The organism is Streptomyces sp. NPDC055815 (genome assembly GCF_053616475.1).
The window spans coordinates 1-164,845 of sequence record NZ_JBSHDU010000008.1 but is presented as its reverse complement, the minus strand read 5'-3'; the positions used below and the strand labels follow the sequence as shown (position 1 = coordinate 164,845).

Annotated in this window: 144 protein-coding genes, 3 pseudogenes and 1 riboswitch; of the genes and pseudogenes, 84 read left to right on the top strand and 63 right to left on the bottom strand. The window is 71.9% G+C overall.

All coding sequences use genetic code 11. The features are described 5' to 3' along the window. Positions 1 to 51: 51 nt before the first annotated feature. Positions 52 to 1,497, bottom strand: a complete 1,446-nt coding sequence (locus ACWGN5_RS08790; RefSeq protein WP_369142653.1) for a glyceraldehyde-3-phosphate dehydrogenase — start codon at positions 1,495 to 1,497, stop codon at positions 52 to 54. Between the two features lie 141 nt (positions 1,498 to 1,638). On the opposite strand from ACWGN5_RS08790, the gene ACWGN5_RS08785 reads away from it, so the two are divergent. Beyond that, positions 1,639 to 4,611, top strand: coding sequence for a BTAD domain-containing putative transcriptional regulator (locus ACWGN5_RS08785; RefSeq protein ID WP_453512556.1), 2,973 nt, complete (start codon positions 1,639 to 1,641; stop codon positions 4,609 to 4,611). Here the strand turns inward: ACWGN5_RS08785 and ACWGN5_RS08780 are convergent. After that, positions 4,608 to 5,639 (bottom strand): serine hydrolase domain-containing protein, encoded by a 1,032-nt coding sequence (locus ACWGN5_RS08780; RefSeq protein WP_453512553.1) that lies wholly within the window; start codon positions 5,637 to 5,639, stop codon positions 4,608 to 4,610. The genes ACWGN5_RS08785 and ACWGN5_RS08780 overlap by 4 nt on opposite strands. Positions 5,640 to 5,743: 104 nt before the next feature. Beyond that, positions 5,744 to 7,558, bottom strand: a complete 1,815-nt coding sequence (locus ACWGN5_RS08775; protein ID WP_453512551.1) for a VanW family protein — start codon at positions 7,556 to 7,558, stop codon at positions 5,744 to 5,746. Between the two features lie 535 nt (positions 7,559 to 8,093). Between ACWGN5_RS08775 and ACWGN5_RS08770 the strand changes: the two genes are divergently transcribed. The 5 genes from ACWGN5_RS08770 to ACWGN5_RS08750 all read left to right on the top strand — a co-directional run bounded on the left by ACWGN5_RS08770 (position 8,094) and on the right by ACWGN5_RS08750 (position 15,761). Further along, the gene (locus ACWGN5_RS08770; protein WP_453512548.1) at positions 8,094 to 8,852 is read left to right on the top strand and encodes an IclR family transcriptional regulator; all 759 of its coding nucleotides are present in this window, start codon (positions 8,094 to 8,096) and stop codon (positions 8,850 to 8,852) included. A 45-nt stretch (positions 8,853 to 8,897) separates the two neighbouring features. Next, on the top strand, positions 8,898 to 9,227 hold the full coding sequence (locus ACWGN5_RS08765; RefSeq protein ID WP_453512545.1) for a putative quinol monooxygenase: 330 nt from the start codon (positions 8,898 to 8,900) through the stop codon (positions 9,225 to 9,227). A gap of 96 nt (positions 9,228 to 9,323) precedes the next feature. After that, positions 9,324 to 10,358, top strand: a complete 1,035-nt coding sequence (locus ACWGN5_RS08760; RefSeq protein WP_453512543.1) for a LacI family DNA-binding transcriptional regulator — start codon at positions 9,324 to 9,326, stop codon at positions 10,356 to 10,358. 133 nt (positions 10,359 to 10,491) lie between these two features. Beyond that, entirely contained in the window at positions 10,492 to 14,970 is a 4,479-nt protein-coding gene (locus ACWGN5_RS08755) for an aminotransferase class I/II-fold pyridoxal phosphate-dependent enzyme (protein WP_453512540.1), read from the top strand. Then, positions 14,970 to 15,761 (top strand): class I SAM-dependent methyltransferase, encoded by a 792-nt coding sequence (locus tag ACWGN5_RS08750; RefSeq protein WP_453512538.1) that lies wholly within the window; start codon positions 14,970 to 14,972, stop codon positions 15,759 to 15,761. The genes ACWGN5_RS08755 and ACWGN5_RS08750 overlap by 1 nt, the downstream gene beginning before the upstream one ends. 10 nt (positions 15,762 to 15,771) lie before the next feature. Here ACWGN5_RS08750 and ACWGN5_RS08745 read toward each other — a convergent pair whose 3' ends face one another. From ACWGN5_RS08745 to ACWGN5_RS08730, 4 genes are all read right to left on the bottom strand, one after another. Further along, positions 15,772 to 16,866, bottom strand: a complete 1,095-nt coding sequence (locus ACWGN5_RS08745; protein ID WP_453512536.1) for a glycosyltransferase family 4 protein — start codon at positions 16,864 to 16,866, stop codon at positions 15,772 to 15,774. Positions 16,867 to 16,989: 123 nt separating this feature from the next. Beyond that, positions 16,990 to 17,862 (bottom strand): hypothetical protein, encoded by an 873-nt coding sequence (locus ACWGN5_RS08740; RefSeq protein ID WP_453512534.1) that lies wholly within the window; start codon positions 17,860 to 17,862, stop codon positions 16,990 to 16,992. Further along, positions 17,844 to 19,688 (bottom strand): glycosyltransferase family 4 protein, encoded by a 1,845-nt coding sequence (locus tag ACWGN5_RS08735; RefSeq protein ID WP_453512532.1) that lies wholly within the window; start codon positions 19,686 to 19,688, stop codon positions 17,844 to 17,846. Before ACWGN5_RS08735 ends, ACWGN5_RS08740 begins: the two co-directional genes overlap by 19 nt. Positions 19,689 to 20,233: 545 nt before the next feature. Further along, positions 20,234 to 21,022, bottom strand: coding sequence for a glycosyltransferase family 2 protein (locus tag ACWGN5_RS08730; protein ID WP_453512529.1), 789 nt, complete (start codon positions 21,020 to 21,022; stop codon positions 20,234 to 20,236). 199 nt (positions 21,023 to 21,221) lie between these two features. On the opposite strand from ACWGN5_RS08730, the gene ACWGN5_RS08725 reads away from it, so the two are divergent. From ACWGN5_RS08725 to ACWGN5_RS08705, 5 genes are all read left to right on the top strand, one after another. Beyond that, positions 21,222 to 23,063 carry a glycoside hydrolase family 15 protein gene (locus ACWGN5_RS08725; protein WP_453512526.1) on the top strand — a complete coding sequence of 614 codons (1,842 nt, stop codon included), beginning with the start codon at positions 21,222 to 21,224 and terminating at the stop codon, positions 23,061 to 23,063. A 258-nt stretch (positions 23,064 to 23,321) separates the two neighbouring features. After that, the gene (locus tag ACWGN5_RS08720) at positions 23,322 to 24,392 is read left to right on the top strand and encodes a phosphatase PAP2 family protein (RefSeq protein WP_453512524.1); all 1,071 of its coding nucleotides are present in this window, start codon (positions 23,322 to 23,324) and stop codon (positions 24,390 to 24,392) included. A gap of 43 nt (positions 24,393 to 24,435) precedes the next feature. Continuing rightward, positions 24,436 to 26,655, top strand: coding sequence for an NADP-dependent isocitrate dehydrogenase (locus ACWGN5_RS08715; RefSeq protein ID WP_453512522.1), 2,220 nt, complete (start codon positions 24,436 to 24,438; stop codon positions 26,653 to 26,655). Between the two features lie 119 nt (positions 26,656 to 26,774). Beyond that, complete coding sequence (locus ACWGN5_RS08710) at positions 26,775 to 27,068, top strand: hypothetical protein (RefSeq protein ID WP_453512521.1); 294 nt, start codon at positions 26,775 to 26,777, stop codon at positions 27,066 to 27,068. Positions 27,069 to 27,156: 88 nt separating this feature from the next. Further along, positions 27,157 to 28,632 (top strand): sigma-70 family RNA polymerase sigma factor, encoded by a 1,476-nt coding sequence (locus ACWGN5_RS08705; RefSeq protein ID WP_453512519.1) that lies wholly within the window; start codon positions 27,157 to 27,159, stop codon positions 28,630 to 28,632. A gap of 12 nt (positions 28,633 to 28,644) precedes the next feature. On the opposite strand, the gene ACWGN5_RS08700 is transcribed toward ACWGN5_RS08705, so the two are convergent. From ACWGN5_RS08700 to ACWGN5_RS08685, 4 genes are all read right to left on the bottom strand, one after another. Then, positions 28,645 to 29,307, bottom strand: coding sequence for a CAP domain-containing protein (locus tag ACWGN5_RS08700; protein WP_453512517.1), 663 nt, complete (start codon positions 29,305 to 29,307; stop codon positions 28,645 to 28,647). A 138-nt stretch (positions 29,308 to 29,445) separates the two neighbouring features. Further along, the gene (locus ACWGN5_RS08695; protein WP_453512515.1) at positions 29,446 to 30,318 is read right to left on the bottom strand and encodes a universal stress protein; all 873 of its coding nucleotides are present in this window, start codon (positions 30,316 to 30,318) and stop codon (positions 29,446 to 29,448) included. Between the two features lie 141 nt (positions 30,319 to 30,459). After that, positions 30,460 to 31,818: an acyl-CoA dehydrogenase gene (locus ACWGN5_RS08690; RefSeq protein WP_453512512.1), complete on the bottom strand. Its 1,359-nt coding sequence runs from the start codon at positions 31,816 to 31,818 to the stop codon at positions 30,460 to 30,462. Between the two features lie 160 nt (positions 31,819 to 31,978). Next, positions 31,979 to 32,434: an RrF2 family transcriptional regulator gene (locus ACWGN5_RS08685; RefSeq protein ID WP_351191744.1), complete on the bottom strand. Its 456-nt coding sequence runs from the start codon at positions 32,432 to 32,434 to the stop codon at positions 31,979 to 31,981. A 505-nt stretch (positions 32,435 to 32,939) separates the two neighbouring features. Between ACWGN5_RS08685 and ACWGN5_RS08680 the strand changes: the two genes are divergently transcribed. After that, a complete protein-coding gene (locus tag ACWGN5_RS08680) occupies positions 32,940 to 33,806 on the top strand; it encodes a glutathione S-transferase C-terminal domain-containing protein (protein ID WP_453512510.1) in 867 nt (288 codons plus the stop codon). A 112-nt stretch (positions 33,807 to 33,918) separates the two neighbouring features. On the opposite strand, the gene ACWGN5_RS08675 is transcribed toward ACWGN5_RS08680, so the two are convergent. After that, positions 33,919 to 34,956 carry an NAD-dependent epimerase/dehydratase family protein gene (locus ACWGN5_RS08675; protein WP_453512508.1) on the bottom strand — a complete coding sequence of 346 codons (1,038 nt, stop codon included), beginning with the start codon at positions 34,954 to 34,956 and terminating at the stop codon, positions 33,919 to 33,921. A gap of 143 nt (positions 34,957 to 35,099) precedes the next feature. On the opposite strand from ACWGN5_RS08675, the gene ACWGN5_RS08670 reads away from it, so the two are divergent. Further along, entirely contained in the window at positions 35,100 to 35,345 is a 246-nt protein-coding gene (locus ACWGN5_RS08670; protein ID WP_453512507.1) for a DUF5133 domain-containing protein, read from the top strand. Between the two features lie 88 nt (positions 35,346 to 35,433). Next, a complete protein-coding gene (locus ACWGN5_RS08665) occupies positions 35,434 to 37,827 on the top strand; it encodes an ATP-binding cassette domain-containing protein (RefSeq protein ID WP_453512505.1) in 2,394 nt (797 codons plus the stop codon). Between the two features lie 47 nt (positions 37,828 to 37,874). On the opposite strand, the gene ACWGN5_RS08660 is transcribed toward ACWGN5_RS08665, so the two are convergent. Further along, on the bottom strand, positions 37,875 to 38,492 hold the full coding sequence (locus ACWGN5_RS08660) for a DUF6058 family natural product biosynthesis protein (protein WP_453512503.1): 618 nt from the start codon (positions 38,490 to 38,492) through the stop codon (positions 37,875 to 37,877). Between the two features lie 134 nt (positions 38,493 to 38,626). Beyond that, positions 38,627 to 39,913 (bottom strand): D-alanyl-D-alanine carboxypeptidase family protein, encoded by a 1,287-nt coding sequence (locus ACWGN5_RS08655; protein ID WP_453512500.1) that lies wholly within the window; start codon positions 39,911 to 39,913, stop codon positions 38,627 to 38,629. 375 nt (positions 39,914 to 40,288) lie between these two features. Here ACWGN5_RS08655 and ACWGN5_RS08650 point away from each other — a divergent pair, with 375 nt between their 5' ends. Together ACWGN5_RS08650 and ACWGN5_RS08645 are read left to right on the top strand one after the other, a co-directional pair. After that, entirely contained in the window at positions 40,289 to 42,187 is a 1,899-nt protein-coding gene (locus tag ACWGN5_RS08650) for a potassium channel family protein (RefSeq protein ID WP_453512568.1), read from the top strand. A 233-nt stretch (positions 42,188 to 42,420) separates the two neighbouring features. Next, positions 42,421 to 43,626 carry a cytochrome P450 family protein gene (locus tag ACWGN5_RS08645; protein WP_453512566.1) on the top strand — a complete coding sequence of 402 codons (1,206 nt, stop codon included), beginning with the start codon at positions 42,421 to 42,423 and terminating at the stop codon, positions 43,624 to 43,626. Between the two features lie 59 nt (positions 43,627 to 43,685). Here ACWGN5_RS08645 and ACWGN5_RS08640 read toward each other — a convergent pair whose 3' ends face one another. The 5 genes from ACWGN5_RS08640 to ACWGN5_RS08620 all read right to left on the bottom strand — a co-directional run bounded on the left by ACWGN5_RS08640 (position 43,686) and on the right by ACWGN5_RS08620 (position 48,635). Continuing rightward, entirely contained in the window at positions 43,686 to 43,931 is a 246-nt protein-coding gene (locus tag ACWGN5_RS08640; protein ID WP_189806716.1) for a hypothetical protein, read from the bottom strand. A 62-nt stretch (positions 43,932 to 43,993) separates the two neighbouring features. Next, the gene (locus tag ACWGN5_RS08635; protein ID WP_453512497.1) at positions 43,994 to 44,470 is read right to left on the bottom strand and encodes an NUDIX domain-containing protein; all 477 of its coding nucleotides are present in this window, start codon (positions 44,468 to 44,470) and stop codon (positions 43,994 to 43,996) included. A gap of 60 nt (positions 44,471 to 44,530) precedes the next feature. After that, positions 44,531 to 45,736: an FAD-dependent oxidoreductase gene (locus ACWGN5_RS08630; RefSeq protein WP_453512495.1), complete on the bottom strand. Its 1,206-nt coding sequence runs from the start codon at positions 45,734 to 45,736 to the stop codon at positions 44,531 to 44,533. Continuing rightward, complete coding sequence (locus tag ACWGN5_RS08625; RefSeq protein ID WP_453512493.1) at positions 45,733 to 47,157, bottom strand: FAD-dependent oxidoreductase; 1,425 nt, start codon at positions 47,155 to 47,157, stop codon at positions 45,733 to 45,735. Before ACWGN5_RS08625 ends, ACWGN5_RS08630 begins: the two co-directional genes overlap by 4 nt. Next, positions 47,154 to 48,635 (bottom strand): FGGY family carbohydrate kinase, encoded by a 1,482-nt coding sequence (locus ACWGN5_RS08620; protein WP_453512492.1) that lies wholly within the window; start codon positions 48,633 to 48,635, stop codon positions 47,154 to 47,156. The genes ACWGN5_RS08625 and ACWGN5_RS08620 overlap by 4 nt, the downstream gene beginning before the upstream one ends. Before the next feature lie 303 nt (positions 48,636 to 48,938). Here ACWGN5_RS08620 and ACWGN5_RS08615 point away from each other — a divergent pair, with 303 nt between their 5' ends. Together ACWGN5_RS08615 and ACWGN5_RS08610 are read left to right on the top strand one after the other, a co-directional pair. Beyond that, complete coding sequence (locus tag ACWGN5_RS08615; protein WP_453512490.1) at positions 48,939 to 49,913, top strand: hypothetical protein; 975 nt, start codon at positions 48,939 to 48,941, stop codon at positions 49,911 to 49,913. A 73-nt stretch (positions 49,914 to 49,986) separates the two neighbouring features. After that, the gene (locus ACWGN5_RS08610) at positions 49,987 to 51,516 is read left to right on the top strand and encodes an amino acid permease (RefSeq protein ID WP_453512488.1); all 1,530 of its coding nucleotides are present in this window, start codon (positions 49,987 to 49,989) and stop codon (positions 51,514 to 51,516) included. 81 nt (positions 51,517 to 51,597) lie between these two features. Here the strand turns inward: ACWGN5_RS08610 and ACWGN5_RS08605 are convergent, their stop codons facing one another. Then, a complete protein-coding gene (locus ACWGN5_RS08605; RefSeq protein WP_453512486.1) occupies positions 51,598 to 52,353 on the bottom strand; it encodes a GntR family transcriptional regulator in 756 nt (251 codons plus the stop codon). Between the two features lie 183 nt (positions 52,354 to 52,536). On the opposite strand from ACWGN5_RS08605, the gene ACWGN5_RS08600 reads away from it, so the two are divergent. Next, positions 52,537 to 53,877: a DUF2252 domain-containing protein gene (locus ACWGN5_RS08600; protein ID WP_453512484.1), complete on the top strand. Its 1,341-nt coding sequence runs from the start codon at positions 52,537 to 52,539 to the stop codon at positions 53,875 to 53,877. 123 nt (positions 53,878 to 54,000) lie between these two features. Here ACWGN5_RS08600 and ACWGN5_RS08595 read toward each other — a convergent pair whose 3' ends face one another. Together ACWGN5_RS08595 and ACWGN5_RS08590 are read right to left on the bottom strand one after the other, a co-directional pair. Further along, positions 54,001 to 55,389, bottom strand: coding sequence for an NAD(P)/FAD-dependent oxidoreductase (locus tag ACWGN5_RS08595; protein WP_453512483.1), 1,389 nt, complete (start codon positions 55,387 to 55,389; stop codon positions 54,001 to 54,003). A 23-nt stretch (positions 55,390 to 55,412) separates the two neighbouring features. Next, a complete protein-coding gene (locus tag ACWGN5_RS08590; RefSeq protein WP_453512481.1) occupies positions 55,413 to 55,802 on the bottom strand; it encodes an ArsR/SmtB family transcription factor in 390 nt (129 codons plus the stop codon). 107 nt (positions 55,803 to 55,909) lie between these two features. Here ACWGN5_RS08590 and ACWGN5_RS08585 point away from each other — a divergent pair, with 107 nt between their 5' ends. After that, positions 55,910 to 57,811 carry a heavy metal translocating P-type ATPase gene (locus tag ACWGN5_RS08585; protein ID WP_453512478.1) on the top strand — a complete coding sequence of 634 codons (1,902 nt, stop codon included), beginning with the start codon at positions 55,910 to 55,912 and terminating at the stop codon, positions 57,809 to 57,811. 358 nt (positions 57,812 to 58,169) lie between these two features. On the opposite strand, the gene ACWGN5_RS08580 is transcribed toward ACWGN5_RS08585, so the two are convergent. The 10 genes from ACWGN5_RS08580 to ACWGN5_RS08535 form a co-directional block, all read right to left on the bottom strand. Continuing rightward, positions 58,170 to 58,709: a PadR family transcriptional regulator gene (locus ACWGN5_RS08580; protein WP_453512476.1), complete on the bottom strand. Its 540-nt coding sequence runs from the start codon at positions 58,707 to 58,709 to the stop codon at positions 58,170 to 58,172. A 46-nt stretch (positions 58,710 to 58,755) separates the two neighbouring features. Then, entirely contained in the window at positions 58,756 to 60,771 is a 2,016-nt protein-coding gene (locus ACWGN5_RS08575) for an oxidoreductase (protein ID WP_453512473.1), read from the bottom strand. A gap of 98 nt (positions 60,772 to 60,869) precedes the next feature. Then, positions 60,870 to 61,859 carry an ATP-binding cassette domain-containing protein gene (locus tag ACWGN5_RS08570; protein WP_453512470.1) on the bottom strand — a complete coding sequence of 330 codons (990 nt, stop codon included), beginning with the start codon at positions 61,857 to 61,859 and terminating at the stop codon, positions 60,870 to 60,872. After that, positions 61,856 to 62,605, bottom strand: coding sequence for a cobalt ECF transporter T component CbiQ (gene cbiQ / locus ACWGN5_RS08565; protein ID WP_453512467.1), 750 nt, complete (start codon positions 62,603 to 62,605; stop codon positions 61,856 to 61,858). The genes ACWGN5_RS08570 and cbiQ overlap by 4 nt, the downstream gene beginning before the upstream one ends. A gap of 5 nt (positions 62,606 to 62,610) precedes the next feature. Continuing rightward, positions 62,611 to 63,135, bottom strand: coding sequence for an energy-coupling factor ABC transporter substrate-binding protein (locus ACWGN5_RS08560; RefSeq protein WP_453512464.1), 525 nt, complete (start codon positions 63,133 to 63,135; stop codon positions 62,611 to 62,613). Then, positions 63,132 to 63,830: an energy-coupling factor ABC transporter permease gene (locus tag ACWGN5_RS08555; RefSeq protein WP_453512463.1), complete on the bottom strand. Its 699-nt coding sequence runs from the start codon at positions 63,828 to 63,830 to the stop codon at positions 63,132 to 63,134. The genes ACWGN5_RS08560 and ACWGN5_RS08555 overlap by 4 nt, the downstream gene beginning before the upstream one ends. Before the next feature lie 29 nt (positions 63,831 to 63,859). After that, a riboswitch (cobalamin riboswitch) is annotated at positions 63,860 to 64,065 on the bottom strand. 78 nt (positions 64,066 to 64,143) lie between these two features. Continuing rightward, positions 64,144 to 64,551, bottom strand: a complete 408-nt coding sequence (locus tag ACWGN5_RS08550; RefSeq protein ID WP_453512461.1) for a PTS-dependent dihydroxyacetone kinase phosphotransferase subunit DhaM — start codon at positions 64,549 to 64,551, stop codon at positions 64,144 to 64,146. Then, entirely contained in the window at positions 64,548 to 65,168 is a 621-nt protein-coding gene (gene dhaL / locus ACWGN5_RS08545; protein ID WP_453512459.1) for a dihydroxyacetone kinase subunit DhaL, read from the bottom strand. The genes ACWGN5_RS08550 and dhaL overlap by 4 nt, the downstream gene beginning before the upstream one ends. A gap of 28 nt (positions 65,169 to 65,196) precedes the next feature. Further along, positions 65,197 to 66,189: a dihydroxyacetone kinase subunit DhaK gene (gene dhaK / locus ACWGN5_RS08540; protein ID WP_453512457.1), complete on the bottom strand. Its 993-nt coding sequence runs from the start codon at positions 66,187 to 66,189 to the stop codon at positions 65,197 to 65,199. A 789-nt stretch (positions 66,190 to 66,978) separates the two neighbouring features. Next, positions 66,979 to 67,197, bottom strand: a complete 219-nt coding sequence (locus ACWGN5_RS08535; RefSeq protein ID WP_453512455.1) for a three-helix bundle dimerization domain-containing protein — start codon at positions 67,195 to 67,197, stop codon at positions 66,979 to 66,981. Positions 67,198 to 67,459: 262 nt separating this feature from the next. On the opposite strand from ACWGN5_RS08535, the gene ACWGN5_RS08530 reads away from it, so the two are divergent. The 7 genes from ACWGN5_RS08530 (at position 67,460) to ACWGN5_RS08500 (ending at position 71,025) form a co-directional block, all read left to right on the top strand. Continuing rightward, positions 67,460 to 67,618, top strand: a complete 159-nt coding sequence (locus ACWGN5_RS08530; RefSeq protein WP_453512454.1) for a hypothetical protein — start codon at positions 67,460 to 67,462, stop codon at positions 67,616 to 67,618. A gap of 31 nt (positions 67,619 to 67,649) precedes the next feature. Next, a complete protein-coding gene (locus ACWGN5_RS08525) occupies positions 67,650 to 68,054 on the top strand; it encodes an SAV_915 family protein (RefSeq protein ID WP_453512451.1) in 405 nt (134 codons plus the stop codon). A gap of 9 nt (positions 68,055 to 68,063) precedes the next feature. Further along, positions 68,064 to 69,413: a diaminopimelate decarboxylase gene (gene lysA / locus ACWGN5_RS08520; protein ID WP_453512449.1), complete on the top strand. Its 1,350-nt coding sequence runs from the start codon at positions 68,064 to 68,066 to the stop codon at positions 69,411 to 69,413. Between the two features lie 192 nt (positions 69,414 to 69,605). Continuing rightward, a complete protein-coding gene (locus tag ACWGN5_RS08515; RefSeq protein WP_453512446.1) occupies positions 69,606 to 69,941 on the top strand; it encodes a hypothetical protein in 336 nt (111 codons plus the stop codon). Then, positions 69,938 to 70,384, top strand: a complete 447-nt coding sequence (locus ACWGN5_RS08510; protein ID WP_453512445.1) for a MerR family transcriptional regulator — start codon at positions 69,938 to 69,940, stop codon at positions 70,382 to 70,384. The genes ACWGN5_RS08515 and ACWGN5_RS08510 overlap by 4 nt, the downstream gene beginning before the upstream one ends. Then, positions 70,365 to 70,562: a hypothetical protein gene (locus ACWGN5_RS08505; RefSeq protein ID WP_453512444.1), complete on the top strand. Its 198-nt coding sequence runs from the start codon at positions 70,365 to 70,367 to the stop codon at positions 70,560 to 70,562. The genes ACWGN5_RS08510 and ACWGN5_RS08505 overlap by 20 nt, the downstream gene beginning before the upstream one ends. A 127-nt stretch (positions 70,563 to 70,689) precedes the next feature. Next, a complete protein-coding gene (locus ACWGN5_RS08500) occupies positions 70,690 to 71,025 on the top strand; it encodes a YnfA family protein (protein WP_453512443.1) in 336 nt (111 codons plus the stop codon). A gap of 360 nt (positions 71,026 to 71,385) precedes the next feature. Here the strand turns inward: ACWGN5_RS08500 and ACWGN5_RS08495 are convergent, their stop codons facing one another. Both ACWGN5_RS08495 and ACWGN5_RS08490 read right to left on the bottom strand, forming a co-directional pair. After that, positions 71,386 to 72,201, bottom strand: coding sequence for a sulfite exporter TauE/SafE family protein (locus ACWGN5_RS08495; protein WP_453512440.1), 816 nt, complete (start codon positions 72,199 to 72,201; stop codon positions 71,386 to 71,388). Between the two features lie 95 nt (positions 72,202 to 72,296). Continuing rightward, the gene (locus ACWGN5_RS08490; RefSeq protein WP_453512437.1) at positions 72,297 to 72,449 is read right to left on the bottom strand and encodes a hypothetical protein; all 153 of its coding nucleotides are present in this window, start codon (positions 72,447 to 72,449) and stop codon (positions 72,297 to 72,299) included. A gap of 605 nt (positions 72,450 to 73,054) precedes the next feature. Between ACWGN5_RS08490 and ACWGN5_RS08485 the strand changes: the two genes are divergently transcribed. Then, positions 73,055 to 73,423 carry an SAV_915 family protein gene (locus ACWGN5_RS08485; protein ID WP_453512435.1) on the top strand — a complete coding sequence of 123 codons (369 nt, stop codon included), beginning with the start codon at positions 73,055 to 73,057 and terminating at the stop codon, positions 73,421 to 73,423. 394 nt (positions 73,424 to 73,817) lie between these two features. On the opposite strand, the gene ACWGN5_RS08480 is transcribed toward ACWGN5_RS08485, so the two are convergent. Beyond that, a complete protein-coding gene (locus ACWGN5_RS08480) occupies positions 73,818 to 74,495 on the bottom strand; it encodes a TetR/AcrR family transcriptional regulator C-terminal domain-containing protein (protein ID WP_453512433.1) in 678 nt (225 codons plus the stop codon). Positions 74,496 to 74,608: 113 nt separating this feature from the next. Here ACWGN5_RS08480 and ACWGN5_RS08475 point away from each other — a divergent pair, with 113 nt between their 5' ends. Further along, positions 74,609 to 75,994, top strand: coding sequence for a serine hydrolase domain-containing protein (locus tag ACWGN5_RS08475; RefSeq protein ID WP_453512431.1), 1,386 nt, complete (start codon positions 74,609 to 74,611; stop codon positions 75,992 to 75,994). Here the strand turns inward: ACWGN5_RS08475 and ACWGN5_RS08470 are convergent, their stop codons facing one another. Then, complete coding sequence (locus tag ACWGN5_RS08470) at positions 75,995 to 77,950, bottom strand: amino acid transporter (protein ID WP_453512429.1); 1,956 nt, start codon at positions 77,948 to 77,950, stop codon at positions 75,995 to 75,997. A 247-nt stretch (positions 77,951 to 78,197) separates the two neighbouring features. After that, positions 78,198 to 78,380: a hypothetical protein gene (locus ACWGN5_RS08465; RefSeq protein ID WP_453512426.1), complete on the bottom strand. Its 183-nt coding sequence runs from the start codon at positions 78,378 to 78,380 to the stop codon at positions 78,198 to 78,200. Between the two features lie 180 nt (positions 78,381 to 78,560). Between ACWGN5_RS08465 and ACWGN5_RS08460 the strand changes: the two genes are divergently transcribed. Together ACWGN5_RS08460 and ACWGN5_RS08455 are read left to right on the top strand one after the other, a co-directional pair. Further along, positions 78,561 to 80,399 (top strand): APC family permease, encoded by a 1,839-nt coding sequence (locus ACWGN5_RS08460; RefSeq protein WP_453512425.1) that lies wholly within the window; start codon positions 78,561 to 78,563, stop codon positions 80,397 to 80,399. A gap of 116 nt (positions 80,400 to 80,515) precedes the next feature. Beyond that, positions 80,516 to 81,274, top strand: coding sequence for a DUF4118 domain-containing protein (locus ACWGN5_RS08455; RefSeq protein WP_453512424.1), 759 nt, complete (start codon positions 80,516 to 80,518; stop codon positions 81,272 to 81,274). On the opposite strand, the gene ACWGN5_RS08450 is transcribed toward ACWGN5_RS08455, so the two are convergent. The 5 genes from ACWGN5_RS08450 to kdpB (ACWGN5_RS08430) all read right to left on the bottom strand — a co-directional run bounded on the left by ACWGN5_RS08450 (position 81,252) and on the right by kdpB (ACWGN5_RS08430) (position 86,026). Next, positions 81,252 to 81,788 carry a hypothetical protein gene (locus ACWGN5_RS08450; protein ID WP_453512421.1) on the bottom strand — a complete coding sequence of 179 codons (537 nt, stop codon included), beginning with the start codon at positions 81,786 to 81,788 and terminating at the stop codon, positions 81,252 to 81,254. The two genes, ACWGN5_RS08455 and ACWGN5_RS08450, sit on opposite strands and share 23 nt — an antisense overlap. A gap of 64 nt (positions 81,789 to 81,852) precedes the next feature. After that, positions 81,853 to 82,632 carry a GNAT family N-acetyltransferase gene (locus ACWGN5_RS08445; protein WP_453512420.1) on the bottom strand — a complete coding sequence of 260 codons (780 nt, stop codon included), beginning with the start codon at positions 82,630 to 82,632 and terminating at the stop codon, positions 81,853 to 81,855. 60 nt (positions 82,633 to 82,692) lie between these two features. After that, positions 82,693 to 82,770: a 50S ribosomal protein bL37 gene (locus ACWGN5_RS08440; RefSeq protein ID WP_383380455.1), complete on the bottom strand. Its 78-nt coding sequence runs from the start codon at positions 82,768 to 82,770 to the stop codon at positions 82,693 to 82,695. A 14-nt stretch (positions 82,771 to 82,784) separates the two neighbouring features. After that, positions 82,785 to 83,594, bottom strand: coding sequence for an SDR family NAD(P)-dependent oxidoreductase (locus ACWGN5_RS08435; protein WP_453512418.1), 810 nt, complete (start codon positions 83,592 to 83,594; stop codon positions 82,785 to 82,787). Positions 83,595 to 83,854: 260 nt separating this feature from the next. Next, positions 83,855 to 86,026: a potassium-transporting ATPase subunit KdpB gene (gene kdpB, locus ACWGN5_RS08430; protein WP_453512416.1), complete on the bottom strand. Its 2,172-nt coding sequence runs from the start codon at positions 86,024 to 86,026 to the stop codon at positions 83,855 to 83,857. Between the two features lie 636 nt (positions 86,027 to 86,662). On the opposite strand from kdpB (ACWGN5_RS08430), the gene ACWGN5_RS08425 reads away from it, so the two are divergent. The 11 genes from ACWGN5_RS08425 (at position 86,663) to ACWGN5_RS08375 (ending at position 101,050) form a co-directional block, all read left to right on the top strand. Further along, positions 86,663 to 88,078 carry a hypothetical protein gene (locus ACWGN5_RS08425; RefSeq protein WP_453512413.1) on the top strand — a complete coding sequence of 472 codons (1,416 nt, stop codon included), beginning with the start codon at positions 86,663 to 86,665 and terminating at the stop codon, positions 88,076 to 88,078. A gap of 151 nt (positions 88,079 to 88,229) precedes the next feature. Further along, entirely contained in the window at positions 88,230 to 88,319 is a 90-nt protein-coding gene (kdpF, locus tag ACWGN5_RS08420; protein ID WP_351900698.1) for a K(+)-transporting ATPase subunit F, read from the top strand. A gap of 2 nt (positions 88,320 to 88,321) precedes the next feature. Then, positions 88,322 to 90,823: an ATP-binding protein gene (locus ACWGN5_RS08415; RefSeq protein ID WP_453512565.1), complete on the top strand. Its 2,502-nt coding sequence runs from the start codon at positions 88,322 to 88,324 to the stop codon at positions 90,821 to 90,823. Positions 90,824 to 90,979: 156 nt separating this feature from the next. Continuing rightward, positions 90,980 to 92,848, top strand: coding sequence for an NAD-binding protein (locus tag ACWGN5_RS08410; RefSeq protein ID WP_453512411.1), 1,869 nt, complete (start codon positions 90,980 to 90,982; stop codon positions 92,846 to 92,848). 90 nt (positions 92,849 to 92,938) lie between these two features. Next, positions 92,939 to 93,094, top strand: a complete 156-nt coding sequence (locus ACWGN5_RS08405; protein ID WP_198540408.1) for a hypothetical protein — start codon at positions 92,939 to 92,941, stop codon at positions 93,092 to 93,094. Next, positions 93,091 to 93,180, top strand: a complete 90-nt coding sequence (kdpF, locus tag ACWGN5_RS08400) for a K(+)-transporting ATPase subunit F (RefSeq protein ID WP_453512410.1) — start codon at positions 93,091 to 93,093, stop codon at positions 93,178 to 93,180. Before ACWGN5_RS08405 ends, kdpF (ACWGN5_RS08400) begins: the two co-directional genes overlap by 4 nt. Before the next feature lie 8 nt (positions 93,181 to 93,188). Then, positions 93,189 to 94,853 carry a potassium-transporting ATPase subunit KdpA gene (gene kdpA / locus ACWGN5_RS08395; RefSeq protein ID WP_453512408.1) on the top strand — a complete coding sequence of 555 codons (1,665 nt, stop codon included), beginning with the start codon at positions 93,189 to 93,191 and terminating at the stop codon, positions 94,851 to 94,853. Further along, positions 94,850 to 96,988, top strand: coding sequence for a potassium-transporting ATPase subunit KdpB (gene kdpB, locus ACWGN5_RS08390; RefSeq protein WP_453512405.1), 2,139 nt, complete (start codon positions 94,850 to 94,852; stop codon positions 96,986 to 96,988). Before kdpA ends, kdpB (ACWGN5_RS08390) begins: the two co-directional genes overlap by 4 nt. A 1-nt stretch (position 96,989) precedes the next feature. Next, positions 96,990 to 97,658 (top strand): potassium-transporting ATPase subunit C, encoded by a 669-nt coding sequence (locus ACWGN5_RS08385; protein ID WP_453512404.1) that lies wholly within the window; start codon positions 96,990 to 96,992, stop codon positions 97,656 to 97,658. A gap of 133 nt (positions 97,659 to 97,791) precedes the next feature. Continuing rightward, entirely contained in the window at positions 97,792 to 98,484 is a 693-nt protein-coding gene (locus ACWGN5_RS08380; protein ID WP_453512402.1) for a response regulator, read from the top strand. Between the two features lie 22 nt (positions 98,485 to 98,506). Beyond that, a complete protein-coding gene (locus tag ACWGN5_RS08375) occupies positions 98,507 to 101,050 on the top strand; it encodes an ATP-binding protein (protein ID WP_453512399.1) in 2,544 nt (847 codons plus the stop codon). Positions 101,051 to 101,175: 125 nt separating this feature from the next. Here the strand turns inward: ACWGN5_RS08375 and ACWGN5_RS08370 are convergent, their stop codons facing one another. The 3 genes from ACWGN5_RS08370 to ACWGN5_RS08360 are packed head-to-tail and all read right to left on the bottom strand — an operon-like array spanning position 101,176 to position 103,618. Further along, on the bottom strand, positions 101,176 to 101,961 hold the full coding sequence (locus tag ACWGN5_RS08370; protein WP_453512397.1) for an ABC transporter permease: 786 nt from the start codon (positions 101,959 to 101,961) through the stop codon (positions 101,176 to 101,178). Further along, the gene (locus tag ACWGN5_RS08365; protein ID WP_453512396.1) at positions 101,958 to 102,908 is read right to left on the bottom strand and encodes an ATP-binding cassette domain-containing protein; all 951 of its coding nucleotides are present in this window, start codon (positions 102,906 to 102,908) and stop codon (positions 101,958 to 101,960) included. The genes ACWGN5_RS08370 and ACWGN5_RS08365 overlap by 4 nt, the downstream gene beginning before the upstream one ends. A gap of 44 nt (positions 102,909 to 102,952) precedes the next feature. Continuing rightward, a complete protein-coding gene (locus tag ACWGN5_RS08360; RefSeq protein ID WP_453512394.1) occupies positions 102,953 to 103,618 on the bottom strand; it encodes a DUF4097 family beta strand repeat-containing protein in 666 nt (221 codons plus the stop codon). 387 nt (positions 103,619 to 104,005) lie between these two features. On the opposite strand from ACWGN5_RS08360, the gene ACWGN5_RS08355 reads away from it, so the two are divergent. The 7 genes from ACWGN5_RS08355 (at position 104,006) to ACWGN5_RS08325 (ending at position 110,875) form a co-directional block, all read left to right on the top strand. Further along, entirely contained in the window at positions 104,006 to 104,725 is a 720-nt protein-coding gene (locus ACWGN5_RS08355; protein WP_453512563.1) for a helix-turn-helix domain-containing protein, read from the top strand. A gap of 44 nt (positions 104,726 to 104,769) precedes the next feature. Beyond that, complete coding sequence (locus tag ACWGN5_RS08350) at positions 104,770 to 105,324, top strand: dihydrofolate reductase family protein (protein ID WP_453512391.1); 555 nt, start codon at positions 104,770 to 104,772, stop codon at positions 105,322 to 105,324. 514 nt (positions 105,325 to 105,838) lie between these two features. After that, entirely contained in the window at positions 105,839 to 106,585 is a 747-nt protein-coding gene (locus tag ACWGN5_RS08345) for an alpha/beta fold hydrolase (RefSeq protein ID WP_453512389.1), read from the top strand. A gap of 30 nt (positions 106,586 to 106,615) precedes the next feature. After that, complete coding sequence (locus ACWGN5_RS08340) at positions 106,616 to 107,044, top strand: DUF3592 domain-containing protein (protein WP_453512388.1); 429 nt, start codon at positions 106,616 to 106,618, stop codon at positions 107,042 to 107,044. A 122-nt stretch (positions 107,045 to 107,166) separates the two neighbouring features. Further along, positions 107,167 to 107,502, top strand: coding sequence for an ArsR/SmtB family transcription factor (locus ACWGN5_RS08335; protein ID WP_453512387.1), 336 nt, complete (start codon positions 107,167 to 107,169; stop codon positions 107,500 to 107,502). Between the two features lie 2 nt (positions 107,503 to 107,504). Next, positions 107,505 to 108,224: a cation transporter gene (locus ACWGN5_RS08330; RefSeq protein ID WP_453512385.1), complete on the top strand. Its 720-nt coding sequence runs from the start codon at positions 107,505 to 107,507 to the stop codon at positions 108,222 to 108,224. A 128-nt stretch (positions 108,225 to 108,352) separates the two neighbouring features. After that, entirely contained in the window at positions 108,353 to 110,875 is a 2,523-nt protein-coding gene (locus ACWGN5_RS08325; protein ID WP_453512384.1) for a DUF4118 domain-containing protein, read from the top strand. Here the strand turns inward: ACWGN5_RS08325 and ACWGN5_RS08320 are convergent. After that, a complete protein-coding gene (locus ACWGN5_RS08320) occupies positions 110,850 to 111,404 on the bottom strand; it encodes a hypothetical protein (RefSeq protein ID WP_453512382.1) in 555 nt (184 codons plus the stop codon). The two genes, ACWGN5_RS08325 and ACWGN5_RS08320, sit on opposite strands and share 26 nt — an antisense overlap. A gap of 296 nt (positions 111,405 to 111,700) precedes the next feature. Between ACWGN5_RS08320 and ACWGN5_RS08315 the strand changes: the two genes are divergently transcribed. The 4 genes from ACWGN5_RS08315 to ACWGN5_RS08300 all read left to right on the top strand — a co-directional run bounded on the left by ACWGN5_RS08315 (position 111,701) and on the right by ACWGN5_RS08300 (position 114,842). Further along, complete coding sequence (locus ACWGN5_RS08315) at positions 111,701 to 112,801, top strand: methyltransferase (protein ID WP_453512380.1); 1,101 nt, start codon at positions 111,701 to 111,703, stop codon at positions 112,799 to 112,801. 218 nt (positions 112,802 to 113,019) lie between these two features. Then, positions 113,020 to 113,529: a universal stress protein gene (locus ACWGN5_RS08310; RefSeq protein ID WP_453512378.1), complete on the top strand. Its 510-nt coding sequence runs from the start codon at positions 113,020 to 113,022 to the stop codon at positions 113,527 to 113,529. A gap of 259 nt (positions 113,530 to 113,788) precedes the next feature. Further along, the gene (locus ACWGN5_RS08305; protein WP_453512376.1) at positions 113,789 to 113,914 is read left to right on the top strand and encodes a hypothetical protein; all 126 of its coding nucleotides are present in this window, start codon (positions 113,789 to 113,791) and stop codon (positions 113,912 to 113,914) included. Between the two features lie 517 nt (positions 113,915 to 114,431). Further along, positions 114,432 to 114,842: a WbqC family protein gene (locus ACWGN5_RS08300; protein WP_453512374.1), complete on the top strand. Its 411-nt coding sequence runs from the start codon at positions 114,432 to 114,434 to the stop codon at positions 114,840 to 114,842. Positions 114,843 to 114,852: 10 nt separating this feature from the next. Here the strand turns inward: ACWGN5_RS08300 and ACWGN5_RS08295 are convergent, their stop codons facing one another. Then, positions 114,853 to 115,512 (bottom strand): hypothetical protein, encoded by a 660-nt coding sequence (locus tag ACWGN5_RS08295; protein ID WP_453512373.1) that lies wholly within the window; start codon positions 115,510 to 115,512, stop codon positions 114,853 to 114,855. Positions 115,513 to 115,666: 154 nt separating this feature from the next. After that, positions 115,667 to 115,792 (bottom strand): hypothetical protein, encoded by a 126-nt coding sequence (locus ACWGN5_RS08290; RefSeq protein ID WP_453512372.1) that lies wholly within the window; start codon positions 115,790 to 115,792, stop codon positions 115,667 to 115,669. Between the two features lie 530 nt (positions 115,793 to 116,322). On the opposite strand from ACWGN5_RS08290, the gene ACWGN5_RS08285 reads away from it, so the two are divergent. Both ACWGN5_RS08285 and ACWGN5_RS08280 read left to right on the top strand, forming a co-directional pair. Then, a complete protein-coding gene (locus tag ACWGN5_RS08285; protein WP_453512369.1) occupies positions 116,323 to 116,991 on the top strand; it encodes a DUF998 domain-containing protein in 669 nt (222 codons plus the stop codon). Positions 116,992 to 117,066: 75 nt separating this feature from the next. Then, complete coding sequence (locus ACWGN5_RS08280; protein WP_453512367.1) at positions 117,067 to 117,279, top strand: DUF4287 domain-containing protein; 213 nt, start codon at positions 117,067 to 117,069, stop codon at positions 117,277 to 117,279. Between the two features lie 91 nt (positions 117,280 to 117,370). Here the strand turns inward: ACWGN5_RS08280 and ACWGN5_RS08275 are convergent, their stop codons facing one another. Next, positions 117,371 to 117,967: a hypothetical protein gene (locus ACWGN5_RS08275; RefSeq protein ID WP_453512365.1), complete on the bottom strand. Its 597-nt coding sequence runs from the start codon at positions 117,965 to 117,967 to the stop codon at positions 117,371 to 117,373. 3 nt (positions 117,968 to 117,970) lie between these two features. Beyond that, positions 117,971 to 118,570 carry an iron transporter gene (locus ACWGN5_RS08270; protein ID WP_453512363.1) on the bottom strand — a complete coding sequence of 200 codons (600 nt, stop codon included), beginning with the start codon at positions 118,568 to 118,570 and terminating at the stop codon, positions 117,971 to 117,973. Between the two features lie 327 nt (positions 118,571 to 118,897). Between ACWGN5_RS08270 and ACWGN5_RS08265 the strand changes: the two genes are divergently transcribed. Next, positions 118,898 to 119,581 (top strand): hypothetical protein, encoded by a 684-nt coding sequence (locus ACWGN5_RS08265; RefSeq protein WP_453512362.1) that lies wholly within the window; start codon positions 118,898 to 118,900, stop codon positions 119,579 to 119,581. A gap of 699 nt (positions 119,582 to 120,280) precedes the next feature. On the opposite strand, the gene ACWGN5_RS08260 is transcribed toward ACWGN5_RS08265, so the two are convergent. Together ACWGN5_RS08260 and ACWGN5_RS08255 are read right to left on the bottom strand one after the other, a co-directional pair. Further along, positions 120,281 to 120,739, bottom strand: a complete 459-nt coding sequence (locus ACWGN5_RS08260) for a nucleotidyltransferase domain-containing protein (protein WP_453512359.1) — start codon at positions 120,737 to 120,739, stop codon at positions 120,281 to 120,283. Between the two features lie 305 nt (positions 120,740 to 121,044). Further along, positions 121,045 to 121,584, bottom strand: a complete 540-nt coding sequence (locus ACWGN5_RS08255) for a GNAT family N-acetyltransferase (protein WP_453512357.1) — start codon at positions 121,582 to 121,584, stop codon at positions 121,045 to 121,047. A gap of 351 nt (positions 121,585 to 121,935) precedes the next feature. Here ACWGN5_RS08255 and ACWGN5_RS08250 point away from each other — a divergent pair, with 351 nt between their 5' ends. From ACWGN5_RS08250 to ACWGN5_RS08240, 3 genes and pseudogenes are all read left to right on the top strand, one after another. Continuing rightward, complete coding sequence (locus tag ACWGN5_RS08250; protein ID WP_453512354.1) at positions 121,936 to 122,439, top strand: MarR family winged helix-turn-helix transcriptional regulator; 504 nt, start codon at positions 121,936 to 121,938, stop codon at positions 122,437 to 122,439. A gap of 127 nt (positions 122,440 to 122,566) precedes the next feature. Then, a complete protein-coding gene (locus ACWGN5_RS08245) occupies positions 122,567 to 123,709 on the top strand; it encodes an IS701 family transposase (RefSeq protein ID WP_453512560.1) in 1,143 nt (380 codons plus the stop codon). Between the two features lie 26 nt (positions 123,710 to 123,735). Further along, positions 123,736 to 123,876 (top strand): annotated as a pseudogene (locus tag ACWGN5_RS08240) (hypothetical protein); the annotation flags it as partial. A gap of 187 nt (positions 123,877 to 124,063) precedes the next feature. On the opposite strand, the gene ACWGN5_RS08235 reads toward ACWGN5_RS08240, so the two are convergent. Then, positions 124,064 to 125,788 carry a lamin tail domain-containing protein gene (locus ACWGN5_RS08235; protein ID WP_453512352.1) on the bottom strand — a complete coding sequence of 575 codons (1,725 nt, stop codon included), beginning with the start codon at positions 125,786 to 125,788 and terminating at the stop codon, positions 124,064 to 124,066. Between the two features lie 309 nt (positions 125,789 to 126,097). On the opposite strand from ACWGN5_RS08235, the gene ACWGN5_RS08230 reads away from it, so the two are divergent. The 4 genes and pseudogenes from ACWGN5_RS08230 (at position 126,098) to ACWGN5_RS08215 (ending at position 128,923) form a co-directional block, all read left to right on the top strand. Continuing rightward, positions 126,098 to 126,670 (top strand): Chromate resistance protein ChrB, encoded by a 573-nt coding sequence (locus ACWGN5_RS08230; RefSeq protein WP_453512350.1) that lies wholly within the window; start codon positions 126,098 to 126,100, stop codon positions 126,668 to 126,670. Positions 126,671 to 126,705: 35 nt separating this feature from the next. Further along, a complete protein-coding gene (locus ACWGN5_RS08225; protein WP_453512558.1) occupies positions 126,706 to 127,860 on the top strand; it encodes an MFS transporter in 1,155 nt (384 codons plus the stop codon). A 19-nt stretch (positions 127,861 to 127,879) separates the two neighbouring features. Next, positions 127,880 to 128,215: pseudogene (locus ACWGN5_RS08220) on the top strand (ArsR/SmtB family transcription factor). Between the two features lie 10 nt (positions 128,216 to 128,225). Continuing rightward, positions 128,226 to 128,923 (top strand): annotated as a pseudogene (locus tag ACWGN5_RS08215) (cation transporter). Positions 128,924 to 129,015: 92 nt separating this feature from the next. Here the strand turns inward: ACWGN5_RS08215 and ACWGN5_RS08210 are convergent. The 5 genes from ACWGN5_RS08210 to ACWGN5_RS08190 are packed head-to-tail and all read right to left on the bottom strand — an operon-like array spanning position 129,016 to position 134,912. Further along, positions 129,016 to 130,431, bottom strand: a complete 1,416-nt coding sequence (locus tag ACWGN5_RS08210) for an MATE family efflux transporter (protein ID WP_453512349.1) — start codon at positions 130,429 to 130,431, stop codon at positions 129,016 to 129,018. 5 nt (positions 130,432 to 130,436) lie between these two features. Then, positions 130,437 to 131,474 carry a cysteine synthase family protein gene (locus ACWGN5_RS08205; protein WP_453512347.1) on the bottom strand — a complete coding sequence of 346 codons (1,038 nt, stop codon included), beginning with the start codon at positions 131,472 to 131,474 and terminating at the stop codon, positions 130,437 to 130,439. Between the two features lie 26 nt (positions 131,475 to 131,500). Beyond that, on the bottom strand, positions 131,501 to 132,862 hold the full coding sequence (locus tag ACWGN5_RS08200) for a Y4yA family PLP-dependent enzyme (protein ID WP_453512346.1): 1,362 nt from the start codon (positions 132,860 to 132,862) through the stop codon (positions 131,501 to 131,503). After that, positions 132,853 to 133,875: an ornithine cyclodeaminase family protein gene (locus ACWGN5_RS08195; RefSeq protein ID WP_453512345.1), complete on the bottom strand. Its 1,023-nt coding sequence runs from the start codon at positions 133,873 to 133,875 to the stop codon at positions 132,853 to 132,855. The genes ACWGN5_RS08200 and ACWGN5_RS08195 overlap by 10 nt, the downstream gene beginning before the upstream one ends. 41 nt (positions 133,876 to 133,916) lie before the next feature. Next, a complete protein-coding gene (locus ACWGN5_RS08190; RefSeq protein WP_453512343.1) occupies positions 133,917 to 134,912 on the bottom strand; it encodes a TauD/TfdA family dioxygenase in 996 nt (331 codons plus the stop codon). Positions 134,913 to 135,266: 354 nt separating this feature from the next. Between ACWGN5_RS08190 and ACWGN5_RS08185 the strand changes: the two genes are divergently transcribed. The 5 genes from ACWGN5_RS08185 (at position 135,267) to ACWGN5_RS08165 (ending at position 141,363) form a co-directional block, all read left to right on the top strand. Continuing rightward, positions 135,267 to 136,826 (top strand): ABC transporter substrate-binding protein, encoded by a 1,560-nt coding sequence (locus ACWGN5_RS08185; protein ID WP_453512342.1) that lies wholly within the window; start codon positions 135,267 to 135,269, stop codon positions 136,824 to 136,826. Continuing rightward, positions 136,811 to 137,842, top strand: a complete 1,032-nt coding sequence (locus ACWGN5_RS08180) for an ABC transporter permease (RefSeq protein WP_453512340.1) — start codon at positions 136,811 to 136,813, stop codon at positions 137,840 to 137,842. The genes ACWGN5_RS08185 and ACWGN5_RS08180 overlap by 16 nt, the downstream gene beginning before the upstream one ends. Beyond that, the gene (locus tag ACWGN5_RS08175; protein WP_453512337.1) at positions 137,839 to 138,678 is read left to right on the top strand and encodes an ABC transporter permease; all 840 of its coding nucleotides are present in this window, start codon (positions 137,839 to 137,841) and stop codon (positions 138,676 to 138,678) included. The genes ACWGN5_RS08180 and ACWGN5_RS08175 overlap by 4 nt, the downstream gene beginning before the upstream one ends. Then, entirely contained in the window at positions 138,675 to 140,213 is a 1,539-nt protein-coding gene (locus ACWGN5_RS08170; protein ID WP_453512335.1) for an ABC transporter ATP-binding protein, read from the top strand. The genes ACWGN5_RS08175 and ACWGN5_RS08170 overlap by 4 nt, the downstream gene beginning before the upstream one ends. A gap of 355 nt (positions 140,214 to 140,568) precedes the next feature. Then, positions 140,569 to 141,363 carry a fumarylacetoacetate hydrolase family protein gene (locus tag ACWGN5_RS08165; RefSeq protein ID WP_453512333.1) on the top strand — a complete coding sequence of 265 codons (795 nt, stop codon included), beginning with the start codon at positions 140,569 to 140,571 and terminating at the stop codon, positions 141,361 to 141,363. 6 nt (positions 141,364 to 141,369) lie between these two features. Here the strand turns inward: ACWGN5_RS08165 and ACWGN5_RS08160 are convergent, their stop codons facing one another. Further along, the gene (locus ACWGN5_RS08160) at positions 141,370 to 142,728 is read right to left on the bottom strand and encodes a hypothetical protein (protein ID WP_453512331.1); all 1,359 of its coding nucleotides are present in this window, start codon (positions 142,726 to 142,728) and stop codon (positions 141,370 to 141,372) included. 254 nt (positions 142,729 to 142,982) lie between these two features. On the opposite strand from ACWGN5_RS08160, the gene ACWGN5_RS08155 reads away from it, so the two are divergent. From ACWGN5_RS08155 to ACWGN5_RS08110, 10 genes are all read left to right on the top strand, one after another. Next, entirely contained in the window at positions 142,983 to 143,498 is a 516-nt protein-coding gene (locus tag ACWGN5_RS08155; RefSeq protein ID WP_453512329.1) for an ATP-binding protein, read from the top strand. A gap of 131 nt (positions 143,499 to 143,629) precedes the next feature. Further along, positions 143,630 to 143,977: a hypothetical protein gene (locus ACWGN5_RS08150; protein WP_453512327.1), complete on the top strand. Its 348-nt coding sequence runs from the start codon at positions 143,630 to 143,632 to the stop codon at positions 143,975 to 143,977. A 214-nt stretch (positions 143,978 to 144,191) separates the two neighbouring features. Beyond that, entirely contained in the window at positions 144,192 to 145,115 is a 924-nt protein-coding gene (locus tag ACWGN5_RS08145) for a TauD/TfdA family dioxygenase (RefSeq protein WP_453512326.1), read from the top strand. Positions 145,116 to 145,174: 59 nt separating this feature from the next. Continuing rightward, positions 145,175 to 146,239 (top strand): radical SAM protein, encoded by a 1,065-nt coding sequence (locus ACWGN5_RS08140; protein WP_453512324.1) that lies wholly within the window; start codon positions 145,175 to 145,177, stop codon positions 146,237 to 146,239. Further along, positions 146,239 to 147,402, top strand: coding sequence for an enolase C-terminal domain-like protein (locus ACWGN5_RS08135; protein WP_453512322.1), 1,164 nt, complete (start codon positions 146,239 to 146,241; stop codon positions 147,400 to 147,402). The genes ACWGN5_RS08140 and ACWGN5_RS08135 overlap by 1 nt, the downstream gene beginning before the upstream one ends. Next, positions 147,399 to 148,109 carry an HAD family hydrolase gene (locus ACWGN5_RS08130; RefSeq protein WP_453512320.1) on the top strand — a complete coding sequence of 237 codons (711 nt, stop codon included), beginning with the start codon at positions 147,399 to 147,401 and terminating at the stop codon, positions 148,107 to 148,109. Before ACWGN5_RS08135 ends, ACWGN5_RS08130 begins: the two co-directional genes overlap by 4 nt. A 71-nt stretch (positions 148,110 to 148,180) precedes the next feature. Further along, on the top strand, positions 148,181 to 149,281 hold the full coding sequence (locus tag ACWGN5_RS08125) for a hypothetical protein (protein ID WP_453512317.1): 1,101 nt from the start codon (positions 148,181 to 148,183) through the stop codon (positions 149,279 to 149,281). Continuing rightward, positions 149,278 to 151,437 (top strand): phosphoketolase family protein, encoded by a 2,160-nt coding sequence (locus ACWGN5_RS08120; RefSeq protein WP_453512315.1) that lies wholly within the window; start codon positions 149,278 to 149,280, stop codon positions 151,435 to 151,437. Before ACWGN5_RS08125 ends, ACWGN5_RS08120 begins: the two co-directional genes overlap by 4 nt. Then, the gene (locus tag ACWGN5_RS08115) at positions 151,434 to 152,285 is read left to right on the top strand and encodes a phytanoyl-CoA dioxygenase family protein (RefSeq protein WP_453512313.1); all 852 of its coding nucleotides are present in this window, start codon (positions 151,434 to 151,436) and stop codon (positions 152,283 to 152,285) included. The genes ACWGN5_RS08120 and ACWGN5_RS08115 overlap by 4 nt, the downstream gene beginning before the upstream one ends. A 44-nt stretch (positions 152,286 to 152,329) precedes the next feature. Continuing rightward, entirely contained in the window at positions 152,330 to 153,142 is an 813-nt protein-coding gene (locus ACWGN5_RS08110; protein WP_453512310.1) for a class I SAM-dependent methyltransferase, read from the top strand. A gap of 538 nt (positions 153,143 to 153,680) precedes the next feature. Here the strand turns inward: ACWGN5_RS08110 and haaN are convergent. The 4 genes from haaN to haaT all read right to left on the bottom strand — a co-directional run bounded on the left by haaN (position 153,681) and on the right by haaT (position 158,477). Next, the gene (gene haaN / locus ACWGN5_RS08105) at positions 153,681 to 154,157 is read right to left on the bottom strand and encodes a cyclophane-containing RiPP N-acetyltransferase HaaN (protein WP_453512308.1); all 477 of its coding nucleotides are present in this window, start codon (positions 154,155 to 154,157) and stop codon (positions 153,681 to 153,683) included. Positions 154,158 to 154,241: 84 nt separating this feature from the next. After that, positions 154,242 to 155,402 carry an FxsB family cyclophane-forming radical SAM/SPASM peptide maturase gene (locus tag ACWGN5_RS08100; RefSeq protein WP_453512306.1) on the bottom strand — a complete coding sequence of 387 codons (1,161 nt, stop codon included), beginning with the start codon at positions 155,400 to 155,402 and terminating at the stop codon, positions 154,242 to 154,244. 13 nt (positions 155,403 to 155,415) lie between these two features. Further along, positions 155,416 to 155,595, bottom strand: a complete 180-nt coding sequence (haaA, locus tag ACWGN5_RS08095; protein WP_453512304.1) for a HaaA family cyclophane-containing RiPP peptide — start codon at positions 155,593 to 155,595, stop codon at positions 155,416 to 155,418. Between the two features lie 110 nt (positions 155,596 to 155,705). Then, the gene (haaT, locus tag ACWGN5_RS08090) at positions 155,706 to 158,477 is read right to left on the bottom strand and encodes a cyclophane-containing RiPP biosynthesis TPR protein HaaT (RefSeq protein WP_453512301.1); all 2,772 of its coding nucleotides are present in this window, start codon (positions 158,475 to 158,477) and stop codon (positions 155,706 to 155,708) included. 290 nt (positions 158,478 to 158,767) lie between these two features. On the opposite strand from haaT, the gene ACWGN5_RS08085 reads away from it, so the two are divergent. The 6 genes from ACWGN5_RS08085 to ACWGN5_RS08060 all read left to right on the top strand — a co-directional run bounded on the left by ACWGN5_RS08085 (position 158,768) and on the right by ACWGN5_RS08060 (position 164,621). Then, positions 158,768 to 159,454, top strand: a complete 687-nt coding sequence (locus ACWGN5_RS08085) for a hypothetical protein (RefSeq protein ID WP_453512298.1) — start codon at positions 158,768 to 158,770, stop codon at positions 159,452 to 159,454. 32 nt (positions 159,455 to 159,486) lie between these two features. After that, the gene (locus tag ACWGN5_RS08080) at positions 159,487 to 159,933 is read left to right on the top strand and encodes a hypothetical protein (RefSeq protein ID WP_453512296.1); all 447 of its coding nucleotides are present in this window, start codon (positions 159,487 to 159,489) and stop codon (positions 159,931 to 159,933) included. A gap of 60 nt (positions 159,934 to 159,993) precedes the next feature. Next, complete coding sequence (locus ACWGN5_RS08075; protein WP_453512294.1) at positions 159,994 to 161,214, top strand: damage-control phosphatase ARMT1 family protein; 1,221 nt, start codon at positions 159,994 to 159,996, stop codon at positions 161,212 to 161,214. 582 nt (positions 161,215 to 161,796) lie between these two features. Continuing rightward, a complete protein-coding gene (locus tag ACWGN5_RS08070) occupies positions 161,797 to 162,318 on the top strand; it encodes a hypothetical protein (RefSeq protein WP_453512291.1) in 522 nt (173 codons plus the stop codon). A gap of 148 nt (positions 162,319 to 162,466) precedes the next feature. Beyond that, positions 162,467 to 163,702 (top strand): MAB_1171c family putative transporter, encoded by a 1,236-nt coding sequence (locus ACWGN5_RS08065; RefSeq protein ID WP_453512288.1) that lies wholly within the window; start codon positions 162,467 to 162,469, stop codon positions 163,700 to 163,702. Positions 163,703 to 163,991: 289 nt separating this feature from the next. Then, complete coding sequence (locus ACWGN5_RS08060; RefSeq protein WP_453512286.1) at positions 163,992 to 164,621, top strand: HAD-IA family hydrolase; 630 nt, start codon at positions 163,992 to 163,994, stop codon at positions 164,619 to 164,621. The last annotated feature ends 224 nt before the right edge of the window (positions 164,622 to 164,845 follow it).

The following is a 164,845-nucleotide window of genomic DNA, read 5'->3' as shown; positions in this document are numbered from 1 at the left end:
CGGTCGGGAGGTGCGGCGCGCCGCCGTGCAGTGGTGCCGTGCTGTCGGAGATCAGACCGCCGGGGACGGGAAGGTCGGGTACTCCACGCCGGAGACGTGCTGGACGACCCGGATGACCTGGCACGAGTAGCCGAACTCGTTGTCGTACCACAGGTACAGGATCGCGTTGTCGCCGTCGACCTTGGTCGCGCCGGCGTCGACGATGGACGCGTGGCGCGAGCCGACGAAGTCCATCGAGACGGCGTCGGGGGCCGTGGTGAAGTCGATCTGGCGCTTCAGCGGCGAGTGCAGCGAGACGTCGCGGAGGTACTCGAGGACCTCTTCGCGGGTGGTCTCGCGGCCCAGGCGCAGGCTCAGGATGGCGATCGAGACGTCCGGGACGGGGACGCGGATCGAGCTGCCGGTGATCGGGGCCTTGAGGTCCGGCAGGGCCTTCGCGACGGCCGAGGCGGCACCGGTCTCGGTGATCACCATGTTGAGCGGCGCGGAACGGCCGCGGCGGTCGGCCTTGTGGTAGTTGTCCAGGAGGTTCTGGTCGTTCGTGAACGAGTGGACCGTCTCCACGTGGCCGCGCAGCACGCCGTACTCGTCGTCCATGGCCTTGAGCGGCGGGACGATCGCGTTGGTGGTGCAGGAGGCGCAGGACAGGATCTGCTCGTCCGGCTTCACCGTGTCGTGGTTGACGCCGTGCACGATGTTCGGCACGTCACCCTTGCCGGGCGCGGTCAGGACGACCTTGTCGATGCCGGGGCGCAGGTGCTTGGAGAGGCCCTCGCGGTCCCGCCACTTGCCGGTGTTGTCGATGAGGATGGCGTTCTCGATGCCGTACGCCGTGTAGTCGACCTCGGAGGGGTCGTTGGCGTAGATCACCTTGATCGTGTTGCCGTTGGCGACGATGGTGCTGTTCGCCTCGTCGACCGTGATCGTGCCCTGGAACTGGCCGTGGATGGAGTCGCGGCGCAGCAGCGAGGCGCGCTTCACGAGGTCCTGGTCGCCGCCGCCGCGGACGACGATCGCGCGCAGGCGCAGACCGTTGCCGGAGCCGGCCTTCTCGATGAGGAGGCGGGCGACGAGGCGGCCGATGCGGCCGAAGCCGTAGAGGACGACGTCGCGGCCGTCACGGCGCTCGATCTTGTTCTCGCCGGTGGCGCCGGCGACGGCCTCGGCGGTGAACTCGGCGACCGAGAGACCCCGGTCGTCGGTCTTGTAGTCCGCGGCCAGCACACCGATGTCGATCTGGCAGGGGCCCAGGTCGAGGGTCGTGAGCGTCTCGAGGAACGGCAGCGTCTCGGTGACCGAGAGCTCCTCGCCGTCGATCTGCCGGGCGAAGCGGTGGGTCTTGAGGATGCTGACCACCGACTTGTTCACCAGGGAGCGGCTGTGGACCAGGACGGTGACGTCCTGCTCCCGGTGCAGCTTCCCGATGATCGGGATCATCGACTCCGCGATCTCCTCGCGGTTCTTCCAGCTGGTGAACGAGTCGTCATTGACAGTCACAAGATTATCTTTCGAGCTAGGCGGCGCTCACATGTTAACCCGGGGTCGGTTTGATCAATCAAGGGGTGCCGAACCGTACGATGGGTCACGTCGGGAGCCGCCGCGGTCGGGCGGACCCACCTACCAGGATGCGGGGGCACGGTGGTGAAGTTCGGGCTGCTCGGACCACTCGTCGTGCACGACGGGACGGAGCTGCGGCCGGTGACCGGCCCCAAGGTCCGCGTCCTCCTCGCCGCACTCCTGCTGCAGGCCAACCGCACGGTCTCCCGGGACGCCCTCAAGGAAGCCCTCTGGGGCGCCGCCGTCCCCGCCAGCGCCGACGCCGCCCTCGCCAACCACCTCACCAGGCTCCGCCGCGTCCTCGCCGCCGCCGACGGCGGAACCGAGGAGCGGCTCCGCACCGTCGCCCCCGGCTACCAGCTGACCGTCCACGAGGGCGAGCTCGACGCCGAGGTCTTCGAGGCCGGGATCCGGGCCGTCCGGCAGGCGCACCGGCGGGGCGACTGGGAGGCCGTACGCCGGGAGGCCGGCCTCGCCATGCCGCTGTGGCGCGGCACCCCCCTCGCGGACCTCGCCCCCTACGCCGAGACCGAGACCGCCGCGCTCCGGATCCACCAGCTCGCCGAGGCACGGCTCCAGGGCCTCGAATGGAGCTTCGACGCGGAGCTGCGCCTCGGCCGCCACCACGAGGCCGTCGCCCCGCTCACCGCCCTGGCGGGCGAGCACCCGCTGCGCGAGGGCTTCCACCGGAGCCTCATGCTCGCCCTGCACCGCTCGGGCCGCCAGGCCGAGGCCTTCGCCGTCTACCAGCGGCTGCGCCGGAGCCTGGTCGAGGAGCTCGGCACCGAACCCGGAGCGGCGGTCCGGGAGGCGTACGCGGAGGTGCTCGCCGGAGACCCCGTGCCCGACCCCCAGCCGCCCGCCGCCTCGACCCGCCCGCCCTTCCAGCTGCCCGGCGAGGCCGACGCCTTCACGGGCCGGGAATCCGAGGCGGAGACCGTACGAGCCCTCCTCGGGGTACCGCCCGAGGCCGACGCGTACGGGGCGGCCCGGCGTACGGATGAGGGTGCGGGTCCCGGTGCCGTCGGCACTCCGGCCGCGGCCGGCGGAGCCGGGGCCGGGACCGGACGGGCCCGGGCCGTCGTGGTGTCCGGCATGGGAGGCGTCGGCAAGACCGCCCTCGCCGTCCACGTCGCCCACCGGCTGCGCGAGGCCTTCCCCGACGGCACCCTCTACGCCGACCTGCGCGGCTACTGCGCCGGCGGGACGCGCACGGCCCACGAACTGCTCGCCCGGTTCCTGTCCGACCTGGGCGTCCACCAGGACGCCCTGCCCGAGGACACCGACGACCGCGCCCTCCTCCTCCGCACGGCGCTCGCCGACCGCCGGGTGCTCCTGGTCCTCGACAACGCGCGCAACGCCGCCCACGTGGCACCCCTGCTGCCCGCCGGCGGGCCGAGCGCCGCCCTGATCACCAGCCGCCAGCTCCTCGCCGACCTGCCGGGCTCCGCCAAGGTCCCGCTCTCCCCGCTGCCGGAGTCCGACCAGCGCGCGCTCCTCGCCCGGCTCGCCGGCGCCGAGCGGGTACGGAGCGAGCCCGAGGCGCTGGCCGCCATCATGGACGCCTGCGGAGGGCTGCCGCTCGCCCTGCACATCGTCGGCGGACGCCTCGCCTCCCGCCCCTCCTGGCCCCTCGCGCTCCTGGCCAAACGGCTCACCCCCCACCGGGGCCGGCTCGACACCCTCTCCATGGGGGAGTTCGACGTCTGCCGCACCTTCGCCATGAGCTACGTGGCCATGCGGGACAGCGACCAACCCCTTGAGCGCGAGGCCGCGCGGGCCTTCCGGCTCTGGGGGCGGGTGTGGTCGGCGCACGCGGTCACCCCGCAGTCCGCCGCCGCGCTCCTCGACGTCACGGAGGCCCGGGCCGCCGCCGTCCTCGACGTCCTCGCCGACGCCCACCTCGTCCTCAATCCCGAGCCCGACCGCTACCAACTGCACGACCTGGTCGGCGAGTACGCGGCGCAGCGCGACGAGGAGGACACCGAGGAGGAGCGCACCACCGCGCTTCTCCGGCTGCTCTCCTGGTACGCCGCGGCCCTCGCCGCCGCGACGCTCGCCGCCACCCGCGAGACCCAGTCCCCGCCGCCGCTCGACGCCGAGGCCCTGAAGAACCTCTCGCTGCCCGAGTTCGCGGACGACGACGAGGCGATCCGCTGGACCGCGAAGGAACTGCCGGCCGTACGGGACGCCCTCACCCGCGCCGGGGAGCTCGGCCGCTCCGACATCGCCTGGCGGCTCGCCGTGGGCCTCTTCGGGCATGCCAGCACGCACTGGTGGACGGGGGAGTGGGACGCCTGCCTGGAACAGGCCATGGACATCGCCCGGGCCCACGACGACCGGCTCGGGCAGGCCTGGCTGCACCGGCGCACGGCCGTCGCCCACGGCATGGCCTTCCGCAACGAGGCCTGCCTCCGGCACCTCCGGATCGCCCTGGACCTCTTCACCGAGCGCGGGGACCTGGTGGCCCGGGCGTCGATCCTCGGCAACATGTCGGCGGTGTACCTGCAGACGGAGAACCCCGAGCAGGCGCTCGCCCACGCCGAACGCTCCCGTGACCTCTACCGCGAGGCCGGGCACACCCGCGGCGAGGCGATCCTCCTCACCCGGACCGCGGACGTCCACAAATTGCTCGGCGCACCGGATCTGGCGGCCGCGGACTACCGCAGGGTCATCGAGCTGATCCGCGGGACCGGCCACGGGGTGTTCCTCGGCACCGTCCTCACCAACTACGGCGACGTGCTGCGGGTCCTCGGCCACCGCGACGAGGCCTTCGAGGTCCTGGCCGAGGCGCTGTCGATCCGCCTCCGGATGAACGACCAGGGCGGCACGGCCGACTGTCTGGCCTTCACGGCCCGCGCCCACCACCACTTCGGGGAGTGGGAGGCGGCCCGCGAGACCTGGGAGTCCTGCCTGGAGCTCGCACGCCGGCACAACCTCGCCAAGCGGATCGACGAGTGCCTGGAGGGCCTGGCGGCCCTCGCGACGCGGGCCCTGGAGGAGTCGCGGGCCGCGGAGGAGTCGCGCGCCCCCGCGGCAGAGACCCGGCCCTAGCGGAAGGCCAAGGTCCGGAAGGCGTTCCTGACCTGGGTCAGCGGGTCGGGGTCCCGGGTGAGACGGAGCCGGTTGGTGAGCAGCACGGCCCAGCGGCCGCTCGCGGGGGAGACCCACAGCGCCGTGCCGGTGAAGCCGAAGTGCGCCCAGACGTCCTCCGCCGGTGCCATGCCGGGCGCCGGATGCCAGAAGAGGCCGCGCGGCGGGACGAGCCGCCCGGTGTGGACGCGCAGCGACGCCGCCGTCCACTCCGCGGAGAAGGTCCCCGGCACCGGGGCGAGCAGATGGCGCAGGAACCGGCCGATGTCGGCGGTCGTGGTGAAGACCCCCGCGATCCCGCAGGCGCCGCCGAGGAGCCGGGCCGAGAAGTCATGGACGACGCCCCGGAGCGGAGCGCCGCTCTCCGCGTCGTACTCCGTGGGCGCGCACCGCTCCCGCGCCCCGGCGGGCAGCGGCCCGTACCGCGTCTCCGCCATGCCGAGGGGCGTCCAGACCCGGTCCTCGGCGAGCCGGGGGAGCGGCTCCCGGGTGAGGTGCTCGGCGAGGTAGCCGAGGATCAGCGCCGCCCGGTCGGTGTACGCGACGGCCTCCCCGGGCCGGTGCCGGAGCGGCTCGGCGAGGACGCCGTCGCGGACGTCCTGCGGATCGGAGCCGTACAGGTGCCGGAGGTTGGCGCGGAGCGGCAGGCCCGCGGTGTGGGTGAGGAGGTGGTGCGCGGTGGCCCCGGCGAGCGGCCGTCCTGCGGCCTCCGGCCAGTACGAGCCGAGCGGGGCGGTCAGGTCGAGCTTCCCGGCGTCGACGAGGGTGCCGACGACCGCCCAGACCGTGAGGATCTTGGTGAGACTGGCGACGTCGAAGAGCGTGTCGGGGAGCACCGGTCCACGCGGGTCGGCCGGGTCCAGCAGCCCGACCGCCCCGGCAGACAGGGTCGTACGGGCGTCGCCCACCGCCCATGCGGCGCCGGGGTACGTGCCCGCGCGCGCGGCCTCGCCGAGGAGCCGCTCGAAGGGGTCGCTGCGCTGTGCCAAGGCGTGCCTCCGACGGTCCGGGGAGGATCGGTGCGGCCCGGTCGGGGTGCCGACGGGCCGCGCTCCGAAGTCATGCCCCGGCCGAACGGGAAGACACCCTTCCGTCAGCGGCGGTCGCCGCCCTGCCGGCCGTCCTGGCCGGCGTCCTGCCCGGTGTCCCGGGCGCCGTCCTTGGCGACCGGCTTGCAGGTCACCTCGTCGCGCGGGGTGTAGTGGGTCTTGTACGTCTCGCGCTTGACCTCGGTGCCGCCGTTCTTGAAGACGCGGTCCACCGAGATGTCGAAGCCCTCCAGGGGCGGCTGCGGCACACAGGCCTCGCCGGTGCCCTCGCGCTTCGTGGGCTGCGTGAGGTCGGTGCGCGGGCCGGCGACCGCCTCCACGGAGTCGTACTTCTTCGTGCCGAGGAAGCTCACCGTGACCGAGTGATCGGTGGCGCTCGCCTTGATGTAGATCGGCTTGCCCGAGTCGTTGCGGAACTTCAGGTCGAGCGAGCCCCAGGCGACGGTCGCCTCGCGGCCGGCCGGGTAGCGCTCGATGTAGAAGGAGTGGGCGCCGTGCTCGACGGGCTGCACCCCGGCGAAGAACATGGCGTTGTAGACGGTGGTGGCCATGGCCGACACGCCGCCGCCGGGCGCGGAGCGGTACGAGCCGTCGAGGATCATCGTGCCGTCGACGAAGCCGTTCTCCGGGGTCCGCTCGCCGACCGTCCTGTTGAAGCTCCACACCTCGCCCGGCTGCACCAGGGAGCCGTTGATGAGCTCGGCGGCCCGGCCGATGTTCGTCGTCCGGTACGGGGCGGTGGGGAAGTTCACCGTGAACGTCGACATCTGCTCCTTGATGCCCAGGCGGGCCAGGGAGCCGGAGGACAGCTCGGGCTCGGTGACCCGGGTCGCCACCGGAGCCGTACGGGCCGCGTCGCCGGACCTGGTGAGCAGCGGGCGCACGGCGTCGCCGAGGGCCTTCGCGGTCACCTCGTGGCCGGGGCGGCCGTCCGACTCCACGACGACCTTGCCGTCCCGCACCCCGAGGGAGGCCTCCACGGGCGCGTTCGCCAGCGCGGCGAGGGGACGCGCCACGTCCGGGTCACGCAGCAGGGCGTTCTCGTCGAGGGAGGCGGTGAGGCGGCCGTCGTCGTTCTTCACGGTGAGGTGGTCGCCGAGGGTGGCGGCGGAGATCCGCAGCCGCTGGTCGCCGGCGGTGAGCGTCACGGGGCCCGAGACGGCGGGCTTGGCGTACGTGTCGAGGAACCGGTTCACCTCGGCGGCGGGCAGCTGGGGCCGGGTCACGGCGACGGGCAGCGTCACCGGGGAGGCGCCCGTGGCGGCCGGGTAGGAGGCGCGCAGGGTCTCGGCGGCCCGCCCGGTGTCCAGCTTCCGGCCGGCCACCGGCTGGGTCGCGACGGCCTTGCCGTCCCGGAAGGCGACGGACCCCTCGCGGACGCCCAGGTCGTTCTCCTTGGCGAGATCGGCGACGGTGGCCCGCGTCTTGGCCTCGTCGTACGCCAGGACCGGCTGGACCTCGCGCTCACCGGAGGAGAACAGCCGCCCGATCACGGTGAAGGGGTCACGGGACGGGTCGGCGGCCCGGTCGGCGGTCTTCGCCACGTCCACGGTCAGCCCGGCCGTCGCCGGGTCCACCGTGGCGGCACGGTCGCCGACCCGCACGGGTATCGGCGCCTTCCAGGAGGCGGGGGCCGCGGAGGTCAGCTTGGCCTCGGCCTCGGCGCGGCTCATGCCGCCGATGTCCACGCCGTCGACCCGGGTGCCGGCGGATATGTCGTCCCCGGTCGCCAGCAGCCCCGCCACGTACAGGCCGCCCGCGGCGACCGCCACCACACCCGTCGCGATCGCCACCTCCCGCAGACGCGGACGGCGCCCCTCACGGGGCGTCGGGTCAAGGTCGGTCGTGGAGCGGGGCACGCGCTCTCCCGGGGCGTCGAGGAATGGGGGAACCAGACGACGGTACGCCGAAAGAGTGTCTTATGCACATAAGGGCGGTTTGACCTGCGGCGATACGGAGCGACCCGAAGCGACTACGCAACGTACGCCCCACACCCCCGTTGGCGGGTGCGCCGGCCCACCGCCCGTGTGGCCCCGCGCCCGGGTGGACGTCGGCCACCGCCGTGTGGGCCCGCGCCCCCTTGGACGGCGCCCCGGCCCACCGCCGTGTGGGCAATCGTCCCGCTGGGGCGGGACGGGTGGGCACACGGGACGGCGCCCTCCCGCGGCGCCTCCGCCTTCCGCGCCTGGACCCGCACCACCAGCGGCGGAGCACATCCGGTGCGGGTCAGGGCGCGGGAGCCTCGGGCGCCGGCAGGGGCGCCGTTCCGTTGTGCCCACCCGTTCCGCCCTGCGGAACGATTGCCCACAACGGGGTGGGCGCCGTCCCGGCGGAACGCCTGCCCACAACGGGCGGGGCGCCGGCCCGCCACGCCGGGGCGCATAAGGTGGGGGCGTGTCTGTCAGTGGGCGGTCTGGGCCGCAGTCCGTCGATCGGGCCCTCGCCGTCCTCGACGTCGTCGCCGACGCCCACCACCCCGTACCACCCAAGGCCCTCGCACGGCAGCTCGGCTGCGCGCTCTCGACCGTGTACCACCTCACCGGCCCCCTCCTGGCCCGCGGCTACCTCGTCCGGACCGTCGACGGGTACGCGCCCGGGCCCCGCGTCCCGGCCCTGTACCGCTCGCATCAGCGGCACCACGGGCTCGGTGCCGGCACCGGGGAGCTCCTCGGCCGGCTGCGGCGGGCCACGGGCGCGGAGGCGTACCACACGGCCTACCGCGACGGCCTGATCACCGTCGTCGACACCACCGCCCCGGTCACGGACGCCGGACACCCGTTCAGCCCGGGCCCCGAGGCCCGCGCCCACGCGACCGCACACGGCAAGGCGCTGCTCGCCGCGCTGCCGCGCCCGCTGCGCCGCCGCTACCTGGCGGCGCACGGCATGGCCCGCTTCACCGAGCGGACGATCACCAGCGAGGAACGTTTCGAGGCCGAGGTGGACCGGGTGCGCGGCCAGGGCTTCGCCGTGTCCGTGGGCGAGGCCGACCTCGCGTACACCTGCCTCGCCGTGGCCCTCCCGGAGCGCGGCGACGGCATCGTGCACGCCCTCTCCGTCTCCCTGCCCACCGCCGAGTTCGCCCGGCGTCAGGGCGGGATCCGGGCGGCGCTGACCCGCGCCGTACCCGCCTTTCCGATCCTGCCGGAATCCTGAGCCGTCCGGCTCGCCCGCCGGCGCCGCCCGCCGCAGAGTGGACGCATGATCTTCATCGCCGTCCGTTTCACCGTCCGCCCCGACCACGCCGACCGCTGGCTCGACCTGGTCGAGGACTTCACCCGGGCCACCCGCGCGGAGCCGGGCAACCTCTTCTTCGACTGGTCCCGCAGCGTCGACGACCCGAACGTATTCGTCCTCCTGGAGGCGTTCGCCGATGCCGAGGCGGGCGCCGCCCACGTCGCCTCCGAGCACTTCACCGCCGGCCTCGGGGCCATGGCCGGAGCCATCGCCGCCACCCCCGAGATCATCAACGTCGAGGTCCCGCAGCAGGGCTGGGGCGCGATGGCCGAGCTGGCCCCGACCGGCGCCTGAGCGGTTCCGTCACGGCCCCGAGGGCCCCGCCGCCCCGCCTGATAGGTTCGCGTGCACACGCAGGCGGGGGCGGCGGCCCGAGGGGAGAAGCGGGACATGGCGGTGAGCGGACGGCAGACCGGCAGGCCCACCCTGGAGGAGGTCGCGGCCCGGGCCGGAGTCGGCCGCGGCACGGTCTCCCGCGTCATCAACGGCTCCCCGAAGGTGAGCGAACAGGCCAAGGCCGCCGTCGAGCGGGCCGTCGCCGAACTCGGCTACGTCCCCAACCGGGCCGCCCGCGCCCTCGCAGGCAGCCGCACCGACGCCGTCGCGCTGGTGATCCCCGAGACCGAGGCGCGCCTCTTCGCCGAGCCGTACTTCCTCGACATCATCCGCGGCGTCAGCGCCGAACTCGCCGACGCCGACAAGCAGCTGCTGCTCACCCTCATCCGCAGCGAACAGGAGCGGCAGCGCTTCGAGCAGTACCTCGCCGCCCAGCGCGTCGACGGCGTCCTGCTCGTCTCCGTGCACGCCGACGACCCGCTGCCCGACCAGGTCCGGGCCCTCGGCCTGCCCGCCGTCCTCAACGGCCGGCGCACCGAGGCCGAGCGCGTCGCGTTCGTCGACTCCGACAACACCGGCGCGGGGCGGACGGCCGTCGCCCACCTGGTGGCACGCGGCCGGAGCCGTATCGCGACCGTCACCGGCCCCCTCGACATGTACGTGGCCCGCTGCCGCCTCGACGGCTACCGCGAGGGCCTGACGGAGGCCGGACTCACCCCCGACGAGACGCTCGTCGCCAACGGCGACTTCACCGAGGAGGGCGGCCGGCGCGCCATGCGGGAGCTCCTGGACCGCCGGCCCGACCTGGACGCCGTCTTCGCCGCCTCCGACGTGATGGCGGCGGGCGCGCGGAGCGTCCTGCGCGAGGCCGGGCGCCGGGTCCCCGAGGACGTGGCCCTCGTCGGCGTCGACGACTCGGCGGTCGCCCGGCACATGGACCCGCCGCTGACCAGCGTGCGCCAGCCCATCGAGGAGATGGGCCGCACCATGGCGCGGCTGCTCCTGCAGGAGATCGCCTCGCCCGGCGACCCCGACGACCAGCCCCGCCGCATGCTGCCCACCGAGCTCGTGGTCCGCGCCTCCTCCTGACCCGGGAGGGCAGGGCACCGGGTGCCGAGATGCAGCCCTTCCGGGGGCCTCGGAGAATGGACACCGTACGGGGTCCGTATCCGCGACCAGGGCGCTGCCGACGGCGTCCGACCCTGCAAGGGGGCGGTGGACGATGTCGCTGCGCCGGCCGAACCGGCACGCCACCGAGCGCCGGGCCCTGCGCACCTGGACCGTCGTCTACCTCCTGTTCGTGACGCTGCTGACCGTCGCGTACCTGAAGGTCCCCGCCCGCCACACCGCCCTCTGGGCGCTGATCGGGCTCAGCGGCGTCGTCGCCATCCTCGTCGGCGTCCATCTGCACCGGCCCGCCCGCCGCTGGCCCTGGCTGGTCCTGGCCGCGGCCAATCTCACCTTCGTGGGCGGCGACACCGCGTACAACGCCCTGGAGGCCTTCTTCGGCCAGACCCGGCCGTTCCCCTCCATCGCCGACGCCCTCTACCTGGCGACGTATCCGCTGTTCGCCGTCGGCCTGTTCGGGTTCATCCGCTACCGGGCCGTCGGCCGTGACCTCGCCGTACTCCTCGACGCGCTGATCCTCACCTCGGGCCTCGCGCTGCTCTGCTGGGTCAACCTCATCACCCCGCTCGCCAGAAGCGAGGACATGACCTGGACCGAGAAGGCCATCTCCATTGCGTACCCCCTCGGCGACGTGCTGATGCTGGCGATGCTCGCCCGGCTCCTCGTCCCCGGCGGACTGAGATCCCGCTCCGTACAGCTCCTCACCCTCGGCACCTGCGGCATCCTCGCGTCCGACGTCATCTACGGCATCCTCCAGCTCAAGGGCACCTGGCAGGTCGGCACCCCCTGGGACCTCGGCTGGGTCGTCTTCTTCACGGCCTGGGGCCTCGCCGCCCTCCACCCCTCCATGACCGGCCTGACCGAGACCGCCCCCGAACCGGTCCCGCGCATCGCCGAGCGGCGGCTCGCGCTGCTCGCCGGAGCCTCCCTCGTCGCCCCGGTCCTGCTGCTCCTGCAGTCGCTGCGCCACGACAAGAACGAGGACATCGGCGTCATCGCGATCTTCTCGGCGATCATGTTCCTGCTCGTCCTCGCCCGGCTCTGGGGCATGATGAACGACCATGGCAAGGCCGAGGCCCGGGAACGCAGCCTCAGGGTCGCCGCCGCCTCCCTCGTCGCCGCCCTCAGCCCCCGTGAGGTCGCCGGAGCGGTCGAGACGGCCTCCGCCACCCTCTTCGGCCCCAACACCCCCCACCGGGTCCTGCTGCTCACCCGGGACCGCCGCGGCGGACTCACCGCCGTGGCCACCGCGGAACACCCGTGGAGCTGCCGCACCGACGAGCTGATCCGGCCCCGCGGCACCCCCTGGACCGAGCTGGTCGCCGAAGGCGCCCGGCTGCTCCCGCTGACCCGCCTCGACCCGGCCATCGCCGCCGAGATCACGCCCGAGCCGCACGCCCTGCTCTGCCCCCTCGAACTCCAGGCCCCCGCCGGAGGCGAGCCGGTGCTCGGCGTGCTGCTCTTCGCGGGCCCGGAGAAGAAGCTCGCGGAGATCGCGGCGTCCGCCCAGTCCCTCGCCTCCCAGGCGGCCCTCGCCCTCGAACGCTTCGGGCTCAGCGAAGAGGTCAACCGCCGCACCAGCGAGGCCTACTTCCGCACCCTCGTGCACAACACCTCGGACGTCATCCTGATCGTCGACGACGACGACAGCATCCGGTACGCCAGCCCCTCCGCCGAGTCCATGTTCGGCCGCTCGCTGCTCGCCGGGACCCCGCTCACCGACCTCCTCGCTCCCGCCGACACGGCGAGCGCCCTGCGTCTCGTCGCCGACGCGCGCGCCCGCGGGGCCGCCGACGCCCGGGACGACTGGAAGCTGCTGCACGGCGGCTCGGGCGAACTGGAGGTCGAGGTCCGGTGCAGCAACCTGCGCGACGAGCGCACCGTCCACGGCCTGGTCCTCACCCTCCGGGACGTGACCGAGCAGCGGAAACTGGAACGGGAGCTGACCCACCGGGCGTTCCACGACTCCCTGACCGGGCTCCCCAACCGCGTCCTGCTCCTCGAACGCATCGAGCGGGCGCTGCTCCGCGGCCGCCGCGAGTCCACCCTGACCTGCATGCTCTTCGTCGACCTCGACGACTTCAAGGTCGTCAACGACACGATGGGCCACTCCGTCGGCGACGAACTCCTCGTCGCCGTCGCCCGCCGCCTCACCTCGGTCCTGCGGCTCACCGACACCGCGGCCCGGCTCGGCGGCGACGAGTTCGCCGTCCTCATCGAGGGCGCGCGCGAGCCCCGGGACGCCGAGGCCCTCGCGGCGGAGATCGTGCACTCCCTCAGCCAGCCGTACCACCTCACCGACGGTGCCGTCTCCGTGTCGACCAGCGTCGGGATCGCGACCGTGCTCGACAGCGCGCACGCGGAGGAGCTCCTCGGCCACGCCGACCTCGCCCTGTACGCGGCCAAGGCCGCCGGCAAGAAGCGGTGGCGGCTCTTCCACCCCGAGCTGCACTCCCGGCTCGTCGCCCGCCACGAACTCCAGGCGGGCATGGACACCGCCATCGCCGACCACGCCTTCGCCCTGCGCTACCAGCCGATCGTCGAGGTGGAGGAGGGCGCCACGGCCGGCCTCGAAGCGCTCATCCGCTGGCCGCACGCCCGGCGCGGGATGGTGCCGCCCGACCAGTTCATCACCCTGGCCGAGGAGAGCGGGCACATCATGCCGCTCGGGGCCTGGGTCCTCGAACACGCGGCCCTGGACATCGCACGCTGGCAGCGCATGCACCCCCGCCGGTCGCCCCTGCGGGCCAATGTGAACGTCTCCCCGCGGCAGTTCCGCGACCCCGGCTTCCTCGAAGAGGTGCGGCGCGCCCTCCACTCCTCCGGGCTCGCACCCGACTCGCTGTTCCTGGAGCTCACCGAGACCGTCCTGATGCGCAAGGACGCCCAGATCCGGACCACCATGGCCGCCCTCAAGGAGCTGGGCGTCGGCATCGCCATCGACGACTTCGGCACCGGGTTCTCCTCGCTCAGCTACCTCCGTGAATTCCCCATCGACGTCCTCAAGGTCGACAAGTCGTTCATCGACGACATCACCACCGACCCGCAGCAGGTGGCGCTGGTGGAGGGCATCGTGCGCATCGCCGACGTCCTCGGCCTCCAGGTCGTCGCCGAGGGCATCGAGCACGAGGAGCAGCGGGCGCTGCTCGCCCAGATGGGCTGCCGGTACGGGCAGGGCTACCTCTTCGCCCGCCCCATGACCGCCCACCAGACCGAGTCCTATCTGCACCGCTCCCCGCCGGACGCGACCGGGCCGGCCGCCCGCCCCGCCGTCCGGCTCGCGGGCCCCGTCCCGGCGGTCCGCACCGTCCGGCCCCCGCGCGAGGCCCGCTGGCGGGACCTGGAGCACCTCCAGCGGACCAGCCTCATGTGCGACGCCGTCATCGACGAGGTCGACGGCCGCCGCATCCGCGTCGGCGAGGACTGGCTCATCGACTTCGCCTCCTGCAACTACCTCGGCTTCGACCTCGAACCCGCCATCATCGAGGCCATCGAACCCGAGGTCCGGCGGTGGGGCACCCACCCCAGCTGGTCCCGGCTCATCGGCAGCCCCCGGCTCTACCCCCGCATCGAGGAGCGGCTCACGGAACTCCTCGGCGCCCCCGACACCCTGCTGCTGCCCACCATCACCCTCATCCATCAGTCCGTCATCCCGCTCCTCGCCGGCACCGGACAGGTCTTCGTCGAGGCGCAGGCCCACCGCACCGTGTACGACGGCTGTGTCGGCGCCCGGGGACAGGGCGCCGAGATCCACCGCTTCCGCGCCGACCGGCCCGAGGAGCTGGCCGCGCTGCTGCGCGGCGCGCCTCCGGAAGCGGGCCGGCTCGTCTGCATGGACGGCGTCAACAGCATGACCGGCAACTTCCCCGACCTGCCCGTCCTGGCCCGGATCTGCCGGGAGAACGGCGCCCTGCTGTACGTCGACGACGCCCACGGCTTCGGTGTCATCGGCGAGCGCCGCCCGGGCGAGAGCAGCCCGTACGGCTCGCGCGGCAACAGCATCGTCCGCCACCTCGGGGAGACGTACGACAACCTGGTCCTGGTCGGCGGCTTCTCCAAGGCCTTCTCCTCGCTGCTCGCCTTCCTCGCCGTACCGAGGTGGCTCAAGGACCACCTCAAGGTGGCGGCGGCCCCGTACCTCTACTCGGGGCCCTCGCCGACCGCCTCGCTCGCCACCGCCCTCGCCGGACTCGAACTGAACGACGAGCGGGGGGACGAGATCAGGGCCCGCCTGTACCGCAGGACGGCCCGCGTCCTCGGCCATGTGCGGGCCCTGGGCATCGCCACCCCCAACACGGACGGCCTGCCGATCGTGGAGATCCCGCTCGGCGACGCCCGCGACCTCGACGCCGTCGCCACCTTCCTCTGGGAGCACGGCATCTACGTGACGCTCGCGTCCTACCCGCTCGTCCCGCGCGACCGGGTCGGCTTCCGCATCCAGATCACCGCCGCCAACACCGACGAGGAGATCGACCAGCTGTGCACCGCCCTCACGCAGCTCGCCGAACGCTTCGCGCTGCAGCCCGCCGCGGCCTCCCGTTCCGTCGCCGCCGGAAGGTCCGCGGAGGAGTGATGGACGCGACTCCGCCTGGCCCCGAGGAGACGGGCCGGGTCCGCCGCAACCGGGACGCCGACTGGAACGCCTGGCCGGTCGACGCCTACCTCGCCGAGAACTACCGCAGGCTGCACCCCTGCGACATCGGCGTCATTCGCCATCACGCCGCCGTCTACCGGCGCTTCGCCCCCGGCAGCCTCTCCCGCACCGTGGAGCTCGGCGCCGGCCCCAATCTGTACCCGCTGATGCTCGCGGGCGCCGCGAGCCGCGGCGTCGACGCCGTCGAACCCAGCGCCGCCAGCGTCCGCTATCTGCGGTCACAGCTCACGGACGGCATCGACGACAGCTGGCGCCCCTTCTACGCCCTGTGCCGCTCGCTCGACCCCGGGCTCCCCGGGGAGTGCGCGGAGGCGCTCCGCCGGGTCCGGGTGGTCCGGGGCACCGCCGACGACCTGGTCTCCGGCACGTACGACCTCGCCTCGATGAACTTCGTCGCCGAGAGCGTCACCGAGGACTTCGGCGAGTTCACGGCCGTCTGCGACGCCTTCGTCCGGGCCGTCCGCCCCGGTGGGACACTCGTCGCCGCCTTCATGGAGCACATGCCCAGCTACCGCATCGGCACCGGCCCGGTCTGGCCGGCCTGCCCGGTCGACGAGGCCGCCCTGCGGGCCGTGTTCGTCCCGCGCACCGCCGGACTGCGGATCACCCGGCTCGCGAAGGACCGCACCCTGCCCGAGTACGGGGACACCGGCGTCCTGCTCCTCACGGCGACCCGGCCGGACGGCTCCCCGTCACCGGGACGGGGCTGAGGCCGGGCCGTCAGGCCAGCAGCTCCCGGTACAGCGCCCCGTACCGGGCGGCGAAGCGCTCAGGGCCGAAGTGGTCCTCGACCAGGGCCCGTCCCCGCTCCGCGAGCATGTCCCAGGAACGCGGCTGGTCGAGCAGCCACGCCAGCTGTTGCCCGGTGCGGCGCGCGTCGCCCGCCGGGGCGCGCAGCACGGCATGGCCGAAGTCGGCGAACTGGGGGAGGTCGCTGAGGATCGACGGCCGCCCGCAGGCCAGCGCCTGGAGCACCGTGAGCGGGATGTCCGCGTTGCCGCCGAGCCGGGGCGGCGGGAACAGCAGCACGTGGACGGAGACCAGCAGGGCGTGCATGTCGTCGACGTATCCGCGGACGTCGACGTCGGGCAGCCCGGCCGCGCCGGCCCGCTCCCGCAGCGCCTCGTCGAGGGCCTCGGCGTCCTGCCCCGGCCGTCCCCGCATCGCGAGCACCAGCCGGAACCTGGCCCCCTCGCCGTGGGCCTCCGCGGCCGCCTCGATCGCGATCTCCGCCCCGCTGTGCGGATCGTGGTGCCCGGCGAAGAGGACCACGGGAAAGCCCTCGGGCCGCGGCAGGTACGGCCACTCGTCGAGCCGGACCATGGGCGGGACGACCCGGACGTCCCCGAACTCCGCCGCCCGCAGCCGGCGGGCCATCGACTCGGACAGGGCGACCGTGGTCCCGAGCGGCCGGGCGCGCCGCAGGGAGCGGTTGTCGGTCACCCCGGGCACGGTGTGCACCACCGGCCGTCCGCCGAGCAGCAGCGGGCGCAGCCAGGAGAAGGCGGGGAAGGCGCGGCCGATGCCCAGGAAGGCGTGCACGAGGTCGACCCGGCGGGCGAACACGGCTCCGGCGAGCGCCGACTGCACGCGTACGGTCGTCTGCGGCCCGCCGTCCGGGCACAGGACACGGACCGGCCGCCCGCGCTCCGGCAGGGCCTGGCGTCGCCGCGGCCCCTGGGTGAACCAGACGAAGTCCGTGTCGGGCAGCGCCCCGAGGACGTCGGCGGCCAGACGCACGCCACAGGACTCCGGACCGTCCAGCGGGCCGGCGGTCAGGAGCAGGACACGGGGCCGCCGCTCATGGCGCGGCATCGGGCACCTCTGCGGCGTCCGGTCCCGGCGCCCGGCAGAGCGGGCAGGGCCGCCGGCACGCGACCGCCGCCCGCCCGGACGCGTCGGGCGCGAGGACGGGGACGGGGACGAGGCGCGGGCTGGTCACCCCACACCTCCCGCGGTCCGGGCCCGGGTGCCGCGCAGACGGTCGGAGCCCCATGACACGGCCGTGTCGGCGGCCTCGGGCAGCAGATACACCTCGGGCGCCCGCGGGATGCCGCCCCCGGGGAACAGCGTCTCGGTCTGCGTCCGGTAGCCGCGGACCAGCTCCGCCTTCCGGTCGAGGTCCCGCTCCCAGGCGCGGGCCACCAGGCGGTGCCGGGCCGTGAACTCCGCGTCGGCGGCGGCCGTCTGGTTGTACGGGAACTCGCTGTAGTACACGACCCGGCGCCCGCTGCGCTCCGCGACGGTACGGGCAAGGACGTGGTCGGCGTGCCCGCCCACACCGAGGGGAGCGAGCACCAGCCCGCCGGAGCGGGCGGGCAGCAGCGCGTCGACGGTCTCCCCGGCCACGCGGAGGGTCTGGGCGTCGTGCGCGGAGACCCGGCCCCGGGACAGGTGCAGGCGGTACGTCGGGTACACCTGCGCCAGTTCGGGCAGCACCCGGGCCAGCCGGGCGGTGCCCGGCCCGATCCGCGGCAGCGGCCGGAACAGCCCGTCGACCAGGCCGACATGGCGCAGTCCGGCGTCGAGCAGGTCAAGGACCCGCCGGTCCTCCGCGCGCCGGTCGGCGAACAGTTCCCGCGCGTCCCGGGCCCCGGCCCGCTTCAGGTACTGCCGGGCGGAGAGGGTGTACGGCGGCGGCGCGGCCTCCGTGAAGAGCGTGGCGACCGTCACCGGGGCCCGCCGCCCCGCCCAGCCGAGCAGCGCGCCGCAGGACAGCACGGCGTCGCCCAGATGCGGCGAGAGCACGAGCATCGGGACGCCGGTGCCCAGGACGGTGCGGACGAATCCGGTCAGCGGGTCGTCTGCCATGACGGCGCACCCCTCTTCCTCGGCCGCCGTGCGGCGGCGGGTGAGTCGAGCAGCCGATGGGCCAGGGCCAGATAGCGGCCCGTCGTCTCGTCCCACGTGTAGTGCCGCGCCGCGACCCCGGCGCGGTGGCCCAGACGGCGGCGGAGCGCCGTGTCCGTGGCCAGTTCGGTCATGCGCGCCCCGAACTCCGCCACGTCGAAGGGCCGGACGGCCACATCGCCGCCGTCGCGCATCCAGCGCAGCGCGGGGAGGTCGAAGTGCAGCACGGGCTTGCCGTACGCCATGCCTTCCAGGGCCACCAGGCCGAAGGCCTCGTGCCGGGACGGCATCACCAGGAAGGCGCTGTCGCGCAGCAGCTGGCGCTTGCGGGCCTCCCCGGCCGGTCCGACCCAGTGGATCCGGGCCCCGGGGCCGTGGGCGTGGGCGGCGAGGAGCGCGGTGAGCCGGCGTTCCTCGGCGGGGGTGCCCGTGCCCGCGAGCAGCAGGTCGAGCGGGGGCCGGGCCCGGTCGTAGGCGTCGACCAGCAGGTCAAGGCCCTTCACCCAGGTGTCGATCCGGTCCAGGAAGAGGATGAACTGCCCGGCGCCCAGCCGGGCCTCGTCAGGGAAGGGCTGTTCGACCCCGTGGGGAACGACCTGTATGTCGGCCCGGGGACTGAGCCTGCGGATCGCGGCTCCGTCCGCCGCGTTCGTCACCACGATGTGCCGGTAGCAGCGCAGGCCGAGCCGCTCCACCAGGAAGAACGGCACGTGGTGCCGCCACCACGGGGCCTCGGCGCCCCCGTGGTCGATGCCGACGACGGGGGCGCCGGTCGTCAGGGGCAGGAAGCTCGTCGAGTACGGGGGAGTGAAGTTCTCCAGCCACAGGTCGTGCCGGATCCGGCGGGCCGCGAACGGCAGCATCGCGAGGAACAGCAGCCGGCCGGTGCGCGGGCCCGCCCGGCCCACCGCGAGCCGGACGTACCGGATGCCGTTCCGCTCCTCGGTGCCGCCGCGTCGGCCCGCCGTCACGACGGTCACCCGGAAGTCCTCGGCGAGCCGCTGTGCCACCTTGCCCGCGAGCAGCGGCCCGACGCCCCGGTGGGCGGGGTCGTCCGCGTCGTCGTAGACCGACAGCACCACGTGCCGCCGCTCCCCGGCCGGTTCGGGCTCCGGCTCGGCGATCACCCGCTCCCGCTCCCACAGCTCGTCGAGGATCCGCTCCAGGGCCGCGCCCGCCACCAGGGACGGGGCCCGTGCGCCGTCGAGGCGCGCGATGTCCGTCATCCGCAGCGACCAGCTCCGGTAGCGGCGCCACCGGGCGGTCGACGGCCCCCCGGTCTCCTCCCGGCCGCGGCCGAGCCGGGTCCCGGGCCCGGTCTCCACGAGCAGCGTGAGGGCGTAGCCCGCGGCGATCCGGCGGAAGGCGGACGCCGTCCTGGACGAGGCCGGCGGGTCGAACCTCACCAGGCCGTCCAGCGGGCCGCGGTCGGTCACGACCACGGCCCGCCCGCCGTGGGCCCGCGCCCGCGCGAACAGCCGGGCCGCGGTGATCCGGGCCGTGAGCTCGGCGGCTTCGAGGAACGCGTGGGCACGGCGCAGCCGGGGTCCCCGGCGCTCGGGATCCGAGGCGCGTCGTGCCCACACGTCCCCACCCGGTTTCCCCGTCGCCCTCACGCGTGGCGGAACCGGGAGTCGGCGGCACAGGAAGCAGCGGTGGCAGTGGACGGTGACGACGGTGACGCCGCGCTCGCGGAGCAGTCCGCCGAGCCGGCGCACCAGCGAGGACGTGCCCGCGTCGTCCGGTCCCGACACGGCGACGAGCAGGGGCCCGCGGAAGCCGGTCATGGCACCCGCCTCCGCGGCTTCCGGGCCCGCACGAGGGCAGGAACGCGGGCAGGGACGCGGGCAGGGACGCGGGCAGGGACGCGGGCGGGCGCGCTCGCGGGGGCGGCGCGGTGGGACGCACCGCACGTGCCGAAGGGGCCGGGTGAGCCGGACGCGCCGGACGATCGGCCGGAGCCGCGAGCGCGTCGCGCGGTGCGGGTGCGGGCCGTACGGGCGCGCCGTCGCCGCGCGGCACGGCGCGGCCCACGGATCAGGCACCGGGGCGCGGGGGCACCGCGGCCGATCCGGTCGGTGGCGCGGCGGGCGGGGTGGACCGTCGGGCGGTGCGGGGGACGGCAGAGCGAGCGGCGCCGGGCATCGGCGAGGGGCCAGTCGGTCACCCGCCGCAGGGGGTGCGGCGCGGGTGCCACCGGCGTCCGGCTGGAATGGAGGGAGGTCACGACGAGCCTCTTCCGGCAACCGACCCTGCCGAGGGTGTGCGCTCACTGTCTGGTTTGTCGAGAAATGTTGCTCATCTCAGCGTTAGCACCGTTGGGCCTGTTTCGTCAACCGGAAGCGTCCCGCGCGCCGCGCAGGGGAGTCCGCGCGAGGCGCGACAGGGCGTTGTGCGGCCGCTCGTGGAGGAGGGCGCCGAGGATGCGGGCGCCGTCGCGGATCGTGCGGGGGTGCGACGGGCCGTGACGGCACGGCAGTTCGAGGCTCGGCACCTCGGCGACGCGCAGCCCGTAGTGCAGCGCGTGCGTGACGAGTTCGGCCCCGAGCTCGACCCCGTCCTCGCGCAGGTCGAGGAGGTCGACGAAGGGGCGCCGGAACGCACAGAATCCGTACCAGAGATCCGTCAGGTGCTGGCCGTAGAGGCGGCGGGCGACCCGCAGCAGCGCGCGGTGCCCGATCCGCCGCGACAGCGGATAGTCGGCGTAGTCCCCGCCCGCGATGAAACGCGATCCCTTGACGAAGTCGTAACCGCTTTCCAGGTAATGCAGGTAATGCGGGATCTCCTGCGGCGACATGCTTCCGTCGGCGTTCATCAGAACGACCAGGTCCCCGGTCGCGGCGCGCAGGGCCGCGTGCGGAATGTCGCCGCGGGTGAAGTCCCAGGCCCCGAGCCGGAGCACGCCCAATCCGGCGCGCTCCTCGGTCTCTCCCGCGGGTCCGCCGATCAGGACGACCTCCCGCACGCTCGTCGGCACCTGGTCGAGGATCCGGTCCAGTGCCGCTCCCGGGTCCCCGCCGTCCGGGCGGACCGTGAGGACGAGGCTCACCGTCCGGGTGCCGGAACGGGGTGCCCGGTCGGTCGACCGGCGCAGGGGATGCGCATGTGAATCGCTACTCATCGGTACGGCCTTCTCGTCGGCCCGGCCTCTCGGCGGCCGGCCCGCTTTCTCAGAATCCTGCGCCCGGGGCGACGCCGTCAAGAAAAGCGGAAGAATATGCGGCTCCGTGCGAAGGGATGACCCGCTCTGCCGTCGGGTCATTCCCCCCTGTCACCAGGCCATTTCTGCACGCGACCTCCCGGAGGAATACAATCCGGTCATGGCAGGGCGAATTGAGGACTACGCCCTCGTGGGTGACCTGGAGACCGCCGCGCTCGTCGGGACCGACGGGTCCGTCGACTGGTGGTGCGCACCCCGCTTCGACTCGCCCGCCTGCCTCGCCGCCCTCCTCGGCGAGCCGGACCACGGCCGCTGGCTCCTCGCCCCCGTCGGCAACGGCCGCTGCACGCGCAGGAGTTACCGCGGCGACACGCTGGTCCTCGACAGCGTCTGGGAGACCCTCTCCGGAACCGTCCGGATCACCGACTTCATGCCGCCCCGCAGCCCGGGCGAGGACTCCCCGAGGATCGTCCGGATCGTCGAGGGGATCGCCGGACGGGTCGCCGTACGGGGCGAGTTGAGGATCCGCTTCGACCACGGCAGCATCGTGCCCTGGACCCGCGCGAGGGACCGGCGCACCGTCGTCTCCCTCGCCGGACCGGACGCCGCCCACCTCTCCTGCGGGCCCGGCGTCGAACTGGACGTCACCCCCGACCGTACGCGCTGCGAGTTCACCGTCACGGCCGGCCGCCGGGTCGCCTTCGTCCTCGGCTGGAGCCCCTCGTACGCCCCCGCGCCGCCGCCCGCCTCGCCCGCCGCCGTCGCCGCCGCCCTCGCCCGTACGCTCGCCTTCTGGAACGACTGGGCCGCGAACCTGCGCTACGAGGGGCCCGCCCGCGAGGCCGTGCTCCGCTCCCTGCTCACCCTCAAGGCCCTCACCTACGCCCCCTCGGGCGGCATCGTCGCCGCCGCCACCGCCTCCCTCCCCGAGTCCCTCGGCGGCGGCCGCAACTGGGACTACCGCTTCTGCTGGCTGCGCGACTCCACCTTCACCCTCTCCTGCCTGCTCCGCAGCGGATACCGCAGGGAGGCCCTGGCCTGGACCGGCTGGCTGCTGCGCGCCGTCGCGGGCGACCCCGCCGACCTGCAGCCGGTGTACGGGGTCGAGGGGCAGCGACGGCTCCCCGAGACGTACGCCGACTGGCTTCCCGGATACGAGAACTCACGCCCCGTCAGATTCGGCAACGCGGCCGTCGGCCAGTTCCAGCTCGACATCTACGGCGAGGTCCTGAGCACCGTCTACTCGGCCGTCCGGGCCGGCGTCGACCTCGACCCCGCGGCCTGGTCCCTGGTGGCCTCGCTCCTGGAGTACCTCGGCGAACGCTGGCGCGAACCCGACGAGGGCATCTGGGAAGTCCGCGGCCCGCGCCGCCACTTCGTGCACTCCAAGGTCATGGCCTGGGTCGCCGCCGACCGCGCGGTCCGCCTCGCCCGCCTCGCCGGACTGCGCGGCTCCCTCGCGCGCTGGCAGGCCCTCCGCACCGAACTGCACACGGAGATCTGCGCCCGCGGATGGAGCGAGGAACAGGGCTCCTTCACCCAGTCCTACGGAAGCCGGCAGGTCGACGCCACCGCCCTGCTGATCCCCCGGCTCGGCTTCCTCCCCGCCGCCGACCCCCGCGTCCTCGGCACCGTCCGGGCGATGGAACGGCTCGACGACCACGGATTCCTGCGCCGGTACGGCGACGTCCGCGACGGCGGCACGCACGAACTCGACGACCTCGGCGGCACCGAAGGGAGCTTCGTCGCCTGCACCTTCTGGTACGCCGACGCCCTCGCCGTGACCGGCCGCGCCGACGAGGCAAGGACCGTCTTCGAGCGGGTCCTCGACGTCCGCAACGACGTCGGGCTCCTCTCCGAGGAATGGGACCCGGTGGCCGGCCGCCAGCTCGGCAACACGCCCCAGGCGCTCAGTCATGTCGCCCTGGTGAACACGGCGTTCACCCTCTACGGCACGCGCCGCCACGACCGCGACCGCGCACGCCCCCTCGCCGTGGCGTGATCGCGCCGCCCCCGGCAGAGGGCCGGGCTCCCGAGGGCGCCGTCCAGGCGCCCGAGCCCTGCGCCGACGACCGGGCCGCACGCGCGGGCCTCGGCGTGTCCGGCGTCCTCACCCTCCTCACGGGTGCTGGTCCCGGCCCGGCGCCCGCCCCGCCGACGCAGACCGCGGGGCATGCCCGCCGCCCGGGCTCCGGCCCCCGGCGTGTCGTTCGGGTGAGTCCAGCGGGCGCCACGGGCGCGCGTGGGTTCGAATCGGGGCATGGCTTCCTACGACAGGCTCCGCGCCGGCGGCTCCCCGAGGCCGCTGGAGACCGGTGACACCTGGTGGTACGCCGCCGTGGCCGGCGAAGCCGCCGGCTCGTTCAGCACACGGGTCCGCACCCGGACCCGCCGTGCCTGCCTCGGGGCAGTCCTCCTCCTCACGGTCGTCTACGCGGGACTCGTGCTCACCGCGACCGGCCGCCGCTGGGGCGACGCCGCCGTCACCGGCCGCCGCGCCGACCCCGCCGCCGTCACCCTGCTCCGCGAGCACCCCTCCCTCGCCGGGGCCACCACCGTCTCCCTCGTCCTCGGCTGCGTCCTCCTCCTCGCCACCGGGCTCATACGCAAGCGGTACGCCCTCACCGGCGCCGCCGCCGGAGCGGTCGTCACCGCCCTCGCCCTCACCGGGCTCCTCCAGCGGTACGCCCCCCGCCCCCGGTTCGCCGACACCGCCGGCCTCGTCCCCAGCGGCTTCCCCAGCGCCCAGACCACGCTCTCCCTCGGCATCGCCCTCGGCCTGGTCCTCGTCGTCCCCTACCGGCAGCGCGCCCTGGCCGTCGGCGCCGCCACCCTGTGGGCCGCCGCCGTCGGCGCGTACACCATCGCGGCCGGGCAGCACCGGCCCGGCGACGTCATCGCCGCCGCCCTCGTCGTCCTGGCCGTGACCTCCGGCCTCCTCGCCGTCATCGCCCGCCGCGGCAAGGTCCGCCCCGGCCCGCGCCGCGGCCCCGCCCTGCCCGGCCTCCCGGTGACCGTCCCGCTCGCCCTGCTGGCCCTGGGCGGCCTGGGCGCCGGGCTCTGGCTGCTCGGCGACACCCTCGGGCTGCCCGCCACCGCCCCCTACGACCCGGCCGAGCTCCGCCTCGCGCACCGCTGCGGCCAGGCCCTCGCCGCCGGTGTGATCGCCGCCACCGGGCTGATCCTGCTCGCCGTGCTCCGGCGCGTCGACGTGGACGGCGCCCCCGCCGCGTACCGGCTCGGCGGCCCCTTCGTCGAGGCCGCCGGCGTCCCCCGCGACGTCGAGCTCACGGGGCCCTTTACCGAGGAGCGCGATCAGGAGATATCTTGATGTCGAGCAATCTCGCATACGCAGACGTGGAGCGGAGCACCCGGTGACTGACTCGACCATCATCTACACCCACACTGACGAGGCGCCTGCCCTGGCGACGTACTCGTTCCTGCCCGTGATCCAGGCGTATGCCTCGCAGGCCGGAGTCACGGTCGAGACGCGTGACATCTCCCTCGCGGGCCGCATCATCGCCGTCTTCCCCGAGTTCCTGGAGGAGGGCCAGCGCATCGCCGACGCCCTCTCCGAGCTCGGCGACCTGGCCAAGACGCCAGGCGCCAACATCATCAAGCTGCCGAACGTCTCGGCGTCCATCCCGCAGCTGAAGGCCGCGATCGCCGAGCTCCAGGCGCAGGGCTACGCCCTCCCGGACTACCCGGACGACCCGCAGACGGACCAGGACAAGGACGTCCGCGCCCGTTACGACAAGATCAAGGGCTCGGCCGTCAACCCGGTCCTGCGCGAGGGCAACTCCGACCGCCGCGCGCCGGGCTCGGTCAAGAACTACGCCAAGAACCACCCGCACCGCATGGGCGCCTGGACCCCCGAGTCCAAGACGAACGTCGCCACCATGAGCGAGAACGACTTCGCCTCCACGGAGAAGTCCGTCGTCATCGCCGCGGACGACACCCTCCGCTTCGAGTTCACCGCCGCCGACGGCACCGTCAGCGAGCTCCGCGCGCCGCTGAAGGTCATCGCCGGCGAGGTCGTCGACGCCGCCGTCATGCGCGCCGCCGCCCTGCGCACCTTCCTCGGCGAGCAGGTCTCCCGCGCCAAGGCCGAGGGCGTGCTCTTCTCCGTGCACCTCAAGGCCACGATGATGAAGGTCTCCGACCCGATCGTCTTCGGCCACGTCGTCCGGGCCTTCTTCCCGAACACCTTCGCCACCTACGGCGAGGCGCTCGCCGCCGCCGGCCTGTCCCCGAACGACGGCCTCGGCACCGTCCTGAACGGCCTCGACGCCCTCCCGAACGGCGCCGAGATCAAGGCCTCCTTCGAGGCCGAGCTCGCCGCGGGCCCCGCCCTGGCGATGGTCGACTCCGACAAGGGCATCACCAACCTGCACGTGCCGTCCGACGTCATCGTCGACGCCTCGATGCCGGCCATGATCCGCACCTCCGGCCACATGTGGGGCCCGGACGGCCAGGAGGCCGACACCCTCGCGGTCCTCCCGGACCACAGCTACTCCGGCGTGTACCAGGCCGTCATCGAGGACTGCCGCGCCCACGGCGCCTTCGACCCGTCGACCATGGGCTCCGTCCCGAACGTCGGCCTCATGGCGCAGAAGGCCGAGGAGTACGGCTCCCACGACAAGACCTTCGAGATCGCCCAGGCCGGCACCGTCCGCCTGGTCGACTCCGCGGGCACCGTCCTCCTGGAGCAGGAGGTCGCCGAGGGCGACATCTTCCGCGCCTGCCAGACCAAGGACCTGCCCATCCAGGACTGGGTCAAGCTCGCCGTCACCCGCGCCCGCGCCACCGGCGCCCCGGCCGTCTTCTGGCTGGACGAGAACCGCGGCCACGACGCCCAGATCATCGCCAAGGTCAAGCAGTACCTGCCGGAGCACGACACCGAGGGCCTGGACATCCAGATCCTGTCCCCGGTCGAGGCCACGAAGTTCTCCCTGGAGCGCATCCGCCGCGGCGAGGACACCATCTCGGTCACCGGCAACGTCCTGCGCGACTACCTGACCGACCTCTTCCCGATCCTGGAGCTGGGCACCAGCGCCAAGATGCTGTCGGTCGTCCCGCTGATGGCGGGCGGCGGCCTCTTCGAGACCGGCGCCGGCGGCTCCGCCCCGAAGCACGTCCAGCAGCTCGTCAAGGAGAACTACCTCCGCTGGGACAGCCTCGGCGAGTTCTTCGCCCTGGCCGCCTCCTTCGAGCACCTCGCGACCAGCACGGGCAACGCCCGCGCCCAGGTCCTCGCCGACACCCTCGACCGCGCCACCGGCACCTTCCTCAACGAGGACAAGTCGCCGACCCGTCGCCTCGGTGGTATCGACAACCGCGGCAGCCACTTCTACCTGGCCCTCTACTGGGCCCAGGAGCTGGCCGCCCAGACCGAGGACGCGGAGCTGGCCAAGGCCTTCGCCCCGCTCGCCGAGACGCTCACCGCCAACGAGCAGAAGATCGTCGACGAGCTGATCGCCGTCCAGGGCTCCCCGGCCGAGATCGGCGGCTACTACCAGCCCGACCCGGCCAAGGCCGCGGCCGTCATGCGCCCCTCCGCCACGTTCAACGAGGCCGTCGCGTCCCTCGCCTGATCCGGCGCGAGACCGTCGTCCGCCCCGGCGCGCGACTCGTACCGCCCCGGCCGGAATCCCTCCGGCCGGGGCGGTCCCGTCGGTGGCGCATCTCACCCCCCGGTGTGACCCTGGAGGGCATGAGCTGGGCATCTTGGACGACCGCCGGTGTCTACACCGGGCGAGGTGGGGTGCTGACCGACGAGGCGGGTGTACTCACGGGCGATGTGACCGTGCACACGACGTTCGCCGAGCGGGAAGCACGCGTGGCCGTGCAGTACAGCGGCGCATCCGACTGGTTCACCATGTCGGGCAGTCCCGTTCCGTGCGCATCGGAGGAGGAGAGCCGCGAGCTGCACGACGCCGTCGTGGCGGCCGTCCGGGAGGGGAACGGGGCCACGGTCCCGACCCTGCCCGCGGCACCGCCGGTGTAGCCGGCGGCCTTCGGAAAGTGTTATCCCTCCCGTGCCCACGGGTCTCCTGACGACGGGGGACTCGGACCAGGGATGAGGGAGCGGACCCATGCACAGCGACGAGCGACGCACCACCGCGCTTGTGGAGGCGGCCAGGGCGGGTGACGAGGACGCCAGGGACACCCTGGTCCGCGACCACCTTCCGCTCGTCCACAACATCGTCGGCCGGGCCCTCGACGGCCACGCCGACACGGACGACATCGTCCAGGAGACGATGGTCCGCGCCCTCGACGGCCTCACCGGCCTCCGCGACCCCTCGCGCTTCCGGTCCTGGCTCGTCGCCATCGCCATGAACGGGATACGGCGCCGCTGGCACGAACACCGCCGGGCGCCCGTCCCGGGCCTCGACCGGGCCGCCGAGCTCGCCGACCCGGCCGGCGACTTCACCGAGCTCACCATCCTCCGCCTCGGCCTCTCCGGGCAGCGCCGCGACGTGGCCCGCGCGACCCGCTGGCTCGACGAGGACGACGCCGAACTCCTCGCCCTGTGGTGGCTGGAGGCCGCCGGCGAACTCACCCGCGCCGAGCTCGCCGAAGGCCTCGGCGTCACCCCGGCGCACGCCGCCGTCCGCGTCCAGCGGATGAGGGAACGCCTCGACACCGGCCGCGCCGTGGTCCGCGCCCTGGACGCGCTGCCGCCCTGCCCGGAACTCACCGAGACCGTCGCGGCCTGGGACGGCCGGCCCTCCCCGCTCTGGCGCAAGCGGATCGCCCGCCATCTGCGCACCTGCGCCGCCTGCACCTCCCGCGCGAGCGGCCGCAGCGGCCTCGCCCCCGTCGAGGGCCTCCTCGTCGGCATCGGCCTCGTCCCGCCGCTCACCGTCGCGGCGAAGCTCGCGGACGCACCCGCGGTGGAGTACACGGCGTATACGGAGACCCCCTCCGTACGGGGCGACCGCTGGACCCCCCTCCGCCGCGCCACCGTCGCCGGCGTGGCGGCCGTCGCCGTCCTCGGAGCCGCCGCCCTCCTCGTACCGTCGCGGCCGGAGACACGGATCAGGCCGGACCGGCCCGCCGCCGGGCCCCCGGCGACGACCGCCCCGGCCACGGTCTCCCCGAGCCCGGTGGCCACCGTCGCCGCCCCCGCGCCGACGACCGCCGTCCCCACACCCCGGCACACCACGCGCCCGGCGCCGGCCGCCGACCCGGGGGAGCGGGTCACCGCGCTCGTCAACCGGCTCCGGGCGAAGGCCGGTTGCGCCCCGCTGCGGACCGACCCCCGGCTCGTCGAGGCGGCCCGCGGCTACGCCCGGGACATGGCCGCGCGCGGCTACTACGGGCACAGCAGCCCCGAGGGCGAGTACGCGGACGCGCGGATCACCGCCGCCGGATACGACTGGAGCGCCTGGGCCGAGAACCTGGCACTCGGCGCGACCGATCCGGAGAGCGTCGTCGAGGACTGGCGGGGCGACGCGATGCACGAGCGGAACATGCTCGACTGCCGGTACCGGGACACCGGCGTGGCGTCGGTGCCAGGCCCCGACGGACGGATCTGGGTGCAGAAACTGGCCGCCCCCGCCCCCTGACCCCGGGGACGCTCAGCGTCTGGTACCGAAGTCCTGTACCCACCAGGGGCCGTTGGCGGCGAGGGTCACCCCGACGCCGACGTCCTTGAACGAGCAGTTCAGGATGTTCGCCCGGTGCCCGGGACTGTCCATCCAGTCCGCCATGGCCCGGGCCGGGGTCTTCGGCCCGCGGTGGATGTTCTCCCCCCAGGTCGACCAGGCGTACCCGGCGCCGATGATCCGGTCGCCCGCGTCCCGGCCGTCCGGGCTGTGGTGCTCGTAGTAGTCGCGGGCGGCCATGTCGTCGGCGTGCCCCTGCGCGGCGGCCCGCAGGTGCCCCTCGGAACGGAGCGGGCCGCAACCGGCCTTCTCGCGCTCGGCGTTGGCGAGCTCCACGACGTCCCGCACGAACCCGGCGGCCTTCCCGGCGGCCGCCGTCGGCCGGTCCGGGGCGACGGCCGCGGCGGCCGTCGTGCCGGTCGCGGGAGTGGCCACGTACATCCCGGTCGCCACCGTGAGCACCACGGCCGCGGCTCCGCCGAGGGTGACGGCGGTACGGAACGACGGACGGCGCGGGACGTGCCGCCGCAGCCCGCCCGTTCTCCGGTGCCTGCCCGCGGCGGAGGGCCGGGGGCTCGCGAAGCGGTCGGTGGCGTCGTGCTCTTCGGGCTGGCCGGGACGGTCGTGGTGCCGCATGGAGCTCCGCTCTCTCGCCGGGGTCGCCGTTCGGTCCGGCGCTCGGAGAGCCACCGGGGCGACGGCGGTAAGACTTTCCGGCCCCGGCCGCCCCGACACTCCTCGTCAACGCGGCGAGTCAATCCACGTCCGAGCCTGTCAGCCCTGCGGGATCACCGCCACCGGACAGGGCGCCAGGTGGAGCGCGGCGTGCGCCACCGAACCGATCCGCGGCCCGACGGCCCCGCGCCGGGCACGCCGGCCGACCACCAGGAGCTGGGCGCCGCCCGAGCCCGAGAGGAGCACCTGCCCCGCGCTGCCCAGCTCGACGTGCTCGGTGACCGGCACGGCCGGGTACCGCTCGCGCCAGGGGGCGAGCGCCTCCCGCAGCGCCTTCTCCTCGTACGGGACGAGCCCGCCGGCCTCGTCCGCGAGCCGCATCGACGCCGGGCTGTACGCGTACAGCGGCGGCAGGCTCCACGCGCGCACGGCCCGCACCGCCGCCCCGCGCGCGGCGGCGGTCTCGAAGGCGAAGCCGAGCGCGGCCGCGCTGTCCTCCGGGCTGCCCAGCTGACCGACCAGCACGTACCCCGACGGCGGTTCGGCCCGCTCGCCGTCACGGGACCGGACGGCGACGACGGGGCGGGTGGCGCCGGCGATGATCTGCTGCCCGTACGAGCCGAGGAGGAAGCCGGTGACGGCTCCGTGTCCGCGCGAGCCGATGACGAGCAGCTCGGCCCGCTCCTCGGTGCCGAGCAGCGCGGCGACCGGGGTGTCGGGGAGCAGCTCGGACGTGAGGTCGAGCCCCGGGTGGCGCTCGGCGAGCGCGGCCTCGGCCTCGCGCAGCACCGCGTACGCCGCGCGCTGCTGCTCCTCGGGGTCCTGCTCCAGGGCGATGTCGAGCGGTTCCCAGCGCCACGCGTGCGCGAGCCGTAGCGGGATGCCCCGGTGCAGGGCCTCGCGGGCGGCCCAGTCGGCCGCGGCCAGGCTCTCCGGGGAACCGTCCACTCCTGCGACGATCTCACGACTCATCAGGCTGCCTCCGTCGGTGCGGTGACGGGCCCGCCGGGCGGCCGGCCCTGCTCCCTCCAGCTTGGGCCCTGAGGCGGTGCGAGGAGAGGGCCGGAGGTCCCGACGTGCCGGTCCGTCCGGCCCTTCGGGCCGTATCGCTGCTCAGGCGAGCAGGGTGAGCCGGGCGTGGGTGCCGTTGAGGTAGTGGTCCCCGATGTCCCGGAGCCGGTGGGCCGCCTGGGTGGGCGCGGTGAGCGCGCGGGCGTTGCGCCAGAAGCGGTCGAAGCCCGGTCCGCCGCCCCGGACGTCGGCGCCCGTCGTGCCGTCGACGAGTTCCAGGATGCGGGTGGTGATGTGGACGGCCGCCCGGCCCGTGACGGTCTCGGCGGCCGCCACGAGGACGGCGATGTCGGCGCGCTCCTCCAGGCCGAGCGACCACTCGGCGAGCAGCCCCCGGGCGAGGGCGTCCGTCGCCCGCTCCACGACCGCGGCGGCGGCGTGCGCGGCCGTCGCCAGTTCCCCGTAGGCGAGGAGGAGGTACGGGTCGTCCCCCGCTCCGGCCGACGCGACGGCGTCCGCGGCCGCAGGGCCTCCGGGACGGTCGGCGAGGACGGGGCCCGCCTGCCCGGCGCGGCTGATGTCCCGGGCCTCGGCGAGCGCCCCCTCGGCGATGCCGAGCCCGACCTGGACGAGCAGCAGCCGCAGGGCGAGCGGTGCGAGGGTGGTGAAGGGCGCGACGGCGTGCTCGTCGTGCGGAAGGACCCCGAGGACGTGCCCGGGATCGACCGGGACGTGGTCGAAGGTGACGGTGCCGGCCCCGGCCAGACGCTGACCGACCCGGTCCGTGCCGGCGTCCGTGAACACCCCCGGGTGGGCCGGGTCCACGAGGACGACGAGCAGGTCGCCGGTGCCGCCGGGCCGCGCGCCGACGACGAGCCGGTCGGCGACGGTCACGCCGGAGGCGAAGGTGCGGCGTCCGTCGAGGATCCAGCCGCCGCCGGGACCGTCGGCGGGGGTGAGCGTGAGTCCGGGGCCGGTCTCGGCACGCGGCGGTTCGACGCCGCCGGCCAGCAGCCAGCGCTCCTCGGCCGTACACACGTCGAGGGAGAGCGCGGCGGCCGGTGCCGGGGAGTCCGCGTCTCCGGCCTCGTGCGCGGGGCCGAAGAAGCGGCTGCTCCAGGACAGCGCGTAGTGGTGGGCGAGGAGTTCCCCGACCGAGCTGTCGGCGGCCGAGATCTCCCGTACGACCGCACAGGCGGCCCGCCAGTCCGCGCCCCGCCGGGTCGGTCCCGGCGCGGTGAGGAGGGCGGGCAGGCCCGCCTCCTGAAGCCGGGCGACCTCGTCGAAGGGGGCCTTGCCGGCCCGGTCCCTGGCGAGGGCGTCGACGGCGAGGTCGTCGGCCAGCTCGCGGGTGACGCGGGGCCAGATCTCGTCGTCGGCGGGCCGGTCGACGGGCCGGCCGGGTGGAGCGGCGGCGGTGCGTATCGCTGGTCTCTTCGGCGATTTCCTCGGCGTACTCACGTCACCTCACCCGATCCCTAGTATCCCCACTGGAATAGTAGGGATACTGACAGAGGCGACCGCCCGGCCCCAAGGGGCGTCCACAGGCTGGACAGGCTCGTATTGGTGGGCGAGACGGTGTCAGATGCGCGCAGGTGGTGGAAGGTTGACCTCGTACGGGTCAGGGGTTGGTCCACGCCTCCGGATCGTCCGCGAGCGCGACGATCTCCGCCGGCAGCTTCGCCGCCGCGAGTTCCGCGAGGGACACCCCGAGCACCCCGCGGACACTCGCCCGCAGCGCGATCCACAGCGTCAGCAGCGACTCGGCGGGGCCCGTGTACGACAGCTCCGGCGGTCGCTCCCCGCGCACCGAGACCAGCGGGCCGTCCACGCAGCGGATGACGTCCGCGACCGAGATCGTCTCGGCCGGCCGGGCAAGCCAGTAGCCGCCGTTGCCGCCGCGCTGGCTCTGCACCAGACCGCCCTTGCGCATGTCGCCGAGGATGCCCTCAAGGAACTTGTGCGAGATGTCCTGGTCCACCGCGATGGCCTCGGCCTTCAGCGGCCCCGCGTCCTGGGCCGCGGCGAGCTGGAGGGCGGCCCGCACGGCGTAGTCGGCCCTGGCTGAAATGCGCATGCGCGCATTATTCCGCACGGACGTGACCGGATCCGCGCGCCCGGACCGCGGCCGGTCGGGCGAGATCCGTGGCTCGTGACCGCGGCGCGGGCGGCGGCGTCCGGGTGCCCGCTCCGGCGGACCGTTCCGCGCCCTGAGACGGGACGTACCGCACCCTTGACGCCGCCCGTGGCCCGCCGGACACTCAGGACGGGAAACCGAGCGAACAGGTAGGAAACCATGGGACGCACCGGCCGGAGGGACACCTCACCCGCCGTGCCCCTCCCGCGCTCGCTTCCCCTCACCTCCCGCAGACACATCGATCTGCTGCGGGTCTGCAGCGCCGCGAGTCGCCGTCCCCGCGCAGGCGTTCACCCCGTGCGCTGAGACGCCCACCGCGGTCCGCCCGTCTCCTCTTCCCGTACCTCTGCTGCCCCCGGGCCCCGCGCGGCCGCCGCGTCACACCGTCGTGACCGGGCCGCCGCCCGCCGCCCGGCCCAGCACCGAGCACCCCCAAGGGAGAAGCATGTCCGTCGTCGTCCCGTCCTCGCTCCTGCCCGCCTCCGCCGTGCCCGCCTTCCGGGGCCGGATCGGGCGCGACGCGAGCAGCGGCCACTACGCCGTGCCGCACCGCTACCGCCTCCACGTCGACCCGTCCGACCCCCGGTGTCTGAGCATCGCCCTCACCCACGGCCTCCTCGGACTCGACGACACCCTCCCGCTGACCGTGCTCCCCGGCACCCCCGACACGCCCGACGGCGGCTACGCCGTGCTCCGCCCGCTGTACGAGGCGAGCGCCCACCTCTACGCCGGGCCGGCCGCCGCGCCGGTACTCAGCGACGGATGGACCGGACGGATCGTCAGCACCCACGTCCCCGACATCCTCCGGGACCTCGCCCTGCGCTTCCGGGGCGACGGCCCCGACCTGCTGCCCGAGGAGCACCGCGACGCCGTCGAAGCGATCGCCGACCTGTGCGAGCGGAGCGTCAACCGGGCCGCCCAGCACGCCGGCGAACTCGGCCTCGACGGCGAGGCCGCCCACCACGACCCGCTCACCGTCCTCTTCGCCGCGCTCGGCTCCCTGGAGCGCCGCCTCGCCCGCGCGCCGTACGTCCTCGGCGACGCGCCCACCGCCGCCGACGTGCACGTCTGGGTCACCCTCGTCCAGCTCGACACCGTCCACCGCTGGCACCTCGACGCCGCCGCCATGGACCGGGTCGCCGGACACCCCGCCCTGTGGGCCTACGCCCAGCGCCTCGCCGCCCGCCCCGAGTTCGCCCGCCACCTCGACATCGAGGCCCTGCTGCGCCGCCACCGCGCCCACTGCCGCGGCCGCGAGGCCGCGGGCGCCGGGATACGCCTCGTCGACTGGACCGCCGCGGCACCGCGCTGACGCGCGGGGAAGACGGGTCACGGCACGGCGCCGCCGCACCAGCAGACGGCGGGGCGCCGCAATCGCGCCGACACGGTACGGGACAGCCGGGGCGCCGCATCGCGTCGGCGTGTCAGCCGAAGCGGTGGCCCGCGAGGGGGGCCGTGTCGTCGCCCGAGCCCGTGCGGACCCCGCGCAGGAACGCCTCCAGGGCCTCCAGGGAGCTCGCCGCCGGCTCCCAGCCCAGCTCCCGCCGGGCCCGCTCGGTGGCGAGCAGCGGCAGGTGCCGCAGCGCGTCGAAGAGCCCCGGGGAGGCCGGGGCGAGCCGCAGCCGCCAGGCCGCCGCCAAGGCACCCCGTACCGCCCCGGCCGGCACCTTCACCGGCCGGGCGTGCAGCAGTCCACCCAGCGCCGCGGCGTCGATCACCGGCTCCGCGGCCAGGTTGAACGCGCCCCGGACGTCCCTCAGGAGCGCCCTCCGGTAGGCGTCCGCCGCGTCCTCCGTGTGCAGGACCTGGAAGCGCAGCCCCTCGAACTCCGGGAGCAGCGGCAGCAGATCGGGCCGCACCAGCTGCCCCGGGAAGAACCGCCCCGCGAAGATCCGCCGCTGCCCGCTCGCCGACTCCTCCTTGAAGAGGAACGCCGGCCGCATCCGCACCACCCGGGTCAGCGGATGGTCCCGCTCGAAGGTGTCGAGGACCCGTTCCAGATAGGCCTTCTCCCGGGTGTACGCGGCGCCCGGCCAGCCGTGCGTCGGCCATGCCTCGGACACCGGGGCGCCGCCCTCGGGACCGGGGGAGTAGGCCCCCACCGAGGAGGCGTGCACCAGGACCGGCACCCGTGCCGCCGCCACCGCGTCGAAGAGCCGGACCGCGCCCAGGACGTTGGTCCCCCAGGTCTCCACCGGGTCGTGCGTCGGCCCGAACCGCCAGGCCAGGTGCACCACCGCGTCCGCGTCCGCCACGTACTGCGCGAGCCGCGGCGCGTCCCCCTCCCGGGAGAGGTCCAGCTCGGCCCACTCCACCCCCGGGAGGTCGAGCCCCGGCCTGCGCCGGGCCAGACCGAGGACCGAGCCGACGCCCGGATCGCCCGCCAGGAGCCGGACCAGGCTCGTTCCCACGTTGCCGGTGGCGCCCGTGACGACGACGCGCCCAAGCGTGCTCGGGTTCATGTCTCCGACCCTCCGCCATCGGCGCCGGAAGCGCATTCCGGCGGCCTGCCCGTACCTCCCCGCTCACGGAGCGTGTCCGTACGGTTCGCGGGTGCGGCCGACGACCGCGACTATGAAGCGACTCAGGAGACAGGAGAACGGCCATGCTGCTGCCCGACAGGAACACCGTCGAACGGCTGCTCCGGCACTTCCGAGCCCAGGAGCGGAGCGTGCTGGACAGGCCGGGCGACCTGTCGGCCCGCCGGCGCTTCGAGGACACGGCGTACACCCTGTGCGTCCTCATGGGAGAACGCACCGCTCGCGAGGCCGTCCTCGCCGCCGAGCGGTACGTGGCCTCGGCGGGAGATCAGGAATCGAGAAGCATCGTCATCGTGCCGCCACTAGCGTGACAGCCATGACCTTCGCTCACGTGCTCGACGCGCTCGGCCACGGGCGCGAAGGATCACCGTCAGGAACCGCGCGAAGGCTGGAGACCCGATGAGCAAGGCCCCGAGGGCGGACGAGCAGGCGTCCGTGCCCCACGCCGCCGACCGGCACGACCTGATCCGCGTGCACGGCGCGCGCGAGAACAACCTCAAGGACGTGAGCATCGAGATCCCGAAGCGCCGCCTGACCGTCTTCACCGGCGTCTCCGGCTCGGGCAAGAGCTCCCTCGTGTTCGACACGATCGCCGCCGAGTCGCAGCGGCTGATCAACGAGACGTACAGCGCCTTCGTCCAGGGCTTCATGCCGACCCTGGCGCGGCCCGAGGTCGACGTCCTCGACGGGCTGACCACCGCGATCACCGTCGACCAGCAGCGGATGGGCTCCGACCCCCGCTCCACCGTCGGCACCGCCACCGACGCCAACGCGATGCTCCGCATCCTGTTCAGCCGGCTCGGCGAGCCGCACATCGGCCCGCCGAGCGCCTACTCCTTCAACGTCGCCTCGGTGTCGGCCAGCGGCGGGTTCACGGTCGACCGCGGTGCGGAGAAGACCAAGACGGAGAAGGTGAGCTTCAACCGCACGGGCGGCATGTGCACGCACTGCGAAGGCCGCGGCACCGTCACCGACATCGACCTCACCCAGCTCTACGACGACTCCAAGTCGCTGAACGAGGACCCGTTCACCATCCCCACCTACACCGGGGGCGGCTGGGTGGTGCGGGTCATCACCGAGTCGGGCTTCTTCGACCCGGACAAGCCGATCCGCAAGTACACCAAGAAGGAGCGGCAGGACTTCCTGTACCGCGAGCCGACCAAGGTGAAGATCAACGGCATCAACCTCACCTACGAGGGGCTGATCCCCAAGCTCCAGAAGTCGATGCTCTCCAAGGACCCCGAGGCGATGCAGCCGCACATCCGGGCCTTCGTGGAGCGGGCGGTCACCTTCACCACCTGCCCCGAGTGCGACGGCACCCGGCTCAGCGAGGGGGCCAGGTCGTCGAGGATCGGGAAGATCAGCATCGCCGACGCCTGCGCGATGGAGATCAGGGACCTCGCGGAATGGGTCCGCGGCCTGGAGGAGCCCTCGGTGGCGCCGCTGCTCGCCGCGCTCCGGCACAGCCTCGACTCGTTCGTGGAGATCGGCCTCGGCTACCTCTCCCTCGACCGGGCGGCGGGCACGCTGTCCGGCGGCGAGGCGCAGCGCGTGAAGATGATCCGGCACCTCGGCTCCTCGCTCACGGACGTCACGTACGTCTTCGACGAGCCCACCATCGGCCTGCACCCCCACGACATCCAGCGGATGAACGACCTGCTCCTGCGGCTGCGGGACAAGGGCAACACGGTGCTCGTCGTCGAGCACAAGCCCGAGGCGATCGCGATCGCCGACCACGTCGTCGACCTGGGCCCCGGAGCCGGCACGGCGGGCGGCACCATCTGCTTCGAGGGCACCCTCGAGGAGCTGCGCGCCAGCGACACCATCACCGGCCGCCACCTCGACGACCGGGCCTCCCTCAAGGAGACGGTGCGTACGGCGACCGGCAAGCTGGCGATCCGCGGTGCCACGGCGAACAACCTGCGCGACGTCGACGTCGACATCCCGCTCGGCGTGCTCACCGTCGTCACCGGCGTCGCGGGCTCCGGCAAGAGCTCCCTCGTGCACGGCTCGATCCCGGCCGACGAGGGCGTCGTCTCGGTCGACCAGACGCCGATCCGCGGCTCGCGCCGGAGCAACCCGGCGACGTACACCGGACTGCTCGACCCGATCCGCAAGGCCTTCGCCAAGGCCAACGGCGTCAAGCCGGCGCTGTTCAGCGCCAACTCCGAGGGCGCCTGCCCCACCTGCAACGGCGCCGGCGTCGTCTACACCGACCTGGGGATGATGGCGGGCGTCGCCACCACCTGCGAGGACTGCGAGGGGAAGCGGTTCCAGCCCTCGGTCCTCGAGTACACGTTCGGCGGCCGCGACATCAGCGAGGTGCTCGCCATGTCGGTGACCGAGGCCGAGGAGTTCTTCGCCGACGGCGAGGCGCGCACCCCGGCCGCGCACAGGATCCTCGACCGCCTGGCCGACGTCGGCCTCGGCTACCTCACCCTCGGCCAGCCGCTCACCACCCTGTCCGGCGGCGAGCGGCAGCGGCTCAAGCTGGCCACGCACATGGGCGACAAGGGCGGCGTCTACGTCCTCGACGAGCCGACCACCGGCCTCCACCTCGCCGACGTCGAGCAACTGCTCGGCCTGCTGGACCGGCTCGTCGACGCCGGCAAGTCGGTCATCGTCATCGAGCACCACCAGGCCGTCATGGCGCACGCCGACTGGATCGTCGATCTCGGTCCCGGCGCCGGCCACGACGGCGGCCGGGTCGTCTTCGAGGGCACCCCGGCGGAGCTCGTCGCCGCCCACTCCACCCTCACCGGCGAGCACCTCGCGCGGTACGTCGGCGCCTGACCCGCTCGCGGGCGGCCCCCGGGGGCCACCGGCCACCGGGTCGCCGCCTAGGCCGTACGGGGAAAGAGCGCCCGGGGCGCGTCCACGCAGGTGTCCCGCGAGGTGGGGCCGCCGAAGCGCAGCCGGTCGTACGCCGTGAACGCCGGCTCCAGGGCGTCGAGCGCGTCCACGCGCGCGTGGAGGGCGTCGCGCCACTCCGGCGAGGGATCGGTCACGCCGGCCGCGAGACGCTCGGTGATCTCCGCCGTCAGCCGCTCCTTGCGGAGGATGTTCGCCGGAGTCACCTCGTGCAGGCAGACGTACTGGCCGCTCAGATACGCCGCCCACTCCTCCTCGCCCCGGGCCGGGTCCTCCCAGTGCCCGGTGAACCAGGCACGCAGACGGTCGGCACCACCGGCCGCCTCGGCGAGCGCGAACAGATCGTGCGGCACCATCTCGGCGCCGTCCGACCGCAGATAGCCCGGCAGCGGCAGCAGGCCCGCGAGCATCAGCCCCCGGACCTCGTCGGCGTCCCGGCCCAGTCGGCCGCACAGCGTGTCCAGCGGGACGAACTGGGCGGAGACGTACGCGTCGTCGGCGGCGGTCATCGGATGCCGGCCGTTCACCTCGCGGAACCGCTCGGCGATCTCGGCGATCCGTACGGCGGCGGCCGTGCTGTCCGTCATCGGTCACTCCTCGGGAAGGCCGTCCGGTCGGTCCCGGACGGTGTTCCCGCAGGCTAGAAGCCGGACCGTGCGGCGCCCGCCGAACCGTCACCGACCAGGCCGGGTCCGCCGTCCGCCCCCGTGGGACTGCGCGTTCAGGCCCGGCGGGCTGTCCTGCGCCGCCACCCCCACAGGGCGAGCGCCGCAGCGCAGGCCGAGCCCACCAGGGTGAGCGGAAGTCCGGCCGACGGGCTCGACGCCTCCGCCGCCGGGGCCTTCCTGCCGGGCGCGGCCAGTGCCTCCGCCGCCGGCTCGGCGCCCGCCCGGGGCGCCACCGGTGCCACCGGCGCCGCCTTCGTCCCGTGCCCCTCGCGGGCCACCGACACGGCCCGCGTGCCCGCGTCGGCCGCCGCCTTCACCCGCACCGGTGCGAGCGAGCCCACCGGCTGTACCCGCCCCGCCGCCTCGAAGCCCCAGTCGAGCAGCTCCCGCGCCTCCTCGTACACGGCGAACCCGCCGCCCTCCTGAGGATTCATCACCGAGACGACGAGCGTCCGGTCGCCCCGCCGGGCGGCCGAGATCAGGGTGTTGCCCGCGTTGCTCGTGTAGCCGTTCTTGATGCCCAGGAGCCCCGGGTAGCGCTCCACCCCGTCCGCGCCCGTGAGGAGCCGGTTGGTGTTGGCGATCCCGTACGACCAGGAGCCCGCCGGGAAGTCCGCGTACGCCGTCGAGCAGTACCGGGCGAACACCGGGTCCTGGAGGCCCATCCGGCCGAACACCGCCAGGTCGTACGCGGAGGACACCTGGCCGGGGGCGTCGTAGCCGTCGGGCGAGACCACATGGGTGTCCTCGGCGCCCAGGGAGCGGGCCTTCTCCTGCATCTGCCGGGTCATCGACTCCCAGCCGCCGTTCATCTCCGCCAGGACGTGCACGGCGTCGTTCCCCGAGCTCAGGAAGACCCCGTTCCACAGGTCCGAGACCTTGTACGTGTACCCCTCCTTCACGCCGACCAGGCTGCTCCCGGCGCCGATCCCGGTCAGCTCGGCATCGGCCACGGTGTGCAGCTCGGAGGGCTTGTGGTGGGGGAGCGCGGTGAGCGCGAACAGGGCCTTGAGGGTGCTGGCCGGCGGCAGCTTCCGGTGCGCGTTCCGGGCGGCGAGCACCTCGCCCGAGGAGGCGTCCGCCACCACCCACGACAGGGCGGACACCGAGGGCACGGAGGGCGCGCCCGGCAGCCGCTGCACCTGCGTGCCCTTCCGGTCGAGCCGCGCCGGGTCGACGTACTGGCGCGCGGGCGGGGTGGGCTCCCCGACCGTCCTCGCGACGGAGGAGGCGGGAGTGGCGGGAGTGGCGGGAGAGGCGGCGGCCGCCGGGACGGGCAGCACGAGCAGCAGCGCCGCGGAACCGGCGGCGGCATGACGGACAGCTGACGTGACGATCATTCAGCCACCGTAGGAAGGAGCTGCGGACCCCGCAGATCGAAGTGCGCCGACCGGCGTAGCGGGCGTGGCGTTCGGCGGCGCGTCGTGGTCCGCCCGGGTGGTTCCGGCCCGCGGGAACCCGCCGCCGAGTCCGCCCCGACGCACCGTCGGAGCCGCCACGGGGCCCCGGCGAGAGGCCCCCGACCCGCTGTCGGTGGCGCAGGGCATCCTTGTGACGTGCCCTCATACCCGCAGCAGAGCAACGCCGTTCCGGACGGGACTCCGTCGGCGGCCCCCGCCGATCCGGCGGTCCGGTCCGTCCCCAGCCCCGCCGGTCCCTTCGGCGCGCCCGCGCTCCGGACCGACCGGCAGTCCCGCACCGCACCCGTCGGGCACATGATCGTGTGCGGCGACGACGCGCTCGCCCACCGCCTCGCGCGCGAGCTCCACGAGGTGTACGGGGAGCAGGTCACCCTCCTGGTGCCGGCGCTGCCCGACGCACCCCGCACACCCGCAGGACGCACCGGCCGGGCGCTCGCCCTCTTCGGACGGGTCACCGCCGCCGTCACCCGCACCACCGGGACCGGAGCGACGGCGGCGACCCCGGAGGACGGCGCCGAACCGACCGGCACCCTGCGGGTCGTCGAGTCGGCGGAGGCGGACGACCGCGCCCTGAGGGACGCCGGGGCGGAACGCGCCGCCGCCCTCGCCCTCGTCCACGAGGACGACGAGACCAACATCAGGGCCGCGCTCACCGCCCGCCGCCTCAACCCCCGGCTCCGCCTGGTGATCCGGCTCTACAACCGCAAGCTCGGCCAGCACCTGGAGACGCTCCTCGACCAGGCCGCGGCCGTCGCCGAACCCGGTCTCGACCCCGAGAAGCTCGACGCCGCCACCACGGTCCTGTCCGACGTCGACACCGCCGCCCCCGGCCTGGCCGCGGCCGCCGTCGCGGGCACCAGCAAGGTGGTCCAGGCCGGGGGACTGCTGCTGCACGCCGTCGACCGGCCGCCCGTCGCGGGCCAGGCACCCGACCCCGGGCTTTGCACGCTCGCCCTGCTCTCCGCCACCGCCGGCGACCCGGCCGGCTGCGAGGGCTCCGAGCGCAGCGGCGACGCGGGCCCGCGGCTCCTGCCGGACGACCGGACGGTGGCCGCCGCCACCGGTCGGGCCGCCGTCACCCTCGAAGCGGTCACCCCGGCCGGCCCGGCCCTGCCGGCGGGCCGGCTCGCCGCCTCGGCGCTGCCCGTCGCCTCGCTCTTCTCCCGCCGGCTGCGCTGGTCCCTCGGGGGCGCCTTCGCCGCCGTCCTGGCGCTCGCCCTCGCCTCCACCTTCACCACCGGCGACCACCCGCTGCACGCCGCCTATCTGACGCTCCTCGACGTCTTCGCCATCGGCGACCCGGCGGTCGGCGAGCCGACCAGCCGCCAGCTGCTCCAGATCCTCGCCGGGTTCGTCGGCCTCCTCCTGCTGCCCGTGATCGTCGCCGCCCTTCTCGAGGGCCTCGGCACCTTCCGTACCGCGACGACCCTGCGGCGTCCGCCGCGCGGACTCTCCGGCCACGTCGTCCTCCTCGGGCTCGGCAAGGTCGGCACCCGCGTCCTCGCCCGGCTCCGCCGACTGAACATCCCGGTGGTGTGCGTCGAATCCGACCCGGAGGCCCGGGGCATCGCGGTCGCCCGCCGGCTGCGCGTCCCCACCGTCATCGGCGACGTCACCGAGGAAGGCGTCCTGGAGGCGGCCCGCATCCACCGCGCCCACGCGCTCCTCGCCCTGACCAGCGTGGACATCACCAACCTGGAGGCCGCGCTCTCCGCCCGGGCCGTCACCCCCGACCTGCGGGTCGTGCTGCGCCTGTACGACGACGACTTCGCCACCGCCGTCTTCCGCACCCTGCGCACCGCCCACCCCGGGGCCCTCACCCGCAGCCGCAGCGTCTCCCACCTCGCCGCACCGGCCTTCGCGGGCGCCATGATGGGCCGCCAGGTCCTGGGCGCCGTGCCCGTCGAGCGCCGGGTCCTGCTCTTCGCCGCCGTGGACGTCGCCGACCATCCGCTCCTGGACGGCCGGACGGTCGCCGAGGCCTTCCGCCCGGGCGCCTGGCGGGTCATCGCCCTCGACGGACGCGCGGCCGGCTCGGCTGAGGGCTGGCGCCTCCGGCCGGAGCGGCTGCTGGGCGTGGGGGACCGCGTGGTGGTGGCCGCCACCCGCCGCGGCCTGGCCGAACTCCTCGGCCGCGGCGGCCGGGACGAGCGCGGTGCGCCGGACAACTCCGTACGGACGGAGCGGGGTTGACCGTAGGATCTGACCGCTCACGCGCCGAAACGGCCGGCGAGGGCCCGCAGCGATCCTCAACGGCCCTCAAAAGCCCGCAGCAGCCTCAACCGGCCCGCAAGGTCCCGCCGCGGCCCTCAACGGCCCGCAGAGAGCCCGCACGTGTCCGCGACGGCCCCGCATCCGCAGTCAGGAGTCCTTTCTTGAACACACCGCACGCCGCCACCCCCGCCGCCGGCCGCCCGCCGTACCGCATGGACCCGGCGGGGGGCTGCCCGCACGCGGCCAACGCCCGGCTGCTCGCCGAGGGCGCGGTGGCCCCGGTGGTCCTGCCCGGCGAGATCGAGGGCATGGCGGTGCTCGGCCACGACGCGCTCCGCGACTTCCTCTCGCACCCCGACGTCGCCAAGGGACCCCAGCACTTCACCGCCCTCGCCGAGGGCCGCATACCCGAGGGCTGGCCGCTGCTGACCTTCGCCACCGTCCCCGGCATGATCACCGCCGACGGAGCCGACCACCGCCGACTGCGCACCCTGGTCAGCAGCGCCTTCACCGCCCGCCGGGTCGAGGAGCTCCGCCCGCGCGTCGAGGCGGTCACCGCCGGACTCCTCGACGGGCTCGCCGAGGCCGCCCGCGCCGGCGACGGCGTCGCCGACCTCCGCCGCCACTACGCCCTTCCGCTGCCCCTCGGCGTCATCTGCGAACTCCTCGGCGTCGACCCGGCGCACCAGGACCGGCTGCACCACCTCTCCAGCCTGGTCGTCGCCACCGACACCGAACCGGCCACGGCGGTCGCCGCCAACCGCGAACTGATCGAGCTCCTGGGCTCCATCGCCGCCGCCAAGGCCGCCGCCCCCGGCGACGACCTCACCAGCGCGCTCATCGCCGCCCGTGACGAGGGCGGCGACCGGCTCAGCCAGCCCGAGCTCATCGGCACCCTGCTCCTGATGATCATCGCGGGCCACGAGACCACCCTGAACCTCGTCACCAACGCGGTCCGGGCGCTCTGCGCCCACCGCGACCAGCTGGCCCTGGTCACCGAGGGCCGCGCCCACTGGGCCGACGTGGTGGAGGAGACCCTCCGCTGGGACAGCCCGGTCAGCTACTTCCCGTTCCGCTACCCCACCCGCGACCTGACGGTCGACGGCACGGTCATCCCGAAGGGCACGCCGGTCCTCGCCGGATACTCGGCGGCGGGCCGTGACACGAAGGCCCACGGCCCGGACGCCGACCGCTTCGACATCACCCGCGCCGCGACGGTGAAGCACCTCTCGCTGGGGCACGGCCCCCACTACTGCCTGGGCGCCCCGCTCGCCCGGATGGAGGCCGCGATCGCCCTGGAAGCGCTGTTCACCCGCTTCCCCGAGCTGGACCTGGCGGTTCCGGAGACCGAGCTGACCCGCCACTCCGGCTTCGTCGGCAACAGCGTCCGGGCCCTCCCCGTCCGCCCGGGCGTCTGAGGCCACCGGCTCCGAAGAGCCGGCCCCGGGCCGGGGCGCCCGGCCCGGGGGCCGACGCGTCAACCGGTGCGCCCCCAGGCGGTCGCGGGGGAGGCGCGCAGGGAGGAGACGAGGCGCAGCAGCCGGTCCTCGTTCCCCGCGAGACCCGCGGCGCGCAGCGCCTCGTCCGCCTCCGCCATCGGATGGGTGAGCATCACCCCGGCGTACGGGGCGAGCTGCGGGTCGGTCAGCACGGCCTGAGTGGATTCGAGCAGCCGCAGGTACGCCTGGGCGGCCGCGCGCTCGCTGGCGGTGATCGTGGTCATGTCGGGCTCCCTCTCGACAGTTCGGCGCTCACCACCCTCTCGTACGGGTCTGACAATCGGGCTCAGGCCCGCCCGTCGAGGTGTTCCGACAGCCGCTCAAGGAAGACCCGCTGGCCGGAGACGAGCAGCGGAGCGGCGGACTCCGGGGCGAACCAGCCCACCCGGTCGATCTCCGGGAACTCCTCCAGGGCCCCGGACCGGGGCGGCCACTCCATGACGAAGGTCCCCGGCACCACCTCGGCCGGGTCGAGATCGCCCTCGACGGCCCACACGGTGACGAGCTTTCCGTTCCGCTGGCGGGACTCGCCGAGGGCGAACCACTCGCCGTCCGGGGCCGGGAGGCCCAGCTCCTCCAGGAACTCACGGGCGGCCGCGGCCTCGGGCGCCTCGTCCGGTTCGTACTCCCCCTTGGGGATCGACCAGGCCGACTCCTCGCGGGACGCCCAGAAGGGCCCGCCCATGTGACCGATGAGGACCTCGACGCCACCGCCCGTCGTGCGACGGAAGACCAGAAGACCCGCACTGCGCTTGTCCGGCATGCCCACCAGTGTGTCCGAAGGGCCCGGCCGCCGCAGCCCCCCGCGCGCGTGGTTCCGCCGCTACTCCTCGGCGTCGACGGTCACCGGTCCGCCCGCCGGGTCAAGGCCGCTCGTCCAGCGCTCCCCGAGCCGCACCGACCGCCAGGGGGCGAGCGTCCCGCCCCACCGCTCCCGCCGCAGCGGGACGCCGTTCTGGGCGACGGTCAGGACCGGGCGCACGAGCCGCCGCTCCGGACGGAGGAGCAAGGGGGAGGCGTCCGGGCCGAGGAGACCGGGCGTCACCCACCGCAGTGGGGCCGCCGCCGTCACGGGCACCCCCGCGGCCGGCCAGGGGACGCCGCCGAGCCGTTCGAGCACCGACCCGGAAGCCGCCCGCCCCTCGGCGGCGGCCACGAGCGCGGGCTCCACGCCGCGCAGCAGATTGCCGACGGCGAAGACCCCGGGCTCGGAGGTCCGGAAGCCATGGTCCGTCACGGGGCCCCGGGTGCCCGGGTCGAGGGCGAGGCCGCGGGCCCGGACGAGCTCGTGCTCCGGGATCCAGTCGCCGGTGAAGACCACCGTGTCGCAGCGCAGCACGCCCGTCCGCCCGTCCGGGCCCCGCACCGCGACCCCGGTCAGCCGGCCGCGTCCGAGCAGCTCCGTCACGACCGTGCCCACGAGGACCGGGACCCCCGCCCACGCGACCGCGGGGGAGGGCGGTCCGGTGACGACGGCCGCCACCTCCACCCCCGCCGCCCGCAGCGTCCGCACCGCGCCCCGGGCCACCGGATCGCCGCCGACGACCACCGCCCGCCGCCCGACGGACTCCCCGCGCGGCCCGAACCGCGCGAGCGTCCGCTGGAGTTCGCCCGTGGTCAGCACCCCGGCGGGCCGTGTGCCCGGCACGAGCCGGGCGCTGCGGGGCCGTTCGCGCGCCCCCGTGGCCAGGACCACCGCGCGGGCCCGGACGCGTTCGAGGCCGGTCGGGGCGGTGACGTCCAGGGTGAGGGGCCCGGCCCAGCCGGTGGCGGTGACGCCGGTACGGACGACCGCGCCCGCCCGCAGCGCCTCCCGCACCGCGCGCCGCGCGTATCCCGGGCCGTCCAGGGCGCGCCCGCGGGCGTCCGCGCCGAAGCCCGGCCGGACGCAGTGGCGCGGCACCCCGCCCGCCGTCGGCTCGCGCTCCAGGACCTCGACGCGGCCCGCGCCGGCCGCCGCGAGCCGGGCGGCCGCGGCGAGCCCGGCGGGTCCCGCGCCCACGACGAGGACGTCGACCGTACGGTTCACCGTGCCGCCTCCCCGTACGCCCGCTCCTCGAACAGGGCCCGTACCTCGGCGCCGCAGTGGTTCCCCTGGCAGCGGCCGCCCCGGGCGCGCGTCCTGCGCCGCAGCCCGTCGAGGCCGCCGGGCGGGATCGTGGAGGCGAGCGCGGCCCGGATCTCGCCCCGGGTGACCCGCTCGCAGTGACACACGATCGTCCCGAACTCCGCGTCGCGCGCGATGAGTTCGGCGTCGCGGTACGGGCGGGGGAAGGCCTCGCCGAGGTTCGGCATCCGGACCGGGGCGAGCCGACGGGCCGGCCCCGGATCGAGGCCGCAGTCCGCGAGGAGGCCGAGGACGTGCTCGGCGATGGCCAGGGAGGCGGTGAGCCCGGTGGAGCGGATCCCACCCACCGTCACGTACCGCAGTTCCGGGTGGGCGGCGATCCGGTAGTCCTCCCGGCCGGTGGCGGCCCGCAGTCCCGCGTAGACGGCGGTGACCTCCTCGTCGAGCAGCGCCGGGAGGATCCGGCCGCCCTGGGCGCGCAGGCCGGAGAGCCCCTCCTCCGTGGTGTCCGTGGCGGTCTTGTCGTCCAGGTCCTCGGCGGTGGGCCCGAGCATGACGTTCCCGTACACCGTCGGAGAGATGAGCACGCCCTTGCCGAGCGGCCCGGGGACGGGCAACAGGATGTGGCGGACGAGATCGCGGGCGAACTTGTCGAAGACGAGCAGCTGGCCGCGGCGCGGGGTGACGGTGAAGTCCTCCCGGCCGACCAGCGCGTCGAAGGTGTCCGCGTGCAGTCCGCAGGCGTTGACGAGGAGGCGGGTCCGGAGCACCCCGCGCCGGGTGACGAGCCGGTGGTGCGGATCGCCCGGACGCACCTTCTCCACCCGGCAGTTCAGGTGCAGGTCCACACCGGAGCGGACGGCCTGTGTGGCGTACGCGAGGGTGGTCGTCCACGGGCAGATCACCGACTCGCCGGGCACTTCGAGCGCACCGAGCGCGCCAGGCCCCAAGTGCGGCTCCCGTACGGCCAGTTCGTCGGCGGAGAGCAGACGGGTGGTGCGGTGGCCGTTGCGCTCCGCCTTCTCCGCGAGACGGGGCAGCGTCGCGCGTTGTGCCTCGTCCCAGGCGACGAGCAGCGCGCCCAACGGCTCCACGGGGATCCCGGCCTCGCGCGCGTACGCGGTGAGCAGCCCGTGTCCCTCGCGCACGAGGCGGGCCTCCAGGGTCCCGGGCGCGGCGTCGAAACCGGTGTGCAGGATCGCCGTGTTGGCCTTCGAGGTGCCGTCGCCGACGTCGTCGGCCGCCTCCACGAGCGCGATCCGCAGCGGGTGACGGGCCAGGGCACGCGCGATCGCGGAACCGACGACCCCCGCGCCGACGACCACGACGTCGTACTCCGCGGCCTCCCCGGAGGGCAGCGGCCCGCTCCGCGTGACGCTCACGCGGCCCCGCCGCCGGTGTCGTCCCCCGCACCGGCCGCGCCCGCCGACCGCTCCACCAGCGCCGCCACCTCGGTACGGAAGCGTCCCAGGCGCTCCGCCGCCTCGTCGGCCGAGATCCGGGGCTCGTACACGGCCGAGGGCTTCCACTCCGGTACGGCCTCGCGGAGGCTGAGCCCCGGGTGGTGTCCGAGCCGGGCGGCCGCGCCGACCCCGAGCGCCGTGGCGTCCGGCAACGAGGCGACCTCGACGGGGAGTTGCAGCAGGTCGGCCTGGGTCTGCATGAGCAGGGCCGAGCGGGTGAGGCCGCCGTCGGCGCGCAGCGCGGTCAGCGGCGCGCCCCGGTCCGCGGCGGTGGCCGCGGCGAGCTCCACCACCTGGGCGGCGACGCCCTCGCACAGGGCGCGCACGAGATGGCCGGGCCCGGTGTCGAGGCCGAGGCCGGTGAGCGAGCCGCGGACGTCCCCGCGCCACCAGGGCGCGGCGAGCCCCGCGAAGGCGGGGACGAAGGTGACGCCGCCCGCGTCCGGCACGCCCCCGCCGACCGTGTCGAGCTCCCCGGCCCCGGCGATCACGCCCAGGTCGGTGAGCCAGCGGACGGCCGAGGCGACCGTGTACACCTGGCCGTCGAGGCAGTGGGTGACGCGCCCGCCGAGCCGCCAGGCCACGCAGCTGACCAGACCGGAGGCGGCGCGCCGGGGCTCGGGGCCGGTCTGCGCGAGGAGGAAGGCCCCGGTGCCGTAGGTGCACTTGGCGGCGGCGGGGTCGTCGGCGCTCTGGGTGAGCAGCGCCGCCTGCTGGTCCACCATGAGCCCGGTCAGGGGCAGCGCGGGGCCGAACGCGGTCGTGGCGCCGACCGGGGCGTCGCAGTCCACGACCCGGGGGAGTGCCTCGCCGCCGAGTCCGTACAGGTCGAGGGCGGTCTCCGACCAGGCGACCGTGTCGAGGTCGAGGAGGCCGGTGCGTCCGGCGGTGGCGGCGTCCGTGACGAACGCGCCGGTGAGCCGGTGGACCAGCCAGGCGTCGCTGGTGGTGACCACGCCGGCGCCGGTGGCGTGGCGGCGGATCCAGGCCATCTTGGGTGCCGCGAAGTACGGGTCGAGGGGAAGCCCGCTGATGTGGCGCAGCTCCTCGGCGTGGGCGTCGAGCCCGGCGCAGACGGAGGCCGCCCTGCGGTCCTGCCAGACGAGGGCGTCGGTGAGCGGTTCCCCGGTGGCGGGGTCCCAGGCGAGCACGGTCTCGCCCTGGTTGGCGAGGCCCACGGCGACCACGGGCGTGTCCGCCTCGGCGAGCGCCGCGCGACCGGCGGCTACCACCGAGTCGTACAGCTCACGCGGGTCGACCTCCACCAGGCCGCCGGGGAGGTGGCGGGGCCGGACGGGGGCCGTCCCGGTGCCGAGGACTCCGCGCTCGGGGCAGAGGACGAGGGCCTTCGTGCCGGACGTTCCCTGGTCGACGGCGAGTACCGCTCCGCCCGTCATCCCGCTGCTCCCGTCGCTCGAACCGCTCCGTGATCATCCGATCACCGAAAAGGGTCAGGGTGCCGCCGTCCGGGGCCTTCGTCAAGCCTCGGCGGCCGACCACGTCAGGTCGCCCGGCATACCTGACGGGACGTCAAATTCGGTCGTTGGCCTGATAGTTACTGTCGCAAAAGAAAGTGGACCGGTCGCGTCCAGAGCCCTCTATAGTGATCGCCGATCAACGGCCGGGACGCCCGCCGGGGGACTGACCACCCCCTCCATCCACCGAGGACCCATGACATCCACACCACGCACCACCCCCTGATGGCCGGACACGGTTTCCGGCCCGTCTACCACCCCGCAGGCCACGACCACGCCCTGCGCAACGCCGTCCAGGACTTACGCACCGGCCGCTGGGTGTCCATGGCCCGGCTGCTCGACGAGACCACCGACTGGGAGGCCTGGACCCGGCGCACCCAGGTCCTCGCCGCCGTCGCCGCGGGCAGTGACGTCGTCCCCATCTGGCGGGCCGAGCAGCCCGCCAGCCTCGCCGCCACCGTGATGCACAGCCGGGTCGCCGTCGAGCGGGCCGTACGCGCCCACCGCGCCGGCCACGCCCGGACCCGGGAACTCTGGCAGGAGGCCTGGACCGCCTGCCGCGACGCCTCCGAGCGGTCGCCCGCCGACCCCGTGCCCTGGGTCGGCCTGCTCGCCCTCGCCGCCCTCGACGAACACCAGCGCATGGCCGAGCACCGGCTGACCCCGCCGGCGCCCATGCTGCCGCCCGGCCCCTGGGGTCTGCTCGCCGAGGTGGAGAAGCGCGACCCGCACAACCGCGAGGCGCACCACCGCATGCTCCAGTTCGTCTACGCCCGGCGCTCCGGACCCCTCTCCGAGGCCGTCAACTACTCCTACTGGGCCGCAAGTTCCGCACCCGTCGGCTCCGCCCTGCACGCCCTCCCGCTCTACGTCCGCGTCGAGCGCTACCGGCGCGAGCGGGGCCACGAGCGCGCCCTCGACCTGCACTGGGTCGCCGAGGACGCCGTACGCGACGCCCAGCGCGCCCTGGACACCTGGTTCCTCTTCTGTGCCACCGACGAGGCCTCGCTGCTCGACCTCAACCACCTGGCGCACGCCCTCTTCGGCGCCCTCCGCTTCGCCGACGCCGCCCGGGTCTTCGAGGCCCTCGGCCCGTACTACACGACCCTCCCCTGGGCCTACCGCACCGCCCACCCGGACGACCGCGCCCTCGCCGAGGAGGTCTTCCTGCGCGCCCGCGCCCGCTGTCTCGGCGGCTGACGCGCCCGCCGCACCCCGGCGCCCCCGTGCTTCCACCCCCACCCCCGCTCCCCCCCCGTCCCCGGAGGTCCCCATGTCCCGCACCGAAGCCCCGATCGACGCGATACGCAAGCCCCCGTCCCGGGACGAGGAGGCGAGACTGAGAGAGCTCGGCTACCAGCCCGTCCTCGCCCGCCGCATGGACGGCTTCGGCAACTTCGCGATCAGCTTCTCGGTCATCTCCGTCCTCTCCGGCTGCATGACCCTCTACGGCTTCGGCCTCGGCACCGGCGGCCCCTCCGTCATGCTGTGGGGCTGGGTCGGCGTCGGCCTCTTCGTCCTCTGCGTCGGCCTCGCCCTCGCCGAGGTGACCAGCGCCTACCCGACCTCCGGCGCCCTCTACTACATGGCCGACCGGCTCGGCGGGCGCCGCTGGGGCTGGTACACCGGCTGGCTGAACCTGCTCGGCCTGCTCGGCGCGATCGCCGGCATCGACTACGGCGCCGCCCTCTTCACCGGAGCCTTCCTCAACCTCCAGTGGGGCTTCGTGCCCACCCCGGGCTCCACCTTCCTCATCTTCCTCGCGATCCTGCTGCTCCACGCCGGGCTCAACCTCTTCGGCGTGCGGCTCGTCAGCGTCCTCAACTCCGTCAGCGTCTGGTGGCACCTGCTCGGCGTCGCGGTCATCGTCGGCGCGCTCGCGTTCGTCCCCGACCAGCACCAGTCCGTCGAGTTCGTCTTCACCGAGTTCGTCAACGACACCGGCTGGGCCAACCCGTTCTACGTCGCCGCGATCGGCCTGCTCCTCGCCCAGTACACCTTCTCCGGCTACGACGCCTCGGCCCACCTCTCCGAGGAGACCTCCAACGCCTCCGTCACCGCCGCCAAGGGCATCGTGCGCGCCATCTGGGTCTCCTGGCTCGCCGGCTTCGCGCTCCTCGCCGGACTCACCTTCGCGATCCAGGACTACGCGGCCACGCAGAACAGCGCCACCGGCGTGCCGCCCGCCCAGATCTTCCTGGACGCGCTGGGCCCCGGCGGCGCCGCCGCCCTGCTGCTCGTGGTGATCGTCGCCCAGCTCTTCTGCGGCAACGCCGAGGTGGCCGCGGCCAGCCGCATGGTCTTCGCCTTCAGCCGCGACAACGCCCTTCCCGGCTCCTCGCTCTGGCGCAAGGTCAACAGCAGCACCCAGACGCCCGTCCCCGCCGTCTGGCTCGCGGTCGTCGTGGCCGCGCTGCTCGCCGTCCCGTCGCTGTACTCGGCCACGGCCTACGGAGCCGTCACCGCGATCAACGTCATCGGCATCACCCCCGCGTACGCCATCCCGATCTACCTGCGGCTGCGCGCCGGGAACCGCTTCGTGCCCGGCCCGTGGAGCCTCGGCCGCTGGAGCAGGCCGATCGGCTGGACCGCCGTCGTCTGGGTGGCCCTCGTGACCGTCCTCTTCTGCCTGCCGCAGAAGTCCCCGGTGAACGTCGACACCATGAACTACGCCGTCATCGCGCTCGCCGTCGTGCTCGTCCTCGCCAGCGTCTGGTGGTACGTCGCCCGCCGCTCGTACGGCACGCCGACCACGTACGGAAGCGCCCGCGAGGAGGCGGAGATCTCCGAGGGCATCATCTGACCGCGGAACCCGGCTCCCGCCCGCGTACCGGACGGGAGCCGGAGCGCCGGCAGGCGCTGAACTCGTAGGTCCAGGCCGCCGTCAGGCGCTGAACTCGTAGGTCCAGGCCGCAGACTGGGCCGAGAAGTCGATGTCGGTGATCTCCAGGGCGTGCCCGTGCTGGTCGCTGACGACCCGGTGGACGACCAGCCGGGCCGTACCGCCCTCCGCCGCCGTGGCCGGTCCCGGCGGGACGCCGACCGACTCCCGGTGGGTGATCCGCAGCCCCGCCTGGTGCATCCAGTGGTAGAGCAGCCGCAGGTCCGGCTGCCGGTGGCAGTCCCTGCCCCTCCGGTACCGGGAGAGCTGGGGGATCTCGGTGAGGGCCGGCCGGGAGAACCACGACACCGCCCGCTGCAGCGCCGCCCCGTGCGGCCCGAGCACCGTGTGCCGGTGGACGAGCGTCGGCTCGCCGGGGGTGAGCAGGAGCCGGGCCGCCAGGGGAGTGGGCGGCGGCTCCCAGGTCAGCGAGGCCCGCACCAGCGCCTCCGCCGCGCGCGGGCCCCCGGGGAACGTCGGCCGACGGGCCGTCAGGGCGGGCGTGGCCGGCTCGGAGGCGGTCGCGTCGGCGGCGGCGAAGGTGCCGCGCCGGTCGGTGACCACGAGCCGTTCCTCCCTGAGGAGGTGGAGCGCGCTGCGGACGGTCTGCCGGTTGACGTGGTAGCGCTGGGAAAGCGATCGCTCCGAGGGGAGCCGGCTGCCGGGGGAGATGCGCCGCTGGGCGAGGTCCTCGCGCAGGGCGGCGGCGACCCGGAGATAGAGCGGTACTTCCGCCGCCTCGGAATCGGGTTCGGCCATGATCAACCCTCTCTTAGCTCAGCGTGACAGCAAGGGCCGTGTGGGTGATCAATTCCTATCATTGGTCTAAACCATTTTGCCAGACCGGTCCGGCAGAGTGGCCGAAACGAGCGAGGCCCCTTGTAATGAGGTCACAGGTGACGGGCCGGTAGCACGGCTGCGGACAGAAGCGGGTGAGGCCGGATGACGACTCCTTCGGAACGGGCCGCGAGGGGCAAGGCGGCCCGCAAGCGCGTCCCCCGCGCCTCCCACGGGCGGTGGATACCCAGCTCACAGCGCCCCGCCCCGCTGGACGTCCTGGAACGCGAGTCCCAGGACCGGCTGCCCGACCTCGTCCCCCTCCGGTACGGCAGGATGGCGGTCTCCCCCTTCGCCTTCCTGCGCGGCGCCGCCGGCGTCATGGCCGCCGACCTCGGCGCCCAGCGCCACACCGGGCTCACCGTGCAGCTCTGCGGCGACGCCCACCTGCTCAACTTCGGGGTGTACGCCTCACCCGAACGGACGCTCCTCTTCGACGTGAACGACTTCGACGAGACCCTCCCCGGCCCCTTCGAATGGGACGTCAAGAGGCTCGCCGCCAGCGTCACCGTCGCCGCCCTCCAGAACGGCAGCGCCAAGCCCAAGGCCCACCGCGCCGCGCTCGTCGCCGTCGAGTCGTACCGCACGGCCATGCGCCGCCTCGCCGACCTGGGGGAGCTGGAGGTCTGGTACGAGCGGATCTCCGCCGACGACATCCTTCACGTCGTACGCGGCCAGGACCGCGCCCGCCTCACCAAACGGCTCGCCGGCGCCCGCCGCCGCACCAGCCTCCAGGCCCTCGGCAAGCTCACCGAGCGGGACGAGGCCGGGAACCGGCACATCGTCGACGACCCGCCGCTCCTCGAACGCGTCACGGACATCGACCGGGCCACCCTCGGCAAGATCTTCAGCGACTACCGCAGCTCCCTCCCCGAGGAGCGCCGCGTCCTCCTCGACCGCTACCACTACGTCGAGGCCGCGCGGAAGGTCGTCGGAGTCGGCAGCGTCGGCACCCGCTGCTTCGTACTCCTCCTCGAAGGCCGGGACGACGGCGACCCCCTCATCCTCCAGATCAAGGAAGCCGGCCGCTCCGCCCTCGAACCGTATCTGGCGCCGTCCTCCTACCCCCACCAGGGCCACCGGGTCGTCTGCGGACAGCGGCTCATCCAGGCCGCGAGCGACATCTTCCTCGGCTGGATGACCGGACCCGAACAGCGCCACTTCTACTGGCGGCAACTGCGCGACATGAAGGGCTCCGCCGAGGTGGAGAGCATGTCCCCGGCCACCCTGCGGGACTACGCGCGACTCTGCGGCCGTGCCCTGGCCCGTGCGCACGCCCGCACCGGCGACCGGATCGCCATCGCCGCCTACCTCGGCGGCTCGGACGTCTTCGACCGCGCGCTGGCCGACTTCGCGCTCTCCTACGCCGCGCAGAACGCCGACGACTACGCGGCCCTCGGCGCGGCCATAGCCGCCGGCATGGTGACGGCGGCCCCGGGCGCCTGAACACGGCTCAGGGGCCGCCGCCAGGGGCACGCCCGGGCCGCCCGGCGACTTCCGTGACCCGTACGGCACGGCGGATCCCGCCGGCTGTACGGGTACCCGGAAGCCACCCTCACCCGTACGGCTCTACGCGTCGCGGCGCAGAGGCGGCTCGGCCGGGGTCTCGTGGACCGGGCCGAAGAGCACCGCCCGGGCCACCGCCGGGGCGAACAGGACCGTCAGCGGTGCGGTCAGCGTGAGCGCCTCGCGGAACGGCCGCCCCACGACCGGGTCGCCCGCGGCCCGCTCCTGCACCCGGCTCAGGTACCAGCCCACCGCCTTGTCCATCGCCCCGGGGCTCGCCATGTCACCCGTGGCGCCGGGCATCTTCTTGTCGGCGCCCGCCGAGATGTCCCAGGCCTGCTGCGAGGCCGCGAGCAGCGCCTTCTGCACGGTCCTGGTGGTGGGCGTGCGCTTCGGGTCGGCCAGCGCCCGGCGCAGCGCGAGGGCGGTGAGCGCGGCGACGGCCATGCCCTGCCCGTAGATCGGGTTGAAGGCGCACAGCGCGTCGCCGGTGGCGAGGAAGCCGGCCGGGCGGCGGCCCGGACGGTCGTACCGGCGACGGATGTTGGCCGTCTTCCGGAAGCCGTACACCGGGGAGACCGGCTCGGCCCGGGACAGCCAGTCGGTGATCACCGGGTGCGGCAGCCGCTTCGCGTACTCCTCGAACGCGCCCTCCTCCGTGGGCGGTTCGTTGCCCCGCAGTCCGGAGAGCGTGACCAGGTGCCGACCGTCGCCGAGGGGCAGCACCACGGCGCCGTACTCCTGCGCCGGATTCGGCACGATGTAGTAGCCGAGGGCGTCGGTCTCCGGGGTCTCCGGACTGCGGTAGACCCGGGTGCCGTAGGCGAGACCGGTGTCGATGGTCTCCTCGTGCGGCGCCTCCGCGCCGATGTCGGCCAGCCAGTCCGCCGCCTTCGTGGACCGCCCGGAGGCGTCCACGACCAGATCGGCCTCCAGGACCTTGGTCTCCTTCTCGCCGCCCGCGCCGCGCTCGCGCAGCCGCACGCCGCGGACGCGCGAGGAGTCACCGGTCAGGCCCACCGTCTCGTGGCCCTCGATCAGTTCGATGCGCGGGTCGGCGAACACCCGCTGCCGCACCAGCCACTCCAGCTGCGGGCGCGGACCCGTGTAGAAGTGCGCGGTCGCCGGCGTCCGACGGAACCACTTGCCGTTCTGCCACTGGACCATGTCCTCCGGGACGCCCACCTTGGGCGCGCCGAGCTCTCCGAGCTCCTTCATGAAGCCGGGGAGCAGCTCGTCGTAGGCCTGCTGCCCGCCCGCGATGAGGACGTGGAGGTGCCGGCCCTGCGGGACGCCGGGCCGGGCCTCGGGTCCCTCCGGGTAGCGGTCGCGCTCGACGACCGTCACCTTCTCGGCGTGCTCGGCGAGTACCCGAGCGGCCAGCAGTCCAGCGAGACTTCCCCCGATGACCACCGCGTGACGTGTCGCGCGGCGCCCCAAGTCGTCGGCCATACCCGCCCTTTCGTGTCGTGGAACTACAACTGACCAGTATCCACGTCGGTGCGGGCCGCGTCGCGGGCGCCGTCGCGCGCCCCGAGCCTCAGGTGCTCGATGTGGTAGACGGCCTCGTCGAGGAGCTGGGCGACGTGGTTGTCGTACAGGCTGTACTCGATGCGGCGCCCCTGCCGGACGCCGGTGACCAGGCCCAGCGCGCGGAGCAGCCGGAGCTGGTGGGAGACGGCGGACTGCTCCATCGCGACGGCGGCGGCCAGCTCGGTGACGCCGCACGGGCCCTGGCGGAGCGTGGTGAGGATCATCAGCCGGGACGGGGTGGCGAGGGCCTGGAGAGTGGCGGCGATGGTGGCCGCGGACTCGGCGTCCAGGTGGGTTGCGGGGGTGGTCTCGCCGTTCGCTCCGTGTCCCATGCGCTCATCGTAGCGGCGCTCGTATGTCAATACGTGAAGACCTCTTCATGTATTCGGGTATGGTGGTGGTCCTCCTCCCCGCCACCCTCGAAAGAGGTGCCCTTCCCATGGCCCTCCCGGAGCTCGCCACCCCACAGGCCCCCGCCTCCGCACGCACCAACGCGCCGCCGCACCGCACCCGGGCCACCGCCCTGCCCGAGGTGCGCTGGGCGGCCCTCGCCGCCCTGGCCTTCCTCGCCGCCCTCCCGCTCGACCTGGCCGGCGCCCCGGCCTGGCTCTGGGGCCCGCTCTACGCGATCTGCTACGCCGCCGGAGGCTGGGAACCCGCCTGGGCCGGACTCCGGGCACTGCGCGAACGCTCCCTCGACGTCGACCTGCTGATGGTGGTCGCGGCACTCGGCGCCGCCGCCATCGGCCAGTACCTCGACGGCGGGCTCCTCATCGTCATCTTCGCCGTCTCCGGCGCCCTGGAGGCCCTCGCCACCCGCCGCACCGCCGACTCCGTCCGCGGCCTCCTCGACCTCGCCCCCGCCACCGCCGTCCGGCTCACGGACGGGGACTCCGGGCACGAGGAGACCGTCGAGGCGACCGCCCTCGCGATCGGCGACACCGTCCTCGTACGGCCCGGGGAGCGGCTCCCCGCCGACGGCACCGTCCTGCGCGGCGCGAGCGACGTCGACCAGGCGAGCATCACCGGCGAACCGCTCCCCGTCCCCAGGACGGCGGGCGACACCGTCTTCGCGGGCACCCTCAACGGCTCCGGGGCGCTCCGCGTCCGCGTCGACAAGGACGCGGCCGACTCCGTCATCGCCCGGATCGTCGCCCTCGTCGAGGAGGCGAGCGCCACCAAGGCCCCCACCCAGCTCTTCGTCGAGAAGATCGAACAGCGCTACTCGGTCGGCGTCGTCGTCGCCACCCTCGCCCTCTTCGGCCTGCCCGTCGCCCTCGGCGCCGACGTCACCGAGGCCCTCCTCCGCGCGATGACCTTCATGATCGTCGCCTCGCCGTGCGCCGTGGTCCTCGCGACCATGCCCCCGCTGCTCTCCGCGATCGCCACGGCCGGACGCCACGGCGTCCTCGTCAAGTCCGCCGTCGTGATGGAACGGCTCGGCGCGGTCGACCGGGTGGCCCTCGACAAGACGGGCACGCTCACGGAAGGCACGCCCCGGGTGACGGCGGTCCACGGCGACGCCTCCGCCCTCGCCCTGGCCGCGGCGGCCGAGCTGCCCAGCGAACACCCCCTGGCCCGCGCCGTCGTGGCCGAGGCCCGCGCCCGCGGCCTGGACATCCCCGAGGCGAGCGCGTTCACCGCCGAGCCGGGGCGGGGGGTACGGGCCGTGGTCGACGGCCGCGAGGTGCGGGTCCGGCGGGCGGCCGGGCTCCACGCCGACACGGCCGTCGAGGTCCTCGTCGACGGCGCCGTCGCCGCGGTCCTCGACCTCTCCGACCGGCTCCGGGAGGGCGCCCCCGAGGCGGTCGCGGCCCTCGCCCGACTGACCGGCACCACCCCCACCCTGCTGACCGGCGACAACGCGGGCGCGGCGGCGCGCATCGCCGCCGAGGCGGGGATCGGCGACGTCCGCGCCGGGCTCCTCCCGCACGAGAAGGCGGCAGCGGTACGGGAGTGGGAGCGGGCGGGCGCCCGGGTGCTGCTCGTCGGCGACGGCGTCAACGACGCCCCGGCCCTCGCGGCCGCCCACAGCGGCATCGCGATGGGCCGGGCCGGATCCGACCTCGCCCTCGACACCGCCGACGCGGTCGTCGTCCGCGACGAACTCCGCGCGATCCCGGCGGTCCTGGCCCTGTCGCGCCGCGCCCGGCGCCTGGTCGTCCAGAACCTCTGGATCGCCGGCGTCTGCATCGGTTCGCTGGTCATCTGGGACCTCGCGGGCCACCTCCCGCTCCCCCTGGGCGTCGCGGGGCACGAGGGCTCGACGGTCCTGGTGGGCCTGAACGGACTCCGCCTGCTACGGGATTCGGCGTGGCGCAGGGCCTCCGCTGCGACCTGAGCCCCGCCGTTGTGGGCGCGCTTCCGCCCGTTGTGGGCAGGCGTTCCGCAAGGGGCGGAACGGGTGGGCACAACGGAACGGCGCCCCTGCCGGCGCCAGAGGCTCCCGAGCCTGAACCCGCACCGGATGTGCGCCGCGCAAGGTGGTGCGGGTCCAGGCGCGGAACGCGGAGGCGCCGCGGAGGGCGCCGTCCCGTGTGCCCACCCGTCCCGCCCTGCGGGACGATTGCCCACACGGGGGTGGACCGGGGCACCGCCCGCCCGGGCGCGGGCCCACACGGCGGTGGGCCGTGGCACCGGCCCGCACGGGCGCGGGTCCACGCAGGGCGAAGCGCCGGGCGCGGTTCAGGAGGCGGGCCCTACTCCTCCGGGCCCAGTTCCGTCAGCGCGTTCGTCAGCCAGCTCACCCAGAACCGCTCCAGATCCACCCCACCCCGCAGCACAAGATGCCGCAACCGATCCGGTTCGGTCCGCCGGCGTTCCGCAGGAAAGTCGCGGGCCTCGATCAGGAGGTACTCGTCCAACTGGGCCTGGTGCAGCGCGAGATGGCGGCGCAGTTCGGCCCGAAGCCCCGCCGCCCCCACCATCGCAGCCGCCCGCATCCGCAGCAGCAGCGCGGACCGGAGCGGCTTCGGGTCCTCGGCCCTGCCCACCCAGTCGGTCAGCTCCGCCCGGCCCGCGGGCAGCACCTCGTACTCCTTCTTCTGCCCCCGCGCGGGCACCGGAGCGGGCAGGGCGCGGATGTGCCCCGCCTGCTCCAGTTTCCCGAGCTCGCGGTAGATCTGCTGGTGCGTGGCCGACCAGAAGTAGCCGATCGACTTGTCGAAGCGGCGCGTCAGTTCGAGGCCGGAGGACGGCTTTTCGAGCAGCGCGGTGAGGATCGCGTGCGGGAGGGACATGCTCGCATCCTAGGTTCGGCCGGCCACGGTGATCATGGGACGGCGGTCAGAGGGTGGCGGCGAGGCGCGTGCCCTGGTCGATCGCCCGCTTGGCGTCCAGCTCGGCGGCGACGTCCGCACCGCCGATGAGGTGCACCGGGCGGCCGGCGGCGACCAGCTCCTCGTACAGGTCGCGGCGGGGCTCCTGCCCGGCGCAGAGCACGATCGTGTCGACGGGGAGCAGCTGCGGCTCGCCGTCGATCGTGACGTGCAGACCGGCGTCGTCGATCCGCTCGTACGACACCCCGGCCACCATGGTGACGCCGCGGTGCTTGAGCTCGGTGCGGTGGATCCAGCCGGTCGTCTTGCCGAGGCCCGCGCCGACCTTGGAGGTCTTGCGCTGGAGCAGGTGGACCTGGCGCGGCGGCGCGTTCCGCTCGGGCGCGCGCAGTCCGCCGCGGTTCTCGTAGGAGGTGTCGACGCCCCACTGGCGGAAGTACGTCTCGGGGTCCTGGCTCGCGCCCTCGCCGCCGTCCGTGAGGAACTCGGCGACGTCGAAGCCGATGCCGCCCGCGCCGATGATCGCGACCCGCTCGCCGACGGGCGCGCCGTCGCGCAGCACGTCGAGGTAGCTGAGGACGCTCGGGTGGTCCTCACCGGCGATGCCGGGCGTGCGGGGGGTGACGCCGGTCGCGACGACGACCTCGTCGTAGCCCTCCAGGTCGGCGGCGGAGACGTACGTGTCGAGGCGGACGTCGATGCCGTGCTCGGCGAGCTGGACGCGGAAGTAGCGCAGCGTCTCGTCGAACTCCTCCTTGCCCGGCACCCGCTTGGCGATGTTCAGCTGGCCGCCGATCTCGGCGGCGCCGTCGAAGAGGGTGACGGAGTGTCCGCGTTCGGCCGCGGAGACCGCGCACGCCAGTCCGGCCGGGCCCGCGCCGACGACGGCGACGCGCTTGGCGAGGCGGGTGGGGGAGAGGACCAGCTCGGTCTCGTGGCAGGCGCGCGGGTTGACCAGGCAGGAGGTGATCTTCAGGCTGAAGGTGTGGTCCAGGCAGGCCTGGTTGCAGCCGATGCAGGTGTTGATGGTGTCGGCGCGGCCGGCGGTCGCCTTGGCGACGAAGGCGGGGTCGGCGAGGAACGGGCGGGCCAGCGAGACCAGGTCGGCGCGGCCGTCGGCGAGGATCTCCTCGGCGACCTCGGGGGTGTTGATGCGGTTGGAGGTGACGAGCGGTACGGAGACCGCGCCCATCAGCTTCTTCGTCACCCAGGTGTAGGCGCCGCGCGGCACGGAGGTGGCGATGGTGGGGATGCGCGCCTCGTGCCAGCCGATGCCGGTGTTGATGATGGTGGCGCCGGCGGCCTCGATCTCCTTGGCGAGCGCGACGACCTCGTCGAGCGTGGAGCCGCCCGGAACCAGGTCGAGCATGGAGAGGCGGTAGACGAGGATGAAGTCCTCGCCGACGCGCTCGCGGATCCGGCGGACGATCTCCAGCGGGAAGCGGACCCGGTTCTCGTACGAGCCGCCCCAGCGGTCGGTGCGCTGGTTGGTGGCGGCGGCGATGAACTCGTTGATGAGGTAGCCCTCGGAGCCCATCACCTCGACGCCGTCGTAGCCGGCCTCCTTGGCGAGCTCGGCGCAGCGCGCGTAGTCCTCGACGGTCTGCTCGACCTCGGCGTCGGTCAGCTCGTTCGGTACGAAGGGGCTGATGGGCGCCTTGATCGGGCTGGGGCCGACGAGGTCCCGGTGGTAGGCGTACCGGCCGAAGTGCAGGATCTGCATCGCGATGCGGCCGCCCTCGGCGTGCACGGCGTCGGTGATCAGCCGGTGCTCGGCGACCTCCTCGGGCGTGGTCAGCTTGGCCCCGCCGTCCCACGGGCGGCCGGCCTCGTTGGGCGCGATGCCGCCGGTGACGATGAGGCCGACGCCGCCCCGGGCGCGCTCGGCGTAGAAGGCGGCCATGCGCTCGAAGCCGTGCTCCGTCTCCTCAAGGCCGACGTGCATCGAGCCCATGATCACCCGGTTGGGCAGGGTGGTGAACCCGAGGTCGAGCGGGCTCAGCAGGTGCGGGTACGGGGTCATGGGGGGCGCCTCCTCGCGCAGGGGTCGTCGACCTCTGTTCTAGGCGACGCCGCGGACCTTCTGCAACTAGTTGCAGAAGAATCCGGGAGTGATATCTACTACTCGGTAGCCTGCGGGCTCCGCACGAGAGACGCCCCCGGGGCCCCGGCACCCGCGGTCCTGGCCTCCGCGGCCCCCGCCCCCGCCGCCCCCGCCCCCACGTTCTCCGCCTCCGCGATCCCGGCCCCAGCCGCCCCCGCCCCCGCCGTCCCGGCCCACGCGTCCAGGTCCTCCGGGGTCCGGGGCTCCGCCGCGTCCGCGCCGAGCAGCCCGTGGGCCCTCAGGAGGCGCGCCACCGAGGTGCCCCAGGGCCGCCGCAGCCGGGCCGCCGCCAGCAACTCGTCGTCCGCGAGGAGCTCGGCGACCGGGCCGGTGCGCAGACCGGCGGGGGAGAGCACCGCCGCCTCGTCGGCCCAGCGCAGCGCGAGGTCCACGTCGTGCGTCGCCATCACGACCGTCGTCCCGGCCGCCCGGAGCCGTTCGAGCGCGTCGAGCAGCCGCTCCTGCCCGTGCGGGTCGAGCCCGGCCGTCGGCTCGTCCATGATCAGCACCCGGGGGCGCATCGCGACGGCACCCGCGATCGCGGCCCGCTTCCGCTGCCCGTACGACAGCAGATGCGTCGGCCGGTCCTCCAGGGCCACGATGTCCAGCGCCTCCAGGGCCTCCCGCACCCGGAGCCGTACCTCCTCCTCCGGCAGCCCCAGGTTCGTCGGGCCGAACGACACGTCCTGGCCGACCGAGGCCGCGAACAGCTGGTCGTCCGGATCCTGCACGACCAGCTGCACCGTGGTCCGCAGCCGGGTCAGCCCCTTCCGGTCGTACGCCACCTCAGCCCCGTCCAGGAGCAGCGACCCGCTCCCGCACCGCAGCCCGCCGCTGAGCAGCCGCAGCAGCGTCGTCTTGCCGCTGCCGTTGCGGCCGAGGAGCGCGATCGCGCGCCCCTCCGCCACCGCGAAGTCCACGCCCGACAGGACCGCGGGCCCGTCCTCGTAGGCGAAACCCGCCTTCACCAGCTCCACGACGGGGGTCGTCGGCGTCGCAGACGTCACGGAAGGAACCTTTCCAGTACGAGGGTGACGGCGACGAGCCCCATGAGGAGCACGCCCGTCGCCGTGAGGAACCGCCGGGACACCGCGCAGACGGGCACCAGGACCCGCAGCGTCCCGTCGTAACCGCGCCCGGCGAGCCCCGACTGCAGGCGCTGCGCCCGGTCGAAGGCCCGGACGAAGGTCGTCGCGCCGAGCCCGGCGAGCGAACGCCAGGTCGCGGCCCGGGTGGTGTGCCCGAGCCGGGCCGCCTGCGCCTGCCGGATCTTCGTCAGCGAGTCGAGGAGCAGGAAGATGATCCGGTACATGACGAGCGCCACGTCCACCACGGGCGCCGGCACGCCCGCCCGGACGAGCCGGGGCAGCACGTCGGACACCGGCGTCGTGAACGCGAAGAGCAGCACCCCGAGCGAGGCCGAGGCGGTGCGGAGCAGCAGCTCGCCCGCGTGTACGGGGCCGTCGGGCGCGAGGGCCACGAGCCCCCGCGTACCGCCCACCTCGAAGAGCAGCGGTATCGCCCCCGTGACGCAGAAGCCGAGCGGGATGCGGAACGCCCGCCACAACTGACGGCCCGGCACGCCGGCCGGACCGAGCAGCACCGTGAGCGTGGCCGCCGCCACGAGCGGCGCGCCCGGCCACGGTGGCAGGCTCACCGCACACAGCGTCAGGCCGAAGCCGAGGAGCGCCTTCTCCACGGGATGACGGCGGCGCCAGCGGCTGCTGTGCGCCGCCGCGTCGATCGGCAGCATCGGCGCTACGCGTCCGATCCGCCGACGGGCGACGAACCGGCGCCGGACGCTCCGGCCTCAGGGGCGCCGGAGGCGGGTGCGGTCGTGGACCTCGCGGTGGCGGAGCTCGCCGTACCGGCACCCGCGGCACCGGACTTCGGCCCATCGCCGACAGCGGAACCGCCGTCCTCCGCCGCACCTTCCGTGCCTGCCGACTCCGCCGTACCGTCCGCCCCCGCCCCGGCTCTGGCCGCCGCCGCGCCCTGCCGGCGGCCGCGGCGCAGGCCGAAGTAGTACGCCAGGACGCCGGCGCCGAGCGCCGCCTGCAGGGCGAACAGCGCCGACTCGATCTCGCCGGACGGCGGCTCGTACAGCGGGCTGAACCACGGCTTGTAGTCCGGCTGGAGCTCTGTGATCGCGGTCTCGGCCTCGCCGTCGGAGCCGGTGAACGGCTGCTCCTTGTGGTCGCCGAGCCCGAGCGCCAGCGGCAGCACCGCGAGCGCGGCGACGGCGAGCAGCAGCAGCGCGTTGATCTTCGCGTTCCGGCTCATCGCGCCGCCGCCTCCTCGTGTCGCTCCGTCCGCGCCGCGCCGAGCACGCCGAGCCGGGTCAGGTCTCCCTTGCTGGACTGCGTGAGCAGCCGCATGACGAGCACCGTGAGCAGACCCTCGCTCACCGCGAGGGGGATCTGCGTCACGGCGAAGATCCCGCCGAACTTGGCGAGCGCGCCGGGCACCCCGCTGCCGGGGTCGGGGAACGCCAGGGCCAGCTGGACGCTGGTGACGCAGTACGTGGACAGGTCGGCGACGAACGCGCCGAAGAAGACGGCCACCATCAGCGGTGCGCCGAACCGCCGCAGCAGCCGGTACGTCCCGTACCCCGCCCACGGCCCGACGATCGCCATCGAGAAGGCGTTCGCGCCGAGCGTGGTCAGCCCGCCGTGCGCGAGCAGCAGGGCCTGGAAGAGCAGGGTGATGGTGCCGAGGACCGCCATGATCGGCGGTCGGAACAGGATCGCGCCCAGACCCGTACCGGTCGGATGGGAACAACTCCCGGTGACGGAGGGCAGCTTGAGCGCCGACAGGACGAACGTGAAGGCGCCGGACGCGCCGAGCAGCAGGGTGGACTCGGGGTTCGACCGCACCTCACGGGTCAGCGCGCGCACCCCGTGGACGACGAACGGCGCGGCCGCGACGCCCCAGGCGGCGGCGTGCGCAGGGGGCAGGTACCCCTCGGCTATATGCATGGTGGGTAGACCCTCTCCAGCACCTCGTGGATGGACAACGCACCCTGGCCGGTCTCCTGGCTGACGGTCATACGGCCCGACTCCGCCTTCCCACACCGCCGCGGTCTCCCACGACGGTCCAGTGGCTTCCCCGAGGTGTTCCCCGCGGGGGTGGAGCCGGACCTCCCGATCACAGTGGCGAGGGCCGCACCGGTACTGCACCGGTTTCCCGTACACCAAGGCCCTGCGACATTAGTGTGTTGACCTGCTCGATCACAACACGGTCGCCACCCGGCGCGGCCCCTCGGTCACTCCACGCACACGGCTTCGCGCCTCACTCCTTGCGGTAGGCGTACGCCTCCGAGGCAGCGGCGGCCACCGCGTCGAGGTCCCCTCCGGCGCTCGCCGTCACCAGCGCGGCGACCGCGCCCTCCACGAACGGCGCGTCCACCAGGCGGCAGCCCGCGGGCAGTTCGTCGCCCTCGGCGAGCAGCGCCTTCACCGTGAGGACCGCGCTGCCCAGGTCGACCAGGAGCGCCACGCCGGCCCCCCGGTCGACGGCCTCGGCCGCCGTGCGGATCAGCTCGGCACTCGTCCCGAGCCCACCGTCCGGAGCGCCGCCCGCGGGCAGGACGGGCGCAAGGTCGCCACCGCCGGCGAGGCCCCGGGCGAGTTCGGCGACGGCCGCCGCGACCGCCGCGCTGTGCGAGACGAGCACGATGCCGACGGGGGACGGGCTCACGCCACCCCCTCCGCCCCGGCCGTGTCGGCGAGCGCGGCGAACAGCAGCGCCGACGAGGTCGCGCCCGGATCCTGGTGCCCGATCGACCGCTCCCCGAGGTAACTGGCCCTGCCCTTGCGCGCCTGCAGGGGTACGGTCGCCAGGGCGCCCTCCTCGGCGGCGGCGCGGGCCGCCTCGTACGAGCTCCGCAGCCCCGCCACGGCCGGCACGAGCGCGTCCAGCATCGTCTTGTCGCCCATCTGGGCACCGCCCAGCTGCGACACGGCCGCCACACCGGCGTCGAGCGCCTCCGCCAGCCGCGCCCGGGTGACCTCGGCGTCCTCGCCCAGGGCCTTCCCGGCGCGCCGAAGGAGCGTCCCGTACAGGGGACCCGAAGCGCCGCCGACCGTCGAGATCAGCTGCCGTCCGGCGGCGGTGAGCACCGCGCCGGGACTGCCCGGCGGCTCCTTCTCAAGTGCCTCCGTCACGGCGGTGAACCCCCGCCTCAGATTCGCACCGTGGTCGGCGTCGCCGATCGCCGAGTCCAGCTCGGTGAGCCGGTCGGCCTCCCGGTCGACGTCCTCGGCCACCGCGGCCAGCCAGCGCACCAGGAACCCGGCGCCGAACGTCTCCGTCATGCCGTCACTCCCCATGACCATCCCCGTCTCACCGGCCCCAGCGCAGCGCGGGCGTCTGCACCGGAGCGTCCCACAGGCGCAGCAGCTCCTCGTCGACCTCGCACAGGGTCACCGAGCAGCCGGCCATGTCGAGCGAGGTCACATAGTTCCCGACGAGCGTCCGGGCCACCGGCACGTGCCGCTCGGCGAGCACCCGCTGCACCTCGGCGTTGAACCCGTACAACTCCAGGAGCGGGGTCGCTCCCATGCCGTTGACGAGGGCGATGACCGGCCCGGCCGGGCGCAGGTCCTCCACGACGGCGTCCACGGCGAAGTCGGCGATCTCCCGCGAGGTCATCATGGCCCGCCGCTCGCGGCCCGGCTCACCGTGGATGCCGATCCCCAACTCCAGCTCCCCCTCGGGGAGATCGAAGGTCGGGCTGCCCTTGGCGGGGGTGGTGCAGGCGCTCAGGGCCACCCCGAAGGACCGGGACCGCTCGTTGACGCGCCGGGCGATCGCCTCGACCCGCTCAAGGGGCAGTCCCTCCTCGGCGGCGGCCCCGGCGATCTTCTCCACGAACAAGGTGCCCCCGGTCCCGCGCCGCCCCGCCGTGTACAGGCTGTCCGTCACCGCCACGTCGTCGTCGACCAGGACCTTGGCGACCTGGATGCCCTCGTCCTCGGCGAGCTCCGCCGCCATCTCGAAGTTCAGCACGTCACCCGTGTAGTTCTTGACCACGAACAACACCCCGGCCCCGCTGTCGACGGCGGCCGCGGCCCGGACCATCTGATCGGGCACGGGCGACGTGAACACCTCGCCGGGACAAGCGGCCGCCAGCATCCCGGGCCCCACGAACCCCCCGTGCAAGGGCTCGTGCCCGGACCCACCGCCGGACACCAGCGCCACCTGCCCGGCCACGGGCGCGTCCCGCCGCACCACGACACGCCGCTCCACGTCCACGGTCAACTCGGGATGCGCCGCGGCCATCCCCCGCAGGGCATCGGCGACGACGGTCTCCGGAACGTTGATCAGCATCCTCACGGATACCTCCTAGTGAGATTAGCAGGCAAGCCACTGAGCAGGGTTTTTGCAGGTCAGAGCATGTGAGTCGAATTGTTGATCTTGGCGCTTCGGGGCGCCTGGGGGCGGTTCCGCGCGGTACTGATGCTGACTCAATGCTGACTTTCCTGATGGTCGGTCAGATTCGATCTGCATGAACGAGCTTTGCGAATGCGCATCATGGCGCAATTATCGCCGCGTGATCGCGAGCGCGCACCGGTGCGTCGTGAGGCGACCCGTGATCCGCTCGCCGTCCTTCGATGAGACGCGCGACCGGCTCGCCGCGCCGATGCGTGAGGAGTTCGCCGACGGTTCCGCGCCGCCGGGCGGCCCACCCGCAGTTTCCGCGCCCACGTGGAGCAGGAGTTGGGCGGCTGGATCCGACGCCCTGGCAAGGTCGACCGGGACGGCGGGACGCCGGGACGAGGGGGCTCGGGCATGGGGATCGGGGTGAGCCTGGACCGAGCCAAGCGCGGCTGTCGAGCACGTACTCGGCGGCGACTGGAGGATCACGGTCGCGCTGCACGTCTTGGTGATGCTGCCGACCCGGATCTGCCCCTCGGCCGCCGCTCGCGGCCCGTTCCCTACTCGGCGCTGTCGGCGGCTCCGAACCAGCGTCGTCCGGCCTGGCGGATCTCGGCGACCATGCCGGGGGAGCCGTGGTCGGTCGGCCCACCCCAGGCTCGCACGCAGCGTCCAGAGCTGCCCCGGCGCTGCTGGACTCGCATCCGCCGACTGGCGTCGACACGCCAAGGGGTTACATGTCAGGCGTCAGGTATTTCGCTCCGCCTGCTCGATAGCGGGCAGCAGGTCCTTGGCTCTTCGCTCCATCAAGACCGGTAGGTAGGTACGCACCCGCGCGTACCTGAGCTCTTCGTACGCCGTCTGTACTGATTTTTGTACTAGGTCGACGTCCAGCTGCGGGTGGGCCCTCACCAGCCGCTCGGTTACATGGCGGATGGCGAGGGCGTCCTCCTTCGATTCCGCCATCAGGCACCTCAGTCTTCGTGGGGGGGATCACCTCTCCTCAGTTTCGTGGAGCGGTCCTCAGCGGGGAAGTCGATCTTTCGCCGTGTGCGGCCGACTGGCGTACGCACCGGTTGGACCCTGCTGTCTCCTGTCCGGCGATCAGTGGCGACCTCGCACCGTGCGGCACGGAGATCGAGTCCGCAGATTTCCGATCGACTCCGCCCGGCTGGCGGCCAAGGTCCCGTCGTGCTTATCGGATCGGCGCGGGGGTCTGCGGCGGCTGATGCTCCCATCGGTCGTCCGGTACTCCGTCGTGCACGCCGCGTGCCTGGTCCTCGCCGTACCGCCCTCGCGCCTGCTGAGCGATCTCACCTCCGCGCACCGCCGGCTCGACCGGTGGCTGCGGTTCGACGCCCGCCGACTGACGGAGGACGCACCCTGACCGAGCCTCTCCGTCTCCGAGGGGCACTGCCATGTCTGAGGTCGAGCACTCCGAGGACCCCGAGCCTTCCGAACGCGTCCCGGCCGGACCTCTCCTCGTCCCCGTCCGGCCGGGACCCGCGGGCTGCAGCGCCCGTCTTTTCCGTACTCCCCTGGGCGGCCGGACGGCCGTCGGTTTCACCTCCGCGGCCAGACTCGCCGCTATGCTCGGACCGGACCACGCCTGCGTGAGGCTCTCCGAACCCGCACTGCGCGCCCTCGTGGCGCCACTGGGCGTCACCGCCCTCGCCGCCGACCCGCAGTTCGCCGCCCCCGGGGTTTCGAAGGCCCCGCGCGATGAAGGCTCCTGGCGGACCTGGGACCCACGACACGTGGGCGTCCTGCGCGTGGCGGGTGCTGCCGCCGTCATCTCGTGCGTCAACCTCTTGATCGGCTGAGGAGACGTCGTGTCCCTGTCCCTTACGGCACCCCAGGTGCCGTCATCCGCGTCGCACGAGACCGACGGACTGTCGATCTGGCCGCGTTCCACCCGCCCCGAGCGTGGTGGGGACGTCACTGTCGCCGGTGTGTCGCTCGCCGAGACCGCGGGCCGGTTCGGTACCCCCGTCTACGTATTGGACGAGGACGAGGTGAGGGAGCGCTGCCGTACGTATAGCATGGCGTTTCCCGAGGCCGACGTCGTCTATGCCGCGAAGGCGTTCCTGTGCCGGGCCATGGCCCACTGGGTACGGGAGGAAGGCCTGGGCCTGGACGTGTGCTCGGCGGGGGAGCTGATGCTCGCCGGCACCACCGGCTTCCCGCCCGAGAAGGTCCTCCTGCACGGCAACGCCAAGAGCCCCGAGGACCTCGGTACCGCTGTGCGGCTGGGCGTCGGGCGGATCGTCGTCGACAGCGCCTCGGAGATCGCGCGCCTCGCCGCCATCGTGCCGCACGGCTCTCGCCAGCGGGTCATGTTGCGCGTCGTCCCCGGCATCGCCGCCGGCGGGCACGCCAAGGTGCGGACCGGTACGGAGGACCAGAAGTTCGGCCTGTCGATCACGGACGGCTCCGCGCAGCACGCGGTGGCCAGGGTGTTCTCCCAGCCCCGCCTGGAACTCGTCGGGCTGCACTGCCACATCGGCTCGCAGATCACCACCGTCAAGCCGTACGTCGCCGCCGTACGCCGCATGGTCGGCCTGATGGCCCGGATCAGGGAGCAGTACGGCGTAGAGCTGCCGCAGTTGAACATCGGTGGCGGCTACGACATCGCCTACCGGCCCGGCGAGGAGAGCCTCGACGTGCCGCAGCTCGCGGCGCGTGTGCGGACCGAACTGCGGGACGGCTGCGCCAAGGTGAAGCTGCCCGTGCCTCGTCTCACGATCGAGCCGGGCCGGGCGGTCGTCGGACCCGCAGGCGTCTGTGTCTACCGGGTTCTCGCCGTCAAGCGCACTGGAACGCGCACCTTCGTCGCCGTCGACGGCGGCATGAGCGACAACCCCCGGCCCGCGCTCTACGGCGTCCGCTACGCACCCCGTCTGATCGGCCGGCACTCCACGGCGGAGCCCCGCCCCGTCACCGTCGTCGGCCGCCACTGCGAGGCCGGTGACATCGTCGCTGACGATGTCCAGCTGCCCGAGGACGTTCACCCCGGAGACCTCCTGGCCGTCCCGGTGGCCGGCGCGTATCACCTGTCCATGGCCTCCGGCTACAACCTGGTCGGCCGCCCGCCCGTCGTCGCCGTGAAGGACGGCATCGCGCGCACGCTCGTACGCCGGGAGTCGCTCGACGACATGAATCGCCGCGACATCGGCCTCTAGACCTGATTTACGGGTCCCTCCCGGTCCGCACCTCGTTCACCGTCCTCCGCCGGGCTCCCCTTGGCGGAGGACGGTTTCGGCGTTGTGGCCCACTCGAAACGGGGGGCGCCGCCTTGCAACCTGTACCCAGGTACAGGTTTACCGTCGGAGGTATTCCCCCACCGAGGGGACGTGCCGACGGGAGTGAGCGCGATGAGTGATCTGGCGTGGGTGCCGCAGTCCTGCACGCTGCCCACCGAGGAGCGGCCCCTCAGGGTCGCCGTGTGGGATGCGCTGTTCGCCGAGCGTCTGATCTCCCTGTCCCGGCCAGAGCCGCTCCACCTGCGGCTTGACCTGGTCGGCGGAGAGGGCGTCGAGGACCGGGTCCGAGACCTGGTGGAGCGCGAGAGCGGCTGCTGCTCGTTCTTCGCCTTCGCCACCACCCCCGGCGCGGACCGGATCGGGTTGGACATCTCGGTCGACCAGGCGCACGAGGCGGTCCTGGATGCCCTCGCCGCACGGACAGCTGCCGCCGGGGATCAGCGGTGAGCGCGGGCCTGCGCAGTGGCCAGGTCGCCGAGGCGGCCGGGGTGAACATCCAGACGCTGCGGTACTACGAGCGCCGGGGCCTGCTGGCCGAGCCGGAACGCAGCAACGGCGGCCACCGCCTCTACGGCGAGGACGCGGTGACCGCCCTGCGGGTGATCAAGGCCGCGCAGCGGCTCGGTTTCACTCTGGAGGAGGTCGCCGAACTCCTTGAGACCGGCCGTCACCGGCATGGCCGTCCCGTGGCCGGTCTCCAGGACCGGGCCGCGGCCAAGCTCGCCGAGGTCGACGCGAAGGTCGCCGATCTCGCCACCATCCGCACCGCCCTGGTCGCCGCCGTGGAGGCAGGCTGCGACGACCTGACTGAGTGCGCGTCCATGCCCTGCTGCCCCATTCCCTTCACCGACCTCGCCGAGGAGAACCGTCATGCCGGACCCTGCTGCTGACTCCCGCCCCGGGCGCGCCCCGAAGGCGCTCGGGGGCCTGGCCGCGCTGGCCTGTGTGGCGTGCTGCGCACTGCCCGTCCTGATCACGGCGGGCATCGTCGGGGCCGGGGCCGGGGCGATGGTGGGCTGGCCACCCGCACTCACCGTCGTCCCGGCCGTGCTCGCCGTCGGTATTTGATGGCTGGGACAGAGTCGCCGTTCTTGCGTCTGCTCGGCGAAGAGCGCAGGTCAGGACTCGTGTGGCTGCAAAGGGTCGGCCACCCGGTGAAGATCACAGGCGCGGGCCGCCGGTAGGGTCCTGCGGCATGACTGTCGCTCGTTCCGTTGCCCTGTTCGTCGTCGCCGCCCTCTTCGAGATCGGCGGCGCCTGGTTGGTCTGGCAGGGTATCCGCGAGCACAAGGGCTGGATCTGGATCGGCGCCGGCGTCATCGCCCTCGGCCTGTACGGCGTCGTGGCCACCCTCCAGTCCGACGACAACTTCGGCCGCATCCTCGCCGCCTACGGCGGCATCTTCGTGGCCGGGTCGATCGCCTGGGCCATGGTCGCCGACGGTTACCGCCCCGACCGCTACGACGTCATCGGCGCCCTGGTCTGCCTCGCCGGCATGGCCGTCATCATGTACGCACCTCGCAGCCACTGACTGGGCAGCGGCACGTCTGGGCTGCCCAGGGAACACAGCGGGAAGGAAGACCGTGGCGGACGAGCAGGAGCCGGCCGAGATCCAGCGGCGGCACTGGCGCCGTCGCCGTGTTCTGGGCAGCGGGGACCCAGGACGTACTGGAGCTGGTGGCCGGGCACGGCCGGGACGCGCTGCTCTTCGCCCGCGAGGGCTTCACCTTGTAGGCGACAGACTTCAGCCTCGTCGGTCTGGAGCAGCTGCGCGATCTCGCTCGCGCGGGGAGTCGACGCGCGGGTGACCACCACGGTGCACGACGTTCGCGAGCCTCTGCCGCCGGCGGACGCTTCTCTGCTTTGAGTCAAGCCCGGTGGTCATCGGGGGTCAGTCATGGCGGGCGAGCTTGATTGCGGAGACGAGCAGGATGGCGGCCAGGGCGGGAATGAGGACGGCGTTGGGGAAGGTGCCGAGGAGGAGTCCTCCAAGGACGGCGCCGGCGATGGAGCCCGCTGCCATGACCGCGGTGAAGTGGAGGTTCGCGCCGAGGACGGCGAAGCTGCCGTCGCGGCTGTAGCGGGCGAAGGCGACCAGCATGGTCGGCAGGGAGACCAGCAGGGAGAGGCTTCCGGCTGTCTTGATGTCCTGGCCGAAGAGCAGCACGATCGTGGGGATCAGCAGTTCGCCGCCGGCGACCCCCATGATCGCGGCGACGACCCCGATCCCGAAGCCGGCCACGACACCGGACGGCACCTGTGCCCACAACGGCAGCGCGAGCGAGTCCAGCGTGCTGGTGTGCGTGAGCACCAGGGCCGCGGTCATGAGCACCATCAACGCCGCGAGGACCTTGTAGAGGGTCGCGGATCGCATGCGGACCGCCCAGGACGCTCCGGCCCAGGCGCCGAGCAGGCTGCCGGCCAGCAGGTTGACGGCGACAGGCCAGCGGGCGGCGACCTCGGCGGCCGGAACAGCGGCGAGGCGGGCGGGCAGCGCGACCAGGACCACGACCAGGCTCATCACCTTGTTCAGGATGACCGCCGACAGGGCGGCGAATCCGAAGAGGCCGATCAGCAGCGGCAGACGGAACTCCGCGCCGCCCAGCCCGATCATCCCGCCGAGCAGGCCGATCCCGGCGCCGGCGCCGAAGACGACAGGGGCCGAGCGCTTCGCGCCGAGCGGGACGAGGGTGTGGTCCGTGGTCATGCCCGGCATCCTCCCTGCGGCCGGTGCCTGCCTGCCAGGTCAGGAAGGCACCGGGTCTCCGGTCAGGATTCGTCTGGTCGTCCGAGCGGGAGGGCTCACTCGGACGGGCGGCGGGTGGTCGGGATGCCAAGCGCGACGGGTGATCGCCCGGCGAGTCGTGCGTCGTCGGCCTGTTGGGCGCGGACGAAGGCCAGGGTGAGGTCGATGCCTTCGACCTCGCCGAGCCACTGTTTTCCGTGGCGCGTCACCCAGACCCTGCACCGACGACCCGGGCCCCGTCCCGTTGGCAATCACGACCGTCGAGGCTGTACGCCCTGCGGCTGATCGCCGATCCTCGTCCCACCCGCCCTGATGCCCCTCTGGCACCCGACCGCGCCGGGCAGCTGCTCGTCAGCAACGCGTGAATCCGGACCCGAACGGCATCAGGGCTACGTCAACGAGTGCCCTCCCCGACCGAAGTCGATCACAGAATGATCGACGCGGGGGGACGAACGACCGTCCGTGGCCTGCTTTGGAGGGTGAGTGACCGTCACCATCACCACCAGAGAAACGCGCAGTCCGGAGGCGGGGGACCGGACGAGCGCGAAGAGCTTGCCACGGGCGGTCGTCACCCGAGGGGGAGGGCCTGGCTCGAGCGAGGGGTAAGGGCCGGGCCCTCCCCGCATCCGCGTACAGCCATGCGTCAGGCCCGAGTGCGTCAGGGAAGCGCACGAAGACGACCGCCGGTCGTCAAGATCCCGTCAGGGGCCGCCCAGAAGCGTCGGGCCGCGGGCATAGCTTCGATGCCACGCCGGATCGCACCTCACAGGTCCGGCTGACATCTGTCCGATCCAGGTTCCTCAAGGAGCGCCTCATGTGCCTCTTCCAGTACGACGACGATCCCGAGCCCGAGGAACCCGACCCGGCCGGGCCCCTGTACGTCCCGGTCCGGCCGGGGACACGAACGGTGGCGGTCCGCGGCTTCCGCACCCCGCTGGGCACCCGTACCGCTGTCGGGTTCACCACCGTGGAGAGGCTCACCGCCACACTCGGCGCGGAGCAGCCTTGGATCCGGCTCTCGGAGTCGGTCCTGCGCTCGCTGGCCGAGCCGCTCGGCATCGAGCTCCTGACCATCGACCCCACGCTCACCGCTCCCGCAGTCACTAGCCCGTCGGTCGCCGCCCAAACATCGCGAAAGGGGCGCGCCGTCCGCGAAATCGGACAGGCGACCCGGACCGCCTGACCCGTACTGCGCACCGCGCCCCGCCGGATCCGCGACGACGGAACCGGCGGGGCGCGGTCATGGCACACCACCCCGTGCGGCCGGGCGAGGGCACGGTGGATGCCGTTCCGTGAGCTCTCGGGCCGCCTCGGGTGCCAGCCGACGTGGACGCGGGGGCGGCGGTCTCGGGCGGACTCGGCCTCGCGGAGGATCTCGCGGGTGACGGGGGCGATCTCGCCCTGGCCGAAGAGGAAGAAGCGGAGGGAGTTGGCGAAGGGGTCGCCTTCGGTCCACTCGAGGCCGGCCAGGGCCGGGACGTTCCTGGAGCGGGTCGTCGAGGGCGTGCGGGAGTCGGCCGACCGTCGGCGCGCCCTCCTGGCGTGACGCGCGCTTCTTCGTCGTCGGCCCGCGTCGGTCAGGTCGTCTTCGCCAGCTGTGCCTCGAAGCCGTCGAGGATGGCGTCCAGGCCGAACTCGAAGGTGCGGTCGGGGGCCGCGCTGTACCCGGTCGCGGCGGCGTCGTCCAGGCGTTCGCGGAGCTTGGGGAAGGCCATGGCGACCTCGATGGCCGCCGCCATGGCGGCGGCGAGCTCCTTCTCCGGGTCTCCGCTCCTGCTCAGGCGCCGGGTCAGGGAGACCTCGGCGGCGCCGCCGAGCGTGCTGCCGAGGATGTGGACGAAGACGGTGGCGGCCGCCCGGTCGGCGTCGGTGGGGGAGAAGCCGGCCTTCTCGTAGAGGGCGAGGCTGTGGTCGTCGTGCCGTGATTTGCCGGGGCCGTAGAGCAGGTGGCTGCCGAAGGCCTGGCCGAGCCACGGATGCCGGGTGAGCATCGCGTGCATGCTCCCGGCCATGTCGGCGGCCGCCGCCCGCCAGTGCATCGAGTCGAGGTCGGGCAGTTCGACCTCGCCCCAGACCGCGTCGCCGGCCAGCCGCACCAGCTCGTCCTTGGTCTTGATGTGCCAGTAGACGGCGGTGGCGGCGGTGCCGAGCCGCGCGCCCAGGCTGCGCATGTTGAGTCCGTCGAGTCCTTCGTCGTCGAGGAGCTCGATCGCGGCGCGGACGATCTGGTCGGGGGTGAGGGTGTTCCTGGCCATGCCGGAACCCTACTTGAACTTAGTACTTGAACTTAGTGAAGTTACGGGCCTACAGTGCTCTTGCACTTAGTTCAATGAGCGAGTCCGAACCGAGTCCCAGGGGGAACCCCGTCATGCAGCAGCACCAGCAGAACGATGAGAACGACTTCGCGGCGATCGTCGCGGCCCTCGCCGAGGAGCACGGCGTGCCCGGCGCGTCCGTCGGAATCCTGGCCGGCGGCCGGACGGCCTTCGTCAACCACGGGGTCACCAGCCTCGCCCACCCGCGTCCGGTCGACGAGCACACCGTCTTCCACCTGGCGTCGATCTCCAAGACCTTCACCGCGACCGCCCTGCTCCGCCAGGTCGAGCAGGGCCGGGTCGAGCTCGACGCCCCGGTCCGGCGCTACGTCCCCGAGCTCGTCCTCGCCGACGAGGAGGCCGCCGAGCGGATCACCGTCCTCAACCTGCTCAACCACACCGCGGGCCTGGACTGGAACCTCATCGACCCGGAGGGCGAGGACGGCTCCCTCGCCGCGTTCGTCGCCAAGCTGGACCGGCTCCCGCTGATCGCCCGGCCCGGCGCCCGCGCCTCCTACAGCCAGGCCGGCTACAACCTGGCCGGGCGGATCGTCGAGAACGTCACCGGCCGGACCTTCGAACAGGCCGTGGCCGCCCTCGTCCTGGAGCCGCTCGGCCTCACGGACACCGTCTTCGACGTGGACGACGTCATGGTCCGGCCGTTCGCCACGGGCCACGTCCACGGCGAGGACGGCGAGCCGAAGGCCGCTCGCCCCTGGAAGGCCTTCCGCGCCGGCACCCGCGGCGACAACCCCGGCGGAGGCATCGCCTCCACCACGGCCGACCTGCTCACCTGGGCCCGCTTCCACCTGGGCGACGGCGACGGCCTGCTGCGCACCGACACCCTGCACGGCATGCGTGACGAGACGGTGCGGCTGCGCGGCAGCACGATGGGCGACGGCTTCGGCATCTGCTGGTTCCGCCGCGCCGTCGACGGCGTCCGCACCATCGGCCACGGCGGATCCGGCAACGGACAGTACGCCGAGCTGCACCTCGCGCCCGAACACGGCTTCGCCGTCGTGTCCCTGGCCAACAGCGAGGAGGGCTACCTCTTCAACCAGGCCGTCGTCCGAGCCGCCTTCGAGCACTTCCTCGGCCTGACCGAGAAGGACCCCGAGCCCGTGCCGTACGACGAGTCCAAGGCCCGCGAGGTCGTCGGGCGCTACGAGATCGACGCCATGAACCTCGACATCGCCACCGACGGCGAGCGGCTCACCCTCGCCGTGGAGATCAAGCCGGAGCTCCGCCAGGCCTCGGACGCGGACATGCCGCCGGACATCGCCCCCGCCGCCATGGGCTTCCTGCCCGGCGACGACGACGAGTACGTCCTCACCGAGGGCACCCTCGCGGGCCAGCGCGGCTTCTTCACCCGCGACGCCGACGGACGCGTCACCGGAGTCGACCTGGGAGGACGGCTCTTCGGCCGGACCGGCGCCTAGCTAGCCGACGTGGACGCGGGGGCGCCGGTCCCGGTCGGGCTCCGCCTCGCGCAGGATCTCGCGGGTGGTGGGCGCGACCTCGCCCCGGCCGAGGAGGAAGAAACGGAAGAAGTTGGCGAAGGGGTTGCCCTCGGTCCACTCGAAGTAGATGTGAGGGCGGACGCCGGTGACGTCCCGGGCGTGGAGCAGCAGGGCCGCGAGGGCGTTGGGGACGGAGGAGCTCTCCACGGTCAGGACCCGGAAACGGTCGTGGAGAACCTCCCCCTTCACCGTCAGACCGGCCTCGAACTCGGAGGGGTCGGTGACCGTCACCTCGACGAAGACGAAGTCCTCGGTGCCGGGGATGTCGTTGTCGACACGGATCTGGTCCTTCTTCGCCCGGTACTCGTCGGCGTCCCGGTTGTCCGGCTCGTTGGCGATGAAGCGCGGGGTGCGGCGGGAGATGTCCTGGATGAAGCGCTCCGCCATCTCGTCGAGCTCGATGTGGGTGACGCGCAGCTCGAAGGCGCGCCCGAGCCGGGAGAGCAGCGAGATCAGGATGATGCCGGCGATGAAGCAGGCACCGATCTTCACGCCGTCGGGACGCTCGATGACGTTGACGACGGTCGTGTACAGGAAGACCACCGAGATCACGCCGAAGCCGATGGTCCAGCCGCGCTGGCCCGCCTTGCGGGCCGCGATGGTCACCGCGATGGCCGCCGACGAGATCAGGACGAGGACACCGGTGGCGTAGGCGCCGCCCTGGGCGTCGACGTCGGCGTCGAAGATCCAGGTCACGAGGAAGGCGACCAGGGTGAAGACGATGACCATCGGGCGCACGGCGCGGGCCCAGTGCGGGGCCATGCCGTACTTGGGCAGATAGCGCGGCATCAGGTTGAGCAGACCCGCCATGGCGGACGCGCCGGCGAACCAGAGGATCAGGATCGTCGAGACGTCGTAGACGGTGCCGAAGGTGTTGCCGAGGTACTCGTGGGCGAGGTAGGCCAGGGCGCGGCCGTTGGCCTGGCCGCCGGACTCGAACTCCTTCTCGGGGATGAGGACGGTGGTGATGAAGCTCGTGCAGATCAGGAAGACGCTCATGATCAGCGCGGCCGTCGTCAGCAGCTTCTTGGTGTCCCGGATGCGGCCGGTGGGCTTCTCCTCGGTGTCACCCGGGTCGCCCTGGACGTGCGGCATGACGGCGACGCCCGTCTCGAAGCCGGACAGGCCGAGCGCGAGCTTCGGGAAGACGAGCAGGGCCACGCCGACCATGGCGAAGACGTTCCCGTGCTCGGCGGTCAGGGCCGTCGTCCAGTCGGTGACGACGTGGCCCTCGGTGATCACGTGCCAGAAGCCGTTGACCACGACGACGGCGTTCAGCGCCAGGTAGACGCCGACGAGGGCGACGGCGACGCCGATGGCCTCCAGGAAGCCCTTGAGGAACACCGCCCCGAGCAGCGCGACGAGGATCATGGTGATCAGCACCTGCTTGTCGTGCAGCGCCGATTCCAGATGCGGGTTCTCCACCAGGTGGGTGGAGGCGTCGGCCGCCGACAGGGTGATCGTGATCAGGAAGTCGGTGGCGGCGAAGCCGAGGAGGGTGAGGACGAAGAGCTTGCCCTTCCAGAAGGAGAGCAGCCGCGACAGCATCGCGATCGAACCCTCGCCGCGCGGGCTCTCCTCCGCCACCCGCCGGTAGACGGGCAGCGCGCCGGCCAGGGTGACGATCACGAGCACGATCGTCGCGACGGGAGAGAGCAGCCCGGCGGCCAGGGCCGCGATGCCGGGCTGGTAGCCGAGGGTCGAGAAGTAGTCGACACCGGTCAGGCACATCACCCGCCACCAGCGCTGCCCCTTGTGCCCGGCGTCCTCGGCCGGTTCCTTGGGCCGGGAGGGCTTGCCCTTCCCCATGTCGGAGAGGCCCTCCAGCATCCACGCGCGCAATCGTCCGGTGCGCGCGTCCGGTGTGGTGGCCATGGGGTACTCCTGAGCTGGGCTGGATGAGGGGTATCCGTCCATACGTGCGGACGGCCGGGCCAGCGTAAGCAACGCGTCAACGACTGATCGGAGCGGGCGCGTCAGGAAAGCGTCAAGATGCACCGGTCGGGCTCATCTCCGGTACTCACCGACCGATGGCGCCGGCGGTGTGTGAGACCGGCGGGTCGGCACGTGTGCCCGGGGAGACCGCGTACCCGTGCGCGTCGACGGGGCGGCTACGGCGATCTCAGGGGCGGTAGACGAGTTCGATCAGGATGGCCCCGACAAGGAGCCAGGCTCCTACGCCGAGCACCCACACGACGTCCTGGACGACGCCGAGGACGCAGACAGGCAGAGCCGCGGCGGCGAGCGACAGTGACATGCGTCGCATGCGGATCTCGGCGGGTGTCCGCGAGTTGTTCCGGCCCATGGCACGACCGTAGCCCGCTGGGTCCTCATCGGATGCTCGATGACCGGCGGTTCCTGAGCGCTCGTGTCAAAAACGTGTGAAGAGAGCGGCACGCGGCGCAAAGAACGCGCCAGGAAGTGCGAAAGCCACGCCTGCCGGGGGACACCCTGAGCGGACCTGAGTACGAAGGAGACCACCCGCATGCCCGCTCTGACCACCGAAAACGGGGCCACGCCCGTCGCAGAGGAGCCCCCGGATACCGGTGCGCGGCACAAGCTGACCGCTGTCACCGGGCTCGCCGCGCTGTCGCTCGACGCGATGGCTTCGGTGGCGTACGGCCCCGAGGCCATCGTCCTCGTCCTCGCGGCGGCCGGCGGATACGGCCTCGGTTTCACGCTCCCGGTCACGCTGGCCATCGCCGGCCTGCTGGCGGTGCTCGTGGCCTCGTACCGGCAGGTGATCGCGGCCTTCCCCGACGGCGGCGGGTCGTACGCGGTCGCCAAGACGCACCTCGGCCGGCGGACGAGCCTGGTGGCCGCCGGCTCCCTGGTCCTGGACTACGTCCTGAACGTGGCCGTGGCCGTCACCGCCGGTGTCGCCGCCCTCACCTCCGCCTTCCCCGGGCTCTACGGGGACCGATTGTGGATCTGCCTCGCCGTACTCGTCCTGATCACGGCAGTGAACCTGCGAGGGATCGTCGACTCGGCGCGCGCGTTCATCCTCCCGACGGCCGTCTTCGTCGGCGCGATCCTCGTACTGATCGTCGTCGGCCTCTTCCGTGACGCGCCGGTCTCCACGGCCGCGTCGGACGGTCACGCCTCCGTCCTCGCTGACAACGCCACCGCCGTGGGTGCCCTGCTGCTCCTGAAGGCGTTCGCCTCGGGCTGCTCGGCGCTCACGGGTGTGGAGGCGATAGCGAACGCGGTGCCGTCGTTCCGTGCCCCGGCCGCCCGGCGGGCGATGCGCGCGGAGGTCGCGCTGGGCGCGCTGCTCGGTGTGATGCTGATCGGTCTGTCGGTACTGATCTCCCGCTTCGGCCTCCAGCCGGTCGAGGGCGTCACCGTCCTCGCCCAGCTCGCCGACGCCTCCCTCGGCCACAACTGGGCCTTCTACGTGGTCCAGTTCGCCACCATGGTGCTGCTCGCGCTCTCCGCGAACACCTCCTTCGGCGGCCTGCCTGTCCTGCTGAAGCTCCTGGCCCGCGACAACTATCTGCCGCACGTCTTCGGTCTCAAGGCCGACCGTCAGGTCCACCGCCATGGCGTCGTCTGGCTGGCGGTCGTCTCCGCCGTCCTGCTCGTCTTCTCCGGCGGTGACACCAACACCCTCGTCCCGCTCTTCGCGATCGGCGTCTTCGTCGGCTTCACGATCGCCCAGACCGGCATGGTCCTGCACTGGCGCCAGGAGCGAGGGCCCAAGTGGGCGGCGAAGGCCCTGCTCAACGGTTTCGGCGCGGTCCTCACCGGCGTGTCGGCGGTGGTCGTCACCGCCACCAAGTTTCATGACGGGGCCTGGCTGATCGTCATCGCCCTGCCGGTTCTCGTCCTCGCCTTCGAGGCCATTCACCGTGCGTACGGGAAGATCGGCGAGCGTCTCGGCGTCGGCCGGATCCCCGAACCGCCGCACCGCGAGCGTTCCCTTGTCCTGGTCCCGGTCTCCTCGCTGACCCGCGTCACCAGCGAGGCGCTGACCGCCGCCGTCTCCCTCGGCGACGAGGTCCGCGCCCTCACCGTCTGCCACCCGGACCCCGAGGACCTGGCGGCCACCGAGGCCCTGGAACGGGACTGGGCGCTGTGGAACCCGGGCGTCCCCCTCGTACGGCTCCCCTCCGAGCGCCGCTCCCTCGGCCGGCCCATCACCGCCTACGTACGCGACCTGGGAGCGACCGAACCGGGGACCAGGGTCACCGTCCTCATCCCGGAGGCCGAGCCCGAGCGCCTGTGGCAGCGGGCCCTGCAGAACCAGCGGGGCGCGGTCGTCGCCCACGCCGTCCGCCGCGACACGAACGCCGTCGTCTGCCGGCTCCGCTTCCGCTGCTGACCCCGTCATCAGGGATCCGTCAAGGACTCCTCCGCCCGGTGCCATCCACGCCGCACCGGGCGGAGGCTTGACGTGTCGGGGGAGACAGGGGAGGGCTGGATCCTGCGAGGTGGATCATGAGGATTCCGCTTAGGGACACGGCAGCCCTCGCTGCCGGAGTCCTGGCACCGTTCGGCGCGGCTCTCGTGCTGCTGCCGTTGCGCACCTCCGTCACGCACACCAATCTCGCGCTGCTGCTCGTCGTCGTGGTCGTCGCCGTGTCGGCCTTCGGTAACCGCTTCGCCGGCGCGCTCGCCGCCCTCTCGGCCGCAGCCTGGTTCGACTTCTTCCACACCGAGCCGTACCAGAGCTTCCACATCCAGGACCGCGCGGACATCGAGACCGCGATCCTGCTGCTCGTCGTCGGCCTGATCGTGTCCCAACTGGCGGCGCGTGCTCGGACGATGAGGCGGGTCGCGGTCACGGACGCCACGCATCTGGAGCGGCTGCACGGCACCACCCGCCTGGCCCGATCCGGCACCTCGTCTTCCGACGACGTCGTCCGACGGGTGAGAGAGGAGCTGATCGAGGTACTTGAGCTGCGAGGGTGCCGTTTCGAGTACGGCATGCTCATCGGGCGTCCGCCACGGCTCGACCCGGACGGGAGCGTGAAGGTCGACGGCTGGATCTGGGACCTGGAGCGGCAGGGCTGGCCGGACGGCGAGATCGAACTGCGCGCCATCGTCCACGGCCGGTACCAGGGTCGCTTCCTGCTGACCCCCGAACCCGGCTCCGTACCCCCGCCGCTTGAGGCACGCCTGGTCGCCGCCGACCTGGCGGCCCAGGCGGCCGCCGCGCTCGACGAGGATGCGGTCAGTGCAGGCCCGAGACCGTGAAGACCGATCGGGCGGTGTCCCGTTCGACGCGGCGCGTGAGCCGGTCGAGGTCCTGCACGCCGTCCCTGAGGGTGCCGTTCTCGTCGGAGGTCCTTGCGTCGGCTTCCAGAAGCAGCCACAGGGCGGGGTTGGCGAGGAGGACGCGTACGTCGAGCTGGGCCCGGCAGCCCTCCGCGTCGGTCAGCACGAGACGCTGCTCGGTCCCGTCCGGCCAGCTGATGGTGGTGAGCCGGTCGGTGCGTACGACCGTTCGGGTCCACAAGGCCCGGACGGTCAGGCTGCCCGGCGCCGCGGTGACCCTCCCGGGCAACAGGATCACGAAGAGCGCGACGGCCAGGGCGATCCACAGCAGCGTGCTCGACAGGCTCAGGCCATCGTCCCCGGCGTCCACGGTCAGCGACACGGCCAGCAGGAGGCCGGCGCAGCCGAAGGCGGCCCGGGCCTCCCCGGCCCACTGGCCGTCGTGAACGGTGCGGCCGACGGGCTCCGACCGAGGGACGAATCGTGACTCCATGGCACGGACGCTAGAACCATGACCGGCCCCGGCCGGTCTCCGCCGCTCCGTCTTGACGGGGTACTTATGCGGCCTCCGTCAACCTTGACGCGCGGCTGACGGCTCCGGCGATGTGGTGGACGTATTCGCGGGTGAGCCGGAAGCCGGCGGTCCAGGCGAGGAGGCGACTCGGGCGGTTGTCGCGGGAGCAGCTCCAGCTGGCGCGGTGGCCGCGGGCGGCAATGTCGGCGGTCAGGCCGGTGACGCAGGCCAGGGCCAGGTGCTGCCGGCGTTCGTCGGGTGCGGTGGCGCAGGCGACGTCTTCGTACCGGCTGCCGAGGAAGCGTGTGGAGGCGACGGCGAGCACGCGGCCGCGGCGGAACGCGGCCCAGGCCGCACCGGAAGCGGCGAGGGCGGCGGGGCCGTCCCAGGTGCCGTGGATCCAGGCCATGGAAGGGTCGAGCGCCGAGAGCGCCGGGGCGTCCTCGGGGGTGATTCTGCGGACGGTCACGCCGCGGGGAAGGCGGGGCTTGACGGCCTCCGCCCGGTGGACGTAGAGCATCCGCTCCCACGGGACCAGTTGTTCGAAGGCGGCGGCGAGGGCCGGGAGGAAGCGGTCGGGCGCCTCGATGTAGTGCCCGGCGAGCGGGGCCAGTTCCGCAGGGGGCACGGCGGTGGGATCGCCGGCGAGGAGGGTGTGGTCTCCGCAGGAGACCGCCACGACACGCGGCCGGTCGGCCCGGTCGGTCCACCATTGTCCGTGTCCGGTGGCGAGGACGTGCTCGGCGAGGGCCGCCGTGCCGGGAGCGGCGGAGGGGAACGCCCGGGCGGAGGCGGGAGGCTGATGAGACGGGTGGGGGATCACGGGACCTCCTGGGTACGGAACGGGGGAGGGGGCGGCCCGAATGCGGGCCGCCCCCCGTGCTCAGCGGGCGCCGGCCCTGCGGCCGTGGTTCGCCTTCTTCCTGCGGCGGTCCTTCTTCTTGCGGGCGCGCTTGGACATGTCCCGGATCCCTTTCAGGCGTTCTGGCCGACGAGCAGGTCGGCGAGCTTGGTGAGGCGTTTGACGGTGCGTGCCTCGGAGGCGGCGGGCGCGGGGGCGACGCGCTGGTCGCGGTCGTAGTAGGCGCCGTTGACGATCTCGACGGCCGGGTCGCAGAGCCGTACGACATGGGCGGCGCCCTCGGCCGGCGCGACGCCTTCGTGGGCGTAGAGGGGGAGGAGGCTGGTGGTGCAGATGCCGGGGTGGACGGAGACGGCGGTGACGCGCGGGTCCGCGGCGAAGACGGTGAGGGCCAGCTGCGACTGGGCGTAGGCGGCGAGGCGCGAGTAGCGGCGCACCCGGTTGGGGTCGTTCCACTGGATGGAGCCCGTGCGGTGCAGGGAGGACGAGACGTTGACGACCCGCCCGCCCGCGCCGCCGGTCAGCGCGGGCTCCAGGAGGTGGGTGAGGAGGTAGTGGGCGAGGAAGTTGACCTGGAACGCGATCTCGTTGCCGTCGGCCGTCACGGTGTGCCGCTCGGGTGCGGCCATGCCCGCGTTGTTGACGAGGACGTCGAGGCGCGGGTGCTCGGCCAGCACCCGGGTCGCGAGCTGCTCGACCTCCTCCAGGCGGGTGAAGTCCGCGCCGAGCGCGCACAGTCGGGACCCGTCGGCGTCGGCGAGGGTGACGAGCCGGTCGGTGGCGGCGTGGGCCTCCTCGGCGGTGCGGCCGTGGACGAGCACCGTGGCGCCGCGCTCGGCGAGCAGCCGCGCGGTCTGGTGGCCGATGCCGGAAGTGGCGCCGGTCACCAGGACAGTGCGGGAGGAAAGGTCGGATACGGACATGACTGCTCAGTCCCTCAGGGATGAAAGGTGTGTACGAGTACGAGAAAGGGCGCCGGACAAGGGATGTCGCGGCGCCCCCGGTGATGCGGAGGTACGTCAGCGGTGGGCGGACGTCTCCGGACAGCGGGGCTCACGACGGGGTGCCCGATGGGGCGGCCGGTCGAGCAGGAGCCACGCGCTGTTCATGCTCCCCATCGAACCCGCACCGGATGCCCGGGACAAGGCGAGCGCCGTTTCCCTGATGTCCTCCTGACGAGGATTCACCCGAGTCCCGGGATGGTGGAGACAAGCAGATCGATGACCTTGATGCCGAGGAAGGGAAGGACGAGTCCGCCGAGGCCGTACACCAGGAGATTGCCGCGCAGCAGGTCGTGTGCGGAGGCGGGCCGGTAGCGGACACCACGCAGCGCCAGGGGGATCAGGGCCACGATGATCAGGGCGTTGAAGATGATGGCCGAGGTGATGGCCGAGGTCGGGCTGTGCAGCCCCATGATGTTCAGCGCCTCCAGGCCCGGGTACGCGCCCGTGAACATGGCCGGGATGATCGCGAAGTACTTCGCCACGTCGTTCGTGATGGAGAAGGTCGTCAACGCGCCTCGTGTGATGAGGAGTTGCTTGCCGATCGAGACGATCTCGATGAGTTTGGTCGGGTTGGAGTCGAGGTCGACCATGTTGCCGGCCTCCTTCGCGGCCGACGTGCCGGTGTTCATCGCGACACCGACGTCGGCCTGTGCGAGGGCGGGGGCGTCGTTCGTGCCGTCGCCGGTCATCGCGACCAGCTTCCCGCCCTCCTGCTCCTTCCTGATGAGGGCGAGCTTGTCCTCGGGGGTGGCCTCGGCGAGGAAGTCGTCGACACCCGCCTCGTGAGCGATCGCGCGTGCGGTCAGCGGATTGTCGCCGGTGATCATCACCGTACGGATGCCCATGCGGCGCAGCTCCGCGAACCGCTCCTTGATGCCGTCCTTCACCACGTCCTTGAGATGGACGATGCCCAGGACGCGCGGGCCGTCCCAGTCGTTGACGGCGACCAGGAGGGGAGTGCCGCCGGCTGCCGAGATCTGGTCGCTCCAGGCGCGTGCCTCGCCCGGCACTCTGCCCCCGTACATCTCGACCCAGGCGATCACCTGCGCCGTCGCGCCCTTGCGGATGTGGCAGGCGGCGCCGTTGTCCCAGCGCAGGTCGATGCCGCTCATCCGGGTCTGCGCACTGAACTCCACGAACCGGGCGTTCGCCAACTCGCCCTCGGCCGGGACCCGCAGCCCGTACCGCTCCTTCGCCAGGACGACCACGGAGCGGCCCTCGGGCGTCTCGTCGGCGAGCGAGGCCAGCTGCGCGGCGTTTGCGAGCTGTGCCTCCTCGATCCCCGGCAGCGGGACGAAGTCCGCGGCCTCCCGGTTGCCCAGGGTGATGGTGCCGGTCTTGTCGAGGAGGAGGGTGTTGATGTCGCCGGCGGCCTCGACCGCGCGTCCCGACATGGCGAGGACGTTGCGCTGGACGAGCCGGTCCATGCCGGCGATGCCGATCGCGGAGAGCAGCGCCCCGATGGTCGTCGGGATCAGGGTCACGAGCAGGGCGACGAGGACGGTGGTGGAGGGGGCGGCGCCGGCGTACGTGGCCATGGGCTGCACGGCGACCACCACCAGGACGAAGACGACGGTGAGCGCGGCGAGCAGGATGTTCAGCGCGATCTCGTTCGGCGTCTTCTGCCGGGAGGCCCCCTCGACCAGGGCGATCATCCGGTCCATGAAGGAGTGGCCGGGGCGTGAGGTGACCCGTACGACGATCCGGTCCGACAGCACCGTCGTACCGCCCGTCACTCCCGTCCGGTCGCCGCCGGCCTCGCGGATGACCGGCGCCGATTCACCGGTGACGGCGGACTCGTCGACCGCCGCGACCCCGTCGACCACGTCACCGTCGGCGGGGATCAGTTCGCCGGCCTCGACGAGTACGAAGTCGAACAGCCGGAGGTCGGTGGCGGCGACGGCCTCCGTCTCGGCCCGGTCGAGGTCCGTGCCGTACCGCCAGTGCCTCAGCCGCAGTGCCACCGTGTCCGTCCGCGCCTTGCGCAGGGACTCGGCCTGCGCCTTGCCGCGGCCCTCCGCCACGGCCTCGGCGAGGTTGGCGAAGATCACCGTCAGCCACAGCCAGACGCTGATCACCCAGGTGAACACGGACGGGTCGACGACCGCGGACAGGGTCGTGAGCACCGATCCGACCCCGACGACGAACAGCACGGGATTGCGGACCAGGGCCCGTGGATGCAGCTTGCGCACCGCCTCCGGGAAGCACTTCACGAGCTGTACGGGGTCGAGCAGCTCGCTCCGTTCGGAGCGCCGTCGCTTCGGCGCGGGGGCCGGGAAGCGGGGCGGCGCCTGCGGGGCGGACGGCGTCGGGGGAGCGGAGGGCGCCCGGTGGGGCGCGCGGGAATGCATCGCGGAAGACCTTCTGGATGAGCCCGGCCCCGCCCGATCGGCGCCGGCCGGGAGAAGTACGGCAGGGCCGTCCTCGTCCGCGTCCCGTGGGCGCACGGGGATTCCCGGCAGGGGTGGTCCCCGGCGCCCACAGGACGGCTGCGGACGGACAGCGACGCTCGTGGTGCGGGGGCACGGCAGCCGGATGGGAGGGGTGCCGTGCCCCCGCGGTCCGGGGACGATCAGGCCACTGACGTCCGCGGCCCGGTGAGCGACCGAGAAGAAAACTAGGCCCCCGGCGAGGCGGAAGCGGCATCGGAACGCCCGAATTGACGCCCCTCTGACGGACGTTGGCCCCCGCCGTCAAGGGCACGTCAAATCGGACCGACGGAGCGTCAGGGTCGCGTCAACGCCGCCGGACTGTGGCCGAAACGAACCCCAGACTCCTCACCACGGGGGATCGGACAACCGTCCGAGGTGTGAGGGTGGGAGGGAAGCGTGGTTACCACTGCCGGTAGCGCGCACGGTCCGGAAACGACGGCCCGGAGCGTCACCACCACACCCAGGGCGGCTGTACGAGGGGCGGGCCGTCCCGGTCCGCGACCACGAGGGGGTCGCGGACCGGGCGGGCCGTCCGACGGCGACATCGTCCGGCGCGTGACCCGACGCCTGCACGCGTTGCGGCACCGCGCCTGGAAAATCCTGCCCGCCCGGCTGCGCCTGCTGCGTACGGTGATCCTGTTGCTCACGGCGGCCTGCGCCGGGCTGACGGTCACGGCCGGAGTCGCCGCCTCCGACACCTGGAGCGCCGTCACCGGCCACCACGCCCCGCGCACCGTCAGCGCCGCCGGTCTCAACCTCGCCCTCAACGACATGGACGCCCAGGCCGTCAACTCCCTCCTGGCGAATGGGGATGCGGGCAAGGGCCGGATGACCGTCCCGTACGACAAGGCCATCGAGCTGTACGACGAGGCACGCGAGGCCGTCAGCCGAGACCTGCGGACCCTCGGCGTCGCGGCGGACGGCGACGCCGGGGCCGAGCACACCGTCGAACGCGTCACCGCCGACTTCGCCCGGTACCAGGAGTTCATCGGACGCGCCCTGGAGAGCGACACCCGCACCGGCGGCAAAGCGGAGGCCGTCGAGAACTACCGCACAGCCAACGACCTGCTCACCCAGCGGCTCCTGCCCGAGGCCCGCACCCTCGTTGACGGCACCAACCGCCAGTTCGAGGACGCCTACGCCGCTGAACGATCCGACCTCGGCACACAGGCGGCCCTGCTCGTGGTCCTGGGCGTCACACTGCTCGCCGTACTCGTCCTGCTCCAGTGGTACCTCGCGCGCCGCTTCCACCGCCTTATCAACCCCGGCCTGCTCGCCGCCACGGTCTGCGCCCTCCTTGCCGTCTTCCTTGGCACCCAGGCGCTGGCCGCCACATCCGAGGACCTGAGGATCGCCCGCCACGACGCCTTCGACTCGGTCGTCGCGCTCTCCCGCGCCCGCGCGATCGCCTACGACGCCAACGCCGACGAGAGCCGCTACCTCCTCGACCGCGACCACCGCACCGCCCACGAGGAGGCCTTCCTGGCCAAGTCGCAGAGCCTGTACGGGATGACGGGCGCCGACCTCCCCTCGTACGAGTCACGGCTGGCCGAGACCTGGAAGGCGTACCAGGAGAACCACGAGGACAAACGGTTCACCGGCGAGTTCCGGCGCGAGCTCGACAACATCACCTTCCCGGGGGAGCGGGCCGCCGCGGAGCGGACCGTCGAGGCGTACGCGGTGTACCAGCGGGACGACCACACCGTCCGGTCCCTGGTCGCCGCCGGCAAGGAACAGGAGGCCGTCGCCTTCTGCATCAGCTGGGAACCGGGGAAGTCCAACGCCCACTTCGGCGCATGGATGAAGGCCCTCGACGCTGTCACGGCCGTCAACAGCCGTGCCTTCGACGCGGCCGCCGGCGACGGCAGGGACACGCTCACCGGACGCCTGCCGTGGGCGGTCGGAGGTCTGCTCGCCGCCGCCGCTCTGGCGGCCCTGGGGCTGCGCCCGCGCCTCGCCGAGTTCCGCTGACCGAGCGGCCGCGCGCCAGAGATCCGCCAAGACGCCGTCAGCATGCGACGGCACCCCGCAAGGGACCCGTCAAAGTGCTCGTACGCGCGCCGCGCACCGGGTTCCCTCGCAGAAGGACACCCGCAGGGACTCACCAGGAAGTGAATCGCTCATGAGCGTGGAGAACGTGGTCGGACTGATCGTCGCTGTCAGCATCGTCGGATACCTCGTGGCCGCGCTGATCCGCCCGGAGAAGTTCTGAACCTGCCCGCGCCGTCGGGGCCCGTCGACCCGGAAGCCCGTCCGGGGAGGCTCAAGGTCTTCGTCGGCGCCGCCACAGGGGTCGGCAAGACCTACCGCATGCTGGACGAGGGCCGGCGCAGAGCCGCACGCGGCGCAGATGTCATCGTCGGTATCGCCGCATGCCAGGGCCGCCCCCACACCGAGGCGATGCTCGCCGGTCTGGAGACCCTGGAGCCCGCCCACGCCGTCCACGACGGCCGGGTCCGCCCCGAGCTCGACCTCGACCGGGCCCTGCGACGCCGGCCCGCCCTGCTCCTCGTCGACGACCTCGCCCACACCAACCCGCCGGGCGGGCGCAACGCCCACCGCTGGCAGGACGTCGAGGAACTGCTCGCCGCCGGGATCGACGTCGTCACCACGGTCAACGTCCAGCACCTGGAGTCCCTCAGCGACGTCGTCGAGAAGATCACCGGGGTGCCGCAGGAGGAGACCGTGCCCGACGCGGTCGTCCGCCGCGCCGACCGGATCGAGCTCGTGGACATGGACCCGCAGGAGCTGCGGCGCCGGATGGCCCACGGCAACATCCACCCGCCCGAGGACGTCGACGCGGCCCTCGCCAGCTACTTCCGTACGGGGAACCTCATCGCGCTGCGCGAACTGGCCCTCCTGTGGGTGGCCGACCGGGTCGACGAGGCCCTGCGCAAGTACCGCTCCGAGCGCGGCATCGGCGGTGTGTGGGAGATACGCGAACGGATCGTCGTGGCCCTCACCGGCGGACCCGAGGGCGACACCCTGATCCGGCGCGCGAGCCGGATCGCCGCCCGGACCGCCCAGGGCAGACTCCTTGCCGTACATGTCGTCCGCAGCGACGGCTTGGCGGCCGGTACCTCCTCCGCGGCCCTCGGCCGTCAGAGGCGGCTCGTCGAGAGCCTCGGCGGGACGTATCACACGGTTGTCGGGGACGAGGTGCCCACGGCCCTGGTCGAGTTCGCCCGGGCCGAGAACGCCACCCAGCTCGTCCTCGGCACCAGCAGGCGCGGCCGTCTCGAACGCTTCCTGACCGGCCGGGGCATCGGCGAGACGACCGTCGCGCTCTCCGGTGACATCGACGTCCACACCGTCACCCACGAACGGGCGGGACACGGCCGACTGCTCCCCTCCCGCCGCAACGCGCTGCCGGTCTCGCGCCGGATCGCCGGGCCGCTCGCGGGGCTCGTCCTGCCCGTCCTGCTCACCCTGCTTCTCGACCACACCAGGGGAGTGTTCAACCTGACCAGCGAGGCACTGCTCTTCCTCGCCATCGTGGTCGGCGTGGCCTGCATCGGCGGGGTCGTCTCGGCGCTCGTCGCCGCCGTCACCGCGTCACTCCTGCTCAACTACTGGTTCATACCACCCGTGAGGGCCTTCACCTTCGCCGACGCGGACAACATGCTCGCCCTCGCGGTGTTCGTCCTCGTCGCCGCTGTGATCGCCGGAGCAGTCGACCGTTCCCTCCGGCTGTCCAGACGCGCGGCCCGGGCCACCGCCGAGGCCGAGACCCTCTCCTCGCTCGCCGGTTCGGTCGTGCGCGGTGACCACACGGTGCCGGACCTCCTTGCCCGTACCCGGGAGATCTTCGGCGCCGAATCCGCCGAACTCGTGCCCGCCGAACAGCTCACCGCCACGCACACGGGCGACCCCGCCGTCAGCCAAGTCGCGGTCGGAGACGGTCACTTCCTCGTCCTGCGTGGCCGGACCCTGCCCTCATCGGACCGCCGCGTCCTGGCCGCCTTCGCCGCTCACGTCACCGCGGCTGCCGAGCACGCCCGGCTCGCCGAGGCCGCCGCCGAGGTGGAGCCCGTACGGGCCGCCGACCGGATGCGGACAGCCCTCCTCGCCGCCGTCAGCCACGACCTGCGCACCCCGCTTGCCGCCGGATGGGCGGCCGTCGCCTCCCTGCGCAGCACCGACGTCGAGTTCAGCCCGGACGAACGCGAGGAACTGCTCGCCACCGCCGACGAGTCCATGGCCCGACTGGCCCGGCTCATCGACAACCTGCTCGACATGAGCCGCCTCCAGGCGGGCGCCCTGAAGCTCTCACTCCGCCCCACAGCGTTGGAAGAGGTCCTGCCGGCCGCTCTCGACACCCTGCCCCCCGACGCGCCCCTACCCGTGCTGCACGGCTTCGAGCAGGCTCCACCGGTATTCGCCGACCCGCCCCTGCTGGAACGAGTGATCGCCAACCTCGTCGGAAACGCCAGCCGTTACGCCCCACCCGCCCACCCTGTCCTGATCACCGTGAGCGCGCTCGCCGGCCGGGTGGAGCTGAGGGTCGTCGACCGCGGCCCCGGACTCCCGCCCAGCGACCGGGAGCGGGTCTTCGAGCCGTTCCAGCGCCTGGGCGACACCGACAACACCACGGGCGTCGGCCTCGGCCTGGCCCTCGCCCGCGGCCTCACCGAGGCGATGTCCGGGACGCTGACCCCGGAGGACACCCCAGGCGGCGGCCTGACCATGGTCGTCTCGCTGCCCTGCGCGGTCTGAGACGGCGGTGGGATGAGGCGCTACGGCGATCCTGACACGACCTTGACGCCGAACTCGCGTGCGAAGTGAGACGAGGCGGGATCCGTTTCGGCAAGCTGACCGTTCGTGACGTCAACGCTCCATCTCCGTATGCCACTTGGGCAGCTCTCTCAGCACATGGTGATCTGTGGGGACGACGGTCTCGCCCATCGCCTCGCCGTCGAACTCGACGCCGTGTGCGGTGAGGCGGTCACCGTGGTCCTTCCCTCACGGCGTGACCAGCACGGCGCCGACATCGCCGCCCTGCACCGAGACCCGCGCTCCCCGATCGAACTGATCGTGGCCCCCGCCCCCGACGAGCGGACGCTCCGGGCCGCGGGCGTCGAGCGCGCCGCCGCGCTCGCCCTCACCTACGCCGACGACCAGGTGAACATGACGGCCGCGCTCCTGGCCCGGGGCCTCAACCCCTCCATACGCCTGGTCGTCCGCATGTACCACCGCGAGCGGGGGCGCCATCTGGAACGGCTCCTGGACCGGGCGGCGGGTGTGCAGGGGGAGTCGGACGCCTCGACCACCGTCCTCTCCGACAGCGACACGGCCGTCCCCGAGCTGGTCGCGGCCGCCGCCGTCGGCGAGGGCCACACCCTCCAGGTCGAGGGGAAGGTGTTCCGCGGCGTGGTGCGCGCGGCCGGCACCTCACCGCACACCGCCGACCTCGCCACCCTGGCCATCCTGTCCGGCGCGCACGAGGACGACCCGGCCAGCGAGGACAGCGCCGAGACCGCCGGCCTCGGAGGTACGCAGCTACTGCCGGACACCAGGACCGCCGACCGCCGGCAGTTCACCCACGGTCGCCTCATGCTCGAAGAGGTCACCCACCACCACGCGCCACGCGTCCCGGACGACCGGAGCGGCAGCGGCACCTGGCTGCGCGCACGGTTCACGCACCTCCCCTGGAAGGTGTTCCTCGCACGGGAGGTCCTCGCCGTCTTCGGCGTACTCGCCGCGATCGTCGTCGTCCTCTCCGTAGTCACTTGGCTGGCGGAGGACGGTCCGCTGTGGCGAGCCGTCTATCTGCCGCTCCTGGACATCTTCACCATGGGTGATCCCGCCACCGGGGACGAGGAGTCTCCCGCACGGCGGATACTCCAGCTCATCGCAGGCTTCGTCGGGCTCGCCATCCTGCCGCTGGTGGTCGCCGCGACCATGAACGCCACCGAAGCCTTCCGGACCGGCTCGGCGAACCAGCCACCCGGCCCGGAGATGGTCGACCACATCGTTCTGGTCGGCCTGGGGAAGATCGGCACCCGCGTCCTGGCGCGCCTGCGGACCACCGACCACAGGGTCGTCGTGATCGAGCGCGACCCGGCGGCACGCGGGGTCGCATACGCCCGTGAGCTGGGCGTTCCCCTACTCCTTGAGGACGCGACGGCGCCCGGGGTCCTCGAACTGGCCAGGATCCGGCACAGCAAGTCCTTGCTCTCCGTCACGCACGGTGACGGAGAGAACCTGGACATCGCGATGGCCGCCCGTGAGATCAACCCGGCGATCCGGGTGGTCATGCGCCTGTACGACGACGACTTCGCCGCCACCGTGTCCGCGACCATGCGTGCCTCGTACCCCGACGCCCTCACCCGCAGCCGTAGCGTCTCCGCCCTTGCCGCGTCGGCGTTCGCCGCCGCGATGATGGGGCGGCACGTCCTGGGCGTGATGCCGGTCGAGCGAGGCTCGCTGCTCTTCACGGTCGTCGACGTGGCCGGCCACCCGGAGCTGGAGGGACGCTCGGTCCACGATGCCTTTCGGGTGAACGAGTGGCGGGTCCTCGCCGTGGGGACGGGGCCCGTGCATCCGGTGGCGGCCGGGGACACCCTGGCGGGGTTTCGTTACGAGCGACCTACCGGCTTCGACTGGCGTCCGGTGCACGGCCGGGTGCTGCGTGCGGGTGACCGCGTCGTCCTGGCGACGAGTCGGCAAGGCCTGGACGTCCTCATGTCCGGGGTTCAGCCCCACCCGCCTGGGCGCAGACGAGAACGGGCGGAGGAGTGACCTGGTTCCGCGTCGGGAGCCAGGAAGCCGTAGGAGACGCGTCAAGATGGCGCTGCGGGGCGTAAGAGGGCCGTCAACGAGGACCGATCCGTGGCCGAAAGGCGATTTCCTCATCTCGTCCGAGAATCCGTTCTTCCTTCTTCCTGCATCCGGGAGCTCACGATGGCCGACGTGGCCTTCGTCGTCACCACGATCGCGGTCTTCGCGCTGGTGGCCTTCATCGCCAAGGGGGTGGCCAAGCTGTGACTGCCGAGAACATCGCCGGTCTCGTGGTGGCCGTCGCTCTGCTGGTCTATCTCGTCCTCGCCCTCGTCAAGCCGGAGAGGTTCTGAGTACGGATATGAGTCCTGTTCTTGCTGGGGTCCTCCAGCTTCTGGCGTTGATCGTCGCCCTGGGCCTTTCGTACCGGCCGCTGGGTGACTACATGGCGAAGGTGTACTCCTCGGAGAAACACCTGAAGCCGGAGAAGTGGATCTACAAGGCGATCGGGGCCAACCCGAACGTCGAGATGCGCTGGCCCGCCTACCTGCGGGGCGTGCTCGCCTTCTCCGCGGTGAGCGTCCTGTTCCTCTACCTGCTGCAGCGGGTGCAGGGCTCGCTGCCCGGCTCGCTCGGCTTCGTGTCGATCGATCCGGACCAGGCGTTCAACACGGCCGCGTCGTTTGTGGCGAACACGAACTGGCAGTCGTACTACGGCGAGCAGGCCATGGGCCACGTCGTGCAGACCGGCGGCCTGGCCGTGCAGAACTTCGTCTCGGCGGCCGTGGGCATCGCGGTCGCGGTCGCCCTCGTGCGGGGTTTCGCCCGGTCCCGTACCGGTGAGCTGGGCAACTTCTGGGCGGACCTGGTGCGCGGCACTGTCCGCATCCTGCTCCCGATCTCCGTGATCGGTGCCCTGATCCTGGTCGCCTGCGGTGCGATCCAGAACTTCTCCGGGATCCACGAGGTCGGCCAGTTCACGGGCGGCACCCAGCAGTGGAACGGCGGGGCGGTGGCGTCCCAGGAGGTCATCAAGGAGCTGGGCACGAACGGCGGCGGCTACTTCAACGCCAACTCCGCCCACCCCTTCGAGAACCCCAACGGACTCTCGAACCTCTTCGAGGTCTACCTGATCCTGGTGATCCCGTTCGCGCTGACGCGGACGTTCGGCCGCATGGTCGGATCCCTGAAGCAGGGGTACGCGATCCTCGGCACGATGGCCGTGATCTGGCTGGGCTTCACCGCGCTGATGATGTGGACCGAGTTCGCGGGCAAGGGCCCGGCGTTCGAGCTGGCCGGCGGCGCGATGGAGGGCAAGGAGACCCGCTTCGGCATCAGCGCCTCCGCGATCTTCTCGGTCGCCACCACGCTGACCTCGACCGGCGCCGTCAACTCCTTCCACTCCTCGAACACCGGCTTCGGCGGCGGCATCAACCTCCTGGGCATGCAGCTCGGCGAGATCGCGCCCGGTGGTGTCGGCTCCGGCCTCTACGGCATGCTGATCATGGCGATCATCGCGGTGTTCATCGCCGGTCTGATGGTCGGCCGCACCCCGGAGTACCTGGGCAAGAAGATCGGCACGCGGGAGATCAAGTTCGCCGCGCTCTACATCCTGATCACTCCGGCGCTGGTCCTGTGCTTCACGGCGGCCTCGTTCGTCCTGGACACGCCGGCCCACTCGATGACGAACTCCGGCGCGCACGGCTTCTCCGAGATCCTCTACGCCTACACCTCGGGCGCCAACAACAACGGCTCCGCCTTCGCGGGCCTGAACGCCGACACGCAGTGGTTCAACTCGACCATCGGCATCGCGATGCTGCTCGGCCGGTTCCTGCCGATGGTGTTTGTGCTCGCGCTGGCCGGTTCGCTGGCCGAGCAGACGCCCGTACCGGAGACGGCGGGCACCCTGCGCACCGAGAAGCCGCTGTTCACCGGCCTGCTGGTCGGCACGATCATGATCATCACCGGTCTCACCTACTTCCCGGCCCTCGCGCTGGGCCCGCTCGCCGAAGGGCTCGCGGCATGACCAACGACGTAAAGAAGCACGAGGACGGCATGTCCACCACGACGACCGACCCCAAGGTGCCCCACGGCGACCTGTCAGGGGGGCACCACGCCCCGGGGAGGATCGGCGGAGGTCTGTTCGACCCCAAGCAGCTGGTGAAGTCCTTCCCGGACGCCATCAAGAAGCTTGATCCCCGGGTGATGGTCAAGTCACCCGTGATGTTCGTGGTCCTCGTCGGCTCGGTGGTCACCACCGTCCTGGCGGTGAAGAATCCGGGGGACTGGTTCGGCTGGGCGATCGCCGCCTGGCTGTGGCTGACCACGGTCTTCGCCAACCTCGCCGAGGCGGTCGCCGAGGGCCGGGGCAAGGCCCAGGCCGACACCCTGCGCAAGGCCAAGACCGACACCGTCGCCCGCCGTCTGACCAAGACGGGCGAGGAGCAGGTCCCGGGCACCGAGCTGACGATCGGTGACCTCGTGGTCTGCGAGGCCGGCGATGTCATCCCCGGCGACGGCGACGTCGTCGAGGGCGTCGCCTCCGTCGACGAGTCCGCCATCACCGGCGAGTCCGCCCCGGTCATCCGCGAGTCCGGCGGCGACCGGTGCGCGGTCACCGGCGGCACGAAGGTCCTCTCTGACCGGGTCGTCATCAAGATCACGACGAAGCCCGGCGAGACGTTCATCGACCGGATGATCAACCTGGTCGAGGGCGCGGCCCGGCAGAAGACCCCGAACGAGATCGCCCTCAACATCCTCCTCGCGTCCCTCACCATCGTCTTCCTGCTCGCCGTGGTCACGCTGAAGCCCTTCGCGATCTACGCGGGCGCCGACGAGCAGACCTCGATGATCGTCCTCACGGCCCTGCTCGTCTGTCTGATCCCGACGACGATCGGCGCGCTGCTCTCGGCCATCGGCATCGCCGGCATGGACCGGCTGGTGCAGCGCAACGTGCTCGCGATGTCCGGCCGGGCGGTGGAGGCCGCGGGCGACGTGTCGACGCTGCTGCTCGACAAGACGGGAACCATCACGCTCGGCAACCGCCAGGCGTCGGAGTTCGTCCCGGTCAAGGGCGTCACCGCGGCCGAACTGGCCGACGCCGCCCAGCTCTCGTCGCTCGCCGACGAGACCCCCGAGGGCCGTTCCATCGTGGTCCTCGCGAAGGAGAAGTACGGGCTGCGGGAGCGCCACCAGGGCGAGCTGGCGCACGCGGAGTGGATCGCGTTCACCGCGCAGACCCGCATGTCGGGTGTGGACGTGGACGGCCGCAAGGTCCGCAAGGGCGCGACCGGTTCGGTCGTGGCATGGGTGCAGGAACGCGGTGGCGAGGTCGCCAAGGATGCCCAGGACGTCACCGACGCCATTTCCCAGGCCGGCGGCACGCCGCTCCTCGTGGCTGTGGAGGACGCGGACGGCGCCCGGGTCCTGGGTGTCATCCACCTGAAGGACGTCGTCAAGGAGGGCATGCGGGAGCGGTTCGACGAGCTGCGCCGCATGGGCATCAAGACGATCATGATCACGGGCGACAACCCGCTGACCGCGAAGGCCATCGCCGAGGAGGCGGGTGTCGACGACTTCCTCGCCGAGGCCACCCCCGAGGACAAGATGGCCCTCATCAAGCGCGAACAGGCGGGCGGGAAGCTGGTCGCGATGACCGGCGACGGCACGAACGACGCCCCGGCGCTCGCGCAGGCCGACGTGGGTGTGGCGATGAACACGGGCACGTCGGCCGCGAAGGAGGCCGGGAACATGGTGGACCTGGACTCCAACCCGACCAAGCTCATCGAGATCGTCGAGATCGGCAAGCAACTCCTCATCACCCGGGGCGCGTTGACGACCTTCTCGATCGCCAACGACGTGGCGAAGTACTTCGCGATCATCCCGGCCATGTTCGCGGTGGCGTACCCGTCGCTGGACAAGCTCAACATCATGGGCCTGGCCTCGCCGGAGTCCGCGATCCTGTCCGCCGTCGTCTTCAACGCGCTGATCATCATCGCGCTCGTCCCGCTCGCCCTCAAGGGCGTGCGGTACCGGCCGAGCAGCGCCGACTCGATGCTCCGCCGCAACCTCGGCATCTACGGACTCGGCGGCCTGGTCGCCCCGTTCATCGGCATCAAGATCATCGACCTGCTCCTCTCCCTCATCCCCGGAATCGGCTGACATGAACAACTCGGTAGGAAACACCGGCCGTGTGCTCTGGGCGGGCCTCCGCGCCCTCCTCGTCCTGACCGTGATCACCGGCGTCCTCTACCCGCTCGCCGTCACCGGCATCGCCCAGGTCGCGTTCCCCGGCAAGGCGAACGGCTCCGAGATCAAGGACGCGGGCGGCAAGGTCGTCGGCTCGGAACTCATCGGCCAGACCTACAACCTTCCGCTGAAGGAAGGGGAGGAGACCGCGGCCCCGGACCTGAAGTGGTTCCAGCCCCGCCCCTCCAACGGTCTGGGCGCCAACAGCGTCAACACCCAGTACAAGCTGATCCTCTCCGGCGCCACGAACCGTTCGGGTGACAACGCCGACCTGATCAAGTGGGTGACGGACGCCAAGGCGGCCGTCGTCAAGGACAACTCGGTGAAGGGCTACACGGTGAAGCCGTCCGACGTCCCCGCCGACGCCGTCACCTCCTCCGGCTCCGGCCTGGACCCGCACATCTCCCCGGAGTACGCGAGGATCCAGGTCCACCGGGTCGCCGAGAAGAACCACCTCGGCGTCGCGCAGGTCGAGAAGCTGGTCGCCGACCACACCGACGACCGCATCCTCGGCTTCATCGGCGAACCCCGCGTCAACGTCCTCCAGCTCAACATCGCGCTCAAGGAATTGACCAAGGGCTGATGGCCTTATCAAAGCGGCACGGGAGCCGGCGGATCCGGGAATGCCCCGGGTCTGCCGGCTCCCGCGGCACGACGGACGACAAGAGCTACCCGAACCACAGGAACTGCACGTACAAGAGGAAGGCAGCACGCCGATGACGCGGGTGCTGGTGGTCGAGGACGACGCACAGCTCGCACGAGCGCTGGTGATCAACCTGCAGGCGCGCCAATACGTGGTGGACGCGGCGCCGGACGGTGCCACGGCGCTCTCCCTCGCCGCCGCCAAACCGCCGGACGTGCTGATCGTCGACCTGGGGCTGCCCGACATGGACGGTGTCGACGTCATCCAGGCCCTGCGGCGCTGGAGCCGTTCCCCCGTACTGGTCCTCTCGGCACGCAGCGGTTCCGAGGACAAGATCCGTGCTCTCGACGCAGGCGCCGACGACTACATGACCAAGCCCTTCAGCATGGACGAGCTCCTGGCCCGGCTGCGGGCCGCCACCCGGCGTACGGCCGAAGCGTCCGCGGTCTCCCCGGCCACGGACGGCGGCCGGGTCATCACCGACGATTTCACCGTCGACCTGGTGGCGAAGAAGGTGAAGCGGATGGGCCGGGACGTACGGCTCACCCCCACCGAGTGGCACCTGCTGGAGATACTGATCTGCAACCCGGGGCGGCTCATCAGCCAGCGCCGGCTGCTCCAAGAGGTGTGGGGCCCGAGCTACAGCACCAAGACGAACTATCTGCGGGTCTACATGGCCCAGCTGCGGCGCAAACTGGAAGTCGACCCGTCGCATCCCCGCTATCTGATCACCGAACCCGGTATGGGTTACCGGTTCGAACCGTAGAGCCGTAGGAGAGACGCAGAACATGGGACGCGGAAAGCTGCGTATCTACCTGGGCGCCGCGCCGGGCGTCGGCAAGACGTACTCGATGCTCTCCGAGGGGCACCGGCGCGTCGAACGCGGCACGGACTGCGTCGTGGCCTTCGTCGAGCACCACAACAGGCCCCGGACCGAGGTCATGCTGCACGGTCTGGAGATGATTCCGCGCCGGACGATCGAGTACCGGGGCACGTCCTTCACGGAAATGGACGTGGACGCCGTCCTGGCCCGGCGGCCCGCCGTCGCGCTCGTCGACGAACTGCCGCACACGAACGTCCCCGGCTCGCGGAACGCCAAGCGCTGGCAGGACATCGAGGAACTCCTCGCGGCCGGCATCGACGTCGTGTCGACGGTCAACATCCAGCACCTGGAGTCCCTCGGCGACGTCGTCGAGGCCATCACGGGCATCCGGCAGAAGGAGACCGTCCCCGACGAGGTCGTCCGGCGCGCCGACCAGATCGAACTGGTCGACATGTCACCGCAGGCGCTGCGGCGCCGCATGGCGCACGGCAACATCTACAAGCCGGACAAGGTCGACGCCGCCCTCTCCAACTACTTCCGCCCCGGCAACCTCACCGCCCTGCGCGAACTGGCCCTGCTGTGGACGGCCGACCGGGTCGACGAGTACCTCCAGGAGTACCGGACCGAGCACCGCGTCTCGAAGATCTGGGGCTCCCGCGAGCGGATCGTCGTCGGCCTCACCGGCGGCCCCGAGGGGCGGACCCTGATACGGCGGGCTGTACGGCTGGCTGAGAAGGGCGCCGGAGGTGAGGTCCTGGCCGTGTACATCTCGCGCAGCGACGGCCTGACCTCGGCCTCCCCGAAGGAGCTGGCGGTCCAGCGCACCCTAGTGGAGGACCTGGGAGGCACCTTCCACCACGTCGTGGGCGACGACATACCGGCCGCGCTGCTCGAATTCGCCCGAGGTGTCAACGCGACCCAGATCGTGCTGGGCGTGAGCCGCCGCCGTTCCTGGCACTACCTGTTCGGGCCCGGTGTCAGTGCGACGGTCGCCCGTGAGTCCGGACCCGACCTCGACGTCCACATCGTCACCCACGACGAGGCGGCGAAGGGCGGGGGGCTGCCCGTCGCTCGCGGGGCCCGGCTCGGCCGCTCCCGGACGATCTGGGGTTGGGTCGTGGGCCTCGGCGGACCGGGCCTTCTCACCCTGATCCTCAGTTCGGCCGTGCCCGACGTGGGTCTGGCCAACGACGTCCTGCTCTACCTCACGCTCACCGTCGCGGCGGCTCTGCTCGGCGGACTCAAGCCGGCCCTGGCGTCCGCAGCTTGCGGCTCGCTGCTCCTGAACTGGTTCTTCACCCCTCCGATCCACGAGCTGACGATCGCCGACCCGAAGAACGTGGTCGCCCTGGTGATCTTCGTCGGGGTGGCGATCTCGGTGGCCTCGGTCGTGGACGTGGCAGCACGCCGCACGCATCAGGCGGCCCGGCTGCGGGCGGAGGCGGAGACGCTCTCGTTCCTCGCGGGCAGTGTGCTGCGCGGCGAGACGACCGTTGAAGCGCTCCTGGAACGGGTCAGGGAGACCTTCTCCATGGAATCGGTGGCCCTCCTCGAACGCCTCGACGAGACGGAGCCGTGGTCCTGCGTCGCCTCCGTCGGTCACCCTCCGTGCGACCGCCCCGACGACGCGGACGTCGACATGCCGGTCGGCGACCACCTCTCCCTCGCCCTGGGCGGCCGGGTGCTCCCCGCCGAGGACCGGCGCGTCCTCGGTGCCTTCGCCGCCCAGGCCGCCGTGGTCCTGGACCGGCAGCGGCTCGTGGGCGAGGCGGAGGAGGCCCGCAAGCTGGCCGAGGGCAACAAGATCCGTACGTCGCTCCTCGCCGCCGTCAGCCACGACCTGCGTACTCCCCTGGCCGGCATCAAGGCCTCGGTCTCCTCACTCCGTTCTGCCGATGTGGAATGGTCCGAGCAGGACCGGGCGGAGCTCCTGGAGGGCATCGAGGACGGCGCCGACCGCCTCGACCACCTGGTCGGCAACCTGCTCGACATGTCCCGCCTGGACACGGGCACCGTCACCGCCGTCATCAGGGAGACCGACCTCGACGAGGTCGTGCCCATGGCGCTGCTCGGCGTCCCCGAGGACAGCGTCGAACTCGACATCCCCGAGACGCTGCCGATGGTCGCCGTCGACCGCGGCCTCCTCGAACGTGCCGTGGCCAACATCGTTGAGAACGCGGTCAAGTACAGCCCACCCGGACAGCCCGTGCTCGTCTCGGCGAGCGCCCTGGCCGGCCGCGTGGAACTCCGCGTCGTGGACCGCGGCCCTGGTGTCCCGGACGAAGCCAAGGACCGCATCTTCGGCGCCTTCCAGCGTTACGGCGACGCCCCGCGCGGCGAGGGGGTCGGTCTCGGTCTGGCGGTGGCGCGGGGGTTCGTGGAGGCGATGGGCGGAACGCTGACGGCGGAGGATACGCCTGGCGGTGGGCTGACGATGACGGTTACCCTGCGCATGGCCGAAGGAGCCGCTGCCTCCGTCCCGGACCTGGCGGCCGAGGCGACCACCTGACGCCGGTCGACCGGCGAGGGCGGGAACGCGGACGAGGGCGGCGTACGCCGACGTGGTGTCGGGTTACGCCGCCCTCGGACGGGATGAGTTACGGGCCTTCGGAGTCCGTGTGTTCACGTTCCGGGTCACTTGGGGTCGCGGTTGAACACCGCCTTCGACCAGAAGTAGCCGAGGGTCGTCAGGGCGAGGCACCAGGCCAGGGCCAGCCAGCCGTTGTGGCCGATCTCGGTGCCCAGGAGCAGGCCGCGGAGGGTTTCGATGGCCGGGGTGAAGGGCTGGTACTCGGCGATCGGCTGGAACCAGCCGGGCATCTGGTCGACCGGGACGAAGGTGCTGGAGATCAGCGGCAGGAAGATCAGCGGCATCGCGTTGTTGCTGGCGGCCTCCGCGTTCGGGCTGACCATGCCCATCCCCACCGCGATCCAGGTCAGGGCCGTGGCGAACAGGACCAGCAGGCCGAAGGCCGCCAGCCAATCCAGGGCGGTGGCGTCGGTGGAGCGGAAGCCGATCGCCACGCCCACCGCGCCGACCAGGACCACGCTGATCACCGACTGCAGGACGCTGCCGATGACGTGGCCGGTGATGACCGAGCCGCGGTGGATCGCCATGGTGCGGAAGCGGGCGATGATGCCCTCCGTCATGTCGTTCGAGACGGAGACCGCCGTGCCGATCGTCGTGGAGCCGATCGTCATCAGCAGCAGGCCCGGGACCAGGTAGGCGATGTAGTCCGAGCGGTCCCCGCCGCCCATGCCCGCGCTCATCGTGTCACCGAAGATGTACACGAACAGCAGCAGGAGCATGATCGGGGTCAGCAGGAGGTTCAGGGTCAGGGACGGGTAGCGGCGCGCGTGCAGCAGGTTGCGGCGCAGCATCGTCGACGTGTCACGGACGGCGAGGGACAGGGTGCTCATCGGGCGGACTCCTTCTGCTGAGCGGGGACGGTGGCGGTGAGGGCGAAGAAGACGTCGTCCAGGTCCGGGGTGTGCAGGGTCAGTTCGTCCGCTTCGATGTCCGCGGAGTCCAACCAGTCGAGGACGGAACGCAGTTCGCGCTGAGTGCCGTTGCTGGGGAGTTGGAGGGCCAGCGCCTCGTCGTCCCTCGCGGCGCCGGTGAGTGTGGTGGCGGCGGTCCGGTAGACGTCCGGGTCGGTGAAGCGGAGGCGGATGTGGCCGCCGGGGATCATGCGCTTGAGTTCCTCGGCCGTGCCCTCGGCCGCGATCTTGCCGTTGTTGAGGACCGCGATGCGGTCGGCGAGCTGGTCGGCCTCCTCCAGGTACTGGGTGGTGAGGAAGACCGTCACGCCGTCGGAGACCAGCTCGCGGATGATCTGCCACATGTTGTGCCGGGAGCGTGGGTCCAGGCCGGTGGTCGGCTCGTCGAGGAAGATGATCCGCGGGCTGCCGACCAGGGTCATCGCGATGTCCAGGCGGCGTTTCATGCCGCCGGAGTACGTGGAGGCCGGCTTCTTGGCCGCCTCCGTGAGGTCGAAGCGCTCCAGGAGTTCGGCGGTGACCCGGCGGCCCTCCTGCTTCGTCAGGTGGTTCAGGTCGGCCATCAGGAGCATGTTCTCCTCGCCCGTGATCAGGCCGTCGACCGCGGAGAACTGGCCGGTGACGCCGATCGCGGACCGCACCGCCTGTGGCGATTCCGCCAGGTCGTGGCCCGCCACCTGTGCCTGGCCTCCGTCGGCCGTGATCAGCGTGGACAGGATCTTCACGGCGGTCGTCTTGCCCGCGCCGTTCGGGCCGAGGAGGGCGAAGACGGTGCCCTCGGGGACGGTCAGGTCGATGCCGTCGAGGACGGTCTTGTCGCCGTAGGACTTCCGCAGCCCGTTCGCTGCGATGGCCGGGGTGGTCATGGTGCGTGCTCCTTGGAGGCTGCGGGTCGGAAGGAGGGGGTGGGTTACAGGCTGCGGGCCGCGATGTCGCCGTACGCCGTCGTCGCCTGGATGCTCAGGCCCGGAGTACCGTCGTTCTTCAGGGAGTTGGCGACCCGGCCGTAGGCCGTACCGGCGTCCAGGGAGGCGGAGACGCCCGCCGCGGCGCCGACCGTGATGTCGCCCTTCTGGGTGTTCAGGACGACCGAGCCGCCCACCGCCTCGGCGATGCGGATGTCACCCCGTGCGGTGCTGATCTCGGCAGAGCCGGCCAGGCGGCCGACCTCGACGTCGCCGTCGGTCGCGGTGAGGCGGAGGGTCGCGGCCTCGTCGATCTTGATCCGGCTGTACGCGCCCTCGAAGGCGACGTCGCCGAGCCGGCCCACGGCGTGGAGTTCGGCGGCGGCGGCCTGGGCCTCGATCCGGGAGCCGGCCGGGAGCTGGACCGTCACCTCGATGGCGCCGGTGTCCCCGAAGATCCCGCCCTTCGACTTCGGGACCTCGATGCGCAGGACGCCGTCGGTGTAGGCGACTTCGGTCCGCTCGGCCGTCTTCACGTCGCGGCTCTTGGAGGGGTCGGCGGGCAGGATCTCGACGGTGGTGTCGGTGCGGTCGGCGGCGATGAGGTGGATGCGGCCGGCGGGGACGGCGAGGACGGTGACGATCGCGGCGGGGGTGGCGAAGTTCTGCATGGTTGTTCTTCTCCTTCGTGTGGAGCGGGCGCTTGTTCGCCTCGCTCTTTCCGATGAAGGAAAAGCTACGTTGCGTTCGAGGATCCAGCAAGCACTTCATTGCGAGAAACTGCCGTCGTTGCAGGTCAGTTGCGGGATTTCATTGCAATGGTTCTGGATCTAATGCAACAGCTCCCGCGCCGCTCGTTGCAATGAATGGAGATGAACGCTATGTGAGGGTGCTGGCGAGTTCGCCGACCAAGCCAGCGATCACGACCCCCAGGTCGTCCGGCTCGTTCCCTGATCCTGCGAAGGTCCGATCGCCGCTCTGCCGCGTCCGGACGGCGTGTCCGGACGGCGTGGCAAACTGGCGGCTCACGCGGCGGCGGTGAGCGGGGGTTGATCCGGTTGGGGCTGGAGATCGAGAGCCGGGCGTCGGAGCTGCCGTACATCGAGCGGGTCTGGCGCAGCCGAAGCGACGACGTGGGGCGGATGACGTCGATAGCGAACTCGCACTGGGAGCTCGTCTTCTGGGAGCACGACGGCCGGGTGCAGGCTGCCGTACTGGGTCCCGAGCCCAAGGCCGGCCCGGCTCCCGTCCCGAAGGACGCCACGTTCTTCGGCATCAGCTTCGCGATCGGTACGTCGATGCCGCACGTACCGATCAGTCGGCTCGTCGGCGGCGGCGCGGAAATCCCCGACGTGGCGCGGCGGTCCGTGTGGCTGAAGGGCTCGGCGTGGCACGTGCCCGATTACGACAACGCGGAGGCGTTCGTACGGCGCATGGTGCGTGAGGGCATCGTGGAGCGCGACCCGATCGTTCCCGCCGTGCTCGACGGCGCGGCCTCGGACGTCTCCGAACGCACCCTCCAGCGGCGTTTCGTCGCCGCGACGGGCCTCACCCGGGGCGCCGTGCGTCAGATCCACCGTGCCCGCCGGGCGGCGGTGCTGATCCAGGAGGGCGTTCCGGCACAGGACGTCGTACACCGGCTCGGGTACTTCGACCAGCCCCACCTGGCGCGGTCCTTGACCCGGTACATCGGCCGCACCGCCACCCGGCTGAGCGCCCTGGACACGGACGAGCCGCTGTCGCTTCTGTACAAGCCCTCGCCCCCGGTGTCCGCATAGCCTTCCTGGCGCAGCGACAACCACGTACGCGTCACGGAGGAATCATGCGCAAGGTCGTTTCCGGTCTGTTCGTCTCGCTCGACGGTGTGGCCCAGTCGCCGAACGAGTGGCAGTTCGCCTTCGACGAGGAGATGGGCGCCGCGCTGGAGGAGACGCTGGAGACGGCCGACACGATTCTGCTGGGTCGGGTGACGTTCACCGAGTGGGCCGGGTACTGGCCGACGGTGACCAGCGGGGAGGACGCGGGCTTCGCCAAGTGGATCAACGACTCGCCCAAGTACGTCTTCTCCTCCACGCTGGACAGTGTCGAGGACTGGGCGAACAGCACGCTCGTCAGGGGCGATCTGGCGGCCGCGATCGAGGGGCTCAAGGCGGGCGAGGGCAAGGACATCACCGTCGCGGGGAGCCCGACGCTGGTGCGCTCGTTGCTGGAGCTGGACCTCCTGGACGAACTGGTTCTGCTGATCCACCCGGTGGTGGCCGGCGAGGGGCGCAAGAAGCTGTTCGCCGACGATGCCGCCCTGAAGAAGCTGGAACTGGTGAGCGCCCGGCCCACCAGCAGCGGAGTGATCATCGCGACCTACCGTCCGGAGCGCTGAGAGGCACTCCGAGGGGCCTTTGCGGCGCGGGCAGCTGATCTTGTTGTGCTTGGCGTGGGGCAACGGGACGGCCCCTCCCGTACGCGGCGTGAGACGAGGGCTGGGTCTCGCCAGCGCTTCTGCACCACAACCGGGCCTGGTCGGACGGGAACCGTGATCTACCGGAGGACCATCAAATCGTCGTCAGAATGGAGGTACTCACCGTCCCTATGCTGCCCGCAGCTCATAGCCTGCGGGCCGTGGGTATTTCTCGCCGCCGGGACTTCCGGCCTTCCGCCGTGGCAGCGGTGTTCGCCGTCCTGTTCGCCGCCGGACATCCGGACGGGGCTCGTCAGACCTTCACCAGGTCCCGCGACGACGCCCGCCGGGATCGTCGGGCGGCGCGATGAGCCGCGACGTCGGAGGGGCCGGTTCGATCTACCGGACCGTGGCCGGACGGGAGTGCATCCGTCGATGGTGCCTGGCGCAGCTGGAAGCCTGGCCGGTGGCGCACGGTCGGTTGACGGTGACCGCCATGGGCACGGAGACCCATCTGGTCACCGCCGGCTCCGGCGCGACGACCGTGGTGTTCGTCCCGGGCACCAACTTCAACGCCGCGGCCTCTCTGCCTCTCGCCGGTGCACTGGTCGATGCCGGATACCGCGTCGTACTCGTGGACGTTCCAGGCCAGCCGGGCCTCAGTTCAGGCGAACGAGGGCTCTCCGGCGGCCGGTTGTCCTGGTACGGCGCATGGCTGAGCGTCGTGGTCGAGCACGCCTGCTCCGGGCCCGTCGTGGTGATGGGGCACTCCTTCGGTGCCGCCATCGCCCTCTCCAGCGCCTCGCCGCGCATCGACCGCCTCGTCCTAGCCTCTCCCGGCGGCCTCACGAAACTGCGACTGACACCCGGAGTCCTGGCCGCCTCCGCCGCATGGTTCCTGCGGCCGGCCCCGGCGCACAGCGCTCGGCTCCTGAGGGCCATGCACGGTCCGGGCCACCGGCCGCGCGAGGCGCTGGTCGAGTGGATGACCCTCGTGTCCCGGCACGCCCGCTCCAGCGGAGCACCCGGCGCGGCCGAGCTTCCGGCTCGGGCCGTCCCCCGGCTGGTCGTCAACGGCTCGCACGACGTCTTCCTGCCGCTGAACCGGCTCCGCCCGGCGGCCCGCACCAGGCTCGGTGTCGACCCGGACGTCATCGACGGCGCCGGGCATCTCGTGGTCGAGGAGCATGCCACGGCGCTGGCCGCCCTCGTCGCCGGCCGATGGCCCCGCGCGGACCGGTGAGAGCGGCGGAGCGAGGAAGGTGAGGTGGCGATGACCGGAGGAGCGTGGGTCGTCGCGGCGGCATTCCTCGGACTCGGCGGAGCTGTCGTCCATCTCGTGGGCGCCGTGGGCCTCAGCCGGATCCACAGGCTGCGCCGCGAGGGCGTGACCGTGCCGGCGCTGGTGCGGTACCGGTCGGCGGGCGAGGAGGACGGCGGGTACCCTCGGCGTCCGTCGCTCCAGTTCGCCACCTTGGACGGCCGGGTGATCGAGGTCGTCTGCCCGGTGCCGCCGAGCCGTACGCAGGCGCTCGTCGACGGCGGAGAGGTGTCGGTCACGTACGACCCTGTGGACCCGAGCCAGATCCTGGTCGACGGGCGTGAGCGCCGAGGGCTCGAGTACGCCTTGATGGGATGCGGCGCGGCCGTGGCGCTTGCTGCCATGGCCATGGTCCTGGCGGCGGTCGGCACGCGGCGGTAAGGCGGCGCGCCGCGGCCCGATCTTCGACGGCTCCCCGGAGCGCCGCATCTCGGGGATTCGGCGTCAGGCGCGAACGTCGATCCATGTTTTTCTGAATTCAGGATTCGATGTACTGTCGATGCGTGCTGACCGTTGCCTCCGACATCGAGGTGCTGGCCCGTTTCGGCCGCGCGCTCGCCGACCCCATCCGCTGTCGCGTCCTGCTCTCCCTGCGCGATGCCCCCGCCTACCCGGCCGACCTCGCCGACGCCCTGGGCGTCTCCCGCACCCGGCTCTCCAACCATCTGGCGTGTCTGCGTGACTGCGGGCTCGTGGTGGGTGTCCCGGACGGGCGCCGCACCCGCTACGAGCTCGCCGACGAGCGTCTCGGCCATGCCCTCGACGCCCTGCGCACCGCCGTGGTCGCGGTCGAGAGCGACCGTACTTGCGTCGATGCCGACGAGAAGGGCTGCTGCTGACCATGACCGCCGAGACATCGATATCCCTCGGCCCCTCCCCGGCGCGGCGCGACGCGCTCACCCGGCGCATAAGGCTCCTGGTCGCCGCGACCATCACCTACAACGTCATCGAAGCGGTCGTCGCGCTCACCGCCGGCGCCCTGGCTTCCTCCACCGCGTTGATCGGCTTCGGTCTGGACTCGGTCATCGAGGTGTCCTCGGCCGCCGCGGTCGCCTGGCAGTTCTCCGCCCGCGAGCACGCCGTACGTGAGGCACGCGAGAGGACCACCCTGCGGATCATCGCGGTCTCCTTCTTCGCGCTCGCCGCGTACGTCGCCGTCGACGTCCTCCGGGCGCTCGCCGGCACCGACGACGCGGAACGGTCCGTCCTCGGCATCGTCATTGCCGCGCTGTCTCTCGCGGTCATGCCGTTCCTGTCCGCCGCCCAACGCCGAGCGGGCCGGGAACTCGGTTCCGCCTCCGCCGTCGCCGACTCCAAGCAGACGCTGCTGTGCACGTATCTCTCCGCCGTGCTCCTGGTCGGCCTGGTCCTCAACGCTACGCTCGGATGGTCATGGGCCGATCCGATCGCCGCCCTCGTCATCGCGGCCATCGCCGTCAAGGAAGGCCGGGACGCCTGGCAGGGCAAGGGATGCTGCGTGGCTCCCACGGCAGCGGTCGAGGAGATTCCTGCCACGGCTGACGCGTGCGGATGCCGTCCCGGTTGCGACTGCTGCGGCTGACTCAGGGGGCAGAGGCGCCCCGTCGTCGCTTCGAGGGCTCGCCCAGGAGGCTGTCAGACCGTGAAAGAGCCCCGAGCGCATCATGGAAGGAGAGCGCTCGGGCGTGACAAGCCGGCAGGAGCCCGTCGATGCCGCGTGGACGATTGCGAATCCATCTGGGGGCAGCCCCTGGAGTGGGGAAGACGTACGCGATGCTCGAGGAAGGCCAGCGCCTGCGGTCGAGCGGCGCCGACGTGGTCGTCGGCTTCGTCGAACCACACGGGCGGCGGCCGACCGCCGCCCTGGCGGAGGGGCTGGAGACGATCCCGCGGCGGACCATGACGCACCGCGGAGCGGTCTTCACCGAGATGGACCTGGACGCGGTGCTCGCCCGCCACCCGCAGGTCGCCCTGGTCGACGAGCTGGCCCACACCAATGTGCCCGGCTCCCGCAACACGAAGCGATGGCAGGACGTCGAGGAACTCCTCGACGCCGGCATGGACGTCGTCACCACACTCAACGTCCAGCACCTGGAATCCCTCGGCGACGTGGTCCGGCAGATCACCGGCGTACCCCAGCGCGAGACCCTCCCGGACGAGGTGGCGCGCCGCGCGGAGCAGATCGAGCTGGTCGACCTGGAACCGGAGCTGCTGCGCCGCCGCATGCTGCACGGCGAGATCTACCCTTCCGACCGCATCGAGGCCGCCCTCACCCACTACTTCCGGGTCGGCAACCTCACCGCCCTGCGCGAGCTCGCCCTGCTGTGGCTCGCGGACCGCGTGGAGGAAGGCCTGCAGCGCTACCGCGCCGAACACGGCATCACCGCCCCCTGGGAGACCCGCGAACGCATCATGGTCGCCCTCACCGGAGGCCCGGAGGGCGAGACCCTGATCCGCCGGGCGGCCCGCGTCACCGCCCGCACTCCCGGCAGCCAGCTCCTGGCACTGCACGTCGTGCCGGCCGACGGACTCGCCCACGCCGATCCCGCCGCCCTCACCGCACAACGCGCCCTGGTGGAGTCGCTGGGCGGCAGCTATCACCAGACGACCGGCGACGACCTCCCCGAGACCCTGCTGGAGTTCGCGGAAGCCGAGAACATCACGCAGATCGTCCTTGGCGCCAGCCGGCGCGGACGACTGTCCACCTTCCTGTACGGAAGCGTGGGACACCGGACGATCCGCCGGTCCGGTCCCATCGACGTACTCGTCGTCACCCACGAGCACGCCGCTGCGGCGTCCTCGCCCCTCCGTCTGCCGCACCCCACGCGCGCCACCGGGCCACGGCGCTTCTGGACGGCCATGCTGATGACGGCGGTCGTGCTCCCGGCCCTCACCCTGGCGCTGGCCGCCTTGCGCGACCACGTGGACCTCGCCTTCGTCCTGGTGCTCCACCTTCTGACCGTCGTCGTCATCGCACTCGTCGGCGGGCTCGTCCCCGCTCTCCTCGCTGCTCTCGCCGCAGGCCTGCTCGCCGACTACTACTTCACGGCGCCACTGCACTCACTGAACGTCGAGCGCACTTCCGACGTCCTCTCCCTGGTCGTGTTCGTGATCACGGCCGCCGTGGTCGGCACGGTGTCGGGCACGGCCGCGCGGCGTACCCGCGAGGCCGTACGGGCGAGATCCGAGGCGCGGGCACTGAGCAGGCTGGCCACCGCCCTGATGCATGGCGAGGGCATGGGGGCCCTCCTCGAACAGGTGCGGGAGGACTTCGGCCTGGAGGCGGTCAGCCTCCTGGAGGAGGACACGGAACACCCCGCCGAGCCTCGTTGGCGGATCGTCGCCGGTGCCGGTGAGCATCCGCCCGCACGCCCGTACGACGCGGATGTCGAGAGCCCCGCCGCCGACGGACTGACCCTGGCCGCCCGGGGCCGGACGCTGAGCAGCGACGACCGGCTCGTCCTCGCCGCGTGCGCCGCACAGCTGGTGATGGCCCACGTGCACGGAAGGCTCGCCGCCGCCGCGGCCGAGACGGGCCTTCGTGCCGAGGCCGAACACACCCGCGCCTCCCTCCTCCTCGCCGCGAGCCGTGACCTACGGGCTCCGCTGCGTACCGCCGAAGGAGCCCTCCACCACCTCTCCACCCCTGCTGCCCGGCTACCGGCCCCGGAAGAGGAGCAGTACCTCACCACGGCGCGAGCGTCCGTGCGCCGCGCCGCCCAGCTCGTCACGGACCTCGACGACCTCAGCCGACTGCACGCCGAATCGCTCGACATGTACCCCCGTCCGGTCGACCTCGACGAAGTGCTCACCGAGGTCCTGGACACCCTCGGCCCCGGCAGTCAGAGGATCCGCTGCAACCTGCCGGACCAGCTGCCGGACGTGATCGCCGACGCGGCGGTGCTCACCCGCGTACTGGCCGTGCTGGCGGCCGAAGCCCTGCGCCACGCGCCGCCCGAGCGGCCCGCGCACCTGACGGCCGGGACCGGGCCGGGGCACGTGGCGGTTCATGTGACGGACGGGAACGGTGACAGGACGGCCGGCAGCACGGCGTCCGGGACGGAGGCGGATCGAACAGAGGACAGCGTGGTCCTGCGGCTCTCCCGAGACCTGGCCGAGGCCATGGGTTGCACCCTGGAACCCGTTCCGTCCGCGCCCGGCTTCGCGATGGTGCTCACGCTCCCGACGGCGGCACACCAACCGGCGTTCAGGCGTCCATCCCGGACGCCGTGAACACGGCCCTCGCCGTCTCCCCGTCGACACTGCTCGACAGCCGCCGCAGAGCATCCGTGCCGCCGGCAAGTGTCCCGCGACGCTGTGAGAGGCGAGCACCTTCGTCCAACAGATGCCACAGAAGCGGATTGTCGAGCAGGACCCGCGGATCCAGCGGGACCGGTCCGCTGTCCGTGTCCTTGAGTACCAGACGTTGCGTGACCCCGTCGGACCAGACGAGCGAGGTCAGCCGGTCCGTCCGCACGCGCCGGGTCCGCAGCAGGTCACGTGTCTCCAGCCACCCGTGGCCGGCCGACACTCTCGGGGGAAGCAGGACGGCGAACAGCAGTGAGGCCAGCCCGGCCCACATGGCGGCGCGTACGCCGGTGAGCGTGGCGTTGCCCGCGTCGACGACGAGCAGCAGGCCGAAGAGGATCGCCGCACAGCAACAAGCGCTCCGGAGCCCACCCGCCCACTGGCGGTTCTGTGCCACGGTGCCGGATGTCGTCGTGGAGCGCCACGAGTGGCGTGCTGCGATGCGCCGTCCCATGCGGCCACGCTAGGCCCGATGACCAAGGCCGTCCCGGATCCTGACGTGTCGTTGGCGCGCGCCACCGCAGTCCTGACGCAACCCTGACGCCGGAGTGGAGGGGGCGATGGCGTGCCCGAGCCCGCGCGGCACATGCGGCCCGGAGCCCTGTGGCTGATTCGAGCCACCCCTGAGGGATGGGTGACGTGTCAAGAGAACGCGAATGATTCCGTCCGGAGCGCGCAGGACGCTTCCGCGCATCGAAGATCGTTCCTCATGGGAGTTGATGTTCGATGACGACAGAGATCAGGCAAGGGATGACGGACGGCGAAATGGGGGCGCCGGTCCGCTGGTACTCGGCGAACGGGATCCCGCGCCCGGAGCACATCGTCTCCGTCCCGGACACCGTCAGTGTCGCCGCGGCACACCGCATGATGGCCAAAGGAAGCGCCGTTCTCTGGTCCGGCGACTATCCGTCCGCCCGCCGGCTCCTGGCGGCCCTCGGCCGTCGTACCGAGCCCAAGCACACGCCCCTGGCGCAGACCCCCGCCGAGGCCTTCGAGCGGCACCGCCGCGACCGGGCCAGGCGGGCACGGCTCCTGGGCAGGCTGCTCATCCCGTTCGACGCGGACTGGACGGTTCTCCTGCGCCGGGCGCCCTGTGTCCGCGAGGCTTGCGTCCACGCGTACGGCCCCTGCGCGGGGCCCGGGATCGGCTCACTGCGTGAACTGCTCGGAGTGATCGGCGCGTACGAATGGCACAGGAACGGTGTGGAGATCCCGGCACTGGGTGGTGACCGTATCCACCCGCACTACGGTGTCTTCTCGCCGGTACGCGGCGAATACGTCGACCTCGTGGCCGAGGCGGAACCCCCCGGGGCGGCCACGGCCTTCGACATCGGCACGGGTACGGGCGTGCTGTCGATCGTGCTCGCACGCCGCGGCCTGCGCCATGTCGTCGCCACCGACCAGGACGCACGTGCCGTGCACTGCGCCCGCGACAACATCGCCCGGCACGGACTGGCGACTAAGATCGCCGTACGGCATGCCGACCTCTTCCCGGCGGGAAGAGCCGACCTGATCGTCTGCAACCCGCCCTGGCTCCCCGGCCATCCCCGCACACCGCTCGACCGCGCGGTCTACGACCCCGAAAGCCGCATGCTGCGCCGCTTCCTCACGGGTCTTCCGCACCACCTGGAGCCGGGAGGACAGGGCTGGCTGATCCTTTCCGACCTGGCCGAACGTCTGGGACTGCGCGGCCGTACGGAGCTCGAAGACGCCATCGCGGCAGCAGGTCTGCGGGTGCTGTCCCGCACGGTCACGAAGCCGCGCCATCCCCGTGCCACGGACCCGTCGGACCCCCTCCACAGGGCCCGCGCAGGTGAGGCGACCTCTCTGTGGCGCCTCGGGGGCGACTGAAGGGCAAGCCCGGAGGCCGGTGGCGGTGGAGTACGTGGACGTGCGTGGCAGCGTAAGAAGCACGTCAGAGTCACGCGCCGCGACGCCAGGAGTGCGTCAGTGAAACCGTCGCGGGCTCCATCCCCGGCTTTGCCGTCGGTACCGTGCCGAACGCGGAATTGTGGACAGCGCAAAGGGAATCGCGGCGAGCGCCGCGCAAGTCAGCGAAGGGGCAGGCAGTGCCGAAGATAGTGGTCGGAGTGAGCGGGAGCCTCGGCTGTCTGGCGGCTCTGCACCGGGCCGCTGCCGAGGCCCGTCTGCGTCGGGCGGAACTGTGGGCCGTACTGGCCTGGGAGGCGCCCGCCGGGGAGATCGGCGGCCGGTATTCGGCTCACGTCTCGGCCGTGGCCCAGTGTCGCGCGACGGCCGGCGAGCGGCTGCACGAAGCGCTCGACGCCGCGTTCGGGCCCGTGCGACCGGAGATCACGATCCAGGGCGTCACGGTCTGGGGCCGCCCGGGCGCGGCACTCGTCGATGTCGCACAGGACCCTGACGACCTCCTGGTGGTGGGCACCGGAGCCCGTGGCCCCCTGCGCCGCCTGGTCCGCCGCTCTGTTGCCCGGTACTGCCAGACCCATGCGGTCTGCCCCGTACTGGCCGTGCCGCCGTCCCCACTCCTCGCGACGTACGACACGACCCACCGCCGCAACCTCTGGCACATGCCGCTCGATCCACGCGAGGCCGTCTGACCCGTCGTCAGGGGCGAGCGGGAGCACCGGTCACCTCCGGGAGGTCGCGCTCGCCGCCCGGGACAGGACGAACAGCAGGTCCGACAAGCGGTTGAGATCCTTCACGGTCCTACGTGGCGGAGTCCATGGCCGACTCCCAGGTCCCCTGGGGCGTCGACGCCCTGGCCGGCACGGTCTCCGCGCCGGCCAGGCAGACCGAGCCGTCCTGGTACCTGGTCGTCACCGACGACGGATGATCCCGCCGCCCTCCCAAGGCGCCATGTCCGAGCGGGCGAAGGCCACGGTCACCGAGACACCCGGCAGCCACGCCGTCTACGTGTCACGCCCGGCCGTGGTGGCGGCTGTCATCGCCCGGGCCGCCGAGGAAGCCAACGACCAGGCGTAGCGACACGAAGGCCCCGTCACCCCGCCGCACCGGAATGCCTCGCCCGGTCTGCCGCCGGGCGGGATCCGTTCACGTCCCGCTCCACCGAGAAGGAGTCCCTCCACAGCCCTGATCCCATCCGCCGCCGCGTGCTCACCGCCGGCGCCGCCGTCGCAGGCACGGCAGCGCTGTTGGGACCGCTCGGCTCCACCGCCGCCGCTGCCGGCCCCGCCGCGGACGTCCCCCCGCCGACGACTCGCCTCATGCAGGCCACCCAACGGCCTTTCAGCGCCTCCGCCTTCACCGACATCATTACGGCCGCCGCTTGGCGCGACATCCCCAGCTGGGGCCTGGTGGCCGACGAGGACAAGGCCATCCCGCCGACCCTGGAACGCTTCTTCCACCAGCGTGCCGGCGCGCGTGGCGTTGTCGAGGTATCGGGGGAGTCCCACGCCCCCACGATCGGCCATCCGGGCATCACCGCCCGCCTCGTTCAAGCCGCCGCCGAGGCCTCCTCGCTGCGGGCGGCGGGCCGCCCATGCCCCGGTGCGTCACAGCGGCGGACTGCTGGATCGTCCTCGACGACGTCCAGTTCGCCCGCCGTGACTTCCAGCACCGCGCCCGACTCGGCAGCACGTCGGGCCCGGACCGGCGCCAGTGGCTCTCGATCCCGACCCACCTGCCCCAGGGCCGGTCCACCCTCATCAAGGACGCGGTTGTGGTCGACCCGCAGCTGGCTCGTCGCCGCGTTACAGACATGCTGACGCAGTACTACGCGAAGAGCCCTGACTGGCCTCAACTCCGAGATGAACTGGACTCTGTGCTTCACCGGTTCGGGACCGCGAGCATGGCCGATGTCGCCGAGGAGTCCACGACGGTCTTGCTCAGGCTGCTGGGGTGGAAGGGGCTCATCCGCCTCACCGGCGAGCCACCCTGCGCCCCCGGCTAGTTGTGGGCTTCTAGCCGACCGCCGGTCGATCCAGGAATTTTGCCGGAGCCAGCTCAAGGAACTTCGCCATCGCGATGTCCAGCCGGGTCGTCTCGGGGCTACCGGGCTCGGCCGCCAAGCTACGGAACGTCAGTTCCAGCACCCGGTCACCGTCGCGAACCAGGAGAGTGGTGATCTGGGCCTGCTGCCCGGCCGGACCGGCAAGCATCGTGCGCATCAATGCCTCGTCGCCGAACCTCTGCTCCACCTGGAGCGGCTTGCCCGGATCGTCAGCCGGGTCCACCACCTGCACGGAAATCTCCTGATCGCCGATGCTGATCGTCCAGGCGGTGCACTGGGCGTACACCTGTTGCATGTCGGCCATCCAGATGGCGGCAGCTCCCGCTGCCCGCTCCGATATCCCCTCGTCGACGACGATCGAGGAGTCGGTGCTCGCGAACGAGGTCCTGACCTCTCTCGCGGGCTTGTCGTTGAAGGCACGGTTCAGCAGAGCCGTGCCTTCCGGGGTCGGGCCGGTCATCGGCGGCGGGTCTTCGTCGGACGAAGGCGACGCCAACTCGGTGAAATCGTCCAGGCCCGCCTTGGGCAAATCCGCGGCCCCGGCCAGCAGCCGCTCAAGGTCCCCGGACCCGGTGGTCGAGGACGACAGCGAATCCTCAGCTGCGCTCACAACTCTCCCTTTTCCAAGCAATAGATACTTCAACACGCGATAAAAGGCGGCGGGTTCCTCGCTCCGGCGTACACCCGACGCATGACGGTCGAGCCACAGCTCGGCCCCGGACCAGGGAGCTCCTCCATCGCAGGTGGAGGAGCTCTGTCGTGTGTTACGGGTGCGCGTTGATCGCCTCGGCCCGGATGGTCGACTCGCCGCCGGTGACGGCAGTGCCTCCAGCGACAAGCGCGGTGGCAGCGAGCGTAGCCGTCAGCGGGGCGCTGAGCTGCTTCTTCATGGTTCCTCCCTCCCATGACCGACGCTTCGGGCGCCTGACGCGATGATCAACAAGGCGATCATGGCACTCGGGCGGGTGCGGACGCGCGCCTTCCGCGCGGGCAACACCAGAAGACGACAGGTCGGATCGGTCAGCGCCGTAAGGCAACCCCCTCGCGCGCCTTGTCGTCCGTGGAGATGGCGGACTCCACCTTGCCGAGCAGTTCCTCGTTGGATCGGACGGAAGCGCTCGACGTCGCGTCGAGCTCGAGAAGTACCTTCTTGGCAGGCTCTAATGAGTCCCCTACGGCTCGCATGGCGCTTCAAGAAGAGCACGCAAGGGGTGCAGCAGCCGTCGCGACATCCGTAGGCGTTCAGCTGTGTGTTCCCGAAGGCGCGTCCCGGCACGATGGCCCCCTCCGGGCTCGTATCGACCCGTATGGCCGTTCCTCATCGGCCCCTTGAGTGACGCAGGTCACATTTGTAGTGTCGATGACTTCACCATTTGCGGCCGGTCATATGTGCACCAGATCGCAACGAGGAAGGCCCGCCATGACTCAGACGCTCGACGCCCGTCCCCACGCTGTGCTTGTCTCTCCCGCCTCGCGGTCGGCGGCGTGTGGGCTGACGGTGGGCGCGGTCGTCGCAGGTCCGTTGTTCCTTGTCGCGGGTGTCGCGCAGGGGCTCGCCCGGGACGGCTTCGACTTCACCCGCAATGCGATCAGCCAGCTTGCCCTCGGCTGGGCGGGCTGGATCCAGATGGTGAACTTCCTGCTCACCGGCGCGCTGCTGCTCGCAGGTGCGGTTGGTCTGCGCCGGATGCTGCGGGGCGGGCCCGGCGGGACGTGGGGTCCCGTCCTGGTCGGTGTGTTCGGCGCCTCGTTCTGGGCCGCAGCGGCCTTCCCGGCCGATGCCGGGGCGGGCTTTCCCGTCGGCGCCCCCGAGGCGACCGCGATGAGCGGGCACGGCGCCGTGCACATGCTCGCGGGCATGGTCGGTTACCTGGCTCTGTGCGCCGCGTTCGTCGTCCTGGCCCGCCCGCTCGCCGCCAGGGTCGGCCGGGGTTGGGCCGTGGCCACCCGCCTCGTCCCGCTCGCGGTCCTCGCCGGGTTCGCCGCCTCCGCCGCCACCGTCCTGGCATTCACTGTCGGTGCGGGCCTCGGCCTGCTGTGGCTCGCCGCCGCGACGGCCCGCCTGGTCACTGCTCCGGCGTATGCCTAGCCAGCCACCGCTGTGGCGTGCATCATCGACAGCATCAAGATCATTCCGATCCGAGAGAGAACACGGAGGTGTCCCATGGCCGATGCGGTGAAGGGGCCGGCCAGCTACTTCCCTTCCATTGAGAAGAAGTACGGTCGTCCGATTGACGAGTGGAAGGAGCTCATCCGCTCCTCCCCGCTCGCCAAGCACATGGAACTCGTCAACTGGCTCAAGTCGGAGCACGGCCTGGGCCACGGCCACGCCAACGCCCTCGTCGCCCACACCCTTGCCGAGCAAGCCGGCAAGTGATCGACGGCAGTCGACGGCGAGGCAGTGAGCCACGCCCGGTTCTCGCGGACGCCGCTCATCGACTGAGCGAACGGGCGGACAGTGGGACTCCCTATGACTGGCTGTTGAGGAAGCCGATCAGCGTCGCTCCCCACCAGCCGGTCTGGCTCACGGTGGCGGCGAGGCCCGACTGGACGAGCAGGTGCCGCGGCGGTGTCGTGTCCCGGTACGGCTCCAGGCGCTGGCCGAGCCAGTGCGCGTAGAGGCCGTTGACGGTGACGGCCAGGACCAGGCTCAGCTTCAGCAGCGTGAGCGGTGACTCCAGGTTCGGGCGGAGGAACAGGCCGGTGACGACCAGCCCGGCGAGGCCCAGCCAGATCGGGACCTGGAGGGTGCAGGCGGTGCCGAGGATGTCGGAGAGCCTGCGGCGGCCGAGCAGCCAGAGAACGGCGAACCAGTCGACGGCGAGCACGGCCCCCAGACCGACGACCAACGCCGCGACATGGAGGAATCGGGCCACCGTCTGGAGCGTGGCGTCAGCGTGCACATGGCCGGCCGTCCAGCACGCGCCGGCGATGAAGGCCGAACTCGCCATGCCGAGCGCGACGAGCAGCCACACCGGCGTGTGGGACACGGCCTCCTCCGCGCCCGGCCGGCGGGACGGGGTGGAGGAGGAGGGGGAGAAGGGGCCGTCGGGAATGAGTTCCACGGCTCAGCTCTCGGTCTTCAGCGTGACGTCGGTGAACGTGACGGTGGCCGGCTTGCTCAGCGCGGGCTCCTCGTCGCTCGCACCGTGACGCAGGAACGTCGGCGGCTGGAGAGTTGCCCGCAGCGTGTGCGTACCCGCCTTGGGGATGGAGAAGTTGTCGGCGTAGTGGAAGAAGGTGGAGTGGTAGAAGTTCAGGTCCTGCGCCTGGACGACCTTGCCACCGCCGTCGACGACTTCGAGCCTGACCGGGACATCGGGGACGATGCGGCCGGCGGCGGCTTCCATCGGGATGATCTCGATGTGGTGCGTCTCGCCCTTGGCCGGCTCGCGGTGGACGAGCGAGCCGTGACCGCCGTGTTCGCCCTGGAACCAGGGCTCGGCCGCCTCGACGATGTAGCCGCCCCGGTAGCCGCCGACCGTCGTTTCTCCGCCGAGCTCCGCGATCTCCTTCTCCAGGACCGTGTACTGCTCCACGACGCCGGCGGGGAGCTTCTTCCCGTCGGCCTTGGCCCCGGAGGCGTCGTCTGCCGAACCGTCGCACGCGGTCAGGGGGAGGGCGAGCGGGGCGGCGAGCAGGAGGGAGCGCAGGACGGGTCTTGGCATGGCTGATTTCTTCCCATTCGAGGTTAGGTAAGCCGTACCTAAGGGGAATCTGTATGTCTGCGTCAAGCTGTCTCGCGATGCGAGCACCGCGGCGTCCTGAGCGGCTTAACCGGCCCTCGTGCCTTATGGAAGAAACTTGCGTTAAGTGTGCGCGAGGGGTGTCGACTTGAGTGCGCGATAGATCATTTCAAGCCACCGGGCATCGATGTCGCCGGCCCACCTGGTGAAACGGTGAGGTCCGGGGCGGTGTGAGCCGCTCCCGGACCTCGGGGTGGATCTGTGGGGCAGGGGTCAAGGTCAGGGGATCAGGCGGACGACCTGGGGGTCGTGGTCGCTGCTCTGGTCGGCTTCGGAGTCGACGGCGGCTGGCACAGCGCAACGGTGACTCCGTCCGGCGTCGACGCGACGCTCAAGGGGGACTCCGACAGTACGGGCTCCTGGGAGACACCGAACGGCCGGGTCGACGGCGCCGCCGGCCCCTATCTGATGGCCGGCTGGTACACCGCTGCGGGCAACCCCGCCTCCGCCGTACACGAGCCGGCGACCGGCAAGCTCCGGGCGACTACTCCGTGCGAGAGCACCGGAACCCCGTACAACCTGCGAGCGCCTAAGCGGGCCGATCAGCACGAAACACCTCCGGGCCTGTCCCCCAACGGTGACTACCTGGTCAAGGGCGGCAGCGTTTTCGACCTGAAGACGGGCCAGGGCCACTCCGTCGGCGAAGGGAAGGGCGCCAAGAAGATCACCTTGATCTCCGTCGACGACGACGGCACCGCCTATGGTCTGACCGGGCGGGAGGGCACCGAAGGGATCATGCCCGTCTCAGTCTCGGCCAAGACCGGGACCGCGAAGCCGCTGCCGGTGGCAACCACGATGCCGGACGCCGTTGCCAAGGGAGTCGGCGTGTGCATCACCTACCCCAGTCAGTACATGCGCCTGATCGTGCTCAGCGCTCGAAACTGGTACCGAATCAAGAGACGTGTCGGACAGCTGGCCGCGCGTCCGCCCTGAGCGCATGTGCGCGTCGCCCTCCGCTGCGAGGCAACCGTGCTGATCGCAGCGATCAACGAATGGCTGTGACCAGCACGTGGCCGCCTCTCAAGCCCGCACCGCATTGACCACGGCGTGGCCTGCCGAAGCCGCCCGCCCGTAGAACCCTCGGAGGTCCCTGTGATGGTCGAGGTGTTCCTGCCTGGTCCAGCCGAGGGCACTGAGCCTGGCACCGACAACGTTCCAGAGCTCGTAGAGACAGTCGCAAGGAAGCGCGCGGCCTGCGCACCTCAGGCGGCTCCAGAGGCATCGGCGGGGGATCGGAGGGGTCGGCGTCAGCGGTGTGTGGCATGGGGCGGCCGCCGTAGATCGGCAGAATCCAGGGCTCTTCGGCGTCCGCATCGAGGTATGGCTGCGGTGTACAGGTCGTTGACGGCTTCCCAGCCCTTGTTGATCGAGCAATACCGGCTGCGTACTCGCCGATGTGGTCTTCCCAAGCCTCAGACGTGAACGCAGCGAGCCGGGTGTGGTCGTCCCGGATCTCGGAGTCAGCCACGGCGCGAAAGTGCAGGTAGATGCTCACTCCGACGAGTCCCTCAGCTCGGCGGCCCCCTGGTGGGTCGAACGGACAGAACCTACTTGAGGACACTGACGGCGGCGGCGTCGCCACCGACTCGCGCCATACGTCGGAACTCGCAACACATGCGATAGACCAGTCATCTAACAGGCGGCGAGAAGGTCGGCGAGGATGCCGGCTGGGTCGTGCAGCAAGCGGGCACCGTCAGTAACGACGCGATGTGTTCCAGGATCGACTGGATCTGCCTTTGCCCAGGTCGGAGAGCCAATGCCCATCTCAACCTCCAGGCCATAGGCCGTGGAATGGCGTCGTTCTGTGATCGCTCCCCACGACTGAGCGCGGATCGGTTCGCCCAGGCCGAGCTCCATGGCCCAGGCATCGTCGAGAAGATATCGGGACTCGTCCGTGGTTAGCAGGACGATGTCCACGTCGGAGTCGGGTCGCGCAGCGTTGCGGGCACATGATCCGACCAGGAGCAGACCGACGATGTCTTCGCGACCCCTCGCCCAACGGGTGATGCGACCGATCACCTCGTCGATCTCGGCGATCCGTTCCGGCGACAGCCCGGATCGGCTGCTTGCTGCCTGATCATCACGAACCACCGTAATGCCACCCTTGCCATAGTTGGTTCCTGGCTCCCGACCATGCTAAGTCGCTTCAGAACCTGGGAACGCTCGTCATCCGAGCCGCCGAACAACGGATCCGGGAGCGCGGGCCAGGAAGGGCCGAACTCGCGGTGGAGGAGGCAATCTCCGGGCGTGCGCCATGTACAAGCGTTTGGGCCATGCCGCATACGGCCGTGAGCCGAACGTCCGGGACGAGGAGGCTCGACGGGGTGACCCGTCGCCACGAGACGATGTGCGTTCTTATGCGAAAGGAAATCTGAACCCCGTCCAGCGGCACTCGCTCAACGGGGGCAGCCAGGCTGGTCGTCGCGCAGGTTCCGGGTGTACCAGTCGAAGCGTGTGGCGTCGTTGCTGTGCGACTGATTGCCGGGGGTAAACCCTGCACGTTGCGCGACTGCGGCGGATGCGGGATTCTCCGGATCGACCTGGATGACCGCCTCCTGCGCGCCCGCAGTGGCCGCGTACCGGGATGCCAGGAGGACCGCGCGAGTGGCCAGGCCACGCCCCCTCCAGGACGGATAGAGGCCGTAAGCGACATTCACCTGGTCTGGAGCCAAGCGCTCTCCTGCGAACCGCAAGTCGACCGTCCCCGCGAGCACCTTGTCGGCACCCGCACGGATGCCGAAAGCGCGGAGCGGCCCGGCCATGGCCCACTGCTCATGGCAGTGCCGGAAGTACGCTTCCACGCCCTCAGGCGTACTGGGACCTCCGTTGAGCCAGCGAACCAGCAGCTCGTCCTCCCCCGCGAGATGCGCCTCCACATCGTCCAGGCGCGGTGGCGACAGCGTGACGATCCCGTCGGACAGCTCTGTTTCCTGCATCCGCCGATTCTTGACGTCCAACCCGCGTTGCACCACCGGATTCTGCGGACTGCTGCCAGGCCGCCGGCCTTGAGCCGGCGTTGAGGACCAGATCGGCGCCCTCGTCCTGGTCCTCAACATGCTCGTGCTGTTCAACACCCGCTAGTACTCCAGTGCGGTTTCGTGACGTACCCGCCGGCTGTGCGGGTGAGCCGTCGTCGGCACAGGCCGCGGTGGGCTTCAGCATGACGGCGCGGCTGTGACGGACCCGAAAAGTACGGCGGCCGGCAGTTCCGATGAGAGGCCGGGGCGAGTTGCGGTGAATGTCGCATTCCGATGGTTCGGCGCGCCGGAGGATGTAGCGTCGTGATCATGGAATTACTGACTGGATCCACCACCGACCAGGCGCCGGCGAACCCGGCCGCCACCGATGACATGCTGGCCAATCAGCCGGTCGGCTACTGGTGCGGCCTGACCCAGACGGCCGTCACCCGGCATCTGCGTGACGCCATGGCCAAGATCGACGTCACGCAGCCGCAGTACTGGGTGCTCAACCGTGTGAACGGCGGCCCCGCGGCGCCGAGCCGCGAGGAGGTCGTCGCGCAGCTGACACACCTTGCCGACGGGCCGCACGAGATCGCCCGGGTTGTCGACCAGCTGCTCCACCGTGAGTGGCTCCGGCTCGAGGACGGGCAGCGTCTGCACCTCACGGATGCCGGGGAAGCCGCCAGAGTACGGCTCCGTGAGCTGGCGACCGAGGTACGCGCCGTGGTCCACCAGGGCATCAGTGACGAAGAGTATGTGGCCGCGCTCAAGGTACTGCGCAGGATGGTGGCCAATGTCGAGCGCGACGGGGCTCCCGGTAATCCGTCCTGATCGCCCGGTCTTGTGACGGACCCGGCTGGGAACGGGTACGGCCACCGCACGATCATCGGTTGGTGTGTGGACAAACGAAGATCGTGCGGTGGCCGCGGGCCACAGCGTAGACCCGGCCCGCTGGCGGATGATGTTCGACCAGGTCGTGGCTCGGATCGCGGGCCGCTTCGGTCGAGTTGAGCCGAGGGCGAGTGCCCGCGCCTATCTGCTCGGGCTGCTCTCGCAAGCAGAGCGGAAGAACTGCCGGCAGTTGGCCGAACAGGCTGGTCACGTCCGGCCGGGGCCGATGCAGAGGCTGCTGCGCTACGCCCGCTGGGACGCCGACGCCGTCCGCGACGACATCCGCATCTACGCCGTCGAACACCTCGGCGCCGACGGCGGCGTGCTGATCGTGGACGAGACCGGCTTCCTGAAGAAGGGCCGGGCCTCGGCAGGCGTCCAGCGGCAGTACACCGGCACCGCCGGGCGCATCGAGAACTCCCAGGTCGGCGTCTTCCTCGCCTACGCCACCAGCCGGGGACGGGCACTGATCGACCGTCGGCTCTACCTGCCCGAGCACTCCTGGTGCACCGATCCCGAACGCCGCCAGGCGGCCGGGATACCCGGGACGGTGCGGTTCGCGACCAAGCCCCGTCTGGCCTGGGAGATGATCACCGCTGCCCTGGACGCCGGAGTGGAGGCACCGTGGGTGACCGGCGACGAAGCCTACGGGCAGGACCCCCAGCTCCGTGCCGGTCTGGAGGCGCGCGGGACCGGCTACGTGATGGCCGTCGCCTGCTCAACGCGGGTGTGGATCAACCAGGGCCGCACCCCCGTCCGCGCGGACACCGTCGCCGAACGTATGCCCGCCACCGCCTGGCAGCGGCAGAGTGCAGGCCCCGGCGCGAAGGGGCCGCGCAACTACGACTGGGCCTGGATCCACATCGGCGCCGACGAGCACCGCCACCTGCTCATCCGCCGCAACCGCACCAGTAGTGAACTGGCCTTCTACCAGTGCTGGTCACCCACCACGGCGACCCTTCCGGAGCTGGTACGCGTCGCCGCCGACGCGGCACCGAAGCGGCCCGCCGATCCGCACCGCCCGGCTCGCAGCAGCGGACCGATCTCCTTGACCGTCCCGGAGATCCGCCACATGCTTACCGCAGTTTTCGGCCCGCCGGCCCTGACTGCTGCCAGGCTGTTGCACTGGTCAATCTGGCGCAGATGCCACCAGGCAACAGCCCGACACAGCCACTACCGACGACGATCCGCCGACGAACCTGCTGGATAGATCACGAAACCATACTGGAGTACTAGATGGACGCTGCCCTCACCCAGCTCCACGACGAGGATGTCGCCCGGCGCTCCCCGTTCGTCCGCACCACATCCTTCCAGCTCCCCGACCGTCCCGGCGGAATGCGGCCCTTGCGCGACGAGCACGCCACCGACGACGAGTGACCGCGGCCGGCCGGGGAAGGTCACACCGATACCTCCCCGGGCCGGGCTCGTTGACCAGCCCGCGAGGGCCCGAGACCTGCGCGCGTGCGGAAGAGCTGGGCAGGCCAACGCCTACCGCACGTCGTCTACCAGCACCGGCTCGAACCCTGCTGAGCGATCAGTTCGAAGTCATGCCGTGGATCGGGGCTCAGTACACCGTTCCGTCGGCGTGCTGGCCGGGCGAGCGGGTCAGCGAGCTGATGGTGTTGTGCTTGACCCAGCCGCCGGTCGCCGAGCCGTCGGGGCTGCGGTTGATGGACACGCCGTCGGAGTTCGCCTGGCTTGAGGTGTAGGTCATCGACTGGACCGTCGCTCCGGTCGAATCCCGCAGGATCACCTGGTCACCGCTGTTGGACAGGTTGAGGTCGCCGGTGCTGGCTGCCACCGCCGCGATGCCGCCGGGGATTGCGGAGCCCGCGCCGAACACGGTGATCGCCTTGCCGGGCTGGAGCATCGTTCCGGCCGCGAACGTGTGGCGCACCGCCGTCCCGTCCCGGAGGGTCCAGCCGGCGAGGCTGATGGCCGTGCCGCCGGTGTTCGCGATCTCGACGGCTTCGCCGGCGGTGCTGCTGCCGGGTTCGTTGGCTAGCACCTCGTTGATGATGACGTTGGCGGGTCCGCTGCCGCCGCCGGCGGTGACGGTGACGTTCTGGGTCGTGGTGTGGGTGGCCCCGCCGTTGTCCGTCACGGTCAGCGAGACCGGGTAGGTGCCGGCCGATGCGTAGGTCACGGTCGGGTTCGTCGCCGTCGAGGTCTGGCCGTTGCCGAAGTTCCAGCTGCGGCTCACGACGGTGCCGTCGGAGTCGGTGCTGCCATCGGTGAAGGTGCAGTCGAGAGCGGTGCAGGAGTGCGTGAACGACGCCGTGGGCTGCTGGTTCGCGCCGCCGCCACCGCCGAGGACGAAGTCGTAGCGAGCCAGCACCGGGTAGTGATCGCTGGTCGTCGTCGCGTAGTTCGGGACATACGCCTGGGGCTGGAAGGCGGTCGCCGAGCCGGCGACGTACTTCGCCTGCACCTCGTTGGTGGTGAGCTGGTGGTCGATGAAGTCCGGGTAGCCCGCCGTCGACGCCACGCCCGCCAGCGACAGGGCCCGCGTCGGGTACGTGTACCGCGCCGTGTCGTTCACGAAGTTGGCGTAGGGCGAGGCCTTCTGGGGCGTGATGGAGGTGTCGACGTCGTCGTTCCAGTCGCCGACGACGAAGACGTTCTGTGTGGGGTAGGTCGTGTCGAGGTAGGATTTGAGGGCTTGCGAAGCGGGGTTGCGCAGGTTCCACGCAGCCTCAGTGGCTCCGGACTTCGCGTGCAGGACGATGAAGACGAGGTCGCGGGTGACGCCGTCGAACGTGCCGCGCAGCGTGAACTCCACCGGCGGGCGGCCGGCGAAGTTGCTGTTCTGGTCGGTCAGGATGACCTTCGCACTCACCAGGGTGGCCATGCTGGAGCGCCAGACGAGGGCGACCTTCTGCTCGGTGTTGCCGAAGTCCGAGTAGTACTGCGCACCGTTCGTCACGATCGGGTCGTTGGCCACGACCCCGGTGTACCCGGGCATGCCGGCCACGAGTGTGTCGAACGCCGAGGTGCTGACGACCTCGGAGAGGCCCCACACGTCCATGTCGGCGCCCGCCATGACGTCGTGGACGTTCTGCTGCTGAAGCGCCTCGTCGGTCGGGCCGAAGTCCGGCGCACCGAACCACTCGACGTTCCAGTTGCCGACGTCGAGCTGTGTCGGCGATCCCTGCGACGGAACCGAGGCGGCGGCATGCGCCGCGGGGGCGGTGGTGAGCGCTGCCAGCGTCACGGCGGCGGCCAGGCAGGCGGCGCTGAGCGCGGTGGTGCGGTGGGGACGTCTGACAGGTATGTGACGAGGTGACATGAGGGGTGCCTTTCGCGAGCGGTTGCGGACGGTTCGCGGAGCACCGCACCGGGTGTGTGTGGGGGGACACGCCGTGGCGGCAGGGCAGTTCTAGGCGGGCCGGGTTGCACGCGGGGGACCGGAAGGTTTCCTCCGCATGTCACTTCTACGCGCGTTGCGCAGTGTGCACCGGTCGTCGGGTGCGGCGCCATACCTCCGACAGGGCCCATCTGTTGAGCCGTGCACCCCGCGACTTCTCCCCAACGGGCTCGGACGCCAGCCGATACCCGGAATACGCTGTCCGATGTAACGGCTGCTACATTTCATTGCGTGTCGAACAGTGAACCAACGTCAGGTGAGCGGTGGCTCGTGCTCGTCGTCAAGATCCCCGCCGAACCGTCCCGCCATCGGGTGGCCGTGTGGCGCGAGCTGCGCCGCATCGGCGCGCTGTCGATCGGGCAGGGCGTGTGGGCCGTGCCCGACGTGCCGGTCTTCGCCGGCGGAGTCGCTCGCGCCCTGGAGCTGACCGAGAAGGCCGGCGGCCAGGCCCTCACCCTCAGAGCCGCCGGACGCGGCCCGGACGACGCGGTCCGGTTCCGGGAGCTGTTCACGGCGGCCCGGTCGGCGGACTGGTCCGAATTCCTCGCGGACTGCGGCAAGTTCGAGGCCGAGATCGCCAAGGAGATTCGCAACGCCAAGTTCACCCTGGCCGAGCTGGAGGAAGAGGAGCAGTCCCTGGAGCGGCTGCGGCGCTGGCACCGGGACCTGACCGCACGGGACGTCTTCGGCGCCCCCGAGGCCGCCGAGGCCGGGGCCCGCCTCAAGACCTGCACCGCCATCTGCGAGGACTACGCCGAGCGCGTGTTCGCCGCCCTGCACGAGACCACGGAGGACCTCCGATGAGCACCACCAGTGTCGAGGTGGCGCCCGCCCGCCGCATGTGGCCGCTCTACGCGGCCGGGTTCACCACCGCTTTCGGCGCCCACGGGATCGCCGCCAACCTGGGCGGCTTTTCCGACGACGCCGTCACCTCCCTCCTCGTCCTGGGCGGGCTCCTCGCCCTGTACGACGGCGCCGAGGTCGTCCTCAAGCCCGTCTTCGGCACCCTCGCCGACCGGATCGGCGCCAAGCCCATCCTCGTCGGCGGCCTCGTCACCTTCGCCGCAGCCTCCGCTCTCTACGTCATGGCCGACAGCCCCGGCTGGCTGTGGGCCGCCCGCCTCGGCCAGGGCGCCGCCGCCTCCGCGTTCTCTCCTTCGGCCTCCGCGCTCGTCGCCCGCCTCAACCCGGCGGCCAAGCGCGGGCGGGCCTTCGGCAGTTACGGCTTCTACAAGTCCATCGGCTACACCCTCGGCCCCCTCCTGGGCGGTCTCCTCGTCTGGACCGGCGGCCTGCGCCTGTTGTTCCTCGTGCTGGCCGTGCTCGGTGCCGCGGTCGCCGTGTGGGCCGCGCTCGCCGTTCCGGCCGTACCGCCGCTGCCCAAGCAGCGCCAGACCGTCCTCGACCTCGCCCGCCGCCTGGCCGACCCGGTCTTCCTCGGCCCCACCGCCGCCCTCGCAGCCGCCACCGCCGCCCTGTCCGTCGGCGTCGGCTTCCTGCCCGTCACCGGCGCCGCGGCCGGCCTCGGCACCATCGCCACCGGCGCCGCCGTCTCCGTCCTCGCCGCCACCGCCGCCTTCGTCCAGCCGGCCGCGGGCCGCGCTCTCGACGGCGGCCGGCTCACCACCGGCACCGGCCTTGCCGTCGGCCTGATCCTCACCGCCGCCGGGCTCGCCTGCGCCATGCTGCCCGGCCTCGCCGGTGTGCTGACCGCAGCCGCCCTGATCGGCGCCGGCACCGGCCTCATCACCCCCCTCGGCTTCGCCGCCCTCGCCGCCGGCACTCCCGAGGAGCGCCTGGGCCAGACCATGGGCGCCGCCGAACTCGGCCGCGAGCTCGGCGACGCCGGCGGCCCCCTCCTGGTCGCCGCCGTTGCCACGGTGGCTACGCTCACGTACGGGTACGCGGCTCTCGCCCTCCTCACCGCGCTGGGCGCCACCCTCGCTCTCCTGCGCCGTGCTGCCCCCACCACGGGGAGGGGTGCGGAAGGCTGATCTCGTGCACTCTCATCGTGTGCTGACCATCGCCCCCGGCATCGATGTGCTGGCCCGATTCGGCCGCGCGCTCGCCGACCCGATCCGCTGTCGCATCCTGCTGGCCCTGAGCGACGCTCAGGCCTACCCCTCCGACCTGGCGGACGCGCTCGGAATCTCCCGTTAGCGCCTCTCGAACCACCTGGCGTGTCTGCGCGACTGTGGCCTGGTGGTCGCGGTTCCCGATGGCTGCCGTACCCGCTACGAGCTCGCCGACGAGCGCCTCGGCCACGCCCTGGACGACCTGCGGACGGCCGTGGTGGCCGTCGAGGCGGACCGAACCTGCGCGGACGCCGACGAGAAGGGCTGCTGCTGATGGCCGGGAGATATCGATATCCCTCGGACCGTCTCCGGCCCGCCGTGGCGCCCTCACCGCCGGATACGGATGCTGGTCGCGGCGCCATCGCCTACAACGTCGCGGAGGCGACTGTCGCCCTCACCGCGGGCACGGTGGCCTCGTCGACGGCCCTGATCGGCTTCGGCCTCGACTCGGTCATCGAGGTCGTCGGCCGCCGCGGTCGCCTGGCAGTTCTCCGCACCGGACCATGCGGCGCGCGAGGCCCGTGAGAAGACCACCCTGCGGATCATCGCCGTCTCCTTCTTCGTCCTCGCCGCGTACGTTGCCGTCGAGTCCGTCCGGGCCCTCGCCGGTGTGAGTGACGCCGAGCACTCCACGGTCGGCATCGTTCTGGCGGCCCCCTCCCTCGCCGTGATGCCGTTCCTGTCCGCCGCCCAGCGTCGTGCGGGCCGTGAACTCGGCTCTGCCTCGGCGGTCGCGGATTCCAAGCAGACGCTGCTGTGCACCTACCTGTCCGCCGTTCTGCTCGTCGGCCTGCTCGCCAACAGCCTCTTCGGCTGGGCATGGGCCGACCCCGTCGCCGCCCTCGTCATCGCCGCCGTCGCGGTCAAGGAAGGCCGCGACGCCTGGCAGGGCAAGGGCTGCTGCGCGACCCCCGCACCGACCGGGAACCTCGCCGATGCGGACGCGTGCGGCTGCCGCCCCGGATGCCCCTGCTGTGCGTAGTGCTCCTGGCCGGCACGCCACTCGCTCGGTGCCTTGCATCGAACGAGCGTCGTGCCCCGAGGCATTCGCCGGACGACTGGCGTACGCCTGCCTCACGCCGCCGCCGTCTCCTCCTCATTCTCTTCGGCGACAACACGGGCCGCGAGGCCGCGGTGATAGCGGCGCAGGAGGAGCAAAGCGGTGGCGGCGAGGCCGGTGAGGAGGCCGAGCCAGACGCCGGTGCTGTCGAGGCCGGTGAAACGGCCGAGGATCCAGGCGGTGGGGAGGCCGATGAGCCAGTAGCCGATGAGGGTGACGTGGAAGCCGCCCTTGGTGTCGTCCAGGCCGCGGAGGAGGCCGACGCCGATGTTCTGGGTGCAGTCGAAGAACTGCAGGACGGCGGCGATGAGGAGGAGGTCGGTGGCGATCGCGAGGGCCTGGGTCTCGTCCGGGGAGAGGAAGGGCCGCAGTACGAGTTCGGGGGCGAGTACGTACACCGCGCCGACGACTGCCATGACCGCCGCGGCGCACGCCAGCGCGGTGTTCTTCAGGCGGCGGGCCGCGTCGATCCGGCCGAGGGCCAGCTCCCTGCTGACGTTGATGGACGCGGCGTGGGAGAGGCCGACGGCTATCTGGAAGACGAGGTAGACGAGTTGGTTGACGGCGGTGTGGGCGGCGAGGGCTGCGCTGCCGAACGTACCGACGATGAGGGCGACGACGAAGAAGAAGCCGGCCTCGGAACCGTAGGTGGCGGCGATCGGGGTGCCCAGGCCGGTCAGGCGGCGCAGCGTGTCCGGGCGGGTCTTCCAGATGCGGATGTCGAGGAGCGGGGCCAGCTGCGGGTCGCGGCGCGTGAAGGCGTACAGGGCCAGGCAGGACAGGAGGTACACCAGGGAGGTGGAGATCCCGATGCCGGGGAGGCCCAGCTCGGGGAGGATCCAGGTGCCGTGGATGAGGCCCCAGTTGAGGGCGGCGTTGACGGCGATGGACGCGATCGTGATCTGCAGCAGAGCCTGGGGGCGGCGCATGCCGACGGTGAACTGCCGGATGGCCTGGAACCACAGGCAGGGGATCAGGCCCGGGGCCATGGCGTAGAGGACGGGCTTGGCCGTGTCCACGACGGAGGCGTCCTGGCCGAGCCAGGCGACGGCATGGCCGATGAGGATCATCAGGACGGCGCCGGCGAGGCCGGCGAGGGTGGCGAGGGCGAGGGCGCCGCGGACCAGGTCGCGTACATCCTCGGTGGCCTCGGCGCGTGCCTCGTCGCTGTCGGCCGCTTCGGCCCGGGCGGCCGCGGTGGCCACCTGGTTGCCGACTGCGGTGACCATGCCGACGCCCATGGTGCGCAGCTGGTTGAAGATGACCATGGCGAGGCCGCCGGCCGCGAGCGCCTCCGCGCCCATGAGGCCCATCATCACCGTGTCGGTGGTGGTGAGGGCGACCTGGGCGAACTGGGTGAGGGCGAGCGGTACGGCCAGGGTGGCGAGGGCCCGGCTGTCGGTCAGCAGGGTGCGTATGGGTGTCGGCATCGGTGTCAGTTCCCGCGGAGCTTGGTGAGCAGTTCGTCGATCTCGCGCTCGACCGTGGGGTCGATGAGGTCGCGAGCGTTCATCCAGTCGTCGTTGAAGACGGTGTCCATGTACTTCTCGCCGCCGTCATTGACGAAGGCGACCATAGTGGTCTCCGGCGGGAGCGCCGCCATGCGGGTCAGCGCCTCGTACACGACGCCGCCGGCTGAGCCGCCGATGAGGAGGCCGGTCTTGCGGGCGACGACGCGGGCGGTGGCGAAGGCTTCGATGTCGCCGACCTTGACGCCTTCGTCGATGAGGTCGAAGTCGACGAGGGCGCCGATGGTGGCGCCTTCGGGGGTGCCGGTGCCGGACTGGTAGTAGTCGTGGGCGGGGCCGCCGAAGGCGATGGAGCCCTTCGGCTCGACGCCGATGATGCGGACGTCCGGGACGGTGCGGCGCAGTTCGAGGCCGGTGCCGCACAGGCCGCCGCCGGTTCCGACGGCGCCGATGAGGATGTCGACACGGCCGTCGAGGGCGGCGTCGAGCTCGCGACCGACGGCGTAGTAGCCGACGGCGTTGGCGGGGTTGTTGTGCTGCTCGGTGAAGATGGCGTTGTCGTCCTCGTCGGCCATCTGTTCGGCGTGGTCCTCGCGGGCGGCGGTGGCGAGTTCCTCGGTGCCGTCGTCGACGACGTAGACGAGCTCGGTGCCCATGGCCTTCATGCCGCGCAGCTTGTCGGCGGCGGCGTGGTTGTCGACGACGGCGGTGAAGGTGTAGCCGCGTTCGGCGGCGATCACGGCGAGGCCGAGGCCGGTGTTGCCGGAGGTCGACTCGATGATGCGGCCGCCGGGGCGGAGTTCGCCTGCCTCCTCGGCGGCGTCGATCATGGCGCGGGCCATGCGGATCTTCGCGGTGCCCGTGGGGTTGAACTGCTCCAGCTTGAGCAGCAGGCGGCTGCCGTTTTCGGTGCGGCACAGTTCGAAGAGGGGCGTGTAGCCGATGAGGTCGGAGACGCGGCTGACGACGGCGGGACGCGTCAGGGCCTGGTGCGACGGGGACATGAGGGGCTCCAGCGGTGAGGGGGAGGTCAGGCGGGCGGGCGGCGGTCGAGGCGCCAGCGGATGCGCCCGTCCGCTTCGTCGACGACGACCTTCGGAGGCAGGGGAAGGTCGTGGAAGGGCGACTCGTTGGAGTCCATCTGGTACCCGGCGGTGTTGGGGTAGACGAGCAGGTCGCCCGTGCGGGGCCGTACGGGGAAGGCCACCTTGCGCCAGGTGAGCATGTCCGACTCCAGGCAGGTCGCCCCGCCCATGCAGGCCCGTACGGGGCCGCCGTCCGGCCCGTCGCCCGTGGTGAGGAGTACGGGGTCGGGCAGGTACTCGCTGTTGAACCACTGCTCGGACAGGCTCAGGCTGGTGCCGTCCAGGGTGAGGATCCCGTAGCCGTTCCGCTCCTTGAAACCCTGGACGCGGAAGACAGTGCAGCCGGCCCGGTCCAGTAGGGCGCGGCCGGGTTCCATCAGGAGCATGACTCCCGCCTCGCGGAGCCGGACCGCGAGCGGGGCGCCGGTGCCGGAGGGGCATGCGGCGAGGATCTCCCGCAGCGCGTCGGCGCCGGCGACGGGGGAGTGGTACGGGTAGAAGTCGGCCGTCGCGAAGGTCTTGCCGGCGTGGTAGTCGGCCGGCCCCTGCTCCGTGAGGAACCGTTCCCAGTCGCCGGCCGCCGCGTAGTCGACGGCAAAGCCGCCGCCGATGCTGATCCGGTCGGCCTGCAGGCCCATGACGCGGGCCTTGAGACACAGGTCGACGAGCTCGCCCGCGAGGGCGGCGCGCGGCTGGGTGGCGTAGCCGGACAGGTGGAAGGAGAAGCCCTCCATCCGTACGGTGTCGGCGGCTTCCGCGCACCGCTTCAGGGCCGTGGCCAGCTCGGTGTCGTCCAGCCCGAAGCGGCTGTGCGGCTGGGCCGGGGGGAGGCGGCGCAGCAGCAGCCGGGCCGGGCGGGCGAGCGTTACCGCGAGGCCGATGACCCGGTCCAGTTCGTCCAGGGCGTCGACCGCGACGAGGCAGCTCTGGAGGACGGCGATGCGCAGCAGGTCGTCGGCCTTCGCGGGGCCGGTCACCACGATGCTCTCGCCGCGTACGCCGTGGCCGAGCGCCTCGCGCAGCTCGCCGAGGGACGCCACGTCGACACCCGTGCCGTTCACGGCGCACCGCTCGATCCACGCGGCCGCCTTGTTGGCCTTCTTGGCGTAGTACACGCGGCCGTCGACGCCCGCCTCGTCGAGTGCCGCCCGGAATGCGGCCACGTTGGCGTCGAAGCGTTCGGGCAGCAGCAGGTGGAACGGTCCGCCGAACGCGTACGCCAGCTCCTGCGGCAGGCCGCCGTTCAGGATCGTGTCGAGCCGCGGATCGGGGTGGGCCGGCAGGCTCGGCGGGGGAGTCACTGCCACAGCGGCACCCGCGTTCCGGCGCCCTGGGCGAGGGCGAGCTGCGCGAAGCGGTGGCCGAGGGCGATGTCGGTGACGACGAGACCGCTGTTGTACGCGAAGACGCTCTGGCCGGCGTCGGTACGGCCGGACGCGCGGCCCGCGAGGACCTCGGGGAACTCGGCGTCGACGTCCCGCAGTTCGCTGTTCGCATCGGCCATGTCGGTGCCGGTGACCTTCATCTGCGCGGCACTGGTGGCGATGACCCGGTCGGCGCGGTGGAGCGTGGAGGGCCCGATGCCGTGGCCGACGAGGACGCACAGGGCCGCGGGCTTGAGCCAGTCGGCCTCGACCTCGGCCGGGGTGTTGGGTCCGGCGGTGGCGACGACCACGTCGGCCGCACCGGCCGCGGCGCGCAGGTCGTCGACGATCTCGACCTCGCGGTCGGGGAAGTACGTGTACAGCTGCTCGCGTACGGCCCGTATGCCGTCGGGGTGGGTGCCGTAGACCATCAGCCGGTCGAGCTGGGGCATGGTGGTGAGCAGGAACGGCAGGGCGAGACGGCCCTGCGTGCCCGTGCCGATCACGAGCGCGGTGCGGCTGCCGGGTGCGGCGAGTTCGCGGGCGAGGAGGGCGGAGACTGCCGGGGTGCGCAGGGCGCCGATGCGGCCGCAGTCCATCATGGCGACGGGCAGACCGGTCACGTCGTCGTAGATGGTGAGCGCGGTGTAGTAGTGCTGCTTGTCGCGCTCCTCGTGCAGGCCGTGCTTGTACGAGGTCTTGATGGCGACGACGTTGCGTACGCCGTCGCGGCCGAGCATCGCGTACGAGACGGAGTGGCCGTCGGCGGGCTTGACCGTCAGCTTGCGGGGGTTGTCCGACTGCCCGGCGGCGAGGGTGCGGTACGCCTGCTCGACGACGTCGACGACGTCGGTCAGTGTGATGTCGATGCCCGCGATGTCGCTGGTGCTGAGCACGCAGAGGCTCTTGTCGTCGGCGAGCGCGGTGGGTTCGGTGGGTTCGGTGCGGTCGGTCATGGGGTTCCCTCTTCGTCCGGTGGTGGGAAGGCGCGGGCGGATTACGCGTACGCCTGGATCGCGGCCTGGCCGTAGCCGTGCTCGTCTGCCTCGGCGGCGGGCCTGGTGCGGCGGCCGGGCACGCGTACGGAGGCACGCTTGAGCCAGCGGTCGGTGCCGTCGTAACGGGCCTGGAAGGGCACGCGGCCGTGGACGACGAGGTCGTTGTCGACGACCAGGACGTCACCGGGCTCCAGGCTGACGGCCACGGAGACGCGGGCGAGTTCGTCCGCCAACCGGCCGTAGGCGGCCCGGTGTTCGGCAGTGGAGTCGTCGAGGGGCGTGTAGGCGGGGTCGAAGCGGAGGGTGAGGCCGTCCCCGGAGTCCCACACGGTGGGCACCTTCGGCGGCGGGCCGTCGAAGCCCTGCGCCTCGGCGTAAGCGTCGTCGGGCAGGATCGGCAGCTCCGCCCGGGACAGCAGCGCCACGTCCTCCTCGGCGAGCCGCACCTTGCGGATACTGGCCGCGGTGGTGGCGATCCGGTCGTGGTTGCGCATGCAGCCGAGCATCAGCAGGTGGGCGCGGCCGGGGTGGAAGGCGTCCTCGGTGTGCGGGCTGAGCAGGACGGCGCTGCTGGCGCCGGTCTGCTCCTGCTCGTGGCCGGGGCTGGGGACGATGTTGTGGACGAACCGGCCGTCCTGCTGGCCGGCCCAGGCGATGGGGTTGCCCATCACCGTGGAGAGTAGGAGCAGCATCACGTCCCACACGGCGGCACTGTCGCCCGCCGCTGCCCAACTCAGCGGCGTGGGGCCGATTTCCGCGTCGTCGACGGGAAGGCCACGGAGCACGAACAGGCCGTCCTCGGTGTCGACGGGCCGGCAGTGGTGACGAATCGTTTCGCTCAAGCCTGCCGCCGTCTCGGCGACGCGCTCAAGGAGCTCGGGCCGGGTGGCCGAGCTGCCGCACTCGTCGAGGATCTTCTGCGCCGCTCGGGTCAGTTCGTCGGTCGCGGCGGAGTCGAGCGCACGGACAGGGGCGGGTGCTGGCGCCGGAGTCATGGCTGGGGTGTTCCGTTCCGTTGCGGGCGTGCGGGAGAAGACCGGTTCGAGGCCGGAAGAAGGCATGCGAGAAGAGGCCCCCGGACAGAAGCGGGGCCTGAATGACGTGGCTGCGTCAGTGGTCGAACGGGAACGTAGCAGCGCGAGTAAGGTAAGGCAAGCCTTACCTGTGGATATCAAGTCGCCTTTGCCGGACGTTAGTTCAGTGTTAAATCGCCTGGTCAAGACCAATGTGCGGTGCGTACCGGACATTTCCAGCGGTAAGCGATTGTCTACTTGTCACGGCCCTGGCTCTTAGGGTAGGCACACCTAAGTAACGCCGATTTTTCGGTCTGAACGATCAAGGACGGACGCGTGGAACTGAATCGACGGCAACTGCTGTGGGCCGGTGGCGGTATCGGCGCGGCGGCCTTGCTGGCCGCCTGCGGATCCGACGGCGACACGTCGTCCCCGAAGGCGGGCAAGGACTCCCCGGCCAAGCCGAAGGCCGGCGGCACGCTGCGCGTCGGCGCGCTCGGCCGGGCGAACGCCATCACGCGTGACCCGCACGGCAGTCAGGCCAACGAGAGCGACTACCTCATCCTCTCGCTCGTCTACGACACGCTCACCATCCCCGGCGCCAAGCCGAACACCCTCCCGCGCCTCGCGTCCTCCTGGACGTCCTCGGACGACATGAAGACCTGGCGCTTCACCCTCGCCAAGGGCGCGAAGTTCCACGACGGCACCCCTGTCACCGCCGAAGACGTCGTCTTCTCGCTTCGTCGGCTGCGCGGCACCCCCTCCGGCGCTTCCCGCCTGCCCGGCATCAAGGCCGAGAACATCAAGGCCGAGGGTGCCGACACCGTCGTCCTCGTCTCCGACTATGCCAACGCCGAACTCCCGCTGCTCATGCGCCTGACGACCTTCGTCGTAAAGAAGGGCACGACGGACAAGGACATCGAGAAGGCGCCCGGCACCGGCCCGTTCAAGCTGGAGTGGTTCCGCGGCGGCAACGCCCGCCTCGTCCGCAACGACGACTGGTACGGCGGGAAGGTCCTCCTCGACGCCGTCGAGGTCAAGATCTTCGAGTCCCCGCAGGCCATGGCCAACGCCCTGCTCGCCGGCCAGATCGACCTCGCCTCCAACGTCGGCGCCGTCGCCGCCCGAACCGCCGAGGCGCGCAAGGACGTCCAGGTCGTCCGCCGCCCCCATGACATGGCGATGCCGATCGTCATGCGCACCGCCCCCGGTTCTCCCTTCGCCGACCCGAAGGTGCGCGAGGCGCTGCGCCTGGCCGTCGACCGCGAGGCCATGGTCAAGCAGGTGCTGTCCGGGTACGGAGCTGTCGCCAACGACATCCTCGGTACCGGTGACCCCGCGTACGCCAAGGACATCCCGCAGCGCGCCCGTGACCTCGCCAAGGCCAAGTCGCTGCTCAAGGAGGCCGGTTTCGACGTCTCGAAGACGTACGAGCTCATGACCACCGAGGACATCCCCGGCCTCGCCGAGATGGCCACGCTCTTCGCCACCCAGGTCCGCGAGGCGGACGTGAAGATCAAGGTGGTCAAGCAGGAGTCGGGCGCCTTCTGGGACAAGACCTGGCTCAAGGGCGACCTCTACACCACCTACTGGGGCACCAACGACTCCGTCGTCTTCTTCGCCAGCAAGGTCCTGGTCTCCGAGAGCGGCCAGAACGAGACCGGCTGGAAGAACCCCGCCTTCGACACCGCCTACCGCAAGGCCATGGCCACTAAGGACCCGGCGGCCCGCGCCGCGCTGCTCCACGAGGTGCAGAAGCTTCAGTACGACTCCTCCGGCTACCTGCTGTGGGGCATGGCCGACGGCATCGACCTCGCCGCCTCCGCCGTGCAGGGCCTGCCCACGCTCCCCGGCTACGGCCGGGTCCAGCTCGAGCGGGCATGGCTGAACCGCTGACGGACACCGCCGGACAGCCGGGTGCCGGGACGGCCGGAGGGAAGACCTCCGCGCCGTCCCGGCCCCGGCCGTTCGCGGCTGTCCGCCTTTTCGGTCTGCTCGGCCTCCTCGCGCGCCGGGCCCTGTTGCTCGCCGTCCTCCTGGCCACGCTCTTCGCCGCCGTCGAGCTGCTGCCCGGCGACGCGGCGACAGCTACGGCCGAGCGCGGCGAGAGCGCGGACGACATCGCCGCGCGTCGCCAACTGCTCGGCCTCGACCGGCCGGTGCTCGAACGGTTCGCGGACTGGATGACCGGTCTGCCCACCGGGGACCTGGGGACGTCGGCGCGCGGCGAGGAAGTCGCCGACCTGCTGTCCCGCCCCTTCCCCAACACGCTCCTGCTTGGCGGTATGGCCCTTCTCGTCACGCTCCTTGCCTCACTGGCCCTGGGCGGCTGGGCTGCGCTCCGGCCCGGCGGAAGGACGGACCGGGCGGTCTCCGGCAGCGCGACGGCCATACTCGCGCTGCCCGAATTCGTCGTCGGAGTCGCCCTCGTCCTGGTCTTCGCCCAGTGGCTGGAGTGGCTGCCCGCGGTGACCCTCGCCGACAGCGACGGTGCGCCCGCGTCCTGGCAGATGCTCGTGCTGCCGGTCGTCGCGCTGTCGATCCCGCAGATCGGCTGGAACACCCGGATCGTGCGGGCCTCGCTCGCCGACGAGGCCAGGGCTCCGCACGTGGAGACCGCCGTCCTCGACGGACTGCCCCGCCACCGCGTCCTCCTCCACCACGTGCTGCCCGGGGCGCTGCCCGCCATCGCCGCCGGCCTCGCCACCTCCACCGGGATGCTCCTGGGCGGTGCGGTCGTGGTGGAGACCATCTTCAACTACCCCGGTCTCGGGGCCGTTCTCGCCGGAGCCGTCACCGACCGCGACAGCCCCGTCATCGCCGGAGTCGTCGCCGTCACCGGCGCGGTCATCACCGGCGTATTCCTACTCGCCGACCTCGTCCGGGCCTGGGCATCCGGAGGACGCCTGTGACCACCGCACTTCCCGCACGCCGCACCCGCCCCGTACAGGGCAGGCTGCTGCGTACCCTCCCGGCGCTGCTCCTGCTTCTTCTCGCCGTGGCCGGGCCGTGGCTGGCTCCGCACGCCATCGACGCCCCGATCACCGCCCCGTACGCGAAAGCCGGCGACGGAGCCCCGCTCGGCGGCGACCAGCTCGGCCGCGACGTCTGGACCCGGCTGCTCGCCGGCGGCCGCGAACTCATCGCCACCTCCCTCGTCGTGGCTGCGCTCGTCACCGTGACCGCCTCCGTCCTGGGCACGGTCGCCGCCCTGCGCCCGAGGATCGGACGCGCCATCGACCGCGCGGCCGACGTCCTCATGCTGCTGCCGCCCGTCCTCGGCATCCTCCTGGTCGCCCTGTCCTGGCCGACCGGCGGGCGCATCGCGCTGATCGCAGCCGCTTACGTGCTCGGCGTGCCGTACGCGGTACGGCTGGTGGCCGCGGCCGCCGCGCCCGTCGTGGCGTCCGGCTACGTCGAAGCGGCGGCGGCCGGAGGAGAACGCCTCGGCTACCTCGTGGTCAGGGAAGTCCTGCCCAATCTGCGCGCCACCCTCCTCGCCCTGTTCGGGCTGCGGTTCGTCGCCGCCGTGTACGTCGTCGCCACGGCCGGCTTCCTCCAGGTCGGGCCCCAGCCGCCCGCCGCCGACTGGGCGCTGATGATCCGCGAGAACGCCGGCGGCATCCTCCTCAACCCCTGGGCCGTACTGGCCCCCAGCATCGCCATCGGCCTGCTGGCCATGAGCGTCAACCTGGCCGCTTCCGCGCTCGTCTCGCCCGGCGGCCGCAAGGCGGTGACCGCGCTGTGAACCACATGCCCCGCTGGTACGCGGACCAGCAGATACCCGAGGGAGAGACCGTCGTACGCGTCGACGGCCTCACCATCGCCGGACCCGACGGCCGCCTGCTCTTGGAGAACGGCGGCCTCGAACTCCGCACCGGCCGCGTCGTGGCCCTCACAGGCCCCTCCGGCTGCGGGAAGACGACGCTGCTGCGGGCGGTCGCCGGCGTCCTGCCGCCGGGCGCGCACCGCACGGCGGGCACCATCGACGTCCTCGGCGACGACCCGTTGTCGCTCCCGGACGCGCAGCTGAGAGAGCTCCGACGCCATCGCCTGGCCTACGTCGGCCAGGACCCCGGCTCCGGCCTCAACCCTCGGATGACGGTCCGCCGTCTGCTCGCCGAGGTGGCTGCCGACCGAAGCCCGGAGGCACTGCGCGCCCTCCTCGCCGAGGTACGCCTCCCCACCGACGGAGACCTCGCCGACCGCCGCCCCGGCGGCCTCTCAGGCGGCCAGCAGCGCCGCGTCGCCCTCGCGCGCGCGCTGGCCCGCCGCCCCGTCGTCCTTCTCCTCGACGAACCCACCGCCGGCCTGGACACGAACCTGCGCGACGAGATCGGGGACCTCCTGGGGCACCTGGCCGAGCAGCACCGGATCGCCATCGCCCTGTCGTGCCACGACGCGGAACTCGTCACCCGACTGGCCGACGAAGTCGTGGAACTGCGCCCGCGAATCCGTACGGCGTCGGCGTCCGTCCCCGGCCCCCTCTCGACCCGCCCGTCATTTGCCGCAGACAAGCCCCCGGTGCTGACGGTCACCGGTCTCACGGCCGCCTTCACTCACCGCGGTCGCAGGATCCCCGCCCTGCACGGCATCGATCTCACCCTCCCCAGGGGCGGCAGCCTGGGCGTGGTGGGCGCCTCGGGCTCCGGCAAGACCACGCTCATGCGCACCGTCGTCGGCCTCCATCGCGCGACCGGCGGCACCGTCACCCTCGACGGCGCCCCGCTTCCCGCCTCGGCGACTCGCCGCACCCGCGACCAGCGCCGCGCGATCCAGCTCATCCCGCAGAACCCCCTGGGCACCCTCAACCCCAGCCGGACGGTCGGCTCGGCCATCCGCCGCCCGCTCACTCTCCACGGCCGCACCCCGCGCGCGGCGAGAGACGAACGCGTCTTGGCACTTCTCGAACAGGTCGGCCTCCCAGCCGACTTCGCCGCCCGCTACCCCCACGAACTCTCCGGCGGCCAGCGTCAGCGCGCCTCCATTGCCCGAGCCCTTGCGGCAGACCCGGACATCCTCGTGTGCGACGAGGTGACCTCCGCCCTCGACGCCGACACGGCCGATGCTGTCATGAACCTCCTCGACGAACTCCGGGCCACACGCGACCTCACGCTCGTCCTCATCAGCCACGACCTGCAACTCCTGGAGAACCGCACCGACACCCTGCTCGTCCTGTCCGAAGGCCACGCCGTCGAACAAGGACCCACGACACGCCTCTTCTCCCAGCCCACCCAACCGGCGACAGCCGCCCTGCTGGGAGTCACGGTCCCTGCCGACTGAGCCAAGCGCACTCCGCATCGCGCCGGGCGGGTGTCAGCGACCCGCATGAGAGAGGGGCGACCTCGCCCGCCTCATGCGGGGCGTCGCCGAGGACCCCAAGGCGTTCGGTGTCATATACCACTCGCAGAGCGTGGTGATCGCCGAGAGGCTGAACAGCTTCCCGCCGGACTCGTTCCGCAAGGAGGCCCCCGAGCTGCGCGCCTGGGTCTCGCGTGGATGGAGATCTACATCGAGAACCTGGACTATGAGCAAGCCCGGGTGTCCCTCCGAGCTTTCTGACCGCGACCGGCCGATGGCTCTCCCGGGCTTGTCCGAGAAAGGCCGCCGTACCCTGGAGCGAAGGTACGGTTCAGACATGAGGCTGACGGGTGAATCGCAGCGGCTGGCCAGGTTCGAGTGGAAGGGCGACGTCCTTCACGGGCGCCTCATCGCTGAGGACGGGGGCGACGTCCTGGATGTGCTGAGCGCCGATCCGGTGAGGGGAGCGACGGAGGCCACGGGCCGCCGCGTTCCGCTCCACGACGTACGGCTGCTCGCCCCGGTCAGCCCGGGGAAGATCGTGGCGGTCGGCCGGAACTACGCCGACCACATCGCCGAGTTGAGCCTGGACACGCCGGCCGTACCCCGGCTCTTCTTCAAGCCGCCGTCCGCCGTGATCGGCCCCGGGGAGCCGATCCGCTACCCAGCTCAGTCGCACGAGGTGCACTACGAGGCCGAGCTCGCCGTGGTCATCGGACGCGCGGCTCGCGACGTGCCCGCCGAGCACGCGCTGGACTACGTCTTCGGCTACACCTGCGCCAACGACGTGACCGCGCGGGACATCCAGCGGGAGGACGGGCAGCCGTCCTGGGCGAAGGCGTTCGACACGTTCTGCCCGCTTGGTCCATGGATCACCAGCAGCCTCGACCCGACGAAGCTCGTCGTGCGCTGCGAGGTGAACGGCGAGGAGCGGCAGTCGGCCGGTACGGACACCATGCTGCATCCGGTCGCGTCTCTGCTGGCGTACATCACGGCGGCGGTCACGCTGGAGCCGGGTGATGTGCTGCTGACGGGCACGCCGGCCGGGGTGGGCCCGGTCGTCCCGGGCGACGAGGTGGTGGTGCACGTCTCCGGGATCGGCGCCCTCGTCAATCCTGTGGTCGGCCGGTAGCTCGGGTTAGGCTCGCAGCAGCTCGGCGAACTCCCTGCCGGCGGGGAGCTGGGCGTGTCCGGCGGTGCGGCTGAAGTCGGTGGCGTACTTCATGACCATGCCGGTGCGGTGTTCGTCCGGTAGGCACGTGAGGGCCTGCGTGGCGCTGCGGTACGCCTCCTCCGGCTCGCCGCTTTGGGCCAGGCACGTCGCGCGGTCCAATCGGATCAGGGTCGGGTCGAGATACTCGGTGGGCGGGTAGAGGTCGAGGGCGCGGCGCTGAACCTGCCAGGCGTCCTCGGTGCGGCCCAGGTGCGTCCACGCGTTGCCGAGGTGCCAGAGGAACTGGCGTTCGGTGTGCCCGAAGGAGGGGTCGTCGCGGTCCTCGGCGGTCAGCCGACCGAAGGCGTCCTCCGCCTGGCGCAGCAGCGGCAGCGCCTCGTCCCCGCGTCCCATGCGGGCGAGCGCGCGGGCCTCGACGAGCAGGCCGCGGGTGGTGGCGGGGCCGATGGTGTCGCCCAGGATGTGCCGCGCTCGGGCGGCCTGCTCGTGGGCGGAGGCCGGAGTCCCGTAGTAGAGGGAGACGATGGCCGAGCGTACGGTGAGCGCTCCTTCGAGCTGGTTGTCGCCGGCCTCCGAGGCGGCGAGGCGTCCGGTGTGGAACCAGCCTCGGGCCTCGCGGTGGGCGCCGAGAGCGGAGGCGAAGATCCCTGCCAGGGCGGCGAGCTGGGCTGCGACCCGGCAGAGGCGTCGGCGATAGCGGATGGGCTGCCGCTGTTCCAACAGCCGCTCCACCTCGGTGAAGTCGGCGAGGACATCGGCGAGAAGCCGGTGAGGCGGCACGGTCTGGTAAGCATGCGCGTACTCGTACGCGGTGGTCTCCCAGCGTTCCAGAGTCGCCGGCCCGACGGCCGACGACTCCAGCGCCAGGTCCATGCGCTGCCGTGCGGCGGCCATGACCTCCAGGGCCGATTCCGTGATGCCGAGGGTGGTTCCGACGACAAGCCCGCGGATGAGGGTTCGCCGCTTCATCTCGTCCTCCTCCAGGAGCACGTTCGCCCCTGTCTCGGACGCGTGCTTCGGCTCTTGCTCGGTGCGTGTCGGTGGGGTGTCGGCGGTCGCTACCAGCGGCGAGGGGTCTGCTAAGGCGAGCAGCTTCTCGGCCGTCCAGCCCGGGAACATGCCCTCGAGTGCCTCGCACGCCTCGGCGCGCGGCACGCCCTTGATCTGTCCCGTGCGCCACCGGTCGTACTGCTTGCGCTGTGGTGTGACGTCGTCTAGGCGCAGGTCGGCGCAGACCTTGCGGAACTCGCGGCCGAACCGTGCGTATCCCCAGCCGCGTTCCCGTACGAGCCTGCCGAACACCGTCAGCTGTCTGTCGCCCACCGTGCCCCCCTTCGTATGGACGCCGTCAGGCCCTCCGCCTGTACGCGGCGATTGTCGATCACCTACCCGCCCGGCGGCCGGGCAGGACGCACCCGAGTCCCAGAAGACCACGGCAGGACCCGCCGGGGGCCGGAACGACGAGATCGGGGCCATAGGAAAGTCCGTCGGCCCGCCGTCATCGTTCGGTGACCGCGACGGCGTGGCCTCCCGGCCACGTCTCGCCACCAGGATCGGACATGCGGAAGGGCTGGGCGATGGCGTCCTCGATTGCCACCTCGATCATCAGCGCGAGCCTCACGGGCTGCCGTGGCGTCCCCACGGCCGGCAGCAGCGCGCGCATAGCGCCGTCGCCCGTGGACGTCTCCTTCGTCAGCGACGCCTCGCGGGTCTCACAGGCGCGGCGCATCGGAACGGCCTGGCTGCGCGCCCTGTGCCAGGTGCCGCAGGCGCGGGTCGACTCCGCCGAGGTGGTGATCTCGGAACTGGTCGGCAACGCGGTCGTCCACGGGACGAGCGAGGCCGTGGGCCTGCGCATGCGCCGCGTGGGCGACGAAGTCCGCCTGGAGGTCGACGACGGTTCGCCGTCCGAGGTACCGAGACCCAGGCGGGCCGGGGCCGAGGCGGAGCAGGGGCGCGGCCTGTGGCTGGTGGACGCGCTCGTGACTGAGCTCGGCGGCAGCTGGGGGTTCACCGACGACGGCACGGTCGCGTGGTGCGTCTTCCCGGTCATGCGGGAGCCCTCTCCGACGAACCGGGGCCGGGCGGCATGAGCCAGGCGGTCAAGGCCCCGTCGTGGCGGGTCCCGCCCGGCGCCCGGGTCGTCGTGTACGCGTGTCTCTCTCCCGGAGCCGCCGCTCCGAAGGCACAGCCCCAGCGGGCGCTACGGCACGTGCTCCGGTACGTGAAGACGCGCGGCTGGACCGTGGCGGCGACCTACGTCGACCGGGCCGCCGTGCTTTCCAGTCGGGCGGACCGCCCCGAGTGGCCGAAGGTACTCACAGTGGTCGAGGAGGGACGGGCCGAGGGGATCGTCGCGCCGTCGATGGTGACGCTCTGGTTTCACCCGGAGGACCACGACTCGTTCATGGGCTGGCTGGAGAAGACGGGCGCGTTCGCCTCGACGCCCGATTCCCTCGCCGATCTGCGACGGCACCGCCGGGACGGTTCCTCTCCCGAAAACACGGCGGCTCCCAAGGACACGGCGGTCGGCCCTCGGCTGGCGGCGGGATCGAAGCGCAGGCACCGATGATCTCGGCGCCCAAAGCCATGATCCCCCGGCGGCGGCTCGCCCGATCCCGCTGGGCCTTCCGCCACCCTCTCCGGCTGCTCCGGCGCTACGGCTTCGGCTGGTTCCAGTTCGCGGTCCCTGTCGTGCCGGTCTTGCTGATCATCTGGGTCGCCGTCGCCCGCACCGACCTCCCGTATCCGTATCCCCATCCGCTGATTCCCACGAGGGGTGCTTCATGACGTCCCGTTCCGTGTCCGTGCCCGAGTACCGGGTGAGCCTGCCGAAGGAGCTCGTCGCCGACCTCGCCCGGCAGGCTGCCGCCCTTCCCGAGTGGCGGCTCGGTGACGACGGGCTGCTCTCGCCCGAGACCGCCGCGCGATACCACGGGGTGCTGGCCGGCATGCCCCGCCTCGCCGAGTTCACCACGACCTGCCACCAGCTGCTCGGCGCCCCCGCGGGCGAGGGCTTCGCGGTCGTCGAGCTGGCCGGGCTGCTCGACGCGGCCGACTCCGAGGAAGCGGCCCTGCGGGCAGTGACCGCGCTGCTCTCCTTGATCGCGACGCCGCTGCGGGCCTTCGACTGCTGGCCGCTGTGGCAGCCGCTGAGCACCAACCTCGCCATCGACCCGATGCATATCGACGTCGCGAACTCCACGCTCCCGCCGGACTACATCGCCCAGCTGTGCGTCCGCCCCGATCCCAGAGGCCAGGGCTACAGCCTGACCTCGCAGGTCCGCCGCGCCGTGGACCGGCTCGGCTACGCCGACGCCGAGCTCCTGACCCACCCGCGGTACGTCGACGGGTCGCTCTTCGAGCTCACGGGCGTCGGGGAGGAGTGGCAGCCTTTCCCGATCCTCGACGGCCTGCCGCCGGCGGAGGGCTTCGTCCGGTTCACGACCACGATGCTCGCGGACGCCGATCCCGCCGACCCGTACGTCAAGGCGGCTCGGGCCCTGGAGCGCGAACTGATTGTCGGGCAGCGCCGGTTCCTGCTCGGGCGAGGCGACCTGCTCATCGCCAACCAGCACCTGTGCTGCCACGGCCGCGAGGTCCTCGGCGGCGGCCAGGAGGACGTACCCGAGGACGAGCGCCGCCTCCTCCTGCAGATCTTCCTCCGCGGTCAGCTGCGGTACGCGGCGACGCCGGAGGTCGTGGCATGACGCCCGTCACTGCGGGTGGGCCCGTAGCACAAGACACCAGACATCAGAGAGGGAAGCCGATGCTCGAATCCGTCAGCCACCTGGAAGAGGTGGCCCGTGAGTGGAAGATCAACCGCGAGGACGTCCTGCTTCTCGCGCTGAACAGCTGCGGGGCGCGCTCGCCGCTGGACAAGCCGCGGATGCGGCTTCGGCTGGAACTGGACTCGCGGCCGGCCGACCCGTCGTACCTGATCCTGTCCTTGGGCCGCGAGGACTCGCCCTTCGAGATCGACGAGCACGAGCTGCGCCTGCACGGCGAGCGGGTCGGCACGGTCGCCGGCATCGAGGACGACGACGCCGTGCTGGGCTACTGGCGCAACGGCACCAAGATGCTCACCCTCAACTCGAACCAGCGCTCCCAGTGCACCGGGTGCACCTTCTGCCCGAACACGCTGGAGGGCGCCTCGGACCCGGCGATCCGCGAACTCGACCTGCCCGGCTACTTCGCCACCCTCGCGGCGAACTCCGGCATGGTGGACCTGTCGGGGGTCGAGACCGTCACGGTGTGCACTGGCTGCTTCCTCTACGAGCACCTGGCCCTGGAGCACTTGGAGGGCGTGCGCGCCGCGATGCGCAGCACCGGCTGCGAGGGGACCCTGCACTTCCTGTCGTCGGTCCTCACCAGTGAGGAGGGCCTGTACCGGGCCGCCGAGCTCGGCCCGTTCCACCTGACACTGACGGTGGAGTGCTTCACCAACCGGGCGAACATCCTCAAGCAGTCCAAGGCCGCGCTGACGGTGGACCAGATGGTCGAGACGCTCGGGGCGGCGAAGGAGCGGGGCATCACCACGGACTTCACCTACATCGTGGGCCTGGACCCGATCGAGGAGGCCGTGGAGAACCTGAAGCGGTTGGTGCCGGTGACCACGGCGTTCCCGCGGTTCCAGACGTACCAGGCCCACAACCCGTACATGGACGTATACCGCACGCCCGGGTCGGACACGATCGAGTGGAACCTGACGATGCGCCGAGCGGTCGAGGAACTGTTCGCGGAGACGGGGCTGCGCCCACAGTGGTGGCAGAACTACCGCTCGCCGTGGGCGTACACGTTCGCCGGGGAGCAGCTGACCGGGGCGCGGATCTGATGGCCGGGCAGGACAGCGGCGCCATGACGGTGGTGCGGGCGGTGCGGGTGTGGCCGGTGGCCGGGCAGCCGGCCGGTCTGCCGGAGGGCCTACCGGATGCGATCGCGGCCGTGGCGGTGGCCCCGGCGGGGCCGTCGTGGCCCGAGCACCGGACGCGGTTCGCGATCGAGGTAGTGGGTGACGGGGTATCTGGCTGGCACGCGCCCGTGGGAGAGAGCGTGGCGCGGCTCGTCGTGGACACCCTCGCCGACGGGCTGGTCGGGCACGATGCGGCGGCACCGCGCAAGCTCGTCTACCGGCAGCGGGCGGGGCGGCACCAGCATGGGGCGCACGCCCGGCAGGCGGCCTCAGCGGTTGAGTTGGCGTGCTGGGATCTGGCGTCGCGGGCCTCGGGTCGAACGGCGTCGGACCTGCTGGGCGGCACGGTGCGGGCCCGGGTGCCGGCGTACGCGTCCACGCTCGGCCTGGACCCGGCTCACCCGGAGGCGGTGAAGGCGGCGGCGTGGATCGCCGAGCAGGGGTTCTGGGGGCAGAAGTGGCCGCTCACGAAGGAGCTGCTGCGCCAGGGGCCGCGGGTAGTTGGCCGGGTGCTGGGGGCGTTGCGGGAGGCGGCGGGCGAGGGAAGGTTCATGGTCGACGGGCTGCGCCGGTGCCGACTGGACGAGGCGCTCACCCTGCTGCCCGTGCTGGCCGACCTGGAGGTCACCTTCGCCGAGGAGCTGCTGGAGCCGGGCGGCTTCGCCTGGGCCCAGGTGCGTTCGGCGGGGGTTCGGGTGCCGATGGCCGCCGGTGAGCACGCGGTCGACGAGCACGAGCAAACGCGGCTGCTGGCCGGCGGGGTGGTGGACGTGTGGCAGACCGACCCGGGGTGGTCGGGCGGGCTGGCCCGCTCCCTGCACACCACCGAGGTCGCCGCCGATCTGGGAATGGCGACGTTCCCGCACGGCGACCGGCTGTGGGCGGCGCTCGCGCTGGCCGGCGCGTGCTGCCGGGACAAGGTCCCTGCGGTGGAGTGGCATCTGACGCTGGAGCCGCTGCGGCAGCAAGTGTTCGCCGAGGCCGTCGTCGTGGAGGCGGGAATGCTGCCGTCCGCCCCCGGGGCCGGGCTCACCCCGCCGCCAGTCACCACCTCGCCCCTTCCGGTATGGGCGGTCGGGTCGTGACTGGCCAGGTGATGTGGCCTGAGGTGCGGGCGGTCTGCTTCGACCTGGGCGGCACGCTGGTACGGCCCGAGGCGGTGGCCACGACCGGCCAGGTCGCCGAAGTCCTCGGCATCTCCTTGGAGGAGGCCCGTGTTCTGATGGGCAAGGGAGCCAAGCGGCGCCTGGTCACCCCGAAGGACCTGGCGCACGAACTTGCGGCGGACTTCGGGCGGCCCGCACTGGCCGACCGGCTTGCCGAAGTGTTGGAGCGGGCCCGGCGCCGGGCCGAGAACCCGCGGCTGTACCCGGACGTGCCGGACATGCTCGCCGAGCTGCGGGCGAGGGGCTACGCCCTGTACGCCCTGACCAACGCGCTTGGTTCCTCAGTGCCCGAACAGGATCCTCCCGCGTTCCGCGAGCTGCTGGACGGAGTCTTCTACTCGGCGCGCACCGGCGCGATCAAGCCCGAGCTGGAGGCGTTCGCCGCCGTCGAGCACGCCAGCGGGCTGCGGCCGGGAGAGCTGCTGCACGTCGGCGACTCGATGAGCGCCGACGTACGCGGGGCCGCGGCGGCCGGCTGGCACACGGCCTGGGTGGACCGGCACCACACGAACGGGCCGCTGATGCCGGCCGCGAGCACGCCGCGCCTGCACTCCCTCAACGCCCTCCCGCTGCTGCTGCCCGCCCGGGCGGCGACCGGCACAATCACATCGGAGGTGGCCGGCTGATGGAGCCGTCCAGTACGTCGCGTACATCCCGTCCGGCAAAACCCTCTGTCCCCGACCCGCTGACCTCGTCCGTGCCGCTGTTCGACCCCAGTCAGCTGCCGCTGCGCACCTGGTGCGAGGGCAGCCGCGAGGACGCGGTCACCGGCCTGGTCGCGTTCCCCGACTTCCACAGCCACATCCCGCGCTGCCTGGCCGCCGCGCTGGAGGCGGGGCGGCTGGTGGCGCTGGCGATCGGGGACGTCGACGGGCTGAAGGACCACGTGGAGCGGACGAACTCCACCAACCCGACCTCCTACGGGCACCTGGCCGGCAACGAGGTCATGGCGACCGTGGGGGCCACGACCCGCGCGTGGTTCCGCGAGCAGCCCTTCGACTCCGGCTGCGCGGCGACCTTCGGCGGCGACGAGGTGATCCTTGCCGCAGTCGTGGACGACGCCGCCCAGTTCCACCAGGCCCTCGGGATCCTGCGAGACCGGCTCAGCGCCGTGCTGCCGGTGACGGTCTCCTTCGCCCTGATGTTCGTCACCGCCGGCGACCTGCCCGCCGAGCGGCAGCGCGGGTGGAAGCACAGGTTCACCGACAGCCTGCTCGCGGCGGTCGATCGCACCCTTTTCACGCACAAGGCGGCGCGGCGCGCCGGGGCCGGCCAGGGCGGCATCATCGCCGTCACCCGACCGCCCCAGCTGTCCGAGCGCGACCAAGCCGGTCCGAATCCGCTGGTCCTGCTACCGCTGCCGGCCGCATCTGACGTCGTGCGTGTGGTGGCCCGGCCGGAGCGGATCGGCGGCCGGGACTTCCTGCTGCTGCCCTGCCGCGGACCGGTCGGCCAGCGCGGTACCCAGCTACGTGTCACCTTCCCCACCGGCAGCTCCAGGACCGTCGTGGCCTACGCACTGCGCGGGCAGGCCGCGGTGCCGTACGCGGCCGTCGCCGACGGCGTGACCGGCGTGCCGCTGACGGTGCGGGGCCTGCGGGACCGCACTCCGCGCAGCGTGCCCGAGGACCTGGCCGCCGCCCTGGAACGGGCCGGGCTAGACTGGGGCGCGGTGCCCGCCCACGAGCAGGCGCAGATCCTCCACCTGATCACCGAGGCCGGCACCGAGGAGATCCGGTCCGGGCGGGTCACCGCCGCCGTGGACGCCGTCGCCGCGCGGAAGGGGACGGCACGGTGACCAAGATCGCCCTGCTCCCCGGGCCCGCCGCCGTGGCGGGCCCGGGCGACTTCCCCGACTGGAGCCAGGCCGCCGCGCACGCCGCGGCCCGTGTGCCGGACGCGGCCGTGACGGCCGCGTGGCGGGCGCTGAACTACCTGTGCGCCGCGCAGCTGTACCTGAACGACAACGTGCTGCCCGCCCGGCCGCTGCGGGTGGAGGACGTGAAGGAGGCGCCGAGCGGACACTGGGGGGTGTGCCCGCCGGTGAACTGCATGCTCGCGCACCTGGGGCCGCTCACCGCATGGCGGCCCCCCGGCAGTGAAGTCCTGGTCGTCCACGGCGCCGGCCACGCCGGGCCGTCGGCGCTGGCTCACGCGTACCTGACCAAGACCCTCACCCTGACCGGCAACGGCCCGGGCTGGTCCGCCGCAGACCTGCGCGCGCTCGCCGAGGGCTTCCCCCACACCCGCGCCTACGGCGGAGAGATCACTCCGCTGATCCCCGGCGTGCGCTACACCGGCGGCCAGCTCGGGCCGGCACTCGCCGTCGCGCAGGGCATGGTCCTGGACGCCCCGCACCGCCTGGTGGTCGCGTTGCTCGGCGACGGGGAGTTGGAGACCGGCGCTGCCGCGGCCGCGTGGACGGCCCGGCGGGCGCTGCTCGGGTCCGGGCTGCACGGCGCCGTACTGCCCGTCGTGCTGGCCAATGGCCTGCGGATGGGCGGCCCCTCCATCCTGTCCGGGCTCGACGAGAACGAACTGCGCGCGTACTTCACCGGCCTGGGGTACGAGCCGTTCCTCCACGACGGCTCCGACGCCGCCGGCTTCCGGACGGTCCTGGCCAAGGTGTTCGCCAGGCTGCGGCCGCTCGGTGTCGCCCGGCCGCAGCCGGTCATCGTCCTGACCATGTCCAAGGGCGCGACCGGCCCCGAGCAGGTCGCGGGCCGCCAGATCGCCGGAACCCCGGCCGTCCACAAGACCCCGCTGAAGGACCCCGCCCGCAACCGGGAGGAGTTCGCCGCCCTCGCCGCCTGGCTGGCCTCGTACGAGCCCGCCTCTCTGTTCACCGACCGCGGGCAGCCGTCCGACCTCGTACGGCAGGCGCTGCCACACCCGCCGCCCCGGCCCCGCCCTGCCCCACCGGTCGCGCCGCTCGCTGTCCGCGGAGAGCCAGCGTGGCCGCTGGTCAGCGCCGTGATACGCGAGCGCGCCGCCGCCGGTTCGTTCCGGCTGTTCAGCCCGGACGAGGCGGCCTCCAACCGGCTGCGCCTGGCCGACGCCGGGGACGACCGGCTGCCGGAATGGGCGAGCGAGATCCTCAACGAGGAGATCTGCCAAGCCTGGCTCCAGGGCTACACCGAGACGGGCCGCGACGCGCTTCTGGCCACGTACGAGGCGTTCGCGGCGGTCAACACCAGCCCGCTCGTCCAGCACCTCAAGCACCGCAGTGCGCGGACCGCGACCGGCATGGGCGGGCTGCCGAACATCAACTACCTGATCACCTCGCTGGGCTGGCGCAACACCTACACCCACCAGAACCCTGGGCTCGTCTCCGCGATGCTGGAGACCGAGAACCCCACCGTGCACGTCTACACCCCGGCCGACGCCACCCGCGCGGCCGCGACCCTCACGGCCATGCTCACCGGGCGGGACCGGGCGAACTTCCTGATCGCCGACAAGCACCACACGCTCACGTTCCCGCCGGACACCTTCCGCGAGGAGATGACGAACGGCGCTGCGATCTGGCCCCACCTGAGTACCCCCGGTCAGGAGCACCCGGACATCGTCCTCGCTTCCGCCGGCGACGTCGCGGCGCGCGAGCTGTCCGCCGCGGCCGGCCAGCTCGCCGCCGCCCGTCCGGACACGCGTATCCAGTACGTGCACATCAACGACCTCACCGTCCTCGGCCAACCGGACACCTGGCCCGCCGCGCTACCCGACGGCACCTTCGCCCGACTGTTCCCCGCCGGCGTTCCCGTACTGCTGGCCACCGTCACGCAAGCCCCGGCTGTACGGGCCCTGCTCGCCGCCCGCGGCGAAGCCGCCCGGGTCTGGGTAGTCGGCTACCGCGACCTCGGCCGTCCCCTTCCGTCCGCCGACCTGCTGGAGCTCTGCGGCATGTCCGCCGCCGTGCTCACCGCCCAGGCGCTCTCGATGCTGAAGAAGCCACGATGACCACCTCGCCGTCCACACCCGACCCGAAGCAGCTGGCCGCCTTCGACCGCGACGGCCTCCTCATCCTGAGCGGCGCGCTCTCCCCCGAGGTCCGCGACCGCGCGGCCGAGGCCGCCGTACGGCTCCTCGCCACCGACCGCACCGTGGGCCGGGACCGCTCGGTCGATGGCAAGGACGGCTTCCGTGGCGTCGTCGCCCTGGACGACGCCTTTCTACCGCTCGTCGCCAACCCGGCCGTCCTGCCCACCCTCGTCGGCCTGCTCAGCCCGAACATCCACCTGATGTCGAGCAACCTGATCGCCATGCCGTCCCTGCCCGACGAGCAGCGCACCATCCGCGTGCCGTCCCGGCACGGATGGCACCGCGACATGTCCTCCACCGTGGCCGACCTCGGCGTCGAGCACACGCCCCGCCTGGCGATCAAGGTGGCGTACTTCCTCACCGATCCAGGACCGGACGCGGGGTTCACGATGTTCGTGCCCAGCAGCCACACCCGTACCGGGCCCGTCGCCGTCCCCCAGGGGGACATCGACCCGCCCGGCGCGATCACTCCGGACATCGGCCCGTACGACGTGGTGCTCTTCGAGAACCGCACCTGGCACGCCGGCGGCCTCAACCGCTCCGGCCACGACCGGTTGGCCGTGATGATGCAGTACGGCTACCGGTGGCTCAACGCGGTCGACGACCCCGTGCCCGGCTTTCTCGACCGGCCGGACCTCGACGCCGTCGAGCGGCAGCTTCTCGGCGCCCGCGACCGCAACCCCGACAGCTCCGTCGCCCGCGAGGGCTCCGGCGCCCACCCCTTGGCCGACTGGCGGCAGCACCTGAGCACCGCCCCGGCTCGTTGACCGATCACCCGCCCCTGACCGCACCACCGCGAGAGACTGGACCCGTGACCTCCTCCACCCCCTCGTACAAGCCCGAAGAGCTGTTCGCGTCCACCGCGCCGTACTACGCAGCCTTCCGGCCCCGCTACGCGCCCGAGTTCTACACCCTGCTTGCCGACCGCTTCGGCCTCGACGGCACCCAGCGCGTCCTCGACCTCGGCGCCGGCCCCGGCATCATCGCCCTCGAACTCGCCCCACTCGTCAGCGAGGTCGTCGCCGTCGACCCCGAGAAGGGCATGCTCGAAGAGGGCCGCCGCCTGGCCGCTGAACGCGGCTTCACCAACATCACCTGGCGCGAGGGCGACTCCATCACCCTCCCGGCGATGGACATCGGGCCCGTGCTCCTCACCGTCATGGGCGCGGCCTATCACTGGATGGACCGTGACCAGGTCGCCCGGGATCTCGACCGGATCATCGAGCCTGGCGGAGCGATCGTCCTCGCCTCCGGCGGCGCCCCCGGCGACCTGGAGCCCGCCCCCTGGCTGCAGGTCGTCGACGAGGTCCGTACCCGCTACCTCGGCCCCGACCGGCGCGCCGGCTCCGGCACCTACACCCACCCCAAGGAACGCCACCAGGATGTCCTCGCCCGCAGCCCGTTCTCCCAGGTCGAAACCGCACGCTGGGACCACACCATGACCCGCACCGTGGACGAGGTCATCGGCTGGGTCTTCAGCCTCTCCTACTCCAGCCCCGCCCAGCTCGGCGAGAAGAAGGACGCGTTCGAGCAGGACCTGCGCGAGGCGCTGCTCGCGTTCGCGCCGTCCGGACGGTTCGACGAGGTGATCCGGACCGAGGCGGTCATCGCCACCAGGCCCTGAGCGCCCCGCCGCCGCGGGCGCTATCCACGCAGCCCCACTCGGGCCGTACGCGGTGCCCCAGAACGCCGCTCTCACCTGGCGTGCCAGGCCCGCACGGGGGGCCCGGACACCGCCAACCGGCTGACGGAGGTGCTGAGCGTCGCGGTGTGAACGGCGGACGGCAGCGGAACCGCTACGGGACCGTCTCCTGGCAGTGGATGCACCGCCGCGTCGCCTGTCGAGCGGTGTTGCCTTCCGTGGCTACAGCCGGGTACGTCTCGCTCAAGCGGCCCCAGAGCCCGGTCGGCGGGTCAGGGATCCAGCCCCAGCCCGGCGCCTTCACCAGCTCCTCGTAGGGGTGGTCGCAGGCGCCGGGCAGGTGAGCACAGCCTGTGGGCGAGATCAGGATCGTGTCCGCCGGGAACCCTCGCCATTCCCGCCTGGGCAAGGACATGGACCGCGCCCTCGGAACGGCTCCGTTCGTCGGGCAGCAGCACCCCTGCCCGACGATGAGTTCGCATCGCTCGCAGCGTTCTTCCTTCACAGCCCCCGCGTCCCCTCACGCCGTGCCGGTCGCCTCGATCCGGTAGACGATCTTCCCATCGAACTCGGCGAACCCGAGCGACTTGTAGAACGCGCGGGCGACGGGGTTGTCGTGGTCCGTCATCCACTCGACGCGGCCGCACCCTGGGCGCGCGGCGGCCAGGGCCCGGAGTTCGTCCATGAGCCGGGCACCGATGCCCTGGCGGCGCAGAGTGTCGCGCACGTATAGCTCCTTGAGGAACAGGGAGTGCGTGGAGCCCGCGGCCGGCCAGAGGAAGGAGTAGGCGGCGAGCCCCACGATGTCCCCGGCCTCGTCCTCGACCAGGAGAGCCGAGGCGAGCGGCGGGGCACCGAACAGCGCTTCCTCCACCTGCGCGCGCCGCTCCTCGAAGGGCTGGATCTCGGTCGATCCGTAGAACCGCTCGATCTCCTCGATCAGTTCGGCCACCGCGTGGACGTCCCGCTGCTCGGCAGGTCGGATCGTCACCGTCATGGACAACTCCTCGTTCCTCGTTCGTCTTTCACTTCGCTCACTGGCTCCAACGCTCAGCACCTCGGCGGCGCTACGCCCGCCGTCTCATGGAGGCTGCACGGGCGGCGCGTACGCGTCCCACCCGCTCGCACGCAAGGAGTCCTGAACGTGTCGGATCAGGTACTCCAGGTCCGCGCAGTAGACGGAGGGATTCCTGTATCCGCCGACCGCGCTGAAGCGGTGGGGGAGGTACCCGCCACCGCAGACCTCTACCAGAGGGCAGCTCTGGCACTTCTCGGCGAGTGCCGCCCGTCCGTATGCCCTGTGTAGGAGCTTCGGGTGACGCGACGCCTCGTCGAGGGAGTGCTGGAAGACGTCCAGCCCGAGCCGGGACGCGCCTTCTTCGACGGAGCGCAGCGTGTCCACGCCTTCCATCGTCCCGTCGGACTCGATCACGATGCTCGTCGGCGGGGCCAGGCCGAGTGTCTCCACGGCACCGCGCACGCCGGAGCTGAGCGCCACGATGTCTTCCAGCATCCGGATGCTGTGCCGGTGCTCGGGCTGGGCGAGCCATGCGTCGTACACCCGGCTCATCCAGAGCCCGTACTCGGGGACATCGAGGTTGTCGCGGTGCGGCGGGTCGTCGTGGGTGGCGTGCGGAAGACCGAAGTCGATGACCGGCGGCCCGAACGACGCGAGGTAGTCATGGACTTCGACGGGGTCGTTGGCCAGGTCCACGACGGCGAGGAGGCCAGCGAAGAGATGGTGTCGGTCCCGAAGCAGCTCGATGCCGCGAACGGCGGCGGCCGAGCTGGGCCGCCCGGTATGGGTCAGCCGGTGCCGGTCGTTCGCGGTCGGGGGCCCGTCGAGGCTCACGCCCACGACCACCCCGTACCTCTCGAAAAGGTCGAGCCACGCCTTCGTGAGGAGCGTTCCGTTGGTCTGGAGCTCGAAGCGGACCCTCACGTCCGCCGGGATGCCTTCGCGTACGGCTTCGAGGAGCTCTGCCACGTGCCGGCGGCCAGCCAGCAGCGGCTCCCCGCCGTGCAGAACGACGTGGACGGCTGGCAGGCCGTGCGCCGTGGCGTGCTCGCCGATGCGCCGGCCTGCCTCCGTCGCCACGTCCACGCCGAGCCGGACGGGCAGGTGCCGCCACGACTGGTCCTTGGAGTTGAAGACGTAGCAGTAGTCGCAGTCGATGTTGCAGCGGTTCGCGACCTTGAGGATGAAGGTCCGAAAAGGTGCGGTCTCCTCGAGGAGTGTCATCGAGCGTCGGCGCTCAGAACCACCAGGGCCAGATGAGAGACGCCGCGTGAGGGCCCTCAGCGAAGCCGTCCCCTGCGGACTTCTCGTCGTCGAGCCGCTGCTGTACGCGGGCGGCGATCCGTTCCAGGACGGCATTGCCCTCGATGGATTCTGGGTAGACGGGCGGCGCGAGCATGGGCGTACGTGGCGACATTCAACGCTCCTCGTGGTGTGCGATGGCGGTTGAAGCGACAGACCGACTCGGCACCGTAGCAGTGCTGTTGTCGTCGGCGGCATACAGATTCCGGCCAGGTGGCGACCGGCCTATCCGGCTCGTGGGGCGAGCAGCTCTTCGAGTTCCTGGGCCGCCGCATCGACTCCGAGCCGCCGGTAGAGGGTGGCCGCGTTCCGCAGAGCGTCCTCTGCTCGCGCGGGCCCGGCCGAGATCCAGTCGCAGCGGCCGACCCCTTCCAGGGCCCGCGCCTCCTCCAGCGGAGAACGGATCTCCCGAGCCAGGACGAGGGCCTGCTCGAAGTACCCCCGCGCCGCTTCGATGTCCCCGGAGGCGCGCAACAGGGATCCCCAGTGGTTCAGCACCTCGGCCTCGCCACTGCGGTCCCCCAGCTCTCGTTGGAGTTCCAGGCTCCGCCGGAACGCCTCGACGGCCTCCTCCCGCTCGCCGAGCGCCGCACGGGCAGCGCCCAGCTCGCTCAGGGAAGCGGCCTCCCCACCACGGCTGCCGAGATCGCGGAACGCGCTCAGAGCTTCCTCCAGTATCCGGACCGCTTCCGTTGCGCTCCCTGACACGCGCTCCAGCGCCCCCAGGTTGCGGATGCTGTTCGCGCGACCGAACCGCTCCCCGAGTTCGGTGAAGCGCTCCAGCGCCTGGTCGTGCGCCTCCCGGGCACCGACGACGTCGCCCGTCAGCCTCCTCACGACGCCCAGCTCGTTGAGCGCGTACGCCTGGTGGGTCCGGTCGTCGAGCTCCACGTAGATGTCGTACGCCTCGCGGTGTCGGCGCGTTGCCTGCTCGTACTCGCCCGTGAGGCGGTGCACGACGCCGAGGTCCCTGAGGGAGTTCGCCTCCCCGTACCGATCGTGGAGCTCCCGATAGATCGACAGCGCCTCGCTCTGGGCCTCCACGGCGGCGTCGAACCGGCCGGTCTGCCGGCGCACCATGCCGAGGTCCGCGAGCGCGTTGGCCTGCCCGAGCCTGTCGCCCACCGCGCGGTAGAGCGCGAGGGCCTCGGTCTGGGCACGGGCAGAGGCGTCGTTGTCGGCGGTCATGAGCCAGACGATGCCGGCCTGGTTCAGCGCGTCGGCCTTGCCGCGTCGGTCGCCCGCGGCCTCGTACTCCTCCACCGCCTCGTTGAGCGCCTCGACCGCCTCGGGGTAGGCGGCCATGAAGCGCCGTACGACTCCAAGCTCGGCGAGCGCCCCGGCGAGGGCCTTGCGGTCGCCGGTGTGCCGGGCGGCGTCGGCGGCTGTCCGATGGAGCCCGACGGCCTGATCCCAGGGGCCGGCCTGCCGCAGGAACGGGGCCATGGCGGCGGCCATGCGGATGACGAGCTCGTGCAGGGCGAGACCGCTCGCGCGCCGGATGCAGGCGAGGACGTTGGCCCGCTCGTTCTCCAGCCAGCCGAGGGCCGCCGCACGGGACTCCATGAGTGGGGTCTCCACCGAGGCCGCCTCATCGAGCGGTACGGGCGCGATCACGCCTCCGCGTACGATGTGCCGGTTCGCGGCGGCGATAGCGGCCAGGTAGTAGAGGCACACTCGCTGAACGGCCTCGGTCTGCTCCATACTGCTGCCTCCCTCGTCGGCGAGACCGCGGGCGAAATCACGTAACAGATCGTGAAGCCGGTACCGGCTCCCCGGATGTTCGTCGATCATGTGGGCGTCGTACAGCGCGTCGAGCTGGCGCCGTGCCTCCGCCACGGTCACGCCGCCGAGCGCGGCACCGACATAGGAGTCGAGGTCGGTCCCAGGGTAGAAGCCCAGCCCGCGGAAGAAGCGTCTGTGCTCCTCCTCCATGTCCTGGTACGACAGCTCGAACGTCGCCGCCACCGCCCGCTCCCCGGCCCGCAGCTCCCCCAGCCGATCCCGCGCGGCCACCAGCCGCTCGCGGAGGTCCTCGGCGCCCCAAGACGGGTGGTGCCGCAGCCGCGCCGCGAGCAGGGACACGCCCAACGGCAGATACCCGCACAGCCCGACGAGCTCCGCGACCACGTCCCGGTCGAGCGACGCCGCCGGCCGCCCACTGAGTCGTACGAACAAGTCGACGGCGTGGTCCTGCGGCAGCGCCACCACCGGCAGCACCACCTCCTCCTGCGCTGCCAGCCGCTTCCGACTGGTCACCAGCACCAGGCAGCCGCCCGCGCCGGGAAGCAGCGGCTCCAGCTGCCGATAGCTGGCCGCGTTGTCGAGGATGAGCAGCGCCTTCTTCCCGGCGAGACCGCTCCGCCACATGGCAGCCCTGGCCTCGGTGACCGCCCCCACGTCGTCCCCGGCCGGGATACGCCCCGCGGGCACTCCGGTCGCCGCCAGCAAGGACGCCAGCGCCTCGCCGGCCTGCACGGGGCTTCGCCCGGTCGTGTGCCCGTTGAGGTTCACGAACAGCTGCCCGTCCGGGAACCGCTCCGCCAGCACATGCCCGGCGTGCACGGCGAACGCCGTCTTTCCCACCCCCGGCATCCCGTCGATCACATGCACTGGCAGCGCCTCACCACTCTCCTGCGCCGCCCGTACCGACCCCACAAGCGCCGCCAGCTCGGCGCCACGGTCCGTGAACGCCGCGGTGTCGCGCGGCAGCGCCTGTAATACGAGCGCGGCTCCCGGCGGCTCGGCCTCGTTCTGGGGCGCCGACTCGGGCTGCCGCACGGTCGTCCGTGAATCCGACAGGGCGGCCAACACCGTCATCACCACGAGCAGCCCCCCGAGCAGCACGAACGAGAACCAGGCATGCCTCTGCAGCCACCCCAGCCACCCCGGCCACTCCGACTCGGACACCGCGTTCGTGACCAGCCCCACGAGCATGGTCGTCACGACCCCGCCTGCGGCCACGACGGCGATCGAGATCCCGCGTCGAAACCTCATGCGCGATCCGCCCACTTGTTGGGGGAGCGAGTCTCTTCTGCTGGCACGCCACTCATGCGACACAGCGCTCCAAGATCAGGACCATTCACGAAGCCCCCCGAGTTCGACGCTCAACTGCCCAAGGGGACCAGCGGAGGCGACCTCGGTCAAGGTCACCGAAGCGCCATAACGCGTCCGGATCCAGCCCTGCGAGATCACGACATCGGCCTGCCCTGAAATCCCTGAGGCTGATCGGCTCCAGCGTGAGAGGCTGATCAGTTATGTCAGGTCCGTACGAGAGGTTCACGCAGATGACCGAGGCAGAGCTTGAGAGCCACGGAGGCGACGACACCAAGGATGGCTTGTATCTCCTCGCATACGGCGATGAGTACTTCGTCAGTCGGCACAACCGCATCGAGTTCGTCGACTTCGAGTACCGCCTCTCCTCTCTTGCCTGGCTGTGCAGCAAGATCGCGAAGAGCATCGATGCGGAGCTGACCGAGCTCCGTGAGACGCGGGAGAGTGGGAGTCACAGGGTCGCTGGGTGGGAAGGGGAGAGCGACATGATGCTCGACGAGTCAACGTACGAACTCGACACAAGCACACGCCAGATCAGCGCCGGCGTCATCGTCGTGGCTGCCGTCGCCGCACTGGAGTCCCTGATGAATCGGCTGCTCGACCAACCGGGCGACGAGGATCTCCACAGGGCAGGTCTCACCCGAAAGGCCCGAGTGCTCGCCGAGCGCTGGCAGGACACCGTCGATCGCCAGGAACTCGAAGACCACGTGTCGTGGCTGAGGGAGCGCCGCAACTCGTTCGCGCACCGTCTCATCGACGACGTCGACCCCCAGTGGCGAACCCACTCGGCCACGTGGGACTTCGACGACGAAGCGGCCGATGAGGCACTGGAGAGAATCAGCGCTGCCGCCTGGCTGCTGGAAGAGGGCTGGGAACAGCACCTCGCCAGCCAGCGCGCTGATGCGCGATACGTACCTTGACCAACGGCAGCACACGATGGGGGAGCGAGCGCGTGGATGCGTCCGAACTGGCCGAACTCCGCACCATGTATGTCTTCGGCCCCGCCGAGGGTTCCACCTGGGGCCTGACCTACGAGGGGATCGAGGCCAAGCTGCGTGAGCGTGAGACGGATACGTTCGTCCGTATCGATGAGGGGGACGAGGGCCCCGTTCGCGGGTCCGTCATGCACTTCGGTATCACGGTCGGCGAGGAGGAGCTGGCGGGCATGGCCAAGCTGTCCCCGGAAGGCATCGCCGTCGAGGACTGCACGGCCCAGGCTGCAGCGGAGTTCGTCCGGTGGCTGTGGGGCAGCGTCGTCCCGGACGGCAGCAGCATCACCTTCAACACGGAATGGGGCCTGGAAGCCGACCTGCCCGACGCGCTCGTCCCCCACGTCCCCCGTCCACGCCTCGTGGCCACCTTCCTCACCCACCTTGAAGCCACCGGCGGGCTGGACTGACAGCGAGCATGCCCACGGGGATCATGGTCACATGAGTGACATGCGAAGGGCCTCGGCACCATGACAGAGAAGACTTCCCGCGCCTCGGGCGACGAGGCTGTTCGCGACGCCGGCCCAGTTGGTGCTCCGGTCGTCCTGGGCAACGAGCCCGGCTCGTTCGCCTGGGGTGTGCTGGCCCAGCGCCACCCTGCCCTCATCCGGCAGGTGCGAGACGCCTTCCCGTACGGCCGCCGGCAGCACGAGGCCCTCGACGCCCTGCTGGACGAGATCACCAACGGTGTCGTCCAACCACTCGCCCCCGCGGACCACGACCACGAGCGCTGGGCGGCCTGGGGGCGGGAGCACTTCGGGCACTCCTGGTACGACGCCCCGTTCCTGTGGGCGGAGAGCTACTTCTACCGCAGGCTCCTGGGCGCGGTCGGGTACTTCGGTACTGGCCCTTGGCAGGGAGTCGATCCCTTCGCGCCGTTCAAGCAGGCCGAACTGCGAGGCGACGCGGTGGACGAGGAGCTGCGGGCTCTCGACGCGCTCGCGAGCGCCCCGGCTGAGGAGCGGGCCACGGCCCTCCTGCACGCCTCGCTCTGGGGCAACCGCGCGGACCTCGGCTTTCGGGTCTCGGCGGGGGAGCGGGCAGTGGATGACGCCGCAGTCTCGGCGCTGGTTGCCGACGGCAGCGCCACACTGTGGGAGCTCTTGCCCGCCGGTGCCTCGGCCACCATCGCTGTGGTGGCCGACAATGCGGGACGTGAGCTGATTCCCGACCTCGTCCTCATCGACCACCTCCTCGAACACGGGCACGCCAAGCGGGTCGTACTTCACGTCAAGCCCTACCCGTACTACGTCTCCGACGCGATGACCGCGGACGTGGTCGACTGCCTGCGCCGCCTCACCGAGGCACCCGGCGAAGCCGGCCGGATCGGCGGCCGACTCTGGAAGGCCATGGCCGCGGGAAGCCTGGAGGTCCGCACCCACCCGTTCTTCTGCGCTCCGCTGCCGTACGAGGAGATGCCCGAGGATCTGCGGGAGGAGTTCGCGGATGCCGCGCTCACGATCCTGAAGGGTGACCTCAACTACCGCCGCCTGGTGGGCGATCGGCTGTGGCACCCGACCGTGCCGTTCGCCGAGCGCACGGTCTACTTCCCCGGGGCTGTCGCGGCGCTCCGGACCCTGAAGTCCGACGTCATCGTCGGCCTGGAGCAGGGAACGCTGGACGCCCTCGAACGGTCCGGGGTTGTTTGGCGTACGAGCGGTACTCACGCGCTGATCCAAGTGCGCCCGTAGACCTGAGAGCGCAAGTCGATTTCGTATCGCTCGGCGACGAGGGATACGACTCCGACCCCAACCGCCGCGAACTGCGCAGGCGTCGGATCCTTCCGGTCATCTCCCGCAGGAGCGCCCCGAACATCGAGGGGCGGGTGAGCTCCGTTGCGGCGTCGAGCAGACCCTGCTCCACCAGTTCAAACGCCTCGCTGTCCGCTGGGAACGCCGCACCGAACTCCACAACGCCTTCATCTCCCTCGCCTCCAGCCCCATTTGCTGGAGGCGACTCAAGAAGTAGGGCGGCGGACCGGACTCCCCTCAGAGCATTCGAAATTCAATCAACGCGCCGTCACTAAATTTCGATCTTGGGATCCAGATTGCGAGACTGTCGCGCTTGGGTGACCTTCACAACAGCCCGTCTTGCGTAGATCGCACTTTCCTCCTTGTACGATTAGGCGTAGACAGCGTGCGTCGGCCGACCGTCGCGCACCTCAAGCACAAGCTCCTGGCTACTAGCGCCTCGCGGGCTGGCAGTGAACACCTCAGTGGCATTTCAATGGAGCGACGATGCGTTGGCGTAGGGACCCTTCACGGCGCGCCCTCGTGAAGGAATGTGAGAGCCTGCTCGCCGATCTCCCTATCCCAGCTCCTTTCAGCGTCGAGGCGCTGGTGCGGAACATGGAGGGCGCGTTGGGGCGTCAGATTCGGCTAGTGCCACTGGATGACGCTGATGGGGGTCTGGGCACGGCATGCGGCCTCAGGGTCAAAGCGTCGGAGTTCACGATCATTCTCTATCGCCGCCGTTCAAGTCGCAATCAAACCGAGCACATCATTCTCCATGAGCTCGCGCACGAGTGGCTGAACCACGGTACCTCCCTGACGGATGCAGAGATCGAGCGATACGTCCCTGAGCGCATTCGTCAGGAAGTCCTTCGACGTTTCCCGTCGGCTCTGGTTCAAGGGCGCGTAGATTTTGGCAGCCCCGAGGAAAAGCAGGCCGAGCTTTCGGCTTCATTGATAAAGCGGCTGGCACGCCGTCAGTCCTTCACGGGAGATGACATGGTCAGCCTCTTGGAGCATTCACTTGCTCACCCAGTCGCTGCTCCACCGCGGCGCCGACTCTAGCCGCGATCGACTGGCGACTGCTGAGGCATAGCTCCTGGCCTTACGGCTTCCGCCACATCGCACAGTCCACCTATTGGCAATTGAGGCTGCGGCCGACTGGCCTTCCGGTCGGCGAAACGTGCAGCCGGCGCAGATACCCACTGGTTCCGTGTTCGACTACATCAAATACCTTACTGCGGCCGTGATGACCCTCATCGCCGTATGGCGATTCCCTGCAGTTCGGTACGCCGACGCTCACCGCCGGGCGCTCTGGGGCGGTTATGCGGGATTCGCCGTGGCTCTCTGGCTCTACACGCCGGCAGCAATGGATGCGGTGGATCGCATTCCAGTAGTGGACCTGAGCGCCCTACTCAGGCACTTTGCCAGTACCGCGGCGATCATCGCGGCCCTGACCTACGTCGCCACCAGCTACGGGAGGAGCTCGGAGACGGTCGTACCCCGCCACGTAGCGGTCTCCCGCCGGATCGCACGCGCGTCCTACGGGACGGGAGCGATAGGCGTCATTCTGCTCACGGTCCTGTTTTTCACCGTGGTGGACCGCGAAAAGCCGAGCCAGAACTTCCTCATCGACCACGCTGGGCAATGGGGGGTCGCGGTCTACATGACCGTGTTTTACTTCTTCCCGCTCATCACGACCGCAGTCTGCGGCTACCAGTGGACGAGGGCGGCGCGACGGGTCGAGGACACGAGCATGCGTGTCGGGCTGGGCTTGATGGGGATTTCCATGTGGATGGGGCTGACCCATACATTGGCGCGTATCGCCATCCTTTGGGCTGCGGTCGCGTTCCCTCTGAGTCTCTCCACGGTCCGGTTCCTTGTAGACGCCACAGCGATATGGATGAACCTGCTGTTCCTGATCGTTGCCGTAGGTGCGAGCATTCCCACCACACGCGCGGCGGCGGCCCGGTGGAGAACTTGGCGCACCCTGTACAGGACTTACCCGCTCTGGTTTGACCTGGTGGATGCGTTTCCCGGGACGAGCCTGTATCCACCGGGGCGGCGCCTCGCGGAACTCAGGCACATACGCGTCCCCATCGATGTTCGCCTGGACCGATGGACTCAGGACATCGCTGACGCTTGCGAGAAGCTGCGCTATTACGTTCCACGGGACTTGATGTTCGTCGCTGAGGACATCACCGCATCGCACCCCGACCCTGAGCCGGCTGCGGAAGCGTACTGGATTAAGGCTGCACTCCAGGCCGCTGACACCTCGCAAGCCAACCAGTACGCCACTGCCCCTCTGAGAGAGAAACCGTTCGTTGACACCGATAGTGAAGCGGCGTGGCTTGCGCGAGTCAGCACGGCCTACTCGCACATCACCACGGATCAAGCTCGGGAACTTCTCCTGCACTCCATAGAGGTGGAATCCGAAACAGGCCGCTAGCCTGCTGTTAGCTTCACAGTCTGATTTATCGGTTCAGGCCCTATTTCCCGACGATCGAAACCAGGCTGCATAGTGATCTTGAATGGCGGGCCGGCGGGTGAGATTTGGCACCGTCCGTCACATGAACTGGGCTGGTACCGTGGGTCATGCGGGCTGATAGGTCTTGCTCCGCCTCGTAAGTGCACCCCGGCCTGCGACGCACCTCTACTCCCGTCGCCACGTGTAGCCGGGCAGTGACGCTATCCGGTCTGGATGGGCGTCCGAAATCTCAGCAATCTGGAGTTCTCGCATGTCCAACCGCCGCACGGGCCTCATCCTCGATTTTGGAGGCGTTCTCACCACTCCGCTGCTGCCCGCAGTGCTCGCGTTCGAACAGCGCGAGGGCCTCCCGCAGGGCGCCTGCCTCACGGCCCTGTACAAGGACGAGGAGGGCGTCCGGATCACCAGCGACCTCGAGCGCGGAGCGGTCTCCCAGACTGAGTGGAACGAGTTCGCCGGCAAGATGCTGGGCGTGCCGGCTGACAACCTGATGGGCCGGATCTTCGGCGACCTTCGTCCCGAGCCGCTGATGATCAATGCGGCTGCTGCGGCGAGGCGGGCCGGGATCAAGGTGGGCATCCTGTCCAACAGTGTGGGACTCACCCCGTGGGACCTGTACGCCGGCTACGAGCTTGAGCAGCTGTACGACGTCGTGGTGATCTCCGAGCAGCACCTGCTGCGTAAGCCTGACCCCGAGCTCTTCGAGATCACGCTCAAGCTCATGAATCTGCCCGCCGAGGAGTGCGTCTTCGTCGACGACACCGAAGGGTATGTCCAGGCCGCAGAACAGCTCGGTCTCGCGGGGGTGCACAACCAGGACCCCCGGCAGACGGTGGCCACTCTCTCCGAACTGCTCGGCGTGGACCTCGCGGCGTCGTAGCCCGGCGCAGACGCGTGGTGGTCCGACCGACCGGCCTCGATGTCGGAGCCGAGCCGCCGACCCTGCTCTCCCACACCTCGGTACAGCAAACTCGCCCAGGACGTCGGCGCTCGCCCACCGCGGCAGCAGTGGACGCGGAGGGTGAGCAAGCCTCCGCCCTCGGCGTTGGAGCACCAGGAACACCACGAACAGCGAAGGGACTACGGCGATACCCCGGTAAGGGG

Coding starts and splice junctions, on each gene's coding strand:
- ACWGN5_RS08765 (WP_453512545.1), top strand. CDS start 8,898: ATGATCTTCATCGCCGTCCGTTTCACCGTCCGCCCCGACCACGCCGAC.
- ACWGN5_RS08760 (WP_453512543.1), top strand. CDS start 9,324: ATGGCGGTGAGCGGACGGCAGACCGGCAGGCCCACCCTGGAGGAGGTC.
- ACWGN5_RS08755 (WP_453512540.1), top strand. CDS start 10,492: ATGTCGCTGCGCCGGCCGAACCGGCACGCCACCGAGCGCCGGGCCCTG.
- ACWGN5_RS08750 (WP_453512538.1), top strand. CDS start 14,970: ATGGACGCGACTCCGCCTGGCCCCGAGGAGACGGGCCGGGTCCGCCGC.
- ACWGN5_RS08745 (WP_453512536.1), bottom strand. CDS start 16,866: ATGCCGCGCCATGAGCGGCGGCCCCGTGTCCTGCTCCTGACCGCCGGC.
- ACWGN5_RS08740 (WP_453512534.1), bottom strand. CDS start 17,862: ATGGCAGACGACCCGCTGACCGGATTCGTCCGCACCGTCCTGGGCACC.
- ACWGN5_RS08735 (WP_453512532.1), bottom strand. CDS start 19,688: ATGACCGGCTTCCGCGGGCCCCTGCTCGTCGCCGTGTCGGGACCGGAC.
- ACWGN5_RS08730 (WP_453512529.1), bottom strand. CDS start 21,022: ATGAGTAGCGATTCACATGCGCATCCCCTGCGCCGGTCGACCGACCGG.
- ACWGN5_RS08725 (WP_453512526.1), top strand. CDS start 21,222: ATGGCAGGGCGAATTGAGGACTACGCCCTCGTGGGTGACCTGGAGACC.
- ACWGN5_RS08720 (WP_453512524.1), top strand. CDS start 23,322: ATGGCTTCCTACGACAGGCTCCGCGCCGGCGGCTCCCCGAGGCCGCTG.
- ACWGN5_RS08710 (WP_453512521.1), top strand. CDS start 26,775: ATGAGCTGGGCATCTTGGACGACCGCCGGTGTCTACACCGGGCGAGGT.
- ACWGN5_RS08705 (WP_453512519.1), top strand. CDS start 27,157: ATGCACAGCGACGAGCGACGCACCACCGCGCTTGTGGAGGCGGCCAGG.
- ACWGN5_RS08700 (WP_453512517.1), bottom strand. CDS start 29,307: ATGCGGCACCACGACCGTCCCGGCCAGCCCGAAGAGCACGACGCCACC.
- ACWGN5_RS08695 (WP_453512515.1), bottom strand. CDS start 30,318: ATGAGTCGTGAGATCGTCGCAGGAGTGGACGGTTCCCCGGAGAGCCTG.
- ACWGN5_RS08685 (WP_351191744.1), bottom strand. CDS start 32,434: ATGCGCATTTCAGCCAGGGCCGACTACGCCGTGCGGGCCGCCCTCCAG.
- ACWGN5_RS08680 (WP_453512510.1), top strand. CDS start 32,940: ATGTCCGTCGTCGTCCCGTCCTCGCTCCTGCCCGCCTCCGCCGTGCCC.
- ACWGN5_RS08675 (WP_453512508.1), bottom strand. CDS start 34,956: ATGAACCCGAGCACGCTTGGGCGCGTCGTCGTCACGGGCGCCACCGGC.
- ACWGN5_RS08670 (WP_453512507.1), top strand. CDS start 35,100: ATGCTGCTGCCCGACAGGAACACCGTCGAACGGCTGCTCCGGCACTTC.
- ACWGN5_RS08665 (WP_453512505.1), top strand. CDS start 35,434: ATGAGCAAGGCCCCGAGGGCGGACGAGCAGGCGTCCGTGCCCCACGCC.
- ACWGN5_RS08660 (WP_453512503.1), bottom strand. CDS start 38,492: ATGACGGACAGCACGGCCGCCGCCGTACGGATCGCCGAGATCGCCGAG.
- ACWGN5_RS08655 (WP_453512500.1), bottom strand. CDS start 39,913: ATGATCGTCACGTCAGCTGTCCGTCATGCCGCCGCCGGTTCCGCGGCG.
- ACWGN5_RS08650 (WP_453512568.1), top strand. CDS start 40,289: ATGATCGTGTGCGGCGACGACGCGCTCGCCCACCGCCTCGCGCGCGAG.
- ACWGN5_RS08645 (WP_453512566.1), top strand. CDS start 42,421: ATGGACCCGGCGGGGGGCTGCCCGCACGCGGCCAACGCCCGGCTGCTC.
- ACWGN5_RS08640 (WP_189806716.1), bottom strand. CDS start 43,931: ATGACCACGATCACCGCCAGCGAGCGCGCGGCCGCCCAGGCGTACCTG.
- ACWGN5_RS08635 (WP_453512497.1), bottom strand. CDS start 44,470: ATGCCGGACAAGCGCAGTGCGGGTCTTCTGGTCTTCCGTCGCACGACG.
- ACWGN5_RS08620 (WP_453512492.1), bottom strand. CDS start 48,635: ATGACGGGCGGAGCGGTACTCGCCGTCGACCAGGGAACGTCCGGCACG.
- ACWGN5_RS08615 (WP_453512490.1), top strand. CDS start 48,939: ATGGCCGGACACGGTTTCCGGCCCGTCTACCACCCCGCAGGCCACGAC.
- ACWGN5_RS08610 (WP_453512488.1), top strand. CDS start 49,987: ATGTCCCGCACCGAAGCCCCGATCGACGCGATACGCAAGCCCCCGTCC.
- ACWGN5_RS08605 (WP_453512486.1), bottom strand. CDS start 52,353: ATGGCCGAACCCGATTCCGAGGCGGCGGAAGTACCGCTCTATCTCCGG.
- ACWGN5_RS08600 (WP_453512484.1), top strand. CDS start 52,537: ATGACGACTCCTTCGGAACGGGCCGCGAGGGGCAAGGCGGCCCGCAAG.
- ACWGN5_RS08595 (WP_453512483.1), bottom strand. CDS start 55,389: ATGGCCGACGACTTGGGGCGCCGCGCGACACGTCACGCGGTGGTCATC.
- ACWGN5_RS08590 (WP_453512481.1), bottom strand. CDS start 55,802: ATGGGACACGGAGCGAACGGCGAGACCACCCCCGCAACCCACCTGGAC.
- ACWGN5_RS08585 (WP_453512478.1), top strand. CDS start 55,910: ATGGCCCTCCCGGAGCTCGCCACCCCACAGGCCCCCGCCTCCGCACGC.
- ACWGN5_RS08580 (WP_453512476.1), bottom strand. CDS start 58,709: ATGTCCCTCCCGCACGCGATCCTCACCGCGCTGCTCGAAAAGCCGTCC.
- ACWGN5_RS08575 (WP_453512473.1), bottom strand. CDS start 60,771: ATGACCCCGTACCCGCACCTGCTGAGCCCGCTCGACCTCGGGTTCACC.
- cbiQ (WP_453512467.1), bottom strand. CDS start 62,605: ATGCTGCCGATCGACGCGGCGGCGCACAGCAGCCGCTGGCGCCGCCGT.
- ACWGN5_RS08560 (WP_453512464.1), bottom strand. CDS start 63,135: ATGAGCCGGAACGCGAAGATCAACGCGCTGCTGCTGCTCGCCGTCGCC.
- ACWGN5_RS08555 (WP_453512463.1), bottom strand. CDS start 63,830: ATGCATATAGCCGAGGGGTACCTGCCCCCTGCGCACGCCGCCGCCTGG.
- dhaL (WP_453512459.1), bottom strand. CDS start 65,168: ATGACGGAGACGTTCGGCGCCGGGTTCCTGGTGCGCTGGCTGGCCGCG.
- ACWGN5_RS08535 (WP_453512455.1), bottom strand. CDS start 67,197: ATGGCGGAATCGAAGGAGGACGCCCTCGCCATCCGCCATGTAACCGAG.
- ACWGN5_RS08530 (WP_453512454.1), top strand. CDS start 67,460: ATGCTCCCATCGGTCGTCCGGTACTCCGTCGTGCACGCCGCGTGCCTG.
- ACWGN5_RS08525 (WP_453512451.1), top strand. CDS start 67,650: ATGTCTGAGGTCGAGCACTCCGAGGACCCCGAGCCTTCCGAACGCGTC.
- ACWGN5_RS08515 (WP_453512446.1), top strand. CDS start 69,606: ATGAGTGATCTGGCGTGGGTGCCGCAGTCCTGCACGCTGCCCACCGAG.
- ACWGN5_RS08505 (WP_453512444.1), top strand. CDS start 70,365: ATGCCGGACCCTGCTGCTGACTCCCGCCCCGGGCGCGCCCCGAAGGCG.
- ACWGN5_RS08500 (WP_453512443.1), top strand. CDS start 70,690: ATGACTGTCGCTCGTTCCGTTGCCCTGTTCGTCGTCGCCGCCCTCTTC.
- ACWGN5_RS08495 (WP_453512440.1), bottom strand. CDS start 72,201: ATGACCACGGACCACACCCTCGTCCCGCTCGGCGCGAAGCGCTCGGCC.
- ACWGN5_RS08485 (WP_453512435.1), top strand. CDS start 73,055: ATGTGCCTCTTCCAGTACGACGACGATCCCGAGCCCGAGGAACCCGAC.
- ACWGN5_RS08480 (WP_453512433.1), bottom strand. CDS start 74,495: ATGGCCAGGAACACCCTCACCCCCGACCAGATCGTCCGCGCCGCGATC.
- ACWGN5_RS08475 (WP_453512431.1), top strand. CDS start 74,609: ATGCAGCAGCACCAGCAGAACGATGAGAACGACTTCGCGGCGATCGTC.
- ACWGN5_RS08470 (WP_453512429.1), bottom strand. CDS start 77,950: ATGGCCACCACACCGGACGCGCGCACCGGACGATTGCGCGCGTGGATG.
- ACWGN5_RS08465 (WP_453512426.1), bottom strand. CDS start 78,380: ATGGGCCGGAACAACTCGCGGACACCCGCCGAGATCCGCATGCGACGC.
- ACWGN5_RS08460 (WP_453512425.1), top strand. CDS start 78,561: ATGCCCGCTCTGACCACCGAAAACGGGGCCACGCCCGTCGCAGAGGAG.
- ACWGN5_RS08455 (WP_453512424.1), top strand. CDS start 80,516: ATGAGGATTCCGCTTAGGGACACGGCAGCCCTCGCTGCCGGAGTCCTG.
- ACWGN5_RS08450 (WP_453512421.1), bottom strand. CDS start 81,788: ATGGAGTCACGATTCGTCCCTCGGTCGGAGCCCGTCGGCCGCACCGTT.
- ACWGN5_RS08440 (WP_383380455.1), bottom strand. CDS start 82,770: ATGTCCAAGCGCGCCCGCAAGAAGAAGGACCGCCGCAGGAAGAAGGCG.
- ACWGN5_RS08435 (WP_453512418.1), bottom strand. CDS start 83,594: ATGTCCGTATCCGACCTTTCCTCCCGCACTGTCCTGGTGACCGGCGCC.
- kdpB (WP_453512416.1), bottom strand. CDS start 86,026: ATGCATTCCCGCGCGCCCCACCGGGCGCCCTCCGCTCCCCCGACGCCG.
- kdpF (WP_351900698.1), top strand. CDS start 88,230: ATGAGCGTGGAGAACGTGGTCGGACTGATCGTCGCTGTCAGCATCGTC.
- ACWGN5_RS08410 (WP_453512411.1), top strand. CDS start 90,980: ATGGTGATCTGTGGGGACGACGGTCTCGCCCATCGCCTCGCCGTCGAA.
- kdpA (WP_453512408.1), top strand. CDS start 93,189: ATGAGTCCTGTTCTTGCTGGGGTCCTCCAGCTTCTGGCGTTGATCGTC.
- kdpB (WP_453512405.1), top strand. CDS start 94,850: ATGACCAACGACGTAAAGAAGCACGAGGACGGCATGTCCACCACGACG.
- ACWGN5_RS08385 (WP_453512404.1), top strand. CDS start 96,990: ATGAACAACTCGGTAGGAAACACCGGCCGTGTGCTCTGGGCGGGCCTC.
- ACWGN5_RS08380 (WP_453512402.1), top strand. CDS start 97,792: ATGACGCGGGTGCTGGTGGTCGAGGACGACGCACAGCTCGCACGAGCG.
- ACWGN5_RS08375 (WP_453512399.1), top strand. CDS start 98,507: ATGGGACGCGGAAAGCTGCGTATCTACCTGGGCGCCGCGCCGGGCGTC.
- ACWGN5_RS08370 (WP_453512397.1), bottom strand. CDS start 101,961: ATGAGCACCCTGTCCCTCGCCGTCCGTGACACGTCGACGATGCTGCGC.
- ACWGN5_RS08365 (WP_453512396.1), bottom strand. CDS start 102,908: ATGACCACCCCGGCCATCGCAGCGAACGGGCTGCGGAAGTCCTACGGC.
- ACWGN5_RS08360 (WP_453512394.1), bottom strand. CDS start 103,618: ATGCAGAACTTCGCCACCCCCGCCGCGATCGTCACCGTCCTCGCCGTC.
- ACWGN5_RS08350 (WP_453512391.1), top strand. CDS start 104,770: ATGCGCAAGGTCGTTTCCGGTCTGTTCGTCTCGCTCGACGGTGTGGCC.
- ACWGN5_RS08345 (WP_453512389.1), top strand. CDS start 105,839: ATGGGCACGGAGACCCATCTGGTCACCGCCGGCTCCGGCGCGACGACC.
- ACWGN5_RS08340 (WP_453512388.1), top strand. CDS start 106,616: ATGACCGGAGGAGCGTGGGTCGTCGCGGCGGCATTCCTCGGACTCGGC.
- ACWGN5_RS08330 (WP_453512385.1), top strand. CDS start 107,505: ATGACCGCCGAGACATCGATATCCCTCGGCCCCTCCCCGGCGCGGCGC.
- ACWGN5_RS08325 (WP_453512384.1), top strand. CDS start 108,353: ATGCCGCGTGGACGATTGCGAATCCATCTGGGGGCAGCCCCTGGAGTG.
- ACWGN5_RS08320 (WP_453512382.1), bottom strand. CDS start 111,404: ATGGGACGGCGCATCGCAGCACGCCACTCGTGGCGCTCCACGACGACA.
- ACWGN5_RS08315 (WP_453512380.1), top strand. CDS start 111,701: ATGACGGACGGCGAAATGGGGGCGCCGGTCCGCTGGTACTCGGCGAAC.
- ACWGN5_RS08305 (WP_453512376.1), top strand. CDS start 113,789: ATGTCCGAGCGGGCGAAGGCCACGGTCACCGAGACACCCGGCAGCCAC.
- ACWGN5_RS08300 (WP_453512374.1), top strand. CDS start 114,432: ATGCCCCGGTGCGTCACAGCGGCGGACTGCTGGATCGTCCTCGACGAC.
- ACWGN5_RS08290 (WP_453512372.1), bottom strand. CDS start 115,792: ATGAAGAAGCAGCTCAGCGCCCCGCTGACGGCTACGCTCGCTGCCACC.
- ACWGN5_RS08285 (WP_453512369.1), top strand. CDS start 116,323: ATGACTCAGACGCTCGACGCCCGTCCCCACGCTGTGCTTGTCTCTCCC.
- ACWGN5_RS08280 (WP_453512367.1), top strand. CDS start 117,067: ATGGCCGATGCGGTGAAGGGGCCGGCCAGCTACTTCCCTTCCATTGAG.
- ACWGN5_RS08270 (WP_453512363.1), bottom strand. CDS start 118,570: ATGCCAAGACCCGTCCTGCGCTCCCTCCTGCTCGCCGCCCCGCTCGCC.
- ACWGN5_RS08255 (WP_453512357.1), bottom strand. CDS start 121,584: ATGCAGGAAACAGAGCTGTCCGACGGGATCGTCACGCTGTCGCCACCG.
- ACWGN5_RS08250 (WP_453512354.1), top strand. CDS start 121,936: ATGGAATTACTGACTGGATCCACCACCGACCAGGCGCCGGCGAACCCG.
- ACWGN5_RS08245 (WP_453512560.1), top strand. CDS start 122,567: ATGATGTTCGACCAGGTCGTGGCTCGGATCGCGGGCCGCTTCGGTCGA.
- ACWGN5_RS08235 (WP_453512352.1), bottom strand. CDS start 125,788: ATGTCACCTCGTCACATACCTGTCAGACGTCCCCACCGCACCACCGCG.
- ACWGN5_RS08225 (WP_453512558.1), top strand. CDS start 126,706: ATGTGGCCGCTCTACGCGGCCGGGTTCACCACCGCTTTCGGCGCCCAC.
- ACWGN5_RS08210 (WP_453512349.1), bottom strand. CDS start 130,431: ATGCCGACACCCATACGCACCCTGCTGACCGACAGCCGGGCCCTCGCC.
- ACWGN5_RS08205 (WP_453512347.1), bottom strand. CDS start 131,474: ATGTCCCCGTCGCACCAGGCCCTGACGCGTCCCGCCGTCGTCAGCCGC.
- ACWGN5_RS08195 (WP_453512345.1), bottom strand. CDS start 133,875: ATGACCGACCGCACCGAACCCACCGAACCCACCGCGCTCGCCGACGAC.
- ACWGN5_RS08190 (WP_453512343.1), bottom strand. CDS start 134,912: ATGACTCCGGCGCCAGCACCCGCCCCTGTCCGTGCGCTCGACTCCGCC.
- ACWGN5_RS08180 (WP_453512340.1), top strand. CDS start 136,811: ATGGCTGAACCGCTGACGGACACCGCCGGACAGCCGGGTGCCGGGACG.
- ACWGN5_RS08165 (WP_453512333.1), top strand. CDS start 140,569: ATGAGGCTGACGGGTGAATCGCAGCGGCTGGCCAGGTTCGAGTGGAAG.
- ACWGN5_RS08155 (WP_453512329.1), top strand. CDS start 142,983: ATGGCGTCCTCGATTGCCACCTCGATCATCAGCGCGAGCCTCACGGGC.
- ACWGN5_RS08145 (WP_453512326.1), top strand. CDS start 144,192: ATGACGTCCCGTTCCGTGTCCGTGCCCGAGTACCGGGTGAGCCTGCCG.
- ACWGN5_RS08140 (WP_453512324.1), top strand. CDS start 145,175: ATGCTCGAATCCGTCAGCCACCTGGAAGAGGTGGCCCGTGAGTGGAAG.
- ACWGN5_RS08135 (WP_453512322.1), top strand. CDS start 146,239: ATGGCCGGGCAGGACAGCGGCGCCATGACGGTGGTGCGGGCGGTGCGG.
- ACWGN5_RS08115 (WP_453512313.1), top strand. CDS start 151,434: ATGACCACCTCGCCGTCCACACCCGACCCGAAGCAGCTGGCCGCCTTC.
- haaN (WP_453512308.1), bottom strand. CDS start 154,157: ATGACGGTGACGATCCGACCTGCCGAGCAGCGGGACGTCCACGCGGTG.
- ACWGN5_RS08100 (WP_453512306.1), bottom strand. CDS start 155,402: ATGACACTCCTCGAGGAGACCGCACCTTTTCGGACCTTCATCCTCAAG.
- haaA (WP_453512304.1), bottom strand. CDS start 155,595: ATGTCGCCACGTACGCCCATGCTCGCGCCGCCCGTCTACCCAGAATCC.
- haaT (WP_453512301.1), bottom strand. CDS start 158,477: ATGAGGTTTCGACGCGGGATCTCGATCGCCGTCGTGGCCGCAGGCGGG.
- ACWGN5_RS08085 (WP_453512298.1), top strand. CDS start 158,768: ATGACCGAGGCAGAGCTTGAGAGCCACGGAGGCGACGACACCAAGGAT.
- ACWGN5_RS08075 (WP_453512294.1), top strand. CDS start 159,994: ATGACAGAGAAGACTTCCCGCGCCTCGGGCGACGAGGCTGTTCGCGAC.
- ACWGN5_RS08060 (WP_453512286.1), top strand. CDS start 163,992: ATGTCCAACCGCCGCACGGGCCTCATCCTCGATTTTGGAGGCGTTCTC.